This is a genomic window from Porcibacter vitabionis (assembly GCF_046263795.1).
Classification (GTDB): Bacteria; Bacillota; Clostridia; order Lachnospirales; family Lachnospiraceae; genus Lachnocurva.
This window is the reverse complement of the sequence record NZ_JBJYZD010000003.1, coordinates 7,774-219,935: the sequence shown is the minus strand read 5'-3', so window position 1 is coordinate 219,935 and position 212,162 is coordinate 7,774. Positions and strand designations below refer to the sequence as shown.

Sequence of the window (212,162 nt, the reverse complement as noted above, 5' to 3'; positions counted from 1 at the left end):
GTGGCCAATGCCGGGAACTGATACCCTAAAGCTCTTTCATGATGCCTTCGGTTACAAAAGAATAAGTTTGTGGTGATTCTTGTTAAGTTGCCTCTTGACAAAGGTCATTACATATCAGATTTCTTTTTTTCGGCGATTATTCGTAGTTCATCAATTGGCTTTTCTGATGCTTTTTTGACCGCTTTGTTAAACTCGTCCTCAAGAATCGATTTCTCTGGAGGAACTGCCTCCGGAAAAATGTCATGATTTCTTTGGCTAATGATCCATTTCAACCGATCCCATTGTTCATCATTAAGATATGTTATTGAGCTCGTCCTACTAACGAAAATAAAGTTATTAAAATCATCGATAGGTACAGTATTGTGAAATTGCAATAGACCATCTATATCCGCCATCCACCATTTGCCATCATTCTCAGGCATCGACGAAACAATTCCATAGCCTAGAAGTTGTCCACTATACTTTCTATATAAATTCTTCTGATTTTCTACAAAGTTAATAAAATCGGTTCCATAACTGTCCGGAACACTTGATACTGCCATACCAAGGTTATGTCTAGCTTCTTTAGCACACATAAAAACAACAATATCTCCAGGGGTTGCTTTTTTAGGAACTGACCATCGCGTATGCCCAATAGCAAAGTCATCAAGCAAGAAGTTGATATTTGTACCTTTATAATCATCGTATTGCTGTTTTATTTCCATCAAATCTCGTGAATTGTTAAAATTGGTTATAAAGATCATAAGCTTACCTCCTCCCTTATGACACAGTTACTAACGCTAAAAAACAAGAATTTATATGCGGCTTAGAGGTCCAGGTCGGAAACGTCCAATTCGCCGGACATCAGGCGTGGAAGCAAGCTATCTCGGATGGCTTGTAAGTGACAGCTTTCCACATAGTTGTTCTTGATTTCAGCATCCATTGGAGAAACAATGCTCTCGAATTTATCAACAACCTCACGAGATGGAATACTAACTGGCATAGATTTTAAGGCATCACGATTGATTGAACCGAAAACAGTGCCCTCTCCGTTGAATACATCAAGCTGATCGCGAAGGGCAAACATCGTGTAGAGCACGAAAGATTGGTGGTTATCCTTGGAATGAATAGCTCCGAGTCCGCGACCGATACAGCAATCTTCATATGCGACATTGAGATCTCCAACGGGTGCCCTGACGCTCATAAGAACATCATTATTCTGAGCCATGCGCTTTGGATCTGTTGTATATAGCCTTCGCGTAGGGAAACGGAAGCCAAATTCAGCTCGGCCTTGGAAAAAGACAGTGCCAATGCCATCTTCGTTATAGGTATCTCCCTTGGGAGATTGCCCCATAGTGATTGTGGCAATATCGGACAGCACGCCGCTGCCACACGATTCATCAGCTTCATCGATGATCATATGTGTATAAATGGATTGAGCTTGCGTCTGTAAATTCTTGTTTATTTCAGCATTCTGCTTCGCCTTTCTATCCAGTTCTCCTAAGATGCCTGCAATTTTCTTTTGAGTTGCTAAATCAGGGACTTCAATTTCCAAATCCTCTATGTCTGAAGATTTGATCGATGGATAAGCTGATGTGCTCTGTTCAGCAATAGCGTGTAATTTCTCGACTATCGAGTCTTGAGTCAGCACATAATAAAGATAATCTGCATCTAGAATCTCTGGTTTTACATCAATAACTGCAAAACCCGTAGACACAAGGAAATTATCTGGTTGAGATTTTATTATCCCAAAATGCCTTTGACGAGGACGTACAGTCGAGTAGACGATGCTATTAGTTTTCACTTTTCTGCGTGCTCGGCTTGGCAGTTTTTCTGATTCAACGTCAATGTACTGAATAGAATCGATGCGGTTATTTGTAATATTGCCAGTGTCCAAATAATTGACAAACTCCCATTTCTCCTTCGGAGAATAAGTGGCCGAATTAGTCGTACAAGCACTTCCTAATCTTATAGTTCTCCATGTCTCCATCATTTTTCTTCCTATCCTATATATTTCTTATGCGCCAGCTTCACGTTGCTCTGCTTCACCATCGCATACTGAAGCGTTGTATCTATTCGTTTATGGCCGAGAAGCTGCTGAAGCTGCTCGATCGGCATTCCCTTGTCAATTGCCTTCGTAGCAAGTGTCCGGCGGAACTTATGCGGATGCACCTTGTCTATATTCAGACGTTTGCCGATTTCTCGGACTCTCGACTCCACTCCCCCGATAGTTAGCCGAGAGTGTGGAGCTCTCAGTGTAACGAACAGCGCCTCACAGTCATCATTTCGGCTATCCACGTACTCCTGCAAGTGTATTTTCGTTCTTGCATCGAAATACACGATTCGTTCCTTGTTTCCCTTGCCGAGAACCTTGCATTCTCGCTCGTTGAAATCAATGTCCGACTGGTTCAAATGCACCAACTCACCGACACGCATACCAGTCGATGCCAGCATATCAATGAGCGCGAGATCCCGTTTCTCCTCGCAGCTGTCGCGCATCTTCTCCAAGTCCTCATCAGAATAAGTGTCTTTGATGCTGCTCGTCGTCTTCACCTTGTGAATCCGACGGATCGGGCTCTTGATGAGATACTCCTCATCTTCTAGCCAAGAGAAGAAGCTGGAGAGAATCCGACGCACATTATCGATTGTAACCCGACTGAGATCATTTTGTTTCTGATAATCAGTCAAGTATGATCTCAGGTCTTCCGTCGTAATGTGCATCACCTCATTTCCAATCTGTGTCAGCATGCGGTTAATCGTGTTCTGATAGTAGGTTAGCGTCTTCTCGGAGCATCCCTCTATACGCTTTGCCTCCAGAAACTTCTGCAGCAGTTCCTGACTGCTAATCTCGTCTTTGTCCGATTTATCCTCCAAATACTTGCACAACACGGATTCAAGCACCTGCTCCAGTGCCTCTGCCTGCGCATTGTCCAGATGCGGCAGCATCCGCCGCATTACTTCCTGCTTAAAAGATTCCTTCATTTTGTCGTTTCTCCTTCCATTGATTTTCCAGAGAACGACATCAACGGCAGTTCCGTTGGTTTGTTTCTCCCGCCGTTGTGGGAGTAGGCATTCGATTACTTCTTCTTTTTCTTTGTTTCTTTCTCAAGTGTTTTTATCGTATCCAAATACGCTTCTTCTACAGGAGAAAGTGTTTGTACCTGATATTTACGATACTCCGCTTCTGCTTTTTCCATCGCCTGTTTGTGACTAATCTTGCCTGATCCTTGCAGTACCTGTTCACCTGTACTTCCAAGAACGTTATCTAATTGTTGTACATAGTCACTCATGTGCATCGGATTATGCCGCATTGCCTGAATTTCAGCAAAATCAAAATATCCAGAAACCAGATTGTTGAGTATCTTCAGCTCGTTTTCATCCAGATAATTCTTTGCAATGCCAATATCAGATTTCACAGGAAAATCTCCCTTGAATGACTTTAACCCCATAAACGGTTTATCAGCATCAGCCCGTTCATAGATTATCTCTGCTGCAGTATGTCTATGAACAGCATAATGTAGTTTATTCTGAACCATCTTAAAGAATGCAATTGACTCGCTGCTCTTGGGATCATAATCTACACTTGTAGCATAGAGATCAAGCACCTGTCGATACAGTACTTTCTCACTGGATCGGATATCACGAATCCGATCCAGTAATTCTTTCCAGTATTCACCGCCGCCATTGCCCTTCAACCTCTCATCATCCAAGGCAAAACCTTTTACCATATATTCTTTCAGAATAGCCGTCGCCCAACGCCTGAACTGCGTTGCAACTCGCGATTTGACTCTGTATCCAAGAGAGATGATCATGTCCAGGTTATAAAACGGCATCATCCTGGAAACAGTTCTATTACCTTCTTCTCTAACCTGTCGGAAATTCCGACAGGTTGAGACCTCCTCCAGTTCACCTTCTTCATAAATGTGCTTTATATGTTCAACAACATTTGTTCTTGAGGTTTGAAACAACTCCGACATCTGCTGTTGCGTAAGCCAAACAGTCTCATCTTCAAGAAGAACATCAATATTTGTCTGTCCATCTACAGATTGATATATTATTATTTGTCCCTTATCATTATTCTCCAATAGTTCTACTCCTTTAGTATTCGTGGTATAAACAAGAATTTACTTGAGCAAGCGCAAGCTCTTTACAAAGATAGATATATTGATCTTTCACCTTTTTATGGAAAGATTCCTGACGGTTGGCATATTGGCACCGTTTCGGAAATAATTGAGCTTCATGATTCAAAACGCATCCCGCTATCAAGCCGTGAGCGTGAAAAACTCGACAAAATCTATCCTTATTATGGGGCTACCTCAGTGATGGACTATGTTGATCGTTACCTTTTTGACGGCATCTACCTTCTTCTTGGCGAAGACGGAACAGTCATAGATGTTAAAGGGTTCCCTATCCTCCAATATGTTGAAGGCAAATTCTGGGTTAATAATCACGCACATATCATCACCGGTAAGTGTGGCTTTACGGTAGAGCTTCTGTATCTTCTCTTCAGTTTGACCAATGTAAAATTCATTGTCACAGGAGCAGTACAGCCTAAGATCAGTCAAGCTAACCTAAACAAGGTTCCGGTACTGATACCGGATATAATTGAGCTCAAATCTTTCGATTCAGTGATCCAGCCATTTTTTGCTCAAATTAGAAATCTGAGAGCCGAAAACAATAGGTTAGCCACCCTTCGAGATACTCTACTTCCAAGGCTAATGTCCGGCGAGATCGACGTCTCCGACATCGATCTCTAAGCCACATATAAAAAATTCTTGTTTATCTCATTATTCACCTCAAGTTTGTCATCAATTGTTTTTACAACAGCTACGATCCTATCCTGAATAATCTTCTCTGGAACCACTACACTCATACGCTTTAAGTCTGCAATCGTAACATGGCCGAGTCCAGTCGTTTGCTTATTTGTTGCTATCTGCGTAAAATGCGGTTTCAAATACTTAAGTAAATAGAACAAAAAGTCTTTTGAAACCATCGTTTCATTAGCTGTTACCTTGAAAATGTGCTGGTTCAACCAGCCGTCATCCAGCTGATATTTATACACATCTATAGATGTCTGAGGGTTACCAGACCACGAAAAGAGCAGATCTCCTTGGTGCAAGCGTACTTCTTCACCATAATCACCCTTTGTAAAGGAGGTATTCGATCCTATACCATTGTTAAGCTCGGCGATTTTTATTACCGGTACCCCTTCTTTCGAAAAGTCGATTTTTTTGAAAGCAAGACCATTTTTCCAAATAGCCAAATCGAACAGAGGGCATCTTGTTCCGGAAAGTGAGGTCTTTATGTTATACAATGTATTTTCATCAAAGCTCATATCCAATCGCCCCCAGCTTCTTTCTGATCTCATCCTCGAGTTCATGCGACTTTTTGAACATCTCGGAGAGCTCAGAAGTTAGGCGATCCATTTTCTCCTCGAACGGCTCACCGTCATCCTCCTGCTCCTCGATACCGACATACCGTCCCGGAGTCAGAATATAGTCCTGCTTCGCAATGTCCTGCGTGGTCGCAACAGCACAGAAGCCCTTCACGTCCTCGAGCGTTCCGTTCTGGAAAGCTGAGAAGGTGTCCGCCAACTTCTGGATATCCTCGTCGGTGAAGTCGCGGTGCTTGCGATCGACCATGTGGCCCATCTTGCGGGCATCAATGAAGACTGTCTTGCCCTTCTGTTTCTTGTTCTTCGTGATAAACCAGAGTGTGACCGGAATAGTGACGCTATAGAAAAGTTGCGTTGGCATAGCAACAATGCCTTCAATCAGATCATCATTGATAATGTTCTTTCGGATCTCTCCCTCGCCGCTGGACTGAGTTGAAAGTGCTCCGTTTGCCAGAACTAAGCCAATTTTCCCATTCGGGGCAAGGTGAAAGATCATATGCTGAATCCATGCATAGTTGGCGTTTCCGGCAGGCGGAAGACCATATTTCCATCGCTTGTCATCCTTCAGCTGCTCTTGCCCCCAAGGATGATAGTTAAACGGTGGATTCGCGAGAATATAATCTGCCTTGAGTGTCGGGTGCAGATCATTCGTGAAAGTATCTGCATTGTACGGTCCGAGGTCTGCGTCAATGCCACGAATCGCCATATTCATCTTCGCCATCTTCCATGTGTCCGGATTCGCCTCCTGACCATACACGGAAATCACGCCGCGGTTGTGGCTGTGTCCCTCGGCAAATCGCTCACTCTGTACAAACATTCCACCGCTCCCACAGCAACAATCATAGACGCGGGAGTTCGCCTCTGGCTTCAGAATCGCAACCAATGTTTTAACGATACTGGATGGCGTGTAAAATTCACCTCCACCGACACCTTCCTTCTCGGCAAACTGTGCAATGCAGTATTCATAGGTACGACCTAGTAAATCCTCGCTCGCCTTCGTGTCTGACATGTCAATGTTGTTCGTAAAGATATCGACGACATCACCGAGAACCTTCTTATCCAAATCTGGTGAAGCGTAATTCTTTGGAAGAACACCTTTAAGACTCTTGTTGTCATCTTCAATGGCACGCATCGCTGTATCGATCACCGTACCAATCTCAGGAGTGTGTGCCGACGATGCAATTGTTTCCCAGCGAGCTTCCTTCGGCACAAAAAAGATATTGTCCATCAGATATGCATCCGGATCATTTTCAAACCCGTCACCGTCTGAAATGAGCTTTTTATACTGAGCATCAAACGCTGCTGAAATATAGCGCAGAAAAATCAGTCCGATGATTACCTTTCTGTATTCCGCTGCTGGAATATGCCCCCACAGTACACATGCGGCATCCCATATTTGTTTTTCAAAGCCAATATTGGCGCTGGACTTCTCTGCCATTATTATCCTCCTAAGTAATTACTTATTGAGCCTTTCTCTTGATTTCCGCTACTCTAGCTTTCACCATTGCCATTAGATTATTTATTAGGAACAAACTCCATCACATCACCGATGTCACATTCAAGATAAGTGCAAATTCTATCCAGAATCTCCAGAGAGATGTAGTTGTTCTTTCCCAGCTTCGCCAGCGTATTTGTACTCATATCAACAGCATCTCGAAGTTCCGTCCGCTTCATGCCTTTATCAATTAACATTTTCCAAAGTTTGTTATAACTCACAGCCATTGTCTTATCTCCATCATGAATTAACAGATTGTACGCTCAAGCATGCACTTCAACCATGTGCTTATTGGGATATTGTCAGTATAGCAATTATGGTGCATACCAACAACAATAAAATTGGCATTTGCAAATCTTAAATCATCAGACTGGTATTCGCTTTCTTCTCCTGCGGAGATGGCTGCGCGTTCCTTCGGAAAATTAAAAAGAGTGATACCAGTTTCCCGGTATCACTCCTATATCGTTATTGATTACTTTTATTTGTTCTGTATTATTTCGATGCTTCCAGCCATTCTGTGGATGTTTCTTCACCCGGAACTTCTATCGCCAGATGCGAGAACCAGCTGTCTTCTGCTGCGCCATGCCAGTGCTTTACATTTGCCGGAATGTTGATCACGGTACCGGGTGTCATCTCCACGGGTTCTTTACCCCATTCCTGGTAATAACCCCTGCCACCGACACAGATCAGCATCTGTCCGCCGCCACTTTTGGCATGATGGATATGCCAGTTGTTCTGACAGCCCGGCTCAAAGGTCACGTTGAACACCGGGATCTGTTCGGTGGAAACCGGTGCCAGAAAACTTCTGCCTGAAAAATAAGAGGCATAAGCATCATTGGGTTCACCAATCGGGAAGAATAGGGACTTCTGATATTTTTCCTTCTCCCCTGCCTCTGCAGGAGCTTCTTCTTTCCAGACTTCCTTCGCCTGATTAAACGCAGCCCAGGCTTTCGGCCATCCCGCATAAAAAGCCACATGCGTCAAGATCGCGGCAATTTCACTTTTCGTCACATCGTGTTCCTTAGCATTTTGAAGATGATACGTCAGTGACGAATCTGTAATGCCGGATGACACCAGTGCAACTACTGTGATAATGCACCGGGTTTTCAGATCAAGATCCGGATTATTCCAGTTCTCTCCAAACAACACATCATCATTGAAATGGGCAAACTCCGGAGCAAATTCTCCCAGTCTGTCTCTTCCCGCCGTCTGAACAATCTTACCATCCATGCTTTTGTTTCTCCTCTTCAATTTCTTCTAATCAGGATCTGCCTCATCAGTAAGTTTTCTTGTCATTCATAAGGATGCTCTGAAAATGTCTGCAATATCCTTTTCCTGAAGCGGTGCCCATGCGTTTTCAAGTCCTTCATTTTCTGCTACATGATGTGCCATCTCATCAATGCGGCTTTCATCAATGCCAACTTCCTTAAGATGCATCGGGATACCGATCGATGCGAAGAACTGGTATGTTTCTTCAATCGCCCGATTTGCGATGTCAAACCGATCCAGATTCGGATCAATTCCAAAGACATTGACACCGTATTTGACAAACCGATCTACAGTCTTCTCGCTTAAGATATGCTTCATCCACCTCGGGGTAATGATCGCAAGTCCTTCCCCATGCGTAATGTCATAATATGCCGAGAGCGCATGCTCCATGCCGTGGCAGGGCCAGCCGGACTCACTGTTCCCAAGCGAATAGATCCCGTTGCATCCATAGGTGCAATCAAGCATCATTTCCGCTCTTGCCGTATAGTCTTTTGGATTCTCCAGACACTTCTTTGCATTCACCATAAGGCTCTTAAGCGCCGCTTCCATAAATCCATCGTTCAGAAGTGTGGAATCCTCGCAGAAATACTGCTCCATAATGTGATTCATCGCATCTGCGCAGCCAGCAGCCGTCTGTTTCCTGGATACCGTAAATGTGTAAGTCGGATCAAGGAAGGAAACTGCTGGATAAAGCAGCGGATCCACATAGCCGATCTTATCGTTTGTCTCGGTTCTGGAAATCACTCCGCCGCAGTCATACTCACTTCCCGTAGCGGCAAGCGTAATAATATCTACAATCGGGAGGGCTGCCTGTGCCTTTACTTTATAGGAAATCAGATCCCACGGATCCCCGTCATACTTCGCTCCAGCTGCGATTGCCTTCGAGCAGTCGAGTACGCTGCCTCCGCCAACCGACAGGATCACATCCACATCATGCTCCTTGCAAAGCTTTACGCCGTCCAGGACACTCGGATCATACTTGGGATTCGGCTGAATTCCTGACAGCTCCACAATTTCAAAATCACTGAGAAGCGTCTTTACCTTATCATAAAGGCCAATCTTCTTGATACTTCCGCCGCCGTAGGTCAGAAGAATTCTTTTCCCATATTGGCGCATTACTTCGGACAGCTGTTCCACTACCCCCTTTCCAAAAATCAGTCTTGTCGGTGTGCAATAATCAAAATTCTGCATGTTTTTCTCCTTCGAATCACTCTTATTTGCTTCAGGAATCCTTCTTATTATCTTCGGCATCCCAGTTGAGGACACCGGTTTTCACCGCTTCCTCGTATCGGGAGATCTTGTAGTTAAGCCTGTCCATAGTGGCCTGATACTTGTCTAAATTCTTCTGTAACTCCGCACGCGCTTCCATCAAAAGATCTCGTCTTGCTGCGATCGTAGAATCACCCTGCTGAAAAAGCTTTACATACTCAATCAGCATTTCTACCGGAACCCCGGCATTTCTCATACAGACAGCATTCTCTACCCATTTCAGATCATCATCAGAATAATCTCTGATGCCACCTTTGGTTCTTCTGACTTCCGGAATGACACCTGCGCGCTCATAGTAGCGCAACGTGTCCGGAGAAAGGTTGAATTTTTCGCAAACTTCTTTTATCGTCATCGTCATCACCTTCTTTACAGTGTACCGCTTGCTCTGTATTCTATAGCTGCACTATACTCCTTGGAGTTAACTCCAAGTCAAGTACTATTTTGAAATTAATTTAGCGAACACTCTGTCCTTGAGCATAAAAAATCAGTCTCTCACTTCAGGCCGTGATATATCGTCACTTACCTGGATATACATCTTTTCATCGCCGCGGACTATTTCATACTGCCACTTCCGAAATTGAAATTTTTTAAAGTTTCGCACCTGTGTCCGCAGTTTGCTCTGAATTGTTCTGCTTGTCAATGTGAGAAGGCCCTTCGGCCTGTTTCAGTATAAGCCACAAATGATAAAGTCCTGATGTACAAGCAGGACCACGATGGCATCGCCTTCAAATCCGAGTCACCATTGAAATCAAAGCATAAAACAAGGCTCCCCGCCGCCGAAGCATTTGCCGGTAGTGAGGAGCCTTTTTATTCTACTTCCTATTTTCTGCTTTTCTAATATAATTGGACGATCAACTCCACACACCTATCGATACCAAGTTCACCACTGTCGAGGCATATATGATAGTTTTGAGCATGTCCCCATTTCATATCTGTATAAAAACGATGATACGCAGCCCTGCGTATATCTTTTTCCTTCAAACGCTGTTCAGGACTTTCTTCACGCTCACCATACTCTCTAACGATACGCTCAGCCCTTAAAATAGCGTGTAACCATCAGCTGGATTTACGCCAATGGCTACACGCTTAACTGTGTCGTAACGATATTCTTTTTCCGTCCGGATAATCGCCAACGGGACTTGTGTTGTACTGCTTAATGATTTTGACCATAACAGAACCATCTGACTGACTCGTTTCATTTCGCTTTACCTCCTCTTCGTCATATAAAAAAACGTGCGGATTTCCAACCGGATTTACGCAGTTGAAACGCCACACGTTGTTTTTATATTATAACTAGATTTTCACCCAAAATCAAAAGGGCTTTTTTAAGATTCCAAAAGCTAACCAGGCATTGAATTATTTCGTCACTTGTACTATATTGCGAACATGATAAAGAAATATTGGAAATTAGTACTGCTGACTGCAGCAGCAATTGGTTTTATTATGGTCCTGGATCTATGTACGAAGAACGGCATCTCTGATCAATGGATGAGTTTTCTGGGAGGCTTTATCGGCGGCATCATGACTCTTTCTGGTGTTGTTATGACAATTGAAGAACAGCATAAAGAAGAGCGTGAAGAACGCCGCATAGCCAATATGCCAGTTCTGTCCTTTGATGTTATGAATGCCTCAGATACGAATGGTGATAGAATATTAACCATTCTGGAAAACAAGAGGCTATCAACATCCGCGTTTATTCAAATCGATGGAAAAGGTTGCTTGTCAAAGATCCCACACTTCTTGATGATCAGCACAAATAAACCAGCATTCAATCTGATCATTGACAGCCTGGCAGTGAATGGTAAAGAAATCCCTAAAGATAAATCCTTTGCTCCTATGGCAGAAATGGTTGATAAAAACCATCACATCGAACTACAGATCGACAGTAAAATATTATTCAACAACTCAATCAACAGTTTCTGGCTGCTGCGATTCCGTTATGAAGACATCTTTCATATGGAATACTATCAGGACGTGCCTCTCATATATGAAGAGATTATGAAAGACATTACAACTGAGCAGCACATTGAATTACGTGATATCAAAGCTCCCGTCTTAATGAAAGATGCTCAGCCCATTGAAGAAGCCTGTAAAGAATACCAGGACTATGTCGTCTTCTGTAAGAAAGGAGAAAAGTAATCATGTCTGACATTTTCAAGATGATAAAGGATTCTGGGCAAAATTATCAGGACATTCTTCAATTAGATGGGGCATTTTATGCTTGCCACCGCCTTTATGGTAAACACCCAATCTTTCACACAGCATCAGATCAGGGAAAAAAGGTACCTGATTCTTGTGGTGAAGCAACCCCTGCACCAGTGCCCTTCTCTATTGGAGAAGCAAGAAGGACTGATGGCACAAAGACTCATACAAATGATCAAGCAGAGCAACGCTTATGCCAACGCTTATGGCAACAATACTGGTATGAGAACATTGAAGCCTTTCGAATCTTGACTGAAAGTCTGCCACAATCAATTGTCACAGCATATGTTGGAAGACAATCTATCGAAACAGGATTCAAGTATTTACTGAAGAAACAGCATGCGGTCTTTAAGAAAAACCATGACTTAGGATACTTGGCAGATATCTTGTTTCAAACTTACCACTTATCTGATGTTTCCTACATGGAGTATGTTGACAGTTTCTGCCACTCATACTGCAACAATATTGAAGGCAATAATTCAGAATATTTCAGATACCCTGAATACAAGAACGACAGAACATTTGCTGGAACAAATCTTGATATCCAATGGCTGTCATATAACTTTGCATTGATTCTGCTAAAGCTGCAGCACCTCGACAATGAGAACAAACCAGCCTCTCACTGGATGTGAAAGACTGATATGTACCATCAGCTATGAAGTTTTCAGTTTGACAAACCGGAATTCTTGTTCTTCGCTCATTTGTGTGATTGATTCTTCATTCCGCCGCTCTCCTAAAGCCTTTACTCATGCTTCAGCAGCCAATCTGATAAATTATGAATCCTGATGCCTTCATAGTCATAGGTCTCATGCCTGGTATTCGCCAGAATAAGCTTGGGATACGCATCTTTGATCTTAAGCAGGGGATCATACTCACGTTCAAAGGTCTCCGGCCGTGATATATCGTCACTTACCTGGATATACATCTTTTCATCGCCGCGGACTGCAACAAAATCCACTTCTTTCTGATACAGCTTTCCAACGTAAACCTCGAAGCCACGCCGCATCAGTTCGATGCAGACAATATTTTCATACATACGACCATAATCAAGATTCCGTCTGCCAAGTCTGGCAAAGCGTATGCCGGTATCGCTCAGATAGTATTTCACAGAAGTCTTCAGATATTTCTTTCCGCGAATGTCATATCGGCGTACTCCATAGAAAACATACGCATCGCACAGATATTTAATATAGTTTCCGACAGTCTTATGATTGGTTGCAACCGCATTTGCCGTCAGTATATCACTGATATTGTTGGGGGATGTCAGATTAGATACATTATCCATCATGAACTCTGCCAGATGCTCCAGCATCGTTGTGTCCGGCAGATGATATTTCGTGACCAGATCCCGGTTGATGATCGTATCGTAAACGTCTCTGATATAGTTTGTCCGATCTCTCTCCGTACGGTATTCATAGGAGCCCGCCAGACCGCCCTTGATCACATATTCATCAAAGAGCTTTGCTTTGTCCTGTTCCTCTGCATAGTAGCGGCAGAATTCCGCAAAGCTGAACGGGAAAACATGGATCTCAATATAGCGCCCTGTAAACAGCGTCGTCAGATCGGAGCCTAGAAGGAACGCGTTGGAACCGGTGATATAGAGATCATATTTCCGGGAAGAATGCAGGCTGTTGATCGCAAGCTCAAATCTATCGCACAGCTGCACTTCATCCACGAATACATAGTTCTGTTTTCCGGCAGCATAATGGCTTTCAATGTAATCATACAGAGCATGATATTCCTTTAATCCTTCGTATTTCAGATCAAAGAAATCCACAAAGATAATATTGGCCTCTGGCTGCATCTCGCTGATTCTGCGGATATAAGCTTTCATCAATTCAGACTTGCCGCTGCGGCGCACTCCGGTAATGATCTTGATATCCGGGGTCCCCATAAGATCAAGAAGCCGCTGCATGTATTCTGGTCTTTCAATATATTTCATACTGACACTTCCGAAATTGAAATTTTTTTAAAGTTTCGCACCTATGTTCGTAGTTTACTCTGAATTGCAATGCTTGTCAATGTGAGAAGGCCCTTCGGCCTGTTTCAGGAGTGTTTTCAGGCGTCCTGCAAAACCTGCAGTTTCTAAACTATACATACTTTTCCTTTCCGCCTGATGCGGAGAGCGGAAGAATACACCTGCATGCAGTACGATTTGAAATCTTCAGCGTCTGACAAGGGCGCAAAAGGTAAGATACCAATACTGCTTTCCCTGAAAACGGAAAAGACGAAAAGATCAATTTGAGCACATTCCGGCATAGGGCAGTCTTTATGATATGCAAAAAATCAGAACTTTCTGTACATCCTGCAACTTGTTATACAATGTCTTGATCATCTTTTTTCTGCTGCTCTTCTATAAGCCTGTCGAACAATGCACTGATTTGAAAAGCCGCATCTTTAGCGATCTCCTCCGGTGCACGGTTCTCCATACCTACTTCAACTACAAACAATCTGTCTGATTCATCTGCTTTTCTCACTGCCATAATAAATTTCTCCTCGCATCACTGAATCTATCCAGATCCGCTGCCATGCTCACGACCTCATCCGGAAGATTCATCCTACCATGTGCCGATTATCTTATGTATCAGAAGATCGTTTCTTTACCAAGCAGGAAATCCAGTACATTGATATGACGAATACCGTTTTCATCCGTAAATGACGCCGGAATATCCCGACGCATAACGATTTTCTCAAAGAAATCATTCGTCAGTCGCAGAGAGTCCAGTTCACTGGTTGTCTTTTCTGTGTGAGACATTTCATAGGCGGATTGGATATATGCCTTTTTGTCTCCCTGATTGACAACAAAATCAATTTCCTTTTGCACCTTCTGATCTTTTCGCCTGTCGAGGACGACTCCAACATCAACAGAATATCCCCGCATAATCAGTTCATTGTACAGGATGTTTTCCATGATATGACCAGGATCAAATTGCCGGAAATTAACTCGCGCATTACGGAGTCCGATATCTGTGTAATAATATTTGTTCGGATACTGAAAATATCTTTTCCCCTTGATATCCCAGCGCTTTGCTTCGCTGATCAGAAAGGCATTCTTCAGGTATTCCAGGTAACTTGAAACAGTTTTAGGGCTGATATTCGCTCTTCTTGTACTGTTCAGTGTGTTTGCAATATTGGTAGGATTTGTCAGAGAACTGACAGATGACGCAAGAAAGTCCAGGATATCAGAAAGTACATCAGAGCGTTCAATTCCCTCACGCTCAATGATATCCTTGATATATACCTCATTAAAAAGCTGTGCTAAATAGTCTTTTCGCTGTCGGTCTTCCTTCAGATTCAGAAGGTATGGCATCCCGCCATAAAGCATATAGCGGTCAAATGCATCTCTTTTATCTCCACCCACAGCGGCAAAGAACTCCCTGAAAGAAAGAGGATATACATGGATCTGCGAAGAGCGGCCGCGAAATTCTGTCACGATGTCGCTTGACAGCATCCTGGAATTGCTTCCTGTGACATACACATCAAGATTTTTGTATCCTCGCAGCTCATTCAGCATGTCATAGATTGTTACCTTTTCGCCGGGCAGATCCGGATCGGGAACGGATACAGACAGTTGAATTTCATCGATAAAGAGATAGTACTGTTGTGCGCTGTTTTGTATCTTTGCCTCGACCATACTGCTGAGAGCAATCGGGCTGCGGTATTTTACATCTTTGCGTTTATCAAGTTCGATTGTAATGATGTTCTCGGCGCTCGTCCCCTGTGACAGCAGATAGTCACGAAACAGTTCGAATAAAAGAACGGACTTTCCGCACCGCCGGATCCCGGTAATAACTTTGATCTGACCATCCCACATATAGGAAACAAGTTGTTGAAGATAAAGATCACGTTGTATCATCGGCGCCTCCTGATATTACGCACTTAGGCCGTAATCGTCTTAAAATCGTAATTAAAGTATAACCCGTTGAGTCCTGCCGCTCAACATGAAATTACGCACTTGGGACGTAAGTGGCATAAGATAGTAATCAAATATAACACCAGGTCGATCGAAGCCGACAGATATTGAACATTCGTTTATCTTAAGTACAGAAGTTCCAGAGATGTTTTTTCTGTCCGCGTTCCACCGAATTTAATCAGTAGTGAGGAGCCTTGGTCTGTCTTATTCTTCTTTTGTCAGCACTTTCTTCTGCCAGCTGCGTTTTCCGCATTTAGGGCATTTCATGTATCTCGTCCGTCCCATATGCATAGCAAGATTTGTCTGCCAGTATGTAGGAACATATCTGTGATGGCAATTCTGGCATTCATAGTATCCGGCCTTTTGCTCAATTCCCACAGCGATAAAAGCGACCGTAAATATCATCACGAGAGCGAATACGATTAGTACGATTCTCAGCCAGACTGGCATCTCTATAAATGATGCCACAAATACCATGACCAGTCCATAAATGACGGCTGGAAACGCAATCCAGTATTCTGTCCTGAGCATTTGCCGGTTCTTTTCTTCGACCTCTCGCCTCATCGCCAGCAGGTTTTCTTCTGCCCGTTTGTCATATGCTTCTGCCATAATTCTTTCGCCCGACAGGAGTTCATTGACAGTTATTTTCAGAAGTTCACAAAGATCCAGCATAATCCCGGAATCCGGCATAGACTTTCCGGTCTCCCATTTTGATATCGCCCGGTCACTGATTCCGAGCTTCCCGGCAAGGACTGCCTGAGTCATGCCCTGTTCCTTCCTGCAGGATGCTATGAATTTTCCAATTTTCATTTGATCCATATCGGGCACCTCCTTTCATGGCTCAAGCATAGCCGGTATCATCGTATTATTACACGAACCATAAGTTGATTTCCTGCAACTCTACCGCTGGTTGAGTCTGGAAAATGTGCTCCCTGTTGCCGATGATGACAGTGTTGGAGCCCTTTTCCTGTCCTAAAGTGCATCCTTTGGGCAATTACCAGTGAAATGGCGGTTCATACTCATTCATGAATGGCACTTCTTCCATATCTGCCTGCTGCCAAATCCGTCTTTCTTGAAATCTGAATTCAGACAGGTGATCTCTGACGGCACGATCTTCAAAAGCCACATAGGCTCTTTGAGTTTCGTCAATGCTTCCATCGGTATCTTTCTGAACTCCGCGACATTCTTATATTCATCGGAGAACAGCTCGACTAACTCCACTGTTCCTTCGATCTGCAGTGACTTAAGTCCGCCAAAGGAAGCGCTCGTCTCGAAGACCGCTGCCGCGATATGCTTATTCTCCTTCAAGGCTTTGAACTTAAGCCCGCCTTCGGTGAAGATCCAAAGTGCTCCGTTATACCAACTGTACTCAAGCGGCGTGCAGCGAATAAAATCCTTCGTGGCAGTCGCCAGGGCAAGAACCTTATGAGATGATAAGAATTCGTCTATCCAGCTATACAGAGTATCAGCATCTAGCTTCTTTTCGGTTTCATCTTTTCGAGTCCAGAAGGACTCAGCCTGTGCGTACTGTTCGTCTGTCATTTATTCTTCCTCCTTCAATAAATCCGCTTGTCCAGATTCTTGTTCTGTTTCTTCGCCAGTTTCAGATCCTTCGTGAACTGGTTTGTAAACTTTACCTGCAGACGATTGGGCATAGCTGTGCTGAAGTTTTGCGTCAAGCTCCGCATCTGACATCACATCCAATGTTCTTGGCTCTGACGGAACAGTCAGTGAGAACGGAATGCCATGACGATAAATGATCTGGCGGTACAGGGAGTTAATGACAACAGAGACAGGGACTCCAAGCTTCTGCAGGATGTCTTCTGCTTCATTTTTTACATCGGTTTCAACACGAGCGCTTACTGTTGAATCTTTCATATGATTGCACCTCCTGCTTCATATATTGTAATTTGCTGTCTTGCTGATTGCAATGCAAGCTATATGGACTGTTCCATTTTGCCTTATAGTTTCCATGTCCGACGGTAAATAGCAACCCGAGAATTATCTGTCACGTCAACATTCATAGGACATTATAGATTTTATGTAAAATATAGTTGACAAAAAGTAATGAGCAAGATATTATAATGATGTCAAATAAATGTGACATCTTGTAAATAACAAACGACATAAAGTGATCAGCTTGGGGCCGGCCTGGTTGCAGGGCCTGGAATCGTAATTATTGTAGGCATTGAGAAATACTAAAAGAGAAAGGACAATAAAGAGAACTAGCCGGAACAAGAGAGAAAAGCAGTAAACAATATTAAGTAAAAGTTTTATAGAAAGAAAAGATGGAGGTAATCGTTATGGATGCATACAGAATTGGATTGATGAGTGGTTTCCTTGGAGTACTTGTATTACTGGTAGTTGTGATGTTGCTGAAGAGAAAGAGACAGGGCGGTGCTACTTATGATGAGCGCCAGGCAGCCATCAGAGGACGTGGTTACAAATACGCATATGTTACGGCAGGCTTACTTACATTTGTATATGCAATCTTCTTTGAAGGTATTGCAGAACGCTATATCGAGCCGGGGCTGGTTCTGGTAGCGATTCTCTTCCTGTCCGGACTTGTACTTTCAGGCTACTGCATCTTCAAGGATGCATACTGGGGATACAACCAGCATAGACATAAGGGCATGATCGTCTGCTGGGGAGCGCTGGTTGTTTTCTTTCTTGCCCAGGCAATCAGTAAGATCCTGGATGGAAAAGTGATCGAGAATGGTAGAATTAGTTTCGATGGTGGACTTCCTTTTGTAATGGTAGCCTTCTTCCTCGTTTTCCTCTGCATGCAGGGCCTTAAGCTTATCATCGATAAGAGAGACGCAGAATAAGCTGCGAGAGAAAGGAAGATCCGTATGAAGAATCTAAAGCTAAAATCAGCTCGAGCAGCCAAGGACCTGTCCCAGCAGCAGCTCGCGGATCTGGTTGGGGTTAGCCGCCAGACCATCAATGCGGTTGAAAAGGGAGATTACAATCCTACCATTCAACTCTGCATCAGTATCTGCAAGGCACTGGATAAGACTTTGAATGATCTCTTCTGGGACTGACAATGCAGTTTCTGTTTATGATAGCATAGGAATTCTATTTTTGTAATCATATGTTTTCATCTGATTATATTTATGCTATAATGAATTCAGAAAAGGAGGTGTATAGTATGGCAAATACACTCATTCAGTTTCGTGCAGATGAAACAGAAAGAGCCGAGGCCACCAGTATTCTTCAGCAGCTTGGGTTGGATATGCCTTCCTATCTCAGGATGTGTCTGTCCCGGCTGGTCAGTGAAAAGGGAATCCCATTCAGCATGACCCTCAAACAGGCACCGGTGAATAAAGGAATTGAGGCAATGAAGCGAGCCAGCCGGATCGCGGAAGAAAACGGCATTTCAGACATAACGCTTGATGAAATCAATGCTGAAATCGCAGAAGCCCGAAAGTGAGGCGCCTGTGAAATATTACGCTGTCATTGACACGAACGTGCTGGTTTCCGCCGCCCTTAAGTGGAAATCCGTACCAGGAAGCATCATTGATCTTGCCTTCAACGACATCATCGTACTACTGGTGAACAAGGAAATCCTGAAGGAATATCAAACCGTTCTGCTTCGGCCAAAGTTCCACCTGACAGAAGAAATTGTCCAGGACAATTTGGACGAAATAAACGCACATGCTGTCAGCATTTCAGAAGAGCCTGTTGACATTGATCTTCCAGATCCAAAGGACCGTGTGTTCTACGAAGTCACAATGGAGGCAAGAAAAGACGAGGACACCTATCTTGTAACTGGAAATATCAAGCATTTCCCATCAAAGCCATTCGTCGTAACACCAAGACAAATGCTGGACTTGATTCTCGAAGGTATAAATGAAAACAACTGATCGATCACCCTATCGGAAAGCATCTGTCCCTACTCGGATAGGTGCTTTTCTTATGCTACAGGAAGGCGACAGGCTATTCGAATATATACAAAGACCGTTCTGAAGAGGAAGCCATCAACACGATGGGCTCCAAAGGAAAGTTCTGATCGCCATCATGGCAAGCCTCACCCAAAGGATCTGATCCTGAATAGAAGTCCACATTACGCAAAACTCGCTTTCGTTTTATTTGCTATGCGCACTAACAAGAGCATGACGGGCACCTCCGTCAGAACGCCTACAGTGGTGGCGAGAGCCGCGGGACTTGTCGTGCCAAAGAGTGCAATCGCCACAGCTACCGCAAGTTCAAAGAAATTTGATGCGCCGATCATCCCGGCAGGAGCCGCAATATCGTGCGGTAATTTCAGCAGCTTACATGCTCCGTAAGCAATAAAGAAGATTAAAAATGTCTGAATGGTCAGCGGCACCGCGATCAGCACAATATGAAGCGGATTAGACAGAATCACCTCTGCCTGTGAACTGAAAATAATAACCAGCGTCAGCAGCAGACCTATTGTTGTGGCATTGTCGAACTTGTGGACAAATGTGCTCTCAAAGTAATCCGCACCTCTTTGCTTCGTGACTGTTATCCGCGTGAGGATGCCGCCCACAAGCGGAATCACAACGAACAGAAAAATGCTGACGAACAAAGTACTGTAGGGAACAACCACATTGGAAACACCCAAAAGGAATTTTACAATCGGAACAAATGCTACCAGAATAATAAGGTCATTGGTGGCCACCTGCACGACCGTATAAGCAGGATTTCCTTTTGTAAGCGTACTCCATACAAACACCATCGCTGTACATGGAGCAGCTCCTAAAAGCACAGCTCCGGCAAGATACTCCTTTGCCAGTCCCGGAGATATGAAGGCTTTGAATACGACAAACAAAAACAGGTAAGCAATTCCATACATAGTGAAAGGCTTGATCAGCCAGTTTGTCACCCATGTGACCAGAAGTCCCTTTGGATTCTTCCCAATCTGTTTTACGCTCTGAAAATCTACTTTCATCATCATAGGGTAGATCATGACCCAGATGAGAACAGCGATAGGAATCGAAATTCCGGAAATCTGAAATCGACCGAGCGTATTAGGAATAGCCGGGATAAAATGCCCAATCAGTACTCCTATAGCCATGCAGAGCAGTACCCACACAGAAAGATAACGCTGAAATGTATTTATGCCTTTGCTTTGATTGCTCATGACTTCGCCTCCATTAGTTTTATATATTGAAATGCATCTATGTTTATGACCTTTATATAGGCAGTCCCAAGGGACTGCCTATGTAAATGAAAGATATTGATTATTCCTTTTTCTTGCATCCGCAGGATACGCTCTCGTCCGCTTCGCAGTCACATCTTGCGTAGGAACCGATCATGTCCCGGAACTCCCTGACCCCGTCTGCGGAGATGGAGTAATGCATCCATTTTCCCTCTTTGTAGTAATCAACAAGGCCGCTGTCTGCAAGAATTTTCATGTGGTGCGAAAGAGTCGGCTGTGTGATATTCAGTTCCCTCAGCAAATCACATCCGCACTTCTCCCCATGCTGGAGAGCAAGCATGATCGCAAGACGGTTTTCATCTGTGAGCGCCTTTATTTTTTTGACGTCTTCTCTGAATCCCATGATTTTCACCTCCGAGAGATGTACATATTATATCGAATACATTCATAGTTGTCAATGCGTGAATGCAATATTGTTTAAAAATCTTGTCGCCTCTGATGGTAGTGTGGAAGCTTTTTCCAACATCTATCTCGCAGCCACAACTCCCCAGCATCTAACTCGGCAACTCAACATAGTGACATCTATCGTAGCAACTCAACCCTCGCACTATTTGACCTGATTTGCCTTTAAATCAGTTGCCGAGAAGCGTTCTGTCTGCCCGATGCCAAATTTGACCGACTGCCCGAAAACGCAGTATTAGCGGGCTTTCGCAGCTATTTTCCTTCGACCTTTGACATCAAACAGACCGTCTTCACGTGCCCCGAGACAGTAAGGAACATAATCACATCGGTTCTTGCTGTCTGGAAATTGGTCAAAGCGGGGACATCTGTTCGGGAATTTGTCAGAAATATGATGTTGCTCCATTACCTTCAATGATATCAGCGACTTTGCAAAACACATTAAACTGGAAGTTATCGATCTGACTTTAATAATGCGTAGATGCTCACATCGCAGACACCCTGATTATTTACAGCCGCGCTTCTTAGGGTACCTTCATACTTCATTCCGCATTTTTTCATAACCAGTCCTGAATGAGGATTATTTACATCGTGTTTTGCCTGGACGCGATTCGCACCGACCTGATCGAACATAAAATTAATTACTGCACTCAACGCTTCCGAAGTTATTCCACGGTTCCACCACGGTCTGCCAATGCAGTAACCGATTTCTGCCATCTGCGTTTTTTCATTGATTGATACAACAGATATTGAACCAATCGGTTCGTTGAGATTTTTCGGCACAATTGCCCACTGATAAAAGTCCGGCTTTTCATAGGACGCAGTCCATTCATTCAATATATGAATTGCGGTATCCAAACTGGTATAAGCAGGCCATGTCAGAAACTTTGTAACCTCTTTGTCTGATGCCCAATTCTGAAACATGGCCTCTGCATCTTCGACCATAAATTCTCTTAACAACAGCCTTTTCGTTTCTATCGTATAGGTTCCACAATGATTCATGTCTAATCCTCTAACTTTCGATTTATATCTTGGAATACGTATCTTGTCTTCTTCCAAGTGGCTTTGAAATCAGTAGCTATTATATTCATTTCTCGTCAGCACAATTTCGTTACTTAGTATATCATATCGTCGTCCGGCTCTATCGTTATGCCCTTGATACAATCTGCCATAGCTCATCATCTTCTGAAAATTGTCATGAAAAAAGCACCGGCTCATCACCGATGCTCAACACGATTTTTACCTTATTTCAGAAACTCTCCCGGAGAAACAATTCGCGGATCTGCAATTCCTGACTCAAGAAAGTCTTTATCTCCAGTCAAAATCACATCGGCTCCTGATGCAACTGCCGCCCTGAAGATTGGACGATCCTTTTCATCCCGGATTTTCTGTTCATCTGCTATTTCTGATTCTGGAACCTTTACGATTGTGACTGTTGTCATTAGCATAGACAGAAATGTATTTAGCACGGATATCTTTTCCGGCATTTTCCTCTTAAATACTTTCTTCAGTTCATCAATATTAATCTCGCATACAATCGCATCATTGGGTTCTGTTAGTGCCTTGTAAAGAGCTCTTGCAGGTGTGCTTCCGGGAAAAAGTGCGGCTGAGAACAGGACGTTGCTATCAATAAATACCTTCATCCTCAATCCTCATCTCTGATAGACTTCATCAGATCGTTAACGTCCTGCTCCGATTCAAGCCCCAGCTTTTCCGCTTCACCTTTAAGCTGATCCTGCAAGTATTTCATTGCAAAAACAGCTGAGTTCACAACAGTAACCTTTCCATGATCAACCACAAATGTCACACGATCCCCACTATCAACGCCCAGAACTTCTCTGACATCTTTGGGTATTGTCACCTGTCCTTTCGACATTACCTTAGCATCATCCGTAAAAGTGCTCTTATCTAATATTGCTTCCATAATGTTCGCCTCCTTCCACGAAAGTAGGGTATTCCCTACTTTTATTATAACGAAGGCTGTCAAATTATCAAGCACTCTCACACTTTTTAAGCTAATTTGCCCTTCGATAAGTTACCGAGAAGCATTTGGTCTGCCCGATGTTAAATTTCTCCGATTGTCCGAAAATCGCAGTATACTTAAGCTTTCGCGGCTATTTTTCCTCGATCCTTGACTTCAATGCTACTGTCTCAACATGCAACGAGACAGTGAGAAACATAATCACGTAGGTTCTTGCTGTCTGGAAATTGGTCAAGGCAGGGACATGCTGTTCGGGAATTTGTCAGAAATATGATGTTGCTCCATTACCTTCAATTATATCAGCGACATTGCAATACACATTGAACTGGAATTTGACTTTCCTATTTTCTTAAAATCTCATGTGGAGCTTCTATTTCATTTGCCAAGGTATGCTCTGTTAATTCTGACATCAATTTCAATTTTTTATTAATCAATGGTCGCATACAATTAGGAACATGTTCCTGATGCGCTCTGTGGATCGCTACACATTCCTTACAGTTTCCGTGATAACGACAGGCTTTCAGGCAAGGACAGTGATCTTTGTCTTTATACTCCTTACGAAATTCCGCTGCAAATTCTTCTTGCAGTCTCAGTCCCTCGACACGGTTTCCCTTATGAAATTCTACCATTGCATCCAGTTCTTTCTGGTTCCCTTCAATCTTCATGTTATTATAGCGCCTCCATTTCAACTATTCCTCATTCTCTGATAAATCCTGATTTCTTTGGCTCTACAAACTTGAGTTATCAATTATGATTTTTTTGATCTCATCGCAAGAAAAGTTGGTATGTTCAGATCATGCAGACGTCCTTCTCCATTCGTGTCCTCGTAGAGGCTCATAAGAGTAAAACCCGCCTCAAGCTGTCCATTAATCTGTTCCTCGAGGGTGTGCGAAAACTGCATCCCGGCATCATCTCTTTCGAGTTGTTTTCTATAATCTTCATTTTCCGTTGGATCAAATGGCAAACTATTGATAATCTCACACTCGTTTTCATCAACGACATAATTGATATAATGATCGACTCCGGATAAGAGAAGGCCGCCTTTTTTTAGAACTCGCCAGCATTCTTTCCAGATTCCTTTTACATCTTTTACGTAGCAGTTTGATACCGGATGGAAAACCAAATCAAATGCCTCATCTTCAAATGGTAGTGTCTTTGTCATGTCTCCGCGAATGATATGAATATCGTAGCCTTCACGCTCAGCAACATACCTCTCGCTTTCCAGCTGTTTCACAGAGTAATCTAGGACTGTGCAATCTGCTCCAAGCGCAGCAAAAACAGGCATTTGCTGTCCACCCCCACTCGCCAGACCAAGAACTTTTTTCCCTGTCAGGTCGCCAAACCACTCATGAGGTACTTTTTTCGTAGGGGTCAACACCACGTCCCAGATACCATGCCTGGCCTTGATGTATTCCTCATGACTGATCGGTTGTCCCCATTCCCAGCCTTCTTCTACCCATCGATCAATAGTTTCTGCATTTATTTTCTGGTAATCCATCTGTTCCTCTCCGATAAATTCTAGCTTACCTATCACTACAAACTGGAATTTGCATATAGCTTCCCGTTTACAGCTTATACTGCATAAAGTTATCATTATGCACAAAGCCATATGCGGTATACAACTTCACACCCATTTCAGAAGCTGTAATCTGAACTGTGCCGCAGCCATATGATTTTGCCTCATTTACAACTCTATCAAGGAGTTCTTTCGCAATACCCCGCCGTCTGTATGCCGGATTCGTAAACATACTTGACAATAACCCTATTCTGCCAGAAGGACATCCAAAATACGGAGGCTTTTCCACAAACGACATACCGCTGGTTCCAATGATTGTATCTCCATCAAATGCTAACCATGAGACAAAAGTTCCGTCTGCCATATGTCTGCTGTAATAATCCATCAGAGCCGGCGCCAAATCGATATCCTCTTTAGCCCCTTCTTCTCTCAACTGCTCTATCCGCATTTGAATATATACTTCCAGATCAGAGGTAGTTAGCTTTTTATAAACGATTTCCATTTGTAACCCCCCCCCAAAAAAAATCCCGATTTATATCTTGGAATACGTATCTTGTCTTCTTCCAAGTGGCTTTGAAATCAGTGGCAATTATATTCATTTCTCATCAGCACAATTTCGTTACTTAGTATATCATGTTTGGAATTCGTAAAAAACAGAAAAGCCCTCCCACAGTCACGCCAGACCAACTTTCACATTTTTTCTATAAGAAAATGCGGCACCAGCCTCTCTTCTCAGAAAGACGGATGCCGCAGAAATGGCTTAAACACGGGCTTTTTCAGCCCTCTTTCAATTTGTTCTTGTTAGCAGAGCCACTGTCTCGACGTGCCCCGAGACAGTTGAAAATATAATCACGCTGCCTGACTGTTTGCGGGAACATGTCAATAATTCGCCTCTGTTTGCGGAAACATATCTAAAACTCAGGCATCAAATGAGGAAACATATCTAAAGGAATCAAGGCGACAAACTGGAAGTTGTCAATTACTCTTTGCCTCAGCGTAACGTTCCTTTCCCCACCAATTCGGCATAAGTTCTTTTAATGTTACGGTTTCTCTTTTTTCATAATCGACCATGATTTCCATATCTTCGTTCGCTTCATTTAATTGATAAAAGAATTCCTGACAAGCGCCACATGGCATACCGCTCCCACCTCCGTTTGGTGCACTGTCGCGGAACGCCATAAATCTTTTCATTTTTGTCTGACCACTGTTAGCATACATATTCAGTGCGGCGAGTCTATCGGCACAAATATTCATCACTCCGCAGCAGCTTTCAATGCAGAATCCCGTATAGATATCTCCGTTTTCAGCTTCTATTGCACAAACTACATTATGCGCATATATAAAGGGAGATACTTCCTCTGGATGGTATTGCTCTTTCGCCTTTTCATACATTCTTTCCCAAATATCCATTTAATTTTCCTCCACAAATTCTGATTTGTTAAACTCTTTAGCGACTCCATCTTCTTATCCTTCAGACAAGAAGCATCCCTCGCTCTAAAGGGCTCGGTCAATTCCGATTTTCACTACCGACCCACTTCTTTGCGTGGAAGTTTATCAAATATAACCATCTGATATTTTCTATAGACTCATTTAGGCCCAATGTTAGTTTAATATGGTAGCATTATCTTGCCAACAGGAAAAGCCGCCCCGGAATCCCGAGACGGCATGAAATATTTTCATTCTTAAATTATGATGTCCTCTTTTGCTTCACCCTTCACCATGATGGTGAGCTTGGCAGGGAAGACCCTGATCTCCTCTATGAAGTTTCGCACCAGCTGCTCATCATAGGCGAGCACCTTATCCTTTGCTTTCTCGACGGATTCCCGCAAAGCAGCAACCCGTTCTTCGTCGCGCTTCCGTTCCGACTTTGTGGTCTCAATCTCGTTTTTTCTTTCTCTGAGCTGCTGGATCTGTTCAGCAAGCTCCGTTGTATTCTTTCCGGCCTTGACCCGGGAAAGAACCTGCTGCTGAAGCTCGGCCAGTTTGGAATTGATGTCGGCAAGTACAATATCCGTGTTTCCTGTGGTCAATTCCTGCACATCCGAGCATATGTCGTTGTATATTCTGTCCTCATCAAGGATCAGATCCTGTACCGCTTTGACGACAGCTTTCTGAAGATCGGCTTCTCTTATCGTTCTGGAATGACAGCCGCTTTTTTTGCCCTTTTGCAGGCGTGATCTGCATCTCCACACAAGTACTTTCTCCCCTTTCAGGATCCAGTGTGTTCGCTGAAATGACGCACCGCATTCACCGCAGATCACCTTGCCACTCATAGCAATATGGCTACAATATTTCTCATTCAGCTTTCCTTCTCGGCGGAGTTCAGAACGTCGTGTCATTTCAGCCTGGACTTCGAAGAACAGCTCCTTCGGTATTATCGCGGGATGATCGTCTTTGACATAGTACTGTGGCAAGTGGTCGACGTTCTTTACTCTTTTCTTCTGCAGCGTATCAATTGTGACGGTTTTCTGGAGCAGCGCATCTCCTATGTACTTCTCGTTGGAAAGGATTTTCTGTACAGTTGTTCCGTACCATTTTGTTTTCCCGTCCCCGGTTTTAATACCATCATGCTCGAGCCCTTTTGCAATGCTGATGGTGCTTCCGCCCTCAAGATACTCACGATAAATTCTTTTCACTACTTCCGCCTCTTCAGGTACGATCTCCAGCTTTCCATCCTCACCTTTTGTATATCCTAGAAATCTATTGTAGTTCACATTTACTTTGCCCCGTTGAAATCTGTACTGGTATCCCAGCTTTACGTTCTGCGATAAGGATTCACTCTCCTGCTGCGCCAGCGATGAAAGGATCGTCAGAAGGACCTCTCCATTTGCGTCGAGAGTATTGATACCTTCCTTCTCGAAATAAATACCGATGTTCTTTGTTCTGAGCTTCCGCACCGTCTGCAGGCAATCAACCGTATTTCTGGCGAATCGGCTGATCGATTTCGTGCGGATCATATCAATCTTCCCAGCCATCGCGTCATCAATCATCTGATTGAACTGATCACGCTTCTTGGTGTTTGTGGCGCTGATCCCATCGTCGGCATAAATCCCAGCCGACACCCATGCCGGATTCTTCTGTAATTCCTCTTTAAAGTGCTTAACCTGGGCATCGTAGCTTTCTTCCTGTTCGTCAGAATCCGTGGAAACCCGGCAGTATGCTGCTACGTGAATCTTCTTCTCATTTTCCTTTACCACCCGGTTCCCGATTTTCTTTCTGGCCGGAATGATGATAACCTCTGGTGCGTTTGCCATTATTCCTTCACCTCAATTCTTTCATATACATAAGCTGCTCTCGCAACTGGATCCTTCGGAAGTTCATCGTCCTTGTAATCCAGAAAGCGAAACTTGGTCCCGGGCATAATCTCCGTGGTCCTGATTGCAGGTCTCTTTTTCTTCTTCCGTTTTGCCTGAACCTCATCAAAGGTCTTTCCATCAATGATTTCCGGATAGAAGTCATCGCCTTTGTATCTGGGATTCTTGAGCATAAGAGACATGAATGGATGATTCTTTTGAATTCCCGAATCCCTAAGTGCCTGTGCTAAATTGCCATTCTTTGCGAATGAAGCAAAAGCAGCCCTCACCCGATCGGCCTCTCTGGGCTCAATGACCGGCTCTCCATTTTCGATCCGATAGCCATAAAGCACTGATCTCATTTCAATTCCTCCTTCAGCTCGAGTCCGCAGCTCAACCGGAACCCGATCATATTTCTCGAATACACGGCGATCTCATCAACGAACTCCAGAAATGCATTCTCGTCCATCTCTCTCGTGATGTTGTGGTCTCTCAGGTATCTGAGAAGTCGTCCCGCCTCGGTAGTGAATTTGTAGTTATTTGAAATGGCCATCGTCAGCGATGCCTTTTTCGATCCGAGGTCGTTCTTCTTATCGTTCAGGTCGGCAAGCTCTTTCTGGCATGTTGAAGGGTCGAGCACCCCATCAGCTGCAAGCTGCATAATGGCGGCCTGCTGCTTAAGGAGAGCCGAATACGCAGCATCGATCTCAGCGACTTCTTTATCCGCGTTCTCTGTATCGAGGTTTTCAAGATTTTTAATGTAGGGCTCCAGCACCTGACGTCGTGCAAAGATGAGCTTATTCATCATCGTCGTAAACGCTGCTCGGATCTTACTGTCTTCTAGCACCTTGAGCGGGCACTTATCTTTATCTCGAATGTGAGTAGGACAAGCCCATGCATCATAAAGTCCACTCTTTCTGCCGCTGCGCACAACATGCTTCAGGTGAGCTCCACAATGCAGGCATATCATTTTTCCAGTAAAAAGATGATTAGATTGATAGAAGCCGGTTCTATCCTGAATTTTTCTCTCCTTCTTCCTTTGCCCAATCAGGTGCTGTACTTTTTCAAAATTCTCCCGGGTGATGATCGGCTCATGCGTATTCTTCAGATAGTATTGTTCTACCTCACCGTGATTGTAATGATGATTGTATTCTTCATCCGTGAAGGTCTTCATGTAGAGCGTGTCTCCGATATACCGCTCATTATGAAGCATGCCTCGTATGTTAGATGCGTTCCACATTTTCCCATTTCTAGGGGTCTTGATTCCGAGTTCATTCAGCTTCTTGGCAATTTTATAGGATCCCATTCCGTCAAGAGCCATGCAAAAGACCATCCTTACTATCTCTGCCTGCTCCTTATTGACGACCAACTTCCCGTCATCGATGTCGTACCCATAAGGAGGGGTCCCCTGTTTATAGGTGCCACTCTTCATTCGGACTCTGATTCCCCATTTTTCGTTTGTGGAAATGCTCCTCGACTCGCTCTCTGCAAGGCTGCTCATGACTGCCAGCAAGAACTCGCTGCCCATCGTCTGTGTGTTGATGTTCTCCTTTTCAAAGTAGATTCCTACACCGCAGGCTGAAAGCTCCCGTGTCATATTCAGACAGTCGATCTTGTTCCGACTGAATCTTGAAATGCTTTTTGTCAGAATAAAATCAATCTTGCCCTGCCGTGCATCTTCAAGCATCTTTGTCAGCGCCTCTCTTCTCTCAGTCGAGGTGCCGCTGACTGCTTCGTCGTAATAAAGTCCGGCGAACTCCCACGCGGGGTTGCTTTTGATATAGTCCTCGTAGTGTTCCCTTTGTGCCGTCATGCTTTCTTCCTGTTCAACGGAGCCTGTTGAAACTCTGCAGTAAGCAGCCACCTTCAGTTTTTTCTTATTGTCCTTCTTCGAAGGATCGATCGTAATTATCGTTGCCACTGTCTCGGCCTCCTTTCTGTACGTGACATATTGGCTCTGATAGGCGATGATATCAACGAAGATCCGGCAATAAAGCGGCATAAATCGGGATATATTTTGCACGAAAGTGATGCTCACATTTGGCATATTCCTTGTCGGTAATATCTCCATTGTCTCTGAGTTCATCAAGAAGTTTGACCGCAAGACGGTAACAATAATCATTGCGGTAGTCATCGAGTGTTCTCTCTGGCGGTGTCATATCAATCGGGAGGTGTCCGCATCCAAGCTCAACAACATTATTCTTTTCATTATCCATACTGCCTCTGTCCTCCTCGTAACTATGGCAGGACTATTCCTGCAATCGTATACGGACACAAAGGCAGCATTTTTGTGTTTGGAGGCATAGCAATTTTCAAGAAGAATCAAAAATGGGCAAAAAAATAGAGGCTAGCGGCATTGCTGCCATTAGCCTAATCACCTTTCAATCAGATTAAATATTTTTTATAAATTTTAGGGGAACTCGCATCTTTCTGCATATATAGAGGTAGAAGGAGGTCATAAGAATATGACTAGTTACACAATCGAAGAACTTTATCACCAGAACGCGACTATCCTCTTCCTCATCGACATGCTGGATGACATGTACTGGGACAACGTTGAGAGACTTGCTGATTTGGGAGACCAGAAGAGTATCGATCTAATCCGTGAAGTCGAAGCCACATTATGGAAAAACATGTGGTTTAACATTCATTAAACTGCTGGTGAAATCGTCAGCCAGGACAGCGACACGGAACAAGCGTACTTGGCGTTTATCTGCAAACGGCTCAAGCTGAATTTTAGGAAGCTGTCAGTAGAAGAACGGAAGTGGCTGAAAAAGATTGCGGAAAAATCCGACTTGCTGAAGAATCCAAAACCGCAGAGAGGACGAAGATAAAAAATGCCTGAACGGCGGTTCTGGTTTTTCAGAACCACCATCCAGGCATTTTGTTTAGTAATAGAAAAAGGTGCAGTTGATTATTGCGTATTGTCAATCTCTCTCAAACCGGGTAGTAAAAATACGGCAAGCGCAACGATGATAATGCCAATTCCGCAAATGACAAACCATTTCTCAACTCCCAGCCGCTCCGCCAGAGGCCCGGAAATGACAAGGCCAAACGGCATGGCGAGGGAAGCGGCGCTTGTCAGTAGAGAAAAAACTCTCCCCAGATATTCTGGTTTGACCGTTTCTTGAAAAATCGCATTTTGCACACCGTAAAATGGAGCGGAAATTCCCATAACAGTACAGCACACAACAAAGACAAGAAATGCGTCTGGCGGCAAAAGCCCGGAGAGCATATTGCTAACGCCCATCAGGAGAACGGAAAGACCGATGGTGTACCGCCGTTTCTTAAAACCGCCCCAAATGCTCAGAATGACTCCGCCAAGCAGCATACCAACCGCAAAAGCAGTTTCAGCGGCAGAGGCATGGGCCGGTGTTCCTTTGAAGTATGACATACAGATGAGAGGAAAAAACGTACTGATTGGCATATAAAAGAACATATAAATTACACCAATCCAGAGCAGAGCAAAGAGGCCCCTGTTTTGCTTTAATACCACATACCCCTCTTTCATATCCTGTAAAAACTGTTGTCTTTTCGTTTCTGGACATAGTTCAGGCGTTGGTATGGACGAAATCGCAACAGTCACACAGGCAAGGATTGCACCCACAATATCTAACAATATAATTGCATTAAGAGGCCAAACAGCATATAAAAACGCTGCGGCAGCTGGACTGATAATCGCACTTACTGCTTGCATGGTCTGCGTGTAACCAGCGCATTTTGTAAGTTCCTCTTTTGGCACAATCATAGGTGTTGCTGCGCTGAATGCTGGAGAATGAAAAGCAGTTCCCGCACTTCGGATTAACAGGACAACCATAATAGACCATACGGGCAATTCCATGTAAAACGCCACCAGCGCCAGAATACCGCCAGCGGCGGCAATTATCAAATCCGCACCAATCATTACGCTTTTACGGCTGTGCCGGTCAACAAAAGCACCTGCAAACGGGCCTAAACAGGCTTGCGGCAAAAATCCAATCAGTGTTGCCGCCGTCAATATGATTGCAGAATTAGTTTTCGCAACCAAATAAAAGATAATGGCCATTTGCAAAATACCGCTGCTAATAAAGGATATTGCTTGTCCGGCAAGAAGTGTAAAATAAGTTTTTCTCCATGAATTGTTGTTTTGGGTCATAATGCGAACCTCCTTTTTTATTGCATTGTTCCTTTGTTTCTGCAATAAAAAGCAGGCGTTGTCCCACAGAGAGGGCAGACGCCTGCATAACAACAAAGCACGAAAAAACACCACGATACAGTTCAAAGACTGCTCGTGTCAAACCTACGTGTTCCTTTGCATACGCACGCAAAAAAAGCCCACCATTATGTGGAAAGGTACTTCTACTTTTTATTGCTTATTAGCGTACACAAATTAACACACGTAAGCCTCCTTCCAATCTCAAACTGTCGCGCAGTATAACACACATCCGATAGACTTGTCAACCATTTTTAACCTTGCCTAAAATGCCCCTAAAATGAAAATTTAAATTCCACTTTATAAAACAGAAATAGAATTAACTCCTTCACATGTGGAATTTAATCTTTCATACCAGAACCTTGAAAACCACATATTTTTCATTTATCCTTCTTCCGTTGCTCTGGTGACGGTAAAGGAGGAATAATGTCAAGATTAATCCCAGGCAACCAGAAACATCTGACATTGGATGACCGTTTTTATATTGAAAAATCACTGGATCAGGGGCTGTCCTTTCTGGATATCTCCAAGTATCTTTGCAAGGATCCATCGACCATCTCAAAGGAGATCCGGCTGAACCGTATCCCGCATGGCTGGAACAGAGGAAGCTTTGATAACCCTTATAACTTCTGCGTTCATCGATTCGATTGCAGGAAGAAGAATGCTTGTAAAAAGGTCATCGTCTGTGACAGATTCTGTCGGTCCTGCAGCAAATGCAACAGTGTCTGTTCCTGCTTTGAAAGGGAGAAATGCAGGCGTCTGAACAGGGCTCCCTATGTGTGCAACGGATGCCCGAAGAGCCGAAACCGATGTCAGATATCCAGCAAGTATGACTACAATGCCAAAGCCGCTCAGCGGAAGTATGAGGAGCGCCGTTCAGAATCAAGAGCCGGCGTAAACATGACCAAAAGCCAGATGGAAAAGATGAATCAAATCATATGTCCACTTATTGAGCAGGGACAGTCTCCCTACATGATCCTGACAAATCATCCGGAGCTTGGCATCTCTGTAAAAACCTTATACCGCTACATTGACATGGAACTGTTCGACAGTAGAAACATCGACCTGAAAAGGAAAACAAAGTTCAAGCCAAGGAAATGCCATAAGTCACAGATCGTAAACCGTGAAGTCTTCCAGGGACGCACCTATGAGGATTTCCTCAAGCTCGATCTGCCCCTTTCAGATTTTAGAGAGATGGATACGGTTGTGTCTGCTCAAGGGTCTTACAAATGCATCCTGACGCTTTATTTCCCGGATACGGAACTCTTTCTGGCTTATCTGATCCATCGGAAGACTCCAGGGGCTGTCAAAGCCATTTTTGAAAGGCTTCAGGGCTCTCTTGGAGGCGCATATGACTTCCAATCGCTCTTCCCCGTGATCCTGACAGACCGGGGCGTTGAGTTCGGAGATCCGGTTCATCTGGAGACAGACCCTTCCGGTATGCAGCGTACCAGCATTTACTACTGTGATCCGATGAGAAGCAATCAGAAGGCAGGCATTGAAAATGTACATACCATGCTCCGCATGATCCTTCCCAAAGGGACCGTGTTTGAGTTCCTGACGCAGTGGCACATACGGAAAGCGGTAAACAACATCAACTCCGCGCCCAGAGCGGCGCTGGATGGAGATACACCCTATCATCTCGCCTTAAAAAAATACGGCCCCGAGATCCTCGAGGCCCTGCAACTAAAAGAGATACCGGCAGATCAGGTGACGCTATCGCCTGCACTGCTTAAGTAATAACTTCATAGAAGACCGTCACCGGGGGATACCAACTTTTAAAAACGACTTCCGGCCTGTGGAATTTAGTCTGTCATACTGAAATTTCAGAGGCCTGTTTGGTGTGCCTGGATTTAAGGGACTTCGATGAAATGTAGCCACATTATACCATGCTGTCTCATAGATTCCTCAAAAAAATTTGAAAAAATATGCAGTTTTTAAGGTGCGATGGAATTTAGTTCTGCATACGGAATTTAACTTTTCAATTCACGATTTGATTATATTTTTTGATATCTATAAGCTTTTCAAAATACCCCGGACATAAATGTGTCCGGCCTTTTTATACCCGTTTTCAAATAGTTTTGCAGCTCATCCGTTACCTTATGCCGCTTCTTAGCCAGCCAAATAGGACATAGCTGTGTCCGGGGTTCAAAGCTCCTTTTTTGGCATCATAAAGATGTCCTCAAGCGACAGCCCTTGATCAAGGCTGACCCGAACGTTTGGTGATGCACCTGCAAACGAGGACATTGCTCATAGGGTAAGCAAGCCTCCATGACAAAAGGAGACAAGAGCATGTCAAACGAAGACTGGATGATCAATCTGGAAAACACAGCAGACGAGGTTGCCGGTATCTGCGGAAGCGAAGTTGTTCGCTTCATTCTCAAGGAGCACGGTGCAAGAAGCATCTACGACCTGAATCCGGGCGACTACGAAGAAGTATTCTCTGAGCTTTATGCCTACATCGAGAACTACGACTGACAACTGAATACGAAAGTCCTTCGGTCCTATCGTCCAGCTAACGATCAGACCAAGGCAAGGTAATTCCCTGCTCCACTCGGTGCGCCCTACCGCGGATAGACGAGTGCATCTCCGGATGGAGCAGGCAGCAAGACAAATTTGGTTCAGCTTCATGCACAGCTGGCCGCCAATTAGAAACGGGGTAACCCGCTTAGGTGGCCTGAATGAAGGAAAAATTGAATCTGTCATCACCGGCTCCCCGTTTCGGAAAGAAACGAGGAAGCCAAGATGGCAATCGAAGTCAAACAAGTAAATTTTTATGACAACGAAAGAGTTTATGCAACAGTAGAAGTTAAGACCTATGAGGATGGACGCGTTGAAATCGTACCTCCTGACGGATACCGGATGTATCCAATGGATATTGAGACCGCTGACACCTCGGCACACAGCTTTGTACCAGAACTTATCCGCATGTGGTGGAAAGGCAGTCGTCGGTACAAATGCTACATGGTACCCGTCCTTGAGGAACTGTTTAATGCGATGATGCGGCCTGACTGGTCAGAGGATAAGCGTAATCTTCGTTCACATAAGTGCCGTGTTGAAGGTGCCCATGGAACACCGATCATCTGCCGCAGGGCATCCTGCACCGGCTGTCCAAATGCCGGGAAGGATATGGAGACAAATCAGACATCCTATATCGAAGACCTGAAGAAGAACAGCGACTGGGAACCTGCCACAGAGGACATCACGAGCACTGAAGCTATGGGGCGTATTTTATACGACGAGCTTATTAACTTTCTTGCGAAGCATCAGAAAAAACTGGCTCAAATCAAGCTGCTCGAGGATGAAGGTTTTAGTGTGAATGAAATTCATAAAATACTGGATCTTCCCAGCAACACAATCTATTCCGATCGGAAGCGGATAAAGAAGCTGGAAAGTGAATTCTTCAAAGAGGATTAACACGATAGGAGGCGGTGCAGATGAAGATTCTGCATCGCCTTTTTTCTATTCCTTCTCAAATAGCCTTTCCACAGTCACAACCCTTGAAAATAGCAAAGCCACAGTCACGCCAGTCAAAAATTCATCCAAATAGCCTTCCCACAGTCACGCCAGACCAACTTTTACATTTTTTCTATAAGAAAACGCGGCACCCGCCTCTCTTCTCAGAAAGACGGATGCCGCAGAAATGGCTTAAACACGGGCTTTATAGCCACTTTTTCAATTTGTCCTCGTTAGTAGAGCCACGGTCTCCACATGCACGCTGTGCCCGAACTGGTCTACCGGGCAGACCTTCTTCAACTCATAGGCCCCATCTGCACAGAGGATCTTCAGATCCCGGGCAAGTGTTGCAGGGTCGCAGGACACATAGACGATTCGTTCCGGTGCCGCTGCCAGAATGGTCATAAGGACAGAGGGCTCGCATCCCTTCCTGGGCGGGTCGAGCACGATCACATCGGCCGGTCGGCCGGAAATATAGACCGACCCCAAGGCTTGCTCCTGCGCCGATAGTTTTCCGAAATCGGACTTCCCCTTCTCAATCAGCCTCGGCAGGACATCCTCGGTTGCTCCGGCATAGAAATCGGCATTACTGATCCCATTTCTTCTGGCATTCTCCTTGGCGTCCTGAATAGCCTCCGGTATGATTTCAATTCCGGTCACGTGACCTGCATTTCTTGCCAGGAAAAGCGAAATGCTTCCGATCCCGCAATAGAGATCATAGACATTCTCCTCTCCGGTCAGGCCGGCATATTCGAGTGCCTTTCCATAGAGTTTCTCCATCTGAAGCGGATTCACCTGGAAAAAGGATCGCGGCGAGATACGAAATGCGATATCACCGATCATATCCGTGATGGTATCCTCTCCCCACAAGGTCTTGGTTTCCCGGCCGAGAATCACATTGGTTCTGTCGCGGTTTATATTTAATGTCAGAGAAGCAAGATCAGGGGATGCCATACGCAGAGCTTCAAGCAGGGACTCTGCCGCCGGGATCCGGTTTCCGTTCGTCACCAGGCAAACCATGGTTTCTTTGGTGTGAATGGCCTGACGGATCAGGACATGGCGAAGCAGGCCCTGACCGGTGGTCTCATCATAAGGCTGGACGCGATTTTTCTGCATCCAGGAAAGAATGGCTTTCAGAATCTTCTGATTTTCCAAAGCTCCGATCCGGCAGTCAGTGCAAGGCACAATACGATGACTATGCGGCGCATAGAAACCGGCGATTGGCCTGCCCTGCTTGTCTTTTCCGATCGGATACTGGGCCTTATTTCGAAAGCGCCAGGGGTCCTCCATTCCGATGATGGGTTCAGAGATCTCCCGGATCCGGCTTTCCGGGAAACCGCCAACCCGAATCAGAAGATTTTGCACATGCTTTTCCTTCCAGCGAAGCTGGGCAGCATAGTCCATCTCCTGGAGCTGGCATCCGCCGCACTGCCTGGCAATCGGGCAGACTGGCACGACGCGATCTTCGGACGGCTCCTCCACGGAGATCAGACGGGCATAGGCATAATTTTTCTTTTTCTTGGTAATGCCTGCCCGGATCCGATCCCCCGGGATTGCCCCGGGGACAAAGACTGCCATTCCCATGGCATGTCCGATCCCTTCCCCGTGGATGCCCAGATCCTCGATTTCCAATTCGATCTCATCATTTTTCTGCATGCGTTTTCCTTCACTAGGATCCTGGCCTTCTGGCCGATCCTTTGATTGAAAAAGCAGGAAAGGTCTCTTCTCCTGCTCTCCCTTACATCTCTATGATTCGTAAGACTCTCCTAGATCTCCTCTGAAGTCCTCCGGATATTGGTCTCCATATAGCGGTTATAGCCCTGCCACTCGGTGTTTCCGGGAACCGTATTTTTTAATGCTTCCTTCATGGTTTCCATCTTGGCATCGGTATTGTCCGCCTGGGATAGCGCAATTGCCTCAAGTAAGGCCGGTTTCTTCGGAGAGCCATACTCCAGCTCGCCGTGATGGGAGAGGATACAGTGGATCAGCTCCTCTGCCTTCTTATGCGGAAAGTGGGGGATGTCACGAATCTTGTCCCGCAGCATGCAGGCTCCGATCACGATGTGCCCGACAAGCTGACCCTCATCCGTATAATCATTCTGGGGATAGGGAGAGATCTCTTCGAGTTTCCCGATGTCGTGGCAAAGCGCTGCGGTGATCAAAAGGTCCCGGTCCAGCATGGGATAATGCTTTGCATAGAAATTACAGATCTGCGCCACGGAAAGGGTATGCTCCAAAAGTCCCCCGACATAGCCATGATGAACGCTTTTGGCTGCCGAATGGAAACAGAAACGTTTCTTGAAATCCGGATCTTTGAAGAAGCCTTCCAAAAGTTCCTTCAAATAATCTGTTTTGACCGAATCCACCAGACGAAGCAGTTCGCCATACATTTCCTCAATATCCTTATCCGTCGAAGGGAGATAGTCCGATGCCTTATAGGTCCCCTCCTGGGCCTTTCTTACCTGATTCAGGCGAAGCTGCAAAGCATTGTTAAAGGTTGTCACATCCCCGCTCAGCTCGACGTATTCCCCTTCCTCGACGTCATCAAATGCCGGATCATTGGGTGACCAGATCTTCCCTTCGATGGTGCCTGTCTTATCCTGCAAGAGCAGAGACTGATAGGGCGCACCCTTCTTGGTCACTCCGTTTGTCACCTTCCGGACGAGAAAGATGTTATTCTGAACCTTTTTTCCTTCCGCCAGATCTTCAATAAATACCATGATAGACTCCAATTCTAAGCTTTTTTCAGCCCTTTCATTATACTTTTATCCCCTGGCCCTGTCTATAAAATATAGACCAGCACCTTCCTTTCCCCTTCTGTTCTCTCATCCACTTTGACCTGAAAATGTAAACCCAATCCATCCTTTCCCCTTCTGTTCTCTCGTCCACTATGACCTGAAAATGTAAAGCCAATCCATCCTTTCTCCTTCTGTTCTCTTGTCCACTTTGATCTGAAAATGTAAACCCAATCCGTCCTTTCTTTCGCGTGTTCATGTTATAATATTTTTGTCCATGCAATCGAAAGTTTGATAGGAAAATCATATGAATCCAAAGGTATATCACACACTTGAATTTGATAAAATCATTGACCGCCTGACCAGCCTCGCTTCTACCGAGCGTGGCAAGTCCTATTGTCAGAAACTGACTCCAATCACCAATCTCGAGAAGATTAAGGCCCGGCAGCAGGAGACCGAGGACAGCCTGCAGCGGATCTACCGCAAAGGCTCTGTCTCCTTTGGCGGAGTCACGGATGTCACTCCCTTCCAGAGGCGGCTGGAAATCGGCGGTTCTCTGAATGCAGGAGAACTCCTTCAGATCGCCTCCCTTCTCTCGGCAGCAGGTGCTGCCGCCCGCTACGGGGACACAGGGTCAGATGAGAGTGCGCGTGACTCTCTCTCTGCCTATTTCGAAGGCCTCTCCCCGGTCCGCCCCCTCTACGATGAGATCCATCGCTGTATCCTTTCTGAAGACACCATTGCCGATGATGCTTCCCCGGAGCTTCGAACGATACGGCGTTCTCTCACCGGTCTGGATGAAAAGATCCGTTCCGAAATGAACCGTATGCTGACCGGAAGCGCCCATGATTATCTCCAGGATGCCATCGTGACCATCCGGGACAATCGTTATTGTCTTCCCGTCAAAGCTGAGTTCAAATCCCAGGTCGCAGGTATTGTCCATGACCAGTCTTCTTCCGGCCAGACCCTTTTCATAGAGCCAATGGCCGTGGTAAATCTGAATAATCAGAGAAAAGAGCTGGAGCTGGATGAGAAAAAGGAGATTGAGAAGATCCTGGCAAGACTTTCTTCCATGGCCTTCGAACATATGGCGGAAATCGAGACCGATTTTAAGCTTCTTTCAGAGTTGGATTTCATTTTTGCAAAGGGGAAGCTTGCCGAGGAAATGCAGGCAGTTTCTCCGGAATTCAACGAAGACGGCCAGATTGATCTCCGTGACGCCAGGCACCCTCTTCTGGACCCGGATCAGGTCGTTCCGATCCAATTGAATCTTGGTCTTACATTTGACCAGCTCATTGTCACGGGTCCTAACACGGGTGGTAAGACGGTTTCCCTGAAGACCTGCGGACTTCTGACCCTGATGGGCCAGGCAGGGCTCCATATTCCGGCAGCATCCGGCAGCCGTTTGTCCGTCTTCCACAATGTCTATGCTGACATCGGTGACGAACAGTCCATTGAGCAATCCCTGTCGACATTTTCCAGCCATATGGTCAATATCATCCGGATCCTACGCTCTGTCGAACAAAGTCCGAATACTGCGCTGGTCCTTTTCGATGAGCTCTGTGCCGGAACGGATCCCGCGGAAGGTGCGGCCCTTGCGACCTCGATTCTGGCCAAGCTCCATACCGAGGGAGTCAAGACCATGGCAACGACGCATTACAGTGAGTTGAAGGAATACGCTCTTGCGACACCAGGCGTTGAAAATGCTGCCTGCGAGTTCTCTGTGGAAACCCTGTCCCCGACTTATCGTCTCCTGATTGGTGTACCGGGGAAATCAAATGCCTTTGCAATCTCAACAAAGCTTGGTCTCACTTCGGATATTATTGACGATGCGAGATCCCGCATGACAGAGAGAGCGCAGTCTTTCGAAGACCTTCTGACCGACCTTGAGGAGAGAAGAACTGCCCTGGAGAAGAAGGAGGCCAGCCTCTTAAGCGATCGGGAAGCCTTTGACCGGAGGATGGCAAAATTATCAGAGGATGAGAGGAAAGTCTCTGCTGAGAAAACGCGTGTCCTTCAGGATGCTTCCGCGGAGGCCGCCCGAATCCTGAAAGCTGCCAAGGATGAAGCTGACCAGACCATCCGTTCTTTCCGGAAAATGAAGACGGAATCGCCGGATCTTCGAAAGATGGAGCAAGAGCGGACTGCTTTGGGCAAGAAATTGTCAGATGCAGAATCCAAAGCTTCGGAACGTGCTATGACAAGGCATGTACAGTCGGCAAATAGCGGAGCCATCAATGTGAAAAATCTGCACGTTGGGGACAGTGTCCGCGTGCTTTCTATGAATATGAATGGAACGATCCACAAATTGCCGAACTCAAAGGGAGAACTCGAGGTGCAGATGGGCCTCATTAAGTCGAAAGTCAAGCTCTCTGACATTCAGCTTCTGGGAGACGAGACAACAGCTGAGCGCTTCCGAAGGGAAATGAAGGAGAAACGCAGGGCCCAGGCCGGCGTCAGCCCTAATAAGAATATTGCATCCTTCAGTAAGGCCGCTACCATTTCTCCGGAGATCAAATTACTGGGGCTTACAGGGGATGAAGCAATTACCAAATTGGATAAGTACATCGATGATGCCTATATCTCTCACTTGAAGGAGGTCCGCATCGTTCACGGCAAGGGTACCGGTGCCCTTCGACGGGCGGTTCAGCAATATCTGGATGGAAATATGTATGTCAAGGAATACCACCAGGCTGCTTACGGCGAAGGCGATGCAGGGGTTACGATTGCAAGACTTGGATAAAAAGACTTGAAAACCTGGATAAAAAATTTGGATTAAAAGACTTGAAAACTTGGATAAAAAAATCCCGCAGCATTTGCTGCGGGATTTCTATTTCGATCACTCAAAGCTGTAGATATTAAACCAGCTCAAGAAGAACTTCCAGAGCGCCGTCACCCTTACGCTGACCAATCTTTACAATACGGGTATAACCGCCCTTACGGTCTGCGTACTTCGGTGCGATCTCATCGAAAAGCTTATTCGGAAGGTTAACAACCTTAGTCTCAGACTTCTTCTCACCCTTTACAGTTACAGGGTAAAGGAACTTCAGCATCTGACGACGTGCATGGAGACGGGAAGGAAGGTCCTTCTTAATCTTCTTGTCAACGGTCTCGAACTTGGTAACCTTCTTACCATCAACAACTTCCTTGACACGCTTGCCGTCTTTATCCTTTACAGGAACCTTAGCCTGAACGGTAACTTCTTCGAAGTTATCCTTCTCACGAATTGCAAGAGCGATGTACTTCTCAGCAATCTTAGATACTTCCTTGGCCTTAGCTTCGGTTGTGATGATTCTGCCATTGTTCAGAAGCATTGTTACCTGGTTTCTGAGCAGGGCTTTTCTCTGGGAAGATGTTCTTCCTAACTTTCTATACTTTGCCATGATATTTCCTCCTGATATTGGATTGGGTGGTTACTACCTCGAAATGCCATATGGACTTACTTCCTCGGCAGATGTCTCTAGCCACTCTGAGGACTACAGGGCCGTACGCCTCGGATTTACCGGCTCTGCAGCTTCAAATTTGGCATATGAATTAACTTCGGATCCGGCCTACATTTCAGCATAAGTCAAATCCTGCAGCGGATTACTCCTCCGCGGTACGAAGATGAAGTCCGAGCTCGTCAAGCTTGGCAAGAACTTCATCCAAAGACTTCTTTCCAAGGTTCCGAACCTTCATCATCTCTTCCGGGGACTTGTTGCAAAGTTCCTCGACTGTATTGATGCCGGCTCTCTTCAGACAATTGTATGAACGAACGGAGAGCTCGAGCTCATCGATCGTCATGTCCAGAACAACCTTCGGTCCCTCTTCCTTATTATCAACCATGACTTCCGTATTCTTTGCATTATCGGAAAGGTCGATGAAGAGGTTCAGATGCTCTGCGAGAACCTTGGCTGCAAGGCTTAATGCCTCATCCGGGCCAAGAGCTCCGTTTGTATAGACATCCAGTGTCAGCTTATCGAAGTCGGTCTGCTGACCTACACGGGTGTTCTCAACCGTAATATTTACACGCTCGATCGGGGTGTAAATGCTGTCGATTGCAATGACACCGATCGGAGTATCATCGGACTTGTTACGGTCAGACGGTACATATCCGCGGCCATTCTCAATTGTGAGATCCATGTAGAGCTTGCAGTCGCTGCCGCCATTCAGATGAGCAATAACAAGGTCGGGATTGACGATCTCGACGTCATCGGACTCGATCTGGATATCGGATGCCTTGACAACTCCCTCGCCCTCGAAGTCAATATAAGCCTTCTTGGGTTCGTTGTTGCCGCTGTTGTCACGGATTGCAAGATTCTTGATATTCAATACGATCTCAGTCACATCTTCCTTCACACCGGGGATGGAGCTGAACTCGTGAAGAATGCCATCGATCTTGATCTTTGTTACTGCGGTACCGGGAAGAGAAGAAAGCATGATACGGCGAAGGGAATTTCCCAGTGTTGTACCATAGCCTCTTTCAAGAGGTTCCACAACAAAGCGACCATACTTATGGTCATCTGACATTTCTGCGATTTCAATATTGGGTTTGTTGAAATCTAACACTTGCGATCCTCCTTTGACCTATATTTACAGACTACTCAAGCGTACTTATTACTTGGAGTACAACTCGACAATCTGTAGTTCATCTACAGGTACATCGATCTGATCTCTGTTCGGAAGATTCTTGATGGTTGCCTTCCAGTTCTCGGCATCCACATCAAGCCACTCAGCAACAGCACGGCCATTGGTGGTCTCAGCGATATCCTTGAATCTCTGAAGAGACTTCTTATTCTCAACTGCTTCGATGACATCTCCAGCCTTGCAGAGGTAGGAAGGGATGTTGATCTTCTTGCCGTTAACGGTGAAGAGCTTGTGGTCTACCATCTGACGAGCCTCGCGACGAGTACGAGCGAAACCTGCACGGAAAACGATATTGTCCAGACGGCTCTCAAGCATGGTCATCAGGTTTTCACCGGTCTGACCCTTCATACGGTCTGCCTTCTCATAGTAGTTACGGAAAGGCTTTTCCAGAACGCCGTAGATGAACTTAGCCTTCTGCTTTTCCTTCAGCTGCAGACCGTACTCAGAAACCTTCCGACGGCTGTTCTGAGGATGTCTCTTAGACTTCTTATCATAACCAAGATATACAGGATCCATACCGAGGGATCTGCATCTCTTTAAGATCGGGGTTTTATTTACTGCCATTGTATTCTTTCCCTCCTAATTAGACTCTTCTACGCTTCGGCGGACGGCATCCGTTGTGAGGTACGGGAGTTACATCCTGAATGGAAGTTACATTGATTCCGTTTGCTGCAAGAGCACGGATCGCTGCTTCTCTTCCTGAGCCAGGTCCCTTAACGAATACATCAACTGTCTTAAGTCCCGAAGGAGCTGCAGCCTTTGCTGCGGTCTCTGCTGCCATCTGTGCAGCGTACGGAGTAGATTTCCTTGAACCTTTGAAGCCAAGTCCACCTGCGGAAGCCCAGGAGATTGCATTACCCTGTGCATCTGTCAGTGTTACGATCGTGTTATTAAACGATGCCTGAATATGTGCCTGGCCATGTTCAACGTTTTTTCTAACGCGCTTTTTTGTTACTCTTTTTGCAACTTTAGCCATAGTGAAACTAACCTACTTTCTTAGTCTTATTACTTCTTCTTATTTGCGATCGTCTTACGCGGTCCCTTACGGGTACGAGCGTTTGTCTTGGTCTTCTGTCCACGGACAGGAAGTCCCTTTCTGTGACGAATTCCTCTGTAGCATCCGATCTCGGTAAGTCTCTTAATATTCAGAGAGACATCTCTTCTGAGATCACCTTCTACTTCAACACCAAGAGTGTTGATTGCGTCAGCAAGCTTTCTGACTTCATCATCTGTCAGATCCTTGCAGCGTGTGTCTCCATTGACCCCGGATTCTGCGAGAATCTTGTCTGCAGTAGTTCTGCCGATTCCGTAGATATATGTGAGGCCGATTTCAATTCTCTTTTCTCTTGGTAAATCTACACCTGCGATACGAGCCATGTGTATTTACACCTCCAAATGATCGTGAATGGGGGAAGACATATCCCCGTCTATAGTACCGAGCTTCCCTCACAGCAGCTCTGACGTGTCCGCCAGCCTGAAATGTGTGCTTTTACGTTCCGCTCTTTTTTTTCTGCCAGAGACAGAAAATGGTGAGTCTTATTCCCCGGTATGAATGGAATAAAGCTCACAGTAGATGCAGCTATCCTGCAACTCTTGTATTATGAACAGTTTGGCTCATGTCAAACTGCAGCCGCCATAATACACATGCACTATCAAGGCCAAACCTTAAAGGATCAGCCCTGAACCTGCTTGTGCTTCGGGTTCTCACAGATGATTCTGATCTTACCCTTTCTCTTGATAACCTTGCACTTATCGCACATAGGCTTTACAGAAGATCTTACCTTCATGAGGTCCTCCTTCCTTCATCAAAACAAGCTCTACACCCCGTATTTTCGGGCGCTTCAGGGCATATTACCCCTCTGCTTCCAAAAAACGTCCGTGTACCATTATATCTGCGTTGTCAATTAATGTCAACGATTATTTATCTCTCCAGATGATTCTTCCTTTTGTAAGATCATAGGGAGACATCTCAATCGTAACTTTATCTCCCGGAAGGATCCGGATGTAATTCATACGAAGCTTTCCACTGATATGCGCTAAGATTTCCAATCCGTTTTCCAGTTTCACCTGGAACATTGCATTTGGAAGTTTTTCCAGAACTGTGCCTTCCAGTTCAATGATGTCAGCCTTGGACAAATCGATTCCTCCTGATACTGATTACTCTGCGTCTTCCAAAACCTCGGACAGCCTCTCGACTTCCTGATCCGCACCAGCATCTCCGCTTACTTCCACAATGATGCCGGCTCTGTGGTAGTACTCAATCAGGGGTTCGGTCTGTTCGTGATAGACTTCAAGACGTTTCTTTACTGTTTCTTCGGCGTCATCAGCTCTCTGTACCAGCTTGGATCCGCATTTATCACAAATGCCCTCCTGTTTCGGTGGCAGTGTAATGATATGATAGACGGCGCCGCATTTCGGGCAGGACCTTCTTCCGGACATACGCTTGACAATTTTATCATCTGACAGGATGACATTTAATGCGTAATCCATTTGTTCATCCTTTTCATCCAGAGCATCTGTCAAAGCTTCTGCCTGAGGAATTGTTCTGGGAAATCCGTCCAGAATAAATCCCTTCTTACAATCCTCCTGACCGATCCGGTCCATAACAAGATCGCATGTCAGCTCATCCGGAACCAAAAGTCCCTGATCCATATAAGACTTTGCTTTCTTGCCGAGCTCCGTTCCGTTTTTAATGTTTGCACGGAAGATATCTCCGGTAGAGATATGAGGAATTCCGTACTTTGCAGAAAGACGGGACGCGATGGTTCCCTTTCCTGCGCCTGGTGCTCCTAACATCACAATCTTCATATTATCTCCTTATATACCTTTGGAGATACAGGGAAACCCAGTATCTCCAATGAACAGGTACCTTCTACTCACTCAAGAATCCGCGATAGTTACGAACCATCATCTGGGATTCAATTTGCTGTAATGTCTCAATGACAACGCCGACCACGATGATAATTGATGTACCACCAAAGGAAACATTGGCATTAAATAATCCGTTCAGTGCAATCGGAACAACCGATACAATCGTAAGTCCGATGGCGCCGATGAAAACGACATAATTCAGTATGCTGGTCAGATAATCACTGGTGGGCTTACCCGGACGAATACCGGGAATGAAACCGCCCGACTTCTTCATGTTATCTGCGATCTCCAGCGGATTGAACGTGATTGAAGTATAAAAATATGCAAATACAATGATCAGGAATACATAAAGTACTGCACCTAATGAATAGATCCAGTTGGCTGTATCAAACCAGTTGGACTCGGACAGACCTCTGAGAACTTTGGACCAGAAACCTGATCCCTGTCCTTTTCCGAGGAATGCCGCGATAATTACAGGTGTCTGCATGATCGACTGAGCGAAGATGACCGGCATAACGCCACCGGTATTGACCTTCAACGGAATATTGGTGGATGTTCCGCCGTAAGTCCGTCTGCCCTGTAATTTATTCGAATATTGAACCGGAATTCTACGTTCTGCACCCTGAAGTACAACAACCATAACAACGATACCGATAATGATCGCTGCAATAATTGCTCCTGCCAGAATTAATCTTGCCGGAGTTTTTCCCTTCATAAATAAATTATAGAGGGATGTAAGATCCTGTGGCATACGGGAGATAATATTGATGATCAAGACTATGGAAATACCATTTCCAACACCATGTTCCGTAATACGCTCACCCAGCCACATCAGGATGGTGGATCCAGCTGTCAGCACAGCGACCAGGGTAACCACATTTAAGATTCCCTTGAAATTCAGACCAAAGCTGGTCAGATATCCGGATCTTCCGAAGCCGATTGCCATCGCAATTGACTCCATCAGAGAGAGTCCTACCGTGATATAACGCGTGATCTTAGTTATAAATTCACGACCCTTTTCCCCGTCACGTGCAATTTCTTCCAGCCTCGGGAATGCGATTTCCAAAAGCTGAAGAATAATCGATGATGTAATATAGGGCGTAATGTTCAGAGCGAAGATACTCATTCGCTCCAGAGATCCGCCGGTAATTGCATCAAAGAAATTCAGCGAGTCTCCTGCTGATCCAAAAAGGCTGTCAAAGACGCCTTCCTGGATACCCGGTGCCGGGATCTGTGATCCGATCCGGATAACGATCAGCATGAGAAATGTGAATCCTATCCTTCTTCGCAGATCTTTAATCTTGAAAGCATTGCGAAGTGTAGTCAGCATTAGATCACCTCGGCAGAACCGCCTGCATTTTCAATCTTCTCTTTTGCAGAAGCGCTGTAAGCATTTACCTTGACATTGAGCTTCTTTGTAAGATCGCCATTGCCAAGGATCTTGATGCCATCACGTGCATTCTTAACAAGTCCGGCTTCCTTCAATGCTGCAGCATCAACCGTTGCACCATCTTCGAAACGCTCCAGATCAGATACATTGATTGCAACAATGATCTTGGTGTTTCTGTTATGGAAACCTCTCTTCGGAATACGACGGTACAGAGGCATCTGACCACCTTCGAAACCAGGTCTCGGTGCTCCGGAACGAGCCTTCTGACCCTTATGTCCCTTACCGGCAGTCTTTCCATTTCCTGAGCCGTGTCCACGGCCTCTTCTGAAGGTATTGCTATGTACAGAACCCTCAGCAGGAGTTAAATTGGATAAATCCATTATGTGACCTCCTTATTTATCTTATGCGTCGATCTCTTCAACTTTTACCAGATGACGAACACGCTGAATCATTCCGCGGGTTGCATCGTTATCCGGCAGCTCGTTAACGGAGTTGATCTTATGAAGACCAAGAGCCTCTACCGTCTTCTTGTTCTTGGGAACAGCGCCGATGGTAGACTTAACAAGTGTGATTCTTAACTTCTTAGCCATGATAAACCTCCTTAACCAAGTACTTCTTCTACGGACTTGCCGCGAAGGCGAGCTACTTCCTCGGGAGCCTTAAGGCTTTCCAGAGCTTCGATCGTTGCGAGAACAACGTTCTGCTTATTCGAGGAACCAAGAGACTTGGTACGGATATTCTTGATACCTGCAAGGTCACATACCGCACGGGCAGGACCACCGGCGATGATACCGGTACCTTCGGGAGCAGTCTTCAGGAGAATGGTAGCTCCTGTGTGCTTACCGATAATGTCATGAGTGATGCTGTTTGCATCATTCATCTTGACTTCGATCAGGTGCTTCATGGCGTCTTCCTTGCCCTTACGGATAGCTTCGGGAACTTCGGCAGCCTTGCCCATTCCGGCACCTACGTGACCGTTACGATCACCTACTACGACCAGAGCAGCGAAACGCATATTACGTCCGCCCTTAACTGTCTTCGATACACGCTTGATAGTTACGACCTGGTCCTCTAATTCAAACTGACTTGCGTCGATGATTGTACGCTTCATGTAATGTTCCTCCTTAAAATTCCAGGCCAGCTTCACGTGCTGCATCAGCCAGGGCTGCAACCTTACCGGCATAGATATAGCCGGCACGGTCAAATACGACCTCTTTGATTCCGGCATCCAGTGCCTTCTTTGCGATTGCTGTGCCAAGTGCTGCAGCGGCTTCTACATTGTCTGTATGTTCAAGGCTGCTCTTTAAATCCTTATCCAGAGTAGATGCGGATACAAGAGTCTTACCAGCTTCATCATCGATGATCTGTGCATACATATTGCTGTTGCTTCTGAAGACAGCGAGACGCGGTCTCTCAGCAGTTCCTGCAAGATGATTTCTTAATCTTCTGTGCTTCTGCTCGCGAACGACAGCTCTAGATTTTTTATTAATCATTCTTTCTCACTCCTTCAATTATTTTTTACCAGTCTTACCGGCAAGACGACGTACATGCTCATCCGCATAACGGATACCCTTGCCCTTGTAAGGCTCCGGTGCTCTCTTCTCACGGATGTTTGCTGCATACTGTCCAACCTTTTCCTTATCAATACCGGAAACGATGATGTTATTTCCATCGAGCTTGGATTCAATGCCCTCAGGATCTTCCATCTCAACCGGATGAGAATAGCCAAGATGAAGGGTGAGCTTCTTTCCGGACTTCTCAGCACGATAGCCGACACCAAGGATCTGAAGAGTCTTGGTATAGCCCTCGGTTACGCCGATGACCATGTTATGGATCAGGGTTCTGGTAAGGCCGTGAAGAGACTTCATTCTCTTCAGGTCGTTCGGTCTGGAAACGATTACTTCATTTCCCTCGACTTTGATCTCCATTTCTGGAGCGAGTGCTCTTGTAAGGGTTCCCTTAGGACCTTTTACAGTCACAAGATTATTTTCTGCAACCTCAACTGTTACGCCAGCAGGGATTGCGATTGGCATTCTTCCAATACGTGACATGCCCGTACCTCCTAATTGGTGTTTGATATCCGGCTTCTAACAGCCGGATAGGATCAAATAGTAGTTAAAAATGTATGATGATTACCATACATATGCAAGGACTTCACCGCCGACGCCAAGCTTACGAGCCTGCTTGTCAGTTACGATGCCCTTGTTGGTGGACAGGATTGCAATACCCAGTCCGCCGAGAACAGAAGGAACTTCATCCTTACCGGCATATACACGAAGACCCGGCTTTGAGATCTTCTTGATTCCGGAGATGACCTTTGTGTTCTTATTGTCGTTATATTTCAGAGTTACACGGATTGCTTCGAACTTACCGTCCGGAACGATCTCGTACTTCTCAATGTAGCCCTCGTCTACAAGAATGTCTGCGATAGCAACCTTGATTCTGGACTTCGGGATGTCTACGGTATCATGCTTTGCAGTATTTGCATTACGAATTCTTGTAAGCATATCTGCGATGGGATCACTAATATTCATGATTCTACTTTCCTCCTTATCCGATTACCAAGATGCTTTCTTTACGCCCGGGATCTCGCCCTTATATGCAAGCTCACGGAAGCAAACACGGCAAATGCCATATTTCTTAAGCACGGAGTGCGGACGACCGCAGATTCTGCAACGGGTATAAGCTCTGCTGGAGAACTTAGGTGCACGCTGCTGCTTAATCTTCATTGATTTCTTTGCCATTATGATCCTCCTAATTACTTAGCGAAAGGCATTCCGAACAGGCGGAGTAACTCACGTGCCTCTTCATCGGTCTTTGCAGTTGTTACGAAAATAACGTCCATACCTCTTACCTTGTCGACCTTATCAAATTCGATCTCAGGGAAGATGATCTGCTCTTTCAGACCAAGCGCATAGTTTCCACGTCCATCAAAGGAGTTGGGATTTACGCCACGGAAGTCACGTACACGAGGCAGTGCTAAGTTAACCAGACGATCAAGGAAGTCATACATCTTGTCGCCACGAAGAGTGGTCTTGCATCCGATTCCCTGACCCTCACGGATCTTGAAGTTTGCTACGGAGTTCTTAGCCTTCGTAACAACAGCATGCTGACCGGTGATTGTCTCCATATCTGCTACTGCAGCTTCCAGGAGCTTTGCGTTTTCCTTAGCTTCACCAACGCCCATGTTTACGACGATCTTCTCAAGCTTGGGAATTTCCATTACATTCTTGTATCCGAACTTCTCCTGCATCTTGGCAGCGATCTCGTTCTTATACATTTCTTTCAGTCTACTCAACGAATTTTCCTCCTTTCCGGTCAGTATTAATCAATGTTCTTGCCGGTAGCCTTAGCTACACGAACCTTCTTGCCGTCCTCAACCTTGAAGCCGACACGAGTTGTCTTACCGTCAACCAGAAGCATTACATTGGAGATATCGATCGGAGCTTCCTGCTCGATAATTCCGCCGTTCTGATTCTGCATAGAAGGCTTTACATGCTTCTTGATCATGTGAACGCCCTCAACGACAACACGATGATTCTTGTGGTCGATGGTGAGAACCTTGCCTTCGTTATTCTTATCTGCACCGGCGATCACACGAACGGTATCGCCAACTTTAATCTTACTTGCCATCGTGTACCTCCTTACAGTACTTCCGGAGCAAGGGAAACGATCTTCATGAATTTCTTATCACGAAGCTCTCTTGCAACCGGTCCAAAGATACGGGTTCCGGTAGGAGTGCCGTCATCCTTGATGATAACTGCAGCGTTCTCATCGAATTTGATGTAAGAACCATCCTTACGGCGAACGCCTCTCTTCGTACGTACAACTACGGCTGTTACTACAGCACCCTTTTTAACAACTCCGCCAGGTGTTGCTTCTTTGACCGAAGCTTTAATGACGTCGCCAATGTTTGCATATCTTCTGGTAGATCCGCCAACGACACGAATGCAAAGGAGTTCCTTCGCTCCGGTATTGTCGGCAACAGCTAATCTGCTTTCCTGCTGTACCATTATGCAGCCTCCTTATTATTCGAATTATTTTGCCTTCTCTACGATCTCAACCAGTCTCCATCTCTTGTCCTTAGACAGGGGTCTGGTCTCCATTACACGAACGGTGTCTCCCTCGTGTGCGGCATTATTCTCATCGTGTGCCTTCAGCTTGTAGGTCTTCTTTACGATCTTCTTGTAAAGAGGATGACGCTCGTTATCATGAACAGCAACAACGATGGTCTTGTCCATCTTATCGCTTACAACGACACCAACACGTGTCTTTCTAAGATTTCTCTCTTCCACGAAAAACTCCTTTCTCATCGCATAAGCGATTAGTCTGCCATGCGCTTCTCAGTAAGCATGGTCTGAATGCGGGCAATATTCTTCTTTACCTCTTTGATCCGGCTGGTGTTATCCAACTGGTTCGTTGCATTCTGGAATCTCAGGTTGAAGAGTTCCTTCTTAGCATCGGTAAGCTCTGTATTAAGTTCGGCCTCTGATTTTGCTCTCAGATCCTGTACATAATTCTTAGTTTTCATTTGCTACACCGCCTTCTACGCTCTCTCGTGCAACGATCTTGCAAGTGCACGGAAGTTTGTGGGATGCGAGACGAAGTGCCTCTTTGGCTGCATCTTCCGGTACTCCGGAGATCTCGAAAAGAACACGTCCCGGCTTAACAACAGCTACCCAGTGATCTACAGGTCCTTTACCTTTACCCATTCGAGTACCAGCCGGCTGAGCTGTAATCGGCTTGTCCGGGAAGATACGGATCCATACTTTACCACCACGCTTGATATATCTTGTCAGGGCTACACGGGCTGCCTCGATCTGATTGGACTTGATCCAGCAAGGTTCGGTTGCTACCAGACCAAAATCACCCATTGCTACCTTATTTCCCTTGGTAAGCTTTCCAGAAAGAGATCCACGGAACTGCTTTCTGTGCTTAACTCTCTTAGGCATTAACATTAGCGGTTACCTCCTTCTTTAACTTTCTTCTGCGGAAGGACTTCTCCCTTATAGATGTAAACCTTAACACCTACTTTGCCGTAAGTTGTATCAGCTTCAGCAAAACCGTAGTCGATGTCAGCACGCAGAGTCTGAAGAGGAATTGTGCCATCGCTGTAAGACTCGCTTCTTGCGATATCAGCACCGCCAAGACGTCCGGAACAGGTTGTCTTGATACCCTGAACCTTGTTGGACTTCATTGCACGTCCCATAACGGACTTCATTGCACGACGGAAGGAGATACGATTCTCAAGCTGCTGAGCAATATTCTCAGCTACCAGCTGAGCATCTTCATCCGGACGCTTAACTTCCTTGATGTCGATCAGGAGCTTCTTGTCCGTCAGCTTCTGAGCTTCTGCTCTAACCTTATCGATCTCAGCGCCGCCCTTACCGATTACTACGCCGGGCTTTGCAGTATAAACGATTACCTTAACTCGGTCAGATGCTCTCTCAATATCGATCTTAGAAACACCTGATGCGTACAGCTTCTTCTTAAGGAAGGTACGGATCTTGTGGTCCTCAACCAGGTAATCTGCGAATTCTTTTTCAGCGTACCACTTGGAATCCCAATCCTTGATAACGCCGACTCTTAAGCCATGAGGATTGACTTTCTGTCCCATGTTCTTCCTCCTTCTTACTGCTTCTCATCCAGCACAATAGTGATATGGCTCATGCGCTTCTCAATACGATAAGCACGGCCCTGTGCTCTCGGGTGGATTCTCTTCATTGTCGGTCCCTTATTTGCATAGCACTCTGCTACGTAAAGGTTGGATCTGTCCATTCCGTTATTGTTCTCAGCGTTTGCAATTGCGGAATTCAGAAGCTTTAAAACTACAGAAGAAGCATATCTCGGATTATAAGTTACGATTGCAAGTGCAGTATCTACATCCTTGCCACGGATTGCATCCAGAACGAAGCAAGCCTTCTGAACAGACATTCTAGCGAAAGAAAGCTTCGCTGAAGGTCTGGTATCTCTTTTTTCGTTTCTCTCACGCTTAATCTGGGATCTATGTCCTCTAGCCATGATAGAAACCTCCTTTCAGTCCTATTATTTACCTGCTAATGCAGCCTTTCTTTCATCACCATTTCCGTTGTGGCCATGATAAGTTCTGGTCAGAACGAACTCGCCAAGCTTATGGCCGACCATGTCCTCTGTGATGTATACAGGCACATGTCTTCTTCCATCATGTACAGCGATGGTAAGTCCAACCATCTGAGGGAAGATTGTAGAGCGACGGGACCATGTCTTGATGACGGTCTTGTCACCGGACTTTACTACTGCATCGACCTTCTTCAGAAGCTCTGCATCTGCGAAAGGTCCTTTCTTTAATGAACGAGCCATGCGGTACCTCCTTATTTAATCGCTCTGCCGTCTCTTCTTCTTACGATAAGCTTGTTGGAATGCTTCTTGGCCTTTCTGGTCTTAAGTCCAAGAGCAGGCTTACCCCAAGGAGTAGAAGGACCGGGACGTCCTACAGGAGCCTTACCTTCACCACCACCATGAGGATGGTCATTCGGGTTCATGACGGAACCACGAACAGTCGGTCTCCAGCCCATGTGTCTCTTACGTCCGGCCTTACCGATCTTAACCAGGTTGTGATCGCCGTTTCCAACGATACCGATGGTTGCGCGGCAAGCCAGAGGAACCATACGCATTTCTCCGGAAGGAAGACGAAGGGTTGCATAACCGTTTTCCTTAGCCATCAGCTGTGCAGAGTTACCAGCGGAACGAACCATCTGGCCACCCTTGCCCGGATAAAGCTCAATATTGTGTACAGAAGTACCTACCGGAATATTCTCCAGAGGAAGGCAGTTACCTACACGAACTTCAGCCTCAGGACCATTGGATACAACCATGCCGTCGGTCAGGCCTGCAGGTGCAAGGATATAGGACTTTGTGCCGTCTGCATAAGCAATCAGAGCGATGTTAGCGGTACGATTCGGATCATACTCAATACCGAGAACCTTTGCAGGGATACCGTCCTTGCGTCTCTTGTAATCGATGATTCTGTACTTCTTGGTGTTTCCGCCGCCGTGATGACGAACGGTGATCTTACCCTGATTGTTACGTCCAGAATTCTTCTTGATCTTAACGACAAGGGATTTCTCAGGAGTCTTCTTGGTGATCTCGGAGAAATCAGAGCCGCTCATATTTCTTCTGGAAGGCGTATACGGGTTATATGTCTTAATTCCCATTGTATAAATCCTTTCTTAATGTTTGTTATCGCACTTTCATGTGCATACTTGATTCGCCTAAGATCAAAGACCTTCGAAGATCTCGATCTCCTTGGAATCCTCGGTCAGAGTTACAACTGCCTTCTTGGTAGCAGCAGTACGACCGGTAACAGCGCCTCTGCGCTTGTTCTTACCCAGAACATTGATGGTGTTAACAGACTTGACCTTTACGCCGTCGAACATCTTCTCAACAGCTTCCTTGATCATGGTCTTGTTGGCATCCTTATGTACAAGGAATGTATACTTCTTATCACCCATCATGCTCATGCTCTTCTCGGTTACGACCGGACGGATGATGGTATCGTAATACTGAACATTAGCCATTATGCGTATACCTCCTCAATCTTCTGTACAGCATCCTTAGTAAGGACTACTGTGTTGTACTTCAGAACGTCGAATACGTTCAGTGTATTTGCCGGAAGGGTCTTAACATTCTGGATGTTCCGAGCGGACATATAGACATTCTTGTCGCTGTCAGCGGTAACAACCAGAGCCTTCTCAACGTTCAGGTTCTTCAGAACATTTACCATGTTCTTGGTTTTGATTTCGTCAAACTTCAGCTCATCAAGAACAAGAAGCTTCTTCTCTTCTACACGGGAAGTCAGTGCAGACTTTAATGCTGCTCTCTTTTCCTTCTTGTTCATCTTGATGCTGTAGTCACGCGGTACCGGTGCGAATACCATGCCGCCGCCGGTCCACTGAGGAGCACGAGTGGATCCCTGTCTTGCATGACCGGTTCCCTTCTGTCTCCAAGGCTTTCTTCCGCCACCGGAAACCTCAGATCTGGTCTTCGCCTTCTGGGTGCCCTGACGGTTATTTGCAAGCTGGGTCTTAACAGCGAGCTGAACCAGATGCTCATTTACATCTACGCCGAATACTGCGTCGTTCAGTTCGATCGTGCCAACTTCCTTGCCTTCCATATTATATACGGATACTGTTGCCATCGAATGGTCCTCCTTTCTTACTCTCAAGCCTTAACGGATTCTTTGATCGTTACCAGAGCCTTCTTTGCTCCGGGAACTGCGCCGCGGATCAGGAGTAAGTTGTTTTCTGCATCTACACGAACTACCTGAAGATTCTGTACAGTGGCCTGTACGGATCCCATATGTCCAGGCATTCCCTTGCCCTTGAATACACGGCTCGGGGTAGATGAAGTACCATTAGAACCCTGATGACGATGGAACTTAGAACCGTGAGCCATAGGTCCTCTGTGCTGGCCAAATCTCTTGATCGCACTCTCGAAACCATGTCCCTTGGTGATTGCGGTCACGTCAACCTTGTCACCCTCAGCGAAGATATCTGCCTTGATCTCATCAGCCAGCTTGTAATCAGCTGCATTCTCGAAACGGAACTCGCGGACGTACTTCTTCGCAGAAACGCCAGCCTTTTCAAAATGTCCCATCTCCGGCTTATTTGTGCCGTGTCTGTGAGCAACAGTCTTCTTGCCCTGAGCGTCCTTCTCAGTTACCTTTACAGCGTTGTCATAAAAGCCAACCTGTACGGCATCATAACCATCGTTGTCAACAGTCTTGATCTGAGTTACTACGCATGGTCCTGCTTCCAGGACAGTTACAGGAATGAGCTCGCCGTCTTCACTGAAGACCTGTGTCATTCCAAGCTTTCTTGCCAGAATAGCTTTCTTCATTTGAGTATTCCTCCTACTCTACAGCGGAACGCAATTTGCTTCGGATGAAATAGGACATCGTCTGCGCGCGTTCATTATAGGTAAACGGGGTTACCTTAGTTACCTTTTTGAAATGTAAACCGTAATCTTCTTTGGATTACTTCTCTTTCATCTTGATGTCGATGTAGACACCTGCAGGCATTTCCAGTCTGGAAAGTGCCTCGACCGTCTTCTGGGTCGGAGTCAGGATATCGATGAGTCTCTTGTGTGTTCTTCTCTCGAACTGCTCACGGGAATACTTGTACTTATGTACTGCGCGAAGGATCGTAACTACTTCCTTCTTGGTGGGAAGGGGTACCGGTCCGCTGACTACTGCACCGTTCTTCTTAACGGTTTCGATAATCTTCTGTGCGGATGCATCTACCAGTTCGTGATCGTAAGCCTTGAGTGTGATTCTCATTACCTGAGTTGCCATAAAAAAAGCCGCCTCCTTATTCGTACTTTTTGTCGTACGACAAGTGGTGACTGTACACTACTCCGTGTGTGTCCTATTCTCCACACACGCTGGTTTCTACTTTGCAGTAGACCTGAATTGTTACGTACAGTGACTTGTCGCCAGTTTCTTGACTTGACATTCGCTCCGCGGAATTACCAGCCTCATAGGCTGCAACTTCTCGTTTCATCGCTATCATGTCACAGCAATTGATATCATACCGTCTTTTTTCAGGTCATGCAAGTGGTTTTTATATTTTTTTGTATTTTTTTTGAAACATTGTAGTGTCCTGTCCCGTCGCAAGCCGGCGGGACAGATGATCGATCATACACGCTGTCCTGTGAATCTGCCTGCAGCCCCACAAGGGAGGACCAGACCGGATTCTGTTACCGGCAGACCTACTTCGTCGGCTTCAACCGTGCCCGGGAAATCCTTCAGGGCGGTGCTGATCATATAGTGAAGGACAGCAGGCTGCAGGCCGGTCGTATAAGAGTTCACCAGGAAGAAGAGCGGATCAGGTGCAAGGACCTGTGCCGTAAGTTTGATGAGGTCGTAGACATTGTCTTCCAGCTTCCAGATCTCGCCCTTGGGTCCTCTTCCATAGGAAGGGGGATCCATAATGATTCCATCATATTTATGGCCGCGGCGAATCTCCCGCTCGACAAATTTTCTGCAATCATCCACCAGCCAGCGGATTGGAGCATCTCCAAGGCCGGATGAAACGGCATTTTCCTTTGCCCAGTTGACCATTCCCTTGGCTGCATCAACATGAGTTACTTCTGCTCCGGCAGCCGCTGCTGCAATCGTCGCTCCACCGGTATAGGCAAAGAGGTTCAGGACCTTGATCGGTCGGTTTACATTTCTCTCCTTTTCCTTCCTTATAATAGAAGAAAACCACTCCCAATTGGCGGCCTGTTCCGGGAAGAGACCGGTATGTTTGAAGTGAAAGGGCTTGAGGTGAAAGGTCAGACAGCCGTCATTTCCCGGATACCATCCTAACCGCCCGCTGCCTGCTCCGGAAAACTCATAACGAATGGTCCACTCCTCCGGAAGGTCGAAGAATTCCCAGTCACCGCCGCCGCGGCTGCTTCTGTGATAGTGGGCATTCAGCTTTCTCCAGGCGGGGTTGGTCTTCGGGGTATCCCAGATGACCTGAGGATCCGGACGAAGCAGGGTGTATTTCCCCCAGCGTTCCAGCTTTTCCCCTTCCGAACAGTCTATGACTTCATAGTCCTTCCAATTTTTTGCTAAATACATTTCCAGTCCTTCTCCTTTTTATCATCACGAGAATACGAATTTCACTCTGGTGTACGATTTTCCATCTTCACATAAGTCCTGATAGCGCAGGACATGGCTTGCATTACAAACCACACTCTCGACCTAGCGCAGGACATGGCCTGCATTACAAACCACACTCTCGACCTAACGCAGGGCATGGCCTGCATCACAAACCACACTCTCGACTTATGTACCAAGCATTTTAGCATATCCTTAGGGGAAATAAAAACAGTAATGAGCGTCAGAAACACTCCTACGAAATTGTTTCCATGGCTTTTCAGACAAGCAATGTCATTGATTCTTTCATAAGATCCTCATAGGCTAAAGTCAAAGCTTTTCCTCCTTTGCCCCTGTTTCACATTGAGAAGAATCGACATCAGTTCCCCGGACTCTTTTTGACGAAAGAAGGCAATCGCCTGGTCTGTATTTTCTTCTGTGAAGAAATGCAGATCAGAAAGTGCCTGAAGACTTTCTCCATCGCTATGATCCCGGATCAGTTTTAGGATTTCTTCCATGTCTGTCAGAATCCGTTTGCGGATCGAAGCTTCCGTTTCCTTTTTCAGGTGCCTGCCCTGTTTTAGCCGGGAAATAGACAGATGCAGTTTTTCCAGGTTCCATCCGCCGCTCAGGAGGTTTTCGTCATATTCCCCATAATCGTATCGATGGCCGTTTTTCCCAAAGGAAGCCAGGAGGCGATTCATAAGATATCCATACTCAGACGGGAAAAGGATCTCGGTCCAGCCGTCTTCCTCCTCGAGATATGCTTTCTTCAGCCGGCAGTCCGTAAAAGCCTCTGCCCCGATCCTTCCAAGTGTCCTTGGCAGACGAACTTCCGTGATCTTGCTTCCATAGAAAGCCTCTGCCGCGATTGCTGTCAATGGGCCATTCAGTTTTTGAGAAATGTCGACCAGGTCGCCGGTGAAGTCCGGTTCTCCATAAATTGCTGTGTAGCTGTAAGGAGTTGTTTCCCGGTCTTCTTTCCTTTTCAGAAGGATACAGCCCTGAGAGACCGACAAGACCGGATTCCCTTCTTCAATCCGAACAGAAAGGCCCGGATCTTCATCCTCTTCCTTTTCCACCGAGAAAGCAGCCTCCGAGATTTCCTGTACGGAGGCTGGCAAAATCACTTCTTCCAGTCTCTGTGCCGAGAACAAGGCATGTTTCTGAATTCCTCTGCAGTCCTCTGCCAAACGGTATCTCCGGCGTGGATTCTCATGGTGAACAAGAGCCAGATATTTCCTTCCATGGATGAAATAGATTCCATACCCATCATCACTATAGTTTGGATTCCCCTCTTCCAGCTCCAGTTCGATCCCCCATTCCCCGGGTTCTTCCATCCACTCTACTGTCTTTGGTATCACAAGACTCGTAAGCTGCGTTGCATGAAAGGCATTTTTCCCAATATAGACCAGGCCCGAATTCAGTTGAATCTTCTGAAGGTAGACGGCGAATTCCAGAGCTTCCTCTTCAATGATCCGAATGCTGTCCGGAAGAACTACTTCTTCCACCAAAAGTCCATTCTCATAGAAAAGATGCCTGCCCAGACGTCCGACCGGGAGGCCTTCGATTTCCCCGGGAATCTCTATCCGGCTCTGACCGCCGGTACATGAGAGAAGTCGAATGGTCTGATCTGTAAGGATCTCATAGTGATAGATCGCCTGATTTTTTGGATCTATCCACTCTTTTACTTGCTCTGATCTTGCATTATCCACAATTTTTCCTCAGTTTTCCATGGACCATGTTTATTTCTGCCCGTTTTTTCGCATATCTTCTATATTTTCTATCTCTTCCATCAGTTCCTGATTTCGTTCGAAGACCATAAGTCTTTTATTATGGCGGTAATAGCCACTGCAGCCATTTTCGGCAATGAAGGCTGCTGCGTTCTTATCAACGGTCAGTTCCGTCACAAGAACCAGCATCTCATTGTCATCTCCGAAGACATCTTCCACGAAGGTAAAGAGATGATCCAGTTCTTCCGAAAGACGCGGTGTCTCTTGCAGCATTTCCTGAACCCTTTCCTGGAATTCCTGATTGACCAGGGCAAAATCATGATCTGTCTGATCATCTCCTTCGCTATCCAGGCGGTCCCAGCATGCCCGGACAAAACGCAGACAGTAAGCATAGGCATGGATCGATTCGCGACTCAGATTTCCTGCAGCCTTCTTCTGCTTTTGTTCTCTCTCCATCCGATCTTTCAGTTCCTGCAAGGCCTCATGAATGGACCCGGTCTCACTCTCCTTCATTTCCGCCAGTTTCCCATGAAGCATCTTCAGGGCATTTTCCTTCTCCATATGCTTTCGAATGCGGGGCTGAATCGCCTCCAAAAGCAGACCCGTAATGGTCAGACGCTCATCGAAGCCGGCTGCCCTGGCTCGATCCCGAATCTCTGCGCCTTCTCTTCCCAATAGAATGGAAGGAATCTGATAGTCCGATTTATATTTCTCATAGAGGGCATAATAGGTGGCAAATTCCCTGGCGATCCGGGGCGAACGGATGTACTGGCCGATCAGGATCTCATCAACGGGGAAGCCCTTCTCTTCATAGAGATAGAGTGCCTCCGACAGATCCTCCCAGCCCCGGGCAGTGACATAGCGCTTCTCATGTGCCGTGTTTTCCATATGATAAAAGTTATCCTGGTGGATTTCGAGATAGGTCAGGATCGCCTTATGGACGCCGCGTTTCTTGGCATATATTTTCCAGGCTTCGAAATCCGGTGTGATCTCCAGAAGGCGGAGCCGGTCCAGGGTGACCACGTCAAATTCCCTGACCGACCGATTGTATTCCGGCGGGTTTCCGGCAGTGACAATGACCCAGCCTTCCGGCACCTGATGGGTTCCGAAGGTCTTGTATTGAAGGAACTGCAGCATGGACGGGGCCAGAGTCTCAGAGATGCAGTTAATCTCGTCGAGAAAGAGAATGCCCTCGCGGATCCCGCTTTCCTCCATCGTGTCATAGATCGAAGAGATGATCTCACTCATGGTGTAATTGGTCACGTCATAAGGCTTGCCATCGAATTCTTTATGGACGATAAAAGGAAGACCAAGGGCGCTCTGTCTCGTGTGATGCGTCATGGAGTAGGACACGAGGGAAAGATTCATCTCCTCCGCGATCTGTTCCATGATCGCTGTCTTTCCGATGCCAGGTGCACCGACAAGAAAGATGGGGCGCTGTTTCTCGACCGGGATCCGGTAATTTCCAAACTCATCCTTGGTAAGATAGATTGCTGCCGAGCGCTTGACCTCTCTTTTTGCTTCCTGAATATTCATAAGATTCCTTTCTCTTTTGCCAGTTTACGAACGCCTGCATCGTTTGTATACAGCAGCTCTACGAGATATTTTCTCCAAGTTCCATCTCTTCCATCTCCTGGCCGGAGAGTTCATAAGTCATCGCCCATTCCGGTGTTTCGTGATAGCTTGCGCCGCTTTCTTTTAAAATGAAGGCCGTTTTGAAGTCCGGCTCTTCTGCAGGAAACATGCCCATGCCGTCGGTAAAATACAATAATCCGCATAGATCGAAATACTCGCCGGCCTGAACCTGTTCCTTTACATAAGTAAATACAGGGCGAAAGTCAGTTCCCCCTCCGCCATGGATCTCAATCGAATTCATGTAAGAATCGAAATCTTCTTCACTTTCGATCTTCACATCCTTCTGCACTTCACAATCGCATTGTATGATATGAAGATTCATTCTCCGGGTAAAAATATCCGTGTTTTTTAAGATCGAATAGGTCCGGTTCAGAAAGGCCCTTACGGCATTGCCCTGACAGGAGCCCGAGGTGTCAATGGCGATGACGAAGTCTTTGATCTTCGCTGCATCCCGATATTCCAGAGGCTCGATCAGTGGCATATTGCCATACATTTCCATCCCGTAATGGTAATAAATATAGTCAAAAGAATCCGGGTCGAGATGTACTTCCTCTGTCATCCTGGCAAAGCTTTTGAGGAAGTCCGTATAATCTTTCTCATCTCGGCGGATGTCATCGATCTTTGAAACGAGATCATTGGGAGTAAGTCCCATATTCTCTTCTTCATTTGCAATATTCAGCTTGGTCTGGGCGCCGATCTTCTTCCAGCTTTCTTCGGTCTCCGGGTTGGCCATGAGCATACGCCCATCCTGATTGGATTCACCATTGCCTTCCTTGCTGCTATTCATCCAGAACTGATGGAGATCAAAATGAAAGAGATCCTTCCTCTGCATCCACTCTTCGCGGAGGTCTTTCTTTTCCCGCAAATTGTGATAGATCCGCTCTGCTGTAAGCTGCCCGACGGTCTCGGATAAATCCTTCAGGAGGGAGCGCCGCTTGTTGTCATCCGAAAGTTCTGTTTCCCTAAGCTCCAGTGACAGCAGTTTGTCCTCTACCGCCAGATCACTTGCCAGATCCCAGGCTTCCATATTCATTTTTTCATATTGAAAAGGATGTCTGTAAATACAGTGAAGAAGCAGATGAAGATAGGTATGACAGATGCGCTCCGGGCTCGCTTGATAGCCCTCGATCAATGCATCCGGGTTCACAAACAGCACCTGACCGTTCGTACCCATTCCCGCCGGAATGGCTGCTTGTCCTTCCCTGTCCAGCCAGCCGCTGAAATCTTCCGGCAGATAGTAGTATTCCGGCATAATAAGGATTGCCCGGTTGAAGTAAGGCATGCGAAGAACCAGGCGGTCTCTGACAAGGTTTAGTATCTTATGCGACAGCCGCTCCAAGGGATCCGGCTCATGATCTACGAATAATTGTGCAATATGACCTGGCATACCATCTATAAGACCCATGGCAGTCCTCCGGAAAACTGGTTAAAAGAATCGAGGTATCGAGAAAATCCTAACATACTATTACTATATTTCACAAGGTTTTCTCAAACAATTCTCCCATCGTAAAAAACCTCATGCAGGATCTCTCCCACATGAGGTTTCCGGTAAGTAAAACCAATTTGTTTTTATTTTGACAGATCCACTTTCCGTATGGCTTCCCGTACGGAAAGGATTCTGGACGGGCTTACGGAAAGCTCGTCTACGCCCATACGAAGGAAGGTCTCGGTCAGGCTGGTATCAGCGCCCAATTCACCGCAGATGCCGACCCAGGCTCCGCCCTTATGACCGTTTTCGATGGTCATTTGGATCTCACGAAGAACTGCCGGATGATGGGTATCTGCAATCTTCTCCAGTTTTGCATTCTGGCGGTCACAAGCCAGGGTATACTGTGTCAGATCATTGGTTCCGATGGAGAAGAAATCGACTTCTTTTGCCAGGTCTTCACTGATCATGACTGCGGCCGGTGTCTCAATCATTACACCCTGCTCTACATTTCCGTAGGGAATTCCCTGATCGTCCAGTTCCTTTTTGACTGCTTTCACGATTTCCTTGATCTGGAGGACTTCATTCACAGAAATGATCATGGGGTACATGATTCCGATATTGCCATAGTAACTGGCGCGGAAAATGGCGCGAAGCTGAGTTTTGAAGATCTCCGGCCGATCCAGGCAGATCCGGATGGCGCGGTAGCCAAGCGCCGGATTGTCTTCCTTATCCAAATGGAAGTAATCGACCTGCTTATCCGCACCGATATCCAAAGTACGGATGATCACCTGTTTTCCGGCCATGGTCTCTGCAACCGTCTTATAAGCCTGGAACTGCTGCTCCTCACTCGGATAATCATCGCAGCCCAGATAGAGGAACTCGCTTCGGAAGAGTCCGATGCCGCCGGCGTCATTTTGGAGGACGTCCGGAACATCACCTACACCGCCGATATTGGCATAGAGTTTGATCTTCTTTCCATCGAGGGTTACATTTTCCTTACCCTTCAGTTCCTGAAGGAGACGCTTCTTTTCGTTGTCTTCTTCCTGTTTCTTCTGGTAGGCTTTCAGTGTCTCCTCGTCCGGATCAACGATCAGTTTTCCTTTATAGCCATCTACAATACCAAGATGCCCGTCCATCTCTTCCTGATAATCCACACCGATCAGGGAAGGGATCCCCATGGTCCTGGCCAGGATCGCCGTATGAGAATTGGTCGATCCGCCACGTGTAACAAAGGAAAGGATCAGGGATTTATCCAGCTGAACGGTCTCACTGGGTGCCAGATCCTCTGCCAGAAGGATGACCGGCTTGTCCGAACGAATACCGCCATTGTCGGCTCCCTGCAGGATCGATACGACCCGGTTGGAGATATCCTTGATATCCGCAGAGCGTGCCCGCATATAGTCATCATCCATTGCGGCAAACATCTGAGAGAAGTTGTCTCCAGTGGTTGCTACCGCATATTCGGCATTGACCATCTGGTTTTTGATGATGCCCCGGATCGAGTCGAGATAGTCCCCGTCCTCCAGCATCATCTGATGAACCTCGAAGATCTCGGCATTGGCCTCTCCGACCTCTTTCAAAGCCTTGTCATGCAGTTCCTGAAGCTGTTCCTTTGCCTTGTCTTTCGCTTTTTGAAAGCGTTCAATCTCGGCATCGGGATCCTCTATTTTCGTCCGCTTTACGACATTGTCTGCTTTGGCATAAACAGAAAGGGGACCAATTGCGACACCGCCGAAAACGCTCTTTCCCTGAATTTCCATTCCTTTTATCCTCTCTATAGATAAAAACTGCTGCAAGGCACAAGGCTCTGCAGCAGTTTCGTCCATTCGTTACAGATTTTCCTTAAGGAATTTCTCGAGATCTGCTGCAGCAGCATCTTCATTATCACCATCGCAGGCAACGGTGATCGTCATGCCCTGCTTTACGCCAAGGCTCATCACTCCGAGGATCCGCTTTGCATCTACTTCCTTACCATCTTTTGCAATGGTAACCTTGCAAGGATACTTTGCAGCTTCTTTCACAAAAAGTCCTGCAGGTCTTGCGTGCATTCCCAGGGGATCCGTGATTGTATACTCGAAAGTCTTCATAAGGTCATGTCCTCCTTCTATTCTCTCGATCCGCCTGTTTCGCTGGCCGGATCGAATTTCTTATGTTCTTTATTATAACTTAACATCAAAGCCTTGGAAATAAAATTTGAAAGAATTCCTATTCTTCCTCCTCTATTTTCAAGGCTTATTATGATATGTTGCAGTTTGGCAGCGGTTACCTCATTTCTGCATCCTTTTTCAAAAGGCCAAGCATGAAACAGGTGATGGCAGAGCCAATCAGCCAGGCAACGATATATAAGAAAGGATGACCGACTGTTGCGAATACGAATACTCCACCGTGAGGTGCCATCAATGTGCACTTGAATACAGCGGACAGGAGTCCTGCTACTGCTGATCCCACGAAGGTTGCCGGAATGACATGACCGGGATCCGATGCGGCAAAAGGAATGGCACCTTCGGTAATAAAGCTTGCGCCCATGATGATATTTGTGATCTTGGTCTCCTGCTCAGCCTTTGTGAATTTCTGCGGGAAGAAGATCGTTGCAAGAGCAATTCCCAGAGGAGGAACCATACCACCAACCATGACGGCTGCCATGGAGATGTAGCAGACCTGAACTTTCGGATCAGACATGGATGCGCCATTTGCTGTGAGTTCTGCTGCGGTAGCCAATACACCGGTACCGAATACATAAGCTGCCTTGTTGATTGGGCCGCCCATGTCGATTGCCATCATACCGCCGAGGATCAGGCCCAGAAGCCAGATCATTCCGGATGCATAAATCGCATTCAGCATTACAGAAAGCCCGGTATTTACCAAGCCGATCAGCGGATTCAGAATGAAGCACATGAGTACTGTTTCAAAGAACATGCCAACCAGGGGATAGATCAGGATCGGACGGATACCCTGCAGGGACTTTGGCATATTCTTCGTCCACTTTTGAAGCAAGAGAACAATATAGCCCGCAAGGAAACCAGCTGCAATTCCTCCGAGGAAACCGGAAACTGTATTACCACCATTCTTACCGACGAAAGCAAAATCTTTTACAAAGCCGAGGAAACCTCCTACTGCCTTGTCTGAGAAGAGAAAAGCTCCTTTCCCATCTCCTCCGAAAAGGGCAGGATTACCATTACTTGCCAGGATTCCTCCGAGAAAACCAACGGCAAGGCCGGGCCGGTCGGCAATCGAATATGCGATGTAACCTGCAAGTACAGGTACCATCATTCCCATAGCAAGACCACCGGCATTCTTCAGGAAGGCAGAAACCGGAGTTGCAGTACCGAAAGCACTTCCGATGGAACCATAGCCCATCAAAGTATCCAGAAGGAATGCCAGAGCAACCAGAATACCGCCACCGATAACGAATGGAAGCATATGAGATACACCGCTCATGAGATGGGTATAAATGGTATGTCCGACGCTTCCGCCGCTCCTGCTCTCGGATGCATTATCCTCTTCGGAGGCATCTCCGGCCGGATGATAGATCGGCGCGTCCTGGGCCTGGGCTTTCTTTACAAGCTCCTCCGCCTTATGAATACCATCAGCAACACGGACCTCGATCAGGTGCTTGCCTGCGAAACGCTCCATGGGAACCTTGGCATCGGCAGCAATAATCACTCCCTTGGCTCTCTTGATCTCATCCTCTGTGATGATATTCTTTGCACCACCAGATCCTCTGGTCTCTACTTTGACCTTAATACCAAGGGCTTTTCCTGCCTTTTCAATCGCCTCAGCAGCCATATAGGTATGAGCAATACCGGTCGGACATGCCGTTACTGCAAGGACCTCTACATCACTGGTATCGGCATTGGCCTTTTCCTCATCCTTTGCCTGCTTGTCCGATTCTGCGGCTTCAATGATATTTAAAAACTCAGCTTTCGTCTTGGCATTTTTCAGACTCTGAACAAAGCCTTCATCCATCAAAAGCTCTGACAGACGGGAAAGTACTTCCAGATGTACATTATCCTTGGTATTCGGTGCTGCAATCAAAAAAATCAGATGAACCGGTTCTCCATCCAGGGAATCATAATCCACTCCCTCCGGAAGAACCATTGCCGCCAATCCGGGTGCAGATACCGCATCGGATTTGCAATGCGGTATGGCAATCCCGTCTCCGATTCCTGTTGTGCTCTCCTTTTCACGAGCAAAGACACCGGATTCATAGGTTTCGCGGTCTGTGATATTTCCGCGTTTTACCATGAGGTCAACCATCTTTTTGATGACGTCCTCTTTTGAAGCAGCCGAGCCATGAAGTTCAATACTTTGCTCAGCCAGAAGATCTCTAACCTTCATTTCTACCCCACCTTTCCTAGTAAATAGATCTGTTAATATCCCAATTTATTCCTACAGAACCATTGTCTGTTAGAAGCATATGACAATCAATCCAGGTCATGCCGGCCGAATTCGTGCAAGATGTCAATGACCCTCTGTCGGGTGGCAAGTTCCTCAGAATGAGCCGATGCACCGCCACTGCAGTTTCCGATATAAAATGCTTTCTCGTAATCCTGAAAGACATCGCATCCATAAATAAAACCTGCGACAAAAGAGTCTCCGGCGCCGACGGTATTCTTGGGCTTCCCCTTGGCAGCACCGGCATGGAAGACCTGGCCATCCTCGGTCACCATCATAGCCCCCAGGCTTCCCATGGAGACGATGACATTCCTGGCTCCCTTTTCCTGTAACATCTTGGCATAAGGTATGGCTTCTTCATAAGTATGGATATGAACGCCGAAGATTTCGCCAAGTTCATGATGATTGGGTTTCACCATGAAGGGATGATATGGAAGAACATTAACCAAGAGGTCTCTTGTCGCATCGACGACCACGCGGAGCTTTTTCTCTTTCAAGTGCTCGAGAATATCCATGTACATGGTCTCCGGCATTACAGAAGGAATCGCTCCTGCCAGAACCAGGGTATCACCATCCTGCAGTTGATCCAGTTTCTGATAGAGAGCTTTGATATCCTGATCTTTGATTTTCGGTCCCTGTCCGTTGATGGCGGTCTCCTTATTCGAGCGCACCTTGACATTGATTCTGGACTGGCCCTCTTCGACCTCAATGAAGTCTGTCTTCACACCGCGGACATTCAAGAGCCTCTTGATCTCTTCCCCGGTAAAGCCTGCCGTAAAGCCCAGGGCCGTGCTTTCTTCCCCCAGGTTCTTCAGAACGATCGAGACATTAATGCCCTTTCCGCCGGCCAGGATCTTCTCGTCCTTGGTTCGGTTAATATAGTCCAGGCGGAAGTCGTCTACATCAACGATATAATCCAGTGATGGGTTAAAAGTGACTGTATAAATCATGATCTGCTCACCTCCACAATGTTCTGGCAGCCCTGAAATCCGGGCCTGTCAACTCGATCCGTCAATATTGTTGCTGCATGAAAATCCGCAAACCGAACGGAAGAAACCAAACCGAACTTGCTGTAATCAGCTAGTACATAGGCCTCTCTCGAATGGCTCATGGCAATTTCCTTTACCATAGCTTCCTTCAGTTCCGGCGTCGTCAGACCTTCTTTTTTGGTGATTCCATTGGTTCCGAAGAAGCCCTTGCTGAAATTGTATTTCCGAAGCGAATAGATGGCATCCTCGCCAACGATGGCTTCGGTCGCATTCTTGAATTCGCCTCCCAAAATGTAGACCGTAAAACCTAAGCCTGCCAGTTTCTTGGCATGACTGATTGCATTTGTTACAAAAGTAGAATCTCTTTCGGTAATATAGTCGATCATACATTCCGTTGTTGTGCCGGCATCCAGATAGATAAAATCCCCAGGCTGAATCAGAGAAGCCGCGTATTTTGCGACCTCGTTTTTCTCTGCCACATTTCTGGCTTTTCTAAGATGGACCTCATCATCCCTGGAAGTGAAAATCGTCGGATTCCCGGCGGTGATAGCCCCGCCTCGAACTTTTTGCAGCTTTCCTTCCTGATCCAAATAGGTCAGATCTCTTCGAATGGTCGATTCTGAACTGTCTAATTTTTTCATGAGTTCAGAGACCGTCACACTTCCGTTGGTATCCAGCAGGTCCAGGATTCTTCCAAGTCTTTCCTCAGTTAGCATCTAACTACCCCGCCTATCTTTCAATCAGATTCTTTCATTTCCAACCAGAATCATTCTTTACACTAGCATTATATGAGGTAATTCATTCATAATCAATCATTTTCGGTCAAAATCATTCACAAAATGCAGTGTCTATTTTTAGTCATTTTGCTAAGTCAGTCATAATCCACAGAAATCAGGCAAAGTCCCTTGGCCGGAGCTGTCGGCCCTGCTTTCTTCCGATCCTTGGCCTCCAGAATGCTTGTCATATCATCCGGAGTCATTCTATGGTATCCGACTTCCAGAAGGGTCCCTACCAGGATTCGAACCATATTCTGGAGAAAGCCTGTCCCATGTACCGTGATATAGATATATCCCTTTGCCCGGCGGACATCGAGGCGGTCTACATTTCTTACTGTCGATTTCTTCATGTGGCTATTACCGCAGAAACTCTTGAAATCATGTTCTCCGATCAGATGCTCTGCTGCTTCTGCCATCTTTTCGGTATCCACCGGCTGATCCAGGTAGGTATAATACTTCCGATTAAAAACCGGACGAACGGGACCGTCATAGAGGGTATATTGATAGGTCTTACCTTGTGCTTTATAACGGGCATGGAAACGATCCGAAGCCAGACTGACCTCCCGTACCGCAATGTCATCCGGGAGATAGCGGTTCATATAATCGCGGATCTGTTCCGGGGTAAGAGCAGTGTCCAAAAATACATTCGCAATCATCGCCCTGGCATGCACTCCCGCATCTGTTCGTCCTGCACCGATCAGTTGGATTTTGCAGTCATTTTGCATAAAATCCGTATCCTTAAGATCCAGTCCGCACATCCGAGCCAGGACCGTTTCCAATTTTCCCTGAATGGTTTCCTTCCCCGGCTGATGTTCCCAGCCAAAGTAGCGGGTCCCATCATATGCGATTTTTAATTTATAATTCCGAATCATACTTACCCTCCACAAAATTGCGATCTGCATCTTAGTAAAATATGTGTGTCAACTACCTTATAAGTCTCTTTTATAATTAAAAAAGCCTCCCGGGAAATCCCCGGAAGGCTTTTCATTTACTTATGGAATAATCAAGAGAGATTACTCAATGACCTCAGATACACGTCCGGAACCAACGGTACGGCCACCTTCACGGATAGCGAAGGTAAGACCCTGCTCCATAGCTACCGGATGGATGAGCTCTACAGTCATCTCTACGTTATCACCAGGCATGCACATCTCAGTTCCCTCAGGAAGAGTGATAAGACCGGTAACGTCAGTAGTTCTGAAGTAGAACTGAGGACGATAGTTATTGAAGAAAGGAGTATGACGACCACCCTCGTCCTTGGTCAGTACGTAAACCTGAGCCTTGAACTTCTTGTGGCAGGTAACGGTGCCGGGCTTTGCTACAACCTGACCTCTTTCGATCTGGTCACGGTCAATACCACGAAGCAGCATACCAACGTTATCACCAGCCTCTGCGAAGTCAAGAGACTTACGGAACATCTCAAGACCGGTAGCAACGGACTCTTCCTTGTCCTCACGGATACCAAGGATCTCAACCGGATCATTCAGCTTGATTGTACCACGCTCTACACGGCCGGTAGCAACGGTACCACGACCGGAAATGGTGAATACGTCCTCGACAGGCATAAGGAAAGGCTTGTCGTTATCACGCTGAGGCTCAGGAATGTAAGAATCAACAGTGTCCATGAGTTCCATGATGCAGTCGCCCCAGTTCTTGTCAGGGTGCTCAGGATCCAGAGGATCGCCGTTAGCCAGCTTTGCAGGAGCGGTATCGTCCTGAAGAGCCTGGTAAGCAGATCCCTTGATGATCGGGCAGCCTTCAAAACCATACTCTTCGAGCTGCTCAGTAACTTCCATCTCAACCAGCTCAAGAAGCTCAGGATCATCGATCATATCGCACTTGTTCAGGAATACAACGATGTAAGGAACACCTACCTGACGAGCCAGAAGGATGTGCTCCTTGGTCTGTGCCATAACGCCATCGGTAGCTGCAACTACAAGGATGGAACCATCCATCTGAGCTGCACCGGTGATCATGTTCTTAACGTAGTCAGCATGGCCCGGGCAGTCAACGTGAGCATAGTGACGCTTCTCGGTCTGATACTCAACGTGTGCGGTAGAAATGGTAATACCTCTCTCACGCTCTTCCGGTGCCTTATCGATCTGATCGAATGCCTCAGCCTTGTTTCCTTCTACACGCTCAGAAAGAACCTTGGTGATAGCTGCGGTCAGAGTTGTTTTACCATGGTCTACGTGACCGATGGTACCGATGTTGACATGGGGTTTTGTTCTGTCAAATTTAGCCTTTGCCATTTGAAACTTCCTCCTTAAATCATTTGTCCAAAAGGACATTTTTTGTTTCTTTGAAAAACTCTCAGATAGATTGATTATATGCAAGAATCCAATGTTTTTCAACTGTTTTCTCTGTTTCAGGTCAAATATGGACCCGAAACAGAGAATTTAATTATTTCTTCAGGTCTTCGATAACCTTCTGCTGTACATTCTTCGGAGCCGGTTCATATTTCTCGAAGAACATGGAGTAGTTACCACGTCCCTGAGTCTCGGAACGAAGCGCTGTAGAATAACCGAACATCTCGGACAGAGGAACCAGAGCCTTGACGATCTTGCCGTTTCCGACATCATCCATGCCCTCAATCTGTCCACGACGGGAGTTCAGATCTCCGATTACATCACCCATGTATTCCTCAGGCATGGTAACCTCAACCTTCATGATCGGCTCAAGAAGGACAGGTGCTGCCTTTGCCATAGCTTCCTTGAAGCAGAGGGAACCTGCGATATGGAAAGCCATTTCAGAGGAATCGACTTCGTGATAAGAACCATCATACAGATCTGCCTGGATACCTACTACAGGATAGCCTGCAAGGATACCGGACTGAGCTGCTTCCTGGATACCTTCATCGATAGCCGGGATATATTCCTTCGGAATTGCACCGCCGGTAACGGAGTTAATAAACTTGTAAGTCTCCTCTGCGTTTGCATCCATCGGTGTGAAGCGAACCTTACAATGTCCGTACTGTCCACGACCACCGGACTGCTTGGCATACTTGTATTCCTGATCAACAGGCTTGGTGAAGGTCTCCTTGTAGGCAACCTGAGGTGCACCTACATTGGCCTCAACGTTGAACTCTCTCTTCAGACGGTCAACGATGATCTCCAGATGGAGCTCGCCCATACCTGCGATGATGGTCTGACCGGTCTCGGAATCGGTATGCTGGCGGAAGGTAGGATCCTCTTCAGCAAGCTTTACAAGAGCTTCGCCCATCTTCTGCTGGTCTGCCTTGGTCTTCGGCTCGATGGCCAGCTGGATAACCGGCTCAGGGAATTCCATGGACTCAAGGATTACAGGATGATTCTCATCACAGATGGTATCACCGGTAGAAGTGTTCTTGAATCCTACAACGGCTGCGATATCGCCGGCATAGATCTCGTCCAGTTCCTGACGCTTGTTAGCGTGCATGAGAAGAAGACGACCTACACGCTCCTTCTTACCCTTCGTTGCATTCAGTACATAGGAACCAGCCTTGCAGTGACCGCTGTATACACGAACGAATGCAAGACGTCCTACGAAAGGATCGGAAATGATCTTGAATGCCAGTGCAGAGAAAGGCTCGTCATCAGATGAATGGCGGTCTACTTCGTTGCCATCCAGATCGGTACCCTTGATTGCAGGGATATCGGTAGGAGCAGGCATGTACTCGATAACACCATCCAGAAGCTTCTGGATACCCTTATTCTGGTGTGCGGAACCGCAGAATACCGGCACTGCCTTGTTGGCAATGGTGCCGGCACGAAGTGCCTTCTTCATCTCATCGATGGTAGGCTCTTCACCGTCCAGATACTTCATCATAAGGTCATCATCCAGATCGCAGATCTTCTCTACCATATCGGTATGCCATTTTTCTGCGACATCCTTCAGATCGTCACGAATATCCTGAATAGTGATATCCTGACCCTGCTTATCGTTATAGATGTATTCCTTCATCTCGAAGAGGTCGATGACTCCTTCGAAATAATCTTCCTTACCGATCGGATACTCAACACAAACGGGGTTCTTGCCCAGCTTGGTTACGATCTCATGAACGGTGTTCTCGAAGTTTGCGCCAAGGATATCCATCTTATTAACGAAGGCCATACGAGGTACATTATATGTATCTGCCTGACGCCATACGTTTTCAGACTGAGGCTCAACGCCACCCTTAGCATCAAATACGCCGACTGCACCATCCAGTACACGAAGGGAACGCTCAACTTCTACAGTGAAGTCTACGTGGCCCGGGGTATCGATGATGTTGATACGGTTGGGCTTGGCACCCTTCTTCGGCTTATTCTGTTCCTGTTCTGTCCAGTGACATGTGGTAGCAGCAGAGGTGATGGTGATACCACGCTCCTGCTCCTGCTCCATATAGTCCATGGTAGCAGTTCCCTCGTAGGTCTCACCGATCTTATAGTTTACACCAGTGTAGTACAGGATACGCTCTGTCAGAGTGGTCTTACCTGCATCGATGTGGGCCATAATACCGATGTTTCTGGTACGCTCGAGGGGGAATTCTCTTTCACCCATTTTATTCTCCTAAATATTACTAAACGATTAGAAACGATAGTGAGCAAATGCCTTATTGGCATCAGCCATTCTGTGCATTTCTTCCTTACGCTTTACAGATGCGCCGGTATTGTTAGCGGCATCCATGATCTCATTAGCCAGGCGGTCAGCCATGGTCTTCTCAGATCTCTTGCGGGAGAACATGGTCAGCCAGCGAAGGCCCAGGGCCTGACGACGATCCGGGCGAACTTCGATAGGTACCTGATAGGTAGCTCCACCGATTCTTCTGGCTTTAACTTCAAGTACCGGCATAACATTGTTCATTGCTTCCTCGAATACCTCGAGAGCCGGCTTCTGTGTCTTTTCTTCTACTTTGGCGAAAGCGCCATAGACGATCTTCTGTGCAACACCCTTCTTACCATCCAGCATAATGCTGTTGATCAGCTTGGTTACAACCTTGCTGTTGTAGATGGGATCTGCCAGTACGTCTCTTTTCTGAGTATGTCCTTTACGTGGCACGTTACTTCCCTCCTTAATCATTGGATTAATTCATTGGTACTCACTTTACGGTGTTCGTGCGAAACGTATTTTCAAAAAGGGAAAATAAATCTCAACACTAACCTTATTCTGAGTATAGTTGCTTCCAGTCTGCTTTTGCAGGAACCGAATTACTTGGAAGCTTTCGGTCTCTTAACGCCGTACTTGGAACGAGCCTGCTTACGGTCAGCAACACCTGCCGTATCCAGAGTTCCACGAATGATGTGGTAACGTGTACCGGGAAGATCCTTAACACGGCCGCCACGAATCATTACAACGCTGTGCTCCTGCAGATTGTGGCCTTCGCCCGGAATGTAGGATGTAACCTCGATACCGTTGGAAAGACGTACTCTGGCAATCTTACGAAGAGCAGAGTTAGGCTTCTTCGGGGTAGCAGTCTTTACAGATGTGCAGACACCACGCTTCTGCGGGGAAGATGTCTTGATGGGTCTCTTGGTCAGAGAGTTGAAACCGCTCTGCAGAGCCGGAGACTTGGACTTCTTCTGGGATGTCTGTCTACCCTTTCTTACTAACTGGTTAAATGTTGGCATTATTTTCACCTCCTGTGATTATTTGTGCTTGTGCATAATAGGCGATTTTTATCGTCAACAATTTACGCACGCCTAAGTATTATATCGACAGCTTTTCGATTTGTCAACACAAAAACCGCCGGAAAGCATGATATCTCCTAACGAAAGAAAGGATCTCTGCTTCCCGGCGGCTCTGTTTTAATTTACGGATATCAGGAACTTACTCTTCTGTTGTCTCGGTCTGAGTTTCCTCAGTGCCTTCCTTTTTATCCTGGCCTCCGTCCTTAGATTCATTGTGCTCGGCGCGTTTCTCGGCTTCCTCATTCGCAGCTCTGACCTTACGGCGGATCGCATCATTATAGTCGGTCGACAGCCCGATGTCACGGTACTGCTTCATACCTGTTCCGGCAGGAATCAGCTGACCGATGATGACATTTTCCTTAATACCGGTAAGCGGATCGACCTTACCCTTGATCGCTGCATCTGTCAGAACCTTGGTGGTCTCCTGGAAGGATGCCGCAGACAGGAAGGAGTCGGTTGCAAGCGCAGCCTTGGTAATACCAAGGAGTTCCTGCGTAGCTTCTGCAGGTTCCTTGCCCTGAGCCTCAAGCTTTTCATTGATCTCATCCAGCTCACGCCAGCTGATCAATGCACCCGGCAGGAGATCGGAATCGCCCTGTTTCTCTACTCGAACCCTCTTCAGCATCTGGTGGATGATAACCTCAACGTGCTTATCGTTGATATCAACACCCTGAAGACGATATACACGAAGTACCTCACGAAGGAGATAATCCTGTACGGCACGTACACCGAGAACACGAAGAAGATCGTGGGGGTTTACAGATCCTTCGGTTAAAGGATCGCCTGCAGAAAGGACCTCACCGTCTGCTACTTTAATATGAGATCCGAAAGGAATCAAATACTTCTTGACCTCACCGGTCTCTTCATTTGTAATAGTAGCTTCCTTCGCCTTCTTGACATCCGTGATCTCAACACGTCCGGAGATCTCCGTGATGATTGCAAGTCCCTTCGGTTTTCTGGCCTCGAACAGCTCCTCGACACGGGGAAGACCCTGTGTAATATCGGAACCTGCAACACCACCGGTATGGAAGGTTCTCATCGTAAGCTGTGTACCAGGCTCACCGATGGACTGTGCTGCAATGATACCAACAGCCTCACCTGCCTGAACCGGCTGACCGGTTGCCAGGTTCATGCCGTAGCACTTTGCACAGATGCCGTCCTGACTCTTACAGGTCAGTACGGTACGAATCTTTACGCGGGTGATCTTCTCGCCCTTCTCATCAACGCCATCATTCACGATCCGCTTTGCACGGCTTCTCGTGATCATGTGATCTGCCTTAACAATCGTGTTTCCTGCGGCGTCTTTAATGTCGTAGCAGGAGAAACGGCCTGTAATACGCTCTTCCAGCGTTTCGATCACTTCATCTCCATCTTTGAATGCCTCGACATACATGCCGGGGATCTCACCGTTCCGGCCTTCCATGCAGTCGTTCTCACGAACGATCAGCTCCTGGGAAACGTCAACCAGACGTCGGGTCAGGTAACCGGAGTCGGCTGTACGGAGTGCGGTATCAGACAGACCCTTACGAGCACCATGAGCAGACATGAAATACTCCAGTACGTCCAGACCTTCACGGAAGTTGGACTTGATCGGCAGCTCGATGGTTCTTCCGGATGTATCCGCCATCAGGCCTCGCATACCGGCCAGCTGCTTAATCTGCTTATCTGAGCCTCGGGCTCCGGAATCCGCAAACATGAAGATGTTATTGTACTGATCCAAGCCATCCAGAAGGTCTTTTGTCAGCTGGTTATCGGTATCTTTCCAGGTCTCGATAACTTCCTTGTAACGGCCTTCCTCCGTCAGGAGACCTCTCTTGTATTTCCGGTTGATCTTAGCAACCTTCTTTTCAGCCTCTGCCAGAAGAACCGGCTTGCTTGCAGGAACGGTCATATCTGCAACGGATACGGTCATGGCACCCAATGTCGAGTACTTGTAACCCATTGCCTTGACATAGTCCAGAACCTCAGCGGTCTTGGTTGCGCCATGGATATTGATAACATGTTCCAGAATATTTTTCAGATCCTTCTTCTTAACGAGGAAGTCAATCTCAAGCTTGAACTCATTTTCCGGCTTGCTGCGGTCAACAAAGCCCAGATCCTGAGGGATCTTTTCATTGAAGATCAGACGGCCAAGAGAGGTATCAATGATACCATAACGAACGGAACCGTCTTCCATCTTCTTGGACCGACGTACCTTGATCTTAGACTGCAGGCTGATGATATGGTTTTGATAAGCCATAATGGCTTCTGCCATATCCTTGAAGACCTTGCCTTCACCCGGCTCGCCATCACGCTGCTGGGTGATGTAGTAGCAGCCCAGTACCATATCCTGAGAAGGAACGGCAACAACACCGCCGTCCGAAGGCTTCAGCAGGTTGTTCGGAGAAAGAAGCATAAAGCGGCACTCCGCCTGAGCTTCCTGTGTCAGAGGCAGATGGGCAGCCATCTGGTCTCCATCGAAGTCGGCATTGAAGGCCATGCAGGCAAGAGGATGCAGGCGGATGGCCTTTCCTTCTACCAGGATCGGTTCGAATGCCTGAATGCCAAGTCTGTGCAGGGTAGGAGCACGGTTCAGCATAACCGGATGCTCCTTAATGACATCCTCAAGCACGTTCCAGACGTCATTGGAGGTTGCACGATCCACCATCTTCTTGGCGCTCTTGATATTGTGAGCCAGTCCCTGCTGAACCAGTTCCTTCATAACAAAAGGTTTGAAGAGCTCCAGAGCCATTTCCTTAGGAAGTCCGCACTGGAAGATCTTAAGATCCGGTCCAACGACAATTACGGAACGTCCACTATAGTCAACTCGCTTACCAAGAAGGTTCTGACGGAAACGTCCGTTCTTTCCCTTCAGCATATCAGAAAGAGACTTCAAAGGACGGTTTCCGGGTCCTGTGACCGGACGACCGCGACGGCCGTTATCGATCAGGGCATCAACTGCCTCCTGAAGCATACGCTTCTCATTTCTGACAATGATATCGGGAGCATGAAGCTCCAGAAGCCTTCTCAGACGATTATTTCTGTTAATGATACGGCGATAGAGATCATTCAGATCGGAGGTAGCGAAACGGCCACCGTCCAGCTGAACCATAGGACGAAGATCCGGAGGAATGACCGGGATAACCGTCAGGATCATCCATTCCGGCTTCTGCCCGGACAGACGGAAAGCCTCAACAACGTCCAGGCGCTTGATAATACGAGCACGCTTCTGGCCGTTGGCATCTTTAAGTTCTTCCTTCAATTCTGCGGAATCCTTCTCCAGGTCAATGGCCTGAAGAAGTTCCTGAATCGCCTCAGCTCCCATGCCTGCACGGAAAGCATCACCATACTGATTCTTATATTCTGCATACTCTGTCTCAGACAGTACCTGCTTGTAAGCCAGAGGGGTATCACCCGGATCAAGGACGATATAGTTTGCGAAATATAGAACTCTCTCCAGTGTACGAGGAGAGATATCAAGGATCAGTCCCATGCGGGAAGGGATCCCCTTGAAGTACCAGATGTGAGACACAGGAGCAGCAAGCTCGATATGTCCCATCCGTTCACGACGTACCGAAGACTTGGTGACCTCAACGCCACACCGGTCGCAGACAACGCCCTTATAACGAATCTTCTTATACTTACCGCAGTGACACTCATAATCCTTGGTAGGTCCGAAAATTTTCTCGCAGAAGAGGCCGTCTTTTTCCGGCTTCAGCGTACGATAGTTGATCGTCTCAGGTTTTTTTACTTCACCATGAGACCACTCACGAATCTTTTCCGGGGAAGCAAGCCCGATTCGAATGGAGTCAAAGGTTACGCCTTCATTCACTTCTTTTTCATTCATGTCTGGCATCAGTGAATCTCCCTTCCCTTAGTCTTCATCATTATCGTCAAATGCATCCGCATCAAAATCAGCATCTGCATCATCCTCAATATTTACAAAATCTCCGGTCTCGTCATTGTATTCCTGCTGGGTAAAGCCATTCTTTGCGAAGTCTTCACTGCTTTCAAAAGCGGAATAATCTTCCGACTTCTTCTCTTCACGGTCGGATCCGGCAATGATGGAATTGATATTGGTATTTCCATACTCGCTGGTTTCCTTCAGATGAACTTCTTTTCCATCCTCATCCAGAAGAGTGATATCCAGTGCCAGAGCCTGCAGCTCCTTCAGCATAACCTTGAAGGATTCCGGAATGCCCGGCTTCGGAATGTTCTCGCCCTTAATGATTGCTTCATAGGTCTTGACACGTCCGACAACATCATCCGACTTCACAGTCAGGATCTCCTGCAGGGTATATGCAGCGCCGTATGCCTCGAGGGCCCAGACTTCCATCTCTCCGAAACGCTGGCCGCCGAACTGGGCTTTACCGCCGAGCGGCTGCTGGGTTACCAGAGAATAAGGACCGGTCGAACGTGCATGGATCTTATCATCTACCAGATGATGCAGCTTCAGGTAATGCATGTGTCCGATGGTAACAGGACCGTCGAAATTCTCTCCGGTACGTCCGTCACGAAGCTGGACTTTACCGTCTCTTCGAATCGGAACGCCTGCCCAGAGTTTTCTGTGCTCCTGATGATCGATCAGGTACTGCATAACTTCAGGCTCAACAATATCCTTGTATTTTGCTTCAAAGTCCTCCAGCGGAGTATTGACATAATCGTTGGCCATCTCCAGAAGGTCACCGATATCTTTCTCGTCTGCACCGTTAAATACCGGTGTCTCAATATTAAAGCCAAGGACCTTTGCAGCAAGTGAAAGGTGAATCTCCAGGACCTGTCCGATATTCATTCGGGAAGGCACACCCAGAGGGTTCAGAACGATATCCAGTGGACGGCCATTCGGAAGGAAAGGCATATCCTCTACCGGAAGCACGCGGGAAACGACACCCTTGTTACCATGACGACCGGCCATCTTATCACCGACAGAGATCTTTCTCTTCTGAGCAATGTAGATCCGAACGGCCTTTCTGACTCCGGGAGGCAGCTCATCACCGTTTTCTGCAGTGAAGATCTTGGCATCTACAACGATACCGTATTCACCGTGAGGAACCTTCAGAGAAGTATCACGAACCTCTCTTGCCTTCTCGCCGAAGATAGCGCGAAGAAGACGTTCTTCCGCAGTCAGCTCAGTTTCTCCCTTCGGGGTGACCTTACCAACCAGGATATCACCGGCACGAACTTCTGCGCCGATCCGGATAATACCGTTTTCATCCAGATTCTTCAGGGCATCATCGCCGACACCGGCAACATCACGCGTGATCTCTTCCGGTCCGAGCTTGGTATCTCTGGCCTCGATCTCAAATTCCTCCAGATGAATGGAAGTATAGACATCATACTTGACCATGTTTTCAGAAAGAAGGACCGCATCCTCGTAGTTATATCCTTCCCACTCCATGAAACCGATCAGCGGGTTCTTACCGAGAGCCAGTTCTCCGTTTGAAGTAGACGGTCCGTCTGCAATCACCTCGCCCTTCTCTACATGGTCGCCCTTGAACACGATCGGGCGCTGATTGTAGCAGTTGGACTGGTTCGAACGCTCAAACTTGGTCAGGATATACTCATCACGCTCACCGTCATCCGTCCTTACAACAATACGGTTAGACTCGGAACGCTCAACGACACCGGCGCGTTTTGCAATCACGCAGACACCGGAGTCTACTGCTGTCTTCGGTTCCATACCGGTACCGATCACAGGAGCCTCTGTAGTCAGAAGAGGAACGGCCTGACGCTGCATGTTGGATCCCATCAGTGCACGGGTCGGGTCATCGTTCTGCAGGAAAGGAACCAGGGCAGTCGCAACCGAGAAGACCATTCGAGGAGACACATCCATGTAATCAAACATGTTCTTATCATAGGACGCAGTTTCTTCTCTGAATCTACCGGAGACGGTATCCTGAATGAAGTGTCCGTCTTCATCCAAAGGTGCAGATGCCTGTGCTACATGGTAGTTATCCTCTTCATCTGCTGTCATATAGACAACTTCTGTTGTAACCCGAGGGTTCTCAGGATCGCTCTTATCGATCTTTCGATAAGGTGCTTCTACAAAACCGTACTCATTAATACGGGCAAAGCTTGCCAGAGAGTTAATCAGACCGATGTTCGGTCCTTCGGGAGTCTCAATGGGGCACATACGTCCGTAATGGGTATAGTGGACATCTCGTACTTCGAATCCTGCACGATCTCTGGACAGACCGCCGGGTCCGAGGGCAGACAGACGTCTCTTATGTGTCAGCTCTCCCAAAGGGTTGTTCTGATCCATAAACTGCGACAACTGGGAAGATCCGAAGAACTCCTTCACTGCTGCAGTAACAGGCTTGATATTGATCAGGCTCTGAGGAGAGATCCCCTCCATGTCCTGAGTTGTCATCCGCTCACGGACAACACGCTCCATACGGGACAGGCCGATCCGATACTGGTTCTGAAGGAGCTCACCAACCGCACGAATACGACGGTTGCCAAGATGATCGATATCATCTTTATTACCGATTCCATATTCCAGATGCATATTATAGTTAATAGAAGCAAAGATATCTTCCTTGGTAATATGCTTCGGCACGAGTTCATGAACATCACGGCGGATCGCATCCAAAAGTTCCTCATGATCCGTATACTTGTCCATGAGTTCCTTCAGCTCCGGATAATAAACGAGTTCGTGAATTCCCAGATCCTTGGGATTACAATCTACGAATGCAGTCAGATCGACCATCATGTTCGACAGAACTTTCTCGTTCTTCTCTTCTGTCTGAATCCAGACAAAAGGAATCGCAGCATTCTGGATCTTGTCGGCCAGTTCACGGTCCACTTTCGTGCCCTTTTCCGCAATTACTTCACCGGTAGTCTCATCAATGACGTCCTCAGCAAGAATCTTATGATTGATCCGGTTTCTCAGAGCAAGCTTTTTATTAAATTTATACCGTCCCACCTTAGCCAGATCATAACGTCTGGGGTCAAAGAACATACCGTTGATCAGAGTCTCGGCACTGTCTACGGAAAGAGGTTCGCCGGGGCGGATCTTTCTGTAGAGTTCCAGAAGGCCTCCCTCGTAGGAACCGTTCGGTGCCTTTTCCGGAATGATGGAAGGATCCTTGGTGAAGGATGCTTCAATCTTCTTCTCATCGCCGAAAAGGTCAATGATCTCCTGGTTCGTTCCAATTCCGAGAGACCGGATAAATACCGTGATCGGAACCTTACGGGTACGGTCTACCCGAACATAGAAGACATCATTGGAGTCCGTCTCATATTCCAGCCATGCACCACGATTGGGGATAACAGTGCAGGAATAGAGCGGCTTACCAACCTTATCATGATCAATGGCATAGTAGATTCCGGGAGAACGAACCAGCTGGCTGACGATAACTCGCTCGGCACCATTAATTACAAAAGTACCGGTCTCGGTCATCAGAGGCAGATCGCCCATGAAGATTTCATGCTCATTGATCTCATCTGTCTCTTTATTATAGAGACGTACCTTCACCTTCAGAGGAGCCGCATATGTAGCATCTCTGGCCTTGCATTCCGGGATCGTATACTTAATATCCTCCTTGCAAAGCTTGAAATCGGTGAATTCCAGACTGAGATGACCACTGTAGTCCGTGATCGGGGAGATATCATCGAAAGCCTCCTTCAGACCCTCATCCAGAAACCACTGATAAGAGTCCTTCTGAACTGCGATGAAATTTGGCATTTCGAGAACTTCCCGGTGACGGGCAAAGCTCATCCGCATGCCCTTACCGGACTTCACCGGCCGCATGTTCTTTTTCTCCATTGACGTTCCACCTCTCGTAATATTCTAAATTTATTACTACACAAGTTTCAAATGTATGGCAATTCTCTTGAAATATGCGCATACTTCGTATTGCCACACGGCATACCCCGCGACAATAACGCAACGTACATAATACAAGAAAAGCAAGCCTTTTGTCAAGGTATTTTTTTGCGCACAAAAAAAGGACTGCATACGCAGCCCTTTTTCTTATGGTTCCTTCTGATTATTTCAGGGTAACCTTTGCGCCCTGCTCTTCCAGCTTAGCCTTCAGATCATCAGCGGTAGCCTTGTCAGCCTGCTCCTTAACAACCTTCGGAGCACCGTCAACGAGATCCTTAGCTTCCTTCAGGCCAAGCCCGGTTGCTTCACGAACAACCTTGATAACCTTAACCTTGTTCGGGCCAACTTCAGTCAGCTCTACGTCGAACTCAGTCTTCTCTTCTTCCGGAGCTGCGCCAGCGCCTGCTGCTGCAACTACAACACCAGCTGCTGCGGATACGCCGAACTCTTCTTCACAAGCCTTTACCAGGTCGTTCAGTTCAGTTACGCTAAGTTCTTTGATTGCTGCGATGATCTCATCATTGGATAACTTTGCCATTGATTTTTCCTCCATTTAATAAATTTGTCAGGAAACGATCGTTCTAGGATACGATCCGTTTCAATTTGAAATACAGATAATTGTAATAAATTACTCTGCTGCTGCTTCGCCATTCTTCTCTGCGATCTGCTTGATAACGCGAGCGAAGTTGGTGATAGGTGCCTGGAAGGAACCAAGCAGTCTGCCGAGAAGGACATCTCTGGACGGGATTGCTGCGATTTCATTGATGGCAGCTTCATCCATATATTTACCTTCTACAACGCCGCCCTTGAGCTCAAGAGCCTTCGCATCCTTAGCAAACTTTGCAAGAACTCTTGCGGGAGCAGTTGCATCGTCCTTAGAAATTGCGATTGCGTTCGGTCCTTCAAGAAGAGGCTTCAGGCTTTCGAATTCAGTTCCTTCGAAGGCCCTGGTCATCATAGTATTCTTGTAAACCTTGTAAGTTACACCTTCTGCACGAAGAGCCTTACGAAGAGCGGTATCTTCAGAAACAGTAAGTCCACGGTAGTCAACTACAACTACGGACTGTGCTCCCTCAACGCTCTTGGAGATCTCTTCTACGATAGGCGCTTTTAATTCAACCTTTGCCACGAATTTTACCTCCTTATCGTATTTTTTCCGAATCGGATAAGTATAGAAAAACCTCTCTGCACGATGACAGAGAGGTCTACATTTCATAAATGTACTCATCCCTCGGCAGGTAGCATGCGTTATGTCTATTGACACCTGCTGTCTTCGGCATTTGCTATAGTACTATAGCACGATTTATTTTTGCTGTCAACATGATCTCGGAGAGATTCCGGCGCCTCACGGCGCCCGGATCCATCTTCATCACTCTGCAACAGTCTGAACTGTCTTCAGAGGATTTACCCGAACACCAGGGCCCATGGTCGGAGCCAGGGTGATGTTCTTCAGATAGGTTCCCTTTACTGTGGAAGGGCGAGCCTTGTTAACGGCATTCATTAAGGTCTGGAAGTTGTCAAGTAACTGGTCTTCTGTGAAAGAAGCTTTTCCAATCGGCACATGGATGATATTTGCCTTGTCCAGACGATACTCGATCTTACCGGCTTTGATATCCTGGATTGCCTTGGTGACATCCATGGTTACGGTTCCTGCCTTGGGATTCGGCATTAAGCCCTTCGGTCCAAGGACACGACCCAGACGTCCTACAACACCCATCATATCCGGGGTAGCTACAACGACGTCAAAGTCAAGCCAGCCGTCATTCTGGATCTTCGGGATCAGGTCCTCTGCGCCTACGTAATCAGCGCCTGCAGCCTGTGCTTCATCAGCCTTCGGTCCCTTGGCAAATACCAGAACACGAACGGTCTTACCGGTTCCGTGAGGAAGAACAACAGCGCCACGGATCTGCTGATCTGCGTGACGGCTGTCACAACCGGTACGGATGTGAACTTCGATTGTTTCGTCAAACTTAGCATTTGCGTTCTTCTTGACCTGGCTGACTGCGTCTGCAGGATCATAGAGAACGGTCTTGTCGTACGCCTTTACGGCGTCCATGTATTTCTTTCCGTGTTTCATTAAATTTCCTCCTGTGGTTCGGTCGGGTGTGCGATGGCCGCTGTAGGAATATCAGCGCCGCCCTCCCACTTCAATGACAGGTCGTATCAGTCTACGACTTCGATTCCCATGGAACGAGCTGTTCCAGCGATCATGCTCATTGCTGCTTCAACGGTTGCTGCGTTCAGATCCGGCATCTTGGTCTCAGCGATTTCCTTGATCTGATCCTTGGTTACCTTAGCAACCTTGTTCTTGTTCGGCTCACCTGATCCGTGCTGGATATTTGCTGCCTTCTTCAGAAGAACTGCAGCAGGGGGAGTCTTGGTTACAAATGTGAAGGAACGGTCGGTATAAACTGTAATGATTACAGGAACGACTGTGTCTCCCATCTGAGCTGTCTTTGCGTTGAATGCCTTTGTGAACTCAACGATATTAACGCCATGCTGACCAAGAGCAGGTCCGACAGGCGGTGCTGGTGTAGCTTTTCCGGCCTGGATCTGCAGCTTGATATAGCCTTCAATCTTCTTTGCCATTGGAAATTTCCTCCTTATTTCATTTTCTCGACATCTGTGAAGCTGATCTCAACCGGTGTTTCCCGATCGAAAAGCTCTACGTTGATCGTTACGGTCTGCTTGGTCGGATTCATATCCATGATCTTACCAACGGTATCCTTCCAAGGGCCGCCGATGACTGTGATCAGATCACCAACCTCGAAATCAACCTCGATGTCTTCCTGTTTGATACCAAGAGGCCGCATCTCGGCTTCGGTAAGGGGCACCGGTTTGGATCCGGGGCCGACGAAACCGGTAACACCTCTGGTATTTCTGACGACATACCAGGTGTCATCGTTCATGACCATATTGACAAGAACGTAACCCGGGAACATCTTGTGGGACACCTGTTTTCTGGCTCCGTTTTTCAGTTCCATGGTATCGATCATAGGAATACGGACTTCAAAGATCTGATCCTCAAGGTGCCGATTCTCTATTGCTTTCTCGATATTTGCCTTTACCTTATTCTCATATCCGGAATAGGTGTGAACAACATACCATGCTGCCTCTGCCATACTTCAAATGCCTCCATTACAACTTGACCAGGACATCAACACCGCGGCGGATAAACATATCCAAAACGGCAATGATGATCCCCAGAATTACAGATACGATGACAGTTGCAGCTGTCTGCTTGCCAACCGTTGTGCGGTCCAGCCAGACGATCTTCTGCCATTCGATCTTGAGTCCCTGAATTCGTTCTGCCCAGGTCTTCTTACCATTCTTTGCCATCGCAGCTGCTCCTTTACTTTGTTTCCTTATGTAAAGTGTGCTTTCTGCAGTTCGGGCAGTACTTCTTCAATTCCATTCTTTCCGGATGAAGACGTTTCTCTTTGGTAAGATTGTAATTCCGGTGCTTGCACTCGGTGCATTCCAGTGTTATCTTCGTGCGCACAACTTCCACCTCCAATTTCGTAGTTTGCTATGCCCGAAATTTGGGCATAAAAAAAAGACCTATTTCCATCGCCGTACCACTATATCATGGCAGAATCGTCCCTGTCAACAGGTATTTTTGATATTGCAGCGTCACATGGCCTTTCCGGTCAATTTTTTCTTTCACGCAATCCTTTCGGAAATATAGACCGCTTTTTTATTTTACACCTTCCTTTTCGATGTGCTATAGTTAGTTTCAAAATTTATGCAAGCCTCAAGGAGGAATCTATATTATGAGAGAACGCGATTATATGGTCCGCGCAACCGCAGCTGAAGGGCGGATCCGGGCCTTCGCCATAGTAACAAGCCACATGGTATCTGACATGCAGAAGACCCACGACACTTCCCCCAATGTTACTGCAGCTCTGGGACGGCTTTTGACCGGAGCCACCATGATGGGCGCCATGATGAAGGACGAGAGAGACCGGCTGACCCTGTCCATCCGCTCTCAGGGGCCCATTCAGGGTATGACTGTTTCCGCTGATAACCAGGGTCATGTCAAGGGCTTTCCAAATGTAAACCAGGTCCCTCTGAGGGAGAAATATGCCGGGAAACTGGACGTCGGCGCATCCGTCGGCCCCGGAACCCTGACCGTGATCCGGGACGAAGGCTTGAAAGAACCCTATTCCAGTCAGATCAACCTGGTTTCCGGAGAGATTGCCGAAGATTTGACCTACTATTTTGCCGTCAGCGAACAGGTCCCGTCCTCTGTCGGTCTCGGCGTCCTGGTAGATACCGATTGGACAGTAAAAGACGCCGGCGGTTTTATCATCCAGCTCATGCCGGATGCAAAAGAATCTGATATTGACAAGCTGGAAGCCCGTCTGAAAGAGATCCATTCCATCACCCAAATGCTGGAAAAAGGCATGGAACCGGAGGACATCCTGGAGCATATCCTGGGTGACATGGGCCTGGAAGTCTTATCCGAGATGCCGGTTTCCTATACTTGCGACTGTTCCAGGGAAAGAATCGAGAAGGCTCTTCTCACCATTCCAAGGTCCGATCTGCAGGAAATGATCGACGATGGGAAGCCCATCGAGATGAAGTGTCAGTTCTGTAACAAAGAATACTCCTTCTCGCCAAAGGAATTACAGGATCTCATTGCAGAACAGCAGCTGTAACCATCGCCAGGTGACACCCTATTTTGCAGCCTTATTTTGCGACCTTATTTTGCAGCTTTATTTTGCAACCTTATTTTGGCACCCTATTTTGCCGCCTTATTTTGCAGCCTTCGCCGCCTGGTCCGGGTCGATGGTATTGTTTTCCAGTGCCTCGACCCATTTCTTATAGAAAGCAGCCTTCAGATGAATGCCATCTGTAGTATAGTCTGCAATCAGATTGCCGTCTCCATCACAAACCTCTGTATTGGGATCGATATAGAAGGTATCCCGGCCATTCGCCAGAGATGCGATTGCCGTATTTCGCATAACCATATTCGTGTTGTTATAGGTCGGATCTTGTTGAGATTTTTCCGCGCTGACATGAAGATTTCCTTCAATATAAATGATCGCATCCGGCCATGCCGCATGAATTTTCTCCATCAATGCCCGATATCCGTTGTAATATCTCATCAAAGGATATCCCATTTCATTGATCCCAAGGGAAATATAAACCTTGCGGAATTTGTGAGAGGAGAGAAGCTGATCCAAAGTCATCGCACCTGCTTCCCCATCCACACCGCTGTAATTTAACTCCTTACTTGTAACTCCGAATACACTCATGGACTCTTTGCAGAAAAAGTTCGTTTTTCCAACCAGAGGTCCCCACATGGACAGTCCGACCGTTCTGGAATCTCCAATCATCAGAGCGTCCTTGAAATAATCATCACTCTTTGCTTTTTTCAGATAACGGTAAGTTCCATCCGGCGCAAAATATCCGGTCAGGTCTGTTGTAAAAACCGTGGAAGGATCTGCAATGAGTGAGGAATCGACGACGCCATAATCCTTGGCAGGAACCACCGGATTGCAAACTCCTTTTGGGATGGTCAGTCTCTCATCCAAAGCTTTTTTCATTTCCTGCTTGGATGGTCTTTTCTCTTGTTTTATTTCATTTGCTTTGTTCCTATCGGAGTTGACGATAGCAGCCGCCGCCTCTTCTCCACCATTCCTCTTGGTTTTCAGGTCAAAAATCAAAGCCGAATATACCGGTTCCTTAACGAAATCCAGTTTCCGGTAACGTTTCAGCCTGGTATGTAAACCAATGAAACCCACGATGGATAAAATCACGCAGGAAAGAAGAATCAGAGAAAAAAGAGGGATCTTTTTTCCACACAGGACCAAAAATTTCCAAAAATCTGATCGATGATCTTGTTTTCTTTGAACATTTTTATTGGACATATCGCTGTTCTTTCATTAAAAACTGAAATACATGAAGGTATTTCCCTGACTTGTGACAGAGAAATAGATAGAGATCCAGAAGAGAATCAGGCTGCCGATCACCACCGCCGGATTCTTTCTGTGCGCCCGAAGCCATTGGCTTACTGCAGGAATGCAAAGGGCGATAGCTGCCGCAAAGAAAGGAGCATATTGTTTCAGATAGATCGCCCAGTCCATAGGATCCATAGACTGCCCCTTGTGGAAGAAGGGGAAGAGTCTGGCAAAATACATAAGAAGCTCTTTCAGATCCGGGACTGCAAAAACCACCCAGGTCAGAGGAATCAGGATCCAAACATGCAGATGCCCCCAGAGAGGGAACTTCTTCATCCCTGTTTTGAAAACAAATTTTTCCAGAATAATGATCAGACCGAGGACAAGACCCCAGATCAAGAAATTCAGGGTTCCGCCATGCCAGAGACCGGTAATTGCCCAGACAACAAGAAGATTTCGAATGATCTTCCATGTAGCGGTCCGGCTTCCTCCCATTGGAATATAGATATAATCCCGAAACCAGCTTCCCAGCGTTGCATGCCAGCGGCGGTAGAAATCCCCGATATTTTTGGCGGCATAGGGATGGTCGAAGTTGATGACTTCCGGAAATCCCAGCATCATGCCGACACCGGATGCAATCAGGGAATAGCCCCAGAAATCGAAATAAAGCTGGAAGGTATAAGCAAAGGCTCCCATCCAGGCCAGAGGTGTCGAGATACTCTCAAAACCAATCTTTGAGATCTCATTCCAAAGAATACCGATCCGGTCCGCCAGAAGAACCTTCATCGCCAATCCGGCAACTGCCTGCTCTACGCCTCTTTCAAAGTTTGAGAAGGTATATCTCCGTCCTTTCAGATCATCGAAGCCGCCCTCGCTGTAACGCATGATCGGGCCCTCCGCAATCTGCGGGAACATAGTGAAATAAGCCGCTGTACGCCAAAAACTCGGCGTGATACGAATTTTTCCGGTATAGAGGTCTGCCTGGTAAGAAATCATTTTGAAGATGTAAAAACTCAGGCCCAGGGGAAGACCTGCACCTGCCACGCGAAGAGCCCTGACCTTGAAGAAAGTAAGAACTCCCGCATCCAAAATTACCGCGACGGCCAGTAAAACTTTACGGCTGACATCATTTTCATTTCTCTTGACAGCAGGCAGAATGCTGATTTTTTCGTAGCCGACTCCACCGCCATCTTCTATAATGGAAATTCCTCTCGGCTTGACCAAAGCCTTGCCAAGAAAGTGATTGACTATGGTAAGTCCCAATAAGAGGAAAACCATTCTCCGATCCCCATATCCATAAAAGACAATAGAACCGATAAAGAGGATGGCATCCTTATACTTGTTGGGCGCAAGATAATAAACGATCAGAAAGACCGGCAGAAAACGCATCAAAAAGAAAATATCTGTAAAAGCCATAATAAAACCCTAAAAACGATTGATATTGCGAAACTGAATTATATCATAAATCTTTGATTATTTGTTATACTGTACAAGGAATTTAGAAAATGAACAATCAGAGAGCAGCTTACCCATAGGAGGACAGATTACGAAGACGATCAAGTTATATGACAGGGATGCCTATGCTTCAGATTTCGATGCCGAAGTCATATCCTGCCGGAAAATCAAAGATCCCGAGAGAATAAAAAGGCTGAAAGAAAGAGCTCTTATATTAGAGACCGCGCCGGGGCTTCTGTCCGAAGCGGATGCCTTCTATGAAGTCATTCTGGATCAAACACTCTTCTTCCCGGAAGAAGGCGGGCAGACCTGTGACAGGGGCCTTCTCATGGTTGGTTTCTCCCTGATCCTTCCGGTCCTGGATGTCCAAATAGATGAAAATGGTTCGGATAATGCAGTGATTCGCCATGTTCTGGCCCAGGAAGTTGATCCCGCTACAAGGGTCCACGGAATCATTTCATTTGATTACCGCTTCTCCAATATGCAGAATCATAGCGGAGAACATATTTTCTCCGGACTGGTTCATAAGTATTTTGGCTATGAAAATGTCGGTTTTCATTTATCCGACAATGAAGTCACCATGGATTACAATGGAAAGCTTACTGCAGAAGATATCGAAAAACTCGAAATAGAGGCAAACGACTGGATTCGCCAGAATGTCTCGATTGAATGCCGCTACCCGGACGAAAAAGAGTTGGACCATATGAATTACCGAAGCAAGAAGGAACTTACCGGTCCGATCCGAATCGTTACCATCCCTGGCTGTGATGTCTGTGCCTGCTGTGCGCCCCACGTCAGGAGTACAGCGGAGATCGGCCTGTTAAAGGTCATTTCCTTTATGAATTATAAGGGCGGTGTCCGCCTGTCCATCCTCTGCGGCGAGCGGGCAGAAGCAGATTATCGGGCTAAGCAGAAGGAGTTGGATCAGATCTCCCATCTCTTAAAACTTCCGGTCCTCTCCCTGGCCGGCCGGATCAAGGATCTGATGGAGGAAAAGGCCCGCCTGCAGGCTTCCTTGAATGAGGCGGAAGGGAAACTTTTAGAGCAGAAGATCCTGGCGATCCCGTCTTCCGAAAGAAATCCGCTTCTATTCACCGAGATCTCTTCTGCCAACCAGATCCGCCGGTCTGTGAATCAATTAATGACAGATCACTGCGGAATCTCAGCCATCTTCTTTCCAAAAGAGAAGGCTTCTGAGGATCATTCTGCAAAAGAAGAGGATCCGTCCCGTGAATATTCCTATATCATAGGTTCCGGTGCAAAAAACAGAGATCTTCGCGAATTACAGAAGCTTCTGAGTCAGAATTTTAAGGCCAGAGGCGGTGGCCAGGCAGCGATGATCCAGGGTTCCCTTTGGGCCAGTGAAAAGGACCTGCGGAAATTCTGGGGATCCCTGCAATAAGAATTTTTACGGAAGCCTTTTCCGGGATGAGGAATTTATTTGTCCGATAGCAGTTCATCCAGAGTCTTCCCATAGGCCGGCAAAAACTCCTTACAGAAGACGTCTGCTTCCGGATAATCCTTTCGCATGGAGGATACCGCCTCTTCAAGCGTCTGTCTGGCCGTTCGAAACTCTGTATTTCCGGCTGTTTCTTCCTCTATACACTTGATCAATGCCGAGATCTTGTCAGCAGCTTTGACCAGATGGCGCACGTAGTCCTCCTCAGGACTGTGATCTCCATGGAAGATTTCAGAAAAATCTTCCTGCAAGTCTTTGGGTAACAGACGGGTCAGCTGATCTTCCGCATGACTCTCTACATCCTTATAGGCATTTCGAATCGTCGGATTGGAATACTTGACCGGGGTCGGCATGTCACCGGTGATGATTTCCGAAGCATCATGATAGATACTGATCAGGGCTGCTTTCTCGGCATCCAGCGTTTTCCCAAAACGGCGGTTTCCGATCAGACACAGTACATGGGCAATCATTGCCACCTCAAGACTGTGCTCGCTTAAGGATTCCGGCCGGCTCGACCGCATCAGGGCCCAGCGCTCGATATACTTCATTCTTGAAATCGTTGCAAAGAAACTACTCATAAGACCTCCCGGGATTTTTCCTCTATCATAAAATCTATAAAAATCCTATACTTTTTAAAAGAATAAGACAACAGAAATACAAATAAGGCAATACAAATGAATACGAAAAACAATATATCTCCAAATGAGGCCCCATCCAAAAGCAATCCATACCAGTCTTCCCAGGAAACCCTGCCCAGGCAGAATGCAAAGCAGTCTTCCGAAGAGAAGCAGTTAAAACGAAAAACCTTCCTTCAGAAGCGCATCGTTGTATTCTTCGGTGCCATGATCTGCTGTGCCCTCTGGGGCTCGGCCTTTCCCTGTGTAAAAATCGGCATGAAGCTCTTTGCCATCCGGCCGGATCAGACTGCCGATCAGATCCTCTTTGCCGGCTGCCGCTTTGCCCTGGCCGGAATTCTTGTAATAATCGTCGGAAGCCTTCTCAAAAAGAAGCCCCTGATCCCCAAAAAGCAGGAGCTTCCCTCTATTCTCTGGCTCTGCCTTTTCCAGACAGTCGGTCAGTATTTCTTCTATTATATAGGAATCGCCCACACCAGCGGCGTCAACACCTCGATCGTAGACTCCCTTTCGATTTTCCTGTCCATCCTGTCCGCTTCTCTCCTCTTTCGGATGGAGAAGCTGACCGGGCGGAAGATTTTAGGCTGTATCCTAGGTTTTCTCGGTGTCGTTCTTGTGAATCTGAACGGCGGCGGCTTTAACTTTCATATGACCTGGATCGGAGAAGGCATGATCCTCTGCTCGGCCATCACCTATTCCTTCTCTTCGATCTTTGCCAAGATTTTTTCCCGAAAGTCGGATCCGGTCCTTCTTTCCGGCTGGCAGTTCCTGATCGGCGGCCTGATTCTGTCGGTCGGTGCCATGCTTGCCGGCGCCCGGCCCAAGAGCCTGACGCCCGGATCTTTCCTTCTCTTCCTCTATCTGGCCTTCATTTCCATGGCTGCCTACACGATCTGGACCATCCTGTTAAAATACAATGATGTCAGTCTGGTCTCGGTCTACGGTTTCATGAACCCGGTCTTCGGAGTTCTGCTATCGGCCCTCTTCCTCGGAGAAACAGAAGGCCTGAACTGGAATTACCTCCTGTCCCTCATTTTCATAGCTATCGGAATCAACCTGGTCAACCGCCAGGCGAAGAGAAATGTAAACCAGACAGCAGAAGTGACCAGTCAGAATACAAAATGATTCTGATTTAAATGAATATTGATAAGAACTGATACTGATACTAATACGAATCAGCAGGAATACAAAGTTAAAAAACTGCAAAAAAACAACAGAAAAAGGAGAAAATATGAGTACAAATGACGCCTACAAGGACAGCATGATCGTTTTGAAGGACGAAAGTGGAAACGATGTGGAATACCACTATCTCGAGGAAGTCTTCTATCAGAGCAGGACTTATATCGTCCTGGTTCCGGAGGCAGAACTGACAGCTCCCGGCGGCCACGTCGTCATCGCCGAATATATCACCGAGGGGGAGGAAGAAGGTATGCTCTACAGCGTAGAGGACGAGGATATTCTCCAGGCTGTCTTCGATGTCTTTAAGGAAGATTACAAGGACGTCTTTCGTTTTGCCTGAGAAACAAAAGAAGCTAAAAGCGGCCGGTCGGAGAGTCTTCCCATTGCTTCCGAACAAGCCTGCTTAGAAAAAGAGAGCGGATGGAATTTTCCACCCGCTCTCTTTTTTTGCACGAATCTTATTTCGATGCTCTTCTATTTTCGACTCCTGTACTCCATAGAGAACCGGTCTATATTTCAATACAGATTCTCTTCTCGTTCGGATTGTATGAATACAGATCCTTCACTTAGATCTCAAGAAGCTTGGCATATTCAGACAGAGCCCCGTCGGTATCGCCGGCCAGGACCTTCTTTGCAAGGGTCTTCCCAAGCTGAACGCCTTCCTGGTCAAAAGAGTTGACATTCCAAAGGAAGCCCTGGAACATAACCTTGTTCTCGAAATGAGCCAGAAGTGCACCCAGGGTCTCGGGATTTACTTCCTCGCCGACAAGAATACTGGAAGGACGGTTTCCTTCGAAGTTCTTGTTGGTGTTTTCATCCTTCTTTCCGCAGGCGAAGGCTACGATCTGGGCTGCAACATTGGCGCAGAGCTTCTGCTGGCTGGTAGAGCCCTGGATCTCGACGTCGTTCTGAAGCTGGGATTTTTTGAAGCCGACGAACTGCAGGGGAACAATATTGGTTCCCTGATGCAGAAGCTGATAGAAGGAATGCTGACCGTTGGTACCCGGTTCGCCGAAAAGAACCGGTCCGGTCACATAGGAAAGTCTCTCGCCGAAACGGTTGACGGACTTGCCGTTGGACTCCATGTCCAGCTGCTGGAGATGGGCCGGGAAACGGATCAAAGCCTGGGAATAAGGCAGAACAGCGGTGCTCGGGAAACCGAGAACATTTCTCTCATAGACACCAATCAGTGCATCCAGCATAGCCGGATTCTTTAAAGGATCCTTCTCCTTGGACTTCTCATCCTCTTCTGCAGCACCCTTCAAGAAGCTTGCGAACACCTCCGGTCCGAAAGCCAGAGAGAGAACGGCTCCGCCGACAGCGGAAGTAGAGGAATAACGGCCGCCGATATAATCATCCATATAGAAGGCATCCAGGAAGTCCTTGCTATGAGCCAGAGGAGAAGTCTCGGATGTAACAGCGATCATATGCTTTGCCGGATCCAGGCCTTCCTTCTTCAATGCATCCATAACGAATGCCTGGTTGGTCAGGGTCTCCAATGTGGTACCTGACTTACTTACCAGGATGAAAATTGCGTGAGCGACATCGGTGGAGGCGAGAACCTGGGAAGCATCGTCCGGGTCTACATTTGAAATGAACTTTGCTTCCATATGGAAGCAGCCCTGCTTCTTAGCCCAATTCTCCAGTGCCAGATACATGGCTCTCGGGCCGAGATCGGATCCACCGATACCGATCTGTACAACGGTTGTAAACTTTTCACCCTTGGCATTGGTGATCTCACCGGCATGGACCTTATTGGCAAAGTCTGCGATCCGCTTCTGCTGCTCCAGGTAGAAAGCCCGCTTATCAACGCCATCTGCTTCTACCTTCTTTCCCAGCTGACCGCGGGTCAGATGATGGAGAACCAGGCGCTTCTCTCCGGTATTGACTACGTCACCGTTATAGAGATCTTCGAATTTCTCAGCAAGCTGTGCTTCTTCAGCAAGTTTCTTTAAAATGGAAAGGATCTGGTCATCTACTGCCTTGGCAGCATAGTTGTAACGAAAGCCGCAGGCGCCGTCTACCGAATACTTCTTGACCCGCTCTCTGCCCTTCTCACCTGACATTGCATCAACGAGATCAACACGCTTTGCCTTTTCCAATTCATGAAAGGAAGTCAGGCTATCCAGATTCTTCCACTCGATCATAGTAAATACCTCCGATTCTGATTTGTGTTCAAGAAAATCCACAACAAATCCCATGGACTTAAAACTTATTATTTTCCTTATGGATTATATCCTATAAGAAGGGATTTTTCCATGATTTTTTGAAATCGTTCCCATCCCATCCTCCGCTCAGGGCTTTCGTATGGTATCCATTTCTTTCAACTTATAATCAGTAATCCTACATTTATTAAAATTTCATAAAGGATCCGGATCCTGGCTTTACAAGTTTTGATTCGAATGGTATATTGTAGCATGCTACGGTTTTGATCTGTAGCACGCTACTTTTTAATTAGGAGATCTTGGAATGTCTATGGAAAATAGAATTTTTATGCATTTACTGCAGATCAACCGACTCCTGGAATACAACTTCGGCGAGAATCTGAAAAAGTGGGGCCTCACCTTCTCTCAGGCTCACGTTTTAAAGACTTTATATGTAAACCAGGGGCAGGCAACACAGAAGGAGATCGAGAAGCAGCTTGGTGTCTCTCATCCCACTGTCAGTGGTCTGATCCACCGTCTGGAAAAGAATGGATATGTGACCTCTGAAATTGATAAGAGAGACAAAAGGAACCGGATCGTCACCCTGACAGACCGGGCCATGGAACACCGTGCGCTTGTCATGGAAGGGCGAAAGAAGATCGAGAATCTCCTTCTCTCTGATTTTTCTCAAGCAGAAATCACAGAACTGGATTCTCTCCTGGAGCACCTCCTTTTAAATCTGACAGAGAACCGGGAATATTTTGAAACAAATACCTTCCCAATGCTGGCTTCTCTTATGAATACCAAAAGCAAACAGGGTTTGGAAAGCTGACAAGAGATTCGAAAGAAGGATCCCCCTGTTTTTTCATGTGTATAGGAATCATCATCTTATTTTCTTAGAAAGGACGCATTTCAAAATGGTAGTAAAAACACTGTCGAAAAGCATCCGGGAATACAAGAAGCCCTCGATCCTGTCGCCGGTCTTCGTTGCATTCGAAGTCATCTTCGAATGTATCATCCCCCTTGTCATGGCATCTCTGATCGACCACATGAACGGCAGCAGCATGAAACCCATCCTCATGGATGGAATCCTCTTAGTTGCTCTGGCTATGTGCTCTCTCTATTGCGGACGCATGGCTGCCATTCAGGCCGCTAAAGCAGCAACCGGCTTTGCAAAGAATTTAAGAAAGGATATGTTCTCCAATATCCAGACCTTCTCCTTTGCCGATGTGGATCGATTCTCCACTTCCTCCCTGGTCACTCGAATGACAACGGATACAAGCAATGTACAGAACGCCTATTCCATGATCATCCGGGCCTTGATCCGGGCACCCTTCATGATTATCTTTGCAGTAATTATGACATTAAGAATCAACGCAAGGATGTCTCTTATTTTTATTGTCATTCTGCCTGTCCTGGCGATTGCTCTGCTTGGAATCGCAGCTTTCGTACATCCCATCTTCGTTCGGATCTTTAAGAAATATGATGCAATGAATGATTCGGTTCAAGAGAATGTCAACGGGATCCGCGTTGTGAAATCCTTTGTTCGTGAGGATTATGAAAAGAAGAAATTTGGCAAAAGATCCGCAGACATCCAGAAGGATTTTACACATGTCGAAAAAATATTGGCTCTGAACTCACCTATTATGATGACAGCGATCTATACTGCAATGCTTCTGGTTTCCTTCCTCGGAGCACGCATCATCATACTGTCCCACGGTTCTTCCCTTACGACCGGTCAGCTGTCGTCCTTCATTACCTATGGAGTCCAGATCTTAATCTCTATGATGATGATCTCCATGGTCTTCGTAATGATCATTATGTCTGAAGAGAGTGCTGAACGTATTGCGGAAGTCCTCACCTATCAGAGCACCCTGGTTTCTCCCGAAAACGGAGAAAAAGAAGTAAAAAACGGCGAGGTCGTCTTCGATCATGTTTCCTTCCGCTACTCTGAGAAAGCGAAAAGAGATGCCCTGTCTGACATTTCTCTGACCATTCCCTCCGGCTCCACCCTTGGTATTATCGGCGGCACCGGATCTTCCAAGACAACTTTGATCCAGCTCATCTCCCGTCTCTATGATGTAAGCCGGGGATCCGTCAAGGTCGGCGGAATCGATGTACGGGATTATGACCTGGACAGTCTCCGCGATCAGGTTTCGGTTGTTCTCCAGAAGAATGTCCTGTTCTCCGGAACGATTAAGGATAATATGCACTGGGGTGATCCAAAGGCCAGCGATGAGGACATTGTGAATGCCTGTCGGCTGGCTCAGGCAGATGAATTTATCGAACAATTCCCTCAAAAATACGATACCTGGATTGAACGCGGCGGCTCCAATGTCTCCGGCGGTCAGAAACAGCGTCTCTGCATTGCCAGAGCCCTGTTAAAGAAGCCGAAGATCCTGATTTTCGATGATTCCACTTCGGCTGTGGATACCAAGACCGATGCTCTGATCCGAAAGGCCATGGAAGAAAAGATCCCGGATACTACCCGGATCATTATTGCCCAGAGAATCTCTTCCGTCCAGGACTGTGATCATATCATCGTCATGGACAAGGGCAGGATCGTCGAGGAAGGCACCCACGATGAGCTTCTGCAGGCGAATGGCATCTATCGCGAAATCTATGATTCTCAAACCAGAAAGGAGGCCTGAGTGACTATGGAAAAGAAGAAACTTTCCGCCGGAAAGAAAGGAACCGGTAAGCGGCTCTTACAATATATTGCCAAACATTATAAAGGCCGTCTGATCGTCGTTATGATCTGTATTGTCTTTGCCGGTATTTCCTCTACTGTTGCAAATGTTTTTTTACAGCGGCTGATCGACGATTGCATCACACCGGGCCTGAAAAACGGCATGGCCTCCGTTGCCGGTAAACTTACTGCCAATATTCTTTCCATGGCATCGATCTATCTGATTGGTATCTTAGCCAATTTCCTCTATACCAGGATCATGGCGACCGTCACCCAGGGAACCCTGAAGAATCTCCGGGATGACATGTTTAACCATATGGAAAGCCTGCCCATCAAGTATTTCGACACCCATGCCCATGGAGACATCATGTCGACTTATACCAACGATACCGATGCCATCCGACAGATGATCGGCCAGAGTGCTCCGATGATCTTCCAGTCACTTCTTGCCATCCTGGCCATTGTCATCCTGATGCTTTCTTACAGTTTCTGGCTCTCTCTGATCACAGCGGGCTTCATTTTTCTGATCCTCTCTGTCTCAAAGAAATATTCCACCCACTCCGCCAAATACATGATGAAGCAGCAAAAGTCCCTGGCCAAAGAAGAAGGCTTCGTGGAGGAGATGCTTGAGGGCACGAAAGTCGTAAAGGTCTTCGTCCATGAGGATCAAACCATCCGGGATTTTAACAGTTTAAATGAAGACCTCTTCCATGACAGTAACGAGGCCAATCGATCCGGTAACGTCTTAATGCCTATCGTCGGAAATATCGGAAACCTCATGTACGTCGCCATTGCTTTTGCCGGGGCTCTGATGGCCTTTGGCCATGCGCCAAATATAGGGCTTTCCGGCATAGGTGTCATGACGGCCGGTATTATCATCTCCTTCCTCGGCGCTGCCCGTCAGCTGTCCCAGACCATAGGACAGGTTTCCATGCAGGTTCCTCTGATTGCCATGGCCCTTGCCGGCGCAGACCGTGTCTTCGAATTGATCGATCAGAAGCCGGAAGAAGATGAAGGCTATGTCACTCTGGTGAATGCCGAAGAAGATGCCAATGGAAATCTCACAGAGACTGACCATAAAACCAATCTCTGGGCATGGAAGCATTATCACGAAGCCGACAATACAACCACCTATACCAGGTTGACCGGAGATATCCAAATGGAACATGTCGACTTCGGATATACAGACGACAAGCAGATCCTCTATGACATCAGCCTCTATGCAAAACCCGGTCAGAAGATCGCTTTCGTCGGTGCGACCGGCGCCGGTAAGACCACAATCACGAATCTGATCAACCGTTTCTATGATATTCCGGATGGCAAGATCCGCTATGACGGCATCAATATCAATAAAATCAAAAAACCGGACCTCAGACGTTCTCTCGGTATCGTCCTCCAGGATGTCAATCTCTTTACCGGAACGGTCATGGACAATATCCGGTACGGAAATCTATCCGCCAGTGACGATGACTGTATCAATGCTGCAAAGCTTGCCAATGCCGATGACTTCATCAGCCGTTTACCGGATGGTTATCAGACGATGCTGACCGATAACGGATCCGAGCTTTCCCAAGGACAGAGACAGCTCATTTCCATTGCCCGGGCGGCTGTTGCCGATCCTCCGGCTATGATCCTGGATGAGGCGACTTCCTCCATTGATACCCGGACCGAAGCCCTGGTACAGAAGGGAATGGACAACCTGATGAAGGGGCGGACCGTATTCGTGATTGCCCATCGTCTTTCGACCGTACGAAATTCCGATGCCATCATGGTTTTGGATCATGGTCATATCATTGAGCGTGGAACCCATGATCAGCTTCTGGCACAGAAGGGTGTTTACTATCAGCTCTATACCGGTGCTTTTGAACTGGAATAAAGACAAACATCAAGTCAAAAGCTGCTTTTGACTCTGGACAAAAAAGGGGCTGTGAAAAAATGATGATCTCATTTTTTCACAGCCCCTTCTCTTTTTTTCATGAGCTGATTATTTCACAGCCCCTTTTTCCATATCATGCAGAAGCTTTTATTCGACGTCCTGGAGGGCTGCAACACCTTCCTCACCGGTTCTTACCTTAACAACACGGTGAACGTTATATACGAAGATCTTACCATCTCCGATATGACCGGTGTAGAGGGCTTTCTTGGCCGTTTCGATAACGGAGTCCACAGGGATCTTGGCCACAATCACTTCAAGCTTGATCTTAGGAAGAAGGGTTGAGTCTACTACGGCACCACGATAACGTTCCATAGATCCCTTCTGAATCCCACAGCCCATGACCTGGGTAACGGTCATACCACTGACACCGAGTTCATTCAAGGACTTCTTCAGACGGTCGAAGTGATCCAGGCGGCAGATAATGGAAACCTTATGAACTTCTGTATCTGCTTCGACCGGACCGACTGCAGCTGTTTCCGGTGCCTTATAGACTTTGACTGCGGCACTTTTCTGCGCATCCGATGCCTTATCGAATTCATCCTCGCCAAGATCGGTATTCTCGTTCGGATCCAGACTGATATCGGTAACATCCGTGATGGCAAAACCGGAATATGCGCTTGCAAGACCATGTTCGTGGATATCCAATCCTTCGATCTCGACATTGGCCGGAACACGAAGTCCAATGGTCTTATCAATAATAAAGAAGGCGATCCGCATAATAATCAGAACATAGGCTGCAACGGAAACAAGGCCCAAAGCCTGAACGCCCAGCTGATGGAAACCACCTCCGTAGAAGAGGCCCTTGCCGACGCCATCTGCTCCGGTTGAGAAGAGACCGACTGCGATGGTGCCCCACATTCCGTTTACCATATGGACGGAAACGGCACCGACAGGGTCATCAATCTTAGCTACATTATCGAAGAACTCAACACTAAAGACAACCAGGATACCGGATACCAGACCGATAAAGAAAGCACCGACCGGGCTGACACAGTCACAGGGAGCGGTGATTGCTACAAGGCCTGCCAGGGATGCGTTGAAAGTCATGGAAACATCAGGCTTTCCGTAGCGGATCCAGGTGAAGATCATCGTAACGACCGTTGCAACTGCTGCAGCGAGGTTGGTATTGAAGAATACAAGTGAAGCACTAACGGCTGCTGCATCACTGTTCATGGCCTGGGTGGATGCACCGTTGAATCCGAACCAGCAGAACCAAAGGATAAATACGCCAAGAGCCATTGCTGTCAGATTGTGTCCGGGAATCGCTCTGGCCTTTCCATTCTTATCATACTTTCCGATCCGGGGTCCAAGCAGATATGCGCCCAGGCAGGCGATCAAACCTCCGACCATATGTACACAGGTGGAACCTGCGAAATCATGGAAGCCAAGGCCGGAAAGCCAGCCGCCACCCCAGATCCAGTGACCGCTGATCGGATAGACGATCAGAGAGATCACTGCAGAGTAAACACAGTAGGCTTTGAAGTTGGTCCGCTCTGCCATGGATCCGGAAACAATGGTCGCTGCGGTTGCACAGAATACGGTCTGGAAGATCACGAAGCACCAGAGGGGTACTGTGCCAGGAACAACACTATTATGGGATGTGTAACTTGCCCGGATCAGAGGATCAAACTGTCCGATCAGGGCTCCGGTTCCGTTAAACATAAGGCCAAATCCGATGACCCAGAAACAAGGGGTTCCGATACAGAAGTCCATCATGTTTTTCATCAGGATATTTCCGGTGTTCTTCGCTCTGGTCAGACCCGCTTCACAGAGGGCGAAACCAGCCTGCATGAAGTAGACCAGGGCTGTGCCGACCAGCATCCAAATGACTGTTGTCATTTCAAATTTCATGACTCAAGTCTCCTTTCTTATCTTTTCCTTTCCTCTCCTTGACTGCAGCCCTTTTTGCTGTCACAGCTTTCCTTTTCTGCACACTTTAAAGCAAAAGGAAAAGGCACTATCTCCAGGGATCCGGATTCCCGTGAAGACAGCGCCTTTGCAGTCTTAATAAAACAAAAAACAGAGAGCATGTGACTTAAGAAAAGAACGTCATTGCTCTCTGTTGATTGTTAATATATGGCTTTCTTATGTTTTTGTCAAGAAAGAATTTATGGATTTTTTAGAATTTTGAAGAATCTCTCAGTCCATAGTCATCTCAGAGAATCCGGAAGGATTAGCGAAGCATATTCTTTAAGTGCTCCATCAGAATATTGATACCGGTAAGATTCTCTCCGCCTCGCGGAATAATAATATCCGCATATTTCTTCGACGGCTCTACAAACTGTTCATGCATAGGTTTTACCGTCTGAGCATACTGGTTCAGTATGGATTCGACCGACCGGCCCCTTTCCGTGACATCCCGCCGGATTCGACGCATGAGCCGTTCATCCGCATCCGTTTCCACAAAGACCTTAATATCCATAAGATCTCTCAAGCCGGCATTTTCCAGGATCAGAATGCCCTCTACAATGATGACTTTCTTCGGCACTACATGAATGGTCTGATCTGTACGGTTATGGATCGTATAATCGTAGACCGGCACATCAATTTCCTCATTGTTCTTCAATCGCTTGATATCAGAAATCATCCGATTGGTATCAAAAGCATTGGGATGGTCATAGTTTAACCTTGATCTCTCATCAAAAGGCAGTTCATCATGTGCCTTATAATAGGAGTCATGGCTGATCACAACAATGTCCTCGCCAAATGCCTCTTTGATCATACTGACAATGGTTGTCTTCCCGGATGCAGATCCTCCTGCAATACCTACGACATATACGCCGTTCATAAACTCTCCTTCAAATTTTCCTGTCTGCTCTAAGTTTCGTCTCCCTATCACGAGCAGACAGTTAAGGGTCTTTCCTTCACAAGTGCCGTATCTTTATTTCTTCACCGGCTTTTCTGCCTTCTGACCATAGCCTCCCTCTGCCAGAAGCTTCTGTGCGCTAACCAGTTTTACACAGAGTGTAAAAAGTTCTGCCGCCGTTTTCAGATCATTGATGGGCGGATAGGTCGGTGCAATCCGGATATTACTATCCTTGGGATCCTTATGATAAGGGAAAGTTGCTCCGGCATCGGTCAATTTGACGCCGGCCTTTCTGCAGCGGTTGACCACTTCCTTGGCGCATCCGGGCATGGTCTCAAAGCTGATGAAATAACCTCCATTCGGTTTGGTCCAGCTTCCGATCCCGAGTCCGCCCAGATTCTTCTCAAAAGTTTCCTCCACCATTTCGAACTTCGGACGGATGATATCTGCATGCTTTCTCATATGCTCTACCATGCCATGGATATCCTTGAAATAACGGACATGGCGAAGCTGATTGACCTTGTCGTATCCGATGGTCTGGTGGCGCATCTGTTCTCTGATATCATCCAGGTTATTAGAAGAAGTTGCCAGAGCCGCGATGCCGCTGCCCGGGAAAGTAACTTTCGATGTAGATGCGAATTTATAAACCAGGTCCGGATTTCCGGCACGCTTGCACTCTGCTAAGATCTCGATCAAATAATCCTGATTCTTGTCATAGAGATGATGGATGCCGTAAGCATTATCCCAATAGATCCGGAAGTCCTTGGCGGCCGGTTTCAGACGTGCAAAACGGCGGACTGTCTCATCACTATAAGAGTATCCCTGTGGATTGGAATACTTCGGCACACACCAGATTCCTTTGATTGCTTCATCCGAAGAAACCAGTTTCTCTACCATGTCCATATCGGGTCCGGTTTTCGTCATCGGTACATTGATCATCTCAATGCCAAAGTACTCCGTAATACTGAAATGTCTGTCATAACCGGGCACCGGGCAAAGCCATTTGACCTTATCCAGTTTGCACCAGGGGGTATTCCCCATAACACCATGTGTCATGGACCGGGAGATACAGTCATACATCACATTCAGAGAGGAGTTTCCATAGATAATAATATTATCCGGATTGTTCTCCATCATGTCACCCATGAGTTCCTTGGCTTCCCGAATACCTCCCAGAACACCATAATTCCGGCAGTCGGTACCATCTTCGCAAGTCATATCCGCACTGCTGTTCAGGGCATCCATCAGTCCCATGGACAGATCCAGCTGCTCCTTGCAAGGCTTTCCACGGCTCATATCCAGAGTCAGTTCCATTGCCTGAAACTTCGTGTATTCCTTCTTCAGATCGGTTACCGTCTTCTCCAGTTCTTCTTTGGTCATTTCCTGATAAGCTTTCACAAATGCCTCCTTGCCACGGGATCCGCCTTCCTTCATGGATTTATTGAAATCTAAGCCTTTTCCGCACTTGTTCCTACGCCAGGTATCATTTGTATTATCGCAGTCGAAATCAGAAAATGCAATAATCCCGGCTATTTTTTCACTTATCTCCAGGTCAGCCAGAGGAATCCGTATCCTCCAAGGACCGCTGCCAGAGTGAAAGGAAGACCGATCCGCATAAACTGTCCGAAAGAGACCTCATATCCCTCTCTTCGAAGGAGGCCGGTCCCGGCAATATTAGCAGAAGCACCGATCGGGGTTATATTTCCACCCAGGGTGGCCCCAATCAGAAGCCCATAATAGAGGAGGTAAGGTTCCACGCCAAGACTGCCTGCGACTGCCCCGATGACCGGCAGCATGGTTGCCACATAGGGGATATTGTCAATAAAAGCTGAGATCAGGACAGAGCCCCAGACCACGATCGTATAGAGCAGGAAGTAATTATTGCCGCCGGCTTTAATAATGAATTTTGAGATATCCTGGATGATCCCCATATTGGTGATCCCACCGATGACAGCGAACAGACCTGCCAGAAGGAAAATCGTCTGGTAATCGACATTCTTCAGGTTCGAAATCATATTTCCCTTATCCCGGGTCCGGATATATTCGGCAACGATGCAGCCGATACCCCAGACCATGCAGATCCAGCCATTGGTGGTCTCCGGCTTGTTGGGGATAAAGGATGCTGCAATCAGGCAGACAATATGTCCAACCATGGCGATGGTCGGGATATAGTCTGTAACACTCGTATATTCTTCTGCTGCGACCGGCTCTTTTTGTTTCCGGAAAAGAAACATCATGATCGGAATGGTAAGAATGGCTCCGACTTCAACGGCAAAGAAGACACCGGGCCTGCCGCGGAACCAGAAGAAATCATTGAAGTCCATCCTGGCAGCTCCTGCCAGCATGATCGATGTTGTATCGCCGACAAGTGTTGCAGCGCCTTGCAAATTGGAGGATACCGCAATACTGATGATCATAGGAACCGGCGAGATCTTCAGCTTCTTACAAATGGCAAGTCCTACCGGAGCGATCATATAGACTGTTGCCACATTATCGATAAAGGCTGAAACAATGCCGGCAAAGAGGGACATCAAGATCGTCACCCACATCACATTAGGTGCCAGATCCAGAAGCTTATCTGCCAGGTAGTTTGGCATCTTCGATTGTATGAAGTAATCCACGATAACTACAGTACCGAAGATCATAAGAAGGATATTCCAGTCGATGACAAAAAAGAGTTCTCCCCAAGGCAGAATGCCAAGGATCAGAAAGACAAGTGCAACCGCACAGGCGATCCTGGGTCTCCATTTCTCCGGAAGGATGATCATCAAGGCATACATGGCAATAAAGAGTATGATTGCAGCCGTTTTCATAAGTCCTATCTCCTTTTTTCTAATAAAAAAGGCAGTAAATGTTTATTACATTCGCTGCCTGTTAAACAGAAAGCGCGAGACGGGACTCGAACCCGCGACCCCAACCTTGGGAAGGTTATGCTCCACCAACTGAGCCACTCGCGCATAGTATACTTGATTATAGTATGAGAGCGGGTGATGGGAATCGAACCCACGTATCCAGCTTGGAAGGCTGGTGTTCTACCATTGAACTACACCCGCATATCGCTGCGAAATGTCCCGCAACGATTCTATATTAGTGAAATCGACACAAAAAGTCAAGCACTTTAGAGTCGGCTCTCATGGCAGGTAAAATATAGGATCTGCCTCTTCTCTCCCTGTTTCTTCAAGAGTTCCAAGCCAGACTTCACCTTCTCCTGATCCAGATTGGTCAGTGGATCATCCAGAATCAGAATCGGCTGTTCCCTGTGATAAAGGACATCCACCAGGGCAAAACGGGCTGCCAAAGCCGTCAGATCCCGGTAGCCGGCACTTAAATAGGTGGAAGACTTTGTCTGCCCACGATACTGAAATTGGATCCCAAGATTCATATCCAGTTCGAAATCATCTTCGCTGAAATCAATCGGCTCATCCGGGAACATCTCTCTTAAATAGGTCTTCATCCCCTCCTGAAGCGGTTCCATATAACGAGAGAGGAAACGGGTCCTCGCGGTATCCAGATAATCCTTGGTTTTTGTAATGATGCTGAGCCGCCGATTCAGCCGCTTTTCTTCCTCCAGATCATCTGCAAGACGGTCTCTCTCATCCTCATGATTTACCAGGGCCTCCGAGCTTTCATTCACTTCTTCGATATCCGTCTGGATGAAGCGGTTCAGATCCTGGATCTCCTGGTCCATGGCAGCTTGTTTTTCCTGCATCTTTTCGACAGGGACAAGCTCCTGGTCTTCGGGAAGCCTGATCTGCCCCTTCATCTCCCCAAGTTCTTCTGACAGTTTCTTTGTCTGTTCCATCAGGTCGTCATAACGCTCTCTACGTCTTCGCACCTCAGAGAGCTTTTCCTTATCCGTCTGATCCGCCATCTCATCCGGGAAGGGAAAACGATTCAGATAATCCGTCAGACGGTCCTGTTTTTCACGGATCTTCGTCTCCAGCTCTCGGATCTCCTTCAGATTCTGATCCAGAGCAAGCTTTGCCGACCGATCTTGTGCCAATTTGGTCAGAAGTTCTCTTTCATTGGCATCATGATAGAGATCCATGCCATAGGCATTGGCATAGTACTGTAACTCCGTATAAAGGGAAAGCTGTTCCTCAGAGAGCTGATCCAGCACACTTTCTGCCGCACTCAAGCTTTCTTTCTCCCTCTGCTGCAAAGTGACATAACGATCGAATTTTCTCTGAACCTCACGAACCCGATCCAGGATCTGAGGCTCTTCGCCCGGGTAACGCTCCAGAAACCGTTTTTCCAGTTTTTCCGACTGTTCTATGGACTCCGTGATCTCTTCGATCTTCTTTTGATACTCGCTCTCTTCCTTTTCGTTCCGAAGTTTCAAATCCTTTGCTCTGCGGCGGACCTGAAGGCCAAGGATCAGGCGGGATAAGAGAAGAACCAGGGCAATGGCAAAGCAGGAAATCGACAGAGCTATTTTTTCCTGACTTCCTAAAGCAATGTAGAAGATGATGCCGCCGGCCAGGAAAACAAAGAATAAGCCCGTAAGAAGGGATCGGATCCCTTTGGAGTTTGTCGTTCTCCCCAGCTTTTCCTCTTTTTTCTCATAGTTTTCTTCCAGGATTTTTTTCTGTCCCAGGAGCTGCTGTCTCTCCTGTTCCTTTTCCTGGATCATGGTCAGCTCATCCCTTGACGGACGATCTGACTTAAAGTAATCCGAAAGTTCCTGGAGGTCTCTCGTCTCTTCTTCGCTGAGCGTTGTCCGCTTGCTCTGCAGTCGAAGTTCTCCCAGGCGGTCGGCCCTTTTCTGATAGGAGGAGAGATCCTCCTCTTCGGGCATGGAAGAGGAAAAAAGACGGCTCAAGCGGCTCTGTTCTTCCATGGCCGGAAGCTTTTCTCTGTAGCTTCCCAGACTTGCCCTGAGGATGGCCAGATTGGCTTCCAGTTCCTCCATCCCGGACTCCTGGTCACGGTCCGGAATTCCTCTGGCAAAGAAATCATCCAATCCGGACAGTTCCTCCCGATCCTTTTCCAGAACCTGCGTCTTCTCATGATAGGCGCCCAGAGCCTGCTCCATCTTGCTGCGCTCTGCGATATCCTGGCTCAGCTTGGCCTTTTCCCACTGCAGAGACAGAAGATCCGCCTCACGCTTTTTCAGTTGTTCCTTTTTCTGCTCATAAGCCTCCGTCAGAACCGGGATCTCCTCCACGATCGCCTGCTTCTTTCGAATTTCGTCCCGGATCTTCACAAGAGAGCCCGGATTCGCCTTCGATGTTCTGGTATATGTTTTCCTGGCATCGTCCAGGCGGCTGATCGCCTGTTCAAAGGAATTGATATCATCCCTGACATAAGACAAGCCGCCCATCTTCGCATTGATACTGTCGGTCATCACCGTTTGTGGTGCCGACTGCGGGACAAAAATACTTTTTTCAAAAGATTCCCGATCCAAGCCGAAGAGTTCCTGACCGATCTCCTTACTATAGGCATCGGACTCCATGCCGGTCTGAAGGTCGATCAGACGGAAAGTATCCTCTGTGTCCTTCTTCCCGAACGTTCTCTCGATCCGATAGCTGCCGGTCTCTGTGGAAAATGTAAGGCTTCCCCCGTAGGGGGCCTGAGACCAGGGCATATAATGTTCCCGTTCCGTAAGGGTTTTCCGTCTCGGGCTGTATTCCATACCGAAAAACATCGCCTTGATAAAAACAGTAAAGGTTGTTTTCCCCCAGCCATTTTCCTCGAGGATCTCATTCAATCCCGGCTGAAATTCAAATTCCAGGTCCTTCAGTCGGCCAAAACCACTGATATAGCATTTCTCAAGTCTCATCAGTCGATGTCCTCCCCCATAATGGCCCGCATACCGGTTTCAATAATGGCCGCTCTTTCTTCCTCCGGCAGATCTTCCTCTTCCATGAGACGAACAAATTCCCCTTTGAGAGAAGGATCATTCCGAAAACTCTCGTAATCGATCTGAACCGTTGTCTTATCCTCTACCTTGACGAAATAAAAACGATCCTCAAAGTGCATACGAATCCTGTCCAGATCCAGATCCATGTCCATATGGATCTTTCCGTTAAAAACAAGTTTGACCAGATCATCCATAGGGATAGACTGCAGGGCATCTTCCGAAGCCCGGATCAGATCCGGCATCTCCATATCCGGTGTCAGATCGATATGGACCTCATGAAGGGTCCGGCGGGCAAAGGGAATAAATTCTGTTTCTACCCGTCCCTCTTCCACGTCAAGAAGGATAAAGCCCTTTTTCCCGCACTCATCAAATCCTCTGCCTTCCAGACAGCCGCTGTAGGCAAAAATGCCCCGGTCATCCAGCCTGCCTTCTTTATAGGAATGAATATGGCCCAGAGCCAGATAATCGATATTCTTGCCCTTGAAATCATTCCGATTGATGATCTCTGCCCGGCCGGAACCGTCATTTTCGGACTCCTGGCCATGGAGCATAACAATATTGGTCTTGGCCTGATCCAAAACCAGATTGGTCGCAAGATGCTGGACATTGTCTGCATTGATCTCCCGACCGGTGATGACGAGATCATCGTAAGAATAGCTGGTCCAGCAGTCTGCCGTGAAAAGCTTCAGATTCTCCGGTATCTCCTCCGGCTGCTCATCGAGTAAGAAATCGGAGTCATCGTGGTTTCCTCTGAGGTAGAGGAAATCCATCTCCGTGTGCTGACGAATATCTTCCAAGACTCGTCTTCGGACGCTTTTTCGAACATGCTTTTTGTCAAAGAAATCGCCCGCGATCAAAATAGCGCGGACCCGGTTCGACGATGCAAATTCCAGCATCCGTTCAAATGTTTGAAGGAGTTCTTCTCTCCTCTCCCTCGCCTTTTCCCCAGGCAGATTGCTTTCCATCTTGGAATCCAGATGGAGATCTGCGACATGAATCAGTTTCAAATGCTACCCTCTCTATTCATTTTCCGGCGAAAGCCAAATCCGGACTTCCTGTCCCTGTTATGTGCCGGGATTCTGGCTTCGATAACGCTCCAGGCCAAGAGTATTGACCCGTTCCAGCTCCTTTTCAAACTCTCTCGACGAGATCCGCCTTGCTCCTTCTCCGACAACGATCATCTGTTCCAGGCCATCGGAGGTGATCACGGTAATGTCCGCATCCTCCCGGCCGGCGATCTCATGAGTCGTCCGCTCGATATAGGCATCTGCCGTCTGGGCTTCCCTGGTATAAACAACATAGAGATTGTTCCAGTGGCTGCCTGCACCCGGATTGCCCTTAACCTTATAGGCATCAAAAACAACAATCAAAGTACAGCCCAGATGGCCCTGATAATTCGATAAAAGATCCAGAAGCTTTCCTCTGGCCGCATCCATATTTTTGTTCGACAGATCCCTTAATTCCGGGGTCGTAAAGATCACATTATAGGCATCCACCAGGACATACTGCTTCTTTTTTGCTTTTGCCTTCTGTTTCTCTTCCCGGCGTTTTTTCTCTGCCGGATGGGTCAAAAGATAGGCTTCCTTTGCTTCTTCCCTGATCCGGTCTGCCTTTTCCCGGTCAAAATCCCGGTTTAATGCCTGACCCAGATCTTTTCTCTCTATTTTACCATAGGTTGCTTCAAAAATCCGCTTTAGATCTTCCTCCAATCCCCCATAGCCCTGATAAGAGTCTTTCTTTTCCGGTGAAATATCGACCAGGCCCTTATCTCCATTCTCATAGCGGAGGTTCTGGGGCCGCATAGGATCGTGGCTGTCCTCATCCTGAATATTAGCCTCGTCTCTCTCCAAGGCTTCTTCCTCCGTCAGATATTCCCGATGCACATAAATATTCTGATAGGGATGGGTACTGTCGGTTTTATAATCATATGCGATCTTTTGAATCACTTCCTCTGCATTTGCTAATGTGCGATAAAGAAGTAATAGAAGTGTAAAAAATTTTGCCGTTCCTATCCGGCACTTAGGGCTGTGTCGGATAGGTCAGGCGTTAGGCTTCCGGCAAGTCTATCTTGCCGACAAAGCTGTAATAAATCTCAATGTCCTGCCTGCGGGTGCCGTTCTCGTCATAGCTGCACTCATGCACGACGATTTTCTCAATCATTTCCCGCAAGAGGGTGGGGGTCAATTCTTCAAAAGCAAGGTGCTTTCTCACAATCCCCATGAATTTCTCGGCGTTGACGGTGGCGGCCTGCGACTTGGAAAGTTCCTCCTGCAAAGCGGCAGCCCGGTCTTTCAGTTCCCGCTGCTCCTGCTCATAGTCCGCCGACAGCTCCATGAAACGCTCGTCGCTGATTTTGCCGCTTACATTGTCCTCATACAGCCGCTTGATAATGCGGTTCACTTCGGCAATGCGTGTCTGGGCCTGTTCAAGCTGCTTCGTGGCTGCGGCGGTCTTTCTCTTGCCGCCGATTTCGTTCTGCTGGATGAGCAGCTTTACAAAGCGGCTCTCATGCCTGGCGGCGTATTCCGTCACTTGCCGGAGATTGGAAAGCACGCCCGCCGTCAAAAGGTCGGTGCGGATAAAGTGTGCCGTACAGTCACGGGTACGCTTCTTGTAGCTGCCGCAGATATAACAGTCCTGCTTGCGGTTCTTGTTCTGATACCGCTGCTGATACAGCACATGGCCGCAGTCGGCGCAGAACAGCATACCAGAGAACAGCCCCACTTCATCATAGCGGTTCGGGCGTTTTCGCTGCTTGCGTAACTCCTGCACACGCTCCCATGTTTCCGTGTCGATAATCGGCTCATGGTGATTTGGGAAGATAGCCTGCTTCTCGATGGGGTTCTCAACGCTGTGCTTGACCTTGTAAGAGGGCTTCTCCGTCTTGAAGTTTACCAGACAGCCAGTGTACTCCCGGTTTTCCAGCAGATGGACGACGGTGTTTGTCGCCCACTTGCACTCATAGCCGGGGTGGTAGCGTCGGGTGCTGCCCGTCCTGCGGTATTCCAGCGTCCCCGGCGTGGGAATTTGCTGCTCCGTCAGCATACGGGCAATCTTGGTCGGGCCATTTCCCGCAAGGCAAAGCTGGTAAATCTGCCGGACAACCGGGGCGGCTTCCTCGTCAACGATATAGTTCTCGTCCTTGTCCATGAGATAGCCATAGACTGGCTTGCTGGTTACAGGCTTGCCGCTCATGCCTTTTGCTTTCTTTACTGCCTTGATTTTCTTGCTCGTATCTCTCACCAGCCATTCGTTAAATAAGTTCCGCAGAGGGGTAAAATCATTGTCCATGCCGCCGTTTGCGCTGTCCACGTTGTCATTGACAGCGATAAAACGCACGCCCTTTTGAGGGAACAGCATTTCCGTGTAAAATCCCACCTGCAAGTAATTACGCCCCAGCCTGCTCATGTCCTTGACTATGACGGTGCCGACTTTCCCGGCTTCAATGTCTGCAAGCATGGCTTGAAATCCGGGCCGCTGGAATAATGAGGTGTGATAGCGATAGCGGCAAAAAGCTAATAAAATCAATGGTTTTGCGGACAGCGGATAGACAGGGAATGTGTTAAAAACTGAATACGCACACAAACGGCGTTACCTTAACCCCTTTGGGGGAGAAAGTAACGCCGTTTTTTTATGCCCGCAGGAAAGGAGGTGCAGCCGGAATGTATTTCACAAAGGGCAAGCAGCGGGCGTTTGAATTGCTCATGCAGCAGAAGCCGGGATTTGACCGCTATCAATCCGGTTGTGCCGGAGATGATGAAGATTGCGGCACTTGCCGTTTCTACCGCCCCGGGTGGAAATATGAGTTTTGCGTTTTCAAAGAGTGTCCCTATTGCCCCGGCAAAAGGACGCGGAAAACGCACGCCAGCATGGACAAATAGACGGTCAAAAGCCCTTGTGCCATGCGGCTTTGCAGACGCGAAAACGGCAAAGGGCATATTGCAATACCAAAACAGCCGAAAACGGCTTTCTAATTGTCCACGCATACCAAGAGAGGAAGTGAGGAAATATGGCAGTTTTCAGAGTGGAGCGAAATACGGGATATACCGTTATGAGCAACCACCACTTGCGAAACAAGGAATTGTCCTTAAAGGCAAAGGGCTTGTTGTCGCAAATGCTTTCGCTGCCCGAAGATTGGGATTATACCCTTGCGGGCTTATCCCATATCAACCGGGAGAAGATCGACGCAATCCGCGAAGCGGTAAAGGAACTCGAAAAAGCCGGATATATCGTGCGCAGCCGGGAGCGCGACGAAAAGGGACGCTTGCGGGGCGCAGATTACGTCATATACGAGCAGCCGCAGCCGCGAGAGCCGGAAGCAGCTACCAGCGGCGGACAGCCGCCTATATTGGATTTACCTACATTGGAAAATCCAACATTGGATAATCCAACGTTGGAAAAACCTACGCAGGAAAAACCTACGTTGGAAAATCCAACGCAATTAAATAAAGATATATTAAGTAAAGAACAATCAATTACTGATTTATCAAGTACCGATTCCATTCCTTTCCATTCCCTAAACCCCTTGCCCTTTGCGCATGGCGAAGCGGCTACGCCGCCGGAAAGGAAAAGAACGGAAGCGAAAAGCAATAGCGCAGTAGAGATTTACAGGGAGATTATCAAGGACAATATCGAATACGACCATCTCATTCAAAACTGCAAAATTGACAAAGACCGTTTGGACGAGATTGTTGACCTTATGCTGGAAACCGTCTGCACAGCCCGAAAGACAATCCGTATTGCCGGGGACGACTACCCCGCCGAATTGGTGAAATCCAAGTTTTTGAAGCTGAACAGCAGCCATATTGAGTTTGTTTTGGATTGCATGAGGGAGAACACAACCAAAGTGCGCAACATCAAGCAGTATCTAAAAGCGGTGCTGTTCAACGCGCCGAGTACCATTGACAGCTACTATACCGCCCTTGTCAATCACGACTTATACGGCGGCGAATGAGCATAGCCGCACTTTACCGGGAAAGGAGTTGATACCTTGCAGGAGGAAGTAACCCAAAAAACGATTGCCCTATACGTCAAAGTGGGAAAAGGCGCGGCTTACCGAACAGGCGTTACAGAAAGCAATCCAAAAGTTTTTGGAGCAGAAAAGCAAACCCGCGCATGGGAAACAGACCATGCGGCAGCTTATGAAGCAGAACGCGGGTGTTTCCAACATCGAGATCACCGACAGCAATATTAAAGCCTTTGAGAGTACGGCGAAGAAATACAACATAGATTTTTCGCTAAAAAAGGTTAAGGGCGAGCAGACCCGTTACCTTGTGTTTTTCAAAGGCCGGGACGCGGACGTTATGACCGCAGCGTTTCAAGAGTTTTCCGCAAAGAAGCTGAACCGGGAGAAAAAGCCCTCTATCCGCAAAGCCCTTGCCGCTGCAAAGGACAAGGCGAAGCAGCTTAACGCCGCCCGCGACAAGGTAAAGAAAATGGACAGGGGGCGCGAGATATGAAGCAGATCAACTACAAAAAGCTGATACTTCCGAATATCCCCTATGTGTTCTTTGTCTATCTCTTTGATAAAGTCGGACAGGCGGTGCGGCTTGCCCCCGGCGCGGATATTTCTGCAAAGATACTGAATATCACACAAGGATTTTCCGCAGCCTTTGAAAACGCCTTGCCGAGCGTTTACCCGTTGGATTTGCTTGTCGGCATTGTCGGTGCGGTGATTATCCGCTTGATAGTCTATGTCAAAGGGAAAAACGCGAAGAAATACCGCAAGGGCGCGGAGTACGGCTCTGCCCGATGGGGAAACGCCGAAGATATAAAGCCCTACATAGACCCGGATTTCCAAAACAACATCATTTTGACGCAGACGGAACGGCTTACCATGAACAGCCGCCCGAAGCAGCCGAAGTACGCGAGAAATAAGAACGTCGTCGTGATCGGCGGCAGCGGCAGCGGAAAAACAAGATTTTTTGTCAAACCTAATCTAATGCAGCTTCATTCCTCTTACGTCTTAACCGACCCGAAAGGTACGGTTTTGATTGAGTGCGGGAAGCTGCTGCAACGGGCGGGCTACCGCATTAAGGTACTGAATACGATTAACTTCAAAAAATCTATGCACTACAACCCCTTTGTGTATATCCGCAGCGAGAAAGATATTTTGAAGCTGGTAAATACGTTGATAGCGAATACCAAAGGTGAGGGAGAAAAAAGCGCGGAGGATTTTTGGGTAAAGGCAGAACGGCTTTTGTATTGCGCGTTGGTGGGCTACATCTGGTACGAAGCCCCCGCCGAGGAAATGAACTTTATTACCCTGTTGGAACTTATCAACGCCAGCGAAGCCCGCGAGGACGACGAGGAATATCAAAGCCCCGTCGATTTGCTGTTTGCCGACTTGGAAGAACGCGACCCCGACCATTTCGCGGTGAAGCAGTACCGAAAATATAAATTGGCGGCGGGCAAAACCGCAAAATCAATCCTCATTTCTTGCGGTGCGAGGCTCGCTCCTTTTGATATAAAGGAATTGCGCGATCTTATGTCCTACGACGAATTAGAACTTGACACGTTAGGCGACAGAAAAACAGCTTTGTTTTTGATTATGAGCGATACGGACAGCACGTTTAATTTTGTTATCGCTATGCTGCAATCGCAGTTATTTAATCTCTTGTGCGACAAGGCCGACGACGAATACGGCGGCAAGCTGCCGGTTCATGTTCGCTGCCTGTTAGACGAGTTTGCAAACATTGGACAAATCCCGCAGTTTGAAAAATTGATTGCCACAATCCGCAGCCGGGAAATCTCGGCTTCTATCATTCTGCAATCGCAGAGCCAGCTAAAAGCCATTTACAAGGACGCGGCAGAAATCATACTTGACAATGCCGACAGCACCTTGTTTTTGGGAGGGCGCGGGAAAAATGCAAAGGATATTTCGGAGAACTTGGGACGTGAAACAATCGACAGTTTCAACACTTCCGAAAATCGCGGCACGCAGGTTTCTCATGGCCTCAATTATCAGAAATTGGGAAAAGAGTTGATGACACAGGACGAAATCGCAGTTATGGACGGAGGAAAATGTATTTTGCAGTTGCGCGGCGTGCGCCCCTTTTTCAGCGATAAGTACGATATAACGCAGCACCCGAACTACAAATACCTTTCCGACTTCGACAAGAAAAACGCTTTTGACGTTGAACGGTATATGTCCACCCGTCCGGCAATCGTAAAGCCCGACGAACCCTTTGACATATACGAAATAGATTTGTCCGACGAGGACGCAGCCGCCGAATAAAAACGGCGGCATTTTTATTTCCAACAACATTTTTTGAGCCGTTTTAGCGGCAGAAAGCGAGGTTTATATGGATTTTTTCAACAGCGCAGTTGACGTATTGCAGACTTTGGTAATCGCGCTTGGCGCAGGACTTGGCATTTGGGGCGGCATTAACCTCATGGAGGGGTACGGCAACGATAACCCCGGCGCGAATGCTCATGTACGGTAAAGTATCACAAGAAAATTATGTCGAATTGACAGCCGCCTCCGCTATACCGAATAAGGAAATAAAGAGTCCTCAAATTTTGCGCTACTAAATGAAGACGAGCGGAAGTAATCTCCCGCTCGTCAGTAAACTTAACTATGCCATATCAATCCCGCTTCTTTCCCGCCACCGGCACTAAGAACAGCGCGGGCAACAGCAGGAAAGCGGTACAGACCAGCCCCCAGGGTATGGACACCTGCTGGGCTACCAGCCCCACAATAGGCCCGCCGATGATCTGCCCGAAAGAGTCCAGCTGTCCGCTGGTGGAAAAGACTGTGGCGCGCATTTTCTCATCCACATGGTCGTTCATCCAGGCGGCCAGCACAGGCTCCTTGATGGTGCGCATAAGCCCCGCCAGCAGGAACATCAACAACATGAACCAAAAGCTCCGCCCCACCGCGAAGAGAACCAGGCACAGGATATACCCGGCGCTGGTGGACATGACCACACTGGTTCGGCTGACAGTCCCTTTTTTCTCCATGCGGGCGATGAGCAACTGAGAAGCCAGAATACCTAAGCCGCTGCCGATAAGACTGATAACACCGAACCAAGTGACGCTGTTCAGCGGCCCGATAACGGGTATTACCGTGTCATCCAGAAAATGAGCGGTGGAGAGCCGGTCAAAGCCTTCACTGGCAAGTCCCCCGCATAGTGTGATTGCTAAGAGCGCCAGCAACACAGGTGCGCCTTTCACAAAGCCCAGGTTGAGCTTGAACAGGCAGACAAAGTCTTTAAGCAAGCCCTGCCGTTCCTCAATAGCAGGGGAGAAGTTGGTTTCTGGCATGATGCGAACCATCACCAGCCCCAACAACAAGCACAAACTGCCCCCAAAGATGACAGGCATTTGCAGGTTTATGTTTCCCAGCAGTGTGCCCAGCACCACGCCCAGAACGCCGCCGATTTGCCCCATTTGACTGCCCCGCAGGAACACCTTGTCTATGGGTTTGTCCTCTTCCTCCGAGGCAATCCACGCCTCCAGAGCGCCGGTGATGAAGGTATCACCGCAACCCCAGACAACCTGGGCCAGCAGAACCGGCGCGAACCACGGTAGCGCACCCTCCATCAGAAAGCCCAGGCCGTAGAGGAACATTCCAATCAGCACCGAGCGCCGACGGCTATACAAATCCGCCACCACACCGGTGGGCATCTCGAACAGAAAGCAGGAGGTCTCCAGAACCGTCCCTACCAGGACAAGCTGGAAAGCATCCAGCTGCACCACCTTCAGGTAGTACACGTTGGACAGCACTGTGGACATAGAAAGCGCCAGGGAAAAGACAAATCGGAACAGCAGGTAGACAGAATATGCCTTTGAATTTTTAGCAAACATGAAGTTACATTCTCCTTTACGAATCAGTGGGTTGTTTGAATTTATTTTAAGCTATCACGTTTTACCTTCTTAAGCCTTACTATCATTACCATAGGAATTTCTTTGTTGGTTTTAAAACATTCTTCATAAAATCCATCAATGACAAATCCAGCTCTAAAACAAAGGTTAAAAATATCTTGTATGGAACGATGATAATAAATCTGCTCTTTCGGTTGCCCTTCAATCGCTATATCATAGTAACTGTGCGGTGTCATATATTTTTCAGTCAACGTGACAAAACAAGGGTGTTGCGTTGCAAAGACAAAAATTCCGCTTTCCTGCAACAGTTCATAAACAGCCATAAGAAGTGGTTCAATATCCGTAATATCCATAATTGCCATATTAGAAACTGCTTTCGTAAAGGCTCGATTTCTTTTTAATTCTAATATACTTTTTCTATCGGTCGCATCCGCCACACAAAATTCAATTTGTTTTGCATATTGTGATTGCCGTCTTTTAGCCAATTCTATCATTTTTTTGCTGTAATCAAAAGCGACAACCGAAGCGCCTCTTTGTGCAAGATACGAAGAATAATTTCCATTGCCACACGCAATATCCAAAATGTAATCCGCAGGATTAGGAGATAGAAGTTCCGTTACTTTGGGACGCACTACCTCTCTGTGAAATTCATTAGATTCGTCACCCATTGCATTATCCCAAAATTGTGCGTTCTCCTCCCAGATTTTTTTACTTTCCTCTGTTCCCATGTTCTCTCCCACTCCCCAAATTTGCTTTTTTGCTTCCATTAAATCTTCCTTACTACATTCCATTGTTACCCTCCATAACTTCTGATTGTTGCCGTCTTGACGATTATGTATCTTTACATTACCTTCTGAAACATATGGCGCACCTTGTCCAGGCGGCTGTTTGGACGGCGGGGCTGGATGACTGGCTTGCCGACAGCGGCCTGATACCCTTTCAGTTCTGTAAGGCATACGCTCTGCCCGTTGGTGTAAAAGGCCAGATCAGTACGGTATGCCTGTATACAGCGGGCGGGAATCTCGCCAGTAAAGACAACTTCATCCTTTTTTTCCTGGACCGTTTCGATGGTGGCACAGTATTTCGGTGCATCATGATAAGCCCTGGAAAGGTATTCCTGGGGCGCATAGAGGGTGAAGGAGAGATAAGGTTCCAGCAGTTGCGTCCCTGATTCCTTCAATGCCTGTTCCAATACAATCGGGGCCAATGAGCGGAAGTCCGCCGGCGTGCTGACCGGACTGTAATAAAGCCCGTATTCAAAGCAAATCTTACAGTCCGTTACGTTCCAGCCGAACAAGCCCTGCTCCAGCCCGTAACGGATACCATCCCTGACAGCGTTTTGAAAACTCTGGTTCAAGTATCCCAGCGAAACCCGGCTCTCGTATTGTACACCGGAGCCAAGCGGGAGTGGTGTAACAGACAGTCCGATGGATGCCCAAAACGGGTTGGGCGGCACCTCGATATGGATGGTGTGGCTGGCTGCTTTGAGCGGCCGCTCCATATAAATGACGGTGGGTTCCTTTACCACTGTTTCAAGCTTGTATTTTTCCGACAGCAAAGCGGAAACAACCTCCAACTGCACCCGGCCCAAAAAAGAAAGAATGATCTCATGGGTGATGGAATCCACCTCGCAGCGCAAAAGCGGGTCAGTATCCGCAAGTTGCGTAAGAGCGTCCAGCAGCCGTTCTCTTTGCGCTGCCGTTTTCGGCGCAATCGACGTCCGCAGCATGGGGAGGGGGTCCTCACGCCACCTTTTACGAGGGAGCCGGGTTGGGTCCCCTAATACATCGTTTAACCTCACGCTGTCGCTGGGAAGGATAACAATTTCACCCGGATAAGCGGTGTCTGTCCGAACAATTTCCCCTTTGGATGGAATACGCATCTCTGTGATTTTCAGCTTTTCTCTCCCGGCCAGGGCCACCGTATCCCGCAGGCGCAGCGTTCCGCTGTATAGCCGTAGATAGACACGCCGCTGGCCGCAATCTGTATACTCCACCTTGAAAACGCTGCCGCATAGGGCGGCGCTCCCCTGTTCCCCAATCGGTTGGAACAGCCCTGTCACCGCATCCATCAACGGTTGAATGCCAAGGCCCTTTTTGGCGCTGCCATAATAGACCGGGAACAGGGAGGCGTCTTGAACCCGCTGCTGTTCCTCCCGCGCAAGTTTTTCCCGGCTGATTGGTTCTCCTGCGATATACTTTTCCAATAATTCATCGTTATTTTCGATGACCGCATCCCATGCTTCTATGTCGGTATTTTCCTCCAGGACTATTTCCGGGGACAGCGACACCGTCTGCTTGATGATAATATCGGCGGAGAGCTTATCCCGAACAGACTGAACCACGCTCTGCAAATCAACGCCAGCCTGGTCGATCTTGTTGATAAAGATAACGGTGGGAATGTTCATTTTCCGCAGGGCATGGAACAGAATACGGGTCTGGGCCTGCACGCCATCTTTAGCGGAGATCACCAAGATGGCCCCATCTAAAACAGCCAAAGAGCGGTACACCTCCGCCAAAAAATCCATGTGGCCGGGCGTATCCACAATGTTAACTTTACATCTGTGCCACTGGAAGGAAGTGACTGCCGCTTGAATGGTAATCCCACGCTGCCGCTCCAAAAACATGGTGTCTGTTCTTGTAGTCCCTTTATCCACGTTTCCCTGTTCCGCAATCGCTCCACTGGCATATAGCAGGCTCTCCGTCAAGGTCGTCTTTCCTGCGTCTACGTGGGCAAGAATGCCAATATTGATTATTTTCATGTGATTGTCCTCCTTTTACAGCCCGAAGGGCATAAAAATCCCCAGCAGTAAAATACTTTTACCACTGGGGATTATAAGTTGCGGACATACACATATACAGCATACACCTGTTTGTGAGTGCTGTTTTTGGGGATATGTCAAAATTGATAAGGCAAAAGTATTCTTAAATTGGGTACAAAAAACTAAGCCCCTACAAAAGGGACTATCATAATCCTTTGTTCCCACTATTTGATTATAGTTTTATTTAAGAATACCTTGCCGCATATTTTTTACTCCTTTTCTAGATTAAATCATTGTATCACATCAGTTTTAGGAAAGCAAGTACCTAAAAGAAATTTTTCTTCCCCTTATATGTAACAATCATACCGGCTTCCTAGCGTTCAGAATGTTTTCTGCTGTCTGCTGTGGTGTTTGGTTGGAATTGTCCAACCAAAAGCCGATCCGTGGTGTTGTCTGCATTTTACTAAATACAAATTCAATGTATACAGAAAGAAATATATAAGGAGTGGGAGGGATTCCGCCGTAGTCGGCATTGTAGGAAAATCCAAAAGTTTAGATTTTCTCAAAATGCTTATCTTTTGGTCTTTGGTTCGGAATAGTGTAGTGCTGGCGGTCTATCTATTGTTTTCGGTTGCTTGCTTCTTTACCGTACATGAGCATTATGACAGGGGAGATAACCGCCCGGCTCCATGGAAAGCCTGCCGAGCCCTCCGGTATAGGAATTGACCTGGGCCTGATAATCTCCAAGTTCAGAGACCGGCACAAAGCCTTCGATCATGCAGCTGTCACCGTTCTGACTGGGGGATTCGATTTTTCCTTTCATTCGGCTTAAGTCATTCAGGGCCCGGCCGATTTTATCCTGTGGAACCGTAAGATGGATGCGGTAATAGGGTTCCAGGAGGACATTGGTCGCCCGAAGGAGGGCATCTCTTACCGCGAGTTCCGTTGCCTTTCGAAAGTCGCCTCCGACGGTGTGTTTCTTATGAGAAGCTCCGGATACAAGGACAAAGCGGAGATCCGTAAGGCCGGAATTGGTCAGAACCCCCGTCAGGCGGCCGCTTCGCAGGGTCCTTAAGATCTGATGCTGGTAATTTTCTTCCAGGACGTCCGTCGGACAGATGCTTTCGCAGGAAATGCCTTCCCCCGCTTCTAAGGGTTCAAGGCGAAGCCTTACATCTGCAAAATGCCGTAAAGGTTCAAAGTGTCCATGTCCTTCCACCGGCTCGCGAATCGTTTCCATGTAACGGATCTCTCCCTGATCGAAACTGACCTCCAGATCATACCGGTCCTGAAGTTTTCGGGTCAGGATCTCTTTTTGAATGGGGCCCATCAGACGAAGATGAATCTCATCCGTCTCTCTGGTCCATTCGACATCTAGCAAAGGGTCTTCCTCATTGATCTCTTTTAAGGCCACAAGAAGGCTGTGACTGGATGCAGTGCCTTCCGGAACTGCCCTGTACCGAAAGACCGGAGTCAGACTCGGCCTCTTTTCCTGCGGTTCAAATCCATAGCCCATGCCCGGAAGAGAGCCGGTCAGCCCGGGTATCCCAACAAGGTCTCCCGCTTTTGCAAGAGATACGGTTTCATATCGACTGCCTTGATATTTTCGAAGTTCCGTTACCTTGACAGGACCTGGAGTGATCTCCGTTCGCGGAGTCAGGGAGCCACCGGTGATCTTCAGAAAGCTGATCCTGTTCCCTTTCTCGTCCCGTGTAACTTTGTAGGTTCTTGCCCCGAATGTTTCCGGATAAGCAGGTGTTCGAACAATCGCTGAAAGGACCCGAAAGAGATTTCCTACTCCTTCATGGCTTCGGGCAGACCCGAAGACGACCGGGAAGATATGCCTTTCCTTCACGGCAGAAGCAAGCAGGTCCCCGTCGATCTTCATGGTTTCCATATAGGACTCCAGTAGTTTCTCATCTCCTGTTGCCACTTCCTCGGCCCAGTCCACTTGCTCTTCAAAACCTTCCGGGAAGGGAATCATGTTTTCCGACAGTTCCTCCCGTAATTCATCCATGATCTCACCCCTGCCCTTGTCTCGTACAAGATCCATTTTATTGACGAAGACAAGGACCGGAAGCTGGTATTTCTTCAAAAGATCCCAAAGGGTACGGGTATGGCTCTGAATGCCGGCCGGGCCGGAGATCAGAAGGATGGCATAATCCAGGACCGACAGGGTCCTCTCCATTTCTCCGGAGAAGTCCACATGGCCCGGGGTGTCCAGAAGAGACAGATGTAAGTCCCCGATCGAAAGCTCTGCCTGAGAGGAAAATACTGTAATGCCCCGTTCTGTCTCGATGGGATCATAGTCCAGAGTACTGGTTTTGGAATCTACGGAGCCCTCTTTTCGGATGCTCCCGGATTCATAGAGCATGGCTTCGGAAAGGGTTGTCTTTCCGGCGTCCACATGTGCCAGTATACCGATGACTGCTTTCTCCATCCGATACCTCCGATAAAAATTTCAAGTCATTCTACTTCAAAAATGATAACAGTTTTTTCTGTCATTTACGATCGATTCAAAGAAAAAAGTGCGAAAAAAATCTCCCGGTCTTTCCCGGGAGATTTTAATTAAGGTCTATTCTTTCACTTATTTCAGCTTCCAGATCTCGTCATTGTACTGGGCGATGGTACGATCGGATGAGAAGAATCCGGCATGGGCGATATTAACGAGTGCCTTTCTGTTCCATGCTTTTTGATCCTTGTAATCCTCGTAGACCTGATCCTTGACCTGAATGTATTCTTTCAGATCCAGAAGGGTCATGAACCAGTCTTTACTGATCAGCTCATGGTGGAGACGCTCCAGGTTCTCTGCATTACCGATCTTCCTTAATTCATCCCCGACAATAAAGTCTACCAGTTCCTTAATTTCCGGATCCTTGTAGTAATCTCCGGGATGATAGCCGCTTTCTGCATACAGCTTTACGACGGTATCTGCATCCTTACCGAAGATATAGATATTGTCATCGCCAACCAGCTGATGGATCTCCACATTGGCGCCGTCTTCGGTTCCAAGTGTCACAGCTCCGTTCAGCATAAACTTCATGTTCGAAGTACCGGAGGCTTCCTTGCTGGCCAGTGAGATCTGCTCTGAGATCTCTGCTGCCGGAATGATCTTTCCGGCATAGGTCACATTGTAGTTCTCTGCCATGACCAGACGGAAGTAAGGAGCTACCTCCGGATCATTTGCAGTCAGATCCTGCAGACAGAGGATCAGATGAATGATGTCCTTAGCAATGACATAGGCCGGTGCCGCCTTGGCACCGAAAATCATTGTGATCGGTGTAGACGGTTTCTTCCCTGCCTTGATCTCCAGATACTTATGGATCGCGTAGAGGCAGTTCATCTGCTGGCGCTTATACTCATGCAGTCTCTTGACCTGAACATCGAAAATCGAATCCGGATCGATGGTAAGTCCCTGATTTGCCTTCATATACTCTGCCAGGCGGACCTTATTCTCATGTTTGATTTCTCCGAGTTTCTTCAGAACTTCCGGATCATCCACATATTTCATCAGATCCTGAAGCTTCATGGCATCCTTCTTGTAATCATCGCCGATCAGGGAAGTGATATAGGAGGCCAGCTCCGGATTACAGTGCACCAGCCAGCGGCGGAAGGTAATACCGTTGGTCTTATTATTGAACTTTTCCGGATAGAGCTGATAGAAATTATGCAGCTCGGAATTTTCGAGGATCTCGGTATGAAGCTTTGCCACACCATTTACACTGTGACCGTAATGGATATCCATGAAGGCCATATGTACCCGGTTTTCATCGTCGATAATATAGGTCGACCGGTCAGTGACCTTAGAGCGGACACGATTGTCCAGTTCGCGGATGATGGGAAGAAGATGGGGAACCACGGCTTCCATGTAAGACATAGGCCAGGTCTCCAGGGCCTCTGCCAGGATCGTATGATTGGTATAAGCACAGGTCTTTGTCACAAGATCAATGGCCTCATCCATAGTGAATCCTTCCTTCTGCAGAAGGCGGATCAATTCCGGAATCACCATGGAAGGATGGGTATCATTGATCTGGATCGCTACATGCTTGTCCAATTCATGGAGGTCATAGCCCTTCTCCTTACACTCCATAAGGATCAGCTGGGCTGCGTTGCTGACCATGAAATATTCCTGATATACCCGTAAGAGACGGCCATTGTCGTCGCTGTCATCCGGATAGAGGAAAAGAGTCAGATTTTCCTTGATATCTGTCTTATCAAAATCGATGGAATCCTCACCGACGATTTGATCATTGACGGAATCCAGATCGAAAAGATGGAGCTGGTTTACCTTTCCCGTCTCATAACCGGGAACTGCAATATCATACAGACTGGAAGTGACGGTTGCCTTCCGGAAAGGTACCTCGAAATGCACATCTTCCCGGCGGGTCAGCCAGCTGTCCTTGGTGATCCAGGGATTCTTCACTTCATGCTGGAGATGATTTTCGAACTTCTGCTGGAAGAGACCGTAATGATAATTCAGGCCGACGCCGTCTCCCGGAAGATTCAGGCTGGCGATGGAATCCAAAAAGCATGCTGCCAGGCGACCAAGACCACCATTGCCAAGAGATGGCTCCGGCTCGATTTCCTCGATGTCGGCAATTTCTTTTCCATGCTTCTTTAAGATCTCATTGATCTCATCATAGAGTCCCAGGTTAATCAGGTTGTTAGACAAAAGCTTACCGATCAGAAACTCTGCGGAGATGTAATAGAGCTTCTTGTCTCCGGAGACTGCCGGCTCTTCTGCCATTTTTTCCTTGGTTAGCTGCATCAGAACATCAAATAGTTCTTCTTTGCTGCAGTTGTCCAGATCCTTTCCGCAGCGATCTTTCAACAGCTGATTGATTTTCTCTTCCATCTAATAACTCCTCCTGTAAATTTCTGCAAGAGCTGCAGATTCTACTTTTATCACAAAAAGCCTTAAAGCTTCATGTCTCTTACGGATTCCTGTTCCATCAGGCTTGCATCATAAACCAGATGCTCTACAGGTTCATTCTCCCCCTCAATCTGTTTCATCAAAAGCGCAACTGCCGACTTGGCCAGATGTACTTCCGGCTGCTTGATCGTTGTCAAAGCAGGTACCATATAACGTGTCATCTCCAGGCCATCGAAGCCAATCACGGAATAGTCTTCCGGGATCTTCTTTCCGGCCTCGGAAATCGCCCGGTAGGCGCCGAAGGCTGCAAGATCGGAAATCACATAGAGTGCAGTAAAGTCGATTCCGTCCTCGATCAGCTGCTTTGTCGCCTGATAACCTGCGGCTATGGAATAATCCGGGACATCCTCCGGCATAGAGCGGATCAGCTCCGGGTCCACTTCGATACCGTTATCCTTCAAAGCCTTGATATAGCCCTGCGTTCTTAAGTATCCTACAGCGGTATCCTCTTTTCGACCGGTGATGATCGCGATCCTCTTATGACCCTTTTTACAAAGATAGTCCACGGCCTTATAGCTCTCTCTGCTATCATCAATTGCAACAGTAGAGCAGCGGGTCACCTTTTCTTCCGGATTCAATGCAACCGTACAGAAAACGAAAGGGATATTCAGATCCTTGAGGCGGACCTCCGGATTCTGGAGAAAACCGCCCATGAAGATGATTCCTTTCAAGCGTTTCTCCTTGGCCAGCTGCATGGCTTCGTCTACGCCATTTTGCCGGTCATTGAGCTCATTCATAATGAACTCATATCCTCTCTTATGCAGTTCTTTCTCAAAGACCGTATACATGGACTGGAAGAACTGGTTGCCGACACCCTTGATCAGAAGTCCTACCGTATTGGATTCCGTCAGTTTCAGATTCCTGGCGGAAGAATTCGGTACAAAGTGAAATTCCTTTACGACACGAAGGATCCTTTCTTTGGTTTTGGCATTGATCCCGGGATCATCATTAATGGCACGTGATACCGTACTTGTACTTACTTTGCAAATTTTAGCAATATCCTTAATAGTAAGAGTTTCCATCCATCCTTTACTCTTTCTAATCCCCCACATCAGAAAAGCACGCTGACTTACGTCGGAAGATCCTATTGCAAACCATTCCCGGTAACGGTACCGTGCCAGATGTGTTTCTTTTGAATTACCCTTTCAATTTTGTAGGTTAACATCTTTTGGGAACGTTTTCAACAACATTGTCCCGCTCTGTCGATTCTTTCGTCAATAGTACAGAATTTTGGGGTTTCCTTTTGTGCACTTTTTTCATTTTTGCTAGCGTAAAGTTTTAGTCGGAAAAAAATATAAAAAGAGAACATCACCTGTGATAAGGTATTAAGCGGAAACCAAAAAACCTTGCAAAGGAGATGTTCTCTATGAATAAGAGTATACAACATTTTTCGGACGTATCGATCAATATTTTTCAGAAACTTCAGGAAAAATTTTATGAGGATCCTACAGACATGGCCTCCTTCATCTACGGGATCTCTGATGAACTTCGTACCCTTGGAGTGCTGATGATCCAGGAAACCCTGGAAGAGATCGATCAGCAGATCCGGAAAAGCGGAAAGAGAAAGCAATCATGGGTCATCGAAAAAAACTGTCATAAAAAGCTTGTTACTTCTCTTGGAGCGGTCGATTTCACAAAAACTCTGTTTACGAATAAAGAATCGGGGGAGATGGCCTACCTGCTCGATCGGATTCTTGGACTCAGCCCACATGCCAGACTCACAGAGGATGCCGAAGCACGTCTCCTCACGGAGGCCGTACAGACCTCCTATCGTCGTGGAGGGGAGGCAAGCACAATCTCGCCCGACGCAGTCAGTAAAGAGGCCGTAAAAGACCGCCTACATGCGCTTGAGATCCCGGATGAATGGGAAAAGCCGGAAACAAAACGGGTCGTTGATTATCTCTATATAGAGGCCGATGAGGACCATGTGTCCCTGCAGTTCCAGAATGCAAAAGGAGATCTGGTGCAAAATGCGGTCGGCCGGAAAAACAACTCACTGATCAGCAAGATGGTCTATGTCCATGAGGGAATCGAGCCGGATGCCCCAAAGAGTAAGCGGCATCATCTGAAAAATCCCCGGTATTTCGCAGATGTCTGTGGGGAGAAAGAGAACAATGCGTTCTGGGATCGGATCTACCGGTATATTTGTGATACCTACGAGGTGGATCAGATCAAGCGGATCTATCTGAGCGCAGACGGTGGCGGGTGGATCAAATCCGGGATGAAACGGATCCATGGCCTGATCTTTGTGATGGATGAATTCCATCTGTCAAAATATCTTATCCGTCTGACCAGTCACATGAAAGACAGCATCGAAGACGCGCGAAAAGAGCTGTATCACGCGATTCGCTATGGGACAAAGGAAGAATTCAATGCAATCGTGGATCGGCTCAGAGACTGCCTCCCGGAAGAGAGCGGGGCAGCCCGGATCGAGGAGGCCAGAACGTATTTTCTGAACAACTGGATGCCAGCGAGAAGAAGGCTGCTGCATCAGGATGGGGTAATCGGTTGTAGCGCGGAAGGCCATGTCAGTCACCTTTTGTCCAGCCGGATGAGCTCGAGGGCGATGGGCTGGAGCCGTACAGGTGCGAAAAAGATGGCTCAGCTGCGGGCGTATTATCAGAATGGCGGAGATATGCTGGAACTGGTAAGGAAACAGTCGGAGAAGCTTCCTGTGGCGGCGGGAGGAGAAGCAGAAGTGATCTATTCCGCAAGTGAGATGCTGGCCGAAGAGAGGAAGAATCAGAAGAACTATGGTAAGTATATCGAAAAGCTCCAGGCCAGCATACCGCAAGGATCAAGGAAGTATGTCCATCTGGAAAGAAACATTTGGGATCTGTGAGCCGTAAAGGTGAACAGAGGGCTGCTTACTTCTCTTAGGCGAAAGAAAAGCCTGCGCCGCAGTCCCTGTCAAGGGTGCATAGCACCGCTCCGCGGCCCTGCCCTTGACAGGGGGCTGCGGACGCAGGCCAAAAGGCAGCTAAGAGAAGTAAGCAGATCTGTGGCTTCGTGGAAGCTCAGCCTTGTGCTGCAGGAAAATAAGAAGTATAGTGGAGCCAGCATTTCGTTGCCTGATATCTTATCAGCAGTATCCAGGGTGTTCTCCTACCCATAAAATCCGAATATAAACTTACGCCGTCACAAGAAATGGCCAGGGTTGACAGTAACTTGGCGAAAGTATACAATGAAAATTGCTTGTGAAAGAGAATAAAAGAATATTTCCGCTAGGGGCGCTTTTGCTGAGACCGATGAGATCAGAATCATCGGACCCTTAAAACTTGACCCGGGTAATACCGGCGTAAGGAAGCTGAAAGTTCTAAGAGAAGCGAATCGGAATTTTGTTATTGCAGATTCGATTTTCATCTGACTTTTGTTTGTGCACCTCCCGGTCCGGGAGGATTTTTTTTGCCCAAAATGGGGTAAGACTTGTGGATATGGAAGGCTTTGAGAAGAGTAATCATTACGATGTGATAGGTGAGATCCGAAGGCAGAAACCTCTGGTTCATGCCATTACCAATCCGGTGACCATGACAGATGTCGTTAATCTGATCCTGGCATCTGGAGCAACCGCCATTTGTGCGGACGACCCGAAAGAGGCGGAAGAGATTTCCGCGATTTCCGATGTTACTTTATTGAATATCGGTATGCCATCCGATGGAAAACTTGAGGCTATGCTGGCAGCCGGGAAAAAGGCCAATGAATTGGGACATCCTTTGATTTTGGATCCGGTCGGCGCCGGTGCATCCCCTTATCGAAGGAAATTCCTGGAGAGGCTCTTAAGCGAATTACATCCGACTTGTATCCGGGGAAATCAGTCGGAAATGGCTGCCCTGATGGGGCTTGTCTTCCCGTCGAAGGGAGTAGAGGATGTTGGACTGTCTCTGGATCCTTTGAAGCTTCGAAAATTAGCTCGAGAATTGGATACGGTTCTCGCAGTAACTGGCGAGGTCGATTATGCAGTGAGCCCGGATCAGGTCTTAGCCGGCACTTCCGGAACGCCTTTACTAAAAAGGATCACAGGCAGTGGATGCATGTTGTCCGGATTCCTGGCGGCCTCTATTGGAGCATGGAATAAGGTAGTGGAGAACTCTAATGGAAATCATGAGGATCTGCTATCTCTGGTACATGAGAGTCTTCTTTTCTATGGACATCTGGCCGAACTTGCAGAAGAAGAAATGAAGACCAGGGCTTGGATGGGAACCATGACTTTTCGGACACTATTCATCGATGCGGTCAGTCAGGCGGCGGGGTGGTAGAGTTCAATCATTTGGAGGAAATATGAATTTCAATGCAAAATGCCTTCACCTCTATGCGGTTACAGATCGAAGCTGGTTGTCAGGCAGGAGATTAGAGGATGTTGTAGAAGAGGCTTTACGTGCCGGTGTTACGATGGTTCAGCTTCGTGAAAAGGAGATGAGATCCGAGGAGGTCCTGTCGGAGGCTCTTCTGTTACGAGATCTCTGCCATCATTATCAGGTCCCGCTTCTGATTGACGATGATGTTTTCGTTTGTCAGAAAGCGGATGCGGATGGTGTCCACATCGGCCAGGACGATATGAAGGTGAAACGGGCCAGAGAAATTTTGGGCCCGGACAAGATTATTGGAGCGACAGCTCATAACGTAAGAGAGGCTTTGCAAGCGGAGGCGGACGGAGCCGACTATCTCGGCTGTGGTGCGGCCTTTGGAACGAAGACAAAAAAGGATGCAAAGCCGATGGACCGTAATACTTATCGTGATATCACTTCTGCGGTGCACATTCCGGTATGTGCAATCGGCGGAATTTCGGAAGACAATATCAGGGAATTATCCGGCCTGGGTTTGGATGGGGTCGCGGTGATTTCCGGCATATTCGCTTCCGGTGATATAGAGAGATCCTGCAGAAATCTGCTTGCAGTCATAAGAGATCTGTAGGGGAGAAAAGGAGATTATTTATGAAACAGGAACATCTAAAGAAACTTGTAACATCGGCACTTCTGGTGGCTGTCATCATTGCATTGTCCGGATTCTATATCCCGGTTGGGGCATCCAAGTGCTTCCCGATCCAACATATGGTCAATGTTCTGGCAGCAGTTCTCCTTGGCCCTTGGTGGGGCGTTGCCATCGCATTTGCTGCTTCCCTGATCCGGAATCTGATGGGAACCGGATCTCTTATGGCCTTTCCCGGCAGTATGGTAGGAGCTCTTTGCTGTGGCCTGATGTTCAAGGCGACAAAAAAGTATATCCCGACCTATCTCGCTGAGGTTGTCGGAACAGGAGTGCTTGGGGGCCTGTTGGCTTTCCCGGTTGCAACCCTTCTGATGGGAAATAAAGAAGCCGCCTTATTTACCTATGTCCTTCCCTTCCTGGTAAGTACAGCAGGCGGGACCATCATCGCAGCAATTCTGATCACAGCATTGGATAAGACTAAGGTTCTCGGTCATATGAGACAGATGCTGACGGAATGATGATTCGAATTGTGAAAGCAGACTGGCAAGGGAGCCATTCGTAATATTGTAAAATAAATAGTAAACAACAACCGGCAGGCCGGGGGCACCACCTTCTGCCGGTATATAAAATTAATCTGTCTCACGGGAGGTCAATCATGAGAACAGCATTAACGATCGCCGGATCTGATTCCAGCGGAGGCGCCGGCATCCAGGCAGATATCAAGACAATGATGGCAAATGGCGTTTATGCCATGTCAGCCATCACTGCCATGACTGCTCAGAATACAACCGGCGTCACAGCAATTATGAATGCAAGTCCTGCATTTTTGAAGGAAGAGCTAGACGAAGTATTTACGGATATCTTTCCGGATGCAGTGAAAATAGGAATGGTTTCGGAAAGTGACCTGATTCAGGTCATCGCGGAAAGGCTTCGTTTCTACCAGCCTAAGTGGATCGTGATCGATCCGGTTATGGTTGCTACAAGTGGAGCCCGACTGATCAGTCAGGATGCCATTTCGACATTAAAGAAGGAACTGTTACCTTTGGCGGATATCCTGACTCCAAATATTCCGGAAGCAGAAGTCCTTTCCGGCTGTAACATTGAGTCAGAAGGAGATATGGTCAAGGCGGCAGGAGAGATCAGCAGGCGCTTTCATTGTGCGGTTCTTCTGAAGGGCGGTCACAAAATCAATGATGCCAATGATCTGCTTTGTCAGAATGGTGAATTCCATTGGTTCCGAGGGAAGAGAATTTCGAACCCGAATACCCATGGGACAGGCTGCACACTATCCAGCGCCATTGCATCTAATCTGGCCAAGGGCTTCAATATGGAGGAGTCTGTGCAGCGAGCCAAGGACTATATCAGCGGCGCTCTGTCGGCAATGTTAGATCTTGGTCATGGCAGCGGTCCCTTGGACCATGCTTTCGCTTTCGAGGGAAAGTACATGGAATCCGAAGCATGACTGGTCAGCGGTCAGCGAATTGCCCAGCGAAGCTTCGTGGAGTGTGCCCGTGGATTGCGATAGCATTCCTCTTTGCCGGGGCGGATCACAGAGTCTGCAATCTCGGACCATAATCCTTCTCGCAATTCCTCTTTTAACAACTTCTTTACGATCCGGTCTTCTCCGGAATGGAAGGTCAATATGACGACTCTTCCACCGGGGGCCAGGGCGTAAGGAAGTTTTTTTATGAATTCCATTAAAGTCTCAAATTCAGAATTTACATCAATGCGAAGAGCCTGAAAAACACGGGCGCAGGATTTCTTCACAATTTCCCTCTGCTCTTCTTGAGAAAGGGTGCCTACCTCTTTTACGGAGAGAAGGGTCTTTTCAATCAGATTTCTCAGATCAAATGTCGTATTGATTTCTTTGGCACTTCGATATGTTTTGATAATTGCCTGAGCGATTTCTCTGGCATATGGTTCATCCGAATTTTCAAACAGAAGCTCGGTTAGTTCCTCGCGTGTCAGCTGGCGGAGACGTTCTGAAGCCGGCTCGCCTTTTTCCGGGTCAAAACGCAGGTCCAAAGGACCGTCTGCCCTCCAGGAAAAACCACGGGAAGGGTCATCGATCTGCATGGAAGAAACGCCGAGGTCAGCCATAACGAAGTCAAAGGGACCATATTCTTTCGCCAGACGATCGATTTCAACATAACTTGCATGGACAGGCGTCCAGAGGTCTTCGCCAAATCCCTGACCACGAAGCCGTGCGGTCGTCTTCTTGATTTCAATCGGATCGATGTCTGTTGATATGAGGTGCCCTTGTCCTTTTAGGGCCTTAAGGAAGGCTGTCGTATGCCCACCGTAGCCGAGTGTACAGTCTAATCCCTTCATTCCGGGTTGAATCTGCAGCTTTTCCAAGGTCTCTGCTACCATGATCGGGATGTGCATGCCGGCAGGAGTATTTCCCTTTTCGATCACATGCTGAATCTCATCCTGGTACTTTTCCGGATTTCTTTCCTTGTATTTTTCCTCAAAACGTTTGGGATAACGGCCACTGTAATGAGGCCTGCGGACGTGCTTTTCTTCCTGTGGCATAATATTGAGTTCCTTTCTACTGGATCGATCGTGGAAAAAGCTCATTTACGGATTTTCCAAAGAGCTCTGAGATACGGAGTGCTGTGACCAGATTCGGATATCCGAGTCCATTCTCATAACGGTAAATAGATTTCGGCGTAACATGAACTGCTTCCGCGACTTCTTCCTGGGTCAGACGCAGATTTTCCCGACAGACACGCAGGAGATTCTTGTCCTTTGTCATCATAAGCAAACCTTTCCGAAGATCCGAAAGGAATCATCGGCCGGATCCACACGGATCGGCTGATAGTGAGGATTCAGAGAGACCAGAAACAATCCCTCCGAATCTTCCCGGAGCTTCTTGATGTAGGCATTGTTTTCCCAGGCAAATATTCCGATTTCCCCATCTTCCAGGGTGTTCTGCTGGTGAATATAGACCATTTCGTGATCGTGAAAGGCTGGTTCCATGCTGTCTCCGTGTATGGTTACAGCGAAGTCACAGTCTCTGTGGAGGCTTTCATCGATTTCGATATAAGAGTAGTCCTCAGATGACAGAAAGTCCCCGGTACCGGCGGATACTCTGGCATCGAATAGCTTGATCCGGCGCATCGGATGATACGCCTTTGCCGTCAGATCTCCCTCAGAAGAGAACCCGGTGGATGGTGGCAGAGAAGTCGAATCAGAAGATCCATTCTTACTATAGTTGATCGGATGGAGAAGACGATCGATATAGGAAATAGCTAAGAGTTTCCCTTCGTCGTTCAGGGCAGAGATGGGGTCTGCCGGGTTCTCTCCAAAATATTCTTCCAGAAAATCCGGGATACGAAGGATTCGGCAGAGGCAGAGGAAGGTAGTTGCGCTTGGCTCTGTAAGCCCCTTTTCCCAATTGGAAATGGCCTTGGAACTGACATGGATATCATATAGGGTCAGCCTTTGGGAAAGTGCTGCCTGTGTCAGGTGTAATTTCTTACGATAGGCGGCAATAATTGTTCCCAGATCACGTGCTGGTTTACGCTTCTCAATGTGAAGATTCGCTTCAGCCATACAGCCTCCAGATTAGATGAAACTTGTCTGTGTGTTATTTGGTAATGCAATCATATCATGTCGAATAGGAGTTGACAAGTAAAATCTACAAAAAATGGAAAATCAGAAATAAATGTCCATTTACATCCATGCATAATGGATTTATAGTGAGACTGCAAAGAAATGAATTTCAAGTTGAGGAGAAACAAGGCATGGGAGTATATGATTACCATCATGATTCCGGGAGGTCGGACCGCCCGAGGGATGTCAGTCTGTATGAGAAGCAGCCGGAGCTTACGGCGGAGAATCCATATAAGGCATATGTGGAAGTTCAGGCAGACTTCTCAACGGAAGGAAAGCTGACTCCCCTTATGATCATATGGGAGGATGGCCGGCATTACCGGATCGATCGCATTTTAAGGATGGACCGGAGGGCGAGTCTGAAGGCCGGCGGGGCCGGGATCCGCTATTTGTGTATGGTAGGTGGTCGGCAGATCTCTCTCTTTTATGAAGAGAACGGTTTATGGTTTGTGGAGCGCAAGTATGTCAGATCGGATCATTCTTCATATTGATTGTAATTGCTTCTATGCTTCTGTAGAGATGCTCCATCATCCGGAGCTGGCGGGCCATCCCCTGGCTGTTGGAGGAGATCCGGAGGCAAGGCATGGGATCGTTCTGACGGCAAATTACATTGCCAAAAGAAGAGGTGTGAAAACAGGAATGGCCTTGTGGCAGGCCCGCCAGAACTGCCCGGATGTGATTTTTGTGCCACCTCGTATGGATCTCTATATCCGCTTCTCTCAGATGGCCCGGGAGATCTATAGAGAATATTCGGATCGGGTAGAGAGCTTTGGACTGGACGAATGCTGGGTGGACATCACCCATTGCTGTGAGATCCTCGGAGATCAAACGAAGACCATGCATAACGGGTTTCTGATTGCAGAAGAGATCAGCAGCCGAATTCGGAGGGAACTTGGTATCACAGTCAGTATTGGTGTCTCGTGGAATAAGATCTATGCCAAATTGGGGAGTGATTACAAGAAACCGGATGCCATTACTGTTTTTGATCAGGAGAATTATAAAAGCATGATCTGGCCGCAGCCGGTAGGAAATCTTCTTTATGTCGGCAGGCGGACGGAACACAAACTTCATAATTTTGGGATTCATACCATAGGAGAATTGGCAGAGGAGGATCCGATGCTTCTGAAGAGCTGGTTCGGTAAGATGGGGCTTGTCCTGTCTGTCTTTGCCCGGGGCCGGGATGAGACGGAGGTCAGTCCCTTTGGACAGGCCGTTCCTGTGAAGAGTATCGGAAACAGCACTACAACACCCCGGGATCTGACTTGTAATGATGATGTCAGGCTGGTACTCTATCTTCTTTCAGAAAGCATAGCCAAGCGTTTAAGAGAGCATCATTTTCAAGGATATGTCGTGGAAGTCTATGTCCGCGACAATGGCTTGGAGACCTGTCACCGCCAGAAAAGATTAGAAGAACCTACTAATATTTCAGAAGAAATTGAGAAGGCTGCCGCAGGCATTTTCGCTGAACTGTATCACTGGGATAAGCCGATTCGAAGTATGGGAATCCGTGTTGGGGATCTGGTTCAGGAGGGGCTTCCCAGGCAGTTAAATTTTTTTATTGACATTGAAAAACGTGAAAAACGTCTTCGGGCTGACCAAATGGTGGACAGTGTCCGAAGACGTTATGGATATCAGTCGATCCAAAGGGGCATCATGTATGAAGATCGATATCTCTCCTCCCTGGATGCTACGGCAGATGACCATATGGTTCATCCCCATTCTTATTTTGAGAGGGGAAATTCTCTTACCCTACAAGTAGGGGCAGGCAGGCTTTTGCCAGTCCAAGGAAAATAAAGAATCCCAGAGTGTCTGTCGCAGTGGTGACGAAGATCGACGATGCAACCGCCGGATCCGCATGGCACTTCTTCAGGATCAAGGGAATAAGGAAACCGAAGACTGCAGAAACGATCAGATTTCCAATCATGGCAAGAATCACAATGAGGCTGAGGAAGATATTATGATACATGAAATAAACCACGACACCGGTAACCACTCCACAAGAAGCACCATCCAGGATGCCGACCAGAATCTCCTTGAAAAGATGGGGGATGGCTTCTTTCCAGTCGATTTCTTCCTGGGCCAGAGTTCGAACCAGGATGGACATGGTCTGTGTCCCTGCATTTCCGCCCATACCGCTGATGATGGTCATAACAGCAGACAGTGCAACGACTTTCTCAATGGTGCCTTGGAATATGTTGACGACAAAGGAAGCCAGAAAGGCGGTTGCAAGGTTTATGAGAAGCCAGGGAAGACGCATGCGAAGGGATTCTTTCCAGGTAGAGTCAATGCTTTCTTCAACATTGACACCACCCATCTGGAGCATATCCTCGTCATACTCTTCGATAATAACATCGATCACATCATCGACGGTGATAATACCGAGGATCTGGTTGGACTTACTGACGACCGGGATGGCGTCCAGGTCATACCGGGAAACCAGTTGGGATGCTTCTTCCTGATCCGTTTCCGGAGAGACGGAAATGACCTGGTCATTCATCAGGCTGGTAATCGGAGTGGATTTTGGTGCAGCCAGAAGCTGCCGCAGGCTGACGCTTCCAATCAGTTTCCGGGCATTGTCGATAATATAAATCGTTTCGATAAATTCGGTTTTCGGAGCGATTTTACGGATGGTCTGCAGACCCTCACCGGCTGTGAGATTGTCATGCAAGGCGATATATTCGGTGGTCATCAGACCGCCGGCAGAATCTTCCGGATATTTCAGCAGACGGGTAATGATCTGCTGATCGGAAGAACGCATGCTCCGCATGACTTCTTTTCGGCGTCCAATCGGGAAGTCGCCTAAGATATCTACGATATCATCCTTCTGCATATATTCGAATGCAGTAAGCAGACGAGCATTATCGAGAGTCCGTGCAATACGGATTCGGTCATCATCCTCGGATTCCTCCATCAGGGAGGCCAGGGAATCATCGTCTAGGAGTGGTGTCAGAGCTGCGATCTCTTCGTCATCCAGTTCGCTGACCAGTTCGGCAAAGTCGATGGGCTGGAAGTCTTCGAGAAAGGCAGCGATCGCAGAGCGGTCCGCACGCGAAATAAGAGCGCGAAGCTCCTCTAACTTATCAATCTGAAATTGGTTCATTGGTATTCTCCTTCAAAATCCTGTGCCTGCTGTATGACAGCGGCGATTTGAAGAAGACAGACCTGGTCTGATTAGATCGTTTATCTGGACATGAAAGCAGGATGACCAACAGACGGAATGATCGTGTGGTAATCGATACAGATCATGTTCAGTTGTCTACTTCGACCGTGACTGTCTCCGTCCATAGTGGATCCTCCTTCTGTTAAAATCAATGTAGTAAGAGGTTGAAACCCCAAAAATGAATGCTGCAGAACCTTTCATTTCGAGAAATCAGAAACAAAATAAGAGGTATGCAACCTAAATAAGAATAGACCATTTTTGGGGGACTTTCAATGAAAAATTAAAGCAGGATCTTATAAGAATTCTTATAAAATTGCATAAGGATGATGAATAATAGAAATGTCCGTGTTATAATTTATCAGTTATGAAAGATTTAAGGACTTGAGCGAAAGCGCGTCACAATAAAACGAATCACAACATATCCTTTGAATTCGTATCGCCGATAACGTAAATACAACTAGTTAACAATTCTATCTGACACTAACGACCATTGCTGCTAAATAGACTTAGCAGCTCTTAGAACCGGCTGGGGAGTCCGGCTCGCTGAGAGGAAACGATAGATATATGAAAGTAAAATCTGAATCAACAGTTTTTCTGCTCCTTCGACTGCTTATTATTATTCTACTTGCTTTTTCCATGATTGAAGGCCTCATTCATGCCAGCGGTTTTGGAAAAGCGGATTATGTAGACCTCAAAGAGATATCAGCCTATGTTACCCCAAAGGGACAGAAAGAGACCATTTCGGTCTCCAAGTCGGATCTGCCACCCTTGAATCAAGGAGACCAGCTGGACTTCTACATCAAGCTTCCCAAGCAGGCATTGAACCAACTGCAGATGAACAAACTATGCTTCTGGCAGTATCATTCTCTGATTCGAATTTACGGATCGGATGGCAGCCTGATTTACAGCTATGGAGATAGAGAATATAAAAGAGGAGATATGTTGGGAGATGAATATATCTCAGCTACTATTCCCCGTTATTGCTTCGGCTCAATGATTCATATCGAAGTGAAACAAGTTCAGGCCTTTTCCTCCAGTCATATAACAAAATTTCGTCTGATGAATGCAGGGGAGGCTCATCTATATCCTTTGCTTGGAAACCGGCTGAATTTTGCTTTGTATGGATCATTGCTGCTTGTTTCGGTTTTTGCCATTTCAATTTCTCTGGTGCGTATGATAGGAGTGAACCAGGATAGGAAGGGGAGCCTGGTGACAATGAATCTTTCTCTCTTTCTCCTTGCAATGTCTATCTGGCAGCTGTCGAGCCGGAGAATGTTCTATGTAATGATTCAAAATCAAAAAATTTGTGCTCAAACAGAATATTTTGCCATTCTTCTAATGCCGATACCTCTGTTTCTCTTGCTGGCAGAAATCAGTACCGGAAAACTGGTAGGGGTTTATCGCCTGCTTGCAGCCTTTTTTGTCGCAGATGCTATGATCAATCTGATCTTGCATTTTAAATTCAACAATCTGATTGTAAATCGCGAGAACTATGAATATTTCTTTCTTGCCATAAGCTGCGTCATTACGATACTAGGGGAGCTGATACTGGGGAGTAAATCAAAGGATATGCAGGTTCAAATTTACAGACAGACAATCTTCTTCTCGATTCTGATTCTGTTTTTTTCACTTTCGGTTATCATGTTTCGAGATCTGTTTCCGCGTTCTACATTATTTATTACCTTGCAGAATATCGATTTCGCTTCCATGGCAGCTTATACTTTCCTGGCCGGTATGGCAATGTCACTATTCTTACGTTTTGTTCACTACACTAGTCAGAAAGCCCGGGATGAGCAGACAGAGTTTCTGGCTTATCATGATCTCCTGACAGGAATCTACAACCGGACCTACTGCGAAGAAATGATGGACGATTTTGAACGGGAACAGGATCGTGCTTATGGCTTGATCTTCTTTGACGTCGACCATCTGAAGGAGGCAAATGACCAATTTGGCCATAAAGTCGGTGATCAGTTGATCCGAACGGCCGCGATGAACATTGCGAAGGCCGTACCGGACGAAAGAGGCTTTGCCTGCCGCTGGGGCGGTGATGAATTCCTAATGGTTCTTTCAGATCCGAACGAGATTGAAAAAGCAGAAGAAAATCTGGCAAAAGAAATACAAGAGGTTAACGATAAGATGGTTTTTAACTTCCCCTATTCTATTTCTTACGGTCATGCGATCCACTATTCCAATAGCAGCAAAGGCTTTGCAGAACTCCGTGCTCTGGCGGATCGACGGATGTATGAGATGAAGAAAAAGACACATGCACAGAGATTGTAAGGCAGGGAGGGCGAAGATATGCGTTTTGTAATACAGGTTTGTTCAAAAGCTGAAGTGGCAGTTGACCATGAGATCGTGGGAAAAATAGGCCGGGGATTTCTTGTCCTTCTTGGCATCGGTCGGGAAGATACCATCGAAATCGCAGATAAAATGGTGGAAAAGATGCTGAAACTTCGGATCCTGCCGGATGAAAACGGGAAGACCAACCGCTCTCTTTCGGATGTGAATGGCAGCCTTCTTTTGATTTCACAATTTACCCTCTATGCAGACTGCCATCACGGCAATCGGCCCAATTTCCTTCAGGCCAAGGAACCCGGGGAGGCAGAAGAGATTTATGAACATATTATTTCAAAATGCAAAGAGAGAGTACCGATCGTAGAAAAGGGGATCTTCGGAGCAGATATGCAGGTCAGTCTGACCAATGAGGGACCATTCACTCTGATTTTGGATTCGCAGGATGTGGTGAAATGATTGATTACAGTGTCAACAAGTCTGCCACCGCGCTTGATCATCAAAGAAACCATACCGCCGAATTGGTGGAGGAAATGCAGGTTGCACCGGCATTGAGGACCGAGAGTACATCTTCCTTATCGCTGATCAGTCCGCCGGCAATGACAGGACAATGGGCGAAAGAGACGACCTTTTGAATCACCTTTGGCATCAGGGCAGGCAGCATTTCAATGACATCCGGATGAACGGAACGAATCTGCCGTTCCATACTGGAAAAAGCCATGGAGTCAATGACAAAGAAGCGCATAACAGTGAACATACCGAGTTCCTTTGCCCGCGCAATCAGGTTGGATTTTGTGGAAATAATACCATCTGCTCTTGTATAACGGTGGATAAAATCCACGGCAACTTCCCTGGGATGAAGTCCATTGACAAGATCAATGTGGACCACGGCAAGCTTTCCGGCATCCTTCACCTGATCTACGATAGCCGGGATGGTCAAAAGATCCCCATAGAGAATAAAAATAATCCGGCTGTCTCCTTTGAGACAGCGACGGAGACCGTTATCGTCTTTGATCGCGGCGATGATCGGGGTATCTTCCAGGGCGTTTTTGAAATCTGGCTGCATACTTCTTCCTTTCCTTTTCACGTGGTGCTACAATAAGGCCCGTGAAACGGCTTGCCGGTGGAAGCCGCGAAGCAACGAAACCATATGTAATCATTAATGAATGGCAGGCTTTCAACAGGGTCTATTTTTATGAATTATATGCAATCTGAAGAAGAAAAGTCAAAAAAGAACATTTGTATCTCTGAAGACATGAAAAGCTTCGGAGATCTTGCGAAAGAACCCGAAAAGGATCATCCGATCGCTGTTTTTGATTCGGGCGTCGGCGGGATCAGTGTTCTTCGTGAGATGGTCAAGGAGATGCCCTGGGAAGATTTCCTTTTCTATGGCGACTCGAAGAATGCGCCTTATGGAACGAAGACCAAGGAAGAAGTACGTGCACTGACATTCGCTCATGTGGACGAATTTCGAAAAGAGGGGGTAAAGGCAGTTGCCATTGCCTGCAATACTGCTACATCGGCAGCAGTGCGCGCTCTTCGTCAGGCCCATCCCGACCTGCCGATCGTCGGCATCGAACCTGCAGTCAAGCCGGCTGTGATGGAAAATCCGGGTGGAAGAGTTCTTGTGATGGCGACGCCGATGACCATTCGGGAAGAAAAGTTTCAGAAACTGATGGGACGTTTCGAAGATCAGGCAGAGATCATTCCCCTGCCTTGCGCCGGGCTGATGGAATTTGTGGAGAAAGGGAAAGCAGGCACGAAGGCGGTGCGGGATTTTCTCCGCCAGCTTCTCTGGGAGTATATGGAACATCCCGTGGATGCGGTCGTTTTGGGCTGTACTCATTATCCTTTCGTAAGATCCGATATCGAAAAGGTCCTTGGAGACCGGGTGAAGATTTACGATGGTGCAAGAGGAACGGCCAGGGAGCTGCACCGGAGGATCCGGGCGGCCGGCCTGGAGCGAGAGGATCAGGATCGGGTCGGAAGAGTCGTTTTCCAAAACAGTGCTCCGACAAAGACCAAGATGGCACTTTGCGAGAAGCTTTTACGTCAGGACTAAGAATACTGGAGAATAAGCGCAAGAATAAGCGCAAGAATAAGCGCAAGAATCCGTGAGAAAGGAAAGAGTAATGCCTAAGGATCCGATTATGTTATTGAGTTATGTCAACACGCAGTTGAGAGATCATTATTCCAGCCTGGATGATTTCTGCTCGGCAGAGGGAGTTTCGGTTCAGGAGATCATCGACCGGCTGGCCTCTGTGAATTACAACTATGATCCGAAGACAAATCAGTTTCTCTGACTATGCCTTTGGTCTGTATTTTTCATAAAAATTTAAGACAATCCGCCTATTTCTTGGACCTCATGCTTATAGACAGGGTAAAATCTATCATCTATAATTCAGGAGGAATTGAAATATTTCTTAAACTATAAATTGTTGACAGATGTCAACCAACTAGAAATAAGGAGATGGAACAAATGAGACAGAAACCAGTTGTTCTTATGGTACTGGATGGTTTTGGCCTTTCAGACGAGCATGAAAACAATGCCGTTTATCTGGCAAAGACTCCGGTGATTGATAAACTTGAAAAGGAATATCCTTTCGTTAAGGGTTATGCTTCCGGCCTGGCAGTTGGTCTGCCGGATGGTCAGATGGGTAACTCCGAGGTTGGCCACATGAATATCGGCTCCGGCCGGATCATCTATCAGGATCTGACCAAGATCACCAAGTCGATTGAAGATGGTGACTTCTTTAAGAATGAAGAACTTCTTTATGCAATTCAGAACTGCAAGGAGAAGAACTCTGACCTTCATGTATGGGGCCTTCTTTCCGATGGTGGTGTTCACAGCCATATTACTCATCTATATGCGATCCTGGAGCTCTGCAAGCAGCAGAATTTCGAGCGGGTTTACGTTCATCCCTTCTTTGATGGCCGTGATACGCCCCCTGCTTCCGGTAAGGATTATCTCCAGCAGCTCCTCGACAAGATGAAGGAGATCGGCGTCGGCAAGGTTGCTTCCCTGTCCGGTCGTTATTATTCTATGGATCGTGATAATAACTGGGATCGTATCCAGAAGTCTTATGACATGCTGGTTCTGGGCGAAGGAAATAAAGATACCGATCCGATTCATGCTATGCAGGCATCTTATGATAATGGTGTTACCGATGAGTTTGTGATCCCGACCGTCATCACCAAAGAGGACGGAAGCCCGATTGCTACGGTAAAAGAAAATGATTCCATTATCTTCTTCAACTTCCGTCCGGACCGCGCACGTGAGCTCACCAAGGCTTTCTGCTACAAGGATGCCGATATTGAGGCAATGGCAGGGGATCCTTCCGATAACAAATGTATCAAGTCTCTGAAGCGTCCGAAGGGTTATATCCCTGTGGTTTACGTTTGCTTCAAGGACTATGAAGAAGATGTTCCCAATAAGCTGGTTGCTTTCAAGCAGGAAGTGATCAAGAATACCTTGGGTGAGTATCTGGCAAACCTCGGTCTGCATCAGCTTCGTATTGCCGAGACCGAGAAGTACGCCCATGTTACCTTCTTCTTCAATGGCGGTGTTGAGGAACCGAATAAGGGCGAGGACCGGACTCTGGTTAATTCCCCGAAGGTTGCAACCTATGATCTCCAGCCGGAGATGAGCGCTCCGGAAGTTTCCGAGAAGCTGGATGCAGCCATCACTTCCGGAAAATATGATGTTATTATCATTAACTTTGCAAATCCGGACATGGTTGGTCATACCGGAAAGCTGGATGCTGCGATCAAGGCTGTTGAGAGAGTTGACGGATGTGTCGGCGGAGCCGTCGAGGCTGTAAAGAAGATGAACGGCGTTCTCTTCATCTGTGCAGACCACGGTAATGCTGAGCAGATGTGGAATAAGGAAACCAATGCGCCTCATACCGCGCATACCACGAACCCGGTTCCATTCATTCTCTATAATTATGATCCTTCTTATACTCTTCGCGAGGGCGGACGTCTCTGCGATATCGCTCCGACTCTGCTTCAGATCATGGATCTGCCTCAGCCGAAGGAAATGACAGGTAAGTCTCTTTTGATCAAGAAGTGAGAACCCTGACAGATCAAGGGCTGGCAGAAGATCAGCCCGTTTGATCCGTCAGTGCAAGCCGGTCAGAGGTATGGAAGGACGCGTGTGATGCCAGATAATCCTCACAAAACATGCAGAGATAATTTGTGTATTTTCCACAAAAAATAAGAAATATTCTTTGAGTTTTCTTCCATCGCTTGAGATCTGATTTCGGGCGTGCTATAGTAACTCTTGTCAAGAGAATATTGATTACCAGGAGATTTGAGCAAGGTAAATAAGTCAGCAGTAGAGCTGGTTTATTTGCCTTGCTTTTTTTATGCCTGTGAGGGTTCACTAAGGAGGAAGCACTATGTATGATGTAGCAATCATCGGGGCCGGCGTTACCGGATCTGCGATCGCGCGTTATCTGTCGCGTTACCAGGTCAAGGCCTGTGTCATTGAACGGGAAGAAGATGTGTGTGACGGTACGTCCAAGGCGAACAGCGCCATTGTTCATGCCGGATATGACGCGCACCCGGGTTCCTTGAAGGCAAAGATGAATGTGCGCGGTTCGGAAATGATGGAAGATCTGTCGAAGGAACTGGATTTTCCTTATCGCCGGAACGGATCTCTCGTTGTTGCGACCCGAGAGCAGGATGCCAGCCTCCTGGATAAGCTGGCAGAGCAGGGCCGCGAGAATGGCGTCAAGGACATCCGGATCCTGGAAGAGAAGGAGTTAAAGGAAATGGAGCCCAATCTGGCAGATGATGTGGTGAAAGCCCTCTATGCTCCGACCGGCGCTATTGTATGTCCCTTCAACCTGACCATTGCACTGGCGGAAAACGCTGCAGACAATGGTGTTGAATTTTTCCTGAATACACGGGTAACAAATGTAGAGCGAACCGGGGATCACTACCGGATCGAAACGGATGGGAAAACAGTAGAGGCAAAGGCTGTTGTCAATGCGGCCGGTGTCTATGCAGATACCATCAACAATATGGTTTCGGCTCATAAGTATCACATCATCCCCCGCCGCGGCCAGTATAAACTTCTGGATAAGACCGCAGGCAATCATGTTTCAAGGACTGTTTTCCAGCTTCCTTCCAAGATGGGAAAAGGCGTCCTGGTAAGTCCGACCGTTCATGGAAACCTGATCGTCGGACCAACTGCTGAGGATATTGACAATAAGGAAGGGATCAATACCACCGGCGACGGTCTGGATTTCCTCACAAAGACCGCTGCGCTGTCTGTTAAGAATATTCCTTTCTATGAAGTCATCACAAGCTTTGCCGGACTTCGTGCTCACGAAGAGGGCGGCGACTTTGTGCTCGGCGAGGCAGAGGATGCTCCGAATTTCTTCAATGCACTCGGAATCGAGTCTCCGGGACTTTCCAGTGCACCGGCCATCGGTGAGTATCTCTCCGACATGGTGGCAGAGAAGTTAGGACTTTTGAAGAATCCGAACTTCAACGGCAAGAGAAAGGGAATTCTGGATCCGTCCACGCTTTCTCTGGAAGAAAGAAACGAATTGATCAAGAAGAATCCGGCTTATGGTCAGATCATCTGCCGCTGTGAAATGATCACTGAGGGTCAGATCCTGGACTCCATTCACCGGACTCTGGGCGCCCGTTCTCTGGACGGTGTCAAGAGAAGGACCCGGGCTGGTATGGGCCGTTGTCAGGCTGGTTTCTGCAGCCCGAGGACCATGGAAATTCTGGAACGGGAAGTTCCTATGAGCGCTTTTGATGTCACGAAGTCGGGTGGCAAGAGTAAGATCGTCATTGGCTATAACAAGAGAGTCTGAGGAGGGACCGTCATGAAAAACTATGATCTTGTAATTGTAGGCGGAGGCCCTGCAGGACTGGCAGCAGCAATTTCCGCAAGAGATAATGGCATCGAGGATATTCTGATTATTGAGCGGGACGACCGCCTGGGTGGCATCCTGAATCAGTGCATCCATAACGGATTCGGACTCCATACTTTTAAGGAAGAGCTGACCGGACCGGAATATGCCCAGCGCTATATCGATCAGGTAGTGGAGCGCGGTATTGATTATAAATTGAATACCATGGTCATGGACATCAGTCCGGACAAGAAGATCACCGCCATGAACCGGGAAGATGGTATGTTCGTCATTCCGGCTAAGGCTGTGATCCTGGCCATGGGCTGCCGGGAGCGTCCGCGGGGAGCTTTGAATATCCCGGGCTATCGTCCTGCAGGCATCTATTCTGCCGGTACGGCGCAGCGCCTGGTCAATATCGAAGGCTATATGCCCGGTAAGAAGGTTGTGATCCTGGGCTCCGGAGATATCGGTCTTATTATGGCCCGCCGTATGACTCTGGAAGGTGCCGAGGTAAAGGTTGTTGCTGAGATCATGCCTTATTCCGGCGGCCTGAAGCGGAATATCGTTCAGTGCCTGGATGACTTTGGAATTCCTCTGAAGCTGTCTCATACTGTTGTTGACATTGAAGGCAAGGAACGTGTCGAAGCGGTTACTATCGCAGAAGTGGATGAGCATATGAAGCCGATCCCGGGAACCGAGGAGCGGTATGAGTGCGATACTCTTCTTCTTTCTGTCGGTCTCCTGCCGGAGAATGAGCTCTCCCGCCAGTCCGGCGTCGAACTTTCCCGTCTCCATAAAGGTCCGGTTGTCAATGATGCTTTGGAGACTAATGTCGAAGGGATCTTCGCTTGCGGCAATGTCCTCCATGTACACGACCTCGTTGACTTTGTATCCCAGGAAGCAGGGCAGGCAGGAAAAAACGCTGCGGTCTATATTTCTCAGGGCGAGAAGAAGGCAAAGCGTCTGGTAAAATTGAATCCGATCGATGGGGTCCGCTATACGGTTCCGGAATTTATACGGCCGGAGGAAATGGAAGATACCGTGACCGTTCGTTTCCGTGTCGGGGCGGTTTATAAGAATGCAGCGGTCTGCACTTACTTCGGTGATAAGTGCGTGGCACGGCGGAAGAAGCAGATTTTCGCGCCGGGCGAGATGGAGCAGGTCATCCTGAAGAAGGCGGACCTTCTGGCAGATCCGGATTTGAAAGAGATCACGCTTAAAATCGAGGAGGCATAAGATGTCTGAAGAAAAGAAAAACCTGACTTGTATCTGCTGCCCCATGGGCTGTCAGATCACAGTGACATTAAAGGACGGTGAAGTTACAGATGTGACCGGGAATACCTGCAAGCGTGGTGACATCTACGCCAGGAAAGAGGTGACCAATCCGACGCGTGTGGTAACGTCTTCGGTTCGGGTGACCGGCGGCGAACTTGCCATGGTTTCGGTCAAGACCAAGGAAGATATTCCCAAGGGCAAGATCTTCGACTGCTGCAAGGCAATTGAAGACATCGAGGTCCCGGCTCCGGTGAAGATCGGTGATGTGATCCTGAAGAACGTCTGCGGAACTGGCGTGGATGTCATCGCGACCAAGAACGTAGGTGTGAAATAAAGCACGGCCGGAAGGCAGATAGTGTGGAATAAAGCACGGTCGGAAGGCAGATGGTGTGGAATAAAGACCAGGTGGAAGGATGCTTGCGGGACTGATGCGCGAGCATAAATTACTTGTGTCAAAACATGGAGGAATGTTTGAAGGGCAAGGCTCAGAATTTGAGCCTTGCCCTTTTTTATAGGGATTTATTTAGAGCCGGGGTTATCTGTAGTGCTGTAGTGGTATGTTGAAGCTTTCTTATTGCAAGGGTATGTGCAGAAGAGTTATCTGGTTATCTACAGGGCATGTTGACACTTACTCACTGCAGGGACGTGTCCGGGGACTTGCTTCGAACTGGAGAATGGCCTTTCTAAAGCTCGAAAAATCGATATATGAAATCTTTTTGATTTCATGCGTATTTCAGACTGGAAAATTGCCTTTCAAGCCTCAAAAAATTCGATATACAAAATCTTTTCAAAATAATGCGTGTTTTCCAGCTGTTTTTGTAGCATGAAATTGAAAAGATTTTGTATATCGAATTTTCAATGCTCTTGGCACGAGTTTTGGAGGTCAGAATGCGCATGATTTTAAAAAGATTTCATATATCGAATTTTCAATGCTCTCGGCATGAGTCTTTGAGGCAGAATGTGCGTGATTTAAAATGATTTTGTATTTCATTCCATACTTTACATTAGCGGTTTAGCATGATAAAGTAGTAGAACATTAAAATTAAAGAGTTAGTTTGCCTGCTATGTTCACGGATAGTAGGTAAGCGTTACACAATCAGAAGCAAGCAATGAACAGGAAACAAGTAGAATGGAAAGGAAGACCGTCGCCATGTATGGAGCAGAGAGGAAAGCAGCAGATCAGAAGAGACAAGTAGAAGACAAGCAGATAACCGATAAGACATTCAATCGGGTATCCAATAGAACATCCCATGGAGCATCCTTTCGATCCTTCCGGAAAGTTGCAGCTCTGGCTCTGACTGCTTGTATGGTTTTCAGCCTGGCTGCCTGCGGTAGTAAATCTTCCAAGAACACAGCAGATGACAATACCCTGGTCGTAGGGTTTGACCAGAACTTCCCGCCGTTTGGCTACAAGGATGATGATGGAAATTTCACTGGCTTTGATCTGGAGATGGCAAAAGCAGCTGCAAAGAAGATGGGCATGAAAGTGAAATATCAGCCGGTAGACTGGGATGCCAAGGATATGGAACTGGATGCCGGAACGGTCGACTGTCTCTGGAACGGTTTCACCATAAACGGACGTGAAAAACAGTACACCTGGACAGATCCTTATATGGATAATTCCCAGGTGGTTGTTGTGAAGAAGGACTCCGGGATCACCGATTTAAAAGGCTTGGCCGGAAAGACCGTCGAAGTCCAGAAGGAATCTTCCGCAGAGAGCGCCCTGAATGACGATGATCACAAGGAACTGAAATCTTCTTTTAAGGATATGCTGACCACCGCTGACTACAATACCGCAATGATGGATCTGGAGCAGGGCTCTGTCGATGCCATTGCAATGGATATTTTTGTGGCAAAGGATCAGATCAAAGGCAAGGAAGACACCTTCAAAATTCTTGATGATCAGATCTCAAGCGAGCAGTACGCTGTAGGCTTTAAGAAGGGGAATACCAAGCTTCGCGATAAGGTTGAGGATGCTATGAAGGAACTGGTGAAAGACGGTACCTTCAAAAAACTCTCGGAGAAGTATTTTGACGCGGATGTCTGCATCTTGAAAGCTGACTGATCGGATCTGTACGGAAGAAAGCAGATAGATCAGATCTATGCGGAAGAAAGCAGACGGATTGGATCTATGCGGAAGAAAGCAGACGGATCGGGTCTGTGCGGAAGACAGCAGCCAGATCGGAATCATACAGAACTAGGATGGGAACTTTATTATGTCATTTGGAACGATATGCCTGCAGCTGGCAGGCGGTATGCTTACAACGATACAGATTTTTGTGCTGACTTTGGTCTTCTCCCTGCCCCTCGGCCTGCTTCTGGCCCTGGGCAGGCTTTCGAGAAATCCGCTTCTTCGAAATGTAGTGCGTGTCTATAATTCCATCCTTCGCGGAACGCCCCTGATGCTGCAGCTTTTGGTGGTATATTTCGGACCCTACTATCTCTTGGGACTTACTCTTTCCCCAAATTATCGTGGAACCGCAGTCATCATCGCTTTCGCTCTGAATTATGCAGCTTATTTTGCAGAGATTTACCGGAGCGGAATCGCTTCTATGCCCCGTGGCCAGTATGAGGCGGCCGAAGTCCTCGGCTATAGTAAAAGCCAGACATTCCTCACCATTATCCTGCCACAGGTCATGAAACGGGTGCTACCCTCCATCACCAATGAGGTCATCACCCTGGTCAAGGATACTTCCCTGGCTTTCTCCATTGCCTATGCAGAAATGTTTACCGAAGCCAAGGCAATTGCCGCTTCCCAGCGCAGCATGGTTCCCTTCGTAGCTGCTGCGATCTTCTATTATGTATTCAACGCCCTTGTTGCAGGCATTATGGACCTGGTCGAGAAGAAAATGAACTATTATCAGGTCGAGTAATACAGAGGGCTATGGCGGCCTGAGACCGGCCCAAAGACCCAAGACATCAGGTAGAGTGCAGAGGGGCTATAGCGGCTTGAGACCGGCCCACAGAGGAAAGACATCAGGTCGAGTGATAAGAGGGGCTATGACGGCTTGAGACCGGCCAAGAGACGCAAGACATCAGGCCGAGTGATACAGAGGGCTATGGCGGCTTGAGACTGGCCAAAAGACAGGCTATGATTCAGCATGTAAAATATAGATCGATATTGGAGTAGAGAATGAATGTTTTAGAGATGCAGCATGTGAAAAAGAGTTTTGGAGGCGTCCCGGTTCTGAAGGATCTCCATCTGTCAGTCAATGAGGGCGAAGTCTTAAGTATTATCGGCCCGTCCGGATCCGGCAAATCAACGCTTCTTCGCTGTGCCGCATTTCTGGAGACCATGGATGACGGGGAGATGTCCTATCTGGGGCAGAAAATCGTAAGTTCAGAAAATGGAAGAGCGGTCTATATTTCCAGGAAGGAGCAGAAGAAGGCGAGAGAAGCCTTTGGCTTGGTTTTCCAGAACTTTAATTTGTTTCCGCATTTTACGGTGCTTCGGAATATCATCGATGCGCCGATTCGGGTGCAGAAGCGGGATAAGGCGGAAGTGACGGCGGAGGCAGAGACCCTTCTTGAGAAGATGGGACTGGAGGGCCGGGAGAATGCCTATCCTTGCGAGCTTTCCGGCGGACAGAAGCAGAGAGTCGGGATCGCCAGGGCACTGGCCATGAAGCCGCAAATTCTCTTTTTTGACGAGCCGACATCCGCGCTGGATCCGGAAATGACCCTGGAGATTCTGAAGGTCATTAAGGAACTTGCGGCCGAGAAGATGACCATGGTGATCGTCACCCACGAGATGACCTTTGCCCGGGATGTTTCCGACCGGATGATTTTCATGGATCAGGGCAGGATCGTCGAAGAAACGACGCCGGAGAAACTGTTTAACTCAGATAACGAGAGGACCCGGGCTTTCCTGGGAAAATATGCTGAGTTGAGCTGAGGTCAGGACCTGGCCTGCCGAATCAGATGTATCCTCCATCCAGCTCAATGACCTGGGCTGTGAGATAGCTGCTTCCGTGAAGAATGGATAATACAGCCTGTCCGACATCGGCAGGATTTCCAAGACGTCCCATGGGGACGTCTTCTTTTAATGCCATGAGATCTTCTTCCGTGAAATGCTCCCGGTTCATATCGGTGTCAATGATGCCGCAGGAGATGGCATTGACACGGATGCCGGAGGGAGCCAGCTCCTTGCCGAGGGATCGGGTCAGAGCGTTGAGGCCGCCCTTGCTGGCGGAGTATGCCGCCTCACAGGAGGCGCCGACAGACCCCCACATGGAAGAAATATTGATGATATCTCCGCATTTCTGCTGGAGGAAGGCCCTGGAAAAGGCTTTATAGCTATAGAAGGCAGAGGAGAGATTGACGGAAAGAATCCGGTTCCAGCTGACATCATCCAGGTCATCCAGAAGGCCGACAACAGAGATACCGGCATTGTTGATGAGGACGTCGATGTGACCGAACTTTTCCAGAAAATCAGAGGCTGCCATGGAAACGGCGGTTGGATCGCTGACGTCGAACATATAGCTTTCGACGGTTACGCCGAAGCCTTGAGTGAGCTCGTGCTTCAAAGCTTCGAGACGGTCTAAATTTTTCTCACAGCAGAGACCGAGCGAATAGCCGTCGCTTGCCAATGCACGGGCAATGCCGGCGCCGATACCGCGGGAAGCCCCGGTAAGGAAGGCGGTTTTGCCGTGGACAGGGGTTATATTTGCTGCTTCAATCATGAGATGACCTCCTGAAAATTCGGATTTTATGAAGGATATTATAAACCATGTGGACGAGAAAACCCACGGTTTTCACCGTGAGGATGATAGCCCACCTTTTTATAACCCATGCGAGAAAGCTTGGATCAGGGACTTTTGCCTTCAGATCACATCTAATATGTCAAATCAATTCATTTGTCAAGCATAAAATTTCTGAAAATTTATTGAAAAAGCATTGTAAGGCTACTTGAGGTTGTCTATAATGAAATCATGATAAATCCAAAAAGAACTACTAATAATTACCTATCAACAAGGGATTTATCAAATTTAAACAAAGGGGTTGATACATATGAAACTTCAAATCACAGGCCGTAACATTGAACTTACAGATGGATTGAAGGCAGCAGTGGAGGAGAAGCTGTCGAAGTTGGACCGGTATTTCAAAGAAGACACACCGGCACGAGTAACCATGAGTGTAGAGAAGGAACGTCAGAAGATCGAGGTCACAATCCCGATGAAGGGCAAGACCATCCGTTCCGAACAGGTTTCCAATGATATGTATGTATCGATTGATCTGGCAGTTGAGACGATCGAGAGACAGCTTCGGAAATACCGCCATAAGCTGGTAGATGAGAAGCAGGAAGCCAGAAGATTATTCAGTGAAGAATATCTCGAGAAGGATGCCGGCGAAGAGGAGGCAGTCCGCATCATTCGTGATAAGAAATTCGATATCAAGCCGATGTATGCAGAGGATGCCTGCATCCAGATGGAACTTTTGGGCCACGACTTCTTCGTATTCAAGAATGCGGAGACAGACGAAGTCAACGTCGTTTATAAGCGCCGTGGCAATACCTATGGGCTGATCGAGCCGGAAGACATGTAACTTTTACCGGGAAATATAGACCAGAGTGACAATTGACATGGAATCGACATCTTGAGATATGGCATGAGTCAGAGGGAAGACTGGTCATATCGACGTATCACATGAAAAAAGAGATTGGGTGGAAGCAGAGCTGCTTCCACCCGCCTTTTTTTTAAGATTGAAATTAACTCAAGTAAAGCTCTTTATAATTACATTTTACGCAAGTGTGTAATTACATGAGCCATCATTTTTGATTGACCATAAAATGTGATAAAAATACATAGCAAAAATTTGTTAAAATAATAGAAAATTCGAATGGACTGAGATTACTCTTGTCAATAGAAATACACGTTCTGTATACTAAATTTCGTTACAGTATTGCCGCATTTCTCCGGAATCAAAAAGGAATGCAGGAAGGGGGTTGACATTGAGATCATAAGCTTGCAATCACTTTCGTCTGCAGGGGGGCAGAATGAAAGAAAATCTGATTTTCCGGAGCTAGGGGCATGGGTCTTTCTTTGCGGGGGCAAAGAACAAGTGGGACAATAACTGAAACCGGGAGGGAGATATGAATCTTGAGCACGAGAAGAAGCTTTACGGGGATTTATTTTGCAACATTCGCGAGGGGATGAAACTTGGAATCGAGGACGTAACTTGTGAGGTTTGCGACAGCGGTGTGCTGAAACGGTTGGAAAAAGGGGAGTCGATTCCAACCGAACGGATCTTGGAAAAGATTCTGGACCGCTATCTGGACCTGGGGCTGGATCCTCATACAGCGGATGCACTGAGAAGTCACGCAGTGTGTATTCGTATGCGTGAAAAGGAAGAAAAAAAGAGGAAAAGCGATGCAGAGCAGAGGATGAGAGAAAGGGAGGTCTTGAATCTGGTTGCTAATGCATTTGCGGAACTGCGTTACGAAAAGACGGATCGGGCAGACAAATATTTGCTGGCAGCCAAAGAGATGGTTCAGAATATGGGGGATAGGATACCGCTTTCTTCGTATTATATTCAAGCGGGAGAACTTATCTTAAAGCAGGTTTGGCTGCAGAATATGAAGACCCAGGTGCTTTCGGGAGAAAGCGTCAAGGTTCAGATGGTCCATGAAAATTCCGAATGGGCTCTGGTCGGGCCGGAAGGCAGGACCAGCTATCGGGATTGGAGACAGGCTTCCGCAGAGAAAGCAGCTCTGTTTGAGAAGAGCAGAAGGGATTATTTCGAGGCGGAGCATGCTTTCGGCATGCAGTTAGAGAATCTCTTACATATGCGTTGGCCGGAATTAAATGAAAAAAGTCTGTCCTGGTCTACATTTTCAGGACGTGATGAGCAGGCAAGCGAAGACGGGCTTCTTCTGGAGGAAATTCTTCTGTCTTCGGACTGCCTTTTGCATGTCGATATCGTTTTATTGAATATGTATGGCCTCTTCCATTTCCAGCAGGGAAATCAGGAAAAGGGCCTTCGTTTTCTGATTCACCTCTATGAGACACTTCATGCCAGACCCGGACAGGATGCGGACGATCTCCACGAAGAAGGCGTTCTCTGCTATAACATTGCCTGGATGGCCTTTGTCATGAACCGGCGGGGCGAAGCCAGCCGGCTTCTGGAACGCTGCCTTTTTCTGGCGCGGCGCCATCTGGATCTCTCCCTTTATATCCATATTACACGTTTAAGAATCCAGCTTCTGGCGAGAACGGAGGGCTGGAGCGAGGAAAGACGCTGTCAGGAATTGAATCGGCTCTATCGGACCTTACGACAGGAAGACTGCCTGGCATCAACGCCGGAAGACTTCCGAAACAAACCGCTGGAGATCTGGATCTTCTGACATGGAGCGCCTGCGAAAGGATCCCTTTTGGATCCGGATTTTCTGATATGGAGCGCCTGCGAAAGGATCCCTTTTGGATCCGGATTTTCTGACATGGAGCACTCGCGAAAGGATCCATTTGGAATCCGGATCTTTTGACGGGGGATAAAGGATATTTCCACAAATTTCCATTCCAATATGATATAATAGCGCCGCACCTTGCTTTGCTTACCAGGTGACCGGAATCCGGTAAGGAAAGCCCAAGCCGGAACCTGTGAGAAATTCAATACAGGGCTTTTACGGAATATTGCAGCTTAGGCATCTATGCAAGGCAGAATGATAAAGAAAGCAGGACGCTATGGATCTGACCATTGATGGGAAAGTGATTTATTATAAAGTAACGGGAGATCCGGAACGGGATGAAACAGTCGTTATTCTGCAGGGCTGGGGTACAAAATGCAGCCTTTATGACAATGCGGCTCAGTTTCTTTCGGATCAATACCGGGTGATTCAGTTCGATTTTCCGGGCTTTGGCAATTCTGAAGAACCGGAGGAAGCGTGGGATGTGGAGCATTATGTGGATTTCTTTTTGAAATTCATGAAGGCATTGGACATCCATCATGCAGTTCTAATGGGCCATTCTTACGGCGGCCGTGTGATCATCCGCCTGTCAGCCCGTCATCAGGAGGAATTCCGGATCGACCGGATCGTTCTTGTGGATGCGGCCGGGATTTTGCCGGTCAAGACCAAAAAGCAGGAAAGGAAGATCCGCCGTTACAAGCGGATGAAAAAGCTGATGGCGACCCGCCTCTTAACGGAATTTTTCCCTGATCTTGTGGAGGATTGGAAGAGCCGTCAGGGTTCCGCTGACTATCGAAATGCAAGCCCTCTGATGAAGAAGGCCCTTGTGATGGCGGTAAATGAAGACCTGAGCGACAAACTTCCTCTGATTCGGGAAGATACCCTTTTGATCTGGGGAGACAAGGATATGGCAACGCCGCTTTCGGACGGGCAGAAGATGGAGAGAGAGATCCCCCATGCCGGCCTGACGGTGATCCCCAATACCGGTCATTTCTCTTTCCTGGAGAATCAGCCGCTCTTTTTTCGAATCCTTGGTTCTTATTTGAAAGGAGAGGTTTGATTTGTTAGATTTGATTTTACTTCTGATCGGCATTCTTCTTGAGGCGATCCTCTCCTGGTATGTCTGCCGCTACAATATGCATATGTTCCAGCTCAATACTTATCGAAACAGGGAAATGCTCCCCTGGCTTCGGCAGAACTGGAAAAGACAGGGCGTTTTGATCCTCCAGGGGCTTTTGGCTGTCCTGGGAGGACTTCTGAAAAATCCTGCTCTTCTGATCATAAGTTACTTTTTGACAGGATTTTCCATCTATTATTTCCGCTTTTTGAAGCGGTATTTAAAAAAGAAAAAGCTGGTTTTCACCATGCGGGTGAAGCGGTTACTGGTGACGGACGGGATCCTTTCTTATGGAATCCCTCTTCTTGCAGCAATTCTCTGTCTGGTCCGCTTTTCGTCGGAGAATAAGGCCTTCGGGGCTGCCGGGATTCTTCTTTGTATAAGCGCTGCTTTGGGCCTTTTCCTTGCGGTCTTTGCTCTTCTGACCAGCATTCAGGCTTTTGTCATTATGCTTTCGAACACCATCAATCATCCGATGGAAGAGGCGATTAACAGGCATTACATCAATGATGCCAAGCGGATCCTTGCTGAGAATCCGGACCTTACGGTCATCGGGATCACAGGATCCTATGGTAAGACCAGCGTCAAGTTCTATCTCAACACTCTCCTTCGGGACCATTTCAATGTCCTGATGACACCGGGCAATTACAATACACCGATGGGCGTAGTGAAGACGGTTCGTTCTTCACTGAAACCGACTCATGAGATCTTCCTCTGTGAGATGGGCGCCCGTCACGTTGGCGATATCAAGGAGATCTGCGACATTGCGCATCCGGATCTGGGCGTGATCACGGCCATCGGCCCTCAGCACCTTGACACCTTCTTCAACATGGAGAATATCGTAAAGACCAAGTTCGAGCTCGCCGATGCCCTGCCAAAGAAGGGCAAGATCTTCCTGAATATGGATAACGACTATATAAAGGAGAATGCGAAGAAATATAGACCGGAGCAGATCGTTTCCTATTCTACCGGAGGTTCTGGTGGCTCGACAGAAGATGCGAAAGCAGGCAAGGCCGCTTCAGATTCTGTAAAACCCTCCGCTTATCGGGCGGAAAATATTGAAGTATCCCGCCAAGGGACAGGGTTTACATTTGTCACACCGTCCGGGGAATCCAAGCGCTACCAGATGCGGCTGATCGGCGCCCACAATGTCATCAACGTGGTCGGTGCTCTGGCGGTTGCTTATGAATTGGGTATGTCCTTAGAGGAACTTCGCGTTCCGGTCCGCCGCATCCAGCCGGTGGAGCACCGCATGCAGATGCGTGAGAATGCTCTTGCAACCATCATCGATGACGCCTATAATTCAAATCCGGTTGGGTCCAAGGCAGCGGTCGAGACCTTGAAACTTTTTGATGGTGTGCGGATCCTTGTGACGCCGGGAATGATCGAACTCGGCGACCGCCAGGAAGAATTCAATTATAAGTTCGGCACTTATGCGGCCGATTGCTGCGACTATATCCTGACGGTCGGCCATGCCAACCGCGAGGCCATCCGAAAGGGTGCCCTGGATTCCGGCTTCCCGGAGAAGAAACTCTATAGTTTCACACTCCTCGAGGATGCTATGAAATTCGCTTATCAGATCAAGGACAGAGGGCATAAATACATCCTTCTCGAGAACGATCTGCCGGATCAGTATTAAGACAAAAAAGAGAAATTAGGAGGAAAGAACCGTGAAAACAAGAGTAGCCGTTCTGTTCGGCGGAAAAAGTGTGGAACATGAGGTTTCTGTTATTTCCGGAATTCAGGCGCTGATGAATATCGACAAAGAGAAGTACGACGTCACGCCGGTCTATATTACCAAGAAAAATGAATTCTACATCGGCGACAAGGTCGGCGATATTGAGTCCTACAAGAATATCGATGCCCTTCTGAAGCAGTCCACCCGGGTGATCTTCGTAAATGAAGACCAGCGCGTTTTCCTGGCTCCTTATCCGAAGAAACACTTCGGTCAGAAGGAAGTGGAGATCGATGTCGTACTTCCGGTTGTTCATGGAACCAACGAAGAAGACGGCGCTCTGCAGGGCTATCTGAAGACGATAGGGGTACCTTTCGGCGGCTGCGATGTGACCGCATCTGCTGTCGGCATGGATAAGTATATCCAGAAGGCAGTCTTAAAGGATAATGGAATTCCGGTTCTCCCGGGTATTCCATTCACAACCGGGGATTATGCAGATGTAGATGCTATGATCGGAAGAATTGAGAAGGAGATCGGTTATCCTGTGATCGTAAAGCCGGTCAATCTGGGCTCTTCGGTTGGCATTGGCATTGCCAAGGACCGGGAGGAACTGATCAGTAAAATCGATGATGCTTTCCTCTATGCCAAGAGAGTGCTGGTAGAGCATGCTATCTTAAATCTTCGCGAAGTGAACTGTTCCGTTCTGGGGGATGAGGATAAGGCAGAGGCATCCGAGATCGAGGAACCCTTCCATACCGAGGAGATCCTTTCTTATAAGGATAAGTATGAGAGTAATGGTACCAAGTCCGGCGGATCCAAGGGAATGGCTTCTGTCTCCCGGAAGATCCCGGCTGATATCCCTTCAGATCTGTATGAGGAAGTCAAGAGGCTTGCCGTCAAGTCCTTCATGGCTCTGGGCTGCAGCGGCGTAGCTCGGATGGACTTTATGATCGATGTAGATACCAATAAGCTCTATTTCAATGAGATCAATACCATTCCGGGATCCCTGTCCTTCTATCTCTGGGAGCCGGTTGGCCTGAAGTATACGGATATGCTGACCCGCCTGATCGAGCTTGCTTTGAAACGGGCAAGACGTGACAGCGAGCTGACCTTCACTTTTGATACCAATATTCTGGCTGCCGGAGCACTGGGCGGATCCAAGGGTGCCAAGGGTGTGAAGTAGTTTCTTGGAATTTTATATGATTCAGGCCCCAGGCAGTTCGGATCAAGTCTTCAGAACTGCCCGGGGCCTCTTCTTGTCCTGGCAAATAGTTATAAATTGCGGCGTAAAACCCACAGGCTTGCCCGTGGGAGCAGTCAGTTCGGATGTGATGAAATTGGGCGATGAGGAAAATGTCAGATTGGGCGATATTTCAGGCGTGATCCAGCATGTCTTGAACGATGGCCTGGACATAGCACCCGATGTGCTTTTTCTGGTCGGCGTCGAGCTCATCCATGAGAATCGGTTTTCCAAAGGTGATGGTCACGTGTGTGGTCTTTACGAAAGGAATGTGCTTTCGGACAATGTCCGCGGTGTTTTCGATCGCGATCGGGACAATGGGGCATTTGCTTCGGCTGGCAACCTTGAAGGAACCGGCCTTGAATTCGCCGAGCTTTCCGTCCCTGGTCCTTGTGCCTTCCGGGAAAATGAAGACCGATACGCCGTTTTTGACTTGCTCAATGGCAGTCAGGATGGTTTTCAGTCCTTGTTTGGGATCCTTCCGGTCCAGGAAGAGACCATGGATCCGCTTCAGCCAGAGATTCAGGCTGGGCACTTTTCCAAGCTCCTTTTTCGCAAGGAAACCGGTCAGCCCGGGGAGCAGGGGGTAGACCAGGATCACATCGAAAATGCTGGCATGGTTTGCAATGTAGAGAACAGACTGGTCTTCCGGCAAATTTTCCTGCCCCTTGACCTCGAGATCAACGCAGCAGATGGCCTTGATCACTCCTAATGCCCAACAGACCAGATCCTGTGAGAAACGGTCGATGGCCAGGGGATGCTTCTTTCTGAGAAGAGCTGTCACAGCGTAAATCGGTAATGACAGGATCAGAAATAAAATTGCAAATAAAAGCGCAAGGATAGCACGAATCATAATGATCTCCATTCCTCCGCCTGAAATTGGCGGCTCAAATTAGCGACTGACTCAGATTAGCAGGAAGGGATGAAAGAGCATTGTTCCTGCTATAGCAAGTCCATAGGACGAGTCTTATTATATCATAGTTGATATAGGGCTTGAACAGAGGGCGTGGCAGAGGAGTACTGACAACTTGGTTTACATTTCCGTGAAACGTGCATAGCTGTGCGAAATTTCATGAAATGTTTCACGAAGGAAATGCGACTCGCTAGTGGCTGAATTTTGACAGAACTGTCATACTGTGCTAGAATAAAGCAGTATTTTTTAGGGATGCAAGGAGTCAGGCCTGATTTTCAGACTATGTCCGGCCTTTGCAGGAGTGTATGACTTGTCAGTGGTACAATGCAGACTAAGGAGGAGACATAACGATGGAACGTTCTCAATTTGATATGGTGCGGGAGTCCGTAGCGGAGCAGTGTGGCAGCAGAGTTGAGATCTGTCTGGATCGCGGTAGAAATAAGGTCGATATCCAGAGAGGCGTGATCAAGGAAGCTTATCCTTCTGTTTTCACGATCGAGATCGATGGCGAAAATGAAAATAGTCCGGAACAGCTGCTTTCCTTCAGCTACACAGACATCATCACCAAGGACATTCGGATGCGGCTTTGCTGATGCCGGAGGAAGGGCTTACGGATGTGGCTTTGCTGGCGCCGAAAGAAGAATGTCCGGAAGCGGCTTTGCTGATAATAATAAGGGCATGTGAACAGGTCTTGTTCATGAGCCCTTATTTTTTGACCTTTTTGTCTTGCAATGAGAAATATCGTGATTTCCATCGTAATTTCCAAAAGAAGCTCTTATTAAGATAATAGGGATTCACTGGCATCGGTTTATATTTCTGTAAGAAATGTAAGAAAGTACGAAAAAAATGCAATAATATTATGACAAGGCTGTTGCCGGCCTTGCAAGGGGTGTTATAATATGAAAATGTCAGGGCCGAAAGGCTTTTCGCATTCGTGCTTGCACGAAACGAAGCGTAATTGTCAATGAGTTGAAAAGGTACTTTTCGTTCATGAGAGTCCTTCTATTTGTTTTTTTGTATTTTTGTATTTAGATAAAGGAGTTTTAAATTGCTTAAAAACAGGATCAAGCAGGTGTCGGCAATTGCAATTTCTTCTGTTCTGGCCATCACGCTTACCGTTTCCGTTTTACCTCAAAAGGCCGGGAAAGTTCAGGCTGCCAGATCGGTAACGGATATCCAGAAGGATAAGGATCAGATCGACAGCAATCTGAATTCCGCCAACAGTCAACTGGTTTCTCTGATGGCTGAAGTGCAGGATCTGAGCAGTCAGATTGCATCCAAACAGAATGAGATCAGTGACACGGAAGTCAATCTGCAGGCGGCTCAAGAGGCGGTGGAACAGCAGAAGGAAGCGATTAAGGAAAGAATGAAGGATACCTACGAGTCCGGGGCCAGCAGCAACATGCTGTCCGTGATTCTTGGATCCAAGAGCATTTCGGATTTCCTGAACCGGGTCGATTATGTGACGTCTGTTTACAATTATGATAAGACCCAGCTGGATGAATACCAGGAGACAGTAGATGCAACCAAGTCTTATCAGAAACAGCTCCAGGAGGCCAAAGCATCTTTGGAATCCAAGCAGAGTCAGCTTTCTTCCAAGCAGAATGAGCTGAATACAACCATTTCCAATCTGCAAGCACAGAAGGGAAATATTGAGAGCGAGCTTGCTGAGGCTCAGGCTGAGGCAGCGCGTAAAGCTGAGGAAGAACGGAAGGCCAGAGAAGAGGCCCAAAGGAAGGCAAATGAGGAAGCTTCCAGAAAAGCTGCAGCTGCAGCGGCTGCACAAGAGGCGAGAAATAGAAACCAGGCAAATAATGCAGGATCTCAGACAACGACTGCCGGTAAACCGAGTCATGCCGGAAGCCCTGCAGGTGGCAATCCTTCCTCTAGTGTAAACGGCAGTGCGGTTGTGTCCTATGCTATGCAGTTTGTGGGCAATCCTTATGTCTGGGGTGGCACATCCCTGACGAATGGCGCTGACTGCTCTGGCTTTGTTTCCTCAGTATTCCAGCATTTCGGTAAGTTGAGCACACGTTATACATCAGGTAGTTTCCGATCGGTCGGTCAGGCTGTATCTGTTGATAATATGCAGCCGGGTGATATTGTCTGCTATAGTGGGCATGTGGCTATCTATGCAGGTGGCGGAAAAATCGTAGAAGCTCAGAGTACGAGTGCCGGTATCACCTGTAACCGCTCGGTTTTTTGCCACGAGATCCTGGCCATTCGGAGACTGTAATTCTGTTGTATTCTGGTCTGGATTTGAGCCGGTGATATTTGATATTGATGCTGATAACGGTGCTGGTATTGGTCTGAATTTGGACCGGTAAAACATTTTGCTTTGCATTTGATTCGTATACAAATGAGTGGCAAAAGGCATTTTGCACTCATAGAAAAAGATGTTTATAAGTCTTAGGAAGAAGTAATAATGGCAGATAAAAAAATTGGACGTAATGATCCTTGCTGGTGTGGATCCGGCAAGAAATATAAGCAATGCCATGAAGCATTTGATAAGAAGATCTATCGATATGCACTTGAGGGACATACAGTTCCATCGCGAAATCTGATCAAAAATGAGGAGCAGATCCAGAAGATCCGCGAATCCGCGAAGATCAATGTTGCTGTCCTCGATGCGGTTGCTGAAGCAATTCATGTCGGCATGAGTACCAAGGAGATCAATGACATCGTAAACGATGTGACCTATTCCATGGGCGGGATCCCTGCACCTCTGAACTACGAGGGCTTCCCCTACAGCGTTTGCACTTCGGTCAATGATCAGGTTTGCCACGGCTTCCCATCCGAAGACGTGATTCTGCAAGACGGCGATATTATCAATGTGGATGCCTCTACGATCAAGGATGGTTTCTTCTCCGATTCATCCCGTATGTTCTGTATAGGAAATGTAGACCCTGCGGTCAAGAAGCTCGTCGACGTCACACATGAATGCGTTGAGCTTGGACTGAAGGCAACGAAACCCTGGAGTTTTCTCGGCGATATGGCAGAACCGGTGCATAAGCATGCTGAAGAGAATGGCTATTCAGTGGTTCAGGAGATCGGCGGCCATGGCGTTGGTGTGGAGTTCCATGAGGAACCCTGGGTCAGCTACTGTACCAATGCCGGAGAGGATATGCTTCTTGTGCCTGGTATGATGTTTACGATCGAACCCATGGTCAATATGGGTAGTCCGGCAATTTTTACGGATCCTGAGAACGAGTGGGAAGTCTACACAGTAGATGGCAAGCCTTCCGCCCAGTGGGAGATTCAGGTTCTTGTAACCGAAGACGGCACAGAAGTGATTTCCTGGTAGAAGACTGAGTGGAAGATTCAGATTCTTAACATTAGGGAATTCTTATTATTAAGTTATTAAGGACTTCTTATCCTTAAGAACTTCTTAGCAATAAGGACTTTCAATAAGGACTTCTTATCATAAAAGACTTCTTATCATTATTATCATTAAGGAATTCTTGTCATAAATGACTTCTTATCCTTAAGGACATTGTGAAATTGTTTTCTTGACAGATAAAATATAGGCGGGACTTCGAACTTACACCATTCGACGTCCCGCCTATTTCATCCCATATTCAGTTGTACTATTCAACGGTTTAACCTCATTATTGTTTTCCAGTTACCTGCCTTTACCTTACTTCATTTCTGGATTTCACTCCTGCATCATTCGTTCTCTGTTTTGAGTGCCCCGCAGCTTTGTAATTCAATGAACTGAAATAGTTCCTATTTGAGGGCTCTTTCGAATTCTTCGAAAGAAACAGGATTCGCGGCTTATACCGGCCGTTCCGGTTAGGGTATTACATTAGGACTTCAGGTGGTATCTCCTCCTTTATAATGTATTTCGATAGTTGAAAAGGAAATATACTTAACGGAGGCTTTCTAAATATTTCTTATGACCTCCGGAAAACTTTAAGAAGTTTAAGCTTTCCTTTTCTGTTTGTACCTGTATCTTACAATCCCTTTTTAATTTTGTCAATAAATTTTCTGCAAATATATTGTATACATTAGATGATGATAAACTATTGAAAACTAATATGGTTTATTTCAGATAACTCTGCAGCAATTCAAGAATTCAATATAGAACATTTTTCAAGACAATGCGCTTTTCAGGATCTGGAAACTAAAATCAGGATGCAATATTCGATATAGAAAAACTTTTTAAAATGATGCGCTTTTCAGAAAGTCTGGAACCTAAAATCAGGCCGTAATATTCGATATAGAAAATCTTTTTAAAATGATGCGCCTTTTTTGGCCATTTCCATAGCATGAAATTCAAAAGATTTTGTATATCGAATTTTGAGGCTGAATATGGGGCATTTCCGAAAAAAAACACGCATGAAATTCAAAAGATTTTGTATATCGAATTTTGAGGCTGAATTTGGGGCATTTCCGGAAAAGAACACGCATGAAATTAAAAAGTTTTTCTATATCGAATTTTCAAAGAAGACTGAGCTGTTGCCCTGCCATAATGAGCGTGTTAAAATACAAAGAATAGGGCTTGAGATCACAAGAGACGATCACAAGAGGTGATCACAAGAGACAATCCCAAGTGATGATCACAAGAGACAATCACAAGAGACAATTAGAAGAAACAATCACAAGAGACAATCACAGCAGTTGATTGAGATGTAAGCATATAAGGATCAAGTGACAAAGGAGATTAGCATTCAATGGGACTTATGACGAAGATTTTCGGCACGCATTCCGATCATGAATTAAAGCGGATCATGCCGACCGTTGAGAAGATTGAGAAATTGCGGCCAACCATGCAGGCAATGTCAGATGAAGAACTGCAGGGACAAACCCAGAAATTCAAGGACCGCCTGGCCAAGGGAGAGACTCTGGATCAGCTTCTGCCGGAAGCATTCGCAACCGTTCGGGAAGCCGCCAAGCGAGTACTTGGTATGGAGCCTTTCAAGGTTCAGCTGATGGGCGGCATAATTCTTCATCAGGGACGAATCGCCGAGATGCGTACCGGTGAAGGAAAGACCCTGGTGGCAACCCTTCCCTCCTACTTAAATGCCCTGGAAGGCAAAGGCGTTCATGTTGTAACCGTCAATGACTATCTGGCAAAACGAGACGCGGATGAGATGGGTCAGGTCCATCGTTTCCTGGGTCTGACTGTTGGCTGTGTCCTGAATTCTATGGACAAGGAAGAGCGTCAGGAAGCCTACAACTGCGACATCACTTACATTACCAATAACGAGCTGGGATTCGATTACCTCCGAGACAACATGGCTGTCTATGAGAAAGACGAAGTTCAGCGAGGTCTGCATTACTGCATCATCGATGAGGTGGACTCCATTCTGATCGATGAAGCACGGACTCCGCTTATCATTTCCGGCCAGAGCGGGAAATCCACCAAGATCTATGAATTATGTGATGTCTTAGCCCGCCAGATGAAGCGAGGGGAGGACCTGCCTGAGTTTTCCAAGATCGATGCCATCATGGGCGTTGAACAGAAGGAGACCGGCGATTATATCGTCAATGAGAAGGACAAGTTTGTCACTCTGACTCAGCAGGGTGTGAAGAAGGTCGAGCAGTTCTTCCACATCGACAACCTTGCGGATCCGGAGAATCTGGAGATCCAGCATACCGTTATTCTGGCCCTTCGTGCGCATAATTTGATGAAGAGGGATGAAGATTACGTAGTCAAAGACAACGAAGTTCTGATCGTTGATGGTTTTACCGGACGAATCATGCCGGGCCGCCGTTATTCCGACGGACTTCATCAGGCAATCGAAGCCAAGGAACATGTCAAGGTCAACCGCGAATCCAAGACGCTTGCAACGATCACCTTCCAGAACTTCTTCAACAAGTACGATAAGAAGGGCGGCATGACCGGTACCGCAGCGACCGAAGAGCAGGAATTTCGTGATATCTACGGCATGGACGTTGTCACCATTCCGACTAATAAGCCGGTCATCCGTGTCGACCACGAAGATGCTGTTTATAAGACCAAGGCTGAGAAATATAAAGCGGTCGTCGAAGAAGTAAAGAAATCCCACGAAAAGGGACAGCCGGTCCTTGTCGGTACCGTAAATATCGATGTTTCCGAACTCCTGTCCAGAATGTTGAGCCGGGAAGGAATTCAGCATGAAGTTCTGAATGCCAAGTATCATGAGAAAGAAGCTGCCATTGTTGCCCAAGCCGGAAAACATGGAGCCGTTACCATTGCGACGAACATGGCAGGCCGTGGTACCGATATCAAGCTGGACGATGACGCCAGAGCAGCCGGCGGCCTGAAGATCGTCGGAACCGAGCGCCATGAATCCCGTCGAATTGATAACCAGCTGCGCGGACGTTCCGGACGACAGGGAGATCCGGGTGAATCTCAGTTCTTCATTTCCCTGGAGGATGATCTGATGCGGCTCTTCGGATCGGAACGTCTGATCAAAGTCTTCGAGAATCTCGGTGTTCCGGAAGGCCAGAGGATTCAGCACAAGATGCTTTCTTCCGCAATCGAGAGGGCCCAGGAGAAAATCGAGTCCAATAACTTCGCAATTCGTAAAAACCTGCTCGAATATGATCAGGTCATGAACGAACAGCGTGAGATGATCTATAAGCAGAGAAGACGGGTCCTGGCCGGAGAAAATATGAAGTCCCAGATCCAGAGCATGACACGGGATATCATAAACCAGGATATTGCCAAGGTCTGCTCGGATGATGTCGAGAAGGCAGACTGGGATCTGAACGAACTCAATAACCTCCTTCTGGATGTCCTTCCCCTCCAGCCGATTCGGGAAGAGGACCTTTCAGATGTCAAGAAAGCAAGCGACCTCTCCGATAAGATCTATGAGCGTGCCGAGAAATATTATAACGACAAGGAAGCCGAATTCCCGGATCCCGAGCAGTTCCGTGAAGTCGAGCGTGTCGTTCTTCTTCGTGTGATCGATCAGAAGTGGATGAATGAGATCGATGACATGGAACAGCTCAAGCAGGGAATCGGTCTCCAGGCTTATGGTCAGAGAAATCCGGTCGACGAGTACAAGATGATTTCCTATGACATGATGGATGAGATGAACGACGCCATCAAGCATGATACTGTTCAGATGCTCTTCCGCATCCGTGTAGAAAAGAAGATCGAGCGGGAAGAGGTTGCCAAAGAGACAGCAACCAATAAGGAAGAAGGCCCGGATGTCCGCGGACCCAAGCGCCGCAAGGCAAAGAAGATCTACCCCAACGATCCCTGCCCTTGCGGATCCGGCAAGAAGTATAAGAATTGCCACGGCAGATTTGCAGAATAGAATGAAGAAAGGCGAGTGCAAAGGGCACTCGCCTTTTTTAGGCCCCTTTTAGATATTAAATAAGAATGAAATCCGCCTGTAAGCAGATGACAAACATACATTCGGGTGCTAGAATAGTGGAACGACAGCATCAATGACTGGTAAACAATACTTCTGACACGCATAGCATTATTCGGGTGCCAGAATAGTGAAACGACAGCATCAATGACTGGTAAACAGGACTTGTGACACAAATAGCATTTTCTCGAAGGAGCAAAAAATGCAGTTTCAACTTCATTCGAAATATAAACCAACCGGAGATCAGCCTCAGGCCATAGACAAACTTGTTCAGGGCTTTCGGGAAGGAAACCAGTTTGAAACCCTCCAGGGTGTCACCGGATCCGGAAAGACCTTTACCATGGCCAATATCATCCAGGCCTTGCAGAAACCGACCTTGATCATTTCCCATAACAAGACTTTGGCCGGCCAGCTCTATGGGGAAATGAAGGAGTTCTTCCCGGAAAATGCCGTGGAATATTTCGTCTCCTACTATGATTATTACCAGCCGGAGGCCTATGTGCCATCGACCGATACCTATATTGCCAAGGACTCGGCTATCAATGACGAGATCGATAAGCTCCGTCTCTCGGCGACCGCATCTTTGTCCGAGAGGAAGGATGTCATTATTGTGTCCTCGGTTTCCTGCATTTACGGCATCGGTTCGCCGGATGACTATGAGAATATGATGGTCAGCCTGCGTCCGGGCATGGAGATCGACCGGGATCAGGTCATCTCCTCCCTCATCAACATGCAGTACATCCGAAACGACATGGACTTCACCCGTGGCACCTTCCGGGTTCACGGCGATGTGCTCGACATTTTCCCGGCGACGACCTCGGATTACTTCTATCGGGTGGAATTTTTCGGCGACGAGATCGACCGGATCTTAGAGATGGACCCGGTCAACCAGACTGCTAAATCAGAAGTCACTCATGCCCCGGTCTTCCCGGCCTCTCACTATGTCGTTCCCCAGGAAACCATGAACAAGGCCTGTGATTCCATCGAGAAAGAATTAGAGGAACGGGTCAAATATTTTAAGCACGAGGGCAAATTGATCGAGGCCCAGCGAATTGCAGAGCGGACCAATTTCGATATTGAGATGCTGCGGGAAACCGGCTTCTGCTCCGGCATCGAGAATTACACCCGCCATATGACAAGCCAGAAACCGGGCGAGCCGCCCATGTGCCTCCTGGACTATTTCGGCGATGACTATCTCATCATTGCGGACGAGTCTCATATTACCCTGCCCCAGTTCCGCGGTATGTATTTCGGAAATTTAAGCCGAAAGCAGACCCTGGTAGATTTCGGCTTCCGTCTGCCATCAGCGATGGATAACCGACCGCTGAAGTTCGAGGAATTCGAGCAGAAAATTGACCAGATGCTCTTCGTTTCGGCGACTCCCGGCGATTACGAGAAGGAGCATGAGATGCTTCGGGCAGAGCAGATCATCCGGCCGACCGGACTTCTGGATCCGGAAATTTCCGTGCGGCCGGTCGAGGGCCAGATCGATGACTTGATTTCTGAGATCAAGAAGGAAACCAAGAACCACCATAAGGTATTGATCACGACTTTGACCAAGCGGATGGCAGAGGATCTGACCACTTATATGCAGGAACTCGGCATTCGGGTCAAGTATCTCCATTCGGATATCGACACTTTGGAACGTGCAGAGATCATCCGGGATCTAAGGCTGGATGTCTTCGATGTCCTGGTTGGAATCAACCTTCTTCGAGAGGGACTGGACATACCGGAGATCACTCTGGTTGCCATATTGGATGCGGATAAGGAAGGCTTCCTCCGGTCGGAGACCTCTCTGATCCAGACCATTGGCCGGGCGGCACGAAATTCCGAAGGACATGTCATCATGTATGCCGATACCATTACGGATTCCATGCGGGCAGCAATCGATGAGACCAACCGGAGACGAAGCATTCAGAAAGCCTATAATGAAGCCCATGGCATTACGCCGACCACGATTCAGAAGGCGGTTCGTGAAGTGATGTCGGTTTCCAAGGCCCTGGCAAAGGAAGAGAAGGAGACCTTCTCCAAAGAACCGGAAGATATGGATCTGTCTGAGCTTCAGGAATTGGCTGACAAGTACAAGAAGAAGATGGACGATGCCGCGGCAGATCTGAATTTTGAGATCGCAGCCGAATACCGGGACCGCCTGATCGAGGTCAAGAATATGCTGCGTGACCTGGAAGTGGACCAGGCGGACCGGAAGGCATCTGGTGGAAAACGCCGTCGAACCAGGCACTGAGACAGGGGTAAGCCCTATCAAAAATAGATCGAAAGTACCACGAGAATAATGCATGTCATAGCATGGTGGAAGTAGCGCCTGGCAGGAGCAGCGAAGCAAGGAAACCAAATCGCGCAGATCATCCCATAAGAAAGCAGGAAGAATGGATAAGAAGAACGTCAAATATATTAAAGTCCGGGGAGCCAATGAGCACAATCTGAAGAATGTTTCCGTGGATATTCCCCGGGACAGCTTTACCGTCTTTACAGGTTTGTCCGGGTCCGGGAAGTCCTCCCTGGCCTTTGATACAATTTTTGCAGAGGGCCAGCGCCGTTATATGGAGTCTCTCTCCTCCTATGCCCGCCAGTTTCTGGGACAGATGGAGAAACCGAATGTGGACAAGATTGAAGGGATGCCTCCGGCCATCTCCATTGACCAGAAGTCGACCAACCACAACCCCAGATCCACGGTTGGAACCGTAACGGAGATCTATGATTACTTCCGGCTCCTCTATGCCAGAGCAGGCATTCCCCATTGCCCCAACTGCGGCCGCGTCATTCAGCGGCAGACCGTCGATCAGATGGTGGACCAGATCATGAAACTTCCCGAGCGGACCAAGATCCTCCTTCTTGCCCCGGTCGTTCGCGGACGGAAGGGCACCCATGAGAAACTTCTGGAGAGAGCAAGGAAATCCGGCTATGTCCGGGCCATTATCGACGGCAGTCAGTACGAGCTCCAGGAAGATGAGATCCAGTTAAATAAAAACCAAAAGCACAATATTGAGATCGTTGTAGACCGCCTTGTGGTGAAGGCGGGGATCGAAAAGCGTCTGACGGATTCCATCGAAAATGTTTTGAAACTTGCAAATGGCCTCCTCCAGGTGCAGGTCGTAGATGGAGATACTTTGAATTTCTCGGATTCCTTCTCCTGCCCGGATTGCGGGATCAGCATTGATGAGATCGAGCCCCGGTCCTTCTCCTTCAACAATCCTTTCGGTGCCTGTCCGGAATGCTCCGGCCTGGGTTACCATATGGAATTCGATGAATCTCTGATGATTCCGGATCAAACGCTGTCCTTTAATCAGGGAGCCGTACAGTGTCCGGGCTGGCAGTCCTCTTCGAAGTCAGACAGTTTCACCCATGCACTTCTCGTGGCGCTTTCCGAAGCCTATGACTTCTCGCTGGATACGCCATACGAAGAACTGGATGAATCGATCCGGTCTATGTTTCTCCACGGATTTCCAAAGTCTGTGGCCGTGCATTACAAGGGCCAGCGGTCCGAGGGCACTTATATGGTTCAGTTCGAAGGATTGATCAGTGATATGCACCGCCGTTACCGGGAGGCTTCTTCCGATGCGGCGCGTCAGTCCTATGAGGAATTCATGGTCATGGATGAGTGCCGGACCTGTCATGGGCAGAGGCTGAAGCCGTCTTCTCTGGCCGTAACGGTCGGCGACAAAAATATCTATGAAGTGACGACTCTGGCCATCCGGGATCTGGGCCCCTGGCTCGAAGACCTGAAGCTTTCCCCCCAGCAGCATCTGATCGGCGATGCGATTTTGAAGGAGATCAAGGGAAGGGTACGTTTTCTGAAGGATGTCGGACTGGACTACCTGTCTCTGTCCCGGGCAACGGCGACTTTGTCCGGCGGTGAGACGCAGCGGATCCGTCTGGCTACCCAGATCGGTTCCGGTCTGGTTGGTGTGGCTTATATATTGGACGAGCCATCGATCGGTCTCCATCAGAGGGACAATGACAAGCTTCTGGCTTCCTTGAAAGGGCTTCGCGACCTGGGCAATACCCTGATCGTGGTCGAGCATGACGAGGACACCATGCGGGCGGCCGATTTCATAGTGGATGTGGGCCCGGGCGCCGGCGAGCACGGCGGCGAGATCGTGGCAACGGGAACGGCGGAGGATCTGATGAAGAACCCCAAGTCCATCACCGGCCAGTACCTTTCGGGGAAGCGGGCGGTGCCGGTGCCAGAGATCCGCCGCAAACCGACCGGCTGGCTGACCATCGAGGGTGCGAAAGAACACAATCTGAAGAATATCGATGTCAAGATCCCCTTAGGGATCATGACGGTTGTGACCGGTGTCTCCGGCTCCGGAAAGTCGTCTTTGATCAACGAGATCCTCTATAAGGCCCTGGCCAGAAAGCTCAACAGAGCACGAACCATCCCCGGCAAATTCCGTAAGCTGATTGGAGCCGAGCAGCTGGATAAGATCATAAATATAGACCAGTCTCCGATCGGCCGGACACCGCGGTCGAATCCTGCAACATATACAGGCGTTTTCGATATGATCCGGGAACTCTTCGCCGGAACGCCGGATGCCAAGGCAAGAGGCTATTCCAAGGGAAGGTTTTCTTTTAATGTCAAGGGCGGCCGATGCGAGGCCTGCAGCGGGGACGGCATCAAGAAAATCGAGATGCGCTTTCTTCCGGATGTCTATGTCCCCTGTGAAGTCTGCCATGGAAAGCGTTATAACAGAGAGACGCTGGAGGTGAAATATAAGGGCAAGTCCATCTATGACGTCTTAAATATGACCGTGGAAGAGGCATTGGATTTCTTCCAGAATATTCCATCCATCTCACGGAAGATCCAGACCCTCTATGATGTGGGTCTGGGCTACATCCGGCTCGGTCAGCCCTCGACTCAGCTGTCCGGAGGAGAAGCCCAGAGAATCAAGCTGGCGACTGAGCTTAGCCGCCGCGGGACAGGAAAGACGATCTATGTGCTGGACGAGCCAACGACCGGTCTGCATTTCGAAGATGTCAATAAGCTGGTCGAGATCTTAAGAAAGCTGTCGGACAGCGGAAATACCGTTGTGGTCATTGAACACAATCTCGATGTCATAAAGACGGCCGACTATATCATTGATCTGGGGCCGGAAGGTGGTGACGGCGGCGGAACCATTGTGGCAACCGGAACGCCGGAGGAGATCGTTTCGATTCAGGAGAGCTATACCGGGCAGTATCTGAAGAAGTATTTGAAGGGGACAAATACGAAATAAGCCGGTGAAAACAAAATCATAAAGGAATGTAAAAAACCGCCCCACCGATTCAAAGATCAATGGGGCGGCTTCTGTAAACGGGGAGTGCCACGGGATGTGCGTCCCGTGGCGGAGTTATGAAAAATTATATTAGCCTGTCAGCTAGTACACCTTTATACTATGCTCTGATAAATAAGAAATTGTGAACATTCTGTGAACGATTCATAAAATAAATAATAATTATTACTATTTATTACAAAATGGAATGGATGGGATCTTCGTATGGAATGAGAGAATCGCAGGGGAGTCTGATCAGATTGTGATAGATATAGTTGAACTGGAAACAGGTGCGCAATCCCCTTCCTCAACGAAGTAGGGAGGGGGTAGCACCGTCAACAACTATAATCTTACGGAAAGGAGAAGTCTTATGGCAAATAAAGCCTATGTTTACGCTATATACCCAAATAAAGAACAAGCTGAATTATGCCAAAAGACTTTTGGCTGTTGCAGGTTTGTGTATAATCAGATGCTTAGTGTACAACAAGAACGATATAAGAATGGAGAAAAACATCTATCCAAACTGGCAGCGAATAATTACTGCACCCAACATCTAAAGAAAGATTTTTTATTCCTAAAGGAAGTTGATAAATTTGCCCTAAACAATGCAATTTTCCATTTGGCTGATGGTTTTGACAGATTTTTTAAAAAACAAGGCGGTTATCCTAAGTATAAGAAGAAACATAAAGCAAAGAAAACATACACAACGAACTTTACGAATAACAACATAGAAATTGGTGATGATTATGTCAAACTGCCCAAGTTAGGGAAAGTAAAAGCTAAAATACACAGAAAACCGAATAAAGATTGGAAACTTAAATCAGCTACAATCACTCAAAATAGGGATAATACATACCAAGTATCTATTTTATTTGAGTATGAAACCAAGGAATCAGATGCTCCTGTAACATCAAAGAGTACATTAGGCTTGGATTATAAATCAGATGGGTTATATGTAGATAGCAATGGTAATGACTGTGATATGCCACATTACTCTAGATTGTCGCAAGATAAGTTAGCAAAGTCACAACGTAAGCTGAGACACAAGACGATTGGTAGTAATAATTATCGTAAACAACAAAAGAAAATAGCCAAGATACATAGACACATAGCCAATCAAAGAAAAGATTTTCTACATAAGAAGTCAACTGAGATAGCCAATCAGTACACTTGTGTATGCGTAGAAAATCTGAATATGAGGTCTATGGCGAATAAAGGCTTCGGAAATGGAAAAGCTACTTTAGATAATGGCTACGGAATGTTTGTAAACTTCTTGGAATACAAACTAAAAGACCGAGGTGGTTATCTGGTAAAGGTAGATAAATGGTTTCCAAGTTCTCAACTCTGTCATTGGTGCGGATATAGGAATGAAAATCTCAAAGACCTTAAAATCCGTAAATGGGATTGTCCTCATTGCGGTCACAAAGGAATAGATAGGGATTGGAATGCCGCTATCAATATCAAGGCAGAAGGATTAAGAATCTTGGAATCAGCGTAACTATAAACAATAGGGTAGGAACTATCCGAATTTACGCCTGTGGACATTGTATAAGACGAGCCAACAAGGTAACTTGTTAGGAACGCAGTAGTGGCTGAAACAGGAAGCTCCGACTTCAAATACGAAGTATTAAGTTGGAGTAGTTCACAAAGACAAGGAACTGATCGTTAAATTCCCTTTTGTAACAAACATCATGGCAAAATGACTGTAAGATACAAAATAACGGATCCGGGTATTTGAGAGAATGGAGTGGAAAGGGGCGAACTGGCGGTTTGGTGGTTGAATTTAGCCCGAAAGTGGGTATAATATGTTCATAGTGCGTTTTTGGGTGCACTGAACCATAAGCCTGATACGCCAGGATGAAAACTTGTCGGATAGAGCATGAAATGCAGATCAGAAAGGATGGATAGAAGTCCGGATCGGCATAGATATGAGATTTTCGCAAGCATCCGGCTGAATCATATCCCACAATTTCATTGACCACTTGAAAGGAGCCATCCAAATGGTATCAACTGATATCGGAATCGATCTTGGAACCGCCAGCATCCTCGTTTATGTTAAGGGGAAGGGCGTTGTATTAAAGGAACCGTCGGTTGTTGCTTTTGATCGTGATACGAATAAGATCAAGGCAATCGGTGAAGAAGCTCGTCTTATGCTCGGACGTACTCCGGGTAATATTGTAGCTGTTCGTCCCTTACGTCAGGGTGTTATCTCTGATTACACCGTAACAGAGAAGATGATCAAGTACTTCATTCAGAAGGCACTGGGCCGGAAGTCTTATCGGAAACCGCGGATCTCGGTCTGCGTTCCGTCAGGTGTTACCGAGGTCGAGAAACGTGCCGTTGAAGATGCGACATATGCAGCCGGCGCAAGAGAGGTTTCCATCATTGAAGAGCCGATCGCCGCAGCCATTGGCGCAGGAATCGATATTTCCAGACCTTGCGGCAATATGATCGTAGATATCGGTGGTGGTACTGCAGATATCGCTGTGATTTCTCTGGGTGGATCCGTTGTCTCTACATCGATTAAGATTGCCGGAGATGACTTCGACGAAGCCATTGTCCGTTATATGCGAAAGAAGCACAATATCCTGATTGGTGAGCGTACCGCAGAAGATATTAAGATCCAGGTTGGAACCTGCTATCCGCTCCCTGAGCCGATGACCATGGATGTCAGAGGACGTAACCTGGTGACCGGACTTCCGAAGACCATTGAAGTCTCTTCCGAAGAGACCGAGGAAGCCCTTCGTGAGCCGACCCTTCAGATCGTAGAGGCTGTTCACAGCGTACTGGAGAAGACCCCTCCGGAACTTGCAGCCGATGTCTCCGAGAGAGGAATCGTTCTGACCGGTGGCGGCTCCCTGCTCCGTGGACTGGAACAGCTGATGGAGGAGCGTACCGGCATCAATACGATCACAGCAGATGATCCTATGACCTGCGTTGCCATCGGAACCGGTAAGTATATCGAGTTCTTAGCCGGAGACCACAAGGATATCGAGTAACAATTTGCCCCCCGGACGGGATCTCTCCTGTAGTGACTGACACAGGAGAACCCTGCCCGGGGGATTTTTTAACTTTTCGACCGTTTAGATAAGTCATGATGAAACGAGAATTTCCATGGAAGGATGGAATGGATCTTGTTTCGACTCTATCGCAGATGAATTTTGGCAGAACAGTGATAAATTGCGGCGTAAAACCCACGGGCTGCCCGTGGGAGTAGTCAGTACAGAATAGGAAATAGAAATGGCAGACGAGGCAAGAAGGAATCAGGAAGCGGAGCAGACGCCGGGTTTGAGCGGCTATGTATCCAATATTATTTTCCGGAATGCGGATAATGGTTATACCGTTTTAGAAATAAAGACCGAAGAAGGACTGGAGGTCACGGCAACGGGGATCTTCCCTGCAGTTTCTGAAGGCGAATCGCTGAACCTCTATGGGGAATATGTGGATCATGCGAATTACGGCCGCCAGTTCAAGATGACGTCTTATGAAGAGACCATTCCGACCGACCGGGATGCCATCCGCCGTTATATCGGATCCGGCGCCATCAAGGGGATCGGCCCGGCTCTGGCTGCCCGGATCGTGCGAAAATTCGGTGATGACACCTTCCGTATTATGGAGGAGGAGCCCGAGCGTCTGAGCGAGGTGAAGGGGATCTCCATGAATAAGGCCATGGAAATATCAGACCAGATGATCGAAAAAAGGGATCTCCGCGCGGCCATGCTCTATCTCGCCAAGTACGGGATCCAGGGCAATCTGGCTGTTCGGATCTATGATACTTATGGGATCGGCCTCAGGGAGGTCCTGGAGACCAATCCTTACCGCATGGCAGAGGAAGTTCGGGGGATCGGTTTCCGCGTCGCAGACGAGATCGCCCAGCGGGTCGGAATCCAGGCAGATAGTGACTACCGGGCCCGCTGTGGTATCCTCTATGTTTTGAACACGGCTGCCGGCCGTGGTCACACCTTCTTAAGGAAAGACGATCTTCGAAGGGACCTTACGAACCTTCTCGGCATGGAAGTGGACAATCTGGACCAGATCTTGGATGGCCTTCTTGTAGACAAAAAAATCCGTGTCGTGGAAGGCGAGGAGATCTATACCACAGCCCTCTATCGGCTGGAGGAATCTTCTGCCCGTATGCTTCTGGCCTTGGATGAAAAGGCAGACCGGTTCGAAGGGCGTGTGCCTGACCATCAAGCCGGACCCTTTTTGAGAGAAGATGGAAAGCAGGACCGGGGCAGAATCTCTGCACAAGATCCGGAATTCGAGCGCCGGCTGGATGAAACCATGCAGGAGAGCGGCCTCGACCTCGATGAGAAGCAAAGAGAGGCAGTGCGGCAGGCGGCCAGCCGCGGGGTCTTCATTTTAACCGGCGGACCGGGAACCGGTAAGACGACGACCATCAAGGCCATGATCGAATATTTCCGGAAAGAAGATTGTGACATCATGCTGGCTGCGCCGACCGGGCGGGCAGCCAAACGAATGACCGAAGCGACCGGCTACGAGGCCAGGACCATCCACCGCATGCTGGAAGTGCATGGAGGTGGACAAGAGGAGGGAAAAGAGGGGTCTGCATTTGACGGGGAGAGGGAAAGGGCGGATGTCTTCGAGCGGAATTCGACAAATCCTCTGGAAGCGGATGTAGTGATCATCGATGAAATGTCTATGGTGGACATCTATCTCTTCCATGCCTTGCTTTGCGCCCTGCCGACAGAGGCCAGGTTGATTCTTGTCGGCGATGTGAACCAGCTGCCTTCGGTCGGGCCGGGAAATGTTCTGAGGGACATCATTGATTCCGGCTGCTTTTCGGTCGTCCGGCTGGACAAGATCTTCCGCCAGGCGACGGAGTCGGACATCGTCATGAATGCCCACCGGATCAATCATGGTGAGGAGATCCGCCTGGACAATAAGAGCCGGGATTTCTTTTTCCTGAAACGTTATGATGCCAATGCCATCATCGGACTCATGCTGCATTATATCCAGGGCAACCTGCCGGCCTATGTCGGGGCGAAACCGCTGGAATTGCAGGTTCTGACGCCAACCCGGAAGGGACTGACCGGTGTGGACCATCTGAATCAGGTCTTTCAGGAGCGCCTGAATCCGCCGGGACCCGATAAGGCGGAATTCGGCAGCGGAGATCGGATCTTCCGCGAGGGGGACAAGGTCATGCAGATCCACAATAACTATCAGACAGAATGGCGGATCGAAGGGAAAAACGGCATCGTTCAGGATAGCGGCAGCGGTGTTTTCAACGGGGATATGGGGATCATCAGGGAGATCAACCTCTATACCAGCAGTATGACCGTGGCTTTTGATGATGAACGGCTGGTGGATTATGATCTGAAGGAGTTGTCGGATCTGGAGTTGGCCTATGCTGTGACGATTCATAAATCGCAGGGCTCCGAATATCCGGCGGTTCTGATCCCGCTTTTGAGCGGACCTCAGCCTCTTATGAACCGGAATATCCTTTATACTGCGGTGACAAGGGCGAAGAAATGTGTTGTCATTATTGGAGATGACCGGGTTTTCCGAAACATGATCGCCAATGCTTCGGAAATGCGCCGGGATACGGGCTTGAAAGACCGGATTCTGGAGAACCTGCCACGACAAGGGCAATAAAAAACCTCCCCGAGACCTTCTCGGGGAGGAACATTTATTTGCTCTTTGAGCTATTTTCATTTGTGATTCGCTCGGTAGTGGATCCGGATGGATGTTCGGCCAGATAGTCAGAAATCGAATGGAAGGATTTTCCGAGTGTCAGATGCAATTTCTGGCAGACATCAGGATTATAGAGCTTGGCCAGGGTGGAACCGGGAACGGATTCAATCTCCATGTTGCCCGGGGTTTCATTTCCAACCAGGATCCGGTAGACCTGCTGGCCGGCGGCATAACCAATGGCATAGGGGTCGAGATACATGGTGACGGCCATATTGCTTCCGGCATCCAGATCACCGGCAAGGGTCGTAACGCCGGCAGATGTTCCGATGTCGGAGATCAGCTTGGACTGGTCTCTTAAGTAGCTGTTGGGCGGAAGGATCAGAGCGCTGCATTCGCTGGCTGCTGTCTGGAGGATCGCAGTATTTGCTGCGGCGATGCTTTCCTCCGTAACAGGGGCCGGGGCAGGGGAAGGAAGGCCGGTAGTCCCGGCCGCATTGGGATCCGTAGAACCCTGTGCGGGGCTCTTGTACCAGTTGTCTGACTGCTTTGGCGTCCGGGCACTGGAAGTGTCATTCAATCCCTGAAGATCGGCGCCCACGAGGTCTTCCGGGCTACTGTAAGTCCCAGCCACAGAGTTGGGCGCTACAATCTTGTTGGGCAGAATGACTTCATTGGAAGTGCCGCTTTGGGTTGCATTTTTCAAAGCGGACTTGGCAACAATGGTTGACTGGAGTTCGTATTCCTTCCAGGGGATTCCGGCTTCGGTCAGGTAGGTCTCCATGGTTTCGTTCTGGGCAATGGCGTCGCTGTCGTCGGGGCTGTAAAGCAGACCGACAGATGTGACATTCTTTGTGGCTTCGATCATCATGGAAATATAGTCCGCCAGGGGGATCTTCGATGAGATCCCGGTGATGTTCATGCTCGTAGGATCGCTCCAACTGTCACCCTGGAGGTGCAGGGTATTTCGGATATTTAAGACATCCATGGCAACGATAGGAAGACTGGAAGTGCTTTCTGAAGCCGCGGTAAGTGCAGATGTGCCTTCGGCGGCAAGCAGGGCATAGGTCTTGTTTTCTTTGGAAGACGAGCCGAGAAGCTCATTCTCTTCGTCAGAGGAACCGGCATTGACAATCTGAGATGCCAGAGAAGATACCGAATGCTGGTCGTCTGCGGTTTGGATGGTGAGCGTGTAGTGCTTTTCGCCGAGCGTGTCTGTCAGAGCATCGCGAAAACCGGCCTGAATGCTGGAAGTGCGGTCGTTCGATTCCGTCGCAAGAAGGGCAATCGAATAGTTGGTATCATCCGAATCTGAGATCGGTTTATATTTCGCCGTGGAATTCGTTTTCTTGTCGGCGCAGCCTGCCAGAAGGCTGACAGAAAGCATGCCGCAGAGGGCGCTGGCAAGGGCCCTTTTGGCAAGGGAATTTCGGGCCATTGCCCGCTTGGCCTGTTTGGAATTTTGTTTTAAAAAATTACGCATGATATGCATCGTATGACCTCTTATGAATTGTTCCGGCAATCGTAAATATAGCTTGATTCGTCAATGCTGTCAAATGGGCAGAGGACTTACAAATATAAAATTTTCACAGAGGGGGAGAGTTATGAAAAGAGAGAAGGCAGGCAGGCAAGCAGACCTTTGGAGTCAGGTGCAGGAAAGGATTAGAGAGAAGGCAGGCGGTCGATCGGGCCTATGGGGGCAGGTGTTGGAAAGGATTAGAGAGAAAACAGGCGCTCGATCGAGATTACAGCAAGGACCATGGGGCAAGACCCTGGATCTGGCCGGGAACCTCTTGTTTCCACCGCGCTGCCCGGGCTGCGATGAGTTAGTTCCAATCACCGGCATCGGATTTTGTGAGAAATGCAGACCGCAAATTGAATTGGTTTCCGGACCGGTCTGCATGAAGTGCGGGAAGAAGGTCAATGCTGAGCGGCTGAGCCTGGGAAACCTGGAAGACCCATACCGGGAACAAGCAAGTAATGACGCAAACATGGTTCGGGAATTGGCAAGAAATTCTGACCGGAAATCGGCAAGTTGTCTCTGGCAGGGAGAGAAAGCCTGGAATGCCTCTGCTCCTATCCTCTGCGACGACTGCAGGAGAAATCCCCATGTCTATGATAGCGGGAGAGCGGTCTACATTTATCAGGGGATCATGAAACAGGCGATCTACCGTTTCAAGTACTCGAATCGAAGGCAGTACGGGCGGATCTTTGCCAAAGATGCCATGAAAAATCCCGATTTAAGAGGATGGCTTCGAATGATCGGCCGGCCCTCGGTCATTATTCCGGTGCCGATGTTTGCAAAGAAGCAGAGGATCCGGGGATACAACCAGGCGGCGGTCTTCGGGCGGGCACTGGGAGAATTTCTGGGGTGCGAGTGCCGGGAGGACATTTTGACCCGGGAAGTGGACACGCCGGCCTTGAAAACATTAGCTCCCGAAGAGCGGAAACAGGCACTTTTTCGTGCTTTTCAATGCCATGCAAGTGATGTAAAATTAAATAGAATATTACTTGTGGATGATATTTATACGACCGGGGCGACGGTGGATGCGGTCAGCGCCGTTCTCCGCGAGGCCGGGGCCGGGCAGATCTATATCCTCTGCATTTGCATCGGACGAGGACATTACAGCCAAAGGGCCTGAAGCAAATGACTCTTTCCGGGAGAGAAAATGACAGCCAAAAGGCCTGAAGCGAATGACTCTTTCCAGGAGAGAAAATGACAGCCAAAAGACCTGAAGCAAGAGGGGAAAACAGCCATGCTGGATGAAAAACGAGTTAAACTCATGACGAAGATCGCGCTTTCCGATAAAAAGGATCACAGGGATCTGGAAATCGCCGAAGAATACACCGCCAGAGACTATGTTTCCATGCGGCTGCTTCAGTCCTTTGTGATTGATACACTTCTCTATCTGGTCCTCTTTGCGGCCGTTTCGATCTTCGTATTCTATCGTTATATCACGACCATTCACGCGTCGACATTGCTTATGGCCCTTTTCCTTGGACTGGTCTTCTATGTCCTCTTTCTTTTTGTTTTGATGCGGGCAAGCGGCCACCAGGCCAGGAAGACTTATGACAGGGCGAAAACCAAGCGAGCATCTTTTGACAAGCTCATGAACGAATTGCGTGATTTGTACGATGAGGATGAGGAACAGGAGAGCCCCCGATCAGAAATATAACCCAAGATAAGGAGACAAGGCATGCCAAAGTTTATCCAGTTCAGAGATCTTGTGAGATCCTTTATATCACGTCATGAATACCTGGTCCGGAGGATCTGGAACGCAGTCATTATGCTGATCAGCATGTCGGCAATCTTACGGTCTTTTCCGGTGGATGGCCTGTTTGGCAGTACAATGCTGAACGGACTGATCATTCTGCTTTCGATTTTTCTGCCCTTCTCCGGCTGTATGCTGGTTCTGACGGTGGTTCTTCTCCTTCATATCAGCGTGATCTCGATCCCGGCAGCTGTGATCATTGCCATGACCATGGGCCTTGGCGGGCTGATCCTGTCACATTACCAGTCCAAAGCCAGCTATGAATTGATCCTTCTTCCCGTATTTCGACAGATCGGTCTTCCATTCATGACTCCTGTCGCAAACGGACTTCTGGGCCAGCTGAACGATGTCGCAGGTATTGTGGTGGGCGGTCTGGTCAGCTTTATGATTCGTACCGTATCGGATAATCAGGCACTTTTGGCGGACAAACAGTCCAATAGCAACCTTCTGAACCTCTTCATGAGTCAGGTTTTCCAGAATATGGAATTCTACTTCTATCTGGTTTCCGTGATTGCGGTTTTTCTGATCGCCTATCTGATTCGGACGGCGCATATCCGCTTTTCCTGGGTCATAGCGGTCATAGCGTCTCTTCTGGCGGAATTTGTCATCATGTTTGCCGGCTGCCTCTTCACAGGGAACCGGGATGATATCGGAGGCCTGCTCCTCGGCAATCTGCTCTCTCTCGCCATCGGACTGGTCATGACCTATTTCTTCATGGATCTGAACTACCGCCGGATCGAGAAGGTCCAGTACGAGGATGATGATTATTATTACTATGTGACTGCCGTTCCCAAGGTTCATATGCCGAAGGAGAAGAAGACGGTCAAGAAGATCACGAATAATTAATTAGTTGAAAGGTATTGCGTTGACCAAGTTTATTCAGCAAGTGGAAGGTTTCCTGGAAGATTACTTCCAGATGGGGATCCCGGACATCCATGTGACCGATGTCGCTGAGATCATTATCATTGCCTTCTTCCTCTATCAATTCTTAAAATGGATCAAGTCCACAAGGGCCTGGATGCTGTTTCGCGGCATCCTCATTATTGTGATCTTTTTCCTGGTAGCCGCACTGCTTCGCATGTCGACCATCCTATGGCTTGGCGAACGCCTCTTGAATTTCGGAATGATCGCCCTGGTCGTCGTTTTCCAGCCGGAACTTCGAAAAGCCCTGGAACAACTGGGCAGGAAGAATATCTTCGGCATCTTTACCTTTAACTTCGGGAGAAATACAGACCGGCGCTTTTCCGACAAGACCAGGACCGAACTGGTCAAAGGATCGTTTGAAATGGGAGCCGTGAAGACCGGCGCTTTGATCGTCATCGAGGGTGACATCCAGCTCAACGAATATGTCCGGACCGGCATCGAGGTCGACGGCCTGGTGACAAGGCAGCTCCTCATTAATATTTTCGAGAAAAACACCCCGCTTCATGACGGCGCCGTGATCGTTCGTGGCGACAGGGTGGTTGCAGCGACCTGCTATCTGCCTTTAAGTGACAGCATGGAGATCTCCAAGTCCCTGGGCACCCGCCACCGGGCCGGGCTTGGTATCTCTGAGGTCTCCGATGCAACGACCATCATTGTTTCTGAGGAAACCGGCATGATCTCCGTTACCAGAGACGGAAAACTCTATCATGACCTTACAGCCGACCAGTTGACCGATATGCTGAAGCAGATCCAGGATCTGGCCAAAGATAAGGACAAAAACGAGAAGCAGGAAGGAGATGGCCATGAGTAATAAAGTCAAAGCAAGGCTCCACCAGATCTTCCTGAATAATCTGGGCTTAAAGATCAGCGCCATCGTGATCGCTATCCTGACCTGGTTTTTTGTTGTCAACGTTGAGAACCCTTCAACGACGCAGACGTATACCACCAATGTCCGGATCATCAATGCCCAGACCCTGACGGATCAAGGCAAGTATTATGAAGTCGTTGGATCTCAGACGGTTTCCTTTCGTGTTACGGCCAAGAGAACCATTCAGCAGAAGCTGACCAACAAGGACTTTACGGCAACAGCGGATATGAACTATCTGGGAGATGATAATGAGATTCCTATCACGATTTCCGCAAGGAATTATTCCGGCTCGGTCTCTATTTCCGCCACGCCTCACTATCTCCGTCTGAAGCTCGGCGATCTGCAGACCAGCCAGTTTACGATAGACGCCCGGTCGACCGGAACGCCGGCCTCGGGCTATGTCGTTTCGCAGGTGAAATCAGATCCGGAAGTGATCACGGTGGACGGGCCGAAGAGCATTGTGAATAAAATAGAGACCGTCACGGCAACGGCCAATGTGGATGGCATTTCCGAGGATCAGACGGTTTCGGCAGTGCCAAAATTCTATGACAAATCCGGCAAGACGATCGACACGTCAGAATTAAAGCTTTCGGCGGATACGGTCAATTTGAAAGTCACCATTTCAAATAGTAAGACGGTTCCGGTGACCGTGAAAACCAGCGGAAGCCTGCCCAATGGAGAGGAGCTGGATTCGATCACGGTGGATCCGCAGGAAGTCACTATTTCCGGATCGAAGGATGTCTTAGGAGGGATCACTTCGCTTGAGATCGGTCCGGATGTTGTTGATCTTTCGAATATTACATCGAACTGGGAGACAACGGTCGATCTGACTTCCTATCTGCCGGAGGGAGCTCTGCTTGTAAATGCAGATGACAGCAAGGCGAAAATCACCGTCAAGCTGAAGGAAGAGGGACAGAAGGCGTTCGACGTTCCGACGGCAAATTTGTCGATTCAGAATCTGGGCAGTGGTCTTGGCGGAAACTTTACAAGTAGTACCGTCAGCGTTACGATAAGCGGGCCGAGCACGGAACTGAACCAGTTGGATGGATCGACCCTGACCGGTTCTGTGGATGCCAGCGGACTTGCGGCCGGAAAACATGTCGTTTCTGTCACCCTGACCCTGGGAAGTAATCTGATCCAGACACCGGCAAGTACGGAGCTTGAAATCAAGACCTCGACGAACGGAAATCAGACGAATGGGAATGCATCGAATGGGGCCGGTTCGGGAAAAGCGGGTTCCGGGAGTTCAGGGACATCGAATGCAGCGGGGTCAAATTCACAATAGTTGAAGGCAGGTAATCATAGATGAGTGCAAAAGTGCAAGCACTGCTCCTATCATAGTCAGTCACAATAATTTACATCAGGCAATCGTAAATGAGTGACTAAAGTGCAAGCGCTGCTCATATTATAGTTTCATTCAATAGAGAGGAAAAAACCATGTCAAGAATGTTTGGTACAGATGGAGTACGCGGAGTAGCAGGAAAGGAGCTGACCATTGACCTTGCCACCAAGCTCGGTCAGGCAGGAGCATATGTCCTGACCAAGGAAGAATCCGGTAAGCCCACCATTCTGGTTGGCTGCGATACACGAATCTCCGGCGGCATGCTTGCCAATGCCATGATTGCCGGGATCTGCTCAGCCGGTGCCGATGCCATTTATGTCGGCGTTCTGCCGACACCGGCCATTGCCTATCTGACCAGAAAGCATAACTTCAGCGCCGGTGTTGTGATCTCTGCATCCCATAACCCCATGGAATTCAATGGCATCAAGTTCTTTAACCACGAGGGCTACAAGCTTCCGGACGCACTCGAAGATGAGATCCAGGCGGAGATTGAATCGGGCATGAAGGACATTCATTTTCCAACCGGTGAGAAGGTCGGCCGGGTCACCTATGCCTTCGATATGGGGCAAGAGTATATTGATTTCGAGAAAAGTGCAGTCCCGGTCGATCTTTCCGGGATGAAGATCGTCGTCGACTGCGCAGAAGGTGCATCCTATCATACCAATGTGCAGACCCTGAAGGACCTGGGAGCAGAGGTTGTCCCGATTCACATCCATCCGACCGGAACCAATATCAATGACCATTGCGGTTCCACCCATATGGAGGAGCTGATGCAGCGCGTTGTCGAGGAAAAGGCAGACTGCGGTATCGCTTTCGATGGGGATGCGGACCGGATGCTGGCGGTCGATGAGAAGGGCCATATGGTTGACGGTGACCAGATCATGGCCATCTGCTCGAACTTCATGAAGGAGAAGGGAATCCTGAAGAAGAATACCTGTGTCGTTACCGTTATGAGTAACCTTGGGTTTACTTTAATGGGCCAAAAACAGGGCATTAAGATCGCAACCACGCAAGTTGGTGACCGTTATGTGCTGGAACGGATGAAGGCAGAGGGGTATAATATTGGAGGTGAGCAAAGCGGCCACATTATTTTCCTGGATCTGAATACGACCGGAGACGGACTGCTATCCGCCCTGAACCTTCTGAATGTTATGGTTGAGGAGAAGAAACCTCTGTCGGAACTGGCTTCCATTATGGAGGTCCTGCCCCAGGCCCTGATCAATGCCAAGGTCCCGAACGACCGTAAGGCAAGCTTCCATGACTATTCCGAAATCTCGGAAGCCATTCAGAAACTGGAAAACAAATTCGCCGGCCAGGGTCGTGTCCTGATCCGTCCCTCCGGAACCGAGCCACTGGTTCGTGTCATGATCGAGGGCAAGGATCAGAAGGAGATTGAAAAAGACGCAAGAGAGCTGGCAGACCTGATCGAGCGGGTGATGAACAGCTGATTCTTGGAGCAATATAGGCCGAAGGTGAAGAGGGGGCTTCGCCGAGGCAGGGGATGCTGAAAAATTGAGACTAAAGAGGCCAGAGACGAGAATTCGCCGGGGCAGGGAATGTTGAAAAATTGAGACTAGAGAGGTCAGAGGCGAGAATTCGCCGAGGCAGGGAATGCTGAAGAATTGAGACTAGAGAGGTCAGAGGCGAGTATTCGCCGGGCACCAGGAAAGGGGTAGACATGGTAGCAAAGAAATTCCAGATTGTAAATCCGACAGGACTGCATCTTCGTCCCGCCGGTATGCTCTGTGACACAGCACAGAAATACGATTCACATATCACATTCAAGTACAGAGGAGAGAATGAGGCCAATGCCAAGAGCGTTCTATCGATCCTGGGAGCTGGAATTAAATTCGGCGACAGCATAGAAGTGATCTGTACCGGACATGATGAAGTTGAGGCGATGAATGAGATCGCCCATCTCTTCCAAAGCGGATTTGAGGCGTAGTGAGATCTTTCAAACAATAATAAGTAATCCCCGGTCTTAGAGGTCCGCCCATAAAACAATGGGCGAACCTCTGAACCGGGGATTATATTCTACAATTCAATTCCACATCCCTTCAGGAGTTCTCTGGAAGAATCCAGGGAATCTACTCCATGCAGATTCTTGATCGGGGCGAACTCCTTCTCACGGATAACCTCATAGGGAACCGTATCATTCATGAGACGGATCATATCGACAACCAATGTCTCAAACTTATATCCATTCGGCTGCTCCGGCTTTACAATGCTGCCGTCCTTGTCCATGTAAGGGATCTTCTTTTCCACAACATGAACCGGCAGGCGGTCTCGCATGATCTTCTCCAGTTTCTCAACCTGGAAGAGATAATTCAGAATGACGCCCATGCCATAGGTCAGGCTGCCGTCTGCGTTCCGCTCCTCGGCCATATCCTCGGTCATCTCATAATATTCGATGACGCTGGGATGACCATTTTCGCGACAGACAACTCCCATTTTCTCGTGAGGGTCATTCTTAGCAATGACCTTGGAGCCGCTCTCTGCACCGGACTGGATGGTTGCACCGACAAATTCCGGTGTACACATTCTCTGAAGGGGATTGTCAACGGCGAAAATGTTGATCCATTCGATTCCCCTCTTATGCAGGTCATCGAGGTATCCCGCCTTGGCAAGGGACGAGAACCAGCCACCGTTTCCGTTCGGAGAAGTTGCCAGTCTTCCCGGCCCCTCCATGAGAAGCTTGCCATCGTAATCAACTGCTGCAGCCATCTCCTGAACAAAGAAGTGAACCATAGCCTCCGGATAACCGAAATAGTCATGCTCCTTGAAGAAAGCCCTGGTGTCTTTATCATTCTTTTCTGAGGTCATAATATAGAGCGGGATCGTAACTTCTGTCTTACCTGCCTGATAGTTTCCATCAGAAGTCGGATCCGCTTCTGCGACGACCTCTTCGAGATTCTTCATCAGCTGCTCGAAAAGGAAAAGCTGGTGAGTCAGACCAATATTAAGCTCTCCCTTGGGACGGTCCAGACCAAGCCGGGTGCCCATACCTCCGGCCAGAAGGCAGGCAGCTACTTTTCCCGCCCGAATCGCTTCGAGACCGGTCTTCTTGAAGGACTCCTTCTTTTCTTCGATCTCAGAAACCGTCAAAGCAGGAAGAGGAGACAGGGCTCCGGTCTCCATTTTCTCATGATTCTTCGCCTGGGCAATCACATCCCAGTCCAGCTCACTAATTTGCTTCAAAAGACCTGCCTTTTGATCAGAAGTCAGGTCATCAAACCCCTCAAGTACCTGCATTTGATCATGGGCCAGCAAAACTTTCTTTGCTTCTTCGAAATTCATATATCCTCCTTCGCTGCATGAATGGGTATTGCAATTCACATTCCAATTTCATAGAAAACATCGTGGATTGGGCGATAGAACTTGCATTCCATGAATACTGGAATGGTTGGCAAGCCATGCATACTTCTTAAATTCGGTGTGAATTTGTGCAAATACACACCTTTCATAACATTGCTAATTCTATACCTCTATCGATATAGAGGCAAGTATGTACTTGAATTAAGACCAGGGACACTTGGCTTAAGCGGCAAAGGCCACTTGGCTCAGGTATCAAAAGGCTGCGAGGCTATGAATACGAGCAAATATCGTAGGAGAAGGAAAATTCTAAAAGTACGATAGTTGCTGGTCTAAATATAGCCAGTTTTAGGCTCAATTATCGTAATATATACCAAATTGAAAAATCGGATAGGGAATCACGATTACGACTATCTTAATTTTGAACATGGGCTTATATTACGATAAATGCCCGAGGGAAAGGCCCCGTCACTATCTTAATTTTGGACATGGGCATGTATTACGATAATTGTCAGAGGGGAGAGACCCGTCACTATTATGCATCAAGCAATAAATCAATTCATGCAACCAGCAATCAACCAATTCATGCAGACAGCAAAAATCCCATGGCCATGCCATGGGATTTGTAGAAAACAATAGAAAACCTTGTTCGACTAATGCTTGGATTATGGAAAAAAATACAAGTCCAGTCATATTACAGAAATCTTCTATTACTCCACCGTAACGCTCTTAGCCAGGTTCCGGGGCTTGTCGACATCCAGACCCTTGGCAACGGAAGTGTAGTAGCCAAGCAACTGGAGAGGGATGATAGCCAGGGATCCGATGAAGTGCTCGTCTACCTTTGGAACATAGACCGAGAAGTTCACCTGGTCCTCAACGTCATACTTGCCATATTCCGTGAGTCCCATGAGATAGGCACCACGGCTCTTGCACTCGACCATATTGGAGATGGTTTTCTCGTAGAGATCACTCTGGGTCAGGCAACCGATGACAAGGGTTCCATCCTCAATCAGAGAAATGGTGCCGTGCTTCAACTCGCCTGCAGCATAAGCCTCCGAATGGATATAGCTGATCTCCTTCATCTTCAGAGATCCTTCCAGACAGATGGCATAGTCAATGCCACGACCGATGAAGAAGATATCCTTTGCATTGGCATACTTTGCAGCAAACCACTGGATCCGCTCCTTGTCCTCAAGAATCTTTTTGATCTTATCCGGAATAGAGAGAAGCTCATCCAGATAGAACTGGTACTTATCCGGCTCTTCCAGAGACTTCCGAACCCGGCCAAATTCCAGGGAGAGAAGGAAACCGCAGATCAGCTGGCAACTGTAGGCTTTGGTCGTTGCAACCGAGATCTCGGGACCGGCCAGAGTATACATGACATAGTCAGCTTCCCGGGCAATCGAAGAACCAACCACATTGACGATGGCCAGAGTCTTCAAACCTTCTTCCTTGGCCAGGCGGAGAGCTGCGAGAGAGTCAGCGGTCTCGCCGGACTGGGAAACAATGATGACCAGCCCCTTCTTATTGAGTTTCATTTTCCGATAACGGAACTCGCTGGCAAGTTCACAGCGGACCGGAAGATCCGTGAACTCTTCCATGACATACTGGACTTCCATGCCGACATGCCAAGCAGAACCGCAGGCTACGAAGTAGATCTGCTGGAAAGAACGAATGTCGTCGTCCGTAAGGCCGACTTCCGAGAGGTCTATCTTTCTCTCGTCGCCTTCCCCTTGAATGTACTTCCTGAGAGTGTCGCCAACGACCTTTGGCTGCTCGTGGATCTCCTTCAGCATGAAGTGCGGGAAACCGCCCTTTTCAGCAGCGGAGGAGTCCATGTCGACATGAACAAGCTTCTTGTCGACGGTATCGCCGTCCAGGTTGTAGAAAGTGATCTGATCCGCGGTAACGCAGGCCATCTCAAGGTTGTCGATGTAATAGACGTCGCGGGTATATTTCAGAATGGCTGGTACATCGGATGCGATAAAGTTCTCGCCCTTGCCCTGGCCGATGATCATGGGGCTGTCCTTACGGGCACAATAGATCTCGCCAGGATGATCGGTGAACATGACTTCCAGAGCATAGGAACCGCGAACCCGGACCATGGTCTTGGCCAGCGCATCGATGGGGCCGACCTGGTACTTCTTATAATAATAGTCCACAAGCTTGATCAGAATCTCGGTGTCAGTCTCAGAATAGAATTCGTAACCGTGACGGAGGAGCTTCTCCTTCAGTTCCTGATAATTCTCGATGATTCCGTTATGAACGCCGACCACTTCGGACTCGACCGGGCCGGAGCCGGAACCGGTGCAGTTGCCGGAAACATGGGGGTGAGCATTGATTACACTAGGTGCACCATGAGTTGCCCAACGGGTATGACCGATGCCACAGGTGCCTTTCAGGGCCTTGCCTCCATCGACCTTGTTCGAAAGGTTCTGAAGCTTGCCGACTTCCTTTACCACAATAGCCGGGGACTCGCCATCCCGGACACAGATACCGGCGGAGTCATACCCCCGGTATTCGAGTTTTGACAGACCATCCAGAAGAATGGCACCTGCCTGTCTGTTACCAACGTAACCTACAATTCCACACATAGAATTCACCTCATTATATTCTTAATTAAATTCAGCTATTTAATTCAGCTAATACATATTCAATGGATACAGATCTGACGGTGGAAGATCTAGCTGACAAAGATTCTGCTCATACAGATTGATCGGATCCGCCAGATTGCAATACCAATGGAAGCAATTGTCAAAGCAATTATCGAAGCAATTATCATAGAAAATCAATAGAACTAGTATATACGATTTCTAACAAGAATGCACGTCTTTTAGCATATACCGATCAGGTTTGATGGGTGAAGACAGGAAGGATATGGGGCGGGGAATTGGAAGGACATGAGGAGGTGCATTGCATGAGGCGAGGCAGGAGAAAATTCAATATATGAAATTATTTTGGAATCATGCGCATTTTCAGCCTGAAAAGGGCCATTTATCGCCCTAAAATTCGATATATGAAATTATTTTAATTTCATGCTATAAAACCGCCCCAAAAATACGCATGAAATAAAAAAGATTTCCTATATCGAACAAACCGGGCAGGAATCCGCCTGCACAGGCACTAGAAAGCGCATGAAACAGAAAAGATTTCCTATATCGAACAAATCGGGCAGGCACACCAGGCAGCAATCCGCTCGAGGAAGCATCGGAACTCGAGTAAGCATCGGGATATACATGCCACAAAAGAAGGTTAAAAAGTCCGTTGAGATCATAAATTATACTGGAAAAACTCTGTAGAAATGATAAATTATTATAAACAAGAATAAACAAAAATAAACACAGATAAAGAACATACCTGACCGGATAGACACCATAGACACCTGATAGACAAAAGAGATTAATCTTCGGAATGTAATATTGAGAAATGATAGATGGCAGACAGGGATCAACTTCAGGAGGAGAACTTGGATATATGACAGAAATAGAGAATCGTTATATGAAAGATTTTCAGGATCTTCAGCCTTCGTTTCATGAAGATGATGACCAGGGGGAATATACGGATGCAAGAGTATTGCATCGAGACAGCCAAGCCGCCCAGCCCAGCCAGTTCAGGCAATCACCTGCCAACCAGCAACAAACAGACCAGCTACAAAAAGACCAGCAACAAAAAGACTTCATGGGGGATCCATACCAGGAAGAAAAAGACCTTTCCCTCTACCGCTACATCGGTCGACAGCAGGATGAGGATCGCGTGATCCGCCTGCTCCAGGCTGAGCCGGGCCCTTTGGCTCTGACAGGTGTCTATGGTATAGGAAAAAGGACTTTCCTTCAGCATCTTGCAAATCGTTTGAAGGAAGAGGAAGACTGGATCGTTGTTTCGTCACCCATACCACTTACGGACGAAAAACCAGCCGATTTGAGGACTCCCTCTGGCAGATCCAAGGCCGAAGACAGATCGATTACCTCAAAACGATCACAAAGTTCGTCCGATTCACTCAGACCATCCACTCCATCCTCCACATCGATTTATCAGACTTTATGCGAAGAGATCTATCAGGCAGCAGATCCTGCAATTCGCAAGATGATTGAAGTGATCAGCGGCATCCGCATCGAAAACGGCATGATCTATATCAATGCACCCGGTGAGAAATATAGATCGATCCAATATCGGATGCTTGCGAATTCTATGGTCCGTATCCTGAAGGAAGCCGGCTCCAGTCTCCTGATCATGATGGGATCAAACACAGACGAGTCAACCACCCCAGGCAGCAGGGCAGGCACAACATACTCTGCAGACACTGACAGTGCCGAGCTGAGAGACCTCATCGCCTTCTGCCGCGGCCTTGCTAAGGGAGACTATCCCATATCCATCCTAATGACAGCCAGATTAAAAAACCGGCTTCCCATCCGAAGCTACCCCTTGGAAATGCTGAATCCCTGGGACATTAAGGAAGCCTATAACCAGATCTTCACGGACCGGCTTGGTCTGGGGGAAGAAGACCTGCTTCAATTAACGAGGATGACAGGCGGTTATCCCCTGGCTTATCAGATGCTTCTCGACCAAATCATAGAGAGTCCGGGAATAAATTATAACAGACTTTTGTCTATCGAATCCTCCTATCGGACCAATATGTTCCGTAAGGTCTATTACCAGCTATACCAGCCCCTGTCCCGAGTTGAGAAGCAGATCCTGGATATCATGAAAGAATTTCCTGAGGAAGATGTGCCTATCACCTATATCTGCGAGAAACTGGAACGACCGAAATCCTACTTGTCCGTTTACCGAAACCGGCTTCTGAAGGAGCAGATCGTAAGGACAGACATACGAGGAACGTTACGCTTTACATTTCCCATGTTTCGTGATTTCCTTAGAGAATACCAGATTCTTTTTCAAGGGAGATCATGAAGGGAGAGAAGAGGGCAATCAGGCGCATAAAATATTTCAACAAGAGCGAATTCACCAAGAATGGATTTCACCAAGAGCGGATTCGCCAAGAACGAATTTCAACAAGAACGGAGAACAATATATGAAGAAATTTACAACAATCATGGGAAAATTGGGCGACATTCTGGAAATCATACTATCGATCTTCGTCGCTCTGGCAGCCGTTGCTGCCGTGATTTCCTTTGTCCCGGAATTTTTCGGCATGATGACGAACGGCCTGGGGTTAGGGGAACTTTCGGAAGTCTTAGAAGAAATCCTTACAGTTGTAATCGCGGTTGAGTTTCTTAAAATGCTTTTGAAGCCGACCAGCCTGACGGTTATTGAGGTTCTGATCTTCTTAATCGCAAGACATATGATCCTTCAGCAGACGACACCAACTCAGGATCTCATTTCCGTTATCGGGATCTGCCTGCTTCTGGCGGCAAAACTTGTGATCAGCCATTATAAAACACATCAGAATCTGCCCGGCATTGACCGGATGCAGACTCCGGAAACAGGGAATACCTACACGACAGCACCCTACCGGGCAACTTCAACAGATCATGCAGATCAGGAACAAAAAGGGGCACAGAGCCCAGCCAAGCAAAGGATCTACCACGACCTGGTTCGCGAAGCAGATTCCATTCAGGACAAGAATGCCGATGAGTAAGAACGAGAATTCGACGACGAATCAAGACCCTGTCACTCAGAAGGTCTACACCACCGGCCAGTTCGCCGAGAAGGCCCATGTGACCATTCGGACTATCCGTTATTATGACAAACAGGACATCCTGAAACCAAGCTTCTGGACAGAAAGCGGAGCCCGTCGCTACACGGACTCCGACTTCGCCAAGCTCCAGCAGATCCTGCTTTTTAAGTATCTGGGCTTTTCACTGGACGAGATCCGAGAAATGACGATTGCATCCAGAGACCCGGCCAATCTGGTTGAATCCCTTGGCATTCAGAAAAAATTGATCCAGGAGCGGATTGAGCAGATGGAGGCTATGCAGGCAGCCATCGACCGGACAGTTGGACAACTGAAGCGAGTGCGGAAGAAGACGCAGTCAGACGAAGAAAAAAAGCGTCTATCCGATCCGGCGGGACGGCATAAAGCAGATCGCGGCTCTACCGCCCAGGATCCGGGACAGCATAAAGCAGATTTCGGCTCAACCGCCCCGGTCCCGGGACAGTATAAAGCAGATCCCGGCTCTACCACCCCGGATCCGGAACAGCCCTTGCAGGAAATCGACTGGTCCTCCATCCTGAGCCTCATTCACCTGACGGCCATGGAAGACAGTATGAAAAGCCAGTATCAGGACGCCAGTAATATCAACGCCCGGATCCGCCTCCATCGGGACTTTTCCACCAATCCGGAAGGCTGGTTCCACTGGATCTTTCGCCAGTCTGAGATCGAAACCATGGCCGACCGGGCCCCGAAACCCTCCGGCCGGTCCGTCCAGCTTAACTACGATCGGCCCCGCCTTCTGGAACTTGGCTGCGGGAACGCCTCCCTCTGGGTGGACAATATAGACCGAATCCCAAGTAACATCTCCATCTGTCTGTCCGATCAGTCAGAAGGGATGCTAAAGGATGCCAGGCAGAATATCAAAAGGGCCTACCAGACGAAAGTAGATGCACTCGGAAGCCCGCGGAATATTACTTACCGGGCTTTCGACTGTACCCACATCCCATTCGATAAGGATAGCTTTGATCTCGTGATCGCTGACCATCTGTTGTTTTACTGCAAAAATCTGCAGCAGGTCCTGTCAGAGATCCGGCGCGTTTTAAAACCTGGCGGCCGCCTTCTGGCATCCACCTATTCTTCCCGCCATATGGCAGAGATCACAGAACTTGTGCAGGAATTTAATCCCGACATCGTCCTTTCGTCAGAGAAACTCTATGAGCGCTTTGGCCTGGAGAATGGAGAAGAGATTCTGAAAGCCTTCTTTCCCAAGGTACAATTGCTTCGATACGAAGATTCGATTGAGATCAAAGAAGCAGAGCCATTGATTGCCTACATTCTTTCCTGTCATGGCAATCAGAACCAGCTGCTTCTCAATCACTATAAGGAATTCCATGACTTTGTGGAGAAGAAAGTGGAGAAAGGGTTTCATATCACAAAGGATGCAGGGGCCTTCCTTGCCGAAGTTTGAGATGATATAATGCTCATAGTGTTATGTCTCACCACCATGCATGAAAAGCATGTTTTATGAGTATTAACGATTGTGTGTCATATGTCTCGCCACCAGGCATGAAAAAGCATGTTTTATGAGCATTAACGATCGTGTGTCATATGTCCCGCCCCCACGCATGAAAAGCATGCGGCTGGCGGGAGTATCGTAGCAGGGAAACCACGCGTAATCATAAATGAGAGTCATAAGCTGTTGATTTAGTAAGAAAGCGAGGGAAAATTTGAAACAGTACGATTATTTAGTTGTTGGCGCCGGCCTCTTCGGAGCCGTCTTTGCCCATGAAATCACGAAACGCGGCAAGTCCTGCCTGGTCATCGATAAGCGGGATCACATCGCCGGCAATATCTACACGGAAAAGGTAGACGATATTAATGTCCATCGTTATGGAGCACATATTTTCCATACCTCGGACCGGGCAATCTGGGACTACATCAATCAATTTGCAGAATTCAATAACTACATCAACTCCCCGATCGCAGTCTACCATGACGAGACCTACAACCTGCCTTTTAATATGAATACCTTCTCCCGTATGTGGAACATTCGAACCCCCAAGGAAGCCAAGGCTAAGATCGACGAGCAGCGAAATGCCTATATCGAAGAAATGAAGACCAAGCGCAAAATCCCGGCCGATCAGCCTTTTGAACCGCAGAATCTCGAAGAACAGGCCCTGTCTCTGGCAGGCCGTGATGTCTATGAGAAACTGATCAAGGGTTATACTGAAAAGCAGTGGGGACGCCCTTGCACAGAGCTTCCGGCCTTTATCATCAAGCGCCTGCCCTTTCGCTTTGTCTATGATAACAACTATTTCAACGACCGCTATCAGGGGATCCCGATCGGCGGCTATACACAGATCGTGGAAAAAATGTTAGATGGGATCGATGTACGTACCGGAGAAGATTACTTCAAGGTGGTTGGACGTGCAGAACCGGAACCGAAGGCAGAGGCTTCTGATTTCCCGGAGGATGAGATCATTGTAAATCCCCATGCTGGCGTCCTGTCGGATGGAACGACCTTCCTCTTTGACAAGATTCTTTTTACCGGCCAGATCGATCAATATTATGATTACCAATTCGGTTCTCTGGAATATCGCTCGGTCCGTTTCGAAACAGAGGAATTGGATACAGATAATTATCAGGGCAATGCAGTAGTGAACTATACTGCAAAGGAAGTGCCTTATACCCGAATCATCGAGCACAAGCTTTTTGAATTTGGAAAAGGGGATAAGACCATTATTTCCCGGGAATATTCTTCTGAATGGAAACCAGGAGTAGAACCTTACTATCCGGTCAATAACGAGAAGAACAATGCCTTGTATCAGCAGTATGCAGATCTTGCAAAAAGAGAAGAGGATGTCCTGTTTGGTGGCCGTCTGGGACTCTATCAGTACTACGATATGGATAAGGATATCGCTGCAGCATTAAAGCTGGTGAATGAAATATAAGATGCTACAGCATTAAATCTGGTGGATGAAATATAAAATAATGAAAAAACTGCTTGACAATGACGTTACGTCACCCCTTATAGTATGTTCACACAAGATAAGAACGTAAATATGGTAGCGGTTCGATTCACTTTCACTCAGGAGGTAAGAAAATGACCATTATTGTAACAGGCGGCGCAGGCTTTATCGGAAGTAATTTCGTATTCTATGAACTGGACAAGCATCCGGAAGATCGGATCATCTGCCTGGATTCTCTGACATATGCAGGCAATCTTTCCACACTGAAGGATGTCATGGACAAGCCCAATTTCCGCTTTGTAAAGCTGGATATCCGGGATCGGGAAGGCGTCTACAAGCTCTTCGAAGAGGAGCATCCGGATGTTGTTGTAAACTTTGCAGCAGAATCCCATGTTGATCGTTCCATCGAGAACCCGACCATCTTCCTTGAGACCAACATCATCGGCACCTCTGTTCTGATGGATGCCTGCCGGAAGTACGGTATCAAGCGTTATCATCAGGTATCTACCGATGAGGTTTACGGTGATCTGCCTCTGGACCGCCCGGATCTCTTCTTCCATGAAGATACGCCCATCCATACCTCAAGCCCTTATTCCACATCCAAGGCATCTGCAGACCTTCTGGTTATGGCATATCACAGAACCTATGATCTGCCTGTAACCATCAGCCGCTGCTCCAATAACTACGGCCCTTACCAGTTCCCGGAAAAGCTCATCCCTCTGATGATTGCCAATGCTTTGGCAGACAAGAAGCTTCCGGTCTACGGAGAAGGCTTGAATGTCCGCGACTGGCTCTATGTCGAGGATCACTGCAAGGCAATCGATCTCATCGTACGTAAAGGCACCGTCGGAGAAGTTTATAATATCGGCGGCCATAATGAGATGCGGAATATCGATATCGTAAAGCTGATTCTTGATTATCTCGGCAAGCCCGAATCTCTGATTGAGCATGTCACCGATCGTAAGGGTCATGACCAGCGCTATGCCATCGATCCGACCAAGATCCACAATGAGCTTGGATGGCTGCCCGAGACCATGTTCAAGGATGGTATCAAGAAGACCATTCAGTGGTATCTCGATAACAAGGAATGGTGGGAGAACATCATTTCCGGAGAATACCAGAACTATTACCAGGAGATGTATGGTAAGAAGGAAGTTCTGGACTAATTGAATTAGCTATACTTAAGGGGTGATAGACCTCTTAGGAAATATAGACCGTGGCCAACATGGGGGTACATTTCGTAGTCGGTCCTACACAGTAGGAGAGCATGTAAGTGTAATCTCAGTTTGTCGCGGTCATTGTGCTATCTATAAGGAAGGTAAAATACATGAAAGTATTAGTAACAGGAGTCGCAGGTCAGCTGGGGCATGATGTGATGAATGAATTGGATAAGAATGGTATCCAGGGCGTTGGAACAGACCTAAAGCCTGAGTATGCTGGTATCCAGGATGGATCGGCTGTAACGAAGGCACCTTACATCTCACTAGATATTACAGATAGAGATGCAGTTCTTGACGTTGTTAAGGAACTGCATCCAGATGTTATCATCCACTGTGCTGCCTGGACTGCAGTAGATCTGGCAGAGGATGAGGATAAGCAACCACTTGTTAAGAAGATTAATGTGGACGGAACTCAGAACATGGCAGATGCAGCGAAGGCTGTAGATGCTAAGATGGTATACATCTCTACCGACTATGTATTCAATGGCCAGGGTACTGAGCCTTGGGATCCTGACTGTAAGGACTATGCACCACTGAATGTCTACGGTGAGACAAAGCTAGGTGGAGAATTAGCAGTATCGAATACTCTCGAGAAGTACTTTATCGTGCGTATTGCCTGGGTATTTGGTCTGAATGGTAAGAACTTTATTAAGACCATGCTGAGTGTTGGCCGGAATCATGATGAGGTACGCGTTGTATCTGATCAGATTGGTACACCAACCTACACATTAGATCTAGCAGTTCTCCTGGTATCTATGATTCAGACCGACAAGTACGGCTACTATCATGCAACCAATGAGGGTGGTTATATCTCCTGGTATGATTTTACAAAGGAGATCTATAAGCAGGCAGGTATGTCTACTAAGGTTATTCCTGTAACAACTGCAGAGTATGGACTGTCTAAGGCTGCACGCCCATTTAATTCTCGTCTTGATAAGAAGAAGTTGGTTGAGAAAGGATTTACCCCACTTCCTACATGGCAGGATGCAGTGGGTAGATATCTGGCGGCACTAAAAGAGAATGAGTAACTAAGGGGTTTATACGATATTTGAGAGGTTTGGCTGATGAATGCAAGAGTCCTAGTAATTGGCGATGTGATGATTGACAAGTATATTTCTGGAAATGTTAAGCGTATTTCTCCAGAGGCGCCAGTTCCAGTTTTGCTAAGCAAAAGTGAGAGATATGTTCTTGGTGGGGCTGCTAATGTTGCAATTAATATTGTTGCATCAGGCGTAGATGCGTCTATCATGACTGTTATAGGTGAGGATTCTGTTGGAGCACAATTAATAGAATTGTTAGAAAAACAGGCAATCAATACGGAGATGGTGGTTAAAAGCAGTGAGAGAATCACTACGATTAAGACTCGATTTATCGCAGACAACGGGCAACAGCTACTTCGACTCGATAAAGAGCAAAAAAGTGACATTGCTGCTTCAGAAGAAGAACAATTATTAAGCCTATTAGATAAACATGCAGATGAATTTGACTTAATACTTTTATCTGATTATTGCAAGGGAGTATTATCCAAATCATTCACGCCAAAAGCGATTCAAATTGCAAAAAAACATGGAAAAGATGTTTTTATTGATGTAAAAGATCCAAATATTCATAAGTATGATGGGGCAACTCTTTTAAAACCAAATTTGAAAGAAATTGGCGATCTTACTGGAATGCCGACCGATACAACAGATGAAATTATTAAGGCCGGTAGAAGCCTACTAGAGTCTTGCGGTTGTGAGTACATATTAGTCACTCGTGGCGGTGATGGTATGATTCTAATCGGTAGGGAAACATCTAATATTTATCCAAGTGCCAAGGTGGAGGTATTCGATGTAACCGGCGCAGGGGATACAGCAATTGCGTATCTGGCATCCGAGATTTCAACTGGAAGTGAGTTATCACAGGCGATTCGAGTGGCGAATATTGCTGCAGGTATTCAGGTCACAAAGAGGGGAACATCGGTTGTAACAAGAGACGAAGTTAATAATTATGCAGGTAAGGTGACTTTCGAAGATTGGACAGATAAGATTGTTCCAATTACAGAAGCTGCTTCTATTCGAAAGAATAACATGGATAAGAAGATTGTCTTCACCAATGGATGTTTTGACATATTGCATATTGGCCACCTTAGATACTTAGAAGAGTCTGCTAAGTTGGGCGATCTTCTTGTATTAGGACTGAATAGTGATGCATCGGTTAGAAGATTGAAAGGTGAGAGCCGGCCCATCAATTCTGAGTCAGATCGAGCCGAGATGCTGGCAGCTTTACCGTTTATTGATTATATTGTTATCTTTGATTCAGATACACCATATGAATTAATTAAGGAAGTTCAGCCAGATGTCCTAGTTAAGGGTGCTGATTATAAGACAAAAGAAAATATTGTAGGTTGGGATATTGTGGAAAAAAGAGGTGGTTCTGTAGAACTAATTGATTTTGTTCCAGGTAAATCAACAACAAATATTATAAAGAAAATAAATGATAAATAAGAGACCAGCTATAAAAAGTCAAGCATAATCTGAGGCGAAATTACTTTTTCGTTCGCTGTGGCAAAAAGGGTAACCTTAATAAGGCTCCCGGTAGGGCGCTTTTCAAAGTCTACTATGATCCCGGGTCAGAACTTACTCGAGATTGAATGCCACATCGTCCGTCAGCATCTTGTGAATGATGCGGACGAGCTTGCCGGCACAATGCCCGAGAGCATTGTAGTGTGTCCGGCCTTCGGCCATCTTGGCGTCGTAATAAGCCTTGAAGGTCGCGTTATTTTTCACTACGTTGTGCGCTGCATTCATTAAGGCGTAACGCAGGGTTCTGGAACCCCGTTTGGACATCCGGGTATGACTTGCATTGAAATTACCCGACTGATAGACGGAGGGATCCAATCCCGCGAAAGCCAGCAGCTGCTTAGGTTTGGCGAAGCGGTGAATGTCGCCGATCTCGCCAAGGATCATCCCGCCATTGATATAGCCAATGCCGGGGATGGTCATGATGACGGAATCCAGGCCGAGCATGAGATCGGTCATCTGAGATTCCACATCAATGATCTGCCTGTCCAGTAACTCGATCTGCTCGACAGACTGGGTTACCTGTAAGGATAGGGCTTTGTCGCTGGAACCGACAGACTTCTGTGCCAGAACTCTTAATTCTCTTGCCTGCTCTTTACCGAAGTGTCCGTGGGAAGAAACTTCGAGCAGGTGTGTGAGATGGGTCAGGTGCATGGAAGCCACCAGTTCAGGCGTCGGGGCCTCTTTCAGAATGGCGTAAACGGCCTTCTGATGTAAACCGGATTTGAAGAAGTACTGCAGCTCGGGGAATACCCGGTCGACATAAGCAGTGAGCTGAATTTTGGTACGGGTCCGCTCTTTGACAAGCTTCATCCGGAAACGGCCAAGGTTCTTAAGATGCATGCAATCGAGATCTTCCTGAGAGAAGAACCGGTGCGGCTGCGTCATAAGAGTTCTGGCGATTATCAACGTATCAACCTTGTCCGTTTTAGTCTTCCTGATGTTGTTCTTGCGCATCGTGGAAGTCTGGATCGGATTGATGACGCAGACCTGGTAGCGTCGTGCAACGAGGAATTCAACCAGGTTATCACCGTAGTGTGCCGTCGATTCAAGACCAATGATGAGGCTGCTGCGATCGAAGGAATCGATCGCTGAGAGCAGCTTACAGAAGCCATCATTGTCATTCGTAAATTTGAACGGCTTGACGAGTACTTCACCTTCGGCCGAAACGACCGAGGCAAAGTGATTGAGTTTGGCAATGTCGATGCCAACGTAGTACATAATGGATACCTCCTTTCAGGTTCCGTGATACTGTGGCATCCACCAGCGATTATCATCGTAGACTTGATTGAAATAAGTACTCAGGAGCAGGCTCCGGCACATCCAGCTGATAAACAATTCAGATAAAGGTAGCGGCAATACACTCCTATCAAGTAGTCAAGCTACAGGGAATAATTAAAAGTCCCACAGTATCTGAATGTATTGAACCACAGCATAGAAACGAAAGGAAAATGGTGATATCGCTTCTGAAATCATCATACAAGGTGAAAAATGGAAAATATCGCAGAACAGAGACTGAGAGACTCTATTGAAGTTAAGAATAGAATTATTGAGAGTCCGGAATTATTATCCCTTATCAATAAATTAGGAGAAGTTGTAGCTGACACCATAAAATCTGGAAATAAGCTAATTTTGTGTGGCAATGGGGGATCTGCTTCAGATGCACTTCATTTTGCCGGAGAGATTGTGGGCAGGTTTCAAAAGGAAAGAAGTGCGTGGCCAGCAATTGTACTAAATGCAGATGTCGCAACTATGACAGCAATTGCGAATGATTATAGTTATGATGATGTATTCGCTCGGCAGGCAGAAGGACATGTTAAGCCGGATGATTTATTTATAGGTATTAGCACAAGCGGTAATTCGGAAAATGTATATCGTGCAATTGAAGTCGCCAAAGGAAAGGGTGCTAAAACAGCAGCTTTGGTTGGTAAAGATGGTGGTAAGATTGCTAAGATAGTTGACTATCCAATAGTAGTTCCGTCTGATGTTACAGCAAGAATTCAGGAAAGTCATATTTGTATTATTCATACCGTATGTGAGATTGCAGAAAGCGAATTAGCATAATGCAGCATCTATCAAAGGCCGTATTCCTTGACAGGGATGGAACAATTAATGTTGAGAAACAATATTTGTACAAAAAGGAAGAATTTGAGTTTCTTCCTGGTGTATTAGATGGTTTAAAACTGCTTCAAAAGGCTGGCTATCTGTTGGTGATAGTTACAAATCAATCTGGTATCGCGAGAGGGTATTATTCGGAAGACCAATTCCATGACTTGAATAATTGGATGCTTTCTAAATTAGAAGAATATGGAATAACCATTACAAAGGTTTACTACTGCCCACATCATCCAAATGCAATTGTTGAAAAGTATAAAATGGATTGTGAGTGTAGAAAACCAAAACTCGGTATGTATCAGAAGGCGGTTCAAGAATACGGAATAGATTTGAATAATAGCTATGCTATAGGAGACAAAATACGCGACTGTGCGATTTGTAAGGATTCTGGATGTAAAGGTATTTTGATCCAAGATAATGAAGCGGCTACTGTGATATCGGATGTAAAACAATCCAAATATAGAAATGTAATATACCGAGAGACGTTACTAGATGCGGCGGAGTATATAGTTTCGAAAGTAGAAGAGTAGGGATGGCTGATGGAGAATCAGAAAACTAATTATAACATTTCAAAGAATTTTCTGGGTTTAAACCAGATGCTTTGGCGTAAATCAGCATTACAGAGGATTCGTTCACTTTTTTTTGTGATTGATTCTGCTATATTATTAACGCTAAAAAAACCTAAGAAGAAAACGGGAAAGAAGAAGGTTTTAATAGTATATAATATGGCCCTGGGTGATGGGATTATGTTTTATGGAGTTAGTCAGTATCTGAGAGAGATATGGCCGACAGAACAATATGAACTTACAATTGCGTGTCAAAAGGCCTTTAAGGATTTATATATTGCAAGAGGTATATATGATAAGGTTTTACCCCTAGATTTCACTGGCGCAACAATTAATCTAAAAAAGCGCAGAGATCTTTTTAGACTGCTTCGATCTGAGCACTATGATATCCTTTTAGATCCAGTGGGGTCTGAAGAATGTACAACGAATGTTTTTGTGAGTAGAGCTGCTTGTTCAGATAAAAAAATAGGTGTAGTTAACCGTGCACTTCCCCAACAACTTTCTAACAAGAAGAGAAGAAGTATCTATACTGATGTGATTGAATTAGAGCAGGAAAACATGCACTTAATTCAGTACTATGCGGAAACTATGAAGAGATTGGGCGCGAATGATTGTGTTGCAAGTCCTGCAAGTCTTCCAGACATTAAACCACCAGTGAAGTTGCCTGAAAAATTCTTTATTGTTTTCCCCGTGGCAAGTATGGATGTAAAAAAATGGGATGTGAAGAACTACGCATATATTGCTAGGAAAATTCAGGAAGAGACTGGATTGCCGCTAGTTATTTGTGGAACAGAGCATGATAGACCTTCCATTGAAGAGATGCTAAGTTATATTCCAGATATTACATATGTAGATGTTATAGGTAAGACCAATATAATTGAATTCACCTCAGTTATTGGTAAGGCTGAATATGTAGTCACAAACGATACAAGTGCCTACCATATTGCTGTTGCGCGTGGTGTAAAGACATTTATGGTATGTGGTGGTTATACATATGATAGATATGCACATTATCAATACGCATCATTAGGTTATAGAGATCCATATTTAATTACTAAGCATATGGATTGTTATAATTGCAATAACCATTGCATTTATAATGATTTCAAAGTGTTCCCATGTATTGAACGTGTGACAAAAGAAGACGCATGGGATGTAATTTCTCATGTGATAAATGAGGAACAGAATGTCTGAACAACAAATGAAAAAGAATATCGCATGGAACACATTCGGAAGCGTGCTGTATAGTGCTTGTCAATGGTTAATTACCGTCCTTGTTGTACATATTTCGTCATATGAAGCTGCTGGATATCTCTCAATTGCCATGACAACGAGTAGCAGCTTCTCGGCAATCTCCTTATTTAGTATGAGAAACTATCAAGTTTCCGATGTAAAGGGTGAATATTCTCAGGATGTTTACGTTGGAAGCCGAATCACAACATGTATCGTTGCGCTTGCATGTTGCGTGATCTCATCAGCAATAGGGAATAGTGTTTACCAGATGCTCTGTGTTGATGCATTCATGCTAGTACGTGTAGCAGAAGCAATGGTTGATGTCCTTCATGGCGAGAATCAGAAGTTCCAAAGATACGATTATATTGGAAAATCATATTTGCTTAGAGGCGTATTAACTATAGTAAGTTTTGTCCTAGGGCTTATTCTTACAGACAACTTGATGATTACATTGTTTGTCATGGCACTATGTAACCTCGCTGTTGCTTTTATCTATGATTGGAGGAAAACCACATCATTAGAGCACATATCTCCAATTATTTGGAATAATCAAGTGTTTAGTTTGTTGAGAAAATGCGCTCCAATTGTTGTCTTTTCTTTTTTGCTTAGTTTAGAGAATCTAATACCCAAATATATTTTACAGCAGGTAGAAGGACCAACACCCCTAGGAGTGTACTCAACGATAGCCTCACCAACATTGATAGTTCAAGTGTTTGCATCAGTGGCGTTTAATCCTCTCTTACCAGGCTTTTCTTCAGTCTACTTGGAACAGGATTATAATAGATTCTTGAAAATGCTTCATAAGGTATATGCTGGTTTTATTTTGTTGTCAATCATTGTGACAGTAGGAGCAATCATTTTAGGCAGATGGGGATTAACTCTATTGTTTGGTAAAAAAATTCTTACTTCATATGAGCTATTTCTGCCAATTGTGTGGGTTACGATTTTAACGGCAATTATATGGATCTTTTCATCTATCATAGTTGCAATGAGAAAAATATGGTGGTTATTAATCGGAATGATTATCGACTTTGCAATTATGTTGCCATTGGTTAGACCGATTATTGTAAATCATGGTAGTAATGGCATAAGTATTGTTCAAATAATTTTGTACACACTATATATAACTTATATGGTGATCATTAGCGAGGTATTGATCCGCCGCGATAAAAATGGAAGGAGCAGAAGATGAAAGTATTAATCACTGGAGCCGCAGGCTATATGGGCAGACATGTGGTGAAGGCATTTCTCAACGCTGGACATGATGTATATGTTTCTGATTTTCAGTTTAAGGGAATTGATGAAAGAGCTACCCGTGTAGATATCCCAATTTTCTCGGGCGATAAGGATATATATAAACAGTTGGGAGAGCCAGAGGTACTCGTACATTTGGCTTGGAGGGATGGATTTATCCATAATTCCAAAGCTCATATGAATGATTTATCTGCGCATATGACTTTCTTAGAGAATATGATCGACGGAGGATTAAAGTACTTAACCGTTATGGGAAGCATGCATGAGATTGGATATTGGGAAGGCGCCATTACAGCAGACACACCGTGCAACCCAATGACTATGTATGGCATTGCTAAAAATGCAATGAGACAAGCATTATTGCTTTATTGTAAAGATAAAGATGTGAATTTACATTGGCTTCGCGCTTATTATATTTATGGAGATGACACGAGAGGTAGTTCTATCTTTGCAAAGCTGTGTCAAGCTGAAGAAGACGGAAAAGAAGAATTCCCATTTACATCTGGTAAGAACAAGTATGATTTTATCCATGTTGATGAGTTAGCAAAACAGATTGAGCTGGCAAGTGTACAGGATAAGGTTAATGGAGTGATTAATGTATGTACTGGACAGCCAATGACATTAGCAGAGAAGGTTGAGAGCTACATTAAGGAACATGATTTTAAGATTCGCTTGAAATATGGTGCCTTTCCGGATAGACCTTATGACTCACCAGGTGAGTGGGGTGATGCAACACTGATTAACCAGATTATGGAGAATGCAAGATGAAGCAGTGGAATAACTACACTGGAGAGGATTTGACCTTTGTTGTATGCGCATATAAAGAGTGTGCATATCTAGATGAGGCAGTGAGTGCTTTAGTTAATCAGACAGTAAAGGCTAAAATCTTGATTTCTACATCAACACCAAATGATCTTATCAAAAGCGTGGCAGATAAATATGGAGTTGAGATTAGGGTGAATCCAGATGGTGGACAGATTAAAGATTATAATTTTGCAATTCGTCAAGCAGATACTCCGTTAGTGATGCTTGCTCATCAGGATGAAGTGCTCCTACCAGAATTTGTAGAGAAGACTCTATGGGGATTGAATCATAGTAAGGATCCAATTTTGTCCTGCACGGACTATATTGAGATGCATAATGATATTGTCGACGAAAAGCAGTCTTCCATGATTAAAGTTAAGAAGATATTACTAACTCCATTAAAGTGGAAATGGCTAGCAGGAACACGATTTGGTAAGAGATTAACACTACGATTTGGCGATCCAATTACCCATCCATCTGTCGTACATGTTGCAAGCAAACTTCCGGAAGAAGTATTCAGGGAAGAGTACAAGGCTTCCATGGATTGGGATTTATGGCAGAGAATTGCAGAACAGCCGGGAAGCTTTGTGTATATAGACGAAATCCTTCTATATCACAGAATGAATGATGAGAACCAGACCGTGCAATTGCTGAAGACGACAGATGCGAGATCTCAGGATGAGTATGCTATTTTTTGTAGATACTGGCCGAAGTGGTTTGCTAAATTACTAATGCGGTTTTATGGTAAAGCTCATCGTTATTATTGATAGGAATGGTATGAATAAGAGTTTATCAGAACAAATTAAAATTCGTAGTTCAAATATTAATCTGTTAAGATTTATCGCTGCAATCAGTGTGATATTTTGTCATTCATTTGCTGTTAGTAGAAATGCAGAGGACCCATTAAATGTTATAGATAAGGGACAATGCAATGTGGGTGGTGTAGCTGTAGCTGTATTTTTCTTTCTGAGTGGTTTATATGTAACTAAGTCCTTAGAGAAAGATGCCTCATTACTTACATTCTTTAAGAAAAGATGCATGCGAATCTTTCCACAACTCTGGATTACCGTACTAGTTTGTGTTTTCGTCCTAGGACCTATCATTACATGCGTTAGTCTAAAGGAGTACTTTGGAAGTGAAGACACTTATAAATATTTACTGAACATGGTATTACTACCAGTTCATAATCTACCAGGCGTGTTTAATATGAATGCATATCAGACAGTCAACGGGCCATTATGGACGATGCCTGTGGAATTTGCGGCATATATTGGGTTAATGATATTAGCGGTAGTGAGCGAAGGATTATGTAAATTAAATGATAGGATTAATCGAAAAAGACTCAATCTGTTAGTAGTATGTTTATTGATAGTTATATATTTATTCACTGTTTTTTATTTACATAACCAAATGCTGATTAGTATAGCTCGCCCGATGTTAATTTTTTACGAAGGTGTCATGTATTATGATTATCGTGAAAAGATTACACTTAATCCTATCTTTGGAATTGTTGCATTGATTGTTCTATTTGCCTTCGCACAGACATTTGTTTTTTCGTTGCTGTTTGTGCTTCTGTTGCCGTATGGAATTCTCTCCATAACATTGGGCTTTAATCAAGTTCCTATCAATTGGATGGTGCTTAATACATCCTATGAGATGTATTTGGTAGGGTGGCCAATACAACAGGTGGTCCAAATGATTAATCATAATCTATCCCCAGTAGAAAACTGGTTGATTACAATTCCGATAGATATTTTATTGGGATTAGTACTTTATAAATTGACGGAAAAGATAGTGCGGTATTTACCTAATAAAGCATAATAGGAGATTTGTTAATGAGAGGACTTGTAATAATTCCAGCCTTCAATGAAGAAGGTGCTATTGTTAATACAGTAGAGAACATTAAACAGAATGCACCATCTTTTGATTATATTGTGATCAATGATTGTTCCACAGATAGCACCCCTCAGTTACTTGATGAGAATCACATTAATCATGTGGATCTTCCGATTAATTTAGGAATTGGTGGTGCGGTGCAAACGGGCTATATCTATGCAGATAAGTATGGATATGATTGTGCAGTACAAATGGATGGCGATGGACAGCATGATGCAGCCTTTTTAGAGAATATGCTAAGACATCTCGAAGAGGATCAGGCAGATATGATTATTGGCTCTCGTTTCTTAGAAAAAGAGGGCTTTCAGTCTAGTGCACTTCGCCGAATGGGTATTCGATTCTATACAAGACTTATCCATATGCTGACAGGAAGTACAGTAACAGATCCTACTTCAGGGATGCGGTTGGCAAATAAAAAAATAATTCATCTATTTGCAAAGCATTACCCAAAGGATTATCCGGAACCCGAGACCGCTGTGACCATACTAAAGCATGGATATCGAATTAAGGATATTCCAGTACAAATGCTTGCGCGTACTACAGGAGAATCTTCAATTTCGATGAAGAAGTCCGTGTATTATATGATTAAGGTTACGATTGCGTGTGTTATTGCGGCTATTGCACCGGATAGATAATGTTGGTTTGCATTTATGGAGATGAAACTATGAATTTTAGGCTTCAATTAATTGTAGCTGCAGTGATTGTGCTTGCTATGATTTATATCATTAATAAAATTCGAAAGAAGCAAGTAGAACTTAAATATGCATTAACTTGGTTTACTGTGGGTATCATATATCTATTGTTTGATTTGATACCGCAGCTACAAATTTGGGTAAGTAATTTACTAGGTATTACAGTACCACAAAATATGCTTATATTCTTGGCATTAGGGCTTATTCTTGTTATCTTGTTTGGTCAGACAGTAATAGTATCTAATCAGAGCAATCAGATTAAGCGCTTAATACAAGAAGTTGGAATTTTGAATGCAGAGATTGATGAGGTAAGAAAAAAGGAAGGAGAAAACAAATGAAAGGTATTATTTTAGCAGGTGGTTCAGGAACAAGATTATATCCATTAACTAAGGCGATTTCTAAGCAGATTATGCCGGTATACGACAAGCCAATGATCTATTATCCATTGTCTACACTTATGCTGGCAGGCATCAGAGAAGTTCTGATTATTTCTACTCTAAGAGATCTCCCTGTATTCAAGGAACTCTTAGAGGATGGTTCACAGTTAGGCATGGATATCCAGTATGCTGTTCAGGAAGCTCCAAATGGACTGGCTGAGGCATTTATTATCGGCGCGGACTTTATCGGTGATGATTCCGTTGCTCTTGTGCTTGGAGATAATATCTTCTACGGACAGAGCTTCTCTCAGACACTGAAGAATGCTCACGACAGAGTGGAGAAGAATGGTGGAGCTACCATCTTCGGTTACTACGTAAGAGATCCTAGAGAATATGGTGTAGTTGAATTTGATGAGAATGGTAAGGCTATCTCTATCGAGGAGAAGCCAGAGCAGCCTAAGTCAAATTATGCTGTTCCCGGTCTATATTTCTATGACAATGATGTCGTGAAGATCGCACAGACCATCAAGCCTTCCGCTCGCGGCGAACTGGAGATCACGGCAGTCAATAATGCCTATCTGGATCGCGGAGATCTCTATGTAGAGACCCTTGGCCGTGGCTTCGCCTGGCTGGATACCGGAAATCACGATATGCTCCTTGCAGCGGCGAACTTCGTTTCGACGATCCAGAAACGGCAGGGACTCTATGTCTCCTGTATCGAGGAGATCGCCTATAAACGTGGCTTTATTGATGCCGAGCAGTTAAAGAAACTGGCGCAGCCCCTGATGAAGTCAGATTATGGCAAGTATCTGGTAGCGGTTGCAGATGGAGAGATTCAATAAGAAAAGAGGCAGGAAATGGCAATTACAGTAGAGAAGAACATCAATGGCATTGAAGGATTAAATATTATTACGCCGAAGGTTTTCGGCGACCGCAGAGGCTACTTCATGGAGACCTATAATGAAAATGACATGAAGGCCAATGGAATGGATTATGTCTTCGTTCAGGACAACCAGTCCGCATCCTCTAAGGGAGTTCTGCGCGGTCTGCATTTCCAGATCCATTATCCTCAGGACAAGCTGGTGAGGGTCGTAAGAGGTGAAGTATATGATGTTGCCGTTGATTTCCGCCCGGGTTCTAAGACCTTCGGAAAGTGGGCAGGTGTCCTTTTGACCGCAGAGAATAAGAAGCAGTTCATGATCCCGAAGAATTTCGCGCATGGCTTTATCTGCCTGTCCGACGAAGCAGAGTTCTGTTACAAGGTAACCGACTTCTATCATCCGAATGATGAAGGCGGAATCATGTGGAATGATCCGGATCTGGGAGTCGAGTGGCCGATGCCGGAAGGAATAACTGCAGATGATTTGAACCTTTCGGATAAGGATAAAGTGAACTGGAGTTATAAGGAATATTTGCAGAAGATGGGACGGTAAGTTTGTTTGCATAGAAAAATAGATGGGAATAGTATGGATACTAAACTGAAAATTGAGGGTGTGAATTTTACAAGAACAATCTGTGCTCTAGGTATAATTTTTTACCATTTTTTTCGAGCATCGGCCTCTCAATATCCGCTATTTACTACATATGCCAACGGAACATGGGGAGAGGTAAATGTAACCATCTTTTTTATGCTTTCAGGATATCTTTTATATTACAATCATTCTTCCGTCAATAAGCTGTCTGCTTTTTACAAAAAACGTTGGATCAGTATCTTCCCGGCTTTTTACATTGCATATATTTTTCTTTATATAGAGCGTATATTTCAAACGGGGAGAATTTTTTGGAGTGGTCCCACATGGAAACTGCTTTTTTCAGTTATTGGAATAGATGGATTCATTTTCTATCGTCAGCCGGATGATTATTATTTAATTGGAGACTGGTTCCTAGGTGCAATCATAATATTATATGCTTTATATCCTCTGATTATCTCGATATTGAATAAGAATGCAGTACTCAGTACCTTTGTGGTACTGATACTGTATTTCATTCTCCTGCTTAACCAGCATAATATAACAAATAAAGCCAGTCATACCATCACATCCAGCCTTCTGAGCTTTTACATAGGCATTCTTTTATGTAAATATTGCAGAAAACTAATAGACAGACCCTTGTCCGTCATTGCTATGGCTTTGATTTCTGCAACATGCTACTTTGTACCACAAAGAATCTTAGATGAGAATATTCATTACCATGTGTTCGCAATAGCTCTGTTCATAGTATTTCTATGGATAGGAAGTTCCTTAGATAAATGCAAACCAATTCGAAGTCTTTTTACTTTTACAGGAGGACTGACATATGAAGTTTTCTTACTTCAGCATGTTGTTATACTGAAATTATTGCAGGTGAAAAATCCTGCTTCTGCAAGAAAAAGTATATGCCTTTGCCTAATGGTGACAATTGTTATTTTCTTCTATGCATGGTGCCTGTCGTCTGTCTCGAATGTTGTAAAAAGTAAAATGAAATCCTATTAATAGATAGAAGTGATGGCATGCCGAATACTTTTAATATCAGTATCGTTAAAATCTAATACGGACCATTTCCCATGCTGGTATTGCAAGATGGTAACGCTGGCATTATCGATAGAAGTATATGCAGTATCGTTTAGTTTTTTAGCAAGCCAGAATCCCGCGGACGAGTGTGTAGTAACCAAAACGTTCTCACCAGGTTTAGAAGTCGCAATAACGGTAGACATTGCTTTATCAAATCTGTGATAAAAATGATACATATTCTCCGCATGAATAGGAGAAAGATAGTCAGGCTGATCTATTGATCCATACATAGAATCGAATGTCATTTCACCATATTGCTTAGTGGCATTTTCTATACTCATTCCCTCAACATCTCCACAACGAATATCTCGTAGATCGGATAAAAAAATTGTTTTTAAATTGGAGCTTGTTTTCTGATTTTCCTTTAATATTATTTCACCGGTATTGGTGGCACGACCTAATGGACTTGAAAAAGAACGGGAAAAACACACATTTTGTAAAGCACGACCAGTTTTTTTAACCGATTCTTGCCCTGCTTTTGTCAGTGGTGAATCACCGTCGCCTCCGATAAGAACGCCATTGACATTGGATTCAGTCTGGCCATGTCGTATCAGATATATAGTGATTGGTTGATTGTTTTTATAACAATGTAAGAATAGAAAAGCACACAAAAATAATAGGGAAAAGATTATCAAAGCAATGAATATAATTTTTTGTTGATGTTTTTGTCCTGAATTCGATTTCATATTCATTGTTCACTTAATTCGTTCAGACTATTATGATTTCTTGATTAGTCAATAAGCTTTTCTGAGGTAGATACCTTTTTATTGTAACAACAGAAGAATCTGCTGTCTAGCTGAGATGACAATTTTTCCCATTCGTGATAAAATCCCATAGACAAACAAATTAAGAATATAACGATTGCTAAAAAAGATCAGGAAGGATAATGGAGAGAAAGATGAAGAGATGGATAGGAGTGCTGGGCCTTGCGTTTGTCTTGGTAGTGGCACTGTTTATCGGAAGCGGAAAAGCAGAGGCAGCTTCCGACCGGCTTCAAGCGGGAAAGATATCAGATCTTACCCTGCAGGAGGGAAGCCGAACCACACTGAGCGTTCAGGCAACAGGAGATGGATTGGACTATCAGTGGCAGTATAAATTCAGGGGAAGCAATGCCTGGGTGAACTGGGGAACCGAGAATCCATGCACCCCGATCTATACAGCGGATCATTACTGGCAGGGAATGAGTTACCGTGTCATTGTAAGAGATGCTTACGGAACACAGGCCGTATCCAATGAGGGCAAGGTAACTGTCACACCGAAGACGGCACTAACGATTACCAGACAGCCGGAGAACGTGACCTTGAAAGAAGGAGCACGTCCGACATATACAGCACAGACGACCGGAGAAGGACTCAGCTATCGCTGGCAGTATAAGTTCAAGGGAAGCAGCACCTGGGCCGATTGGGGACAGGGGAATCCATTCACCCCGATCTGCACAGCAGACAAATACTGGCAGGGAATGAGCTATCGGTACATAGTAACGGACAACTTTGGAAACAGCATGATCTCAAAGGAAGGAATCGTAACAGTTGTATTAAAGAGCCGGGCAGCCATTACAAACAATATACCAGATCTTACCCTGCAGGAGGGAAGCCGAACCACACTGAGCGTTCAGGCAACAGGAGACGGATTGGACTATCAGTGGCAGTATAAATTCAGGGGAAGCAATGCCTGGATGAACTGGGGAACCGGGAATCCATGCACCCCGATCTATACAGCGGATCCTTACTGGCAGGGAATGAGTTACCGTGTCATCGTAAGAGATGCTTACGGAACACAGGCCGTATCCAATGAGGGCAAGGTAACTGTCACACCGAAGACAGCACTAACGATTACCAGACAGCCGGAGGACGTGACTTTGAAAGAAGGAGCACGTCCGACATATACAGCACAGACGACCGGAGAAGGGCTCAGCTATCGCTGGCAGTATAAGTTCAAGGGAAGCAACACCTGGGTCGATTGGGGACAGAGGAATCCATTCACCCCGGTCTGCACAGCAGACAAATACTGGTGGTCATAAACAGACGACACGTCTGGCCCCACTTACCTAAGGAGACAGGGGTTAGCTGGGTCCACAACGAAG

199 protein-coding genes, 2 tRNA genes, 2 pseudogenes, 1 riboswitch and 1 other annotated feature are annotated in these 212,162 nt (G+C 47.0%); of the genes and pseudogenes, 84 read left to right on the top strand and 119 right to left on the bottom strand.

Features of this window, described 5'->3' with window-relative positions:
* Window positions 1-107 precede the first annotated feature (107 nt).
* The 4 genes from ACKX2L_RS04310 to ACKX2L_RS04295 form a co-directional block, all read right to left on the bottom strand.
* Window positions 108-743 (bottom strand): hypothetical protein, encoded by a 636-nt coding sequence (locus ACKX2L_RS04310; RefSeq protein WP_497552689.1) that lies wholly within the window; start codon window positions 741-743, stop codon window positions 108-110.
* A gap of 62 nt (window positions 744-805) precedes the next feature.
* Complete coding sequence (locus tag ACKX2L_RS04305; RefSeq protein WP_497552688.1) at window positions 806-1,972, bottom strand: restriction endonuclease subunit S; 1,167 nt, start codon at window positions 1,970-1,972, stop codon at window positions 806-808.
* 8 nt (window positions 1,973-1,980) lie between these two features.
* Complete coding sequence (gene xerA / locus ACKX2L_RS04300; protein ID WP_497552687.1) at window positions 1,981-2,961, bottom strand: site-specific tyrosine recombinase/integron integrase; 981 nt, start codon at window positions 2,959-2,961, stop codon at window positions 1,981-1,983.
* Window positions 2,962-3,056: 95 nt separating this feature from the next.
* Window positions 3,057-4,064, bottom strand: coding sequence for a virulence RhuM family protein (locus tag ACKX2L_RS04295; protein ID WP_497552686.1), 1,008 nt, complete (start codon window positions 4,062-4,064; stop codon window positions 3,057-3,059).
* An 18-nt stretch (window positions 4,065-4,082) separates the two neighbouring features.
* Between ACKX2L_RS04295 and ACKX2L_RS04290 the strand changes: the two genes are divergently transcribed.
* Window positions 4,083-4,736 carry a restriction endonuclease subunit S gene (locus ACKX2L_RS04290; protein ID WP_497552692.1) on the top strand — a complete coding sequence of 218 codons (654 nt, stop codon included), beginning with the start codon at window positions 4,083-4,085 and terminating at the stop codon, window positions 4,734-4,736.
* Here the strand turns inward: ACKX2L_RS04290 and ACKX2L_RS04285 are convergent.
* From ACKX2L_RS04285 to ACKX2L_RS04250, 8 genes are all read right to left on the bottom strand, one after another.
* Window positions 4,733-5,314: a restriction endonuclease subunit S gene (locus ACKX2L_RS04285; protein ID WP_497552685.1), complete on the bottom strand. Its 582-nt coding sequence runs from the start codon at window positions 5,312-5,314 to the stop codon at window positions 4,733-4,735. The two genes, ACKX2L_RS04290 and ACKX2L_RS04285, sit on opposite strands and share 4 nt — an antisense overlap.
* Entirely contained in the window at window positions 5,304-6,812 is a 1,509-nt protein-coding gene (locus ACKX2L_RS04280; RefSeq protein WP_497552684.1) for a type I restriction-modification system subunit M, read from the bottom strand. The genes ACKX2L_RS04285 and ACKX2L_RS04280 overlap by 11 nt, the downstream gene beginning before the upstream one ends.
* A gap of 77 nt (window positions 6,813-6,889) precedes the next feature.
* Window positions 6,890-7,096 carry a helix-turn-helix domain-containing protein gene (locus ACKX2L_RS04275; protein ID WP_497552683.1) on the bottom strand — a complete coding sequence of 69 codons (207 nt, stop codon included), beginning with the start codon at window positions 7,094-7,096 and terminating at the stop codon, window positions 6,890-6,892.
* A gap of 265 nt (window positions 7,097-7,361) precedes the next feature.
* A complete protein-coding gene (locus ACKX2L_RS04270; protein WP_497552682.1) occupies window positions 7,362-8,099 on the bottom strand; it encodes a carboxymuconolactone decarboxylase family protein in 738 nt (245 codons plus the stop codon).
* 66 nt (window positions 8,100-8,165) lie between these two features.
* The gene (locus tag ACKX2L_RS04265; RefSeq protein WP_497552681.1) at window positions 8,166-9,329 is read right to left on the bottom strand and encodes an iron-containing alcohol dehydrogenase; all 1,164 of its coding nucleotides are present in this window, start codon (window positions 9,327-9,329) and stop codon (window positions 8,166-8,168) included.
* Window positions 9,330-9,360: 31 nt separating this feature from the next.
* The gene (locus tag ACKX2L_RS04260; protein WP_497552680.1) at window positions 9,361-9,759 is read right to left on the bottom strand and encodes a MerR family transcriptional regulator; all 399 of its coding nucleotides are present in this window, start codon (window positions 9,757-9,759) and stop codon (window positions 9,361-9,363) included.
* A gap of 482 nt (window positions 9,760-10,241) precedes the next feature.
* On the bottom strand, window positions 10,242-10,433 hold the full coding sequence (locus ACKX2L_RS04255) for a cytidylate kinase family protein (RefSeq protein WP_497552691.1): 192 nt from the start codon (window positions 10,431-10,433) through the stop codon (window positions 10,242-10,244).
* Window positions 10,434-10,444: 11 nt separating this feature from the next.
* A complete protein-coding gene (locus tag ACKX2L_RS04250) occupies window positions 10,445-10,606 on the bottom strand; it encodes a hypothetical protein (RefSeq protein WP_497552679.1) in 162 nt (53 codons plus the stop codon).
* 187 nt (window positions 10,607-10,793) lie between these two features.
* Between ACKX2L_RS04250 and ACKX2L_RS04245 the strand changes: the two genes are divergently transcribed.
* Window positions 10,794-11,546 carry a hypothetical protein gene (locus ACKX2L_RS04245; RefSeq protein ID WP_497552678.1) on the top strand — a complete coding sequence of 251 codons (753 nt, stop codon included), beginning with the start codon at window positions 10,794-10,796 and terminating at the stop codon, window positions 11,544-11,546.
* Window positions 11,547-11,548: 2 nt separating this feature from the next.
* Window positions 11,549-12,241 (top strand): hypothetical protein, encoded by a 693-nt coding sequence (locus tag ACKX2L_RS04240; RefSeq protein WP_497552677.1) that lies wholly within the window; start codon window positions 11,549-11,551, stop codon window positions 12,239-12,241.
* Window positions 12,242-12,351: 110 nt separating this feature from the next.
* Here ACKX2L_RS04240 and ACKX2L_RS04235 read toward each other — a convergent pair whose 3' ends face one another.
* From ACKX2L_RS04235 to ACKX2L_RS04210, 6 genes are all read right to left on the bottom strand, one after another.
* Window positions 12,352-13,551: an ATP-binding protein gene (locus ACKX2L_RS04235; RefSeq protein ID WP_497552676.1), complete on the bottom strand. Its 1,200-nt coding sequence runs from the start codon at window positions 13,549-13,551 to the stop codon at window positions 12,352-12,354.
* Between the two features lie 373 nt (window positions 13,552-13,924).
* A complete protein-coding gene (locus tag ACKX2L_RS04230; protein ID WP_021850830.1) occupies window positions 13,925-14,092 on the bottom strand; it encodes a hypothetical protein in 168 nt (55 codons plus the stop codon).
* A gap of 101 nt (window positions 14,093-14,193) precedes the next feature.
* Window positions 14,194-15,465, bottom strand: coding sequence for an ATP-binding protein (locus ACKX2L_RS04225; RefSeq protein WP_497552675.1), 1,272 nt, complete (start codon window positions 15,463-15,465; stop codon window positions 14,194-14,196).
* Window positions 15,466-15,726: 261 nt separating this feature from the next.
* Window positions 15,727-16,341 (bottom strand): helix-turn-helix domain-containing protein, encoded by a 615-nt coding sequence (locus ACKX2L_RS04220; RefSeq protein WP_497550186.1) that lies wholly within the window; start codon window positions 16,339-16,341, stop codon window positions 15,727-15,729.
* A gap of 204 nt (window positions 16,342-16,545) precedes the next feature.
* A complete protein-coding gene (locus ACKX2L_RS04215) occupies window positions 16,546-17,064 on the bottom strand; it encodes a pyridoxamine 5'-phosphate oxidase family protein (RefSeq protein ID WP_497552674.1) in 519 nt (172 codons plus the stop codon).
* A complete protein-coding gene (locus ACKX2L_RS04210; RefSeq protein WP_497552673.1) occupies window positions 17,065-17,400 on the bottom strand; it encodes a type II toxin-antitoxin system RelB/DinJ family antitoxin in 336 nt (111 codons plus the stop codon).
* A gap of 425 nt (window positions 17,401-17,825) precedes the next feature.
* Here ACKX2L_RS04210 and ACKX2L_RS04205 point away from each other — a divergent pair, with 425 nt between their 5' ends.
* From ACKX2L_RS04205 to ACKX2L_RS04190, 4 genes are all read left to right on the top strand, one after another.
* Window positions 17,826-18,350 (top strand): hypothetical protein, encoded by a 525-nt coding sequence (locus tag ACKX2L_RS04205; protein ID WP_497552672.1) that lies wholly within the window; start codon window positions 17,826-17,828, stop codon window positions 18,348-18,350.
* 24 nt (window positions 18,351-18,374) lie between these two features.
* Window positions 18,375-18,566 carry a helix-turn-helix transcriptional regulator gene (locus ACKX2L_RS04200; RefSeq protein ID WP_497550190.1) on the top strand — a complete coding sequence of 64 codons (192 nt, stop codon included), beginning with the start codon at window positions 18,375-18,377 and terminating at the stop codon, window positions 18,564-18,566.
* Window positions 18,567-18,673: 107 nt separating this feature from the next.
* The gene (locus tag ACKX2L_RS04195) at window positions 18,674-18,955 is read left to right on the top strand and encodes a type II toxin-antitoxin system RelB/DinJ family antitoxin (protein WP_497552671.1); all 282 of its coding nucleotides are present in this window, start codon (window positions 18,674-18,676) and stop codon (window positions 18,953-18,955) included.
* Window positions 18,956-18,962: 7 nt separating this feature from the next.
* Window positions 18,963-19,388, top strand: a complete 426-nt coding sequence (locus tag ACKX2L_RS04190; RefSeq protein ID WP_497552670.1) for a putative toxin-antitoxin system toxin component, PIN family — start codon at window positions 18,963-18,965, stop codon at window positions 19,386-19,388.
* A gap of 200 nt (window positions 19,389-19,588) precedes the next feature.
* On the opposite strand, the gene arsB is transcribed toward ACKX2L_RS04190, so the two are convergent.
* From arsB to ACKX2L_RS04125, 13 genes are all read right to left on the bottom strand, one after another.
* Window positions 19,589-20,629, bottom strand: coding sequence for an ACR3 family arsenite efflux transporter (gene arsB / locus ACKX2L_RS04185; protein WP_497552669.1), 1,041 nt, complete (start codon window positions 20,627-20,629; stop codon window positions 19,589-19,591).
* A 100-nt stretch (window positions 20,630-20,729) separates the two neighbouring features.
* A complete protein-coding gene (locus tag ACKX2L_RS04180; protein WP_497552668.1) occupies window positions 20,730-21,050 on the bottom strand; it encodes an ArsR/SmtB family transcription factor in 321 nt (106 codons plus the stop codon).
* Between the two features lie 509 nt (window positions 21,051-21,559).
* Window positions 21,560-22,108: a GNAT family N-acetyltransferase gene (locus tag ACKX2L_RS04175; protein WP_015450220.1), complete on the bottom strand. Its 549-nt coding sequence runs from the start codon at window positions 22,106-22,108 to the stop codon at window positions 21,560-21,562.
* Window positions 22,109-22,350: 242 nt separating this feature from the next.
* Window positions 22,351-22,749, bottom strand: a complete 399-nt coding sequence (locus ACKX2L_RS04170; RefSeq protein ID WP_497550195.1) for a putative toxin-antitoxin system toxin component, PIN family — start codon at window positions 22,747-22,749, stop codon at window positions 22,351-22,353.
* 2 nt (window positions 22,750-22,751) lie between these two features.
* Entirely contained in the window at window positions 22,752-23,030 is a 279-nt protein-coding gene (locus ACKX2L_RS04165) for an AbrB/MazE/SpoVT family DNA-binding domain-containing protein (RefSeq protein WP_497550196.1), read from the bottom strand.
* A 398-nt stretch (window positions 23,031-23,428) separates the two neighbouring features.
* Window positions 23,429-23,752 (bottom strand): hypothetical protein, encoded by a 324-nt coding sequence (locus ACKX2L_RS04160; RefSeq protein WP_004613237.1) that lies wholly within the window; start codon window positions 23,750-23,752, stop codon window positions 23,429-23,431.
* Window positions 23,753-23,835: 83 nt separating this feature from the next.
* Complete coding sequence (locus ACKX2L_RS04155) at window positions 23,836-24,585, bottom strand: class I SAM-dependent methyltransferase (RefSeq protein ID WP_497550198.1); 750 nt, start codon at window positions 24,583-24,585, stop codon at window positions 23,836-23,838.
* 67 nt (window positions 24,586-24,652) lie between these two features.
* A complete protein-coding gene (locus ACKX2L_RS04150; protein WP_497550199.1) occupies window positions 24,653-25,105 on the bottom strand; it encodes a GNAT family N-acetyltransferase in 453 nt (150 codons plus the stop codon).
* Between the two features lie 473 nt (window positions 25,106-25,578).
* Window positions 25,579-26,013, bottom strand: coding sequence for a cytidine deaminase family protein (locus ACKX2L_RS04145; protein ID WP_497552667.1), 435 nt, complete (start codon window positions 26,011-26,013; stop codon window positions 25,579-25,581).
* 272 nt (window positions 26,014-26,285) lie between these two features.
* Window positions 26,286-27,857, bottom strand: coding sequence for a recombinase family protein (locus tag ACKX2L_RS04140; RefSeq protein ID WP_497552666.1), 1,572 nt, complete (start codon window positions 27,855-27,857; stop codon window positions 26,286-26,288).
* Window positions 27,857-28,258, bottom strand: coding sequence for a hypothetical protein (locus tag ACKX2L_RS04135; RefSeq protein ID WP_441474571.1), 402 nt, complete (start codon window positions 28,256-28,258; stop codon window positions 27,857-27,859). The genes ACKX2L_RS04140 and ACKX2L_RS04135 overlap by 1 nt, the downstream gene beginning before the upstream one ends.
* Window positions 28,255-29,817 carry a recombinase family protein gene (locus ACKX2L_RS04130; RefSeq protein ID WP_497552665.1) on the bottom strand — a complete coding sequence of 521 codons (1,563 nt, stop codon included), beginning with the start codon at window positions 29,815-29,817 and terminating at the stop codon, window positions 28,255-28,257. The genes ACKX2L_RS04135 and ACKX2L_RS04130 overlap by 4 nt, the downstream gene beginning before the upstream one ends.
* Before the next feature lie 52 nt (window positions 29,818-29,869).
* Window positions 29,870-30,112 (bottom strand): SHOCT domain-containing protein, encoded by a 243-nt coding sequence (locus ACKX2L_RS04125; protein WP_497550202.1) that lies wholly within the window; start codon window positions 30,110-30,112, stop codon window positions 29,870-29,872.
* Between the two features lie 249 nt (window positions 30,113-30,361).
* Between ACKX2L_RS04125 and ACKX2L_RS04120 the strand changes: the two genes are divergently transcribed.
* Window positions 30,362-30,550 carry a hypothetical protein gene (locus ACKX2L_RS04120; RefSeq protein WP_441099619.1) on the top strand — a complete coding sequence of 63 codons (189 nt, stop codon included), beginning with the start codon at window positions 30,362-30,364 and terminating at the stop codon, window positions 30,548-30,550.
* Window positions 30,551-30,730, top strand: a pseudogene (locus ACKX2L_RS04115) (helix-turn-helix domain-containing protein); the annotation flags it as partial.
* Between the two features lie 80 nt (window positions 30,731-30,810).
* On the opposite strand, the gene ACKX2L_RS04110 reads toward ACKX2L_RS04115, so the two are convergent.
* Window positions 30,811-32,031 (bottom strand): MFS transporter, encoded by a 1,221-nt coding sequence (locus ACKX2L_RS04110; RefSeq protein WP_497552664.1) that lies wholly within the window; start codon window positions 32,029-32,031, stop codon window positions 30,811-30,813.
* 483 nt (window positions 32,032-32,514) lie between these two features.
* On the opposite strand from ACKX2L_RS04110, the gene ACKX2L_RS04105 reads away from it, so the two are divergent.
* The 3 genes from ACKX2L_RS04105 (at window position 32,515) to ACKX2L_RS04095 (ending at window position 35,505) form a co-directional block, all read left to right on the top strand.
* On the top strand, window positions 32,515-33,828 hold the full coding sequence (locus ACKX2L_RS04105) for an IS30 family transposase (RefSeq protein ID WP_497550089.1): 1,314 nt from the start codon (window positions 32,515-32,517) through the stop codon (window positions 33,826-33,828).
* Window positions 33,829-34,380: 552 nt separating this feature from the next.
* Entirely contained in the window at window positions 34,381-34,566 is a 186-nt protein-coding gene (locus ACKX2L_RS04100; RefSeq protein ID WP_497552663.1) for a hypothetical protein, read from the top strand.
* A gap of 267 nt (window positions 34,567-34,833) precedes the next feature.
* Window positions 34,834-35,505, top strand: a complete 672-nt coding sequence (locus ACKX2L_RS04095) for a hypothetical protein (protein WP_497552662.1) — start codon at window positions 34,834-34,836, stop codon at window positions 35,503-35,505.
* A gap of 258 nt (window positions 35,506-35,763) precedes the next feature.
* Here ACKX2L_RS04095 and rlmD read toward each other — a convergent pair whose 3' ends face one another.
* The gene (gene rlmD, locus ACKX2L_RS04090) at window positions 35,764-37,200 is read right to left on the bottom strand and encodes a 23S rRNA (uracil(1939)-C(5))-methyltransferase RlmD (protein WP_497552661.1); all 1,437 of its coding nucleotides are present in this window, start codon (window positions 37,198-37,200) and stop codon (window positions 35,764-35,766) included.
* A 110-nt stretch (window positions 37,201-37,310) separates the two neighbouring features.
* Entirely contained in the window at window positions 37,311-38,264 is a 954-nt protein-coding gene (locus ACKX2L_RS04085; RefSeq protein ID WP_497552660.1) for a 3'-5' exoribonuclease YhaM family protein, read from the bottom strand.
* A 322-nt stretch (window positions 38,265-38,586) separates the two neighbouring features.
* On the opposite strand from ACKX2L_RS04085, the gene ACKX2L_RS04080 reads away from it, so the two are divergent.
* Entirely contained in the window at window positions 38,587-41,022 is a 2,436-nt protein-coding gene (locus ACKX2L_RS04080) for an endonuclease MutS2 (RefSeq protein ID WP_497552659.1), read from the top strand.
* Between the two features lie 115 nt (window positions 41,023-41,137).
* Here the strand turns inward: ACKX2L_RS04080 and ACKX2L_RS04075 are convergent, their stop codons facing one another.
* The 53 genes from ACKX2L_RS04075 to rpmG form a co-directional block, all read right to left on the bottom strand.
* Window positions 41,138-41,662 (bottom strand): bL17 family ribosomal protein, encoded by a 525-nt coding sequence (locus ACKX2L_RS04075; protein ID WP_497550254.1) that lies wholly within the window; start codon window positions 41,660-41,662, stop codon window positions 41,138-41,140.
* A 202-nt stretch (window positions 41,663-41,864) separates the two neighbouring features.
* A complete protein-coding gene (locus ACKX2L_RS04070; RefSeq protein ID WP_497552658.1) occupies window positions 41,865-42,827 on the bottom strand; it encodes a DNA-directed RNA polymerase subunit alpha in 963 nt (320 codons plus the stop codon).
* A gap of 48 nt (window positions 42,828-42,875) precedes the next feature.
* On the bottom strand, window positions 42,876-43,469 hold the full coding sequence (gene rpsD / locus ACKX2L_RS04065; RefSeq protein ID WP_497550256.1) for a 30S ribosomal protein S4: 594 nt from the start codon (window positions 43,467-43,469) through the stop codon (window positions 42,876-42,878).
* 19 nt (window positions 43,470-43,488) lie between these two features.
* Entirely contained in the window at window positions 43,489-43,881 is a 393-nt protein-coding gene (rpsK, locus tag ACKX2L_RS04060; protein ID WP_497550257.1) for a 30S ribosomal protein S11, read from the bottom strand.
* A gap of 29 nt (window positions 43,882-43,910) precedes the next feature.
* Window positions 43,911-44,282: a 30S ribosomal protein S13 gene (gene rpsM, locus ACKX2L_RS04055; RefSeq protein ID WP_497550258.1), complete on the bottom strand. Its 372-nt coding sequence runs from the start codon at window positions 44,280-44,282 to the stop codon at window positions 43,911-43,913.
* Between the two features lie 296 nt (window positions 44,283-44,578).
* Window positions 44,579-44,692: a 50S ribosomal protein L36 gene (gene rpmJ / locus ACKX2L_RS04050; RefSeq protein WP_497550259.1), complete on the bottom strand. Its 114-nt coding sequence runs from the start codon at window positions 44,690-44,692 to the stop codon at window positions 44,579-44,581.
* A 130-nt stretch (window positions 44,693-44,822) separates the two neighbouring features.
* Window positions 44,823-45,041: a translation initiation factor IF-1 gene (infA, locus tag ACKX2L_RS04045; RefSeq protein ID WP_497550260.1), complete on the bottom strand. Its 219-nt coding sequence runs from the start codon at window positions 45,039-45,041 to the stop codon at window positions 44,823-44,825.
* Between the two features lie 21 nt (window positions 45,042-45,062).
* The gene (locus ACKX2L_RS04040; RefSeq protein ID WP_497550261.1) at window positions 45,063-45,713 is read right to left on the bottom strand and encodes an adenylate kinase; all 651 of its coding nucleotides are present in this window, start codon (window positions 45,711-45,713) and stop codon (window positions 45,063-45,065) included.
* 64 nt (window positions 45,714-45,777) lie between these two features.
* Window positions 45,778-47,106, bottom strand: coding sequence for a preprotein translocase subunit SecY (gene secY / locus ACKX2L_RS04035; RefSeq protein WP_497550262.1), 1,329 nt, complete (start codon window positions 47,104-47,106; stop codon window positions 45,778-45,780).
* The gene (rplO, locus tag ACKX2L_RS04030; RefSeq protein ID WP_497552657.1) at window positions 47,106-47,546 is read right to left on the bottom strand and encodes a 50S ribosomal protein L15; all 441 of its coding nucleotides are present in this window, start codon (window positions 47,544-47,546) and stop codon (window positions 47,106-47,108) included. The genes secY and rplO overlap by 1 nt, the downstream gene beginning before the upstream one ends.
* Window positions 47,547-47,567: 21 nt before the next feature.
* The gene (rpmD, locus tag ACKX2L_RS04025; protein ID WP_497550264.1) at window positions 47,568-47,756 is read right to left on the bottom strand and encodes a 50S ribosomal protein L30; all 189 of its coding nucleotides are present in this window, start codon (window positions 47,754-47,756) and stop codon (window positions 47,568-47,570) included.
* An 11-nt stretch (window positions 47,757-47,767) separates the two neighbouring features.
* Window positions 47,768-48,277, bottom strand: coding sequence for a 30S ribosomal protein S5 (gene rpsE, locus ACKX2L_RS04020; protein WP_497550265.1), 510 nt, complete (start codon window positions 48,275-48,277; stop codon window positions 47,768-47,770).
* Window positions 48,278-48,290: 13 nt separating this feature from the next.
* Window positions 48,291-48,659 (bottom strand): 50S ribosomal protein L18, encoded by a 369-nt coding sequence (gene rplR / locus ACKX2L_RS04015; protein ID WP_497550266.1) that lies wholly within the window; start codon window positions 48,657-48,659, stop codon window positions 48,291-48,293.
* A gap of 18 nt (window positions 48,660-48,677) precedes the next feature.
* Window positions 48,678-49,217, bottom strand: coding sequence for a 50S ribosomal protein L6 (gene rplF / locus ACKX2L_RS04010; protein ID WP_497550267.1), 540 nt, complete (start codon window positions 49,215-49,217; stop codon window positions 48,678-48,680).
* A gap of 81 nt (window positions 49,218-49,298) precedes the next feature.
* Window positions 49,299-49,700: a 30S ribosomal protein S8 gene (gene rpsH, locus ACKX2L_RS04005; protein ID WP_497550268.1), complete on the bottom strand. Its 402-nt coding sequence runs from the start codon at window positions 49,698-49,700 to the stop codon at window positions 49,299-49,301.
* Window positions 49,701-49,724: 24 nt separating this feature from the next.
* Window positions 49,725-49,910, bottom strand: a complete 186-nt coding sequence (locus ACKX2L_RS04000; RefSeq protein WP_497550269.1) for a type Z 30S ribosomal protein S14 — start codon at window positions 49,908-49,910, stop codon at window positions 49,725-49,727.
* Between the two features lie 14 nt (window positions 49,911-49,924).
* Entirely contained in the window at window positions 49,925-50,464 is a 540-nt protein-coding gene (gene rplE, locus ACKX2L_RS03995) for a 50S ribosomal protein L5 (RefSeq protein WP_497550270.1), read from the bottom strand.
* Window positions 50,465-50,490: 26 nt separating this feature from the next.
* On the bottom strand, window positions 50,491-50,799 hold the full coding sequence (gene rplX, locus ACKX2L_RS03990; RefSeq protein ID WP_497552656.1) for a 50S ribosomal protein L24: 309 nt from the start codon (window positions 50,797-50,799) through the stop codon (window positions 50,491-50,493).
* A gap of 11 nt (window positions 50,800-50,810) precedes the next feature.
* Window positions 50,811-51,179, bottom strand: coding sequence for a 50S ribosomal protein L14 (rplN, locus tag ACKX2L_RS03985; RefSeq protein ID WP_497550272.1), 369 nt, complete (start codon window positions 51,177-51,179; stop codon window positions 50,811-50,813).
* A gap of 24 nt (window positions 51,180-51,203) precedes the next feature.
* Window positions 51,204-51,461 carry a 30S ribosomal protein S17 gene (gene rpsQ / locus ACKX2L_RS03980; RefSeq protein ID WP_497550273.1) on the bottom strand — a complete coding sequence of 86 codons (258 nt, stop codon included), beginning with the start codon at window positions 51,459-51,461 and terminating at the stop codon, window positions 51,204-51,206.
* Window positions 51,462-51,490: 29 nt separating this feature from the next.
* A complete protein-coding gene (gene rpmC / locus ACKX2L_RS03975; protein WP_497550274.1) occupies window positions 51,491-51,697 on the bottom strand; it encodes a 50S ribosomal protein L29 in 207 nt (68 codons plus the stop codon).
* The gene (gene rplP / locus ACKX2L_RS03970) at window positions 51,687-52,124 is read right to left on the bottom strand and encodes a 50S ribosomal protein L16 (protein ID WP_497550275.1); all 438 of its coding nucleotides are present in this window, start codon (window positions 52,122-52,124) and stop codon (window positions 51,687-51,689) included. Before rplP ends, rpmC begins: the two co-directional genes overlap by 11 nt.
* Window positions 52,124-52,783, bottom strand: a complete 660-nt coding sequence (gene rpsC, locus ACKX2L_RS03965) for a 30S ribosomal protein S3 (RefSeq protein ID WP_497550276.1) — start codon at window positions 52,781-52,783, stop codon at window positions 52,124-52,126. Before rpsC ends, rplP begins: the two co-directional genes overlap by 1 nt.
* Window positions 52,784-52,797: 14 nt before the next feature.
* Complete coding sequence (gene rplV, locus ACKX2L_RS03960) at window positions 52,798-53,187, bottom strand: 50S ribosomal protein L22 (RefSeq protein ID WP_497550277.1); 390 nt, start codon at window positions 53,185-53,187, stop codon at window positions 52,798-52,800.
* Between the two features lie 24 nt (window positions 53,188-53,211).
* The gene (gene rpsS, locus ACKX2L_RS03955; protein ID WP_497550278.1) at window positions 53,212-53,505 is read right to left on the bottom strand and encodes a 30S ribosomal protein S19; all 294 of its coding nucleotides are present in this window, start codon (window positions 53,503-53,505) and stop codon (window positions 53,212-53,214) included.
* Window positions 53,506-53,516: 11 nt separating this feature from the next.
* Window positions 53,517-54,359: a 50S ribosomal protein L2 gene (rplB, locus tag ACKX2L_RS03950; RefSeq protein WP_497552655.1), complete on the bottom strand. Its 843-nt coding sequence runs from the start codon at window positions 54,357-54,359 to the stop codon at window positions 53,517-53,519.
* A 63-nt stretch (window positions 54,360-54,422) separates the two neighbouring features.
* Window positions 54,423-54,722, bottom strand: coding sequence for a 50S ribosomal protein L23 (gene rplW, locus ACKX2L_RS03945; RefSeq protein WP_497550280.1), 300 nt, complete (start codon window positions 54,720-54,722; stop codon window positions 54,423-54,425).
* Window positions 54,722-55,342 (bottom strand): 50S ribosomal protein L4, encoded by a 621-nt coding sequence (rplD, locus tag ACKX2L_RS03940; protein WP_497550281.1) that lies wholly within the window; start codon window positions 55,340-55,342, stop codon window positions 54,722-54,724. Before rplD ends, rplW begins: the two co-directional genes overlap by 1 nt.
* A 23-nt stretch (window positions 55,343-55,365) precedes the next feature.
* On the bottom strand, window positions 55,366-56,043 hold the full coding sequence (gene rplC / locus ACKX2L_RS03935; protein ID WP_497550282.1) for a 50S ribosomal protein L3: 678 nt from the start codon (window positions 56,041-56,043) through the stop codon (window positions 55,366-55,368).
* Between the two features lie 136 nt (window positions 56,044-56,179).
* On the bottom strand, window positions 56,180-56,497 hold the full coding sequence (gene rpsJ, locus ACKX2L_RS03930) for a 30S ribosomal protein S10 (protein WP_497550283.1): 318 nt from the start codon (window positions 56,495-56,497) through the stop codon (window positions 56,180-56,182).
* A 342-nt stretch (window positions 56,498-56,839) separates the two neighbouring features.
* Complete coding sequence (locus ACKX2L_RS03925) at window positions 56,840-57,772, bottom strand: class I SAM-dependent methyltransferase (protein WP_497552654.1); 933 nt, start codon at window positions 57,770-57,772, stop codon at window positions 56,840-56,842.
* 335 nt (window positions 57,773-58,107) lie between these two features.
* Window positions 58,108-59,505: a leucine-rich repeat protein gene (locus ACKX2L_RS03920; RefSeq protein ID WP_497552653.1), complete on the bottom strand. Its 1,398-nt coding sequence runs from the start codon at window positions 59,503-59,505 to the stop codon at window positions 58,108-58,110.
* Window positions 59,506-59,535: 30 nt separating this feature from the next.
* On the bottom strand, window positions 59,536-61,059 hold the full coding sequence (locus tag ACKX2L_RS03915) for an AAA family ATPase (protein ID WP_497552652.1): 1,524 nt from the start codon (window positions 61,057-61,059) through the stop codon (window positions 59,536-59,538).
* Between the two features lie 58 nt (window positions 61,060-61,117).
* Entirely contained in the window at window positions 61,118-62,563 is a 1,446-nt protein-coding gene (locus ACKX2L_RS03910) for a vWA domain-containing protein (RefSeq protein ID WP_497552651.1), read from the bottom strand.
* 164 nt (window positions 62,564-62,727) lie between these two features.
* Window positions 62,728-64,347: a phosphoenolpyruvate--protein phosphotransferase gene (ptsP, locus tag ACKX2L_RS03905; RefSeq protein ID WP_497552650.1), complete on the bottom strand. Its 1,620-nt coding sequence runs from the start codon at window positions 64,345-64,347 to the stop codon at window positions 62,728-62,730.
* 69 nt (window positions 64,348-64,416) lie between these two features.
* Window positions 64,417-64,674, bottom strand: a complete 258-nt coding sequence (locus tag ACKX2L_RS03900) for an HPr family phosphocarrier protein (RefSeq protein WP_497550295.1) — start codon at window positions 64,672-64,674, stop codon at window positions 64,417-64,419.
* A gap of 175 nt (window positions 64,675-64,849) precedes the next feature.
* Window positions 64,850-66,925 (bottom strand): PTS fructose transporter subunit IIABC, encoded by a 2,076-nt coding sequence (locus tag ACKX2L_RS03895; RefSeq protein ID WP_497552649.1) that lies wholly within the window; start codon window positions 66,923-66,925, stop codon window positions 64,850-64,852.
* 86 nt (window positions 66,926-67,011) lie between these two features.
* The gene (pfkB, locus tag ACKX2L_RS03890) at window positions 67,012-67,932 is read right to left on the bottom strand and encodes a 1-phosphofructokinase (protein ID WP_497552648.1); all 921 of its coding nucleotides are present in this window, start codon (window positions 67,930-67,932) and stop codon (window positions 67,012-67,014) included.
* Window positions 67,929-68,687 carry a DeoR/GlpR family DNA-binding transcription regulator gene (locus tag ACKX2L_RS03885; protein WP_497552647.1) on the bottom strand — a complete coding sequence of 253 codons (759 nt, stop codon included), beginning with the start codon at window positions 68,685-68,687 and terminating at the stop codon, window positions 67,929-67,931. Before ACKX2L_RS03885 ends, pfkB begins: the two co-directional genes overlap by 4 nt.
* Window positions 68,688-68,842: 155 nt before the next feature.
* Window positions 68,843-69,619 (bottom strand): tRNA pseudouridine(38-40) synthase TruA, encoded by a 777-nt coding sequence (gene truA, locus ACKX2L_RS03880; protein WP_497552646.1) that lies wholly within the window; start codon window positions 69,617-69,619, stop codon window positions 68,843-68,845.
* Window positions 69,620-69,760: 141 nt separating this feature from the next.
* Window positions 69,761-70,999, bottom strand: coding sequence for an elongation factor Tu (gene tuf, locus ACKX2L_RS03875; protein WP_497552645.1), 1,239 nt, complete (start codon window positions 70,997-70,999; stop codon window positions 69,761-69,763).
* Window positions 71,000-71,150: 151 nt separating this feature from the next.
* Window positions 71,151-73,268, bottom strand: a complete 2,118-nt coding sequence (gene fusA, locus ACKX2L_RS03870) for an elongation factor G (RefSeq protein ID WP_497552643.1) — start codon at window positions 73,266-73,268, stop codon at window positions 71,151-71,153.
* Between the two features lie 27 nt (window positions 73,269-73,295).
* Window positions 73,296-73,766 carry a 30S ribosomal protein S7 gene (gene rpsG / locus ACKX2L_RS03865; protein ID WP_497550302.1) on the bottom strand — a complete coding sequence of 157 codons (471 nt, stop codon included), beginning with the start codon at window positions 73,764-73,766 and terminating at the stop codon, window positions 73,296-73,298.
* A 149-nt stretch (window positions 73,767-73,915) separates the two neighbouring features.
* A complete protein-coding gene (rpsL, locus tag ACKX2L_RS03860; protein ID WP_497550303.1) occupies window positions 73,916-74,335 on the bottom strand; it encodes a 30S ribosomal protein S12 in 420 nt (139 codons plus the stop codon).
* Window positions 74,336-74,534: 199 nt separating this feature from the next.
* Window positions 74,535-78,230, bottom strand: a complete 3,696-nt coding sequence (rpoC, locus tag ACKX2L_RS03855; RefSeq protein ID WP_497550304.1) for a DNA-directed RNA polymerase subunit beta' — start codon at window positions 78,228-78,230, stop codon at window positions 74,535-74,537.
* An 18-nt stretch (window positions 78,231-78,248) separates the two neighbouring features.
* The gene (gene rpoB, locus ACKX2L_RS03850) at window positions 78,249-82,142 is read right to left on the bottom strand and encodes a DNA-directed RNA polymerase subunit beta (protein ID WP_497552642.1); all 3,894 of its coding nucleotides are present in this window, start codon (window positions 82,140-82,142) and stop codon (window positions 78,249-78,251) included.
* Between the two features lie 223 nt (window positions 82,143-82,365).
* Entirely contained in the window at window positions 82,366-82,740 is a 375-nt protein-coding gene (gene rplL / locus ACKX2L_RS03845; RefSeq protein WP_497550306.1) for a 50S ribosomal protein L7/L12, read from the bottom strand.
* 90 nt (window positions 82,741-82,830) lie between these two features.
* Entirely contained in the window at window positions 82,831-83,331 is a 501-nt protein-coding gene (gene rplJ, locus ACKX2L_RS03840) for a 50S ribosomal protein L10 (protein ID WP_497550307.1), read from the bottom strand.
* 36 nt (window positions 83,332-83,367) lie between these two features.
* Window positions 83,368-83,497: a sequence feature (ribosomal protein L10 leader region), on the bottom strand.
* A gap of 74 nt (window positions 83,498-83,571) precedes the next feature.
* A complete protein-coding gene (gene rplA, locus ACKX2L_RS03835; protein ID WP_497550308.1) occupies window positions 83,572-84,279 on the bottom strand; it encodes a 50S ribosomal protein L1 in 708 nt (235 codons plus the stop codon).
* Window positions 84,280-84,365: 86 nt separating this feature from the next.
* Window positions 84,366-84,791, bottom strand: coding sequence for a 50S ribosomal protein L11 (gene rplK / locus ACKX2L_RS03830; protein WP_497550309.1), 426 nt, complete (start codon window positions 84,789-84,791; stop codon window positions 84,366-84,368).
* Window positions 84,792-84,805: 14 nt separating this feature from the next.
* Window positions 84,806-85,324 carry a transcription termination/antitermination protein NusG gene (gene nusG / locus ACKX2L_RS03825; RefSeq protein WP_497550310.1) on the bottom strand — a complete coding sequence of 173 codons (519 nt, stop codon included), beginning with the start codon at window positions 85,322-85,324 and terminating at the stop codon, window positions 84,806-84,808.
* Window positions 85,325-85,340: 16 nt separating this feature from the next.
* A complete protein-coding gene (locus tag ACKX2L_RS03820; RefSeq protein WP_497550311.1) occupies window positions 85,341-85,541 on the bottom strand; it encodes a preprotein translocase subunit SecE in 201 nt (66 codons plus the stop codon).
* A gap of 13 nt (window positions 85,542-85,554) precedes the next feature.
* Window positions 85,555-85,704 carry a 50S ribosomal protein L33 gene (gene rpmG, locus ACKX2L_RS03815; RefSeq protein ID WP_497550312.1) on the bottom strand — a complete coding sequence of 50 codons (150 nt, stop codon included), beginning with the start codon at window positions 85,702-85,704 and terminating at the stop codon, window positions 85,555-85,557.
* A gap of 271 nt (window positions 85,705-85,975) precedes the next feature.
* Between rpmG and hslO the strand changes: the two genes are divergently transcribed.
* Window positions 85,976-86,863, top strand: coding sequence for an Hsp33 family molecular chaperone HslO (hslO, locus tag ACKX2L_RS03810; protein WP_497550313.1), 888 nt, complete (start codon window positions 85,976-85,978; stop codon window positions 86,861-86,863).
* 96 nt (window positions 86,864-86,959) lie between these two features.
* Here the strand turns inward: hslO and ACKX2L_RS03805 are convergent, their stop codons facing one another.
* A complete protein-coding gene (locus ACKX2L_RS03805; protein ID WP_497552641.1) occupies window positions 86,960-88,078 on the bottom strand; it encodes a GDSL-type esterase/lipase family protein in 1,119 nt (372 codons plus the stop codon).
* Between the two features lie 15 nt (window positions 88,079-88,093).
* The gene (locus ACKX2L_RS03800; protein WP_497552640.1) at window positions 88,094-89,524 is read right to left on the bottom strand and encodes an MBOAT family O-acyltransferase; all 1,431 of its coding nucleotides are present in this window, start codon (window positions 89,522-89,524) and stop codon (window positions 88,094-88,096) included.
* Between the two features lie 61 nt (window positions 89,525-89,585).
* Here ACKX2L_RS03800 and ACKX2L_RS03795 point away from each other — a divergent pair, with 61 nt between their 5' ends.
* Window positions 89,586-90,965, top strand: a complete 1,380-nt coding sequence (locus ACKX2L_RS03795) for an alanyl-tRNA editing protein (RefSeq protein WP_497552639.1) — start codon at window positions 89,586-89,588, stop codon at window positions 90,963-90,965.
* A gap of 35 nt (window positions 90,966-91,000) precedes the next feature.
* On the opposite strand, the gene yfbR is transcribed toward ACKX2L_RS03795, so the two are convergent.
* A complete protein-coding gene (yfbR, locus tag ACKX2L_RS03790; protein ID WP_497552638.1) occupies window positions 91,001-91,600 on the bottom strand; it encodes a 5'-deoxynucleotidase in 600 nt (199 codons plus the stop codon).
* 96 nt (window positions 91,601-91,696) lie between these two features.
* Here yfbR and ACKX2L_RS03785 point away from each other — a divergent pair, with 96 nt between their 5' ends.
* On the top strand, window positions 91,697-92,782 hold the full coding sequence (locus ACKX2L_RS03785; RefSeq protein ID WP_497552637.1) for a DMT family transporter: 1,086 nt from the start codon (window positions 91,697-91,699) through the stop codon (window positions 92,780-92,782).
* Between the two features lie 106 nt (window positions 92,783-92,888).
* Entirely contained in the window at window positions 92,889-93,176 is a 288-nt protein-coding gene (locus ACKX2L_RS03780; protein ID WP_497550319.1) for a DUF1292 domain-containing protein, read from the top strand.
* Between the two features lie 226 nt (window positions 93,177-93,402).
* Here the strand turns inward: ACKX2L_RS03780 and ACKX2L_RS03775 are convergent, their stop codons facing one another.
* Window positions 93,403-94,983 (bottom strand): glucose-6-phosphate isomerase, encoded by a 1,581-nt coding sequence (locus ACKX2L_RS03775; RefSeq protein WP_497550320.1) that lies wholly within the window; start codon window positions 94,981-94,983, stop codon window positions 93,403-93,405.
* Between the two features lie 328 nt (window positions 94,984-95,311).
* Here ACKX2L_RS03775 and ACKX2L_RS03770 point away from each other — a divergent pair, with 328 nt between their 5' ends.
* The 3 genes from ACKX2L_RS03770 to ACKX2L_RS03760 all read left to right on the top strand — a co-directional run bounded on the left by ACKX2L_RS03770 (window position 95,312) and on the right by ACKX2L_RS03760 (window position 99,545).
* On the top strand, window positions 95,312-95,812 hold the full coding sequence (locus ACKX2L_RS03770) for a MarR family winged helix-turn-helix transcriptional regulator (RefSeq protein ID WP_497550321.1): 501 nt from the start codon (window positions 95,312-95,314) through the stop codon (window positions 95,810-95,812).
* A gap of 85 nt (window positions 95,813-95,897) precedes the next feature.
* The gene (locus tag ACKX2L_RS03765; protein WP_497550322.1) at window positions 95,898-97,631 is read left to right on the top strand and encodes an ABC transporter ATP-binding protein; all 1,734 of its coding nucleotides are present in this window, start codon (window positions 95,898-95,900) and stop codon (window positions 97,629-97,631) included.
* 6 nt (window positions 97,632-97,637) lie between these two features.
* On the top strand, window positions 97,638-99,545 hold the full coding sequence (locus ACKX2L_RS03760; protein ID WP_497550323.1) for an ABC transporter ATP-binding protein: 1,908 nt from the start codon (window positions 97,638-97,640) through the stop codon (window positions 99,543-99,545).
* 147 nt (window positions 99,546-99,692) lie between these two features.
* Here the strand turns inward: ACKX2L_RS03760 and ACKX2L_RS03755 are convergent, their stop codons facing one another.
* From ACKX2L_RS03755 to ACKX2L_RS03710, 10 genes are all read right to left on the bottom strand, one after another.
* Entirely contained in the window at window positions 99,693-101,456 is a 1,764-nt protein-coding gene (locus ACKX2L_RS03755; RefSeq protein ID WP_497550324.1) for an ammonium transporter, read from the bottom strand.
* A gap of 322 nt (window positions 101,457-101,778) precedes the next feature.
* On the bottom strand, window positions 101,779-102,393 hold the full coding sequence (udk, locus tag ACKX2L_RS03750; RefSeq protein WP_497550325.1) for a uridine kinase: 615 nt from the start codon (window positions 102,391-102,393) through the stop codon (window positions 101,779-101,781).
* A 93-nt stretch (window positions 102,394-102,486) separates the two neighbouring features.
* Entirely contained in the window at window positions 102,487-103,809 is a 1,323-nt protein-coding gene (locus ACKX2L_RS03745; protein ID WP_497550326.1) for an aspartate aminotransferase type Ic, read from the bottom strand.
* A 143-nt stretch (window positions 103,810-103,952) separates the two neighbouring features.
* A complete protein-coding gene (locus ACKX2L_RS03740; protein WP_497550327.1) occupies window positions 103,953-105,224 on the bottom strand; it encodes an ArsB/NhaD family transporter in 1,272 nt (423 codons plus the stop codon).
* A gap of 71 nt (window positions 105,225-105,295) precedes the next feature.
* Window positions 105,296-105,368 (bottom strand) — tRNA-Gly (locus ACKX2L_RS03735).
* Between the two features lie 25 nt (window positions 105,369-105,393).
* A tRNA-Gly gene (locus ACKX2L_RS03730) sits at window positions 105,394-105,464 on the bottom strand.
* A 65-nt stretch (window positions 105,465-105,529) separates the two neighbouring features.
* Window positions 105,530-108,193, bottom strand: a complete 2,664-nt coding sequence (locus tag ACKX2L_RS03725) for an AAA family ATPase (protein ID WP_497550328.1) — start codon at window positions 108,191-108,193, stop codon at window positions 105,530-105,532.
* Window positions 108,193-109,281 (bottom strand): metallophosphoesterase family protein, encoded by a 1,089-nt coding sequence (locus tag ACKX2L_RS03720; protein ID WP_497550329.1) that lies wholly within the window; start codon window positions 109,279-109,281, stop codon window positions 108,193-108,195. Before ACKX2L_RS03720 ends, ACKX2L_RS03725 begins: the two co-directional genes overlap by 1 nt.
* 57 nt (window positions 109,282-109,338) lie before the next feature.
* A complete protein-coding gene (locus ACKX2L_RS03715; protein ID WP_497550330.1) occupies window positions 109,339-110,220 on the bottom strand; it encodes an NYN domain-containing protein in 882 nt (293 codons plus the stop codon).
* Window positions 110,221-110,320: 100 nt separating this feature from the next.
* Window positions 110,321-111,817: a recombinase family protein gene (locus ACKX2L_RS03710; RefSeq protein ID WP_380782715.1), complete on the bottom strand. Its 1,497-nt coding sequence runs from the start codon at window positions 111,815-111,817 to the stop codon at window positions 110,321-110,323.
* Window positions 111,818-111,936: 119 nt separating this feature from the next.
* Here ACKX2L_RS03710 and ACKX2L_RS03705 point away from each other — a divergent pair, with 119 nt between their 5' ends.
* The 5 genes and pseudogenes from ACKX2L_RS03705 (at window position 111,937) to ACKX2L_RS03685 (ending at window position 115,719) form a co-directional block, all read left to right on the top strand.
* Window positions 111,937-112,155 carry a hypothetical protein gene (locus ACKX2L_RS03705; protein ID WP_002604486.1) on the top strand — a complete coding sequence of 73 codons (219 nt, stop codon included), beginning with the start codon at window positions 111,937-111,939 and terminating at the stop codon, window positions 112,153-112,155.
* 128 nt (window positions 112,156-112,283) lie between these two features.
* Window positions 112,284-113,228 carry a DUF6017 domain-containing protein gene (locus ACKX2L_RS03700; protein WP_002604485.1) on the top strand — a complete coding sequence of 315 codons (945 nt, stop codon included), beginning with the start codon at window positions 112,284-112,286 and terminating at the stop codon, window positions 113,226-113,228.
* A 36-nt stretch (window positions 113,229-113,264) separates the two neighbouring features.
* Window positions 113,265-113,733 (top strand): annotated as a pseudogene (locus ACKX2L_RS03695) (PcfB family protein).
* Window positions 113,730-115,511 carry a VirD4-like conjugal transfer protein, CD1115 family gene (locus ACKX2L_RS03690; protein ID WP_002604483.1) on the top strand — a complete coding sequence of 594 codons (1,782 nt, stop codon included), beginning with the start codon at window positions 113,730-113,732 and terminating at the stop codon, window positions 115,509-115,511. Before ACKX2L_RS03695 ends, ACKX2L_RS03690 begins: the two are co-directional and overlap by 4 nt.
* 67 nt (window positions 115,512-115,578) lie before the next feature.
* A complete protein-coding gene (locus ACKX2L_RS03685) occupies window positions 115,579-115,719 on the top strand; it encodes a Maff2 family mobile element protein (protein ID WP_003505404.1) in 141 nt (46 codons plus the stop codon).
* 142 nt (window positions 115,720-115,861) lie between these two features.
* Here ACKX2L_RS03685 and tet(40) read toward each other — a convergent pair whose 3' ends face one another.
* The 6 genes from tet(40) to ACKX2L_RS03655 form a co-directional block, all read right to left on the bottom strand.
* Window positions 115,862-117,082, bottom strand: a complete 1,221-nt coding sequence (gene tet(40) / locus ACKX2L_RS03680) for a tetracycline efflux MFS transporter Tet(40) (protein ID WP_497550331.1) — start codon at window positions 117,080-117,082, stop codon at window positions 115,862-115,864.
* Between the two features lie 41 nt (window positions 117,083-117,123).
* The gene (locus ACKX2L_RS03675) at window positions 117,124-117,891 is read right to left on the bottom strand and encodes a class I SAM-dependent methyltransferase (protein WP_497550332.1); all 768 of its coding nucleotides are present in this window, start codon (window positions 117,889-117,891) and stop codon (window positions 117,124-117,126) included.
* Between the two features lie 50 nt (window positions 117,892-117,941).
* Window positions 117,942-119,861 (bottom strand): tetracycline resistance ribosomal protection protein Tet(W), encoded by a 1,920-nt coding sequence (tet(W), locus tag ACKX2L_RS03670; RefSeq protein WP_497550333.1) that lies wholly within the window; start codon window positions 119,859-119,861, stop codon window positions 117,942-117,944.
* A gap of 643 nt (window positions 119,862-120,504) precedes the next feature.
* The gene (locus ACKX2L_RS03665) at window positions 120,505-122,301 is read right to left on the bottom strand and encodes a GTP-binding protein (RefSeq protein WP_497552636.1); all 1,797 of its coding nucleotides are present in this window, start codon (window positions 122,299-122,301) and stop codon (window positions 120,505-120,507) included.
* Window positions 122,302-122,448: 147 nt separating this feature from the next.
* Window positions 122,449-124,716 (bottom strand): glycogen/starch/alpha-glucan phosphorylase, encoded by a 2,268-nt coding sequence (locus tag ACKX2L_RS03660; RefSeq protein ID WP_497552635.1) that lies wholly within the window; start codon window positions 124,714-124,716, stop codon window positions 122,449-122,451.
* 62 nt (window positions 124,717-124,778) lie between these two features.
* The gene (locus ACKX2L_RS03655; RefSeq protein ID WP_497550336.1) at window positions 124,779-125,816 is read right to left on the bottom strand and encodes a LacI family DNA-binding transcriptional regulator; all 1,038 of its coding nucleotides are present in this window, start codon (window positions 125,814-125,816) and stop codon (window positions 124,779-124,781) included.
* Between the two features lie 344 nt (window positions 125,817-126,160).
* Between ACKX2L_RS03655 and ACKX2L_RS03650 the strand changes: the two genes are divergently transcribed.
* The 5 genes from ACKX2L_RS03650 to thiD all read left to right on the top strand — a co-directional run bounded on the left by ACKX2L_RS03650 (window position 126,161) and on the right by thiD (window position 131,182).
* Window positions 126,161-127,636, top strand: coding sequence for an ISLre2 family transposase (locus ACKX2L_RS03650; protein WP_497552634.1), 1,476 nt, complete (start codon window positions 126,161-126,163; stop codon window positions 127,634-127,636).
* A gap of 374 nt (window positions 127,637-128,010) precedes the next feature.
* A riboswitch (TPP riboswitch) is annotated at window positions 128,011-128,116 on the top strand.
* Between the two features lie 112 nt (window positions 128,117-128,228).
* Entirely contained in the window at window positions 128,229-129,050 is an 822-nt protein-coding gene (thiM, locus tag ACKX2L_RS03645) for a hydroxyethylthiazole kinase (protein WP_497551810.1), read from the top strand.
* A gap of 22 nt (window positions 129,051-129,072) precedes the next feature.
* Entirely contained in the window at window positions 129,073-129,705 is a 633-nt protein-coding gene (gene thiE / locus ACKX2L_RS03640) for a thiamine phosphate synthase (protein ID WP_497551809.1), read from the top strand.
* A 20-nt stretch (window positions 129,706-129,725) separates the two neighbouring features.
* Window positions 129,726-130,238, top strand: a complete 513-nt coding sequence (gene thiW, locus ACKX2L_RS03635) for an energy coupling factor transporter S component ThiW (RefSeq protein WP_497551808.1) — start codon at window positions 129,726-129,728, stop codon at window positions 130,236-130,238.
* A 137-nt stretch (window positions 130,239-130,375) separates the two neighbouring features.
* A complete protein-coding gene (thiD, locus tag ACKX2L_RS03630; protein WP_497551807.1) occupies window positions 130,376-131,182 on the top strand; it encodes a bifunctional hydroxymethylpyrimidine kinase/phosphomethylpyrimidine kinase in 807 nt (268 codons plus the stop codon).
* A gap of 11 nt (window positions 131,183-131,193) precedes the next feature.
* On the opposite strand, the gene rsmH is transcribed toward thiD, so the two are convergent.
* Genes rsmH through ACKX2L_RS03615 form a run of 3 tightly spaced genes read right to left on the bottom strand, consistent with a single transcriptional unit; the run spans window position 131,194 to window position 133,278 of the window.
* Window positions 131,194-132,255 (bottom strand): 16S rRNA (cytosine(1402)-N(4))-methyltransferase RsmH, encoded by a 1,062-nt coding sequence (gene rsmH, locus ACKX2L_RS03625; RefSeq protein WP_497551806.1) that lies wholly within the window; start codon window positions 132,253-132,255, stop codon window positions 131,194-131,196.
* Between the two features lie 16 nt (window positions 132,256-132,271).
* Window positions 132,272-132,481: a helix-turn-helix transcriptional regulator gene (locus ACKX2L_RS03620; protein WP_497551805.1), complete on the bottom strand. Its 210-nt coding sequence runs from the start codon at window positions 132,479-132,481 to the stop codon at window positions 132,272-132,274.
* Window positions 132,478-133,278 (bottom strand): S24 family peptidase, encoded by an 801-nt coding sequence (locus tag ACKX2L_RS03615; protein WP_497551804.1) that lies wholly within the window; start codon window positions 133,276-133,278, stop codon window positions 132,478-132,480. Before ACKX2L_RS03615 ends, ACKX2L_RS03620 begins: the two co-directional genes overlap by 4 nt.
* A gap of 191 nt (window positions 133,279-133,469) precedes the next feature.
* On the opposite strand from ACKX2L_RS03615, the gene ACKX2L_RS03610 reads away from it, so the two are divergent.
* Window positions 133,470-133,829, top strand: a complete 360-nt coding sequence (locus ACKX2L_RS03610; protein ID WP_497551803.1) for a hypothetical protein — start codon at window positions 133,470-133,472, stop codon at window positions 133,827-133,829.
* Window positions 133,801-135,132: a DNA polymerase IV gene (gene dinB / locus ACKX2L_RS03605; protein ID WP_497551802.1), complete on the top strand. Its 1,332-nt coding sequence runs from the start codon at window positions 133,801-133,803 to the stop codon at window positions 135,130-135,132. Before ACKX2L_RS03610 ends, dinB begins: the two co-directional genes overlap by 29 nt.
* Here dinB and mgtE read toward each other — a convergent pair.
* Entirely contained in the window at window positions 135,083-136,438 is a 1,356-nt protein-coding gene (gene mgtE / locus ACKX2L_RS03600; protein ID WP_497551801.1) for a magnesium transporter, read from the bottom strand. The genes dinB and mgtE overlap by 50 nt on opposite strands.
* 624 nt (window positions 136,439-137,062) lie before the next feature.
* Here mgtE and ACKX2L_RS03595 point away from each other — a divergent pair.
* Complete coding sequence (locus tag ACKX2L_RS03595) at window positions 137,063-138,778, top strand: GGDEF domain-containing protein (RefSeq protein ID WP_497552633.1); 1,716 nt, start codon at window positions 137,063-137,065, stop codon at window positions 138,776-138,778.
* An 18-nt stretch (window positions 138,779-138,796) separates the two neighbouring features.
* Complete coding sequence (dtd, locus tag ACKX2L_RS03590) at window positions 138,797-139,249, top strand: D-aminoacyl-tRNA deacylase (protein ID WP_497552632.1); 453 nt, start codon at window positions 138,797-138,799, stop codon at window positions 139,247-139,249.
* 40 nt (window positions 139,250-139,289) lie between these two features.
* Here the strand turns inward: dtd and ACKX2L_RS03585 are convergent, their stop codons facing one another.
* Window positions 139,290-139,856 (bottom strand): glycerol-3-phosphate responsive antiterminator, encoded by a 567-nt coding sequence (locus ACKX2L_RS03585; protein WP_497552631.1) that lies wholly within the window; start codon window positions 139,854-139,856, stop codon window positions 139,290-139,292.
* 129 nt (window positions 139,857-139,985) lie between these two features.
* Here ACKX2L_RS03585 and murI point away from each other — a divergent pair, with 129 nt between their 5' ends.
* The 9 genes from murI (at window position 139,986) to ACKX2L_RS03540 (ending at window position 149,833) form a co-directional block, all read left to right on the top strand.
* Entirely contained in the window at window positions 139,986-140,852 is an 867-nt protein-coding gene (gene murI / locus ACKX2L_RS03580; protein ID WP_497552630.1) for a glutamate racemase, read from the top strand.
* Window positions 140,853-140,922: 70 nt separating this feature from the next.
* Window positions 140,923-141,093 carry a DUF4250 domain-containing protein gene (locus ACKX2L_RS03575; RefSeq protein ID WP_497551796.1) on the top strand — a complete coding sequence of 57 codons (171 nt, stop codon included), beginning with the start codon at window positions 140,923-140,925 and terminating at the stop codon, window positions 141,091-141,093.
* Between the two features lie 176 nt (window positions 141,094-141,269).
* Entirely contained in the window at window positions 141,270-142,862 is a 1,593-nt protein-coding gene (gene gpmI, locus ACKX2L_RS03570) for a 2,3-bisphosphoglycerate-independent phosphoglycerate mutase (protein ID WP_497551795.1), read from the top strand.
* Window positions 142,863-143,190: 328 nt separating this feature from the next.
* Window positions 143,191-144,624, top strand: coding sequence for an NAD(P)/FAD-dependent oxidoreductase (locus tag ACKX2L_RS03565; protein ID WP_497552629.1), 1,434 nt, complete (start codon window positions 143,191-143,193; stop codon window positions 144,622-144,624).
* A 12-nt stretch (window positions 144,625-144,636) separates the two neighbouring features.
* Window positions 144,637-145,899, top strand: coding sequence for an NAD(P)/FAD-dependent oxidoreductase (locus ACKX2L_RS03560; protein ID WP_497552628.1), 1,263 nt, complete (start codon window positions 144,637-144,639; stop codon window positions 145,897-145,899).
* Window position 145,900: 1 nt separating this feature from the next.
* Complete coding sequence (locus ACKX2L_RS03555; RefSeq protein WP_497551792.1) at window positions 145,901-146,272, top strand: DUF1667 domain-containing protein; 372 nt, start codon at window positions 145,901-145,903, stop codon at window positions 146,270-146,272.
* Between the two features lie 972 nt (window positions 146,273-147,244).
* Window positions 147,245-148,003 carry an amino acid ABC transporter substrate-binding protein gene (locus ACKX2L_RS03550; RefSeq protein WP_497552690.1) on the top strand — a complete coding sequence of 253 codons (759 nt, stop codon included), beginning with the start codon at window positions 147,245-147,247 and terminating at the stop codon, window positions 148,001-148,003.
* Window positions 148,004-148,154: 151 nt separating this feature from the next.
* Window positions 148,155-148,811, top strand: coding sequence for an amino acid ABC transporter permease (locus tag ACKX2L_RS03545; RefSeq protein ID WP_497552627.1), 657 nt, complete (start codon window positions 148,155-148,157; stop codon window positions 148,809-148,811).
* A 260-nt stretch (window positions 148,812-149,071) separates the two neighbouring features.
* The gene (locus ACKX2L_RS03540; RefSeq protein WP_497552626.1) at window positions 149,072-149,833 is read left to right on the top strand and encodes an amino acid ABC transporter ATP-binding protein; all 762 of its coding nucleotides are present in this window, start codon (window positions 149,072-149,074) and stop codon (window positions 149,831-149,833) included.
* Window positions 149,834-149,855: 22 nt separating this feature from the next.
* Here the strand turns inward: ACKX2L_RS03540 and ACKX2L_RS03535 are convergent, their stop codons facing one another.
* Window positions 149,856-150,620: an SDR family NAD(P)-dependent oxidoreductase gene (locus ACKX2L_RS03535; protein ID WP_497552625.1), complete on the bottom strand. Its 765-nt coding sequence runs from the start codon at window positions 150,618-150,620 to the stop codon at window positions 149,856-149,858.
* 328 nt (window positions 150,621-150,948) lie between these two features.
* Here ACKX2L_RS03535 and hpf point away from each other — a divergent pair, with 328 nt between their 5' ends.
* From hpf to ACKX2L_RS03510, 5 genes are all read left to right on the top strand, one after another.
* Window positions 150,949-151,482 (top strand): ribosome hibernation-promoting factor, HPF/YfiA family, encoded by a 534-nt coding sequence (gene hpf / locus ACKX2L_RS03530; protein ID WP_497551788.1) that lies wholly within the window; start codon window positions 150,949-150,951, stop codon window positions 151,480-151,482.
* A gap of 547 nt (window positions 151,483-152,029) precedes the next feature.
* Window positions 152,030-153,280, top strand: a complete 1,251-nt coding sequence (locus ACKX2L_RS03525; protein WP_497551787.1) for a hypothetical protein — start codon at window positions 152,030-152,032, stop codon at window positions 153,278-153,280.
* A gap of 337 nt (window positions 153,281-153,617) precedes the next feature.
* Window positions 153,618-154,400, top strand: a complete 783-nt coding sequence (locus ACKX2L_RS03520; protein WP_497552624.1) for an alpha/beta fold hydrolase — start codon at window positions 153,618-153,620, stop codon at window positions 154,398-154,400.
* A gap of 1 nt (window position 154,401) precedes the next feature.
* A complete protein-coding gene (locus tag ACKX2L_RS03515; RefSeq protein WP_497552623.1) occupies window positions 154,402-156,096 on the top strand; it encodes a Mur ligase family protein in 1,695 nt (564 codons plus the stop codon).
* 31 nt (window positions 156,097-156,127) lie between these two features.
* Window positions 156,128-157,315, top strand: a complete 1,188-nt coding sequence (locus ACKX2L_RS03510) for a D-alanine--D-alanine ligase family protein (protein ID WP_497552622.1) — start codon at window positions 156,128-156,130, stop codon at window positions 157,313-157,315.
* A 190-nt stretch (window positions 157,316-157,505) separates the two neighbouring features.
* On the opposite strand, the gene ACKX2L_RS03505 is transcribed toward ACKX2L_RS03510, so the two are convergent.
* A complete protein-coding gene (locus ACKX2L_RS03505; protein WP_497552621.1) occupies window positions 157,506-158,225 on the bottom strand; it encodes a lysophospholipid acyltransferase family protein in 720 nt (239 codons plus the stop codon).
* Between the two features lie 410 nt (window positions 158,226-158,635).
* On the opposite strand from ACKX2L_RS03505, the gene ACKX2L_RS03500 reads away from it, so the two are divergent.
* The 9 genes from ACKX2L_RS03500 to recD2 all read left to right on the top strand — a co-directional run bounded on the left by ACKX2L_RS03500 (window position 158,636) and on the right by recD2 (window position 176,478).
* Window positions 158,636-158,878, top strand: coding sequence for a Veg family protein (locus ACKX2L_RS03500; protein ID WP_497551782.1), 243 nt, complete (start codon window positions 158,636-158,638; stop codon window positions 158,876-158,878).
* A 455-nt stretch (window positions 158,879-159,333) separates the two neighbouring features.
* Window positions 159,334-160,521 carry a coiled-coil domain-containing protein gene (locus tag ACKX2L_RS03495; RefSeq protein WP_497552620.1) on the top strand — a complete coding sequence of 396 codons (1,188 nt, stop codon included), beginning with the start codon at window positions 159,334-159,336 and terminating at the stop codon, window positions 160,519-160,521.
* A gap of 189 nt (window positions 160,522-160,710) precedes the next feature.
* Window positions 160,711-161,589, top strand: coding sequence for a methionyl aminopeptidase (locus tag ACKX2L_RS03490; protein WP_497552619.1), 879 nt, complete (start codon window positions 160,711-160,713; stop codon window positions 161,587-161,589).
* 1,369 nt (window positions 161,590-162,958) lie between these two features.
* Window positions 162,959-165,535 (top strand): preprotein translocase subunit SecA, encoded by a 2,577-nt coding sequence (gene secA / locus ACKX2L_RS03485; protein WP_497551966.1) that lies wholly within the window; start codon window positions 162,959-162,961, stop codon window positions 165,533-165,535.
* A gap of 259 nt (window positions 165,536-165,794) precedes the next feature.
* A complete protein-coding gene (gene uvrB / locus ACKX2L_RS03480) occupies window positions 165,795-167,834 on the top strand; it encodes an excinuclease ABC subunit UvrB (protein WP_497552618.1) in 2,040 nt (679 codons plus the stop codon).
* A 142-nt stretch (window positions 167,835-167,976) separates the two neighbouring features.
* Window positions 167,977-170,826, top strand: a complete 2,850-nt coding sequence (gene uvrA, locus ACKX2L_RS03475; protein WP_497552617.1) for an excinuclease ABC subunit UvrA — start codon at window positions 167,977-167,979, stop codon at window positions 170,824-170,826.
* 406 nt (window positions 170,827-171,232) lie between these two features.
* A complete protein-coding gene (locus ACKX2L_RS03470) occupies window positions 171,233-172,360 on the top strand; it encodes an RNA-guided endonuclease TnpB family protein (RefSeq protein ID WP_497552616.1) in 1,128 nt (375 codons plus the stop codon).
* A 502-nt stretch (window positions 172,361-172,862) separates the two neighbouring features.
* Complete coding sequence (locus tag ACKX2L_RS03465) at window positions 172,863-173,861, top strand: rod shape-determining protein (RefSeq protein ID WP_497551962.1); 999 nt, start codon at window positions 172,863-172,865, stop codon at window positions 173,859-173,861.
* A 241-nt stretch (window positions 173,862-174,102) separates the two neighbouring features.
* Window positions 174,103-176,478, top strand: coding sequence for an SF1B family DNA helicase RecD2 (recD2, locus tag ACKX2L_RS03460; RefSeq protein WP_497552615.1), 2,376 nt, complete (start codon window positions 174,103-174,105; stop codon window positions 176,476-176,478).
* A 34-nt stretch (window positions 176,479-176,512) separates the two neighbouring features.
* Here the strand turns inward: recD2 and ACKX2L_RS03455 are convergent, their stop codons facing one another.
* Complete coding sequence (locus ACKX2L_RS03455; RefSeq protein WP_497552614.1) at window positions 176,513-178,006, bottom strand: ABC transporter substrate binding protein; 1,494 nt, start codon at window positions 178,004-178,006, stop codon at window positions 176,513-176,515.
* Between the two features lie 112 nt (window positions 178,007-178,118).
* On the opposite strand from ACKX2L_RS03455, the gene ACKX2L_RS03450 reads away from it, so the two are divergent.
* The 7 genes from ACKX2L_RS03450 to ACKX2L_RS03420 all read left to right on the top strand — a co-directional run bounded on the left by ACKX2L_RS03450 (window position 178,119) and on the right by ACKX2L_RS03420 (window position 184,865).
* Window positions 178,119-179,156: a ComFC family protein gene (locus ACKX2L_RS03450; protein WP_497551959.1), complete on the top strand. Its 1,038-nt coding sequence runs from the start codon at window positions 178,119-178,121 to the stop codon at window positions 179,154-179,156.
* Between the two features lie 114 nt (window positions 179,157-179,270).
* Entirely contained in the window at window positions 179,271-179,690 is a 420-nt protein-coding gene (locus ACKX2L_RS03445) for a hypothetical protein (protein WP_497551958.1), read from the top strand.
* A 21-nt stretch (window positions 179,691-179,711) separates the two neighbouring features.
* The gene (locus ACKX2L_RS03440) at window positions 179,712-180,632 is read left to right on the top strand and encodes a hypothetical protein (protein WP_497551957.1); all 921 of its coding nucleotides are present in this window, start codon (window positions 179,712-179,714) and stop codon (window positions 180,630-180,632) included.
* 19 nt (window positions 180,633-180,651) lie between these two features.
* The gene (cdaA, locus tag ACKX2L_RS03435; RefSeq protein WP_497551956.1) at window positions 180,652-181,521 is read left to right on the top strand and encodes a diadenylate cyclase CdaA; all 870 of its coding nucleotides are present in this window, start codon (window positions 180,652-180,654) and stop codon (window positions 181,519-181,521) included.
* Window positions 181,514-182,863: a CdaR family protein gene (locus ACKX2L_RS03430; protein WP_497551955.1), complete on the top strand. Its 1,350-nt coding sequence runs from the start codon at window positions 181,514-181,516 to the stop codon at window positions 182,861-182,863. Before cdaA ends, ACKX2L_RS03430 begins: the two co-directional genes overlap by 8 nt.
* Window positions 182,864-183,015: 152 nt before the next feature.
* Entirely contained in the window at window positions 183,016-184,368 is a 1,353-nt protein-coding gene (gene glmM / locus ACKX2L_RS03425) for a phosphoglucosamine mutase (protein ID WP_497551954.1), read from the top strand.
* Window positions 184,369-184,598: 230 nt separating this feature from the next.
* Window positions 184,599-184,865: an HPr family phosphocarrier protein gene (locus ACKX2L_RS03420; RefSeq protein ID WP_497551953.1), complete on the top strand. Its 267-nt coding sequence runs from the start codon at window positions 184,599-184,601 to the stop codon at window positions 184,863-184,865.
* A gap of 89 nt (window positions 184,866-184,954) precedes the next feature.
* Here ACKX2L_RS03420 and ACKX2L_RS03415 read toward each other — a convergent pair whose 3' ends face one another.
* Entirely contained in the window at window positions 184,955-186,217 is a 1,263-nt protein-coding gene (locus ACKX2L_RS03415; RefSeq protein ID WP_497551952.1) for a UTP--glucose-1-phosphate uridylyltransferase, read from the bottom strand.
* Window positions 186,218-186,942: 725 nt separating this feature from the next.
* Entirely contained in the window at window positions 186,943-188,826 is a 1,884-nt protein-coding gene (gene glmS, locus ACKX2L_RS03410; protein ID WP_497551951.1) for a glutamine--fructose-6-phosphate transaminase (isomerizing), read from the bottom strand.
* 880 nt (window positions 188,827-189,706) lie between these two features.
* Here glmS and ACKX2L_RS03405 point away from each other — a divergent pair.
* From ACKX2L_RS03405 to rfaE2, 7 genes are all read left to right on the top strand, one after another.
* Window positions 189,707-191,140 carry a DUF8462 domain-containing protein gene (locus tag ACKX2L_RS03405; RefSeq protein WP_497552613.1) on the top strand — a complete coding sequence of 478 codons (1,434 nt, stop codon included), beginning with the start codon at window positions 189,707-189,709 and terminating at the stop codon, window positions 191,138-191,140.
* A 121-nt stretch (window positions 191,141-191,261) separates the two neighbouring features.
* Window positions 191,262-191,828: a phosphate-starvation-inducible PsiE family protein gene (locus tag ACKX2L_RS03400; protein WP_497551949.1), complete on the top strand. Its 567-nt coding sequence runs from the start codon at window positions 191,262-191,264 to the stop codon at window positions 191,826-191,828.
* Window positions 191,821-193,311 (top strand): MerR family transcriptional regulator, encoded by a 1,491-nt coding sequence (locus tag ACKX2L_RS03395; RefSeq protein ID WP_497551948.1) that lies wholly within the window; start codon window positions 191,821-191,823, stop codon window positions 193,309-193,311. Before ACKX2L_RS03400 ends, ACKX2L_RS03395 begins: the two co-directional genes overlap by 8 nt.
* Window positions 193,312-193,570: 259 nt before the next feature.
* Entirely contained in the window at window positions 193,571-194,794 is a 1,224-nt protein-coding gene (locus tag ACKX2L_RS03390) for a UDP-galactopyranose/dTDP-fucopyranose mutase family protein (RefSeq protein WP_497552612.1), read from the top strand.
* Window positions 194,795-194,946: 152 nt separating this feature from the next.
* Window positions 194,947-195,978, top strand: a complete 1,032-nt coding sequence (gene rfbB / locus ACKX2L_RS03385) for a dTDP-glucose 4,6-dehydratase (RefSeq protein ID WP_497551946.1) — start codon at window positions 194,947-194,949, stop codon at window positions 195,976-195,978.
* Between the two features lie 161 nt (window positions 195,979-196,139).
* Window positions 196,140-197,060, top strand: coding sequence for a dTDP-4-dehydrorhamnose reductase (gene rfbD / locus ACKX2L_RS03380; protein ID WP_497551945.1), 921 nt, complete (start codon window positions 196,140-196,142; stop codon window positions 197,058-197,060).
* Window positions 197,061-197,096: 36 nt separating this feature from the next.
* Complete coding sequence (gene rfaE2, locus ACKX2L_RS03375; RefSeq protein ID WP_497551944.1) at window positions 197,097-198,518, top strand: D-glycero-beta-D-manno-heptose 1-phosphate adenylyltransferase; 1,422 nt, start codon at window positions 197,097-197,099, stop codon at window positions 198,516-198,518.
* A 132-nt stretch (window positions 198,519-198,650) separates the two neighbouring features.
* Here the strand turns inward: rfaE2 and ACKX2L_RS03370 are convergent, their stop codons facing one another.
* The gene (locus ACKX2L_RS03370) at window positions 198,651-199,814 is read right to left on the bottom strand and encodes an IS110 family RNA-guided transposase (protein ID WP_497551943.1); all 1,164 of its coding nucleotides are present in this window, start codon (window positions 199,812-199,814) and stop codon (window positions 198,651-198,653) included.
* Window positions 199,815-200,084: 270 nt separating this feature from the next.
* On the opposite strand from ACKX2L_RS03370, the gene ACKX2L_RS03365 reads away from it, so the two are divergent.
* Genes ACKX2L_RS03365 through ACKX2L_RS03310 form a run of 12 tightly spaced genes read left to right on the top strand, consistent with a single transcriptional unit; the run spans window position 200,085 to window position 210,001 of the window.
* The gene (locus ACKX2L_RS03365) at window positions 200,085-200,657 is read left to right on the top strand and encodes a D-sedoheptulose-7-phosphate isomerase (protein ID WP_497551942.1); all 573 of its coding nucleotides are present in this window, start codon (window positions 200,085-200,087) and stop codon (window positions 200,655-200,657) included.
* Window positions 200,657-201,238: a D-glycero-beta-D-manno-heptose 1,7-bisphosphate 7-phosphatase gene (gene gmhB / locus ACKX2L_RS03360; RefSeq protein WP_497551941.1), complete on the top strand. Its 582-nt coding sequence runs from the start codon at window positions 200,657-200,659 to the stop codon at window positions 201,236-201,238. The genes ACKX2L_RS03365 and gmhB overlap by 1 nt, the downstream gene beginning before the upstream one ends.
* Window positions 201,239-201,247: 9 nt before the next feature.
* The gene (locus ACKX2L_RS03355) at window positions 201,248-202,468 is read left to right on the top strand and encodes a glycosyltransferase family 9 protein (protein WP_497551940.1); all 1,221 of its coding nucleotides are present in this window, start codon (window positions 201,248-201,250) and stop codon (window positions 202,466-202,468) included.
* On the top strand, window positions 202,461-203,699 hold the full coding sequence (locus ACKX2L_RS03350; protein WP_497551939.1) for a lipopolysaccharide biosynthesis protein: 1,239 nt from the start codon (window positions 202,461-202,463) through the stop codon (window positions 203,697-203,699). Before ACKX2L_RS03355 ends, ACKX2L_RS03350 begins: the two co-directional genes overlap by 8 nt.
* Window positions 203,696-204,529: an NAD-dependent epimerase/dehydratase family protein gene (locus ACKX2L_RS03345; RefSeq protein WP_497551938.1), complete on the top strand. Its 834-nt coding sequence runs from the start codon at window positions 203,696-203,698 to the stop codon at window positions 204,527-204,529. Before ACKX2L_RS03350 ends, ACKX2L_RS03345 begins: the two co-directional genes overlap by 4 nt.
* Window positions 204,526-205,332, top strand: a complete 807-nt coding sequence (locus ACKX2L_RS03340) for a glycosyltransferase (RefSeq protein WP_497551937.1) — start codon at window positions 204,526-204,528, stop codon at window positions 205,330-205,332. Before ACKX2L_RS03345 ends, ACKX2L_RS03340 begins: the two co-directional genes overlap by 4 nt.
* Before the next feature lie 10 nt (window positions 205,333-205,342).
* The gene (locus ACKX2L_RS03335; protein ID WP_497551936.1) at window positions 205,343-206,386 is read left to right on the top strand and encodes an acyltransferase family protein; all 1,044 of its coding nucleotides are present in this window, start codon (window positions 205,343-205,345) and stop codon (window positions 206,384-206,386) included.
* Window positions 206,387-206,400: 14 nt separating this feature from the next.
* A complete protein-coding gene (locus tag ACKX2L_RS03330; RefSeq protein ID WP_497551935.1) occupies window positions 206,401-207,096 on the top strand; it encodes a glycosyltransferase family 2 protein in 696 nt (231 codons plus the stop codon).
* Window positions 207,097-207,125: 29 nt separating this feature from the next.
* A complete protein-coding gene (locus tag ACKX2L_RS03325) occupies window positions 207,126-207,491 on the top strand; it encodes a DUF2304 domain-containing protein (protein ID WP_497551934.1) in 366 nt (121 codons plus the stop codon).
* Complete coding sequence (gene rfbA / locus ACKX2L_RS03320; protein ID WP_497551933.1) at window positions 207,488-208,372, top strand: glucose-1-phosphate thymidylyltransferase RfbA; 885 nt, start codon at window positions 207,488-207,490, stop codon at window positions 208,370-208,372. Before ACKX2L_RS03325 ends, rfbA begins: the two co-directional genes overlap by 4 nt.
* Window positions 208,373-208,387: 15 nt before the next feature.
* Entirely contained in the window at window positions 208,388-208,963 is a 576-nt protein-coding gene (gene rfbC / locus ACKX2L_RS03315; RefSeq protein WP_497552611.1) for a dTDP-4-dehydrorhamnose 3,5-epimerase, read from the top strand.
* Between the two features lie 33 nt (window positions 208,964-208,996).
* Complete coding sequence (locus ACKX2L_RS03310; RefSeq protein ID WP_497551931.1) at window positions 208,997-210,001, top strand: acyltransferase family protein; 1,005 nt, start codon at window positions 208,997-208,999, stop codon at window positions 209,999-210,001.
* Here the strand turns inward: ACKX2L_RS03310 and ACKX2L_RS03305 are convergent.
* Complete coding sequence (locus ACKX2L_RS03305; protein WP_497551930.1) at window positions 209,998-210,765, bottom strand: histidine phosphatase family protein; 768 nt, start codon at window positions 210,763-210,765, stop codon at window positions 209,998-210,000. The two genes, ACKX2L_RS03310 and ACKX2L_RS03305, sit on opposite strands and share 4 nt — an antisense overlap.
* A gap of 212 nt (window positions 210,766-210,977) precedes the next feature.
* On the opposite strand from ACKX2L_RS03305, the gene ACKX2L_RS03300 reads away from it, so the two are divergent.
* Window positions 210,978-212,099, top strand: coding sequence for a hypothetical protein (locus tag ACKX2L_RS03300; protein ID WP_497552610.1), 1,122 nt, complete (start codon window positions 210,978-210,980; stop codon window positions 212,097-212,099).
* Window positions 212,100-212,162 lie beyond the last annotated feature (63 nt).

Bases quoted from the DNA above. Each gene is read 5' to 3' on its own strand.
- ACKX2L_RS03685 (WP_003505404.1), top strand. From the start codon at position 115,579: ATGGATTTTTTCAACAGCGCAGTTGACGTATTGCAGACTTTGGTAATC.
- ACKX2L_RS04105 (WP_497550089.1), top strand. From the start codon at position 32,515: ATGTCAAGATTAATCCCAGGCAACCAGAAACATCTGACATTGGATGAC.
- ACKX2L_RS03370 (WP_497551943.1), bottom strand. From the start codon at position 199,814: ATGTACTACGTTGGCATCGACATTGCCAAACTCAATCACTTTGCCTCG.
- ACKX2L_RS03340 (WP_497551937.1), top strand. From the start codon at position 204,526: ATGAAGCAGTGGAATAACTACACTGGAGAGGATTTGACCTTTGTTGTA.
- rplC (WP_497550282.1), bottom strand. From the start codon at position 56,043: ATGAAGAAAGCTATTCTGGCAAGAAAGCTTGGAATGACACAGGTCTTC.
- yfbR (WP_497552638.1), bottom strand. From the start codon at position 91,600: ATGAGTAGTTTCTTTGCAACGATTTCAAGAATGAAGTATATCGAGCGC.
- ptsP (WP_497552650.1), bottom strand. From the start codon at position 64,347: ATGGAAATTCAGGGAAAGAGCGTTTTCGGCGGTGTCGCAATTGGTCCC.
- ACKX2L_RS04195 (WP_497552671.1), top strand. From the start codon at position 18,674: ATGGCAAATACACTCATTCAGTTTCGTGCAGATGAAACAGAAAGAGCC.
- ACKX2L_RS03770 (WP_497550321.1), top strand. From the start codon at position 95,312: ATGGAAAATAGAATTTTTATGCATTTACTGCAGATCAACCGACTCCTG.
- ACKX2L_RS04100 (WP_497552663.1), top strand. From the start codon at position 34,381: ATGTCAAACGAAGACTGGATGATCAATCTGGAAAACACAGCAGACGAG.
- ACKX2L_RS04250 (WP_497552679.1), bottom strand. From the start codon at position 10,606: ATGAAACGAGTCAGTCAGATGGTTCTGTTATGGTCAAAATCATTAAGC.
- ACKX2L_RS03700 (WP_002604485.1), top strand. From the start codon at position 112,284: ATGGCAGTTTTCAGAGTGGAGCGAAATACGGGATATACCGTTATGAGC.
- thiW (WP_497551808.1), top strand. From the start codon at position 129,726: ATGAAACAGGAACATCTAAAGAAACTTGTAACATCGGCACTTCTGGTG.
- ACKX2L_RS04305 (WP_497552688.1), bottom strand. From the start codon at position 1,972: ATGATGGAGACATGGAGAACTATAAGATTAGGAAGTGCTTGTACGACT.
- rlmD (WP_497552661.1), bottom strand. From the start codon at position 37,200: ATGCAGAAAAATGATGAGATCGAATTGGAAATCGAGGATCTGGGCATC.
- ACKX2L_RS03535 (WP_497552625.1), bottom strand. From the start codon at position 150,620: ATGATTGAAGCAGCAAATATAACCCCTGTCCACGGCAAAACCGCCTTC.
- rplK (WP_497550309.1), bottom strand. From the start codon at position 84,791: ATGGCAAAGAAGATTGAAGGCTATATCAAGCTGCAGATCCAGGCCGGA.
- secA (WP_497551966.1), top strand. From the start codon at position 162,959: ATGGGACTTATGACGAAGATTTTCGGCACGCATTCCGATCATGAATTA.
- recD2 (WP_497552615.1), top strand. From the start codon at position 174,103: ATGGCAGACGAGGCAAGAAGGAATCAGGAAGCGGAGCAGACGCCGGGT.
- ACKX2L_RS03760 (WP_497550323.1), top strand. From the start codon at position 97,638: ATGGAAAAGAAGAAACTTTCCGCCGGAAAGAAAGGAACCGGTAAGCGG.
- ACKX2L_RS03820 (WP_497550311.1), bottom strand. From the start codon at position 85,541: ATGGCAAAGAATGGTAAGAAGACCTGGGCAGAACGAATTCAGGGACTC.
- ACKX2L_RS03505 (WP_497552621.1), bottom strand. From the start codon at position 158,225: ATGATTCGTGCTATCCTTGCGCTTTTATTTGCAATTTTATTTCTGATC.
- ACKX2L_RS03365 (WP_497551942.1), top strand. From the start codon at position 200,085: ATGGAAAATATCGCAGAACAGAGACTGAGAGACTCTATTGAAGTTAAG.
- ACKX2L_RS03575 (WP_497551796.1), top strand. From the start codon at position 140,923: ATGCCTAAGGATCCGATTATGTTATTGAGTTATGTCAACACGCAGTTG.
- ACKX2L_RS04270 (WP_497552682.1), bottom strand. From the start codon at position 8,099: ATGGATGGTAAGATTGTTCAGACGGCGGGAAGAGACAGACTGGGAGAA.
- ACKX2L_RS04220 (WP_497550186.1), bottom strand. From the start codon at position 16,341: ATGGATCAAATGAAAATTGGAAAATTCATAGCATCCTGCAGGAAGGAA.
- ACKX2L_RS03725 (WP_497550328.1), bottom strand. From the start codon at position 108,193: ATGAGACTTGAGAAATGCTATATCAGTGGTTTTGGCCGACTGAAGGAC.
- uvrA (WP_497552617.1), top strand. From the start codon at position 167,977: ATGGATAAGAAGAACGTCAAATATATTAAAGTCCGGGGAGCCAATGAG.
- ACKX2L_RS04200 (WP_497550190.1), top strand. From the start codon at position 18,375: ATGAAGAATCTAAAGCTAAAATCAGCTCGAGCAGCCAAGGACCTGTCC.
- ACKX2L_RS04075 (WP_497550254.1), bottom strand. From the start codon at position 41,662: ATGGCAAAGTATAGAAAGTTAGGAAGAACATCTTCCCAGAGAAAAGCC.
- rpsE (WP_497550265.1), bottom strand. From the start codon at position 48,277: ATGAAGCGTACAATCATCGACGCAAGTCAGTTTGAATTAGAGGACCAG.
- rplA (WP_497550308.1), bottom strand. From the start codon at position 84,279: ATGAAACACGGAAAGAAATACATGGACGCCGTAAAGGCGTACGACAAG.
- ACKX2L_RS03405 (WP_497552613.1), top strand. From the start codon at position 189,707: ATGACAGAAATAGAGAATCGTTATATGAAAGATTTTCAGGATCTTCAG.
- xerA (WP_497552687.1), bottom strand. From the start codon at position 2,961: ATGAAGGAATCTTTTAAGCAGGAAGTAATGCGGCGGATGCTGCCGCAT.
- ACKX2L_RS03915 (WP_497552652.1), bottom strand. From the start codon at position 61,059: ATGAATATTCAGGAAGCAAAAAGAGAGGTCAAGCGCTCGGCAGCAATC.
- ACKX2L_RS03900 (WP_497550295.1), bottom strand. From the start codon at position 64,674: ATGAAGACTTTCGAGTATACAATCACGGATCCCCTGGGAATGCACGCA.
- ACKX2L_RS03490 (WP_497552619.1), top strand. From the start codon at position 160,711: ATGGCAGATAAAAAAATTGGACGTAATGATCCTTGCTGGTGTGGATCC.
- rpoC (WP_497550304.1), bottom strand. From the start codon at position 78,230: ATGCCAGACATGAATGAAAAAGAAGTGAATGAAGGCGTAACCTTTGAC.
- rpmC (WP_497550274.1), bottom strand. From the start codon at position 51,697: ATGAAAACTAAGAATTATGTACAGGATCTGAGAGCAAAATCAGAGGCC.
- rfbD (WP_497551945.1), top strand. From the start codon at position 196,140: ATGAAAGTATTAGTAACAGGAGTCGCAGGTCAGCTGGGGCATGATGTG.
- rplF (WP_497550267.1), bottom strand. From the start codon at position 49,217: ATGTCACGTATTGGAAGAATGCCAATCGCAATCCCTGCTGGCGTAACA.
- ACKX2L_RS03620 (WP_497551805.1), bottom strand. From the start codon at position 132,481: ATGATGACAAAGGACAAGAATCTCCTGCGTGTCTGTCGGGAAAATCTG.
- ACKX2L_RS04215 (WP_497552674.1), bottom strand. From the start codon at position 17,064: ATGACAGACGAACAGTACGCACAGGCTGAGTCCTTCTGGACTCGAAAA.
- ACKX2L_RS03400 (WP_497551949.1), top strand. From the start codon at position 191,262: ATGAAGAAATTTACAACAATCATGGGAAAATTGGGCGACATTCTGGAA.
- rpoB (WP_497552642.1), bottom strand. From the start codon at position 82,142: ATGGAGAAAAAGAACATGCGGCCGGTGAAGTCCGGTAAGGGCATGCGG.
- hslO (WP_497550313.1), top strand. From the start codon at position 85,976: ATGAGAGAACGCGATTATATGGTCCGCGCAACCGCAGCTGAAGGGCGG.
- ACKX2L_RS04285 (WP_497552685.1), bottom strand. From the start codon at position 5,314: ATGAGCTTTGATGAAAATACATTGTATAACATAAAGACCTCACTTTCC.
- ACKX2L_RS04205 (WP_497552672.1), top strand. From the start codon at position 17,826: ATGGATGCATACAGAATTGGATTGATGAGTGGTTTCCTTGGAGTACTT.
- ACKX2L_RS03440 (WP_497551957.1), top strand. From the start codon at position 179,712: ATGCCAAAGTTTATCCAGTTCAGAGATCTTGTGAGATCCTTTATATCA.
- ACKX2L_RS03470 (WP_497552616.1), top strand. From the start codon at position 171,233: ATGGCAAATAAAGCCTATGTTTACGCTATATACCCAAATAAAGAACAA.
- rfaE2 (WP_497551944.1), top strand. From the start codon at position 197,097: ATGAATGCAAGAGTCCTAGTAATTGGCGATGTGATGATTGACAAGTAT.
- ACKX2L_RS03310 (WP_497551931.1), top strand. From the start codon at position 208,997: ATGGATACTAAACTGAAAATTGAGGGTGTGAATTTTACAAGAACAATC.
- ACKX2L_RS03585 (WP_497552631.1), bottom strand. From the start codon at position 139,856: ATGCAGCCAGATTTCAAAAACGCCCTGGAAGATACCCCGATCATCGCC.
- rfbA (WP_497551933.1), top strand. From the start codon at position 207,488: ATGAAAGGTATTATTTTAGCAGGTGGTTCAGGAACAAGATTATATCCA.
- ACKX2L_RS03780 (WP_497550319.1), top strand. From the start codon at position 92,889: ATGAGTACAAATGACGCCTACAAGGACAGCATGATCGTTTTGAAGGAC.
- thiM (WP_497551810.1), top strand. From the start codon at position 128,229: ATGGAAGGCTTTGAGAAGAGTAATCATTACGATGTGATAGGTGAGATC.
- rpmJ (WP_497550259.1), bottom strand. From the start codon at position 44,692: ATGAAGGTAAGATCTTCTGTAAAGCCTATGTGCGATAAGTGCAAGGTT.
- ACKX2L_RS03555 (WP_497551792.1), top strand. From the start codon at position 145,901: ATGTCTGAAGAAAAGAAAAACCTGACTTGTATCTGCTGCCCCATGGGC.
- ACKX2L_RS03330 (WP_497551935.1), top strand. From the start codon at position 206,401: ATGAGAGGACTTGTAATAATTCCAGCCTTCAATGAAGAAGGTGCTATT.
- ACKX2L_RS03560 (WP_497552628.1), top strand. From the start codon at position 144,637: ATGAAAAACTATGATCTTGTAATTGTAGGCGGAGGCCCTGCAGGACTG.
- rplR (WP_497550266.1), bottom strand. From the start codon at position 48,659: ATGATTAATAAAAAATCTAGAGCTGTCGTTCGCGAGCAGAAGCACAGA.
- ACKX2L_RS03450 (WP_497551959.1), top strand. From the start codon at position 178,119: ATGAAAAGAGAGAAGGCAGGCAGGCAAGCAGACCTTTGGAGTCAGGTG.
- ACKX2L_RS04230 (WP_021850830.1), bottom strand. From the start codon at position 14,092: ATGGCAGTGAGAAAAGCAGATGAATCAGACAGATTGTTTGTAGTTGAA.
- hpf (WP_497551788.1), top strand. From the start codon at position 150,949: ATGAAACTTCAAATCACAGGCCGTAACATTGAACTTACAGATGGATTG.
- ACKX2L_RS04125 (WP_497550202.1), bottom strand. From the start codon at position 30,112: ATGGATAATGAAAAGAATAATGTTGTTGAGCTTGGATGCGGACACCTC.
- ACKX2L_RS03520 (WP_497552624.1), top strand. From the start codon at position 153,618: ATGGATCTGACCATTGATGGGAAAGTGATTTATTATAAAGTAACGGGA.
- ACKX2L_RS03465 (WP_497551962.1), top strand. From the start codon at position 172,863: ATGGTATCAACTGATATCGGAATCGATCTTGGAACCGCCAGCATCCTC.
- ACKX2L_RS04145 (WP_497552667.1), bottom strand. From the start codon at position 26,013: ATGGATATTTGGGAAAGAATGTATGAAAAGGCGAAAGAGCAATACCAT.
- ACKX2L_RS03775 (WP_497550320.1), bottom strand. From the start codon at position 94,983: ATGATCGAGTGGAAGAATCTGGATAGCCTGACTTCCTTTCATGAATTG.
- ACKX2L_RS04110 (WP_497552664.1), bottom strand. From the start codon at position 32,031: ATGACCCAAAACAACAATTCATGGAGAAAAACTTATTTTACACTTCTT.
- ACKX2L_RS03895 (WP_497552649.1), bottom strand. From the start codon at position 66,925: ATGAAGGTTAGAGATCTTCTGGCTGAGCAAAGTATTGAACTTCATGGC.
- rpsK (WP_497550257.1), bottom strand. From the start codon at position 43,881: ATGGCTAAAGTTGCAAAAAGAGTAACAAAAAAGCGCGTTAGAAAAAAC.
- rsmH (WP_497551806.1), bottom strand. From the start codon at position 132,255: ATGCCACAGGAAGAAAAGCACGTCCGCAGGCCTCATTACAGTGGCCGT.
- ACKX2L_RS03765 (WP_497550322.1), top strand. From the start codon at position 95,898: ATGGTAGTAAAAACACTGTCGAAAAGCATCCGGGAATACAAGAAGCCC.
- uvrB (WP_497552618.1), top strand. From the start codon at position 165,795: ATGCAGTTTCAACTTCATTCGAAATATAAACCAACCGGAGATCAGCCT.
- rpsS (WP_497550278.1), bottom strand. From the start codon at position 53,505: ATGGCTCGTTCATTAAAGAAAGGACCTTTCGCAGATGCAGAGCTTCTG.
- ACKX2L_RS03565 (WP_497552629.1), top strand. From the start codon at position 143,191: ATGTATGATGTAGCAATCATCGGGGCCGGCGTTACCGGATCTGCGATC.
- ACKX2L_RS03925 (WP_497552654.1), bottom strand. From the start codon at position 57,772: ATGTATTTAGCAAAAAATTGGAAGGACTATGAAGTCATAGACTGTTCG.
- ACKX2L_RS03300 (WP_497552610.1), top strand. From the start codon at position 210,978: ATGAAGAGATGGATAGGAGTGCTGGGCCTTGCGTTTGTCTTGGTAGTG.
- ACKX2L_RS04240 (WP_497552677.1), top strand. From the start codon at position 11,549: ATGTCTGACATTTTCAAGATGATAAAGGATTCTGGGCAAAATTATCAG.
- ACKX2L_RS03595 (WP_497552633.1), top strand. From the start codon at position 137,063: ATGAAAGTAAAATCTGAATCAACAGTTTTTCTGCTCCTTCGACTGCTT.
- ACKX2L_RS03335 (WP_497551936.1), top strand. From the start codon at position 205,343: ATGAATAAGAGTTTATCAGAACAAATTAAAATTCGTAGTTCAAATATT.
- fusA (WP_497552643.1), bottom strand. From the start codon at position 73,268: ATGGGTGAAAGAGAATTCCCCCTCGAGCGTACCAGAAACATCGGTATT.
- ACKX2L_RS04175 (WP_015450220.1), bottom strand. From the start codon at position 22,108: ATGAATCATTGTGGAACCTATACGATAGAAACGAAAAGGCTGTTGTTA.
- ACKX2L_RS04140 (WP_497552666.1), bottom strand. From the start codon at position 27,857: ATGGCAAACGCACCAGAGGTTATCATCATTCCGGCCAGAAAGAAAATC.
- rpsD (WP_497550256.1), bottom strand. From the start codon at position 43,469: ATGGCAGTAAATAAAACCCCGATCTTAAAGAGATGCAGATCCCTCGGT.
- ACKX2L_RS04235 (WP_497552676.1), bottom strand. From the start codon at position 13,551: ATGAAATATATTGAAAGACCAGAATACATGCAGCGGCTTCTTGATCTT.
- ACKX2L_RS03665 (WP_497552636.1), bottom strand. From the start codon at position 122,301: ATGGAGAAAGCAGTCATCGGTATACTGGCACATGTGGACGCCGGAAAG.
- ACKX2L_RS03345 (WP_497551938.1), top strand. From the start codon at position 203,696: ATGAAAGTATTAATCACTGGAGCCGCAGGCTATATGGGCAGACATGTG.
- ACKX2L_RS03805 (WP_497552641.1), bottom strand. From the start codon at position 88,078: ATGTCCAATAAAAATGTTCAAAGAAAACAAGATCATCGATCAGATTTT.
- rfbC (WP_497552611.1), top strand. From the start codon at position 208,388: ATGGCAATTACAGTAGAGAAGAACATCAATGGCATTGAAGGATTAAAT.
- ACKX2L_RS04210 (WP_497552673.1), bottom strand. From the start codon at position 17,400: ATGAAAGATTCAACAGTAAGCGCTCGTGTTGAAACCGATGTAAAAAAT.
- rplW (WP_497550280.1), bottom strand. From the start codon at position 54,722: ATGGCTAATGTTCAGTATTACGATACCATCATCCGTCCGGTCGTAACC.
- ACKX2L_RS04160 (WP_004613237.1), bottom strand. From the start codon at position 23,752: ATGAAGATTGAAGGGAACCAGAAAGAACTGGATGCAATGGTAGAATTT.
- ACKX2L_RS04155 (WP_497550198.1), bottom strand. From the start codon at position 24,585: ATGGATTACCAGAAAATAAATGCAGAAACTATTGATCGATGGGTAGAA.
- ACKX2L_RS03690 (WP_002604483.1), top strand. From the start codon at position 113,730: ATGAAGCAGATCAACTACAAAAAGCTGATACTTCCGAATATCCCCTAT.
- rpsH (WP_497550268.1), bottom strand. From the start codon at position 49,700: ATGAATATTAGTGATCCCATCGCAGATATGCTTACAAGAATTCGTAAT.
- rplV (WP_497550277.1), bottom strand. From the start codon at position 53,187: ATGGCTAGAGGACATAGATCCCAGATTAAGCGTGAGAGAAACGAAAAA.
- ACKX2L_RS03445 (WP_497551958.1), top strand. From the start codon at position 179,271: ATGCTGGATGAAAAACGAGTTAAACTCATGACGAAGATCGCGCTTTCC.
- ACKX2L_RS04225 (WP_497552675.1), bottom strand. From the start codon at position 15,465: ATGATACAACGTGATCTTTATCTTCAACAACTTGTTTCCTATATGTGG.
- dtd (WP_497552632.1), top strand. From the start codon at position 138,797: ATGCGTTTTGTAATACAGGTTTGTTCAAAAGCTGAAGTGGCAGTTGAC.
- ACKX2L_RS04170 (WP_497550195.1), bottom strand. From the start codon at position 22,749: ATGAAGGTATTTATTGATAGCAACGTCCTGTTCTCAGCCGCACTTTTT.
- ACKX2L_RS03785 (WP_497552637.1), top strand. From the start codon at position 91,697: ATGAATACGAAAAACAATATATCTCCAAATGAGGCCCCATCCAAAAGC.
- ACKX2L_RS04245 (WP_497552678.1), top strand. From the start codon at position 10,794: ATGATAAAGAAATATTGGAAATTAGTACTGCTGACTGCAGCAGCAATT.
- rpsJ (WP_497550283.1), bottom strand. From the start codon at position 56,497: ATGGCAACTCAGGTAATGAGAATCACACTCAAGGCTTACGATCACGAA.
- ACKX2L_RS03740 (WP_497550327.1), bottom strand. From the start codon at position 105,224: ATGAAAACGGCTGCAATCATACTCTTTATTGCCATGTATGCCTTGATG.
- rpsL (WP_497550303.1), bottom strand. From the start codon at position 74,335: ATGCCAACATTTAACCAGTTAGTAAGAAAGGGTAGACAGACATCCCAG.
- rpsM (WP_497550258.1), bottom strand. From the start codon at position 44,282: ATGGCTCGTATCGCAGGTGTAGATTTACCAAGAGAAAAGAGAATTGAA.
- ACKX2L_RS04040 (WP_497550261.1), bottom strand. From the start codon at position 45,713: ATGAAGATTGTGATGTTAGGAGCACCAGGCGCAGGAAAGGGAACCATC.
- rplB (WP_497552655.1), bottom strand. From the start codon at position 54,359: ATGGGAATTAAGACATATAACCCGTATACGCCTTCCAGAAGAAATATG.
- ACKX2L_RS04095 (WP_497552662.1), top strand. From the start codon at position 34,834: ATGGCAATCGAAGTCAAACAAGTAAATTTTTATGACAACGAAAGAGTT.
- glmS (WP_497551951.1), bottom strand. From the start codon at position 188,826: ATGTGTGGAATTGTAGGTTACGTTGGTAACAGACAGGCAGGTGCCATT.
- ACKX2L_RS03430 (WP_497551955.1), top strand. From the start codon at position 181,514: ATGAGTAATAAAGTCAAAGCAAGGCTCCACCAGATCTTCCTGAATAAT.
- rplN (WP_497550272.1), bottom strand. From the start codon at position 51,179: ATGGTACAGCAGGAAAGCAGATTAGCTGTTGCCGACAATACCGGAGCG.
- ACKX2L_RS03660 (WP_497552635.1), bottom strand. From the start codon at position 124,716: ATGGAAGAGAAAATCAATCAGCTGTTGAAAGATCGCTGCGGAAAGGAT.
- ACKX2L_RS03325 (WP_497551934.1), top strand. From the start codon at position 207,126: ATGAATTTTAGGCTTCAATTAATTGTAGCTGCAGTGATTGTGCTTGCT.
- ACKX2L_RS03655 (WP_497550336.1), bottom strand. From the start codon at position 125,816: ATGGAAACTCTTACTATTAAGGATATTGCTAAAATTTGCAAAGTAAGT.
- rplX (WP_497552656.1), bottom strand. From the start codon at position 50,799: ATGGCAAGTAAGATTAAAGTTGGCGATACCGTTCGTGTGATCGCCGGT.
- rplD (WP_497550281.1), bottom strand. From the start codon at position 55,342: ATGGCAACAGTATCCGTATATAATATGGAAGGCAAGGAAGTTGGCACG.
- ACKX2L_RS04310 (WP_497552689.1), bottom strand. From the start codon at position 743: ATGATCTTTATAACCAATTTTAACAATTCACGAGATTTGATGGAAATA.
- ACKX2L_RS04150 (WP_497550199.1), bottom strand. From the start codon at position 25,105: ATGGAAATCGTTTATAAAAAGCTAACTACCTCTGATCTGGAAGTATAT.
- ACKX2L_RS03910 (WP_497552651.1), bottom strand. From the start codon at position 62,563: ATGGGTCTTATAGATGGTATGCCAGGTCATATTGCACAATTATTCGTA.
- pfkB (WP_497552648.1), bottom strand. From the start codon at position 67,932: ATGATTTATACAGTCACTTTTAACCCATCACTGGATTATATCGTTGAT.
- udk (WP_497550325.1), bottom strand. From the start codon at position 102,393: ATGAACGGCGTATATGTCGTAGGTATTGCAGGAGGATCTGCATCCGGG.
- ACKX2L_RS04280 (WP_497552684.1), bottom strand. From the start codon at position 6,812: ATGGCAGAGAAGTCCAGCGCCAATATTGGCTTTGAAAAACAAATATGG.
- ACKX2L_RS04275 (WP_497552683.1), bottom strand. From the start codon at position 7,096: ATGGCTGTGAGTTATAACAAACTTTGGAAAATGTTAATTGATAAAGGC.
- tuf (WP_497552645.1), bottom strand. From the start codon at position 70,999: ATGGCAAAGGCTAAATTTGACAGAACAAAACCCCATGTCAACATCGGT.
- ACKX2L_RS03420 (WP_497551953.1), top strand. From the start codon at position 184,599: ATGGTAGCAAAGAAATTCCAGATTGTAAATCCGACAGGACTGCATCTT.
- dinB (WP_497551802.1), top strand. From the start codon at position 133,801: ATGTCAGATCGGATCATTCTTCATATTGATTGTAATTGCTTCTATGCT.
- ACKX2L_RS03800 (WP_497552640.1), bottom strand. From the start codon at position 89,524: ATGGCTTTTACAGATATTTTCTTTTTGATGCGTTTTCTGCCGGTCTTT.
- rpmD (WP_497550264.1), bottom strand. From the start codon at position 47,756: ATGGCTAAGAAGTTAAGAATCACACTTGTTAAGTCTACCATCGGCGCT.
- thiD (WP_497551807.1), top strand. From the start codon at position 130,376: ATGAGAACAGCATTAACGATCGCCGGATCTGATTCCAGCGGAGGCGCC.
- ACKX2L_RS03305 (WP_497551930.1), bottom strand. From the start codon at position 210,765: ATGAAATCGAATTCAGGACAAAAACATCAACAAAAAATTATATTCATT.
- rpsC (WP_497550276.1), bottom strand. From the start codon at position 52,783: ATGGGACAGAAAGTCAATCCTCATGGCTTAAGAGTCGGCGTTATCAAG.
- ACKX2L_RS04180 (WP_497552668.1), bottom strand. From the start codon at position 21,050: ATGGGATTCAGAGAAGACGTCAAAAAAATAAAGGCGCTCACAGATGAA.
- gpmI (WP_497551795.1), top strand. From the start codon at position 141,270: ATGAGACAGAAACCAGTTGTTCTTATGGTACTGGATGGTTTTGGCCTT.
- rplO (WP_497552657.1), bottom strand. From the start codon at position 47,546: ATGGATTTATCCAATTTAACTCCTGCTGAGGGTTCTGTACATAGCAAT.
- ACKX2L_RS03610 (WP_497551803.1), top strand. From the start codon at position 133,470: ATGGGAGTATATGATTACCATCATGATTCCGGGAGGTCGGACCGCCCG.
- ACKX2L_RS04000 (WP_497550269.1), bottom strand. From the start codon at position 49,910: ATGGCAAAGAAATCAATGAAGATTAAGCAGCAGCGTGCACCTAAGTTC.
- ACKX2L_RS03415 (WP_497551952.1), bottom strand. From the start codon at position 186,217: ATGAATTTCGAAGAAGCAAAGAAAGTTTTGCTGGCCCATGATCAAATG.
- ACKX2L_RS04265 (WP_497552681.1), bottom strand. From the start codon at position 9,329: ATGCAGAATTTTGATTATTGCACACCGACAAGACTGATTTTTGGAAAG.
- glmM (WP_497551954.1), top strand. From the start codon at position 183,016: ATGTCAAGAATGTTTGGTACAGATGGAGTACGCGGAGTAGCAGGAAAG.
- rplL (WP_497550306.1), bottom strand. From the start codon at position 82,740: ATGGCAAAGTTATCCAATGATGAGATCATCGCAGCAATCAAAGAACTT.
- ACKX2L_RS04165 (WP_497550196.1), bottom strand. From the start codon at position 23,030: ATGGAAGCAATATTAGATAAGAGCACTTTTACGGATGATGCTAAGGTA.
- rfbB (WP_497551946.1), top strand. From the start codon at position 194,947: ATGACCATTATTGTAACAGGCGGCGCAGGCTTTATCGGAAGTAATTTC.
- secY (WP_497550262.1), bottom strand. From the start codon at position 47,106: ATGCTGACTACACTTCGCAATGCTTTCAAGATTAAAGATCTGCGAAGA.
- ACKX2L_RS03355 (WP_497551940.1), top strand. From the start codon at position 201,248: ATGGAGAATCAGAAAACTAATTATAACATTTCAAAGAATTTTCTGGGT.
- ACKX2L_RS04080 (WP_497552659.1), top strand. From the start codon at position 38,587: ATGAATCCAAAGGTATATCACACACTTGAATTTGATAAAATCATTGAC.
- rplP (WP_497550275.1), bottom strand. From the start codon at position 52,124: ATGTTAATGCCTAAGAGAGTTAAGCACAGAAAGCAGTTCCGTGGATCT.
- arsB (WP_497552669.1), bottom strand. From the start codon at position 20,629: ATGAGCAATCAAAGCAAAGGCATAAATACATTTCAGCGTTATCTTTCT.
- ACKX2L_RS03755 (WP_497550324.1), bottom strand. From the start codon at position 101,456: ATGAAATTTGAAATGACAACAGTCATTTGGATGCTGGTCGGCACAGCC.
- ACKX2L_RS03540 (WP_497552626.1), top strand. From the start codon at position 149,072: ATGAATGTTTTAGAGATGCAGCATGTGAAAAAGAGTTTTGGAGGCGTC.
- ACKX2L_RS04260 (WP_497552680.1), bottom strand. From the start codon at position 9,759: ATGACGATAAAAGAAGTTTGCGAAAAATTCAACCTTTCTCCGGACACG.
- gmhB (WP_497551941.1), top strand. From the start codon at position 200,657: ATGCAGCATCTATCAAAGGCCGTATTCCTTGACAGGGATGGAACAATT.
- ACKX2L_RS04085 (WP_497552660.1), bottom strand. From the start codon at position 38,264: ATGGTATTTATTGAAGATCTGGCGGAAGGAAAAAAGGTTCAGAATAAC.
- nusG (WP_497550310.1), bottom strand. From the start codon at position 85,324: ATGGCAGAGGCAGCATGGTATGTTGTTCACACCTATTCCGGATATGAG.
- truA (WP_497552646.1), bottom strand. From the start codon at position 69,619: ATGATTCGGAATTATAAATTAAAAATCGCATATGATGGGACCCGCTAC.
- ACKX2L_RS03350 (WP_497551939.1), top strand. From the start codon at position 202,461: ATGTCTGAACAACAAATGAAAAAGAATATCGCATGGAACACATTCGGA.
- ACKX2L_RS03395 (WP_497551948.1), top strand. From the start codon at position 191,821: ATGAGTAAGAACGAGAATTCGACGACGAATCAAGACCCTGTCACTCAG.
- ACKX2L_RS03705 (WP_002604486.1), top strand. From the start codon at position 111,937: ATGTATTTCACAAAGGGCAAGCAGCGGGCGTTTGAATTGCTCATGCAG.
- ACKX2L_RS03650 (WP_497552634.1), top strand. From the start codon at position 126,161: ATGAATAAGAGTATACAACATTTTTCGGACGTATCGATCAATATTTTT.
- ACKX2L_RS03615 (WP_497551804.1), bottom strand. From the start codon at position 133,278: ATGGCTGAAGCGAATCTTCACATTGAGAAGCGTAAACCAGCACGTGAT.
- ACKX2L_RS03675 (WP_497550332.1), bottom strand. From the start codon at position 117,891: ATGGAATGTAGTAAGGAAGATTTAATGGAAGCAAAAAAGCAAATTTGG.
- ACKX2L_RS03525 (WP_497551787.1), top strand. From the start codon at position 152,030: ATGAATCTTGAGCACGAGAAGAAGCTTTACGGGGATTTATTTTGCAAC.
- ACKX2L_RS03455 (WP_497552614.1), bottom strand. From the start codon at position 178,006: ATGCATATCATGCGTAATTTTTTAAAACAAAATTCCAAACAGGCCAAG.
- murI (WP_497552630.1), top strand. From the start codon at position 139,986: ATGAATTATATGCAATCTGAAGAAGAAAAGTCAAAAAAGAACATTTGT.
- ACKX2L_RS03545 (WP_497552627.1), top strand. From the start codon at position 148,155: ATGTCATTTGGAACGATATGCCTGCAGCTGGCAGGCGGTATGCTTACA.
- ACKX2L_RS03885 (WP_497552647.1), bottom strand. From the start codon at position 68,687: ATGCTAACTGAGGAAAGACTTGGAAGAATCCTGGACCTGCTGGATACC.
- ACKX2L_RS04120 (WP_441099619.1), top strand. From the start codon at position 30,362: ATGACTAGTTACACAATCGAAGAACTTTATCACCAGAACGCGACTATC.
- thiE (WP_497551809.1), top strand. From the start codon at position 129,073: ATGAATTTCAATGCAAAATGCCTTCACCTCTATGCGGTTACAGATCGA.
- ACKX2L_RS03500 (WP_497551782.1), top strand. From the start codon at position 158,636: ATGGAACGTTCTCAATTTGATATGGTGCGGGAGTCCGTAGCGGAGCAG.
- mgtE (WP_497551801.1), bottom strand. From the start codon at position 136,438: ATGAACCAATTTCAGATTGATAAGTTAGAGGAGCTTCGCGCTCTTATT.
- ACKX2L_RS04135 (WP_441474571.1), bottom strand. From the start codon at position 28,258: ATGAGATCAGTGCTTTATGGCTATCGGATCGAAAATGGAGAGCCGGTC.
- ACKX2L_RS03550 (WP_497552690.1), top strand. From the start codon at position 147,245: ATGGTTTTCAGCCTGGCTGCCTGCGGTAGTAAATCTTCCAAGAACACA.